This window comes from Streptomyces sp. WMMC500 (genome assembly GCF_027497195.1).
In the GTDB taxonomy this organism is placed as follows: Bacteria; Actinomycetota; Actinomycetes; order Streptomycetales; family Streptomycetaceae; genus Streptomyces.
The window spans coordinates 6,158,926-6,389,138 of sequence record NZ_CP114905.1; the positions used below are offsets into that span (position 1 = coordinate 6,158,926).

Sequence of the window (230,213 nt, forward strand, 5' to 3'; positions counted from 1 at the left end):
GGTGCACGCCGAGGTCGGAGTCCTGGGCGAGCAGGCGGGCGACGGTGGTCTTGCCGGCCCCGGGCGGGCCGCTGACGACGACGACGTCCGCGGGCCCGCCGGCGGCCGGAGCCTCCGGCCGCCGGGCGGCAGCCGCCGCCCCGGGGTCCGCGCCCGCCACCACGCGGTCGCACCGCCCCCGGGACGCCTTCACCAGCTCCGCGTTGGGTGCGTCGTTCGCGTCTATCCAGGCGCGTGAGGCGGCCGCCGTACGGCCGAAGCCCACGTGCCGCTCCATCAGCCGCGCGTCGCGCACCGCGTCGGGGGCGTCGACGTACCAGACCTCGGCCATCAGCTCCCGCGCCGTGCGCCAGCCCGGCAGGTCGCAGGCGAGGTAGTTGCCCTCGGTGACGATCAGCCGGGTGCCGGGCGCGACGCGGTGCCGGGCGGCGACGGGCTCGTCCAGCGCGCGGTCGAAGTCCGGTACGTACACCTCCGCGTCGGGCTCCTCCGTCAGCCGGCGCAGGAGTGCCGCGTAGCCGGCGGCGTCGAAGCTCGGCTCGGAGCCCTTGCGATCGCGCAGGCCGAGGCGGTCGAGCTGGGCGTTGGCGAGGTGGAAGCCGTCGAGGGGCACGTAGGCGGCGGCGCCGTCCCCGTGCCGCGCGCGCAGCGCGGCGACGAGCGCGCGGGCCAGCGTCGACTTCCCGGCCCCCGGCGCCCCCGCGAGCCCCAGCACGGCCCGGGGCCGTCCGCGGAGGAGCGCCCAGGCGTCGTCGGCCGGCAGTTCGGTACGCATGGCCGCACCCTACGACGCGGCGCTCCCGCACCGGTCCGCCGGGCCCAACCGCCGTATCGGGGCCGCGATCCGGGGGCTAGTAACATGCCGGGCGAGCGGCGGTGGCGCAATGGCTGACGCAGCAGACTTAGGATCTGTGGCCCCTGACAGGGCTTGAGGGTTCGAATCCCTCCCGCCGCACGCGACCCCGCCGCACGCGACCCCGCTGCGCGCGACCCGCTGCGCGGGGCGCGGCGGAACCGGCGGCGCGGCCCGCGCTTGGCCGCGCCTGCGGCGCGTAGCCGGGGTGCGGGCACGGGCAGTCGCCGCCCGGCGGGGCTCCCCGGCGGGACCGGCGGCGCCTGCCGGTGACCTCGGGTCCCCGGTTCGCCGCACGGGTGCGCGGCTCCGCGCCGGTCCGCGCTCCCGGCCGCTGCCCGCGGCTCGCTTGCCGGCGGGCGTCCTCCGGCACCGGAGGACGCCCGCCCGATGGCGCGTTCGCCGCGCCTCAGAGGATCGCGTTCAGGAACTGCTGCGTACGCTCGTGCTCCGGCTCGCTGAAGATCTTCTCCGGCGGGCCGGACTCGATGATCTTTCCGGCGTCGAACATCAGCACGTCGTCCGAGATGTCCCGCGCGAAGTTCATCTCGTGGGTGACGCACAGCATCGTGATGTCCGTCGTCTGCGCGATGTCCCGCAGCAGGTCCAGCACGCCCGCCACCAGCTCCGGGTCCAGCGCCGAGGTGACCTCGTCCAGCAGCAGCACCTGCGGGCGCATCGCCAGCGCGCGGGCGATGGCCACGCGCTGCTGCTGGCCGCCGGAGAGCTGCGTCGGGTACTTGTCGATGTGCTCGGTGAGGCCCACCAGCTCCAGCAGCTCCCGCGCCCGGGTCTCAGCCTCCTCCTTCGACATGCCCAGCACGTGCACCGGGGCCTCGGTGATGTTGCGCATCACCTTCATGTTCGGGAAGAGGTTGAACTGCTGGAACACCATGCCGATGTTCTTGCGCACCTCGCGGATGTGGTTCTCGCCCGCCTCCTCCAGCTTGCCGTTGCGCTCCTCGTGGAAGAGGTAGTCGCCGCTGACCTTGACGGTGCCGCTGTCCGGCTTCACCAGGGTCATCAGGAGCCGCAGGATCGTCGTCTTGCCCGAACCGGAGGGCCCGATGAGCGTCACGTGCTTGCCCGACGACACGTCGAAGCACAGGTTGTCCAGGACGACGTTGTCGCCGAACCGCTTGGTCACGTTGTCGAAGCGGATCAGCTCGGCGCCGTCCACGGGCGGGTTCTCGGTAGTGGGATCAGTTGTTGACAAGGCGACGCTCCAGGAATCGGATAAGCAGGGATGCGGGGTACGCGATCACGATGAACGCCACGCCCACGACGGTGATGGCCTCGGTGGTGAAGGTCTCGTTGCTGAACTGCCGGGCCTCGCCGAGCATGTCCAGCGCGCCGATGACGGCGATCATCGGCGAGTCCTTGAGCATCGCGACCACGTAGTTGCCCAGCGCGGGCACCACCCGGCGGATGGCCTGCGGCAGGATCACGGACGACCACGTCCGCCCGCGCGACAGGCTGAGCGCCTTCGACGCCTCCCACTGGCCGACCGGCACGCCGTCGATGCCCGCGCGGTACACCTCGGCGGTGTACGTCGAGTAGTGCAGGCCCAGGCCGACGATGCCGGTGGTGAGCGGGGACATGGACGGACCCCACTGCGGGACCACGTAGAACAGGAAGAACAACTGCACCAGCAGCGGCGTGTTCCGGATGAACTCGGTGACCGCGGTCACCGGCCAGCGGACCCACCGCTGCGGCGCGCGCTGGGCCATGGCCCAGACCAGGCCGAGCGCGAAGGCGATCAGCGTGCCGAGCGCCAGGGCCTGGAGGGTGACGAGCACGCCGTCCCAGAACCGCGGCATGAACTCGTCGACGACATCCCAGTCGAACGTCATCCCAGACCTCCCGCGCCTTGAGTGCTCGCCTGCATGGACTCACCGCTGGGGCTGAGCTTGCGCGAGAGGAGGCCGTTCCTCTTCTCCGGAGCCCGGCCCACCCCCGCTTTGGCCCGGCGCTCCAGCATCCGCATGAGGCGGGTGAGGATGAACGCGAGAATGAAGTAGAGGACCAGCAGCAGCGTGTAGATCGGCGCGCTCTCGTTCTTCGCCAGCCGCAGCAGGTTCCCGGCGAACGTCATGTCGGCGACGGCGATGACCGACACCAGCGACGTGCCCTTCAGCAGTTCGATCAGCAGGTTGTTGAACGGCGGGATCATCTCGGGCCACGCCTGCGGAAGCTCTATCCGGCGCAGCCGCTGCCACCGGGTGAAGCTCAGCGCGATGCCCGCCTCCCGCTGCGCCGGAGGCACCGCCGCCAGCGCGCCGCGGACGATCTCGGAGCCGTACGCGCCGTAGGTCAGGCCGAGCGCCAGGGTGCCGGACCACAGCGGCACGAACTGCCAGCCGAGCATCAGCGGCACCGCGAAGGCCATCCAGAACATGAAGATCAGCGCGGACATGCCGCGGAAGATCTCGAAGTACGTCCCGGCCAGGAACCGTACGATCCAGAACCGCGAGGTCCGCAGCGTGCCGATGACGAAGGCGACGACGGCGGACAGCACGGCGCTGTAGACGAGCACCTGGATCGTGATCCAGATGCCCGGGAGGAACCACTCCCGGAAGAACTCCCAGCTCATCATCAGGGACACAGCTCCTTCACCGTCTTGTTCGTCATCTCCCGTTCGGTGAAGCCGAAGGGCTTGACGATGCGGAGCAGTTCGCCGCTCTCCTTGAGCTTGTGCAGCTCCACGTTGAAGGCGTCGCGCAGGTTCTTCTCCGAGAGCCGGAAGGCGAAGCCGCCGGCGCCGAAGGCGGGCTCGCCGTCGACCATCGGCTGGAACGGCTTGGTCGCCTCGGCCCGCCTGGAGCCCTTGACCGCGTTGCCTACGGTGACGTTGGTGCCGGCGAAGGCGTCCACGCGGCCCTGCTCGACCGCCTCAAGGCCGGCCACCTGGTCCGGCAGGACCAGGACCTCCTTGACTCCGTTGGCCTTGGCGTAGTCGATCTCGGCGTACGCCGTGCCGCTGGCCAGCTTGAGGCCCTTGTCGGCGATGTCCTTGTAATCCCGGATTCCGTGCGGATTGCCCTTCTTGACGATGAAGGCGTCCAGCATCAGATAGTCGGGGTCGGCAAAGAGTACCTGGGCACATCTGTCCGGGTTGATGTACATTCCCGCGGACACCACGTCGAACAGCGCCACCTTGAGCCCCGGGATCAGCGCCCCGAACTCCACCGGCACCGGTTCGATCTTCGGGATCCCCAGCCGCTTGAACACCACCTCGGCGATGGCCGGTGCCTCGCCGACGGCGTCACCGTCCTCGTTGATATAGCCGAAGGGCACCTCGCCGGCGATGCCGACCTTGACGACGCCGCGGTCTCGCATCTGTTCGAGCAGGTCACCCCCTTCGACGGTGCCGTCCGCCTCGGCCGTCCGGCTGCAACCGGCGGCGCCGCCGATCGCGCCGGCCGCGCCGACGGCGGCGGCTGATGCGAGCAGCGTGCGGCGCCTGAGCCCGCCCGGCCCGCTTCTCGTCTCGTTCTCACCACGTAGAACCATGGGCGCGCGGCTACCCGCCACCGCCGAAGTTATGCGGGTCGGTTCCGGCCGGTGATCCTCCCGTTATCGTGGGATACACCGAACGAGGGAGTGGTGCATGTCTGCACGATTTGTCGAGGTCTCTCTGGCCAAGCGCGGCGTCCGCTGCACGGCGAAGCTGCTCGACGACAGAGCGCCCGTGACCTGTGCCGCGGTGTGGGACGCGCTCCCGCTCGGCGGCGACGTCTACCACGCGAAATACGCCCGGAACGAGATCTACGCCCTGCTCCCCGCGTTCGCGCCGGCCGAGCCGCCGCTGGAGAACCCTACGGTCACCCCCATCCCCGGGGACCTGTGCTACTTCAGCTTCACCGACACCGTGCTCGGCACCGCCAGCTACGGCTACGAGGCGGAGGCCAAGCACCAGGGCCGGACGAGCGTCGTCGACCTCGCGCTGTTCTACGAGCGGAACAACCTGCTCATCAACGGCGACAGCGGCTGGGTCCCCGGCATCGTGTGGGGCTCGGTCGTCGAAGGGCTCGACGAGATGGCCGCCGCCTGCCAGGACCTGTGGCGCGGCGGCGCGCTCGGCGAGACCCTGAACTTCCGCCGGCTCTGAGCGCCGCCGGCGCCGGTCGCGCCCCCGGGCCGCGGGTCCGCGGCCCGGGGGCGCGCGGGCTCAGCCGAGCGCCGGCGGCCTGATGCCGTCCGCGATCCCCGACTCGTACAGCGCCTGCGCGGCGCGCAGCACCAGCGCGTCCCGGTGCCGCGCCGCGACGAGCTGCAGCCCCACCGGCAGCCCCGCGCCGTCCACCCCGCAGGGCAGGCTGAGGGCCGGCTGCTGGGTGAGGTTGAAGGGGTACGTGAACGGGGTCCATCCGGTCCAGCGGGCGTGGCCGGAATCCTTCGGCACCTCCGGTCCCGCCTCGAACGCGGTGATCGGCACCGTCGGGGTGACCAGCACGTCGTACGTCTGGTGGAAGCGCCCCATCGACTGCCCGAGCGCCATCCGTACGTCGACCGCGGCAAGGTAGTCGAGCGCGCTGTACCGCTCGCCCCGGGCCACGATCTCCTTGAGCCCCGGGTCCATCAGCTCGCGCGCCTCGGAACTGTACGGCTGCACCACCCGCGCGGCGCCGCTGAACCACAGGGTGTGGAACGCCTCCTGGCACGCCGCGAGCCCCTCGCACAGCCGCGGGTCGGCCTCCTCGACGTACGCGCCCAGGTCGGACAGCCGCTCCACCGCGCCCCGTACCACCGCGGCCACCTGCCGCTCGACGGGCACCTGCCCGCCGAACGACGCGCTGTACGCCACCCGCAGCCCCCGCACGCCGTCGGCCGCCCCGTCCAGGGCGTCGACGAAGCCGCCCGGCGGCGGGCCGAGCTGCGACCAGTCCCGCGGGTCCGCGCCGCTGACCACGTCCATCAGCAGCGCCGTGTCCCGGACGTCCCGCGCCATCGGCCCGACGTGCGCCAGCGTGCCGAACGGGCTCGCGGGATACAGCGGCACCCGCCCGTACGTGGCCTTCAGCGCGACGATCCCGCAGAAGGACGCCGGGATCCGCACCGAACCGCCGCCGTCCGTGCCCAGGCTCAGCGGCCCCGCGCCCAGCGCCACCGCCGCGGCGCTGCCGCCGCTGGAGCCGCCGGCGGTGCGCCCCGCGTCGTACGGGTTGACGGTGACCCCGTTCAGCGGGCTGTCGGTCGTGCCCTTCCAGCCGAACTCCGGCGTCGTGGTCTTGCCGAGGAACACCGCCCCGTGCTCCCGCAGCCGCGCCACCGACGGGCCGTCCTCGTTCCACTCGCGGTCCGGGCTGACGAGCCTGGAGCCGCGCAGCGTGGGCGCGCCGCGCTGCAGGATCATGTCCTTGACGGTCACCGGCACGCCGTCGAGCAGCCCGGCGGGCTCCCCGCGCTGCCAGCGGCGCGCGGACGCCTCCGCGCGGGCGAGCGCCTCGTCCCGTACGGCGTCGTCGAGGGTGACGAAGGCGTTGGTCAGCTCCTGCGCCCGGGCCGCGCGCGCGAGTGCCGCGCGGGTGGCCTCGACGGGCGACAGGTCGCCGGAGCGGTAGCCGCGCAGCAGCTCCACCGCCGTGAGATCCGCCGGATCCGTACTCCCCGTCATCCCGCCGCCTCCTCGCTCGTGGGTCGCTTCTCAGGACTCATTGTCACCGTACGTACCCGAGCTGCTTGTCCACGACGTTGAACAGCGGCCGGCCCGCCTCCCACAGGTCGAACAGCTCCAGGAACTGGTCCGACAGCGCCCCGCGCCAGCCCACCGTGTCGCCGCTCATGTGCGGTGAGACGAACAGCCCCGGCACCTGCCACAGCGGGTCGTCGGGCGCCAGCGGCTCGTTCTCGAAGACGTCGAGCGCCGCCGCCGCGATCTCCTGCTGCTCCAGCGCCGCGACCAGCGCCGTGGTGTCGACCAGCGGGCCGCGGCCGACGTTGATGAACCGGGCCCGGTCCGGCATCGCCGCGAAGGCGTCGCTGCCGAACATGCCGCGGGTCTCCGGCGTCAGCGGCGCGGCGCACACCACCCAGTCGGCCTCCACCAGGAGCGCCGGCAGCTCCGCCTGGCCGCGCACGCCCTCGCGCGCGGTCCGGCCCACCAGCTCCGTACGCACCTCCAGGCACTCCAGTGTCTCCGCGATGGCCCGGCCGATCGGGCCCGCGCCCACCACCACCGCCCGGGTCCCCGCCAGCCGCAGCGTCTCCCGGTGCTGCCAGCGGCGCTGCCGCTGCCGCTCCCAGGTGCCGGGCAGGTCCTTGGCCATCGCCAGCACCAGCCCGGCCACGTACTCCGCGATGGGCCGGTCGAAGACCCCGCGGGCGTTGGTCAGCACCGTGTCCGAGGCGGCGAACTCGGGGGAGAGCACATGGTCGACGCCGGCGCTCGGCGTGTGCACCCACCGCGGCCGCGGGCCGGCCCCGGGCCAGGCTCTGCGCACCGCGGGCGAGGTGAACTTCCACACCAGCACCACGTCGGCGGACGGCAGCAGCTCGGCGAGCCGGTCCTCGTCCGTGCTGATCACTTGGGCCCGCCCGCGGAGTCGATGCAGGTCGGGCGGCGGATCGTCGTCGAGGACGAGCACGCGGATATCGGACATAGGAAGGAAACCGTCCCGCAATGTTGCGCTGCTGCAATGGTCTCCAGTACACGGAGCAGTACTGGATGTAACCTGAAAGAGAAGGCGGAAAAACGTCGGAGATGCGAGGATTGACCACGCTAGGGGTGTGCCTCTACCTTCGTCAATAACCGCATCTGTCACTGCGTCCCGGTCGCTCACCGGCTGCTCCAGACGCTTTACCTTCCCCCAGCCCTCCGTACGAACGGGGCATCCTCATGGACGTCTCTTTTCTGGGCGGACCACAGCCACAGCGTGGTGTGGGTGTCGTAGCCCCTTTTGATTTCGCGCTCGACCGCGAGCTCTGGCGCTGGGTGCCGGACGATGTCTCCCTGCATCTGACGCGCACCCCCTACGTCCCCGTCGAGGTCAGCCTCGACCTGGCCAGGCTCGTGAGTGAGCACCAGACACTGCGCGAGGCGGTGCGGGCCCTGACCGCCGTCTCGCCCGAGGTCATCGCCTACGCGTGTGCGTCCGGCAGCTTCGCCGACGGCCGCATGGGCGAACGGGCCATGACCGCCGCCATGTCGTCCGCCGCCGCCGTACCGTCGCTGACGACGTCCGGAGCCATGCTGACGGCGCTGAACGAGATCGGCGCCCGCCGCACCGCCATCGTCACACCGTATACGCCCTCCGTCACCGGCGCGCTGGAGGAGTTCCTCGAAGAGGGCGGCGTCGAGGTCACGGGACGTGCCAGCCTCGGCCTGACCCGGCACATCTGGCGGGTGCCGTACCGGGAGGTCGTCGACATGGCCCGGATCGCCGTCGCCCACGGGTCCCCGGACGCGCTCTTCATCAGTTGCACCAACCTCCCGACGTACGACGTCATCCCGCAGCTCGAAGCGGAGCTGCGGATGCCGGTGCTGTCGGCGAACCAGGTCACCGTCTGGGCCGCGCTGCAGCGCATCGGGAAGGAGGCCGTGGGCCCTTACCAGGCGCTCCTGGACCCCGCGGCGCGGCTCGGCTGGGCGTCGATGGCGCCGCCGGACGCCACGGTGCTCCCCGACGTCACGGTGCTGGCGGCGGAGCCGCCGGCCCGGGCCCCCGAGGTCCCGGCACCGCCCGCGGACGTGTCCGCACCGCCGCCGGCGCCCGAGGCGGCGCTGGCCGGCTCCGCGCACGCGCCGGACCCCGACGCGGTGGACGCGGTGGAGCCCCTGTGGCCCGACGATCCCGGGCAGTGGCCGGCGTAGCGGCGACGTAGCCCAGAACACCCGAACCCCGGCGTGGGGGAAGGACCCACGCCGGCAGACGCACGTTCACGTAGGACGGAGGCAGTGTGCAGCAGACCGCGAAGGCGACCGCGACCGTCGGTTTCCTCTACCCCGGGTACTCGGCCGAGGACGACTACCCCCGCATCCAGGAGATGCTCGGCGGCGCCACGGCGCTGCCCCTCTTCCACACCGACATCGGCGAGGACGCGCACCGCGTGGACGCCCTGCTGGAGATGGGCTCCGCCGCCCGGCTGGCCGCGGGCGTGGACCGGCTGAAGGAGCGCGGGGCCGAGGCGGTGGTCTGGGCGTGCACCAGCGCCAGCTTCGTCTACGGGCCGGAGGGCGCGGCGCGGCAGGTGGCCGAGCTGTCCGAGACCGCGGGGCTGCCCGCGTCCAGCACGTCGTTCGCCTTCGCGCGCGCGGTGGCGGAGCTGGGCGTGCGCCGGGTGGCGGTGGCGGCGACGTACCCGGAGGACGTGGCGGAGCTGTTCGCCGTGTTCCTGAAGGCGGCCGGCGCCGAGGTCACGTCGACCCGCGGCAGCGGCATCATCACCGCCGCCGAGGTGGGCACCTGGGGCCGGGACGAGGTGCTGGAGCTGGCCCGCGCGGGCGACCACCCGGACGCGGAGGCGGTGCTGCTGCCGGACACGGCGCTGCACACGGCGGCGTACGTCGCCGAGGCGGAGGCGGCGCTCGGCAAGCCGGTGCTCACGGCGAACCAGGTCACGGTCTGGGAGGGCCTGCGCCTGCTCGGCCGCCGGGCGGCGGAGCCGTCGCTCGGGCGGCTCTTCACCCCCCGGGACTGACGGCGGGCGGTCCCGGGCGTACGCGCCGGTCCCGGGGGCGTACGCGCCGGGCGTGCGGACGTACGCGACGGCCGGAGGCACCGCCCTCCGGCCGTCCTACAGCAGCCGCTCCACCCGCTCCGCCGGCACGGCCCGGGAGTAGAACCAGCCCTGCGCCGTATCGCATCCGATCCGGCGCAGCCGCTCGGCCTGCTCCCCGCTCTCCACGCACTCCGCGGTGACGCTGATGCCCAGCCGGTGCGCCAGGTCGACCAGCGCCTCGACGATGGTCTCGTCCGCCGGACTCGGGTGCTCCGCGGAGCTGAAGCCACGGACAAACGATCCGTCGAGCTTCAGCGCGGACACCGGCAGCCGGCTGAGGTAGGCCAGGTTGGAGTAGCCCGTACCGAAGTCGTCGATCGCGATGCCGACGCCCATCTCGCTCAGCTCCTGCAGCGCCTGCAGCGGCCGGCCCGCGGACCCCATCACCGCCGACTCCGTCAGCTCCAGTTGCAGCAGCCGCGGCGGCAGGCCCGTCTCCTGAAGGATCTCCGCCACGTCGGCGACCAGGTCGGAGTCCCACACCTGCCGCACGGCGACGTTGACGCTGACGAACACCGGGTCCGCGGGGCGCAGCCGGCACCAGCCGGCCGCGCGGCGGCAGGCGGTGGCGAGCACCCAGCGGCCCAGCGGCACGATCGCGCCGTTCTCCTCAGCCAGTCCGATGAACCGATTCGGCGTCAACGTGCCGAGCTTCGGGTGCTGCCAGCGGACCAGCGCCTCGACGCCGCGCACGCTGCCGTCGCCGAGGTCGATGAGCGGCTGGTAGTCGAGCGTGAACTCGTCCCGCTCGATGGCCGGGCGCAGCGTGGAGGACAGCGCCTGCCGGGTCATCCTGTGGGCGTTGCGCTCGGGGTCGAAGAGGGTCCAGCGGGCCTTGCCGTCGGCCTTCGCCCAGTACAGCGTGGTGTCGGCGGCCTGCATCAGCGCCGTCGCCGTCTGCCCGCTGGCCGCGCGCTCGACGACGCCGATGCTCGCCGAGACCGCCAGCCGCTGCCCGGCCAGGTCGAACGGCTCCTGCAGCGCGTCGAGCAGCCGCTGCGCCAGCTCCCCGAGCTGTTCCGTACCGGCGGAGCGCGCCACCAGCACCGCGAACTCGTCGCCGCCGAGCCGGGCGACCGTGATGCCATGCTTCTCGGCCTTGCCCGCCTCCGCGGTGCAGGCCACCAGCCGGCGGGCGACGGCGGCGAGCAGCCGGTCGCCGACGCGGTGGCCGAGGGTGTCGTTGACGGCCTTGAAGCCGTCGAGGTCGAGGTACGCCAGGCCGACGCGGCCGGGCGCCCCCGGGGCGGGCGCCGCCCCCCGCGTGCGCGGACGCGCCCCGCCCTGCCCGCCCGGGCCCGCCCCGCCGTGCTCGGCGGAAGGCTCCTCGGCCTGCCGGGCGTCCTGCAGCGCGCCGGTGAGCCGCTCGAAGAACAGCTCGCGGTTCGGCAGCCGGGTCACCGGGTCGTGCATCTTCAGGTGGCGCAGCTTGGCGCGCAGCTCGCGCTGCTCGGTGACGTCCGTCAGCGACAGCAGCGCCCGCCCGCCGGAGAGCGGCGTGAGGGTCATCTCGACCGACAGCGACCGGCCGCCCGCGTCCTTCATCCGCCGCGTACAGCGCAGCGAGGCGCGCCTGCCCTGCAGCACGTCGACGAAGCCGGCCCAGCTCCACGGCTCGTCGCGCAGCCCGGTCAGCTCGGCGGCCGAGGCGCCCGCGAGGCCGCCCTCGCCGGCGCCGACCAGCTCCAGCATCCGGCTGTTCGCGGCCCGGACGAGGCCGTCGCCGCCCACGACGGCCATCGCGAGCTGTGCACCGTCGAAAGCGGCGCGGAAGTCGTCCGCGGGCGCGCCCGCGGGCAGGTGACGTTCCGTGACCGTCTGGAGTGAGGTCCCGGGCCCGCAGCCCGGCCCTTCGAGAGATACGCTCACCGCTCGCTCCCGCCCGTGGGGACCGCTCGGCTCCGCCGCTGCAGAGCCACAGCGCTGGAAATGTGCCCGATCATAGGGCTACCGGCTGTGTCGATCCAGTGACGCCGCTACGGCGCGGAAAGCGCCGAGCCGGATGGGGCCGGGAGTGATCGCACATGGCCGCCTCCTGCCGGGCGAATGACCAGATGTGACTTTGTGTTACCCGCACATGCTCCTGATCTCCCCTCTCGTCCGGCCCCGGAGTCACCCGTGTGGGGCACTGGAACAGGACGGGCGGGAACAAACAAGAACAAAGTGGGCTGTGTTCCCTACTCTTCCGAGCCGATGAGGTCGATGTGGCCCACCCATCCATACCCCCTGTGGAACAGGACCAGTCGCGCGCGTTGCACCGGGCCGCCGCCGTGGCCACCTCGCTGTCCGCCGTCATGGCCACTTCCCTCATCGCCGATCCGGTCGGCGCCCAGCCCGGCCACCCCTGCGCGCTGGAGCGGACCGCCGCCCACCACTCCGAGGGGGTCGCCGACTGGGACCCGGCCTACCCGCGGCCGAAGAAGGCCCTCGACGCGGTGATGGTGTATCTCTCCTTCCCCGATTCCGCGCCGCTGACCTCGCCGGACGAGCTGACCGAGGACCATTTTCCGGTCACCGCGGAGTTCTTCGAGCGGGCCTCGTACGGCCGGTTCCGGCTGGCGGTCGACGCGCGCAAGCGCTGGATACGGATGCCGTCGGACTCCCTGTCGTACGGCATCGCCCGCGACTGGGACCCGGCGGCGCGCGCCCGCTACCTGAAAGACGCGGTGTCCGCGGCCGATCGGAAAGTGGACTTCGGTGATTACGACGTGGTCTATCTTGTCGCCGACCCGGACGCCCCCGGCGTGGATTCCGACGCCACCAAAGTGGTCAACTTCGAAACCCCGATGCGCGCGGACGGCACCGACCTGCACCGCATCGTCACCGTCTTCGAGCGGCATCCGCCCGACCGCAACGTCCTCGCCCACGAAACCGGCCACGTCTTCGACCTCCCCGACCTCTACCACCGTCCGGTCGACGGCAAGGCCGACTGGGACACCCACGTCGGCGACTGGGACCTCATGGGCAGCCAGTTCGGGCTGGCCCCCGACCCGTTCGGCTGGCACAAGTGGAAACTCGGCTGGCTCGGCGACGACCAGGTCGGCTGCGCCGCCGAGCCCGGGACCGACCGCTTCACGCTGCACGCGCTGTCCGCCCCCGCGAGCCCGCGCACGCCCCCGCGCGGGACGACGGAGGCGGAAGCGGAGAACGGGGCGGAGGAGGCCGGAGGGAGCGGAGACCCGGGAGGTGCGGGTGAGGCGGAGGGTGCAGGGGGTGCGGGGAGCGCGGGGAGTGCGGCGGAGAACGGCAAGGGGACGGCGGTCCTGCGGCGCGACACCCGGCTCGTCGTCGTGCCCACCGGCCCCACCGGCGCCATCGCCGTCGAGGCCCGCGGCCGGTACGCGAACGACCGGCACGCCTGCACCGAGGGCGTCCTCGTCTACCGCGTCCACACCGGCACCGACTCCGGCGGCGGCCCCGTCGAGGTCGTCGACGGCCACCCGCGCTCCGCGGCCTGCCACGACACCTCCGTCTACCCGCCGCTCGCCGACGCGCCGCTCGGCGAGGGCGAAAGCCTTCACCTCAAGCGGGACGGCGTGCGCGTGGAGGTGACCGCGCGGACGGCGGACGGCGGCTGGGGCGTACGGGTCGTACGGGACGCGAAGCGCCCGTGACCGGGCGGCCGGCCGGAAACGCGGACCGGGCGCTCTCGGAGATCCGAAAGCGCCCGGGTCGACGGTCCTGCGTGCTGTACGCCGTCAGGGACTCGAACCCCGGACCCGCTGATTAAGAGTCAGCTGCTCTAACCAACTGAGCTAACGGCGCCTGTCGACGTGGACGACCTTAGCACCCGGGCCCCGGAGATCGAAAATCGATATGCCAGGGCGGCAAGGGCGGGCAGGCGAGCGGCGGTGCTACGTCTCCGACGGGGACCCCGCGCCGCCGCCCGCGAGGAGGTCGCGGCCGAACTCGACCATCCGCTTCGCGTAGTCCTCCGTCCAGTCCGCCCGCTCCGCGATCGCCGCGGGCGTCAGCCGGTCGAACCGCTTGGGGTCGGCGAGCTGTGCCGCGGCCATCGCCTGGTACTCGATGGCCCGGTCGGTCGCCGCCCGGAAGGCCAGCGTGAGGTCGGTGGCGCGGGCCAGCAGCTCGCGGGGGTCCTCGATCGACTCCAGGCCGAAGAAGTGCTCGGCGTCGGGCTCCGCGAGCGGCGGCTCGAAGAGCAGCGCGGCGGGGCGCCGCGGGGTGCGCGGCTGCTCCGTCCTGCCTGGCCGAGCCCGGTTCGGCTCCGTCATAGGGGTCCTCCACTTGCCTCTGGGCCACCGCCCATTCTCCCCCGTCGCGCAACCCCGCCCCGGCGCTGCGCCGCAGGACCGCCCGGACGGGCGTGTGCCGCGCCGGCACTCATGCCCGTACGCGATGGTCCGCCAGGTGCGCCAGCACCGCCTGGTGCGCCTCCCAGCCGTCCGGGAACTTCACCACCGCGCCGAGCTGCACACCCTCCGCCGACGGGTGCTCGTCCAGCAGCTCCGGCACGCCCGCCCGGCACACCATGACGCACGCGTGCCGGTGCCGGGAGGCGAGCACGCACAACCGCCCGGTCTCCAGGTGGAAGGCCGTCGCGTCCGGCCGGCCGGAGAGCGGGTGCAGCACGACGGTGACGTCGAACTCCATGCCCTGCAGCCGGTTAGCCGTGTCCACCGTCACGTCGTCCGCCACTCCCGGGGGCAGCGCCCGCGCGAGCGCCGACCGCACCGCCGCGGCCTGGTCCCGGTGCGCCGTGCCCACCGCGATCCGGTCCGCGGTGAGCGTGCCCTCGCCGCGCTCCGACGCCGTCGTGCCGCGCCGCTCCAGCAGCCGCCGCACGACGTGCGCCACGGCCGCCACCGCCTCGGGGTCGGTCCGCGGCGTGTGCGCGGCGGGGAGCTCCAGCAGCCCCCAGCCGCTCGCCGCCGCCTCGTCCACCACCCGGTCGGCGCCCGATCCGTCCGACCGCCCGGCGAACGTCAGCCGGCGCTCACCGGGGCCCGTACCGCTGCGGAACGGCGTGAAGGGATAGAACGCCCGCGACACCAGCGGCGCGGCCGACGCCGGCAGCCGCCACGACACCGGCAGCCGGTGCTGCGGCAGCCCCGGGTGGTGCGCCAGCAGCGTCGTCACCGCGCTGGCCGCGGGGTCCCAGGCCAGCCCCGACCACTGCTCGGCGCCGACCGCGCTGAACGGGTCGAGCTGCCCGGGGTCGCCGACGAACAGCGCGCGCTCGAAGAGCCCGCCGACCGAGAGCAGCGCGTCGGAGCGCATCTGGTACGCCTCGTCCACGATGGCGTGCTCCCAGCGCTCGGCGGCTTCCGCGCCCTCGCCTCGCTTCGCCCGCGCGGCGGCGACGTACGCCCACTTCGCGGCGGTCGAGGCGATGACGCCGAGGCCGGCGAGGTCCGCGAGGCTCGCGGCGGTGCGCACGCACTCGTGGCCGTCGAGCACGGGGTCGTAGGGGCTGGGGTCGCTGCTGTGCAGCCGGCCCACGGGCAGGTCGGGCCGCTCCCGGGCGAGGCGGTCGACGAGGTCGTCGACCTGCGCGTTGGTCTGGGCGACGAGGACCAGCCGGCGGCCCGCGGCGGCCAGCTCGCGGGCGGCGCGGACGACGAGCGTGGACTTGCCGGCGCCGGGCGGGGAGTCGACGAGGACGCCGCGCGAGGGGCCGTCGAGGGTGTCGCGGAGGATGGCCTCGGTGGCGAGACGGGCGGCGGTGGCGGGGTCGGTTCCGGTCCCGTCCGTGTCCGTGCCCTGCGCTGCTCCCGGCCCCGTTCCCTGCCGTGTTCCCGGTTCCGTTCCCGGTTCTGTTCCCGGCTCCGTTCCCGGTGTCGTCGTCACAGGAAGTCCTCCGCGGTGACCCGGTCCGGCTCCTCCGCGGTACGCCCCGGCGGGGTGCCGTGCGTCCACGGGGTGTCCTCCGGCTCCGGCAGGGCAGGACCGCGGCGGGCCGTGTGTGCGAACAGCGTCCACACCACCCGGTCGCCCGGCTCCGGCACCGAGCCCTCGGCGGGCGCGCGCGAGCGGCCCATGCCGTCCTGCAACCGCACGGTCACCCGCCCCTCCCCGAACCCGGCGACCAGCGCGCGCTGCGTCTTCCCGCCCGGCAGCTCGCGGTAGACCGTGCCGCCGTCCTCCAGGTGCGGTTCGTCGTCCGTGACGACGGTGACCAGCGGCCGGGGCATCGGGCGGCGGCCCTCGGAGTACGCCATCTCCACCGACTCGGTACGGCACACGAACGCCTGGCCCGCAAGCCGCCGTTCCGCCATCGTCAGCGGGTCGTCCAGCGCCTCCTGGGCGTCCAGCTCGGTGAGCGCGCGCTCGCGCTGGGCCAGCTTGCGGGCGGCGGTCACCGCGTCGTCGCGGCGCGGCTGCGGGGGCTCGCCGGCCCGCAGCCGGTCGCGGTGGGCGGTGAACGACCACCTGTCGCCGAGCCACCGGCCCGGCACGTGCGCGCCCCCGGGCAGGGCACGCACCAGGTCGTACGACCGCCAGACCGCGTCCCACGTGGGCCGCAGCCGGCTCTCCACGAGCCGCGCGACCGCCTCCTGTGCCGCCTCCCGGGCGGCGGCGTCGCCGTCGGCGCGGGCGCGGTCGAAGCGGGCCATGGCGGGGGCGAGCAGCCGGTTGTCGAACGCCGGGTCGGTGGCGGGGCCGGCCGGGGGCACGAGCAGTTGCCCCTCCGCGTCGCGGCCCGTCTCCGCGCGCTCCGCGGCCTCGGCGCCGTCCGTGATCCAGGCGAGCAGGGCGCCGAGGTGCTGGTCCTCGACGGTGCTCTGGCCGGTGGCCCAGTGCCGGGCGAGCAGGTCGGTGGCCGCGAGCAGCAGCGCGGCGCCGGGCACGCGCGCCCGCTCGCCGTAGTGCGACAGCCAGCGGCCGAGCAGGGGCACGCGCGGGGGCGCGGGATGCGGGGTGCCGGGGTCGTCCTCTGCGGTCCTGCGAAAGCGCATGGAGCGGCCGAGGAGGCGCACGTACGCGACGCCGGCGCGGCTGGGCACGAGGAGCTGCGCGGCGTCGGCGCAGGGCTCCTCGGCGGGTTCGGCGCCGTCGCCCGCGGCGGCGCTGTCCGGTGCGTCGCCGTCGTCGCCGGGGTCTTCCGCGTACGAGTCGATGTAGGGCAGCACTTCCGCCGCCAGCTCCGCCAGGAAAGCGAACCTCAGGTCGCGGTCGCGCGGCTGCGGTACGACCAGCAGGCGCGGCCGGTCGCGGTCGCTGCCCACGAGCGCGCCGAGCGGGGCGGCGGCCTCGCCGGCGGCGGTCATCGGGACGAGGACGAGCGGCCGGTCGGACAGATGCCGGTGCCGCACGGTCGCGAGCGCGGTGGCCCGCCCGGCGACCACGGCCTCCGCCCGCGCGAGGGTGACCATCAGACTCACGCGCCCCCGCCCTTCTCGGCAGGCTCCGCAGCCGCCGACGCTGCCGCGGCAAGTGCCTCGGCCCGCAGGGCCGCGGCCCGCCGCAACGCCGGTACGGCGGGATCCTCCGTGCCGCCCGCGGCTCCCGCCGTCCCCGCGGGGACAGCCGCCCCCGCCGCCGTCACGACTTCGCCCACCGTGCGCAGGCCGCCCAGGTCGGCGCGGACGCCGCGGCCCAGTGCCGTCACGTCCCCGCGCTCCCGGGCCCGGGCGCGGCAGTGGAACGCCAGCTCGCAGGCGGCCAGGCACTCCGGCGCGTACGCGGCGGGCACCGCCTCCACCGCCGCCGTGAGGTGCGGCGGGGGCTGGCGGACGTCCAGCGTCAGGTCCTCGGGCAGGGCGGCGGCGATGGCTTCGAGGCGGGTGAGGCGGGTGAGCTGGCGGCGGGTGGCGGCCAGTTGCCTGCGCACGTCGACGGGTTCGGCGACGGGCTGGTTGGAGAAGTCCTTGGGGCAGACCAGCAGCACCCTGTCGTGCACCTCGCAGTGCTGCTGGAGCGCCAGCACGTACACCGCGGCCTGCCGGGCCGCCGCGCCGACCTTCGCCGGGTCGGCCGCGCCGTCGAGGATCGGGAAGGACTTGATCTCGACCACCGTGCAGCGCCCGTCCGGCCCGATGACCGCCGCGTCCGGCTCCAGGTACACGGGTGCGCCCGCGACCTCCAGGCTGACCATCGGATGCCGCAGCAGCGTCCAGCCGCCCGCCGCCACCGCCCCGGCGATGGCCTGCCGGGTGCGCTCCGTGCGCCCGCGGGGGCCGGGGGCGGCGAGGTCGGGGACGTGGACGGCGGCGGGCTCCGGCGGGGTCTCGCCGGTGCGTTCGGCGAGGAGGGCCAGCAACTCGGCGCCGTCGTCCGCGGTGATACGGGCCTCGAAGGCGTTGCCGCGGGCGAACGCGAACTGCGACTGGCCGAACGGCGCCGGTCTGCCCAGCGCCTCGGCGAGCGCCCCCTTGTCGATGCCGGCGCCGTCCAGCAGCGTCCGGCGGCGGCATCCGGGGTTGGCCGCCAGCGCGGCGAGCGCCCGCGCGTCCAGTGGGCGCGGCTGCACGTCCGCGCCGCGCAGCGCGTCGAGCCGGCGGCGGAGCGCGGGCGCCCCGTCCGTGCCGCGGTCCGCGGGGCCGGCGTCGGCGCCGGCGAGGGTCAAGTCGCCCGTAGCGGTCGTACGTTCCACGCGCCGCAGTCTGGCACGCCGCACCGACACGGGGGGCGGTGGCGGGCCGCGGCGGGCCGGCCTGGCCCGCGCCGCGTCAGCCGGGCGTCAGTACGCCAGCCGCCGGCACATCACCTGCGCCGCGCCGCCGCGCTGTTCCACCGGCTCCCGTCTGCCGCCCGGCGCCGCCGGCGGCTCGCCCGGGGCCGCGGTGCCGTCCGCGCCGCGTGGGCGCGGGATGGGTGGCGCGTCCGGATCGTCGCCCCCGCCGCCGCCCGCGCCGGTGCGGACCTTCTCCGGGATGAGGTCGTCCGCCGGCACCTCGGCGCCGTCCGCGTCGTCCGGCCGCGGGCCGCCCGCCGCGACCACGCCGCCGCCCGCGGGCGTGCCGCGACCGCCGACGAGGGGCCCGAGGCGGTACAGCCGGCGGCGGATGCCGTCGGCGACGCCCAGCGACGGACGGAGCAGCAGCCAGCCGAGGCCCATGACGGCGGCCCCCGCGACGGCGTCGAGGAAGTAGTGGTTGGCGGTGCCCATCACCACAATGGTGGTGACGAGCGGGTACGCGACGCCCAGCAGCCGCACCGGCGTGTACGGCGCGTGCCGCCACAGCACCACGGCGCACCACAGCGCCCAGCCCACGTGCAGGCTGGGCATCGCCGCGTACTGGTTGGTCAGCCCGCCGAGCCCGCGCGGCGCGCTCGCCTCGCCGCCCCACCAGCCGTAGTCCGAGTACTGCGCCATCGTGTCGACGAACCCGTACGCCGGGTCCAGCAGCCGCGGCGGGCAGGTCGGCATGAGGATGAAGCCGACGAGGGCGACGACGGTGGAGAGCAGCAGCCAGGTGCGGTAGCGCCGGTAGTGCACGCGGTGGCGGAGCCAGACCCACACCAGGACCACGGGCGTGACGACGTAGTGCAGGGACGCGTAGATGAAGTCGGCGGGGACGCCGATCGCGGCGTGGGCGGTGAACAGTCTGTTGAGCGGGTCCTCGAAGTTGATGTGCAGGGTCTTCTCGATGTCGAGCAGCGCGAGGCCGTTGTCGACCGCCATGGTCACGTCGCCGCGGGCGAGCAGCCGGCCCGCCGAGTACGCCATGTACACCACGACGACGAGCAACAGCTCCGTCCACCAACGCTGCCTCAGTCGCATGGTCCAGGCACTCCGTCTCCGCTTCCCCGCTGCGGGCCGCCCCACGTGGCCCACGGACAACCGTACGGTGTACGTCACCCCACTGCACGGTGTATATCCCGCCCGCCCAATGGTGGCGGGAGCCAGAAAGACGCTGAATGATCCGGAAAGGTTGCCCCCCTCGGGTGGATCAGGCCGAAACCGTTCCAAGATTCATGAGAAATGCCTCGACTTCGGCGCAACCTGCCCAGCGCCGCAGCCGCTCCGCGGTGCCGTCGAGCATGGCCCGTACCCGCGCGGACCGCACGTCCGCCAGGAGCGCGAGCGCGCTGCCGGCCGCGTGGGCGGCCTCGTCCGGCCGGCCGGCGGCGGCGAGGTTTTCGGCCAGCTCGGCGGTGAACAGGGCGGTGTTGCGGGCGAAGTGGGGGTCTTGGAGCACGACCGCGCGGCGGGCGCACTCGGCGGCGCGGGAGTGGTCGCCGAGCGCCGCCCAGCACTGCGCCTCCAGGCCGGTCAGTTCGGCCTCGCCGTAGAAGGACATCCACTCCGGGCAGTCGTCCGCCCCGCCCCGGGCGAACAGGTCGCCGGCCGCGGTCAGCGCCTCGCGGGTCGCGCCACGGTCGCCGAGCAGCGCCCAGCCGCCCGCCTCGCGGGCGGCGAGCAGCGAACCCAGCCGGTCGCAGCCGAGCGCGGCGGCGGCCCGGCGGCCGGCCTGGGAGGCGCGTACGGCCTCGTGGGCGCGGCCGGTGTCGCGGGCGAGGAACGCGGTGTTGCTGAAGGCATGCGCCTCCAGGGCGGGGTCGTCGGCGAGCCGGGCGGTGGCGAGAGCTTCGGCGTAGTGCGAGCGGGCGTCGGCGAAGCGGCCGGAGTCGTGCGCCAGCCAGCCGACGGAGAGGGCCAGCTCGCCCGCCGCGGCGTGCAGCCGCTCGGCGTCGGAGCCGGGGCGGCCGGCGGTCTCCGGGAGCAGGGCCCGCGCGGTGCGCAGCGTGCCGCCGACGCGGGCGTAGAGGTCGTCGGCGCCGTGCCGGTCGTCGTGCAGCCGGATGCGGCGTACCGCCTCCGCCACGGCGGCCTCGGGGAAACCGGGCGTACGGGCCCGGGCGGGCAGCGCCGGGAGAGGCGGGAGGGTGCGGGGCGGGGGGTCCGCCGGCTTCCCCGGGGGCGTGGGGCGTACGGACGTGTGCGGGGGCGCACCACCGCCGCCGCGCGCCCTTCGGCCGCGTACGGCCGCCCGCGGCTCGAAGCCCAGATCGCCCAGCGAGCGGCCCGGGAACATGTGCAGGAACACGCGCTCGTACGCGTAGTTGGGGCACCGGATCTCGCCGGCCTCGACGCGGCCCACGTAGCGCGCGTCACACGAGACCTGCTCGCCGATCTCCCGGGCGGCCCGCCGCACCGCGGCGGCGAACTCGCCCGGTGAGCGGCTGCCGCGCAGCTCGCGGAAGGCGGCGTTGCGGCGCGATCGGTCGGGTGGGGCGGCCACGTCCGCTCGTCCTCCCTGATGCTGTGGCGACGACTGGTGTTCCGCGACCGCCGGCCCGCGACACCGCGTCGCGACGGCCGGTGCCGCGCCGGCGGCCCGCCCGCACCCACGGTGGGCGCGCCGCCACGGAGAGTCTGCCGACCCGCGGGGCCCGGCGCCCCCGATCCGCCATAAAACGCCATTCTTTGCGGCGCGTTCGTACCGTGCCGTTGACGCGGTCCGGGCGTTGGATGTGCTGAGGACCGGGGGAGCGACGACGGGGACTGGATGAGGGAGGGGTTCCTGTGCCGGACACCGGCGGGGAGGCCACTGTCCGTACGAGGGCCGCCGCGGACCCGTGTGACCTGGTCACCGTCCCGGCCAGACACGGCCTCGAAGCGGTCGACATCCTCCGGCTGCGCAGGGCCGTCGGGCCCGTGCTGCACGACGGCGGCGTCGACACCCTCGGCTTCCTGGTGCCGCCCGGCACCGCGGCGCGCTGGGACCTGCCCGGCAGCACCTGCACCCCGACGCTGCCCCGCGGACCCGCCGCGCCGCCGGTGCCCGGGTCGTACTGGCTGGTGCCGCCGGAGGAGGCGGCGCCGGTGACGGACCCGGTGCTGCTGGCGGCGGCGCTGTGCGAGGCGGCCCGGACGATCGAGGCCGCCGACCGCTTCTGAGCCCCGGCGGCGGTGCCCCGGGTCGCACCCGCCGGGGCCCACCCGGGCACACCCACCGTCACACCCCCTGGTCACACCCCGCGGCGGCGCGGCCGGCCGGGGCGGGGGATACTGGGCGCGTGGCCAGGCAGAGGTCGCGCGGCGGGCGCTGCCCCGTCGTGGTGGACGTGGACGGCGGCACCGCGGAACTGCGTCCCGACCCCGACCGGCCGCGCGCCTGGATGCTGCTCCTCGACGGCGCCCCGCAGTCCCACGTCGACCTCGACGACCCCGCGCACCTGGAGTTCGAGTACCAGCGCCGCCTCGGCCACGCCGCCGACCTCGTCGCCCCCGCCGGACGCCCCGTGCAGGTACTGCACCTCGGCGGCGGCGCGCTGACCCTGCCGCGCTACGTCGCCGCCACCCGGCCCCGCTCCGTCCAGCAGGCCGTCGAGATCGACGGCAGGCTCACCGCGCTGATACGGGCGGAACTGCCGCTGCCCGAGCGGGCGCGGATCCGGGTACGCCAGGGCGACGCCCGCGCCGTGCTCGCCAGGGTGCCGGACGGCTGGGCGGACCTGGTCGTCGGCGACGTCTTCCGCGTCGCGCGCACGCCCGCGCACCTGACGACCACGGAGTTCCTGGGCGAGGTGCGCAGGGTGCTGCGCCCCGGCGGCGTCTACGCCGCGAACCTCGCCGACGGGCCGCCGCTGGCGTATCTGCGGGCGCAGACCGCCACCGCCGCCACGGTCTTCCCCGAACTGTGCGCCGTCGCCGCTCCCGCCGTCTGGCGCGGCCGGCGCTTCGGCAACGCCGTGCTCCTCGCCTCCGCCGTCCCGCTGCCGGTCGCCGAGCTGACCCGCCGGGCGGCCACCGACCCGCAGCCCGGCCGCGTCGAACACGGCCGCGCGCTGCGGGACTTCGCCGCCGGCGCCCGTCCGGTGACCGACGCCACGGCGGTGGAGTCCCCCGCGCCGCCGCCCGGGGTGTTCACGTAGCACGAGACTCGCGGGGCGGCGGTCAGGTCGCGTTCTCGTTCGTCTCCACCCGCGGCGCGCTGTCGTGCCACGTGCAGATCACCGACGTCCGCCGGCCCTCCGCGACGAAGTCGACGCGTATCCACGTCGTCTGCTCCCACGTCTGCATCTGCCACCCGGCGTCCGGCGTCGCCGACACCAACTCCGCCGAGTCCGGGGCCATCTCGAAGGTGACCCGCCCGCCGGCCACCGGATACGTCTGCACGTCCCCCGTCGCGCTCTCCGCCGGCCGGTCCTGCTGGGCCCCGTCGCCGGCGCCGTCACCCGCGCCGTCTCCCGCGCCGTCTGCCCCGCCGTCCGTGCCCCTCGGGCTCTCCGTACGCTCCGGCCGCTCCTGTGAACTCTCCGTCGCCGACGGGGTCTTGGACGCCCGCGTCGGCGAGGGCGGCGCGGGCCGCTCCGTCGCCGTACCGACCAGGGGCGGCGGCGTCGGCGACGGCGCCCGGCCGGACAGCGGAACCGTGTGCGGGCGGTCGGAGGTGCTGTCCAGCACCAGCCGGACCCCGAACCACGACACCGTCACGGCCGCCAGTGTCGCCAGGGTCCACGCGAGCGCGTGCACGAACCTTCGACGCATCGGTCCCATCCTGCCGCACCCGCCACCCGCGGCGCCGCACACCCGCCGGAACCGCCCGCCGCCGGTTGTCCACAGGCAGCGCCGGCGGGGCGGCGCGCACCGCGCTTTTGGCGTACGTTGCCGGGCATGGCAAGTGTGCTGGTGGTGGAGGACGACCAGTTCGTGCGCTCCGCGCTGATCAGGCATCTGACGGACGCCGCCCACACCGTGCGCAGCGTGGGCACGGCGCTGGAGGCGCTGCGCGAGGTCGCGCACCACGGCTTCGACGTCGTGATCCTCGACCTCGGGCTGCCCGACCTGGACGGCGCCGAGGCGCTGAAGATGCTGCGCGGCCTCACCGACGTGCCGGTCATCGTGGCCACCGCGCGGGACGACGAGTCCGAGATCGTCCGCATCCTCAACGACGGCGCCGACGACTACCTGGTCAAGCCCTTCTCCGTCGAGCATCTGCAGGCCCGGCTGGGCGCGGTGCTGCGCCGCGCCGGGGGCCGCACCGCCGCCGCTCCGCCGCCGCGGCAACTGCGCGTCGGCGGCCTCGCGATCGACCTGCGCAGCCGCCGGGCGGAGCTGGACGGACGCGAACTGGACCTGACCCGGCGCGAGTTCGACATGCTGGCGTTCCTCGCCGAGCGGCCCGGCGTCGTCGTACCGCGCCGGGAGCTGCTGGCCGAGGTGTGGCGGCAGTCCTACGGCGACGACCAGACCATCGACGTGCACCTGTCCTGGCTGCGCCGCAAGCTCGGCGAGACCGCGGCACGCCCCCGCTACCTGCACACCCTGCGCGGCGTCGGCGTGAAGCTCGACCCGCCGGCCGGGATCCCGCCCGCATGAGGTGGGCGCTGGTCAAGGTCTGCCTGGCGGTCACGGTGATGGTCGTGGTCGCGTACGCCGTGCCGCTCGGGCTGGTCGTCAAGGAGATGGCCCGCGACCGCGCGCTGACCAACGCCGAGCGGATCGCCGCCGGCATCGGCCCGGCGCTGGCGATCACCACCGACGCCGAGCAGTTGGAGCGCGCGGTCGGCAGCACCGAGGCCGGCGCGGACGGGCGCATCGCGGTGCACGTGCCGCGCGGCAGCGCGGAGGGCATGTCGGCGGTACGGATCGGGGAGCCGCGCGCCGGCGCGGCCGACGTGGAGCGCGCGTCGGGCGCGGGCACGTCGTCGCTGGTCGGAGTCCCCGGCGGGCACGCGCTGCTGCAGCCCATCGCCGTCGAGGGCGACCGGGTCGCCGTCGTGGAGGTGTTCGTGCCGGCGGGGGAGCAGACCAAGGGCGTGGAGCTGGCGTGGCTGGCGCTCGCGGGCGTCGGGCTGGCGCTGGTCGCGGGTTCCGTCGCGGTCGCGGACCGGCTCGGCACCCGGATGGTGCGGCCCGCGCGCCGGCTCGCCCGCGCCGCGCACGACCTCGGGGAGGGCAGACTCGGCGTCCGGGTCGAGGAGTCCGGTCCTTCCGAACTGCGCTCCGCGGCCGTCGCGTTCAACTCGATGGCCGACCAGGTCGCGCTGCTGCTCGCCAACGAGCGCGAGCTGGCCGCCGACCTCTCCCACCGGCTGCGCACGCCGCTGACCGTGCTGCGGCTCAACGCCGCCTCCCTCGGCGACAGCGGCGCCGCCGAGCAGACCAGGCAGGCGGTGGCCCAACTGGAGCGGGAGATCGACCAGATCATCGCCACCGTGCGCGAGCAGCGCGGCCGGCCCGCGGGGCAGCAGGCGGCGGCGGTGGCCGGCTGCGACGTCTCCGCGGTCATCAGCGAGCGGATGGAGTTCTGGTCGGCGCTGGCCGAGGACGAGCGCAGGTCCGCGCGGCTGGCGGGGGTCGACCGGCCGGCGCAGGTGCCGGTGGCCCGCGCCGAGCTGGTCGCCGCGATCGACGCGCTCATCGGCAACGTCTTCCGGCACACCCCGGAGGGCACGGACTTCTCCGTCGACGTGCACCACGCCGGGGACGCCGTCATCGTGCTCGCCTCCGACGCGGGACCCGGCATCCCCGACCCCGAGGCGGCGCTCGCCCGCGGGCAGGGGCAGGGCGGGCCGGGGTCGACGGGGCTGGGGCTCGACATCGTGCGGCGGGTCGCGGAGTCGACGGGCGGGGACGTACGGATCGGCCGGTCGGTGCTGGGCGGCGCGGAGATACGGCTCTGGCTGGCGCTGCGCACCGGTCCTGCCGCCGACGGCGAGCGGCGCCGGCACCGGGTGCGCCGGGCAGCGGGTACGGGGGCCGCCGCGGGCGCGAGCGCGGGTGCGCGGCGCGCATAACGCGGGCGGCGGCCCCCGCCCTCCAAGGCGACGGCACGCCGTGCCGGCCGGAAGCCCCCGCCCGTCACGCGGCGGCCTCCGTCCGGCCCGCTGCTGCCCTCGCCCGTCCCGGTGGCGTCCGGCGGCCCTCCGTTCCGCCGGCTGCCGGCCCGCCGGGCGTCCGGCGGACACCCGGCAGGCACGCGTACGTCAGAGGTCGAGCGCCGGCAGCACCCCCGCGCGGATCAGGTCCGCGTACCAGCGGGCGCTGGACTTCGGGGTGCGCCGCTGCGTGGGGTAGTCCACGTGCACCGCGCCGAACCGCTTGGCGTAGCCGTACGCCCACTCGAAGTTGTCCAGCAGCGACCACAGGAAGTAGCCCCGCACGTCGGCGCCCTCGGCCATGGCGCGGTGCACCGCGCCGATGTGCCCGTGCAGGTAGGCGATGCGGTCCGGATCGTGGACCGAGCCGTCCGGCTCCGGCTTGTCGTCGTAGGCCGCGCCGTTCTCGGTGATGTACAGCGGCAGGTCCGGCGCGTCGGCGGTGAACCGCAGCAGCAGCTCCGTCAGCCCTGTCGGATCGACGGTCCAGCCCATCGCGGTGCGCTCGCCCGGCGGCTGGTGGAAGGCGATGTGGTCCGCGGCGGGCCAGGGGGACTGCGCGCCACCGCCGTGCCCGTCGGCGCGCTCGGGCGTGGACTCGCCGGTGACGGCGGAGACGACGGTGGGCGTGTAGTAGTTCAGGCCGATCGAGTCCAGCGGCCGGCTGATGAGCGGCAGGTCCCCGTCCCGTACGAACGACCAGTCCGTCAGCCGGGCGGTGTCGTCGAGCAGGTCCGGCGGGTAGGCGCCGTCGAGCATCGGGCCGGTGAAGATCCGGGTGGCCAGCGCGTCGACCTGGCGGGCGGCGTCCCGGTCGGCCTCGGAGTCCGTACGCGCCCGCACGACCGCCGGGTTGAGGCTGACGGAGATCTGGGCACGGGCCGGCAGCGCGGTCCGCAGCGCGTCGGTGGCCAGCCCGTGGGCGAGGTTGAGGTGGTGCGCGGCGCGCAGGGCGGCGACCGGGTCGGTGCGGCCGGGCGCGTGCACCCCGGCGGCGTAGCCGAGGAACGCGCTGCACCAGGGCTCGTTGAGCGTCGTCCACAGCTCGACGCGGTCGCCGAGGGCGTCGCCGACGAGGCGGGCGTAGTCCGCGAACCGGTGCGCGGTGTCGCGCTCCGGCCAGCCGCCCGCGGTCTCCAGCTCCTGCGGCAGGTCCCAGTGGTACAGCGTGAGCACTGGCTTGATGCCGACTGCCAGCAGCTCGTCGGCCAGTTCCCGGTAGAAGTCGAGCCCGCGCTGCACGGCGGGGCCGCGGCCGGTGGGCTGGACGCGCGGCCAGGAGACGGAGAAGCGGTACGCCCGCACGCCGAGTTCGGCCATGAGGGCGACGTCCTGGGTGCGCCGGTGGTAGTGGTCGACGGCGACGTCCCCGGTGTCGCCGCCCGCGGTCTTCCCCGGGGTGTGCGAGAAGGTGTCCCAGATGGAGGGGGTTCGGCCGTGCTCCCGCGCGGCTCCCTCGATCTGGTACGCGGCGGTGGCCGTGCCCCACAGGAAGTCCTCGGGGAAGGTGGCGGTGGAATCGGACATCTGGGAGCGCTCCCAATCTCGGCAGTGAAGTACGTCGTGGACATGTGGGGTCGGTCGGGTCGCGAGGGTCCCTGCCTGCGTCGTGGGCGGCCCCGGGCGGGCCGCGGGTACGGGTGCGCAACGCCGGCTCAGCCCTTGACCGCGCCCTGCATGATGCCGCCGACGATCTGTTTGCCGAACAGCAGCAGCAGAAGCAGCAGCGGCAGCGTGCCCAGCAGGGCACCCGCCATGATCACGGACTGGTCCGGGTTGTGACCGCGGGGCAGGCCGGTGAGCGCCACCTGCACGGTCGGGTTCTCCTGGGTGAGCGCGATGATCGGCCAGAAGAACTCGTTCCACGCGAAGACGAAGGTGAGCATGCCGAGCACGGCCATGGCGGGCCGCGCCGCCGGGAAGACCACGTGCCAGATGACCCGCAGGCTGCTCGCGCCGTCCACCCGGGCGGCCTCGATCAGCTCGGTCGGCAGCGCCTGGATCAGGTACTGCCGCATGAAGAACACGCCGAAGGCGCTGACCAGGAACGGCAGGATCACCGTCTGCAACTGGTCGATCCAGCCGAGCTCCGCGACCGCCATGTACAGCGGCACGACGCTCAGTTGCGGCGGCACCATCATGGTGCCGATCACGAGCAGCAGCAGCAGGCTCTTGAAGCGGAACCGCAACTTGGCGAAGGCGAACCCGGCCAGCGTGCCGAAGAGCACGGTGCCCGCCGCGATCGACCCGGCCACGATGGTGGTGTTCAGCAGCGCCAGGTCCATGTTGGCGTCGGTCCAGGCCGTCTCCATGTTGGAGAAGAGGTTGCCGCCGAACCAGAGCGGCGGGGGCGTCTCCGCCAGCCGCGCGTTGGTGCGGGAGGCCGCGATCGCCGTGTAGATGAGCGGGCCGATCGAGACGGCCGTGAAGAGCGCCAGGACGGCGTACGTCAGCTTGCCGGCCCGCTGCTGCCCGCCCGCCTCGCCGGCCCGCGGCCGGCGTCGGCGGCGGGTGGCCACCGGGGGAGCTGTCGTCTTGAGCAGTGCCATGAGCTCTCCTTCAGCTCTTCCGCAGGCGGCGCGCGATCAGGGCGTTGACGACGCCGATCACCACCAGGATCAGGAACATCACCCAGGCGATGGCCGCGGCCCTGCCCAGGTGCAGGTTGCGCCAGCCCTGTTCGTACATGTACAGGCCCAGCGTCTGGAACTGGTGGTCGGCGCCGCCGGTGGCCCCCTTCGTCTCGTCGAACAGCAGCGGTTCGCCGAAGAGCTGCACGGAACCGATCGTGGACACCACGACGGTGAAGAGGATCGTGGGCCGCAGCGACGGGATCGTGACGTGGCGGAACTGCTGCCAGCGGGACGCCCCGTCGAGCGAGGCCGACTCGTACAGGTCCTGTGGCACCGCCTGCATCGCGGCCAGGTAGATCAGGGTGTTGTAGCCGGTCCAGCGCCAGATCACGATGCTGGCCACGGCCAGGCGCGAGGTCCAGTTCCCGGCCTGCCAGTCGATCTCGTCCACGCCGAACTGGCCCAGCACCCAGTTGATGATCCCGTAGTCGCGGCCGTAGAGCATGGCGAACACCAGCGTCGCGGCGGCCACGCTCGTGGCGTACGGCGCCAGCATCGCCACCCGGAAGAAGGAGGAGGCGCGCATCCGGTAGTTGAGCAGGTGCGCGAGGCCGAGCGCCATGAGCAGTTGCGGGACGGTGGAGAGCACCGCGAGGACGAAGGTGACCCACAGCGAGTTCCAGAAGAAGTCGTCTTCCAGCAGCCGGCTGTAGTTGTGCAGGCCGGCCCATTCCATGTCGGTGGGCGCGGTCAGCTCCACCCGGTGCAGCGACGCCCAGGCGGTGTAGAGCAGCGGAAAGAGGCCGAACGCGGCGAAGAACAGGAAGAACGGCGAGATGAAGGCGTACGGGCTGAACTTGGCGTCCCACCGGTAGCGCCGGCTGCGCCACGTCTTCCGCGGGTCGCGGGCGGCGGCCCGCCGCGCGGGCGGGGCCGCGCCCCCCTCCGCTGAGGGGGGCGCGGCCGTGGTCGAACCTGTCTGGGTCATGATTCCCGTCTCACTGATCCAGCGCGTTGTCCACCGCGTCCACGGTCGTGTCCCAGCCGCCGTCGGCGTCTTCCTTGCCCTGCTCGACCAGCCGCAGCCCGTTGGCGATGTTCTCGGCGATGACCTGGTCCTTCGGGCCGATCGTCTGCACCGGGGTGCCCTCGGCGGCGGCGGCGAAGATCTCCCCGATCGGGGCGTCGCCGAAGTAGTCGTTCGTGGCGTTCTTGACCGAGTCCATCTCGTACGCGGACGGGGTGCTGGGGAAGCTGCCGCGCTCGGCGAAGAGCGTCGCCTGCTGCTCGGGCGCGAAGAGCCAGGCGACGAACTCGAGCGCCGCCTCCTTGTTCTCCGCCGCCTCGGGGACGCCGAAGAAGGAGCCGCCCCAGTTGCCGGGGACGGGCGCCTGGGCGACGTCCCACTTGCCCATGGCCTTCTCGCCGCCCTTGTCGGCGATGTAGCCGAGCATCCACGGGGGACACGAGACGGTGGCGAAGTCGCCGTTGCTCATCGCCTGGTCCCAGCCCTTGGTGAACTGCTGGAGGTTGCCCGTCAGCTTCTCCTCGGCCGCGGTCGAGGCGATGTCCCAGGACTCCTGCACGCCCGGGCTGTCCTTGTAGATGACCTCGCCGTCCTCGTCGTAGTACCGGGTCTCGTTGGAGGACACGGCCGCGTTGTACACGCCGCCGGCGGCGTCCGCCCAGGCGACGCCCTCGGGGGCGTTCTCCTGGAAGTCGCGTCCGACGTCGAGGTACTTCTGCCAGTCGCCTTCCCACAGCTTCGAGACCTCGTCGCGGTCGGTGGGCAGGCCGGCCGCCTCGAAGTGGTCCTTGCGGTAGCAGACCGCCATCGGGCCGATGTCGGAGTCCAGGCCGACGAGCTTGCCGTCGGGGGTGGAGCCCTGCTGCCACTTCCAGGGCAGGTAGTCGTCCTCGGAGACGCCCTCGACCTCGGAGAGGTCCACGAACTTGTCGGCCTGGGTGCCGACGATCTCGGCGATGTTGGCGACCTCGATCGCCTGCACGTCCGCCAGGCCGCTGTTGCTGGTGAGGTGGTTCAGCAACTGCGGGTAATAGTTCTCGTTCCGCTCGATCACCGTCTCTTCGATGGTGATGTCCGGATTGAGCTTCTCGTACTCGTCGTAGAGCCCGGCCTCCTTGAAGCCGAAGGTGCCGAAGAGCCCCATGGTGATGGTGGTCTTCCCGCCCCCTCCGTCCTCGGAGCCGGCCTTCGAGCCACCGTCGTCGTCATCGCTCGCGCACGCGCTGAGCAAACCGGTGCCCAGAGCGGCGGCGGCCAAAAGGCCCACGGCCCGTCGGGTGGTGCGGTATCTGCGCACTGCATCCTCCTAGCGCCCTGGCGCGTGCCGCTCCTGCCGGAGGTGTACGAGGGGATCGGGAGTGGCGGCTCGGGCGGGCTTTCGTGCGGGTTCTCTATGGGTCGAGTAGAGTGGGAGCGCTCCCAGAAGTGATTGGTTGAAGGGTGACCTGTCGGCGAGGGGGTGTCAAGGGACCGGACATCGCGACTGCGTCCCGTTACGCGGCTGTTAGCTTCGGTGCGGGCCGCGGACCGGGGCCGGGGGCGAGAATCGGACAGTCAGCAGACAGCCATAACGCGGGAGGGTGGAATGGCGGTCAGGGATCGGCGTACGCCGGTGACACGTGGCGGGCGGGGTGGCAGACCGACGCTGGAGCAGGTCGCCGCGCGAGCCGGGGTGGGCAGGGGGACGGTGTCCCGGGTGATCAACGGATCGGATCAGGTCAGCGAACAGGCGCGGACGGCGGTGGAACGGGCGGTCGCCGAGCTGGGCTACGTGCCCAACCGCGCGGCCCGGGCACTGGCGGCGGGCAGCGCGGACGCGGTCGCGCTGGTGATCCCGGAGCCGGAGACCCGGCTGTTCTCCGAGCCGTACTTCTCGGACATCGTCCGCGGGGTGAGCGCGGAGCTGGCGGAGACGGACAAGCAGCTCCTGTTGACGCTCATCCGCTCGCCCCGGGAACGGGAGCGGCTGGCGGCGTACCTGAGCGCCGACCGGGTCGACGGCGTGCTGCTGGTCTCCGTGCACGAGGGCGACCCGCTGCCGGAGATGCTGGCCGCCATGGGGCTGCCCGCGGTGCTCAACGGCCGCCGGGCGGCGAGCGAGGCCGTGCCGTACGTCGACTCGGACAACACCGGCGGCGCCCGGGCGGCCGTCGAGCACCTGATCGGCCGCGGACGCTCCGCCATCGCGACGATCACCGGCCCCGCCGACATGTACGTCGCGAGCTGCCGCCTGGACGGCTACCGCCAGGCGCTGACGGCGGCGGGCCGCGCGGAGGACCCCGGGCTCGTGGCGGTCGGCGACTTCACCGAGGAGGGCGGGCGCCGGGCGATGGAGGAACTGCTGGAGCGCCGGCCCGCGCTCGACGCGGTCTTCGCCGCCTCGGACGTGATGGCGGCGGGCGCGCTCCAGGTCCTGCGCGCCGCGGGCCGTGCGGTGCCGGACGAGGTGGCGGTCGTCGGCTTCGAGGACTCGCCGGTGGCCCGGCACACCGACCCGGCGCTCACCAGCGTCCGGCAGCCCACGGAGGAGATGGGGCGGGCCATGGTGCGGGTGCTGCTGGACGGGATCGCCGCGAAGGACTCCGCGGAGGGGCGGCACGTGGTGCTGCCGACGGAGCTGGTGGTACGCGCCTCGGGGTAGCCGGCGGCCGAAAGGGACGCGGGCGGGCCCGGCTTCCGGGTCCGCCCGTACGCGTGCGCGGGCGTACGCGGCGACCGCCGTGCTCCGGGAGCGACTTCTGTGCCGGGGGTTGACAGGTGCATAACCCTTCGAGAGATTGGGAGCGCTCCCACACTTCAAGACTTGCACCACCCTCCTGCACGGCGAGGACGGGGGACGCACCAGGACCACCCCGTCCGCTCAGCTCAGCCGGGCCGGGCGCGCACAGGCCCCGTGCGCCCGGCCCGGCTGTTTCCCCCACCCCGGCCGAAAGGATCTTCCGTGAGACGGCACCTACCCCGTGCCCTCGCCGCCGTGCTGGTCGTCGGAGCGCTCGCCGCGCCCGGCGCCGCCGCGGCCGACGAGGGCCCCGAGCTGATCGTCAACGGCGGCTTCGACGCCGGCACCGCGCCCTGGTGGTGGACGCCGGACAACCCCGGCACCGTGGTCGACGGGCGGCTCTGCGCCGACGTGCCCGCAGGCACCGCCAACCCGTGGGACGCCATCGTCGGCCAGAACGACCTGCCGATAGCCGCCGGCGAGACCTACGCCCTGAGCTACACCGCGACCGCCACCGCACCGGTGACGATCCGCACCAACGTGCAGCAGGCCGTGGAGCCGTGGGGCCAGTTCTTCACCTCCGCGGACCAGGTGACGGAGACCCCGCAGACCTTCGAGCACGTCTTCACCGCCACCGCCGCAGAAGACGCCGCGCAGCTCGCCTTCCAGATCGGCGGCAGCGACGCCGCGTACACCTTCTGCGTCGACGACGTCTCGCTGCGCGGCGGGGCGGAACAGCCGCCGTACGACCCGGACACCGGCTCGCCGGTGCGCGTCAACCAGGTCGGCTATCTCACCGAGGGGCCGAAGAACGGCACCTTCGTCACCGAGGCCACCGAGCCGCTGACCTGGACGCTGAACGCCGCGGACGGCACCGGGAAGGCGAGCGGCACCACCGTGCCCGCGGGCACCGACCCGACCTCGCTGAAGAACGTGCACACCTTCGCTTTCGGCGACTTCGCCGAGGCCGGCGAGGGCTACACCGTCACGATCGACGGCGAGACCAGCGAGCCGTTCAGCATCGGCGACGACATCTACGGCACGCTGCGCACCGACGCGCTCGCGTACTTCTACCACAACCGCAGCGGCATCGAGATCGACGCCGGCCTGGTCGGCGAGGAGTACGCCCGGCCCGCCGGGCACGTGAACGTCGCGCCCAACCAGGGCGACGACGGCGTCCCGTGCCAGCCGGGCGACTGCGACTACACGCTGGACGCCGCGGGCGGCTGGTACGACGCGGGCGACCACGGCAAGTACGTGGTCAACGGCGGCATCGCCGCCGCGCAGGTGATGGGCGTCTACGAGCGCACCCTGACCACCGAGGGCGCCGACGGCGAGCCGATCGGCGACGGGAAGCTCGCCGTGCCCGAGCGGGGCAACGGCGTGCCCGACGTGCTCGACGAGGCGCGCTGGCAACTGGAGTTCCAGATGTCCATGCAGGTGCCGGCGGGCGAGGAACTGGCCGGCATGGCGCACCACAAGCTGCACGACGCGCAGTGGACCGCCCTGCCGACGCTGCCGCACGAGGACCCGCAGCCGCGCGAGCTGCACCCGCCGTCGACCGCCGCGACGCTCAACCTGGCCGCCACGGGCGCGCAGTGCGCGCGGCTTTACGACGACTATGACGAGACAGCAGCGTTCGCCGACCGGTGCCTGTCCGCGGCCCGTACCGCGTACGCCGCCGCCGAGGCGCACCCCGACATGCTCGCCGACCCGAACGACTCCACCGGCGGCGGCGCGTACAGCGACGGCGAGGTGAGCGACGAGTTCTACTGGGCCGCCGCCGAGCTGTACCTGTCCACCGGCGAGGACGCCTATCTGCAGGACGTGCTGGGCTCGCCCCTGCACGGCGACGCCGCGGCGGTCTTCCCCGGCGGCGGCATGGGCTGGGGCGCCACCGCCGGGCTCGGCGCGCTGGACCTGGCGACCGTCGACAGCGGGCTGACCGACGCGCAGCTCGCCGTCGTCCGCGGCATGGTCACCGAGGCCGCCGACGGCTACGCGGCCGACGCCGCGAACGCCGCCTACGGCGCCCCGTACGCCCCCGAGGGCGGGCGCTACGTCTGGGGCTCCAACAGCCAGGTGCTCAACAACATGGTCGTCCTGGCCACCGCACACGGCCTGACCGGCGAGGCCGGCTACCGCGACGCCGTCCTCACGGGCCTGGACTACGTGCTGGGCCGCAACCCGCTGAACCAGTCGTACGTCACCGGCTACGGCGAGCGCGACTCGGAGAACCAGCACCACCGGCACTGGGCGAACCAGCTCGACCCGAGCCTGCCGAACCCGCCCGCGGGCGCGCTGGCCGGCGGCCCGGACTCGCAGTTGGAGGACCCGGTGGCGCAGCGGGAGCTGACCGGCTGCCCGCCGGCGATGTGCTACATCGACGACATCGAGTCGTACTCGACCAACGAGGTCACGATCAACTGGAACGCCCCGCTCGCCTGGATCGCCGGCTACGCCGACGACCTCGGCGCCGGCGGCGGCACCGGTCCCGGTCCCGGCGAGGAATGCGCGGCGGCGTACTCCGTGCCCGGCCAGTGGCCCGGCGGCTTCACCGGCACCGTCACGGTCTCCTGCGACGGCGCGGCCCTCGACGGCTGGACCGCGGAGTGGGACTTCCCCGACGGACAGCGCCTCCAGAACGCCTGGAACGCCGTCTGCACCCAGTCCGGCACCAGCGTGAGCTGCCGCAACACGCCGTACAACGGCGCGGTGCCGGACGGCGGTTCCGTCTCCTTCGGCTTCAACGCCGTCTGGAGCGGCAGCAACGGCGCGCCGCAGGAGGTGAAGCTCGGCGGACGCACCTGACCGGCCGCCCGCGCGCCGCCGGGGCGGGTTCTCCCGCCCCGGCGGCGCGCGGGGTTAAGCCCCTCCGATGCGTTCCTCAAGAGAGCCTTAAGCCTCGCGCCCGATGCCCGAGTCGGGTGTTTCGCCCGAGTCGGGGCCACTAGCGTGCGTAGCGTTCCTCGGGACGGCGGGGAGGCGGTCGCCTCCAGCCGTGCCGAGCGGTGCGGGCCGTCCCCCCACCGCCTCCCCTCCGCGGGCTCCGCGGCCACGGCCGCGGACCGGCAGCCGCCGGGGGGAGGCGGGCCCGTGCCCCCTCCCTCGCTCCCTCTCCCGGATCACTCCCAGGGCACCTGGGTCGAGCGGTAGAAGTCGATGCCCATCGCGTCCCACCGCGGGCCCTGCGCCACCAGCCGGTCCCGGTAGCCGTCCCAGCCGAGCTTCGCGGCCGGGGACCAGCCCAGCTCGGCGGCGCCCGCGGCGCGCGGGAACGCCATGAACTCGATCTGGTCGTTGGTCGACAGCGTCTCCGACCACAGCGGCGCCTCGACCCCGAGGATCGCGCTCTCGGGCACGCCGCCGCGCATGTACGCGCCCGGGTCCCAGTCGTAGGACTGCCGCACCTCGACGTACCCGGCCCAGCTCAGCCCGAGGGGCGTCCCCTCGTGGTACTTCATGTCCAGGTACGTCCTGTTGGCAGGGGAGAGCACCAGCGGCGTGCCCGCCCTGGCGGCGTCGATGACCTCCTGCTCGCCGCCGGTCGTGCCCCAGTACTGCGCGACGGCGCCCTCGACCGGGTTGGCGCCGGCGAGCTGGTGCCATCCGATGACCTTCTTGCCGTACTCGCCGACGACGGCCTGCGCGCGCTCCATGAAGGCGACGAAGTCCTCGTCCGAGGTGGAGTGGGCCTCGTCGCCGCCGATGTGGAGGTACGGGCCGGGCGTCAGCTCGGCCAGCTCGCGCAGGACGTCGTCCACGAAGTCGTACGTGACCTCCTTCGGCACGCACAGCGAGCTGAACCCGACGCTCGTGCCGGTGTACAGCGGCGGCGCGACGCCGTCGCAGTTCAGCTCGGCGTACGAGGCGAGGGCGGCGTTGGTGTGGCCCGGCATGTCGACCTCGGGCACGACGGTCATGTGCCGGCTCGCGGCGTACGCGACCAGCTCGCGGTACTGGTCCTTGGTGTAGTAGCCGCCGGGCCCGCCGCCGACCTGGGTGCTGCCACCGTACTCGGCGAGGTTCGGCCACGAGTCGATCACCAGCCGCCAGCCCTGGTCGTCGGTGAGGTGCAGGTGCAGGGTGTTGTACTTGTACAGCGCGAGCTGGTCGATGTAGCGCTTCACCTGCTCGACGGTGAAGAAGTGCCGGGCCACGTCGAGCATCGCGCTGCGGTACGCGAACCGCGGCTCGTCGGTGATCCGGCCGCCGGCCACGAGCCACGGCCCGTCCTGCGGGGTGCCCGCCTCCACGGCCGGGGGCAGCAACTGGCGCAGGGTCTGCACGCCGTGGAAGAGCCCGGCGGGCTCGGCGGCGGAGATCACGACGCCGTCGGCACCGGAGGTCAGCTCGTAGCCCTCGGAGCCGACGGCCTTCTTCAGCCCGGCGCTCAGCCGCAGCTCGATGGCGCCGGACTTGCTGCCGACGGGCAGCTCGAAGCCGGTCGAGGGGCGCAGCACGCCGGCCAGGTACTCGCCGGCGTCCCGGGCGGACGCGGCGGCGGCCGAGCTGCCGGGAGGCACCCGGATGGCGGTGTCCGCGGTGATCTCGTACGGGCTGCCGCCGGGCGCGACGGCGGCGGGGGCGGGGATGACGGAGTCCAGCGCGGCGGGCGCGGCGGCCCGCGGCTGCGCGGTGCCGGGCGCGGCGCCGGCGCCGGCCCCGGCGCCCGCGGCGACGGTGAGCAGCAGTGCGACCCCGAGGCGCGCGAGGGAGCGCGGGGGGCGGTGTGGGGGAGTCCTCATGCGGTGACCTCTCACAGTGGCCCCTGCGGGGCTGCGGATCGTACGCGTGACATGGACCTTCCCAGGCGTACCGCCGGTGAAGGGCCGGGTCAAGGTGTAGACCATTCCCCCTCGTGACCCGCCACGGGAAAGGAGTGGTTCCTGCCCGGTTCCGGGCAGATTTCTTGCGAAAGTGAAGATCATCAAGCACTATCGACGAGTGCACGACGACCTGATCGACCACCTGATGCGCAGCGCGCCGCTCACCCGCGGCGAAGCCGTGCGGGTCGTGCAGGACGTCCTGGCCTACTTCGACGAGACGACGCCCGCGTTCGTCCGCCGGCGCCACCGCGAGCTGCAGGCGGACGGCCTGGTGAACGACGAGATCTTCGACCGGATCGCCCGCGAGCTGGCGCACCGCGCGGTCGCGCCCCCCGAGCTGAGCCGGCGTCAACTGCGCCGCATCGTCTACGGCTAGCCGCCCCCACCGGTCACCCTCACCCACCCTCCTCCCCGGACAGAAAGCGAACGATATGTGCGGAATCGTTGGTTACATCGGCAAGCGCGACGCGGCGCCCCTGCTGCTCGAAGGGCTCCAGCGGCTGGAGTACCGGGGCTACGACTCCGCCGGCGTGGCCATCGCCGCCCGCTCCGGCGCGCTGAAGACCGTCAAGGCCAAGGGCCGGGTACGGGACCTGGAGGCCCGGGTGCCCAAGCGCTTCGCCGGCACCACGGGCATCGCGCACACCCGCTGGGCCACCCACGGCGCCCCCAGCGACGCCAACGCCCACCCGCACCAGGACGAGGCCGGCAAGGTCGCCGTCGTCCACAACGGCATCATCGACAACGCCGCCGACCTGCGCGCCAAGCTCGCCGCCGACGGCGTCGAGCTGGCCTCCGAGACCGACACCGAGGTGCTGGCCCACCTCGTCGGCCGTTCCGCCGCGGCCACCCTGGAGGAGGCCGTGCGCGAGACGCTGCGGCTGGTGGAGGGCACGTACGGCATCGCCGTGCTGCACGCCGACCACCCCGACCGCATCGTCGTCGCGCGCAACGGCTCGCCGGTCGTGCTGGGCATCGGCGAGCGCGAGATGTTCGTCGCCTCCGACGTCGCCGCGCTGGTCTCGCACACCCGCCAGGTCGTCACCCTCGGCGACGGCGAGATGGCGACCCTCAAGGCCGACGACTACCGCACGTACACCACCGAGGGCTCGCGCACGTCGTCCTCGCCGGAGACGGTGGAGTGGTCGCCCGAGTCGTACGACATGGCGGGCCACGACACGTACATGCACAAGGAGATCTGCGAGCAGGCCGACGCCGTCGACCGCGTGCTGCGCGGGCGGATCGAGGAGCGGTTCTCCACCGTCCACCTCGGCGGCCTCAACCTGGACGCGCGCGAGGCCCGCGCGGTGCGGCGCGTGAAGATCCTCGGCTGCGGCACCTCGTACCACGCGGGCATGATCGGCGCGCAGTTGGTCGAGGAGCTGGCGCGGGTGCCCGCGGACGCCGAGCCGGCCAGCGAGTTCCGCTACCGCAACCCGGTCGTCGACCCCGACACGCTCTACGTCGCCGTCTCCCAGTCCGGCGAGACGTACGACGTGCTGGCCGCCGTGCAGGAGCTGAAGCGCAAGGGCGCGCGGGTCCTCGGCGTCGTCAACGTCGTCGGCTCGGCCATCGCCCGCGAGACGGACGGCGGGATCTACGTGCACGCGGGACCGGAGGTCTGCGTGGTGTCCACCAAGTGCTTCACCAACACCGTCGTCGCCTTCGGCCTGCTCGCCCTGCACCTCGGCCGCATCCGCGACCTGTCGGTCGCCGACGGCCGCCGCGTCATCGAGGGGCTGCGCCGGCTGCCGGAGCAGATCGCGGAGATGCTGCGCGGCGAGGACGGCATCCGGGCGCTGGCGAAGGAGTACGCGCACGCCAGGTCGATGATGTTCATCGGCCGGGTCCGCGGCTACCCGGTGGCGCGGGAGGCGGCGCTGAAGCTGAAGGAGGTCAGCTACATCCACGCCGAGGCGTATCCGGCCTCCGAGCTGAAGCACGGCCCGCTGGCGCTGATCGAACCGGAGGTGCCGACCGTGGCGATCGTGCCGGACGACGAGCTGCTGGAGAAGAACCGCGCGGCGATGGAGGAGATCAAGGCCCGCGAGGGCCGCATCCTCGCGGTCGCCCACCGCCCGCAGGAGAAGGCGGACCACACGATCGTGGTACCCCGCAGCGAACCGGAGCTGGACCCCATCCTGATGGGCATCCCGCTGCAACTCCTCGCGTACCACACGGCGCTGGAGCTGGGCCGCGACATCGACAAGCCGCGCAACCTGGCGAAGTCGGTGACGGTGGAGTAGCCCGCGGCGGTCACGGCGTCCGGTCGCCGCGCCGGGCGCCGGACTGCCTCACCGCGGGCTCCCGCAGGCGGGGCAGTCGGGGCGGCGCGGCAGCCGGACGGTCACCTCGTCGCCCGGCACCATCAGGTTGAACCCGAAGCGGACGCCGGGTTCGAGCGGGGGGATGCCGGTCAGCAGCGCCAGGGCGCCGTACGCGACGAGCGCGCCGGACAGGCCCGCGGTGACGGCGTTGGCCGGGTTCCACGGCAGGTGGGCGGAGGCGGCGGGCTCGTCGGCTCCGGCGGCGAGGCCGAGGTCGGCGCGCCGCGTCGCCTGGTCGTGCAGGCACTCCCAGCACCCGCCGGTGCCGGGCCGGTGGATGCCGGCGGTGACCAGCGGGCCGCTGTAGCCGCCGTCCACCCACGGCAGGCCGGCGGCCAGACAGGCCCGGTTCGCCCAGCGCCGTATCCGCGGCGGCCCGTCGGCGCCCAGCACGAACACGTCGTACGGGGGAGAGGACGCGAGGAGCGCGGCCAGCTCCGCCGGGGCGGAGACGCGGCGCGCCTCGCCGGTGACGCGGATGTCGGGGTTGACGGCGGCGAGCCTGCGCACGGCGGCGTCGGCCTTCCGCGCGCCCAGGTCCGCCTCCGCGTAGAGCAACTGCCGGTTCAGGTTCGACAGTTCCACCGTGTCGTCGTCGACCACGTGCAGGTGGCCGACGCCCGAGGCGGCCAGGTGCCAGGCGGCGGCGCCTCCCGTACCCCCGACGCCCAGGACGAGCACCCGGGACTCCTTCAGCCGCAGTTGCGCCTCCCACGCGCTGGCGCGCTCGCCGAGGTCCATCCAGCGCAGCAGCGGCACGCTCCGGCTGTAGCGCTCGGCTTCCCGGGACGAGAACTGCGCGGGCAGCGGCGCGGCGGCGTCTTCCAGGAAGCCCGCTGAGGCGAGCCGGTCCAGCGCGGCGGTGACGTCGCCGGGTTCGACACCCTCGTGGCGGGTGCGTACGGCGGTGACGATGTCCTGCGTGCTGCGGCTGCCGTCGGCGGCTTCGACCAGCGTCCAGACCCAGCCGCGCGGGTCCTCGATCTCCGCGCCGACGCCGTAGACCACGCTGCCGATACGGACGTTCCCGGCCACGGTGCGGTAGCCGCGGTGCTCCGGTTTGACCCGTGGCCGCGCCCAGTGTGCCACCGCCATGCCCACCCCGCAGGCCGCGCCAGGAAACCTTGCACCGACGCGGCCCAATGTGCACTACTGAGTGAGTCGTTTCAAGCACACAGAGTTGACCCTGTGGAGGGAGGCGCGATGCAGGAGATCAGGATCCGTCGTCTCGACAAGAAGGAGACGACGGGCGACAGCAACCCCAGCGGCGAGTGACGCCGGTCGGCGCCCCCACGTTGGCGCGTCATCGTTACCCCACCGTGGACGACCTCACGCGGACGGCCCGCGACCTGGCACGGCGCCATCCGTCCCGCTGCCGGCTGCGGCAGATCGGCGAGTCCCGCGCGGGGGAGCCGCTGTGGCTGCTCTCCGTCGGCCACGGCTCCCGGAACGTCCTGGTGGTCAGCGGCGCGCATCCGAACGAGCCGGCCGGGGGCGCCGCCGTCGCCGAACTGGCCTACCGCGCTGTACGGGCCGTGGGTGCCGGACGTGCGGTACGTACCGGGCGGGACCGGCGGCAGGACCGCGACGTCGCCTGGCATTTCCTGCTCTGCCTGGACCCGGACGGCGCCCGCCGCACCGAGCCCTGGACCCGCCACCCCGGCACCCTGGAGCGCCAGCTCCGCCACTTCTACCGGCCCGCCGCCGACCAGCAGCCCGAGTGGCTGCCGGGGCCCGGCGGGGCCGCGCCGCTGCCCGAGACCCGGGCCCTGCTGACGGTGCTCGACGAACTGCGCCCGGCGCTCCAGTTCTCCCTGCACGCCAACGACGCGGGCGGCGCCTGGGTGCAGCTCACCCACGACCTGCCGGGCGCCCCGGCCGCGCTCTCGGAGGCCGCCGCCGGCCTCGCCGTGCCGGTGGCCGCCGCGCCGGTGGACACCCTGCACATGCCGGGCGCGGGCCCGGGTGTCTTCCTCATGGCCGCCGCCGACGGGCTCGACGCCAACGTCGTCCACCGCGACTGGCTGACCCGCTCCACCTGGTTCCACCCGCTGCGGTACGGCACCGTCACCGCCGTCGTCGAGACGCCCGTCTGGGCCGTCGAGGCCGTCGCCGACCCCCGGCCCACCGGGGCGCCGCACCTCGTCGTCGCACAGGCGGTGGCGCATCTGCGCGCGCGGGCCGACCGGTTGGCGGGCCTGCTGGCCGAGGCGCGCGGCGGACTCGGCGAGGCGCCGGGCCCGTTGCTGGACGCCGCGGCCTGGCTGACCGAGGCGTGTTTCACCAACGCCGCGCAGTGGTCCGCCCCGCCCACCCCGGGCGGCACCCCGCCCGCGGCGACCGCCGGCGGCGCCCTCGCGCTGCACATGGCCGCCCACCGGCTGCCGCTGCGGGCCGCGGCCCTGCTCGCCCGCGCGACCGGCGGCCATCCTGTCGGCCCGGCGGCCGAGGCGCTGCTCACCCGCTGGCGAAGGCGCTACGCCGCCGACTTCGGGCCCCGCTGGATCCCGGTACGCCGGCAGACCACGCTGCAGACCGAGTTCGTCAGCCGCCTCGCCCGCCTGGCCCTGGGCGCCGGGCGGCACCCGGGCGGATCACCCGCGGCGCACCACCGCGACCGGTGAACCGGGCCCGAGGCCGGGGGCGGCACGGCCGCCGGGATCTGCTCGACCGGCGCGCCGCGTGCGTGTCCGGTGGTACGGGACGGGGCCGCGCCCCCGCGGCGGGAGACGAAAGTGCGGGAGACGAAAGAGCGGCCCTCTGCGCGTGCCACCACGTCGCGCAGAGGGCCGCCTCCCCTGTGCCGGCGTCGCCCAATACGCCGGCGGTGCCGCTGCCGTACCGGGGACCGTCACCTCCCGGTCGGCAGCGCGTCGTCGTGTCCCCTATATGCCCCTCACAAATTCACAACCCACATCTACCCGCGAGTAGATTTCTCCGGGGGTGCGGGAACCGGCGTACGCGCGGCGCGACCGGCGCAAACGCGCGCGGGGGGCGGCTACGGCACGACGACGACGGGCCGTTGCGCCCGCCGGGCGAGACGGCCGGCCACCGAGCCGAAGATGCGGCCCACGAGGCCCTGCGTGGAGCCCACCACGATGGCGTCGGCCTCGTACTCCCGGCCGACCTCCTCCAGTTCGTGGCAGATGTCCCCGCCGCGCTCGACGAGGATCCAGGGCACGTCCGACAGGTAGTCGGCGCAGGCGAGTTCGAGCCCGAGCACTTCGGTGCGGTGGTCGGGCACGTCCACGAAGACGGGCGGCTCGCAGCCGGCCCACACGGTGGTGGGCAGCCGGTTGGCCACGTGCACGATGATCAGACCGCAGCCCAGGCGCCGCGCCATCCCGACCGCGTAGGCCAGGGCGCGTTCACTGGAGGTGGAGCCGTCGAAGCCGCAGACGACGCCGTGCTTGAACGCCGGATCGCAGCCTTGGCGCGGCTCGGCCGCCGCTTCCAGGTCCGCCGAGTGATCGGCGACCGGCTTGCGGTCCGCGGGTTCGGGGATTTCGTGACCGGCCATGGGTGTCTCGGCGAAGGGAATCCTCGTGGCTGGAGGGACACGGATTGCTGTGTCCGGGCTTGCTGTGTCCGGGAATCATCTTCCCAATCCCGTACAACAAGGGTACGGCGACACTACCTCCCTTGCCCAGGGGCGGGCGGCGGTATGCGCGCCTGCCCCGGCGAACGGTTCAGAGGAGCATGCCGCAGTGCGGCGTCCCGCGCAACGTCGTCCGGCGGGGGCGGCGGTCCGCCGATCGCTCGCCCGCGCCCTCGGGGGCGCACGGTGGCGGCGCTCACGGATCCGGTGTCCGGGTTTCGTGCCGCCCCCTGCGCTCCCGTGCGCTCTCGCTGCGCCCCCCGGGGGTGTCGTCGCCGCCGCGAAGGCAAACCGGGCACGTGCGCCGGGGTCGCACCGCAGGGCACGGCGGCACCGGGTCGGTCACCGGCATTTCCGCGGCTCGGCCCGGGAGTAGGCATCTGGTTGAGGGGACAACCTCATGTGATGCGATCTTTTCGGCCAACTTCCCTTCTGCACACCGGAGTTGCAAGACTGAAGGCTGGAACGTTCCGGGCTCGGGGGGCTGGGGGCGCAGTCGGGGCGCACGGGCCCCGCACGTCGGAGAACCGGAGGGGGTGGGCTTCCCTGTTGCGTGAACCAGTGAAACCGTTCGCGATCGAAAGCTTCACGCCAGGTTTTCGTGTCGACATGGAGGCAGGACCCGACCGGCCCTCCATGTCACACAAGACACGCTTTACCCGTCGTTATAGATGCGGGGCCGAACCTGTCCGGTCCGTCGGACGGCACACAGTAGATTTGATCTTGGCCGAGAGACCGAGATCGTCCCGGGGGTTGAGGTGCAGGACGCAGAGGAAGAGAGAAGCGAGGGGGCTTAGCGTCATGAGCCAGGACTCCACCGGAACGGGCACGACGATCCGGTCCGGCGGGCCGCGCCCACCCGAGGTGGCGGGAGCCACGGTGGCGGGAACCACGGTGCGGGGCGAGGCCCCGCGCCCGCCCCGGCGTCGCCGCGAAGTCGTCGCCGTGCTGCTGTTCAGCGGCGGCCCCGTCTTCGAGAACTCCATCCCCCTCTCCGTCTTCGGAGTCGACCGCCAGGACGCCGGCACCCCCCGGTACCGGCTGCTGGTCTGCGCCGGTGAGGACGGCCCGCTGCGCACCACCGGCGGCCTGGAGCTCTCCGCGCCGTACGGTCTGGAGGCGCTGGCCCGCGCCGGCACCGTCGTCGTACCCGCGTGGCGCTCCATCACCCAGCCGCCGCCCGCCGCGGCACTGGACGCGCTGCGCCGCGCGCACGAGGACGGCGCCCGCGTCGTCGGGCTGTGCACCGGCGCGTTCGCGCTCGCCGCGGCCGGGCTGCTCGACGGCCGCCCGGCCACCACGCACTGGATGTACGCGCCGACGCTCGCCAAGCGCTACCCGTCGGTCCACATGGACCCGCGCGAGCTGTTCGTCGACGACGGCGACATCCTGACCTCGGCCAGCACGGCCGCCGGCATCGACCTGTGCCTGCACCTGGTGCGCCAGGACCACGGCGCCGAGGCCGCCGCCGCGCTCTCCCGGCGGCTCGTGGTGCCCGCGCGGCGCGGCAGCGGCCAGGAGCGCTACCTCGACAGGTCTTTACCCGAGGAGATCGGCGGAGACCCGCTGGCGGAGGTCGTGGCCTGGGCGCTGGAGAACCTGCACGAGCAGTTCGACGTGGAGACTCTCGCGGCCCGCGCGTACATGAGCCGACGCACGTTCGACCGGCGGTTCCGTTCGCTCACCGGCAGCGCTCCGCTGCAGTGGCTGATCACCCAGCGGGTGCTTCAGGCGCAGCGGCTGCTGGAGACGTCGGACTTCTCCGTGGACGAAGTGGCAGGGCGCTGCGGCTTCCGCTCGCCCGTCGCGCTGCGCGGGCACTTCCGCCGCCAGCTCGGCTCCTCCCCGGCCGCGTACCGGGCCGCCTACCGCGCCCGCAACCCCCAGGCCGTACCGCCGCCCGAGCCCCCCACGGTGCCCGCGCCCCGGCGCCCGCAGCCGCCCGGCGCCACCGGCGTCGCGAAGGTCACGGGCGTCGCGGCCGCCGCCGGCGGGGGCGGCGTGGACGGCGCCGAGAAGCCGCAGTCGGACGCCTACGCGCCCGGCCACCTGGAGCCGCACCAGCCGCGGCTCCGGGGCGCGCTCGCCCGGCGTGCGACCGTGCCGGGACAGCGTGACCGGCACGTAGGGTGAGGGTCATGAACGATCGGATGGTCTGGATCGACTGCGAGATGACGGGCCTCTCGCTGACCGACGACGCGCTCGTCGAGGTGGCCGCGCTCGTCACCGACTCGGAGCTGAACGTGCTCGGTGACGGCATCGACATCGTCATCCGCCCCCCGGCCGCGGCCCTCGCCTCCATGCCCGGGGTCGTACGCGCCATGCACACCGCCTCCGGCCTGCTCGACGAGCTGGCCGGCGGCACGACGCTGGCGGACGCGGAGCGCCAGGTGCTCGCCTACGTACGCGAGTTCGTCCCCGAGCCCGGCCGCGCCCCGCTGTGCGGCAACTCCGTCGGCACCGACCGCGGCTTCCTCAACCGGGACATGCCGGACCTGGAGGGCCATCTGCACTACCGCATCGTGGACGTCTCGTCGGTCAAGGAGCTGGCCCGCCGCTGGTACCCGCGGGCCTACTTCAACAGCCCCGAGAAGGCGGGCAACCACCGCGCCCTGGCGGACATCCGGGAGAGCATCGCCGAACTGCGCTACTACCGCGAGGCGGTCTTCGTCCCCCCGCCGGGCCCGGACTCCGACACCGCGAAGGCCATCGCGGCCCGCCACACGCTGGCGGCGGACGGCTCGTAACACGGCGGCCCGACGGGCCGCGGCGACGCGGCGAAGCCGGAGGCGAGCACCGCCGGCGACCCTGTACACTTCTATCGGCCGGTGCGGAAGCATCAGCTCACGGTGGGTGTAGCTCAGATGGTAGAGCACCTGGTTGTGGTCCAGGTGGCCGCGGGTTCAAGTCCCGTCACTCACCCTCAGGTATACGCAGGTCAGGCCCGGCGCTCCGATGCGGAGTGCCGGGCCTGACGGCTGTCTGAGAACGGTCGGGGAGTGACAGGGGAGTGGATCTAGGAATTCCGCCCCTTGGCGGATGCTCTGAGTAGCCGGTCGAGCACCGCCACGGGGGAGCCCGGAGACAGGGTCCGGCGGGCTCGTAAGGACTCCTCCCACAGCTCCGTCAGTCCTCGGCACAAGCGTTGTCGCATGGCCTGAGTCACGTGGGTGTACCGGGCCGAGATGGAGCCGTCCAGGTGCCCCATGCGCTCATCCATGAGGACCTTCTCCGTCCCCAGCTCCTCCATCAGCGTCCGGTGCGTGTGCCGCAGCCCGTGCGGCGTGAGTCCCTGGGCCACCGGCAGCCAGCACGCCTGCGCCCGCCCCTGGGCGTTGCGGCCCCGGACCGGGATGCCGGGCCAGGGCACGGCCAGCAGCGGCACCGGCCGGGGCTCCAGCGGCCCCTTCTTCGGGTACCAGCCGGTAGCGGCCGGAGTGAACAGCCAGGCGGCGAATCCTGACCGGCGCCAGTGGGCGGCAGGAGTGGGGGAGCGGAAGCCGCGTACGTATCCGAGGTCGGCGATGGCCTCGGCGACGCGGGCACGGGTCGCTTCGGGGATCCGCTCCGGGCGGTTCAGTACCCCGGAGACCGTCCCCGTGGACACGCCGGCGCGACGGGCCACGTCGACCAGCTTGGCGCCCGGTGGTTCGAGGCGGGCGTTGCCCTGGCCGTGGAAGACGTACGTCTTGCCGTGGCACGGGCACGGCTGCGGCTGGTCACGGCGGACATGGCCGGTGACCAGGTCATCGAGCCACGCCGGCGCATCGATGGTGCGATAGCTGTCGTCCTTGGGCGGGCAACGCACGAACTCGCCCTTGTCCAGCTCGTAGAGCTGCCATTCGATGCGGAAGGCGCCGGGCCGTAGGTACTCGGTTTCCAGCCCGACCAGTTCGCCCCACCGCATGCCGGTGTAGCCCTTCTGAACGCAGGCGACGAACTCGTCATCCCGGCCGGAGAGGAGCGCGGCCCGCTCGGCGACCAGCAGAATCCCGAGCGGGGTGGTCACCACCTTCTCCGGGCCGCGGGCACGGGAGCGGCCGGCCTTCCGGCCGCGCCCCCGCCGCTTCGCGGCCGGGTTGGTAGCAATCAAGCCCTCGTCCAGGGCGTCGGCGAGGATCAGGTGGAGGACCGCCCGCCGGTTGCGGACACTGGACATGGCGTAGACCGCCTGTTCCCTCTTCTCCCAGGCGCCGACGTCGGCAGGGCCGATGTCGGTCAGGGGCATGTCCTCGAAGTCCGGAAGCAAGTGCTGCTCGATGGTGCCCCGGTAGATCTCCATGGTGGACGGGGCGAGGTCCTGGTCCGCGTACCAGCGGTTGGCGTACTCCCCGAACGTGATCTTTCGAGCGGCCGGGTCCTGCCAGGCGGCTTCCCTGGCCTTGACCTCGTGTTCTTTCGCCGCCTTCTCGGCTCGGCGCCGGGTGCCGAAGCGGACCGTCCGTCCGTGCGCGTCCACGACGGTGCGCAGCTTGCCGGGGGCGATCCAGTACCTGGCGCGGTAGTAGTCCCCGCGCTTCTCGGCGAATCCCACTGGATGCTTCTCCTTCCAGGTCGGTCAGGCTGCGGGGGACTGGCGGGGGAGCGCCCGGCGGGGGCGACGCGCGCGGAGGCGGACGGGCTCCGCCGCCGGCTCCGGCGAGCGTCGGGGGCGCACGAAAGCTCCGCGGTCGGCGGGTGTGGGCTCCGCGGTCCGGACAGGCCGCTCCTCGAAGGCACGGACGATCTCGGCGACGTGATCGGCGGTGAAGCGGTACGCGCCGCCGGCCCGGGTGAAGGGAATCCGGCGGCGCCGCGCCTGTTCCTTCACCCACCACTCGGAGCAGCCGAGGGCCTTCGCGACCTCCTCGGGACGGAAGAGGTGCGGCAGGGCCTCGGCGGTGACGCTGTGACGGGTGTGACTGATCACTCCTGTGCCTCCTCCTGGTTCGGGACGACGTAGCCGCCGGACTGCCGGATGAGTTGGACGTCGTTGGCCATGCGGGCGCAGGTCTGCCGGACGAGGTCCGGGGCCAGGCCGGTGGCCTGGGTGATCTGCTTGGGTTTGGCGCCGGGGTGGTCGCGGACGTAGCGGAGGATGACTGCTCGGGTCTGGTTGAGGGTGTGGTCTGCGGCCGGGCCTTCGAGGAGTTGCCAGGCGCCGGCTTGGGAGTGGAAGCGCAGGGCGTACTCGGCTTCGTCCACGTCGCGGCCGGTGACGTGGAGGACGCCGTCCGCCTGGCCGCGGGAGCGCTTGAGGACCAACGTCGCGTCGGCGGCGCCGGCCAGGCCGTTGGTGCCGGAGACTTCGGTGAGGAAGTCGTCGGAGCCGGCTTTGCGGACGTGGTGGACGAGGACGACGGCGATGCCGTAGTGGTCGGCCAAACGCTTGGCGTGGCCTACGGCGGCATAGTCGGCGTCATAGGCAGAGGCGCCGGGGGCGGAGGGGCCGCGCATCTTCGCGAACACGTCGATCACGATCATGCGGGCGTCTGCGTGGCGCTCGACCCATTGCGCGATGGCTTCGCCGCCGCCCTGTGGGAGGGGCGGGCAGGAGGTGGCGAGGGTCAGGGTGCCGGGTGCGCGGTTGGAGTCGAGGAGTTTGCGCATGCGGGTCTGCAGCCGGCGCGGAGTGTCTTCCAAGGCGAGGTAGAGCACGGGGCCGCCGTCGACGTTGATGCTGTCCATCGCCTGTCCGCCGGCGGCGACGGCTAGGGCCAGGCCGAGGGAGAGCCAGGACTTGCCCACCTTCGGCGGGCCGGCGAGGAGGTTGACGCCCTCGGAGATGATCCCGGGCACGGCCCAGCGCGGCTCGGGGAACTCCGTGGCCATGAGTTCGTCGGCGGTCCAGGCGGTGCGGATGCGCTGCTGTGCCGGTTGCAAGGGGGTCGGCTCCGTGCCGGGCGGTACGGAGTACAGGTGGGGCAGAGTGGCGCTCATGCGGCTGCCCTCCGGGCCACCGTACGGGGCCGATGGGCGCCCGCCCGCAGGCCCGAGGCGATGGTGCGGTGGGCGGCGCGCTCGTCAAGGCCGACGCTCACCGCGGCGGAGGCGAGTAACGCGGTGACGTCCGCGGCGGCCAGTTCGCCGCCGGCGACGAGTTGGCCGAGGGCGACCGCGGCGCGATAGAGGGCGGTGTTGCGGGTGCCGACCGGAGCGTCGGTGACCCGCTGCCACTCCCCCTCCATCGCGCCGCGCAGGTAGGCGCTCAGCCGCCGCGGGCCCAGTTCCGGCAGTGGAACCGGTCGCTGCGGCGGGAGCGGGGCGGGGGTGAGGAGTTCGGTCAGCCAGTCCGGGAGGGGGGCAGGCGGCGCGTCGTGGAGGATCGTGTATCGCTCGCGACCGATGGTGCTTTCGGCGCCGACGACGTACCCGCCTCCGGCCCGGCTGTCGATCTTCCATCCCAGCTTCCCGGCGGTGTTCCGAAGCGGGGCGTCGACTGGTGCGGTGAAGTACAGGTGCGTGCCGCCGCTCGCGGTGCGGACCGTGTAGGTCTGCGTCGGGATCGGCTGGTCATGCTGCTCGGCGAGAACGGCCAGCATGTCCGCGCCGTCGACAACGCCTGCCGGCGCCCCCGGCGGTGGGGTGTCGTCGTTCTTGGGAACGTCCAGATCGAGGACGACCAGCCGTGAAGGGCCGGTGGCGATGCCGAGGTTGTACGCGCCGCTCGACCAGCAGCGCGTGATGCGCGTGCGGTCGAGGGTGGCGCGTTGCTCCCACGCGGCGACGGCGGGGCGCTTGGCGCCGGGGACGAGGGGGAAGACGTGCCAGCCGCGTTCGGCGGCGGCGAGTGCGGCGTGGTGCAGTGGGCGGGTGGAGCCGTAGGGCATCCTGAAGACACCTCCTGATTCCTGATGGGATGGGAGGCCGGGGCAGCGGGCTTCGTTGACCCGTCGGCCGCTGCCCCGGGCCCTGGTCAGCCGCGGTCGGCGCGCGCCGCCTGGTACTGCCGGCGGACGTACGCGCGGAAGTCCTCATCCGTCGCCAGCTCTTCGCCGCGGTAGCTCAGGCCGTGGAATGTGGCGTCGTAGTCGGCGAGCTGGCGCGCGGCGCGGCCCGCGGCGGTGACCGCCTCGGCGGCGGCCTCGGGGGTGAGCGTGGTCTCTTCGCGGAGCGCGATGCGGTCCAGGAGCGCCGCCTTGCGGAGCCAGAATTCGCGGTCGACGCCGTGGCTCAGCGGGTACTTGTGGAGGGCGCGCAGGACCCAGGAGATCTCCCAGGCGATGCTCGGGGCGTTCGCGTATGCGGTGTCCGTGGTGCTGGTCTCGGGCTCGTTCATGGCGTCCCCTTCAGCCCACGTCGTTCACGGCGTCGGCGAGTGCGGTCATGATCTGGTCGATGGACTCGGCGGCTCCGGTGCGGGAGAGGTAGAAGCCGAAGAGGAGAGCGACGACGGCCGCGGGAACGCCGACCGCGCGGAAGCGGAGCAGCAGCGCCAGTAAGAGGCCGAAGAGCGCGAGTGCGGTGATGGTGATCGTCACGTGGACTCCTCCGGGGTCAGCGGGTGCCTTCGCGGCGCATGCCGGAGAGGGCGTTGTAGACGTGCCGGCCGAGGCGGATGCGGCGGCCGTAGCCGCGGCAGGGGCGGCAATCCCGGCCGCGGACGAGCCGCCCGCGGCGCGTCTGGCGCATCCGGAAGCCGAAGCCGCGGCAGCGGCGGCAGCTCCCGAAGGGGCTGACCGCGCAGAGCGCGGCGTAGCAGAGGGTGATGATGAGGAGGCCGGGCATAGCGGAGAGCAGGGAGGACACGACAACCCCTCTCAGGGCCGGAATCAGGGAGTGGGAGAGATGGGCCGCTAGACGCTAGGAAGCAGCTCAGCGGCACTTTGAAGTGCTAGCGGGGGTGCTAGACCTAGCAGGGGTGCCCGCTAGGTCTAGCGGCGCCCGCTAGTCAGGCCGCGACAGCCCGACCGTCACGTTCCGCGATGGCGCGGATGACGTCGGCGCGGCGGATGCCGCGGCGGTTGGCGCCCTTGCCGTCCTCGGTGGTGCCCCAGACCTGGACCGTGCGGATGCCGTACGGGCGCAGGGCGGCGGTGAGCTGGTCGGTGTTCCACTCGCCGTAGACCTCCGGCCGGAGGTCGGCCAGGCGGGCGAGAACGGACTCGTTCCAGAGCTTCGGCTTTGCTGCCGGGATGGCGGCGGCCAGGTCGCCCAGGAGGTCGTACGACGACGCCGGATCAGGCTCCGGCTGCTCGCCGAGTGCATGTCCGGCGAGGGTGCCGGCGCGTTCGCGCGCGGCGCGGGCGCGTAGGGCGATCTGGTCTGCCTGCAAGGCGTCGATGTTGGCGGAGCGGACGATACGGGCGTCGGCGCCTTCGCCGAGGAAGTAGCAGATGCCCTTGTCGCCCCACGCGAACATCGATGCTCGTACGCCCCGCTTGTACGCGCCCGTGCCCAGGACCATGTCGTTCTCGACCTGGCCCATGACCTTCAGGCACCAGCGGGCGGAGGCGTTGGCGCTGATCGCGGTCGGGATGCTGTCCTTGTCCGGCCGCTGCGTCGACAGCAGAAGCACGATCCCCAGGGCCGGGCCGCGCTTGACCAGGTCGGTACAGATCTCCTTGAACTCCGCGCCGTGCTTGTGGTGCTCGAACCAGACCTGGCACTCGTCAACGCCGACCACGATCGGGTGCAGCCCGAGTGAGCGCTTCGAGGCCAGGTCGGTGGTCACCTTCGACTCCGGGCACACGTCGCGCGGGAGTGAGCGGATCACCTTTGCGCGGCGGCGCAGCTCGCCCTGCAGCTCGCGCATGGCGGCGATGCCGTACGCGATGTCCTCCGGCTCCTCGCCGGCCCGGTGGCGGTATGCCACGCGGCCGAGGGGGTCGAGGTCGCCGGTGCCCTTCAGGTCGTACGTGTGGAGTTCGGCCCGCGGGTCCAGGGCGGCGATGAGGAGGAGCAGGCGGAGGAGGAAGGTCTTGCCCATGCGCGGGATGGCTCCGATGACGCCCGCGATGAACATCAGCGTCACGCCGACCCACCGGCCGCGCTGGTCCGTACCCCAGGACACGGGCCTGAAGAGGTCCACCGTGCCGGACTTGGCCAGCGGCCAGGGCTCCTGGCTCGCCTGCGACATGTCCTGATCACCGACCCACAGCCGTAGGCGGCCGGTGTGCTCGTCCGGAACCGGCTCTGGCCACACTGTGCCCAACGGGCGGCGGAGGCCGGAAGCCAGCTTGTCCCGGCGTTCGATGACGTCCGTGACGGTCACGCCGTACGGGAGATCGCCCTCGGCAAGCCAACCGGGCCCGTCGCGCGTGATGGGCGCGGAGAACGAGAAGCCAGGGCCACCCTTCGCCTGCTCCTGGTTGATCGCCTGTATACCCAAGGCGCCGAGGGCGCGCAGGACGATGTCCGACGTGAGCTTGGTGGTCTTGGGGATCTCGACGGCGCGGTGAATCACCGGCTCGTCGTCCGGCTGGCCGAGCCAGCCGAGCGCCGTGGCGACCACGTAACCGGAGAAGGCCAGCAGCCAGGTGGGTGCCAGGACGAATAAGGCGAGCGCGGCGGCCAGTCCTGCGACGGAGGCCATCAATGCGACGACCGTGCGCCACCTGACCCGGCGGTCACGCTGCCGGGAGAGCTTCAGGTAATAGTCGATGTCCTCTTTGCTGGCGGCAGCGCTGCGGAACGGCTGCCCCTCGGCGTCCGCAACCCACCGCAGTGCGCCACCGACGAAACGGGCCGTGCCTCGCGGCAGTTGGAGGGTGAGGCGGAGCTGGTACCAGGGCGTACGCACGGCGTGGTACGCCAGCACGTGCCAGCCGTACGCCGCGACACCGGAGCCGGCGGCTTTGAACTCCCGCCAGGAGCGGGCCCAGGGCGGGACGACCGGCCGCCGCATCGAGCCGGTGACCCGGTCCATGAGGCGTACGGCCGCAGGGCCGCCCGGCTGGTCGACCATCGTGGCCTCATCTGGAGGAGGTCCGCCGGAATCGGCAGCGCTCTCTTCGTTGTCGTGCTCGTGCTTCACTGACCTTCCTTCCTGTTGGGAGGAAAGCCGGGGCCCAGCCCTACCCGCCAAAGCAGCGGCCGGACCCCGGCGCCGAGCGGGTGAGTTGAGAGGGGCGGGGCGGCTACGGCCGGCCGGAGGCGGGCCGCGGGCCGCGTTCGGCGCCGAGCCGCACGAACACGCCGTGCACGTAACTCGGCGAGCGGGTCGCCCGCTTCGCGGTCTCACGCACGGTCAGGCCCTCGGCCCAACCGTCCTCGATGACCTGCTGAGCCTCGGCGGTGTCGAGCTTGACCGGCGGTTGGGGCTCCGGGGCGTGTTCAGGTGAACGGTCGTCTCCGTTCAGGGTGGCGCCGAGGGTGAACACTCCCGGCTGGCCTGCCTGCCGGATGCTCTCGGTCGCCCGCCGCATCTGCCCGCGAACCTCCTCGGCCAGCGCCCAGGCGACCGGATCGTCGACCTCCTCCGTCCACGGAGAGGCAAGCGGCACCGTCGCCAGATCGGCTGCGTGCCGCCGCGCCGCGAGCAGTTCGAGCAGCTTCCGCCGCTGCTCCCGGTCCGCCCCCGCCGATGCGTTCGCCACCGCGGCCGACAGCCGCCGCGCGATGCCTCGTCCGCGCCGGCCGGCCCGCTGCTCCGGCGGCAGGGCCGCCAGGCGCGCCGCCAGCTCGACCGCGCGGAGGGTGGCGCGGTCCCGGCTGATCTGTGCGGCGTTCCGGTCCCGTTCGGTGATCCCCAACCGGGACAGCAGCCGCTCGCGCACCTCTCGCCCGGCTACAGCCAGCAGGCCGTGAGACTCCGCGCCGGGCCTGCGGTGGCGGAGTTCGATGCCCATGGCCAGGTGCCAGAGCACGGCGGCCAGGAACGGCCCGACAAAGGCACGGACTGTGCCGCCGAGCGGCCCGGACTCGGCGTACGCGGGGATGATCTGTACGCCCGTGATGGCCCAGACGAGCAACCCGGGGACGCCGGGCGCCTTCATGGGGCCGTTGAGGTTCTGCCGCGCCATGAGCGCCGAGGCGAACAGCCCCAGCTCCGCGGCGGCGAACATCGCCGCCCGTTCGCCCGTGCTCCCCATGTCCAGGTAGTCCTCGGCGAACCGCCAGCTCGTGTCGGCGCTGTACGCCGTGCAGCTCGCCGCGGCGAGGGCGGCAACGCGCACGGCGGGGGTGTCGAGCCTCGCGTACCGAGCCAGTCGGCGCAGCGCGAACGAGAGGAGTACCAGCCCGAGGAGCGCCGCCGTGGCAGCGATCAGGACGTTCGGCCCCCAGGGGATGTGAGCTACTGGCTTCATGCCGCCCGCCTCGGCCGCGGCGTCCACCGCCGGGCCCTGGCGTACCGGCGGAGCCGCGCCGCGTAGCGGGCGTTCGACCGGGCGACTTCGTCGCCGGCGCCCTGCTCCTGCAGCTCAGCGAAGACGTCGTCGGCCGCCGCGAGGCGCGCCGCGCGGTCCTCGGTCGACTCGACCGGTTCGTTCGTCACGGCCGGGCCGAGGAACAGCCTGCGGAAGTCCTCGGCCCAGGTGGTCTCGTATCCGAGCGTTAACGCCTCGGACTCGAAGGCGTCCAGGGTCCCCTGGCCGCCGTCGTCAGCACGCATGATCTCTCTGCCTCCTCGATGGGATGGGCGAGCCGGGCGGCGGGCTTCGTGACCCGTCGGCCGCCGCTCCGGCAGGGGTGGTCAGACGCGGAAGCGTCGCGGACCCGTGATCCGCTGCAACCCGCGGTGGGCGGTCAACACGGCGGTGAAGGCCCCGTAGCCGGACAGCAGGGTCAGTAGCCATCCGGCGCCGGCTTCCTGCGCGGACAGACAACTGACGTACGTCCCGACGACGGCCAACACCAGCGCGGACAGCGCCGCCAGTCCTCGGGCGGTCGACGCGGGCGCGGGCCTGCGGGCCGCGACGGTCAGGTCGTCGGGGGGTATGGGGCGGAGGCCGGCGCCGGGGATGTCGACCAGGACGAAGCGGCCGGTGCCGTGGGCGGCGACGCCGACGACGGCACCGAGGGCGTTGCTGCCGCCGCGCTCTTGAACGATGTCACCGATGGCGAGCCACATGGGAACCCTTCGCGTGCGGTAGCGGATGGGTTGCGTCGATCACTCGGCGGAGCGAGTGGTCATGACCTCCGACGCCGCTTGGCGGCGGCGCCAAAGATCAAAAACACTCGTTCGCTCGTCACGCTGTGGAGTTCTCAAGGTGCAGACCGTTCGAGGTGACTCCTTAAGAGATCAAGTTATCAAGTTCTCTTTAGGAGTTCCTCGACTATGACGTACGTCGCTCAACTCGTCAAGTCCTCTTTAGGAGCGCTAGGCTGGTGTCAGGTGACACGCCCTCCACCTGGGGCTCCGAGGCGACGACAAGGGACACGAGCCGTGGCGAAGGAATACGAGCGCATCGCGAACGACCTCCGCGGGTCGATCCGCGACGGCGACCTCAAACCCGGCGACCGACTCCCCTCCGAAGCGGAGTTGGTGGAGCGGTACGGCAAGAGCGGACCGACCGTGCAGGCCGCCCTCCGGGTGCTGCAGTACGAAGGCTTGATCGACAAGCAGCACGGCAGGGGCAGCTTCGTCCGGCGCCCACGCAGCACAGTGCAGCGGACCAACGAACGCCACCAGTGGGAGAAGGACCGCGCCCGCGAACCGGAAGAGCACCGCCAGAAGACCGGCGCGACCGAGTACGACACCGGCCTGAAGGTCGATGACCTGGTCTTCCACGCCTCATACCGGGAAACCGAGGCCTCAAAGGACATCGCCCAAGCCTTCGGCGTGCCCGAGGGCACGGCACTCGTCGAACGCACCTACCGCACCCGCTACGCCGCCGAACGGGCACCGTTCGCCCTGGTCACCTCGTACCTCGTACGCGAGTTGGTCGCGGAGAACCCGGACCTCCTGGACGAGACGAAGGAGCCGTGGCCGGGCGGCACGATGAACCAGCTCCACACGGTCGGCATAGAGCTGGACCGCATCGAGGAGAGCTACTCCACCCGCCCGCCGACGCCGGAGGAGGCGGAAGAGCTGGAGCTACCGCCGGGGATGCCCGTCCTCCTGGCACGCAAGATCTCATACGACACCACCGGCCGGCCGGTGGAGATCTCAGACATCACGCTGCCGGGCGACCGGACCCACGTGCACGTCGTCACGCACCTGGACCGGTGGTGACCACCATGGCCCGCCGCATCTCCGTCGTGACCGCCGTCCACGCAGCATCCGCGGCGTACCTCCAGGACGCGTACAAGTCCCTGGAGATGCAGGAGCTTCCCGCCGGCTGGGAGTGGCACTGGTCCATCCGGGAGGACGGCACCGGCGAGGAAGTAGCGCCCCACGTGCCGAACGACATCCGCGTGACCTTCCGCCAGGGCCGCGGCGGCGGCCCCGGGGTGACGCGCACGATGGCACTGGCAGAGGCGCACGGCGAACTCGTGAAGGTACTTGACGCCGACGACCAACTCACCCCGGGCGCACTGGCCCGTGACATCGCCGTCCTGGACGCCAACCCGAACGTCGGCTGGACGACTTCACGCGTCCTCGACCTCCTGCCGGACGGCTCGACGGCCGGCTTCGACCAGGACCCGGACGATGGCCCGCTAGAACGCGGAGCGGTACTGGAACACTGGGAGGCCCACGACTTCCGCGCCCAGGTCCACCCGGCAACCCTCTGCGTCCGCCGTGACCTCCTCCTCGCCCTCGGCGGCTGGATGGCACTGCCGGCCTCGGAAGACACGGGCCTCCTCCTGGCTCTCAACGCAGTCAGCCGCGGCTGGTTCATCCGCGAAGCGGGCCTCCTCTACCGCAAGTGGCCAGGCCAGATGACCAGCCAGGCACCCCACAGCAACGCGGCAGAGCTGGAAGCCCGCATGTCCGTCATCGCGGCCAGAGCCCACACACTGACGCAGCTCGACTGGACCATCCCGGTCAGCGGCTGACCGAGCGCAGCGCGTCATCCCAAGGCGGCCACGAGCTGTTCCGGCAGCTCGCCCTCATCGATCGCGTTCGCAGGCGCGGTCGTTCGATACGGCTTGTCGAAATCACTGAATGTCCAGACCACACCGCCCCGTTCGGTGATCTTCAGCAGGTACGGCGGACCCTCGGCTGCGACATGGACCTCCACCGGTTTCGGCCCTTCAGTAAAGGTGATCCTGGTGGTAGGGCGGCCGTTCAGGGTCCCGTCCTGCTCCTCCCCGTCCCCGCGGTTCTTCGGGGCGAGGAACGTGTCTTCAAGACCGGATCGCTGCTCGGTCCGATCGCACAGGGACTCGCGCGCCAAGTCGGCCGTGAACTGGGCGCTGGCGCGCTTCACCCAGCGATCGTCCATCATCTCGATCAGCTCGGGCCGAACATCCTCCGTACTGGCCGCAGCACGTCGGAGCGCCACCTTGTTGGTGCGCGAATAGACTGCCGAGTCGGTCACCAGCATTTCGGTGCGGGCCTTGCCCATACGTATCTGCATATCGCACAGCACAGTGCCGTCGACGACGGCCGTACGCATCACCATCGTCCCGTCCGTCAGCGTCTTCGTCGACGTCAGCGTGTCAGCCTCTTCGAAAGTTGCGTCCAGCACCTCATCAAGGCGCATGTCTTCGGCACTGGTCCGGGTCCCGCAGCCGGCCAGAGCGATCGTCAAGACGGCTACGACAAGCCATCCGGTGGTTCTGTGCCGGGATCTGCTGATTTCACGGACTAAAGACCTCATGACCACTCCTGGGACGGGAAGTTGGGGGGCGCCCCATCTTCCCCCATGGAGTCGCGCCCTTTGCCGCGGGTACGTCATCCGGGGGCAGGTCCCGTCGGCCGGGCAGCCGGCCCGCCTCGCATGCGACTCCTCCTGCGCCGTGCGCAGCGCATCCCGCCGGTATGCGCTTCTCCGTCAACCTCCCCAACTTCGGTGACTCCGCTGACTCCGCTGACTCCCGCAACGTCAACACCCTGGACACCGCCGCCGACTGCGACGGGACCACACCCTGCACCGACGGCACCAGGGACGACTTCGGAAACCCCCTCTGGATGCGGGTCACCGCCCCGCCCTGATGCCCCCGTCCCACGGCCAGCAGCCTCCCCATGACGCCCGCCCGGTTCGCCCCCTGAGCCTGTCCCGCGAAATGGCGTCGTGGCTTGACTTCGCATCGCAACTCTTTAAGATAACTTAAGGAGTTGCGATGGCTTCTCCTCCCAGGACATCCATGAGGGAGGAACCTCCTCATGCCCACTCGCGGAACCGGCACCGGTGCCCGCGGCCTGCGCCACGGCAAGCCGTCGTCCCGCTTCACCCCCGTTGCCACACGAGCCGATTGGAGGTGATCACGCGCATGGCGACCCACTACCGGGACGTCGCGGATCAGCTCAGACAGAAGATCACCCAGGGCAGTTACGAGAACGGCACGCGGCTTCCGGCCGAGGACAAGCTGGCCGATGTGTACGGCGTCAGCCGCCCCACGCTCAGGCTCGCGCTCGAACAACTGCAGAACGAGGGCCTGCTGGACAAGCGCCACGGCAGCGGCAACTTCGTGTGCTGGCCCGCAGAGCGCCTGACCTACCCCGGCACGGCACGCACCACGGGCTGGCACGGCCTCAACACCAATGTGAGCACGGTGGAGATGAAGGCAGACGCCCGCGTTGCCGCACTCCTGGAGGTTGAGGAGGGCGAGAAAGTGACCGCGTACACCTATCTCGCCCGCCGGGGCACTCGTCCCCGAAGCCTCACCCACGCGTACGTGCCGGCACGGCTGGCCGCGCTGATCTCACCGGAAGAGTTCCGGCGTCCCTGGGGGCACGACATCCGTCAGCAGTTGACGGAGTCCGGCGTACAACTGGCGTCCAGCACAGAACGGCTCTTCTCGCGCCTGCCCACGTCCTCCGAGGCCCGCACCCTGCAGATCAGCCCGAGAGGGACGGTCCTGGTAATCAGACGGACCCTCAGTGACATCGCCGGTCAGGTGGTCGAGGGAGCGGTGGTCATCCTCCCGGGCCAGTGCACAGAGGCGATCTTCACCACGCATTTCGGACTCCGCAGCGACGAGGGCGAACCCATAACGGCGACGGCCGAGCAACGCGAAGCGAGCCGGCTCGGCCGGGGCTCAAACCCACCAGACAGCGACAAGGAGGTATCACGTGACTGACGACGACGGCAGTCATGTCACAGATGGGACGTGCGAAAGGTGCCGCTGGCTGGAGCAGCAGTTGCGCGCAGCGCGACGTGAGTGCGACTGGAGCCGGGAGACGGACGTTCGGGTGTGGCAGAAGCGGCACCTCGTGCGCCGCCACGCAGAGGCGGAGGCGCAGACGTGAATACACCGCAGCGCACACTCCGATTGCTGCCCTGGGTCAACGAGCTGGGACGGCCCTGCTACGCGGAAGACGGTGGATCAGTCTCGCAGTACGCCGACTTCGTGGAGCACCAGCAACTTGACACGGGCAGCGACGTCCTGCGCATGTCTAACGACGTACTCACCGAGAAGGCGAGTGAAACCGAGCTGCGGTTTGTCGCGCTGCGACTCAGCGAGTGCCTGCGCGACGCTCTGCGGGTCGCCGAGTCCCGGGGCGAGCGGTTGAGCACGCTCAGCGAAGAGCGGGACGACGAGAAGCAGCGCCCCACGAAGAGGCAGAGGGCCTGGCCCCGAAGGGTCCGCACGGCGTTGAAGATTCGACGTCCGTAAGCAAGTCAGGCGTGACAGTGAAGGGCTGGCCCTCGGCGCACCAAGGGTCGAGGGCCGGCCCGTGTTCGTCAGCTCATGGCAGTTCGTCCGCGTCGACCCGGGAAAAGATCAGGTCGCTCTCGCCGTCGACCTTGCCCCGAAGCCGCGTCGGGACGGCAGGCGCCCGCCGCAGCGCCGGCGGGTAGCTCGCCGGCGCGTAGTCGTTCGCCAGGCGATATGCATGGAAGCCGGCCCGCGTCATGGTCTCCATCAGCTCGTCTACGGAGTCCCCTAGCTGGGCCATCCGCTCCGGAGTCACTTCGATGGTGATCTCAGCGTCGGGCCGGAGCTGGTCCAGCAGAGCAGCCATACCCCGGGCAACCTTCCCCTCCGCACCTTCAACGTCCACCTTGATGACGCGCGCCTGCGCTACCTCGGCCGACTCCAGCAGATCCGGCAGCGGGCGTGCCTCGGCCTCGAAGGACGACTCAACGGGCCCGTCGTACGGGACGATGCTGTTCGCCCCCGTGTTGATCGAGCTGGCCAGGATGAACGTCAGGGTCTCCCGGCTGTCCGACACCGCGGCGTTGACAGCACGCACGTTGCCGAAGCCGTTGAGGTCGGCGTGGTGCCGAAGCCGGCCGTAGAACGCCGGAGACGCCTCGATAGCCACCACGCGCCCGGCATCTCCAACGAGCCGTGACGCCAGCATGCTGAAGTACCCGACGTGGGCGCCGACGTCCACGAACGTGTCCCCGGGCCGGAGCCGACGCTGAAGCCAACCTGTCATGTGCGGCTCCCAGACGCCGAACATGTACACGTACCGCTGGATAAGGTCCCTCGTGTCGACGGCGAACCGCGCCCCGAAGCGAGTCTCCGTCACACGCTGCCTGGGATGGTCGCGGAGATGCGGATTCAGGTAGCGCGTGGCCAGCGCCCCCTTCCCAACGGACACCGGAGCATCGCGCACGTACCGCCGGCCAAGGGTGACCAGCGTCTCTGCGAGCGTGCTCCTCATGCGTATGCCCTCTCCACCGGGATCACCCCGAACGATAACCCCGCCACCGAGAGGGCCCGGGACTGGCTCAGGATGCCCGTTCCCCCGGCACCGGCCCCTTCCCTAGAATCCACAAGACGTCTTGACGTGTCTGGTCTGGAGGGCGGAAAGAGGTGGGGGTGGGCCAGCAGCTCCTGACGATCTCCGCAGTGCTCGTCGGCGCTGCGATGACCTACATGACCAACACCCTCGCGGAACGCCGACGCCTCCGCCACGAGCTGCACACCCGGTGGGATGACCGGAAGCTCGATGCCTACGGCGACTACATCGACCAGGTCCGCGCCTGCGTCTTCCTCGCCTCCTCCCTCTACCAGCACCGGGAGGGCCTCTATGAGGCCGAGCGAAGCGAACAGGACCTCACAACGGAGCTGGCCGAAGCCACCCGCTTACGCGGACGAGCCTTCGAACGCATCATGCTCCTCGGCAACGACAGAGTCGTAGAAGCCGGCCACGAGGTCAACGCCGTAGCCCAAGAGATCGACTGGCAAGCCACCGGCCGCATCACAGGCACCCTCGCCGAGTGGCGCCAACGACACCGCACAGTGTTCCAGCGCATCAACGCCTTCCACGACAGCGCCCGAGAAGACCTAGGAGTCTTCGGCCGCGTAACCGGCCAACAACACCCCCAACGCGACCTCCTACTACCGCCAACGGGACAGGGCCAGGACGACACTGGCAACGTCTGAGCCCTCGTGCTATCTGAGACGAAGGCTGCAACACCCGGGGGAGTCACCGCCGTCACGCTGTCACGACGAGTCAGCCCAGCCCGATTTGGTGCGCAAGTCTGTGGGACGCACTGTGCCCCTCTGGGGGCGTGGAGCACCACCAAGAGGCCCCTCTTTCACGCATCCGGGCCGAAAGACTCACCCGTACCGGCCCTTGTTCGAACTCGACCGACCACCCGAGCGGAAAGAGACAGTTACGAGATAACCTTTAGCCGACGGTTTCATCTTGCGGTCTGGTTGAGTGTTCGCTGGATGCGGCTCCCAACAGTGCGCAGGCGATCTCCGAAGAGGTCGGCACCGATAATGGGGGCACGCCTGCGCATAAAGATGAGAATTTTGAGTTCCGTCATGTCTGCCAGTGGTGTCAGGTCGAGTGGCTCGTCGGGGTCGAGGCGTGAGCGCGCTACGGAGGGAGAAAGGTGTAGAGACCTGAGCGCCGGAAATTTCTCTGCGATCTGCCCGAGGTCGTGGAGATCCTCCACTCTGGCCAGGGTCAAGGCGGAGATGCGGGGAAGGGGCTGTACGAGTGCGAGATCAGTAATCCGCCGCAGTTCGATTCGTAGTTGTCTGAGTTCCGGCAGTTCTCGTGCGACGTGCAACGCCTGGAAGATGTTTACAGGGCCACCGAGACGCAATAATTGTAATCCACTCCACTCGGGCAGACCGTCGAGTCGCACGGGCTCTTGGACGCTTAGTTCGAGTTGTTTAACGCCGGGATGCGCGCGGGGCAAAGCATCACGACAAGCATGAGGGAGTGGCTCCAAAACAAGCTGCTCCAAGGTTGCGATGTTGCTGATGGAATCTAGCGCAGTTGGAGGCAAATGCTCGATGCTGAGCGTAAGGTGACGCAAAGCCAGAGCGGCGAGCGCTGACAGATCCGTGACGCGGGGACAATTCTTGACCTGGAGCCTGCGTAGGTCCTGCTGCCTGGCCAGGAATGCGAAGTTTTCGACAAGCTGATTATTGATAAAGGAAAGCTCTCGCACCCTCGCCTCGGTCAATTCCTTGGCCACCGCTGCGAGTGGGAGTGAGCCGCGAAGTGAAAGCCCTCTCAGCGGGCCTAGTGCGCGGACCTGCGACAGCTTCTCAAGGTTATTGACGTCTAACGTCATGTCCTGGAGAGAGATTTGGGAGAGTACGTCTCGTGCGTACTCGCGAATGGGGAACTTCCCCCAGTTCATAACTAGTTGTCGACGGACGGAGAATTCTTTTCGCACCGTGAAGCATCGGATAATCTCCATGGCTTCACGGCCCGCCACTCCTGCTGCAGTTTCCACTACCCTGGCGGCCTCTTCCTTCCCAAGACCTTCCGGTCCTGGCAGTAGCGGCAGGACGACCGGTCCCAGTGACACGAGCCGATTGGTGTCCATAGGCTTCGGCGGCATGAGTTGACCCAAACGCTTCTCTATATCGTCTAGATCTTCGAAGTAGGCCGATTCGAAGGCACAGTGCGCCGCCAGAACGTACAGATCAGCCTGGGTCTCGTGGTCGTCCACCGTGTCGCCTTGGGCGATCAACTTCTCCACGATGTTCCGTGTCTGCCCACGGTCGCAGTGTCCGATCACGAGCCGGATCACGTCTTGCCACTCTTCATCGACGGCATGTTGCAGCATTTCGTTCAGGGAGCCGCTCTCGCGGAACTCCTTGGCTGCAAGATAGTCCTGGAATGTGCGGTGGATGAATTGTATCGCATCCCGGCTGCGTTCCTGGAGTAGACCGCTGCGATTGAGAAGGTGGATCAGTAAGCGCTCTGGGGTGGCGCTCTTACGGACCCGGGACATACCCTTCAGGGCGAGCGTGATTTGTTCGATCGCGTCCTCGTGTGACAGTTGGGTCTGACCGCCGCGCACCAGCCAGACCGCGATACGCTGCAGCAACTGCTGCTGCTCCTCGACACCGAGAGTAATGTCCTCCGGGGTGCCTATCTGCCGCTGCTTGTCCCGGCTCCCCAGGAGCATGGCCAACGCGGAGCGATACAGAGCCCAACGATTGTCTGGCAGAAGGCCCCGATTGCGATGGTGTAGAGCGCAGATCACAGCACAGAGTAGTGGCGTCCGAGCTAGGTCGCGCAACGCAAGATTCCTGGCAAGCTGTTGGTTCAGGTCCCGCTCAAGTCCAGCTAGCTCGTCACGACTGCCCACGGCAGCGCGGTGCCACGCCGCCACGAATTCTCGAATATCGGGGTCACGCATTGGAAGCAACCGCAGCTCATCGAACCCGTCATCGGTCAGCCAGTTCTCGTCAACAGCCAACGGCCGAACGGTCACGATGCACCGCGTATCCGGAAAGCGGTGAAGAACCTCTGAGAGCCAACTTGCGGCGGCCGTCCGGTCTCTACGCGGAACTTCGTCCAATCCATCGACCAGCAGCAGAGCACGGCCGGACTCCAGCACCCGGCGGGCGAAGCCCTCTGGCGGATTGTCGACTTGGAGTTCTGCGGCGAGAGGGAGTTCGGCTGGCTTGGGGAAAGGGCGACCCTGTGCACGGATTCCACGCAGCGGAACAACGAACGGCACCAAGTTATTTAGATCAGCGAGTTCGGGGCCCAACGTGCCCGCGCTTGAGTGTGCGGCCAGCCACCAGACGAGAGTGGTCTTGCCAGCGCCAGCTTCGCCACGCAGCAGGATGCGAGGGCGATCGGCCAGCAAGTCGTTGACGCGTTGAGGGCCTGGCCCCAGCGGGCGCCGACGTGCCTGGTCGGAGGTTTCGGCCTCCAACGCCAGATATGCGGTCTCCAGATCCCAGGTGGACTCATTGCGCCCGAGTTCCTCCAGGCCGAAGATCTCTGTCTTTCGGTAGCGGGCGCCGATGGCGTTCGCGTAGTCCGGCTCGTAACGCAGGTCCTGGGGGTGGAAATCAGTGACGCGTTCTCGGCGGGCGTAGGGACACAGTCGGCGGAATCGGTCCAGGAAGCGCTGATCCGCCAACAGGCGTTCCATGGCGACTGCCGTGACGCGCTGGTGGTTGCGTCCTTTCGGTATCTCTGTGACCAGGCCCAAGAGGACGGGGCCGGCGAAGAGAGGGGACCCAGACAGGCCCGCCAGTGGCGAGGTGCCATCACCGCGCTCCGTAGCAGGAGGCAGGTCCAGTGCGCATGTCAGATCACCACGGACGCGCCCTGCCAGCGGGAGCACGGTTCCGAGGTACTGATCCAGGTCGAGCCGCCCCCCGGCACCGTATCGTTGTATGTCTGGGAAACCGATGATCTCGCAGTTCGGCAGGGGTGATTCGGTGGCCAGCTCACCAAGTCGAATGCTGCCGAGCCGCGCAGCCTGATCGGCGCTCAGGACGTTCCGTTCGGCGAGTAACAGAGCTACGTCGACTTCGGCGTTGAACCAGATCACCTCACAGGGAACGAGTTCAGAGCTGCGTGGGTGCGCCACTACCAGGGATCGGTCCTGAGCTTGGCCCGAAAGTAGTTGGCCGCTGCTCAACAGATGCAAGCTCGTCAGGACGAGGTGGGGGGTGAGCAGGACACCGGTGCCCTGGCATTCGCCGAGTACGGCCACTACACGCTCGGCGGGGTGGACGACAGGGGCTGCATGGGCGCCTCCTTGGCGGGTGGTTGCTGTCACCGAGACCCGAACCCCGCGACGCTGCCGTCGTTCTCGTTGCCTACCTTCCAGGCATCACCCGTGCGGTTGTCCTTGGGCTTGAGCGTGAACGCCACCCGTTGGGTTGTTGCCGAGATCTGCGTCGCGTCGGCTCCAGCCTCCAGGACCCAAGCCCTGACCTTGCCGCCGCCCTTAAGCTCCTTGCGTAGCTCTACGGTGAACTCCATCTGAATGTCACCCAGCTCGAACGCCAGATCCTGCTCCTCAGCCCGTTCAGCCGCAGCGATCAAACCGTTTCGGATGGCCTGCACGGCCTTGTCCAGTTCAACGGCATGTTCGGTGTTCTCATGGCTTTCGTCGCTCATATCGTCCCCATCGCCCTGATGCCCGAATCAGTAGCGTAGCGATGTCGGGTCCGCTCTGCCGAGGCTTCGCTCCTTCTCCCATCAGCATCTGCACCGTCGGGTCGACGACTCCCGCCTCAACGAGCATGCCTGCATCTGCTGCCCCATGTCCTGGCTACTGCGGCCCGAGGACATCGTGGGGCAAGTTGTCGATCTCGGCTGTGGCGCCAACGTAATGAGTTGGCACATCTAGCGATCTCTCGCTACCAGGCGCAAGCGTTGGCACCGCCCGGGGAGCGGTGTGGGAGTAGATCTTGGATCTGTACGCCAAGATGGCCGAGCGAGACCGATATAATCCGATGACTTGACCAGCAGTGCAGTTCTCTGGGCGTGGTCACGGAGCACGTGTGACCTGGTTGTGGTCCAGGTGGCCGCGGGTTCAAGTCCCGTCACTCACCCTCAGGTATACGCAGGTCAGGCCCGGCGCTCCGATGCGGAGTGCCGGGCCTGACGGCTGTCCGCGGTGGACGTTCCGCGATTCCGTTCTCAGGTCTGGACCAATTCGCTAGACTTTTGACATGACCCCCACAAGGCGAACCATGCTCACGGCCCTCGGCCTGACGGCCGGCGGCGCCACCTGGCTGGTGCACCAGCCCACCGCCCACGCCGCGGATCCCACGACCGGCTGGACGCAGACGCCGTTCGACTTCACTGTGCAGAAGCCCTGGGACCTGCCCGTCAGCCAGCGCTACTCGTCCAGCGGCGGCGAGCACAGGCTGTGGGTGTACGACACCGACAAGCCGCACACGCAGTCCTCGAACACCGATCCCAGGACCGAGATGCGGTGGCGGCAGGAGTACTCGTCCGGGCAGCACATGTGGGACGCCGACGTCTACGTACCCTCCGGCACGAACGGCGCCACGGTCATGCAGATCCTCCGCGTGCGGGGCGGCGCCCCCGGCACCCCGGCCACGGACATCATGTTCAACGTCTACAACTCGTCCGGCGGCTCGCTGAAGTACTTCGACCGGCAGACGCTCAAGAGCGGCATCTACAACCGGTGGTTCAACATGAAGGTCGCCCACGACGCGGGCACCCGGGACATCACGGTGTGGTTCGACAACGTGGAGGCCCTGCGCACCACCGACCGGGGCTCGGCCACCCGGCACTTCAAGAACGGCGTTTACCACCACGGCTCGGGGCGTGCCGAGTCCCGCTTCCGGAACGTCAAGTACTGGCGGCGGTAGGCGGCAGATCGTCCTCTTCGGTCGGGGTCCGTGCCGCTCGGGCGGTACGGGCCCCGGCGCGATCCCGGCGCGTTCCCGGCGTGGGTCAGCCGGAGGCGGCGGCGCGGCGGGCGGCGTAGCTGCGGGCCTTGGCGCGGTTGCCGCAGCCCTGCATCGAGCACCAGCGCTTGCTGCGGTTCTTCGACGTGTCCCAGAACACCTCGTGGCAGGTGTGCTCCGCGCAGCGCTTCAGGCGTGCGGCGTCCCCGGTGATCGTCAGCGTGCTCCAGGCGACGGCCAGCTCCGCGACCGCCCGCTCGGCGGGCGTGAGGCCGGGGGCGGGGGTGAGGGTGCCGTCGGCGGCGATGTGGACCGGGAAGCGGGTCAGCGCCGCGTCGGCCGCCGCCGTGACGGCGCGGTCGGGGGTGTCGCCGACGTGGGTGCCCAGGTGCTCGCGGATGCCCGCGCGGAGCGCGACGGCCGCCGCGTGCAGGGCGGGGCCGGGGGTGCCGGCGGGCGGCAGGTCGTGGTCCGTCAACCAGGCGGCCAGCTCGTCCGGGGTGCTCAGCGTGTCCGTGCCGGCGTGGACGTCCAGGGTGTTGGCGAAGTCGGCCACCAGCTCGGCGGCCCGAGGCGGTGCGCGCATGAGACCCACTTTACCGGCTATCGCGTTTGCTGGTAACTTCGTCTCACCGGTCAACGGCTTTGATGGTTAGTGGGGTGGGTGCGGTGGGTTCGTCTGCGGTTCTGGAGGGTGATCACCTGCGGGTCGGGCGGGCCGCCGGGCGCCGCAACACCGCCGTGCTCGTCGCGTTCACCGGGCTGACGAACCTCGCCGACGGCGTCGTGAAGATGGCCCTGCCGCTGCTCGCCGCCCGCGCCGGCGGCTCCCCCGCGCAGGTCACCGGGGTGGCGCTGGCCATCTCGCTGCCCTGGCTGCTCGTCGCCCTGCACGCGGGCGTGCTCGCCGACCGCGTCGACCGGCGCCGGCTGCTGTGGGTCGTCAACGTGCTGCGGCTGCTCGTGATGGTGCCGCTGCTCGTCGCCGCCGCGAGCGGCGGGCTGTCCCTCTGGCTGCTGGCCGCCGCCGGCGCGGCCGTCGGTGTCGCCGACGTCGTCGCCTCCACGGCGGCCACCGCGCTGGTCCCCGCCGCGGTGCCGCCCGCCGGCCGGGACGGGGCGAACGCGTGGATGGCCGGGGCGGAGACGGTGTTCAGCGAGTTCGCCGGGCCGTTCGTCGGCGGGCTGCTCGTCGCGCTGGGCGCCGGGTACGCGCTGGGCGCGACCTGGGCCGCGTACGCCGCGGCGGCGCTCGTGCTGCTGCTGCTCGCGGGGCGGTTCCGGGCCGGCCCCGTACCGTACGGGAGCGAGCCGGGGGAGCGGGCGCCCGCCACCACCGTCAACGGGCAGATCGCCGAGGGCCTGCGCTACCTGTGGCGGCACCGCCTGCTGCGCTCCCTCTCCCTCATCCTCACCGTGCTCTCCGGCACCTGGGGCGCCTGGCTCGCGCTCATCCCCCTGTACGCCACCCGCGACATGGGCCTGACGCCCGGCGAGTACGGCGCCCTGCTGAGCGCGCTCGGCATCGGCGGACTCCTCGGCGCCGCCACCGTGACCTGGCTGGGCAGGCTGCTGGGCCGCCGCCGCGTGATGCTCGCCGACCTCGTCGGCACCGCCGCGATGGCCGCCGTCCCGGCGCTCACCGCGGACGCGCGCGCCGTCGCCGCGGCGGCGTTCCTCGGCGGGCTCGGCGGCACGCTGTGGACGGTCAACAGCCGTACGGTCATCCAGCGGGCGGTGCCGGACGCGATGCTCGGCCGGTTCAGCTCCGCGAACCGGATGTTCGCCTGGGGCGCGATGCCGCTGGGCGCCGGGCTGGTGGGGCTGCTGGCGGAACTCGCCGGACCGCGGGCGGCGTTCGGCTTCTTCGCGGTGGCCTCGGCGCTGACGGTCCCGTTCTTCCTGCGGGCGGCGCGCCGGGGCGCGGACGCGCTGCGCTGAGGGCGTGCCGGACGGCTCCCCGGAAATTTTTTCCGCGGGGCTGTCGAGAAACGGCGATCGGCTGCGTCCCAGGGGTGAATGCGGCCCACAATGGGCCCTGATCCCGGCAAGGAGAACATCATGGCCAAGTACCTGCTGCTCAAGCACTACCGTGGCGCGCCGGCGGCGGTCAACGACGTCCCGATGGACCAGTGGAAGCCGGAGGAGGTCACGGCCCACATCCAGTACATGCGTGACTTCGCCACCCGGCTGGAGGCCACCGGCGAGTTCGTCGGCGAGCAGGCGCTCGCCCCGGAGGGCACCTTCGTCCGCTACGACGGCGAGGGGCGGCCGCCCGTCACCGACGGGCCGTTCGCCGAGACCAAGGACCTCATCGCAGGCTGGATGGTCATCGACGTCGAGACCTACGACCGCGCGCTGGAGCTGGCCGCCGAGCTGTCGGCCGCGCCGGGCGCGGGCGGCAAGCCGATCCACGAGTGGCTCGAGATCCGCCCGGCCTACGGCGTGCAGGCCGCGGCCGCCGAGTGAACGAGCCGCTGCTGCGGGAGCTGGTGCCCGAGGTCATCGGAGTTCTCGTCCGCCGCGGAGCAGACTTCGCGGCGGCCGAGGACGCCGTCCAGGACGCCCTGGTCGAGGCCGTGCGCACCTGGTCCGACGACCCCCCGAGGGATCCCAAGGGGTGGCTGGTCACGGTGGCGTGGCGCAAGTTCCTCGACGCCGTACGGGCCGACACCTCCCGGCGGCGGCGCGAGGAGCAGGTCGACGCCGAGCCCGTGCCGTCCGCCGCCCCGGGCGGGTCGGTGGACGACACGCTCCAGCTCTACTTCCTGTGCGCACACCCGTCCCTGACGCCGGCCTCGGCCGTCGCGCTGACGCTGCGCGCGGTCGGCGGCCTGACCACGCGGCAGATCGCGCGGGCCTACCTGGTGCCGGAGGCCACCATGGCCCAGCGGATCAGCAGGGCCAAGCGGACGGTCTCCGGCATACGGTTCGACCAGCCCGGCGACGTCGCGACCGTGCTGCGCGTGCTCTACCTCGTCTTCAACGAGGGCTACTCCGGCGACGTCGACCTCTCCGCCGAGGCGATCCGGCTGACCCGGCAACTGGCGGCCAGGACCAGCCACGAGGAGGTCGCGGGGCTGCTGGCGCTCATGCTGCTGCACCACGCGCGCCGGCCGGCGCGGACCGGTGCCGACGGCAGGCTGGTGCCGCTCGCCGAGCAGGACCGCGGGCTGTGGGACACCGGACTGATCGCCGAGGGCGTCCGGATCCTCCAGGCGGCGCTGGCCCGCGACCGCCTGGGGGAGTTCCAGGCCCAGGCGGCCGTCGCCGCGCTCCACGCGGACGCCCCGGTGGCGGGGGAGACGGACTGGGTGCAGATCGTCGAGTGGTACGACGAACTCGTCCGCCTCACCGACAGCCCGGTGGCCCGGCTCAACCGCGCGGTGGCGGTGGGCGAGGCCGACGGCGCGCGGGCGGGGCTTGCGGCCCTGGCGGAGCTGGACCCGTCGCTGCCGCGGTACGCGGCGGTGGCGGCGTACCTGCACGAGCGGGACGGCGACGCCGAGACGGCCGCCCGGCTGTACGCCGAGGCGGCCCGCTCGGCGCCGAACATCCCGGAACGGGATCACCTGACGCGGCAGGCGGCGCGGCTCAACACGCTGCTGCGGGGGTGATGGCGCGGGTGAAGGCGGCGCTCCGCCGGTGGTCGCCGGGCGCTGTGCGCTGTGCGCGATGCGCGGTGCGCCGTGCGTCGTGCGTCGGCGGGCTTTGTCGGTGGGGCGGCCTACCCTTGGGCGGGTGTGCGGGGGGTTGCCTTTCTCGGGCAGGGGTTCGGGTGTGGGGCGAGAGCGTCACCTCTCCGCGTACGGGGCCAGCGGGTTCTTCAGCGTGCCCACCAACTGCAGCGCCGCCGACGGGTCCGTCAGGTCGACCATCTGCCGGTTGTCCCGCAACTGCAGCCTGTTGAGGCACGACAGCGCGAACTCCGGCGCGAACAGGTCGTGCCGCTCGAACCTGTCCGCCAGGTCCGGCACCGCCGCCCGGTAGTCCCGCGCGCACTCCGCGACCGTGCGCCAGAAGTCCTCCTCGCCCAGCACCCCCGCCTCGTCCAGCAGCGGTGCCAGGAAGCGGAAGAAGCAGTCGAAGACGTCCGTGAAGACGGACAGCAGGTGCATGTCGTCGGGGACCTCGGCCCGGATGCGCTCCGCCGCCGGCGGCAGCGGCAGGTCCGGGTCCATGACCACGACCTCCTCCGCGATGTCCTTGAACAGCGCCCGCTCCACCGCCCCCGCCTCGTCCAGCACCAGGATGACGTTCTCGCCGTGCGGCATGAACGCCAGCCCGTACGCGTAGAAGGCGTGCAGCAGCGGCGTCAGGTACGCGTCGAGATAGCGGCGCAGCCACACCTCCGGCGGCAGCCCCGAGCCCTCGATCAGCGACGCCGCCAGCGGCCGGCCCGCGCGGTCGGTGTGCAGCAGCGCCGCCATCGTGGCGAGCCGCTGCCCCTCGGCGAGCCGCGGCACCGGGCTCTCCCGCCACAGCGCGGCGAGCATCTTGCGGTACGGCGAGCCGGGGGCGGTGGCGGCCTCGTACGCCTCGTGGCGGTAGCCGACCGCGGCCAGTTCGCGCAGGATCGCAAGGCCCGTGCCGCGCAGCACCTCGTCCTGCTCGACCAGCCCGGCGACCCAGTCGTTGATCGCGGGCGTGGCCTCCATGTACGCGGCCGACAGCCCGCGCATGAAGCCCATGTTGAGGACGGACAGCGCGGTCTTGACGTAGTGCCGCCGGGGCGCGGAGGTGTTGAAGAAGGTGCGTATCGACTGCTGCGGCTGGTACGTGTCCGCGCTCTCGCCGAGGTACACCAGCCGGCGCGCGGCGACCTCGCCCGCGAAGGTGACGGAGAGCTTGTGCTCCCACTGCCAGGGGTGCGCGGGCATGAGCAGGTAGTCGTCCGGGTCCAGGTTCAGGGCCCGCAGCCGGGCGGCGAAGTCCTCGCGTACGCCCGGCTCCAGCTCGGCGCGCAGGAGCGTGTCGTAGTCGAGGTCGGCGGCGCAGGTGAACGTCGCCCGGTCGCGGTGGGCGGCGAGCCAGACGAGGCGGGTGCGGGCGCCGGTCTCGGGGGCGTACGCGCGGTAGTCCCCGGCGCCCAGGCCCAGGCGGCCGTTGTTGGCGACGAAGCAGGGGTGGCCCTCGGTCATCCCCGCCTCGATCCGCTGGAAGTCCGCGTGCGCGAGGTCCGCGTCCTCGGGGCCGGTGAGCTTGTACGCGGTGCTCGCCAGCGTGGACGTGATCTCCTCCAGGTACACGGGCAGCACCTCGTCGCTCAGCCCCAGCGGCTTGCGCAGCTCCGTGAAGAACCGCAGCGCGTCGAGCCCGGACCCCTCCGGCGGGTCGCCGGGGGCGTGCCGGCTGACGGTGTCCGGGGCGACGCGCCAGTGGTCCAGCGCGTAGCGCCGGGCCTCGAAGCGGTACTCGGCGTCCCCCGCCCGTAGCGCGTACGAGCCGACCCCCCGCGGCTCCGGCGTCAGCAGCCGCTCGTGGGTGAACTCGCCGATCGCCTTGGCCAGCAGCCGGCGGGTGGCCTCCGCCCAGCGGTCGGGGGTGAGGTGCCCGGTGGCGTCGGGGGCGGTGGCCGCCGTCTGCGCTGCGGTGAACTGCGCGCGGGTGCAGAAGCTCAGCAGCGCGTCCTTCCCGGGGTCCCCGGGTATGCGTACGCGGCGCGCCACGCGGAAGCCCACGGCCTCGTTCAGCGCGTGCACCGCGGTGTTGCGCGCGTCGGGCTCGACCACGACCCGGCGCACCGCCGGGTCGGCGAACAGCCACTCCATCACCGCCGTGATGACCGCCCGGGTGAATCCGTGCACCGGGGTGTCCGCCGGCGCGGTCAGGAAGTGCATCCCGACGTCGCCGTCCTCGGCGTCGTACACGCCGGTCAGCTCGCGGTGCGCCGGGTCGTAGCGCTCGGCGAGGAAGGCGGGGACGCCGTCGGCGAGGCCGAGGAAGGCGTCGTGGTGCGGATCGGCGGAGATCCGGGCGTACTCCTTCTCGACCTCCTCCGGCGTGCAGCCCTGCATCAGCCAGAAGGCGGCCTTGGGGTGGGTGACCCAGGTGTGCAGCAGCGGCGCGTCCTGGACCGGGTCCAGGGGGCGCAGGGTGAGTTTCATCAGGCCGGCGCTCCGAACTCCTGGAAGGCGATGGACTTCTCGACGGGGTAGACCTCGCGGCCCGCCATCTCGCGGATGATGCAGGAGTTGCGGTACGCGGCCATGCCGAGGTCGGGGGCGGCGAAGCCGTGCGTGTGCAGCTCGGCGTTCTGCACGAAGACCTCGCGGCCCGCGCGGTCGACGGTGTAGTTGCGGGCGACGGCGAAGCGCCCCCGCTCGTCGCGCGCGAGGCGGTCGGCGATGCCGGCGAGGAACGGCGGCTCCGCGTAGCGGTAGCCGGTGGCCAGCACCAGTCCCTGGGTGGCCAGGTCGAAGTCCCGGCCCTGCTCCTCGTGGCGCAGGCCCAGGGTGTACGTGCCGTCCGCGTACCCGGCGGAGACGAGGGCGGTGTTGGTGAGCAGCCGGGTCGGCACCGGGCCGCGGCGGGACTTGACGTAGAGCAGGTCGAAGATGGCGTCGATCAGCTCGGTGTTGATGCCCTTGTAGAGGTTCTTCTGCGCGGGGCCCAGCCGGTCGCGGACGGGCGCGGGCAGCGCGTGGAAGTAGTCGACGTACTCGGGCGAGGTCATCTCCAGCGTCAGCTTGGTGTACTCCAGCGGGAAGAACCGCGGCGAGCGGGTCACCCAGGTGAGGTGGTAGCCGTCGGGGCTCAGGTCCTGGAGCAGGTCGTAGTAGATCTCGGCGGCGCTCTGGCCGCTGCCGACGATCGTGACCGACTCCTTGGCGCGCAGCCGTTCCCTGTGCTCCAGATAGCGGCTGTTGTGGATCAGGTCGCCGCCGAGGCCGGCGCACGGCCCGGGCACGTACGGCGGCGTGCCGGTGCCCAGGACCAGCCGGCGCCCGCGGTACTCGCCCCGCTGGGTGCGCACGACGTACGTGCCGTCGGCCGCGTCCCGCTGGACGGCGGTGACTTCCTCGCCGAAGCGCACGCTCGGAAGTTTGGCGGCGGCCCAGCGGCAGTAGTCGTTGAACTCCTCGCGCAGCGGATAGAAGCTCTCGCGGATGTAGAAGGAGTACAGCCGCCCGGTCTCCTTCAGGTAGTTCAGGAAGGAGTACGGGGACGTGGGGTCGGCCAGCGTGACCAGGTCCGACATGAACGGCGTCTGGAGCGTGCTGCCTTCGATGAACATCCCGGAGTGCCAGTCGAAGTCGGGCTTGCGCTCCAGGAAGACGCCGTCGAGGCCGTCGACCGGTTCGGCCAGACAGGCCAGGCCCAGGTTGAACGGGCCGAGGCCGACGGCGACGAAGTCGTGGACGCGGCGCTCAGCGGGTGGGGACTGCGGGGACGTCGGGGACAAGGGATTCTCCCGTGTAGGCGGCGGCGTGCTCGGCTATGAGGTCGAGGACGGCGGCGAGGTCCTCGGTCGTGGTCTCGGGGTTGAGCAGCGTGAACTTCAGGTAGTGCCGGCCGTCGACCTTGGTGCCCGCCACCATCGCGGCACCGGAGGCGGCCAGTTGCGCGCGGGCGTGCAGGTTGGCGGCGTCGATCAGCGCGGGGTCGGCGAGAGCGGGGTCGGCGAGCGCGGGGTCCGCTCCGGTGCCGGCCACGCCTGCCGCGCCTGCCGTGCTCCCCGGGGCGTAGCGGAAGACCAGCGTCGACAACTGCGGCCGGGCGACGACTTCGAAGCGGGGGTCCTCGTCCAGCAGCCGCCAGCCGGCGCCCGCGAGGTCGCAGACCTCGTCGAAGAGCGCGCCGACGCCGTCGGCGCCCATGACCCGCAGCGTCAGCCACAGCTTGAGCGCGTCGAACCTGCGGGTGGTCTGGAGCGACTTGTCGACCTGGTTGGGGATCTGCTCGGCGGCCATGCGCTCGGGGTTGAGGTACTCGGCGTGGTACGTCGCGTGCCGCAGGGTCGCCCGGTCCCGTACCAGCACGGCCGACGAGCTGACCGGCTGGAAGAAGGACTTGTGGAAGTCGACGGTCACGGAGTCGGCGCGCTCGATGCCGCTGAGCAGGTGCCGGCGGCGGCCGGAGACCAGCAGCCCGCAGCCGTACGCCGCGTCCACGTGCAGCCACACGCCGTACCCCGCGCAGAGCCCGGCGATCTGCGGCAGCGGGTCGACGCTGCCGAAGTCGGTGGTGCCGGCGGTGGCGACGACGGCCATGGGGACGAGGTCGTCGCGCTGCACCTGCGCGAGCGCCGCGGCCAGCGCGGCGGGCCGCATCCGGCGCTCCGCGTCGCACGGCACCTCGATGACCGCCTCTTCGCCGAGGCCGAGCAGCAAGGCCGCCTTGCGGACGCTGAAGTGGCCGTGCGCGGAGGCGAGGATGCGCAGCCGGGGCAGGATCTCGGCGGTGCGCAGCCCGGCGCCGTGCTGTTTGCGTACGCCGTCGCACGCCTCCTCGCGGGCGAGCAGCAGGGCGTGCAGGTTGGACTGGGTGCCGCCGGAGGTGAACACCCCGTCCGCGGCCGGGCCGAGGCCGATGCGGGCGGCGGTCCAGTCGATGAGGCGGCGCTCGATGAGCGTGCCGCCGGCGGACTGGTCCCAGGTGTCCAGAGAGGAGTTGACGGCGGAGAGCACCGCCTCGCCGAGCACGGCGGGGATGACGACGGGGCAGTTGAGGTGGGCGAGGTAGCGCGGGTGGTGGAAGTACACGGCGTCGCGCAGGTAGAGCCGGTCCAGCTCCTCCAGGGCGGCGGCGGCGTCACCGAGGGGGAGGTCGAGGTCGACGGCGTCGACGACCGGGGCGAGGGCGGGGGGTGTGATGCCCGTGAACGGGCGGTCTGCATGGGCCAGTCGGGCCGCGATGTGCTCGACGCCTGCGGTGACCGTACGGCGGTAGGTGCCGGCGGTGCGGTCGTTGAGCAGGTGGGACCTCATGGATGCTGTCCTCACTACGACGGGATGGGACCCAGAAACTTAGGGAAGCCTAACCTAAGTATTTGGTCCTAGGGCTCTCGCCCCCGTCGTTTCGGCCACGCGTCGCCGGCTCACCCCGCGGTGGGGGAGTCGTCGCCGGCCTCCGCCTCGGAGCGGAACTGGTCCTCGGAGGCGCCGCGGCGCCAGTAGCCGGTGAAGGCGACCGCCCGGCGGTCGAACTTCCGCTCCCGTACGAGCTGCCGGCGCAGCTCCCGCACCATCCCCGCCTCGCCCGCGAGCCAGGCGTACGGCGTCCCCGCGGGCAGCTCCGCGGCGCGCAGTGCGTCGACCACGCCGGCGGTGGGGCCGGTGAGCCAGGTGATCTCCACGTCCGCGGGGGTGTCCAGTTTCAGTGCGTCGCCGGGGTGCGGGACGCGGATCCACGCCTTGGCCGGCAGCCCCGCGGGCAGCGACTCCAGGATCGCCGCGGCGGCCGGCAGCGCGGTCTCGTCGGCGGCCACGACGACGTGGTCGGCGCCCGCGGGCAGCCGGAAGCGCACGCCGGTGTTGTCCGGCACGGCCGGGCCCAGCGCGATGATCCGGTCGCCGGGCTCGGCCCCGCTCGCCCACCGCGCGGCGGGGCCCGCCGGGTCGGTGTGCAGCACGAAGTCGATGTCGACCTCGCCGGGGCGCTGCGCGCGCACCGTGTACGAGCGCAGCACGGCCCGTACGTCCGGGTCGAGCGCGCGGTACTCGTCGAACCAGTCGGGGCCCGTGGGCATCACCGGCTCCGCCTGGCCGGGGTGCGGCAGGAACAGCGACAGGCTCTGGTCGCACCCGCCGGAGGCGAAGCCGTCGAGGCTGCCGGAGCCGTCGTCCCCGAAGGTGACGCGCAGGAGGGTGGGGCTGAGCCGCTCGGTGCGGGTGACGTCGAGGCGGAAGAAGCGGAACGGCTCGGCGGGCGCGGTGTCCGCCGCCGGCTCCCGGGTCTGCGCGGTCGGTTCCGTGGTCACGTCAGCTCACCTTTCGGGCGTTCTCGAGGGCTTCGGCCAGGTCGTCGAGGACCGGCGCGCATTTGTCGTACGAGTAGACGGGCTCGGTGACGCGGGACACGACCTGGCCCGCCTCGACCGCGGGCAGCCGGCCCCAGGTGGGCTTGTCGGCCAGGGCGCTCTGCTGGAGTGTCGAGGTGCGGTTGTCCAGCATGATCAGGTCGGCGTCGTACTTGTCGACGTTCTCCCAGCTCAGCTCCTCGAACCAGCCGCCGCTGTTCTCCTTCGCCCCCTCCGGGGGCTCGACGAAGTTCACGCCGAGCTGCTTGAAGTACTCCAGGTCGGCGGAGAGGTTCGTGCCCGAGACGTAGAAGAGGTCGGCGCTGCCCGAGCCGACGAGGACCCTGATGTCCTTCCGGCTCTTCGCCGCCTGCCGCAGCCGCCCGGCGGCGTCCTCGAAGCGCTTCCTGGCCGCCCTGATCTCCGCGGAGCCGGTGTCGGCGCCGAGCGATCCGGCGAGCTCCAGCATGCGCTCCAGCGGCCCGGTCATGGGGCGGTCGTAGACGCTGACGGCCACGCTCGGCGCCAGTTGGAGGATCTTGTCCGCGGACTCCTCCGGCACGTACCAGAGGGTGCCGGCGTCGTCGAACGTCGGGGCGACGATCAGCTCGGGCCCGAGGGCCGCGTACTTCTCGACGCTGAACTGCCCCCAGGTGTTGCCGAGTATCTCGACCGCGTCGACGTCCAGGTCCCCGGCCTGCACGTCCGGCTTGCCGTCCGCGGTCCTGGTCGGCCCGAACACCCCGGCGCACTCGATCCCGTAGTCGTGGAGCGCGGCGGCCGTACCGGTGAACGCGACGATGGTGCGCGGCGTGCCGTCCGCTCTCGCCGTCTCGCCGCGGTCGTCCTCGAACGACCAGGGGCCGCCCTTCGCGTCACCGCCGCCGGAGCCGGCGTCGTCGCCGCAGGCGGCGAGGAGCGCGGTGAGGCCGGCGGCGCCGCCTGCGGTCAGCAGGCCGCGGCGGGAGATCGGGCGGGCGCGGACGTGGTGCATGAGAGGTCTCTTTCGTGCGTACGGGGGCCCTTCCGGGCCGACGACGCAGCTTAGGCTAACCTAACCTAAGTTCCTCGTGCAGGTGGCGGGATCCGGCCACGCCTCCCGCACCCCCGCCCTGTCCGGTAAGTGGCCTTCGCGACCGGGCGCGTTCCCATAATCTGGTGCCCCGTCAGCGTCGACGGGGACGAGGAGCTGCCGCATGGGCCAGGGGTGGGAGGGTCGCTCCCGGCGCGACCGGGCCGTGACGGAGTACGCGGGCGACGCGCTGCGGCGGCGCTTCCGGCCCGCGTTCCTGCGGCTGACGTACCCCGTGCCCGTCGACGAGCAGCAACCGGTGACCCTGGTCCTCGGACCGCGCGGCAGCGGCAAGAGCACCCTGCTGCGGCACCTGCGGACCGCCTGGGACGACGTGCCCGCCTCCCTCCAGGACGTCGCCGTGCACCGGCAGCAGAACGCCACCTGCTTCGACGTCCTCGCCGAGGTGGTCTTCGACCTGCACGCCCGCAAGCGCGGCTGGCCCCGGCTCACCTTCCCCTCCTTCGGCGTGCAGGCCGTCGCGATCCGCGCCGACGTGCCGCTGGACAGCCGGAAGGCGGCGGCCCGCGCCATGGTCCGGGCCCTCGCGCCGGCCCCGGCGGACGGCGGCGACGGCGCGTTCCTCAACCGGCTCGTGGAGGCGGCCGGCATGCTGGGCGTACCGGCGCTGCTGCGGGCGCCCCTGCTGCTCGTGCCGGGCGGCCGGCGGGCGCTGGCGCTCGGCCTCGCGCGGCTGCGCCTGGGCCGGGCGCTGCGCGACGCGCGCCACCGCGGCTACCTGGACTACCTGGTCGACCTGAAGAAGCGGTTCCACGACCCCGCGACCCGGCGCGGCGCGGAGCAGGACCTCGCCCGCGCGTTCCTGGACGACCTCTGCCGCGCGTACGGGCGCGGGCACGCCGCCCGCGTCCACGACACCCGCTGCCTCGTGCTCCTCGACAACGCCGAACACCAGCTCGGCGGCGACCTGCTGGAGCTGCTCCTCGACGCGCGCCAGGCCCGGCAGGAGGGCCCGGACGCCAGGCCCCCGCGGCCGGGGGAGCCGGCCGGGCCGTCGACCCGCTCGTCGTCCTCGCCGCCGCGGCCGCCTACCCCCGGGCGCTGAAGAAGCCCGCGCTCGGCTACAAGCCCCAGCCCGGCCGGTATCCGGGCTGGTGGGACCCCGAGGACCCCGGCTTCCGGCCCAAGCGGCTCGCCCCCGGGCTGTGCGTCGGCCAACTGCGCGACCTGCGGCGCGACGAGGTGGAGGCGCAGGCGCTCGACGTGCTGCGTGCCGACGGCGCGGGCCCGGTCGGTGGCGGCGGCACCGGGGGCGCCGCGGGCGACGGCGGCGCCGGGGACGCCGCCGAACTCCTGCCCGACGCCGGCGTGAAGTGGCTGGGCTGGGCCGCGTACGAGGTGACCCGCGGCCATCCGCTGGCCACCCGCCACCTCTTCGACGAACTCCTCGCCACCGACGACCGCCGGTCGTGGGAGACCCGCATCCAGCGCGCACTCGCCCCCGACGCGCCCCTCGTCACCGCCCTGCTGGAGCGCCTGCTGCCCCGGGACGCCCGCGAGACCGGCCTGTGGGACGCCCTGCCGCGCTGCGCCGCCGCCACCGACCTGGCCCGCGCCGTCGCGGCAGGCCCGCTGTGGGAGGAGGGCGAGGCGGCGCTGCGCAACGCCGTCGGCGCCTTCTCCGGCGACGTCCTGCAGACCATGCACGTACGCACCCGCGACAGCGCCGCCGACGGCCCGCTCCAGACCCTCCACCCGCTGCTGCGGCTGCTCCTCCTGCGCCGCCTGGAGGCCACCGGCGGCTGGCGGCACGCCCACGAGGCCCTGCGCCGCGACGCCGCGGAGCGCGGGCTGCCGGAGATCGAGGCGTACCACCGGCTCGCGCTGGAGGACCTGCACGCCGCCGCCCGCTTCCTCAACGACCGCTTCGGCGAGGCGGACGCCACCCGCTGGTGCCGCCTGCTCGTCCGGCTGCGCCGCGCGCCCGTACGTGCCCGCATCCAGGCGCACGCCCCGCAGGCCGACTCGCCGCAGCAGCGGTACGAGGGCCTGCTCGGCTTCCTCAGCACCGACGAGGTCGAGAGCAGGGAGCGCACCGTGACCCGGCTGCTGGTGGCGAGCTGGATGGCGCCCGAGCCCGCCGAGTCGCCCGAGACCGACCACGTCGGAGACCCGTACCGCAACCCCCTCGAAGACCTCTACGGCCAGCTCTACGGCGAGATCAACGCCCGCTTCATGACCCTGGCGTACGGGCCCTTCGGCGGCGGCACCCCCGCGCTGCTGGACCAGGCGGGCCAGTACGAGGAGAAGCCCGGTGAGTGACAGACGGCTGGGCCGCGGCGGCACGACGCCGTGGGGAGCGGTGGTGCTGGCGGGGCTGGTCGCGGCCGGCGCGCTGGCCTGGTTCCTGCCGAAGACGCTCGGCGGCGACGAGGAGTGCGCGGCCGGGGTGGTGCGGCTGGGCGGCGAGTGCGTGGGCGTCACCGACGGGGCGTACTCCTTCGACGGGGAACTCGACGAGGTCACCGAGCGGATCCGCGCGGAGAACGAGCGCGTCGAGCGCTCCGGCGCCGCGGCCGTGAGCATCGCGTACGTCGAGTCCATGACCCACGGCGAGGACGGCACGGACGCCGAGGCGCGCGCCGGCGCCCGTGCCGACGACAGGGACCCGACCGTCGTCCGCCAGGCGCTGGAGGGCGCCTACCTCGCCCAGCGCGCGCACAACCGGCTCGACGCCGACGACCCGCGCGCCGACGAGGGCCCGTCGCCGAAGGTCCGGCTGCTGCTCGCGAACACCGGGGAGGGCGGGGCGCACTACGAGCGGGTGGTGCGCGACCTGGAAGACAGGGCCCGCGGCGAGGAGCGCCTGGTCGCCGTCACCGGCCTCGGCCAGAGCGTCGCGTCCACCGTGGCGACGGTCGGGCGGCTGCACCGCGCCGGGATACCGATGGTCGGCGCGACGGTCGCGGCCGACGAACTCGCCCGCGAGGACCCCGGCTTCTTCCGCGTCTCCCAGCCCACCTCCCGGCAGGCCGCCATCGCCGCCCGCGAGCTGCACGAGCGGCAGCGCGAGGACCCCGGCTACCGCGTCGACATCGTCAAGGACATCAAGGCCGGGGACACGTACAACAAGGCGCTGCGCGAGGGCTTCGAGGAGGCCGTCGCCGCGCGCGGGGTGCGGCTGGCCACCCCCGACGGCTACTCCTTCGAGTCCGCCCGCAGCTCGTCGGCCAACGCGCTGACGTACATCGCCGACCAGGTCTGCCGGGCCAGACAGGAGCTGGACGCCGTCTACTTCGCCGGCCGCGGGCGCGCCCTGCGCCAGTTCGTCCAGGCCCTCGGGCAGCAGCCCGGCTGCACGCTGGCCGTGGTGTCGGGATCCAGCGCCCTCGGCCTGTACTTCGACTCGCCCGACCTGCGGCGCTGGGGTGACCGGGGGCCGCGCATACGGTATACGGCCTACGCCCACCCCGAGTCCGGCGACGCCGCCGCCCTCGCGGACTTCGCCGACCGCTACTGCGCCGACTTCCGCCCCGGCGCCCCCCGCGGCGCGTGCGCGGCGGGCGACGGGCCGCTGCAGAGCGGGCAGGCGATCATGGGGCACGACGCGATGCTGGCGCTGGTCAGGGCCGTGGAGTTGGCCACGGGGCCGGACGGCGGCGACCCCGTGGACGCGGGCGCCGTACGGCAGATGCTGCTGCAGCTCGGCACGACGAAGGAGGTGCGGGGCCTCAGCGGGCCGATCGGCTTCGACGCGTACGGCAACCCGAAGGACAAGCCGATGGCGTACGTCGAGCTGCAGTGGCGGTCGGGCTTCCGGTACGTCCACCGGACCCGACTCTGGCCGTGAGCCCGGCGGCCCGGCCCGCCGTCAGGGGGTGGGCGGCAGGCCCAGCTCGCGGGCGATGAGCATGCGCTGCACCTCGCTCGTGCCCTCCCCGATCTCCAGGATCTTCGCGTCCCGCCACATCCGCGCCACCGGGTACTCGTTCATGAACCCGTACCCGCCGTGGATCTGCGTCGCCTCGCGCGCGTTGTCCACGGCCACCGTCGAGGTGTGCAGCTTCGCCAGCGCCGCCGCCTTCTTGAACGGCTCGCCGTGCACCAGCCGCGACGCCGCGTCCCGCCACGCCAGCCGGGCGGTGTGGGCGCGCAGGTCCATGTCGGCGAGCTTGAACTGGATGGCCTGGTTGGCGCCGATGGGCCGGCCGAAGGCGTGGCGCTGCTGCGCGTACGCCAGCGACTCGTCGACGCAGCCCTGCGCCAGGCCGGTGGCGAGCGCGGCGATGGCGATGCGGCCCTCGTCCAGGATCCGCAGGAACTGGGCGTAGCCGCGGCCGCGTTCGCCCAGGAGGTTCGCGGCGGGGACGCGGACGTCGGAGAAGGACAGCTCGCGGGTGTCGGAGGCGTTCCAGCCGACCTTGGAGTACGGGGCGGCGACCGTGAAGCCCGGGGTGCCGGACGGCACGATGATCGCCGAGATCTCCGGCTTGCCCGACTCGCTCCTGCCCGTGACGGCGGTGACGGTGACCAGGCCGGTGATGTCCGTACCGGAGTTGGTGATGAAGCACTTCGTCCCGTTGATCACCCACTCGCCGGCGGTCTCGTCGAGGCGCGCCGTGGTGCGCGTACCGCCCGCGTCCGAGCCGCACTCCGGCTCCGTCAGGCCGAACGCGCCCAGCATCTCGCCGGAGCACAGCTTCGGCAGCCAGGTGCGCTTCTGCTCCTCCGTGCCGAAGTGGTGGATCGGCATCGTGCCCAGCGAGCAGCCCGCCTCCAGCGTGATGGCCACCGAGGAGTCGACGCGCGCCAGCTCTTCCAGCACGACGCCGAGCGCCAGGTAGTCGCCGCCCATGCCGCCGTACTCCTCCGGGAACGGCAGGCCGAACAGGCCCATGCGGCCCATCTCGCGCACGATGTCGTACGGGAACTCGTGCCGCTCGTAGTAGTCGCCGATCTTCGGCGCCACCACGTCGTGCGCGAACTCCTCTGCCGTGCGGCGGAGCTGCTCCAGCTCGGGGGAGAGTCGGTGGTCGAGACTCGGCGTCATCGGGGTCACTCCTTGCGGGCGAGGGCGGTCACGGTACGGGACGGGCTCGGGCGGCCGAGGCGCTCGGCCATCCAGACGCTGGTGGCGACGAGCGCGTCGAGGTCGACGCCGGTCTCGACGCCGAGCCCCTGGAGCATCCACACGAGGTCCTCGGTGGCGAGGTTGCCGGTCGCGCTTCCGGCGAACGGGCAGCCGCCGAGACCGCCGGCGGAGGCGTCGACGGTGGTGACGCCGTGCTGCAGGGCGGCGAGGGTGTTGGCCAGGGCCTGGCCGTACGTGTCGTGGAAGTGGACGCCGAGGCGGTCGGCCCCGAGGCCGTCCGCGGCGAGGGCGTCGAGCAGCGCGGAGACGTGGCCGGGAGTGGCGACGCCTATGGTGTCGCCGAGGCTCAATTCGTCGCAGCCCATGTCGGCGAGCGCGCGGGCGGTGCGTACCACCTGCTCCAGCGGGACGGGGCCCTCCCAGGGGTCGCCGAAGCACATCGAGAGGTAGCCGCGGACGTGCATGCCCTGCCCCTTGGCCTGCGCGACGACCTCGGCGGACATCGCGAGGGACTCGTCGAGGGTGCGGTTGAGGTTGCGGCGGGCGAAGGTCTCGGTGGCGCTGGCGGCGATGGCGACGCGGCGTGCACCGTGGGCGGTGGCGCGCTCCAGGCCGCGGATGTTGGGCACGAGGACGGGCAGGCGGACGCCGGCGGGCAGGTCGTCGAGGCGGAGGCAGACCTCTCCGGCGTCGGCGAGCTGGGGGACCCACTTGGGGTGCACGAAGCTGGTCACCTCGACGGTGGAGAGACCGGCGTTGGCCAGGCGGCACACGAAGTCGGCCTTGACGTCGGTGGGGACGATGGCCTTCTCGTTCTGCAGGCCGTCCCGGGGCCCGACTTCGTGGATCCGCACCCGGGGGGGCAGCCCGGCGGCGGGAACGCGCATGGGGAGGGGGGAGTGGGTCATCGCGGCCCTTCCTGTTCGTGGTCCTGGCTGCCGTCCCGGGTGTCGTCCGGTACGACGACGGCGAGCACCTGCTCCATGGCCACCGTCCCGCCCGCGACGACGTCCAGCGAGGCGACGGTGCCGGCGTGCGGGGCGGCGATGACGTGCTCCATCTTCATCGCCTCGACGACGAGCAGGCTCTGCCCGGCGGCGACCCGGTCGCCCACGGCGGCCTTGACGACGGTCACGGTGCCGGGCATCGGCGCGGTGAGCGCGTCGGCCCCGGCGGCCAGCGCCCCGCCGCGCAGGGCGGCCTCGACGGGGTCGTGGGCGACGAGGTGCCAGGCGTCGCCGTCGCGGCCGAGCCAGAGGCCGTCGGGGGAGGCGGCGCGGGTGAAGCGGTGGGTGACTCCGTCGACTTCGAGGGTGACGGAGGTGTCGTCGGCGCGCGCGAGCCTGGCGGGGAGGGTGCGTTCCGCGGTCCGCACCTCCGCCGCCGGCGTCAGCCCCCGGACCCGTACCTCCGCCGGATCCCGCCCCGCCCCGCGGAACCACCGCACCGTCCACGCGGGCGGGCCTCCCGGGCGCCAGCCCGACGGCTCGGCGAACGGGTCGGTCCAGCCGCCCGGGCCCGCCGGCCGCCGGGCCGCCGACTCCAGGGCCGACTGCGCCAGCAGGGCCGCCGCCGCGTACGCCTCCGGCGGCACCGGGGCCGCCGCCAGGCGCGCCGCCTCGCGGTCCACCAGGCCCGTGTCCAGGTCGCCCGCCGCCACCGCCGGGTGCGCCAGCAGCCGGCGCAGGAAGCCGGTGTTCGTGTCCAGTCCCAGCACCACCGTGTCCGCCAGCGCCGCACGCAGCCGGCGCAGCGCCGCCTCGCGGTCCGGGCCCCAGGCGACGACCTTCGCCAGCATGGGGTCGTACGCCGTGCCGACCTCCGTGCCCTCCGAGAGCCCCGAGTCGACCCGCACACCCGGGCCCGACGGCTCGCGCAGCAGCCGCACCCGGCCCGCCGACGGCAGGAAGTCGACCCGCTCGCCGTCCTGGGTCACCCGCGCCGTCTCCGCGCAGATCCGCGCCTCCACGGCGTGCCCCTTCAGCGGCACGTCCCCGGACGCGAACGTCAGTTGCTGCCCGGCGGCCACCCGGAGCTGCCACTCCACCAGGTCGAGCCCCGTGACCAGCTCCGTGACCGGGTGCTCGACCTGCAGCCGCGTGTTCATCTCCATGAAGTAGTACGCGACGGGCCCGGACCCGCCGCCCGGCACGATGAACTCCACCGTGCCCGCGCCCTCGTACCCGCACGAGCGCGCCGCCTCCACCGCCGCCGCGCCCATCGCCGCCCGCGTCGACTCGTCCAGCAGCGGCGACGGCGCCTCCTCGACGATCTTCTGGTGCCGGCGCTGCAGCGAGCACTCCCGCTCGCCGAGGTGCACCACGTGCCCGTGGCCGTCCGCGAGCACCTGGATCTCGATGTGCCGCGGGCGGTCGATCCACCGCTCCACCAGCAGCGTGTCGTCGCCGAACGAGCCCCGCGCCTCACGCCGCGCACCCGCGATCTGGTCCGCCAGCGCGCCCTCGTCGTGGACGAGCCGCATGCCCTTGCCGCCGCCGCCCGCCGAGGGCTTCAGCAGCACCGGCATGCCGATCTCCCGTGCCGCCGCGGCCAGTTCGCCGTCGGTCAGACCGCTGCCCGACGAGCCGGGCACCACCGGCACGCCCGCGGCCCGTACCGTCTCCTTCGCGCGGATCTTGTCGCCCATCAGCTCGATCGCGTCCGCGGGCGGGCCGACGAAGACCAGCCCCGCCGCCCCGCACGCCCGCGCGAACTCCGCGTTCTCGGCGAGGAACCCGTACCCCGGGTGCACCGCCTCCGCGCCCGTCTCGCGCGCCGCGCGCAGCAGTTCGCCGACCGACAGGTAGCTCTCGATCCGCACGGCGGTGCCCCCGGCCGCGGTGGCCTCGCGCACGTGCCGCGCGTCCGCGTCCGCGTCGGTGAACACCGCCGCGGGGCGGATGCCGAGCGCGCGCAGCGTACGGATGACCCGTACGGCGATCTCACCCCGGTTGGCCAGCAGAACGGTCTCGAACATCGCCATCCTCCCCCTCACATCCGGAAGACGCCGAAGCCCTGCGCCGCACTGTCCCTGGCGGGCAGCGGCGCGTGGGCGCAGGCGGTCAGCGCGAGCCCGAGGACCCGGCGGGTGTCCAGCGGGTCGATGACACCGTCGTCCCACAGGCGGGCGGTCGCGTAGTAGGCGTTGCCCTGCGTCTCGTACTGCTCGCGGACGGGCGCCTTGAACTCCGCCTCCTCCTCCGCGGACCACTGATCGCCGCGGGCCTCCAACTGGTCGCGCTTGACGGTCGCGAGGACGGAGGCGGCCTGCTCGCCGCCCATGACGGAGATCTTCGCGTTGGGCCACATCCACAGGAAGCGGGGGGAGTAGGCCCGGCCGCACATCGAGTAGTTCCCGGCGCCGTACGAGCCGCCGATGACGACCGTCAGCTTCGGCACCCGCGTGCAGGCCACCGCGGTCACCATCTTCGCGCCGTGCTTGGCGATGCCGCCCGCCTCGTAGCTGCGGCCGACCATGAAGCCGGAGATGTTCTGCAGGAACAGCAGCGGGATGCCGCGCTGGTCGCACAGCTCGATGAAGTGGGCGCCCTTCTGGGCGGACTCGGAGAACAGGATGCCGTTGTTGGCGACGATGCCGACGGCGTGGCCGTGGATGCGGGCGAAGCCGGTGACGAGCGTCGTGCCGTACTCGGCCTTGAACTCCTGGAAGCGCGAGCCGTCGACCACCCGCGCGACGACCTCGCGCACGTCGTACGGCGTCCGGGAGTCGACGGGCACGACGCCGTAGAGCCCGGCGGGGTCGTGCTTGGGCTCCTCCGCGGCGCGTACGGACCAGGGGGGCGGGCCGGGTTCCGGGAGGGTGTCGACGATGCCGCGGACGATGCGCAGCGCGTGCGGGTCGTCCTCGGCGAGGTGGTCGGTGACGCCGGAGGTGCGCGCGTGCACCTCGCCGCCGCCCAGCTCCTCGGCGGTGACGACCTCGCCGGTGGCGGCCTTCACCAGGGGCGGGCCGCCGAGGAAGATCGTGCCCTGGTCGCGGACGATGACGGCCTCGTCGCTCATCGCCGGGACGTACGCGCCGCCGGCGGTGCAGGAGCCGAGGACGGCGGCGATCTGCGGGATGCCGGCGCCGGACATGCGGGCCTGGTTGTAGAAGATCCGGCCGAAGTGCTCGCGGTCGGGGAAGACCTCGTCCTGCATGGGCAGGAAGGCGCCGCCGGAGTCGACGAGGTAGACGCAGGGCAGCCGGTTCTCCAGCGCGATCTCCTGGGCGCGCAGGTGCTTCTTGACCGTCATCGGGTAGTACGTGCCGCCCTTGACGGTGGCGTCGTTGGCGATGACGACGCAGGTCCGGCCGCTGACCCGGCCGATGCCGGCGATGACGCCGGCGGCGGGCGCGTCGTCGCCGCCGGGGCCGTACATCCCGTCGGCGGCGAGCGGGGCCAGCTCCAGGAACGGCGAACCGGGGTCGAGCAGGCCGTCGACGCGGTCGCGGGGGAGGAGCTTGCCGCGGGCGGTGTGCCGGGCGCGGGCCTTCTCGCCGCCGCCGGCGCGGGCGGCGGCGAGCTTGCCGTACAGCTCGGCGGCGAGCGCGCGGTGGGCCTCCTCGTTGGTCCGCCAGGCGGCGCCGGCCGGTCCCGCGGGGTCCGCGGCGGTCGTCAGCACGGGTGCGTGGTCCACGGGGGCGCGCCCTTCCTCGATGAGCCGTTCGGCCGTACCGGCCGACAAGCAGGTTAGCTGTCGTTAACGCCGTGTGCCCAGGTTAACGCTCACTAACCGGGCTGTCTACAATGGTCCGCATGAGCACCGAGGCCCCCGCCCCCACCCGACGCGAGCAGATCCTCAAGGAGGCCGCGCGCCTGTTCGCCGACCGCGGCTTCCACGGGGTGGGCGTGGACGAGATAGGCGCGGCGGTCGGCATCAGCGGCCCCGGCCTGTACCGGCACTTCGCGGGCAAGGACGCCATGCTCGCGGAGCTGCTGGTCGGCATCAGCGAGCGGCTGCTGGAGGCGGGCCGCGCGCGGGCGGCGGTGCGCGGTGCGGGTCCGGACGCCCCGCTGGACGCGCTGATCAGCGGCCACATCGACTTCGCCCTGGACGACCGCCCGCTGATCATCCTGCACGACCGCGAGCTGGACCGGCTGCGCCACGAGGACCGCAAGCTGGTACGCCAGTTGCAGCGGCAGTACGTCGAGCTGTGGGTCGACGTCGTACGGGAGGTCTACCCGGCGCTGACCGAGGGCGCCGCCCGTACCGCCGTCCACGCGGTCTTCGGCCTCCTCAACTCCACGCCCCACCTCGGCGCCCGCGGCACCCTCCCCGACCGCACCGCCACCGCCGCCCTCCTGCACCGCCTCGCCCGCGGTGCCTTCGCGGCGGCGCCGAAGCCGGAGCTGTGACCGCCGCCGCAGGGGCGGCCTGGACAGCGGTGGTGACCCGCAGGTAACTTCGACGTACGCGCTGAGCAAGCGCTTAGTCGGAGCTCCCCGGGAGGCGAGGACCATGCGGCGGACGGTGTTCAACGAGGACCACGAGGCGTTCCGCGAGACCATCCGGGACTTCATCGCCGCCGAGGTCGTGCCGTACTACCAGGACTGGATGGAAGCCGGCGCCGTCCCCCGCGAGCTGTACAAGAAGCTCGGCGAGCTGGGCGTGTTCGGCATCGAGGTGCCCGAGGAGTACGGTGGGGCCGGGGAGCACAGCTTCAAGTTCAACGCCGTCATCAGCGAGGAGTGCGCCCGCGCCGGCGTCTCCTTCGGCGGCTCGTCCGTGCACAGCGCCCTGTGCCTGCCGTACCTGCTCAAGTACGGCAGCGAGGAGCAGAAGCGCCGCTGGCTGCCCGCCTTCGTCTCCGGCGACATGATGACCGCCATCGCCATGACCGAGCCCGGCACCGGCTCCGACCTCGCCGGCATGAAGACCACCGCGAAGCTCTCCGCCGACGGCACGCACTACGTCCTCAACGGCGCCAAGACCTTCATCACCGGCGGCGTCCAGGCCGACCGCGTCCTCGTCTGCGCCCGCACCGCCCCGCCGACCCCCGAGGACCGCCGCGGCGGGATCTCCATCCTCGTCGTCGACACCTCCTCCGAGGGCTACGCCGTCGGGCGCAAGCTCGACAAGCTCGGGCTGAAGTCCTCCGACACCGCCGAGCTGAGCTTCACCGACGTCAAGGTGCCCGTCGCCGACCTGCTCGGCGAGGAGGGCAAGGCGTTCACGTACCTCACCCACAACCTCCCGCAGGAGCGCCTCGGCATCGCCGTCGGCGCGTACGCCCAGGCCGCCGCGGCCGTGCGGTTCGCGGTGGAGTACGTCAAGGAGCGCACCGTCTTCGGCCGGACGGTGGCGGAGTTCCAGAACACCAAGTTCGTCCTCGCCGACTGCAAGGCCGAGGTCGACGCGATGCAGGCGTACGTCGACCGCGCGCTGGACGCGCACGACGCGGGCGAGCTGAGCGTCGCCGACGCCGCCGCCGTCAAGCTCTTCTGCACCGAGCGCGCGGCCGTCGTCATCGACAAGTGCCTCCAACTGCACGGCGGCTACGGCTACATGAACGAGTACCCCATCTCCCGCCTGTACGCCGACACCCGCGTCACCCGCATCTACGGCGGCACCAGCGAGGTCATGCGCTCCATCGTCGCCAAGTCGATGGGCCTGTAGGGCCGCCGGCTCTGCGAGACTCGCACCATGGACGACGCCGCACTCACCGACCTGGTCGACCTGCTCGACCTGGAGCAGATCGAGCAGGACATCTACCGCGGCCACTCCCGCGCCGCCGTCGTCCCGCGCGTCTTCGGCGGGCAGGTCGCGGCGCAGGCGCTGGTCGCCGCCGGCCGCACCGTGCCCGCCGACCGGCCGCCGCACTCGCTGCACGCCTACTTCCTGCGCCCGGGCGACCCCGGCGCCCCGCTCGTCTACACCGTCGACCGCATCCGCGACGGCCGCTCCTTCACCACCCGCCGCGTCGTCGCCGTCCAGCACGGCCAGCCGGTCTTCAACCTCTCCGCGTCGTTCCAGGTGCACGAGGAGGGCCTGGAGCACCAGGTGCCCATGCCGGCGGCGCCCGACCCCGACACGCTGCCCACCGCCGAGGAGGCGATGCCGCGCTACGCGGTCCGCTTCCTCGACCCCGCCCTCGCGGGCCGGATGCTGGAGGCGCGCGCGGCGGTCGACCTGCGTTACGTCGAGCCACCACCGTGGGGCGGCGAGGCCGGGGTACCGCGGGAGCCGCGCTCGCAGGTGTGGTTCCGTACGAACGGCAAGCTCGCCGGCACCATCGACACCCCGCTGCTGCACGTCTGCCTCATGACATACGTCTCGGACATGACCCTGCTCGACTCCGTGCTGCTCGCGCACGGCCGCGGCGGCTGGGCCGTCGGCGACGTCGTGGGCGCGAGCCTGGACCACGCGATGTGGTTCCACCGGCCGTTCCGGGCGGACGAGTGGCTGCTGTACGACCAGGAGTCGCCGACCTCGCAGGGCGGGCGCGGGCTCAGCACGGGGCGGATCTTCACCCGCGACGGGCGTTTGGCGGCGTCGGTGATCCAGGAGGGCGTGATCCGCGTCCCACGCCCCTGACGGGGCGTACGGACCGGGTCCGCTAGGACTCCAGCCCCGCCGCCGCCAGCAGGTACGCCGTCAGCAGCGCGTACGCCCCCGGGTCGGTGACGTGGTCGTCCAGCGGCACCGCCACCGCGAGCGTGCCCTCCGCCTCGCCGAGGAACAGCGCCGGGTCGTTGCAGTCCGCGTACCCCACCGCGTGCACGCCGCGCTGCGCCGCGCCGCCCGCCCAGCCGTGGTCGGCGACCACCAGGTCCGGCAGCGGCTCGCCGGCGCGCTCCAGCGCGTCGAGTATCTGCCGCACCGGCTGCGGCGCGTGCGTGTGCCACAGCGTCGCGCCCCGCTCCAGCACGGCGACGTCGCAGAACTGCTGCACGTTGCCGTACGTCCCGTCGTCGCCCTCGCCCGTCCGCAGCCCCGGCGGCACCGTGACGATGTCGCAGCCCGCCGCGCGCAGCGCCGCCGCCGTCCTGCTGTGCACCTCCAGCAGCCCGCCGGGGTGGCCGGTCGCCAGCAGCACCCGCTGCCCGGCCTCGGCAGCCTTGCGCAGCTCGGCCGCCATCCGGTCCAGGCCGTCCACGGTCAGCTCGGGGTCGATGCGGTCCTGGCCGTGGGTGTGCGCGGGGTCCGCGACGACGCCGACGCGCTCGGCCATGACGGCCAGCACGTCCCGCTCGTCGGTCCAGCGGTCGCCGAGGTCGAGGCCGAGCCAGAAGCGCAGGTTGCCCTGGCTGAGCTCGCGGTAGTGGCGCAGGTTTCCCTCGCGGGGCGTGGCGACGTCGCCCGCGATCCGGGTGCGTACGAGGTGGTCGACGAGGGCGGGGCGGCTGGGTGCGTCAGGCAGGGACATGAGGGCCATGGTGTCATTGTCACCCGGACACATGTGCGGTGGCGCAGGTGTCCACACTGGACAACGGCCCTCGCGCCGGCCTGCGCCTATCGTCGGAGGCATGAGCACCACCGGCACCCCTCGCGGCCCCGTCGACTCCTCCCGCGTCCCGCGCTACGCGGGCCCGGCCACCTTCGCCCGGCTGCCCCGCCTGGACGAGGTGGGGCGTACGGACGTCGCCGTCGTCGGCGTCCCCTTCGACAGCGGCGTCTCCTACCGCCCCGGCGCCCGCTTCGGCGGCAACGCGATCCGTGAGGCGTCCCGGCTGCTGCGCCCGTACAACCCGGCGCAGGACGCCGCGCCCTTCGCGCTGGCCCAGGTCGCGGACGCGGGCGACATCGCCGTCAACCCCTTCGACATCGGCGAGGCGGTGGCCACCGTCGAGGACGCGGCGGGTGAGCTGCTGGCGACCGGCGCCCGGCTGATGACCCTCGGCGGCGACCACACCGTCGCGCTGCCGCTGCTGCGCGCGGTCGCCCGCCGGCACGGGCCGGTCGCGCTGCTGCACTTCGACGCGCACCTGGACACCTGGGACACCTACTTCGGCGCCGCGTACACGCACGGCACGCCGTTCCGGCGCGCGGTGGAGGAGGGCGTGGTCGACACCGCGGCGCTCTCGCACGTCGGCATCCGGGGACCGCTCTACGGGCGCGGGGACCTCGACGACGACGCGAAGATGGGCTTCGGCATCGTCACCTCGGCGGACGTGATGCGCCGCGGCGTGGACGAGGTCACCGACCAACTGCGGCAGCGGATCGGGGACCGGCCGCTGTACGTCTCCGTCGACATCGACGTGCTGGACCCGGCGCACGCCCCGGGCACCGGCACCCCGGAGGCCGGCGGGCTCACCTCGCGCGAGCTGCTGGAGATCCTGCGCGGGCTGGCGGGCTGCCGGCTGGTCTCGGCGGACCTGGTGGAGGTGGCGCCGGCGTACGACCACGCCGAGATCACGTCCGTGGCGGCGTCGCACACGGCGTACGAGCTGACGACGCTGATGGCGCGGCAGATCGCGGGCGAGCGGGATGCGGACTGAGGCACGACGGATCAGGCGCCGCCGCGCCTGATCCTCTGCTGCTGTGTGATCTCTGCTGACGTGTGCGCCGCCCTGCCAGGGGTGCCGCCGCGGGGAGTCCGTCAGAACTCGTCGGCCAGCCGCTCCAGTATCCGCATGCTGCCCGCGTGCGTCTCGGCAGTGGCGCAGAGCCGGTCCATGACCAGCTTGTAGTTCTCCACCTCGTCCGGCTTGTCCAGGTAGAGCGCGCTGGTGAGCTGCTCCAGATAGACGACGTCGGGCAGGTCCGGCTCGGTGAAGCGCATGATGTGTATCGGCCCGCCGGCCGCCGCGAGGCCGCCGATGTCGAAGGGCGCGATCTGGATCGTGATGTTCTTCCGGGTGCCCATCTCCAGCAGGTGTCTGACCTGGCCCCGCATGACGTCCGCCCCGCCGAGCGGGCGGCGCAGCGCGGCCTCGTCCACGACGACCCACAGCTTCGGCGCGTCCGGCCGGTCCAGCACCTCCTGGCGGCGCAGCCGCACGTCGACCTTGCGCTGGATCTCCTGCTCCGGCGCGCCGGCGTTGGCCAGCAGCGTGACGGCGCGGGCGTAGTCCGCGGTCTGCAGCAGCCCGGGCACGAACTGGACCTGGTAGTTACGGATCAGCCCCGCGGCCTCTTCGAGGCCGAGCAGCGTCTCGAACCAGCCCGGCAGCACGTCGCCGTACTTCTGCCACCAGCCCGGCGAGCTGGCGCGGCGGGCGAGGGCCAGGAACTCGGAGCGCTCCTGCTCGTCCGTGACGCCGTAGAGGGTGAGGAGGTCGGAGACGTCGCGCTCCTTGTACCCCACCCGGCCGAGCTCAAGGCGGCTGATCTTGGCGTGCGACGCCCGGATCGCATCACCGGCTGCCTCACGGGAGACGCCGGCGGCCTCCCGGAGCCGACGCAGGTGTGTACCCAGCAGGATGCGGAGAACCGTGGGCCCTCCGTGCTGCTGAGAGAGTGCCCTGCGTACCGATGAAGTCTGCTCCGGTGACGCTGACATCTGGCCTGCCCCTGTCCCGCGGTGTGTGTGTGAATCGACCGCTCAGTCTCTCACTGTGGAGGGTTTGGTGTACAGCTACTGCGGGGTTCAACCGGGGCCTCTCGCCGCGCCGTTGACGATCAGATCGTCGAACTGGCCGTCCTTCGCGCCGAGCAGGAAGGCGGTGATCTCCGCCTGTGTGTAGATGAGGGCCGGTCCGCCCGGATCGCGCGAGTTGCGCATGGCGATGTCTCCGCCAGGGAGCCCGGCGACCTCCACGCACTCGCCGTTCGGATTGCTGAACCTGCTCTTCCGCCAGGTGATTCCGGCCAGTTGATCCGCCGGTACACCGTTCGTGACCTGCTGCATCCTGTCTCCTTCTATGATCGCGACACCAATGTACGTGCACCTGTTCTTGCGAATGAAATTGCATCCGTACTTGCAGCGGCAAGTGCACATCGATCACTATGGCATCGCAACCTGTTTCATCAACGTGCACGTGAGACTGGGGAGTTGGAGATGACCGCACCGGCTGAAGGGTGGGTGACCGCCTCCGAGTTCGCAGCGTGCACGCTCGAAGACGACCCCCGGTCCATCGCCATCGCCCGCAACGTCGCCCGGGCGACGCTCCGCGGGTGGCTGCTGGAGGACCTCGTCGACGACGTCGCCGCCGTCGCCTCGGAGCTGGTGGCCAACGCGCTGCGGCACGGTCTGCGCGAACCGTCCTGGAGCCAGGCCCCCCACCCCGTCGTCCTCAGCCTGCTGCGCCGCGGCTCGGACGTCGTGTGCGCGGTCTTCGACCCCGGCACCGGCGTCCCGCGAGTGTGTGTCGCCGACCCGCTCGCGGAGTCCGGCCGCGGGATGCGGATCGTGGAGTGCCTCAGTGACAGTTGGGGCTGGAGCGAGCCGGGCCCCTACGGCAAGGCCGTCTGGGCCCGCTTCACCGAGGGCGGGAGACCCGCCGCCCCCGCGGAGGAACACGGCGTCGAACAGCCCCTCACCCGGTTACTGGTACTGGTCGAGGTGCTCACCGGCAGCAGCCCGCCCCAGTTGCAGGCAGTGGCCTGACCTGCACCCGGGCGCCCGCGGCCGACCGCGGGCACCATGGGGTACGCACCCGAGAAACAAATCCCGCCCCCCGTAGGTTGTCGATCCTGGACCAGGACGATCGACACGGAGGCGGAGGCGGCCGGTGGCGGAACCATCGGGGAAGATCCCTGCGGCACGGACCCCCCTGGAAGAGACCCCACCCGGGCAGACGCCTTCGCGAAGCGCACCCGAGGGCTGGGCGCGGCGGCTCCTCCGCCACTGTCTGCGCTATCGCCGGAACGTTCTGCTCTCCCTCGGCGCCTCCCTCGCCGGGATGGGCATCATGGCCCTCGTTCCGCTCATCCCCAAGCTGATCATCGACGACGTGATCGTCTCCGGCGACCGGCCGCTCGCGCCCTGGGCCGCGCTCATGGTCCTCGCCGCCCTCGCCGTCTACGGCCTCACCTATGTCCGGCGCTACTACGGCGGCCGGCTCGCCCTCGACGTGCAGCACGACCTGCGCACCGAGATGTACGACGCGATCGTCAGGCTCGACGGCCGCCGCCAGGACGAGCTGTCCACCGGCCAGGTCGTCGGCCGCGGCACCACCGACCTGCAGCTCGTCCAGGGCCTGCTCTTCATGATTCCGATGATGATCGGCAACGTGCTGCTCTTCGCGGTCTCCCTGGTCGTCATGGTCGTGCTGTCCCCGACGCTCACCCTCGTCGCCCTCGGCGTCGCCCCCGCCCTGTGGTGGATCGCGAACCGCAGCCGCACCCGCCTCTTCCCCGCCACCTGGTACGCCCAGCAGCAGGCGGGCACCGTCGCCTCCGTCGTGGACGGCGCCGTCGGCGGCGTCCGCGTCGTCAAGGGCTTCGGCCAGGAGCGGCAGGAGACCGGAAAGCTCCGCGCCATCAGCCGCAAGCTCTACGCCGCCCGGCTGCGCACCGTCCGCATGAACGCCCGCTACACCCCCGCCCTGCAGGCCGTGCCCTCCCTCGGCCAGGTCGGCATGCTCGCGCTCGGCGGCTGGATGGCCACCCGCGGGCAGATCACGCTCGGCACCTTCGTCGCCTTCTCCACCTATCTCGCGCAGCTCGTCGGCCCGGTCCGGATGCTCGCGATGATGCTCACCGTCGGGCAGCAGGCCCGCGCGGGCGTGGAGCGGGTCTACGAGCTGATCGACACCGAGCCGGAGCTGTCCGACCGGCCCGGCGCGCACGAGCTGCCGGCCGACGCCCCCGCCGACGTCGAGTTCGACGGCGTGACCTTCGGCTACGACCCCGGCCACCCGGTGCTCGACCGGCTGTCGCTGCGGGTCGAGCCCGGCGAGACGATGGCCGTCGTCGGGGCCTCCGGCAGCGGCAAGTCGACGCTGTCGATGCTGATACCCCGCTATTACGACGTCTCGGACGCCCCCGACGGCGGCGCCGTCCGCATCGGCGGCCACGACGTGCGCGACCTGACGCTGCCCTCCCTGCGCGCGGCGATCGGCCTCGTCCCCGAGAACAGCTTCCTGTTCTCCGAGTCCGTCCGGGACAACATCGCCTACGGCAAGCCCGACGCCACCGACGAGGAGATCCGCGCCGCCGCCCGCGCCGCGCAGGCCGACGGCTTCATCACCGCGCTGGGCAACGGCGGCGGTCCCGCGGACGACCCGAAGGCCGGCGGCCCGGGCACCGGCCTCCCCGAGGGCTACGACACCGTGGTCGGCGAACAGGGCATGACCCTCTCCGGCGGCCAGCGCCAGCGCATCGCGCTGGCCCGCGCGATCCTCACCGACCCCCGGCTGCTGCTCCTCGACGACGCCACCTCCGCGGTCGACGCCCGCGTCGAGCACGAGATCCACGAGGCGCTCAAGAGCGTCATGGCCGGCCGCACCACGCTGCTCATCGCCCACCGCCAGTCCACCCTCGCGCTCGCCGACCGCATCGCCGTCCTCGACGGCGGCCGGCTCGTGGACGTCGGCACCCACGAGGAGCTGCAGGCCCGCTGCCCGCTCTACCGCCGGCTGCTGACCGACCCGGACGAGCTGGCGGACCGCGAGCGCGACCCCGCCGGCCAGGTCTCCGCCGACACGCACGCCACCGTCGACGGGATCACCCCGGGCCTGTGGGTACGCAAGGAGACCGACGAGAAGAGCGCCGTGGCCGGCGGCAACTCCACGGCCTCCGCCGGCGACCCCTCCGGCTTCGCCGGCATGCTCGCCGGCTCGCCCGGCAGCCCGGAACTGCTGGCCAAGGTCGCCGCCCTGCCGCCCGCCACCGACGCCCCGGAGGTGGACGAGGACCGCGCCGAGGCGCCGGAGGCGTCGTACGGCCTGCGCCGGCTGCTGCGCGGCTTCGGCGCTCCGCTCGCCGTCGCCCTCCTCTTCGTCGCCGGCGACGCGCTCGCCGGGCTGCTGCTGCCCGTCCTCATCCGGCACGGCATCGACGAGGGCGTCCAGCAGCTCTCCCTCGGCGCCGTGTGGACGGCCGCGGGCCTCGCGCTCGCGGTCGTGCTCGGCCAGTGGGCCGCCCAGGTCGGCGCCACCCGGCTCACCGGCCGCACCGGCGAGCGCGTGCTCTACGCCCTGCGCGTCAAGATCTTCGCCCAGCTCCAGCGGCTCGGCCTCGACTACTACGAGCGCCATCTCACCGGCAAGATCATGACCCGGATGACCACGGACGTGGACGCCCTGTCCACGTTCCTGCAGACCGGCCTGGTCACCGCCGTCGTCTCGCTGCTCACCTTCTTCGGCATCCTGGTCGCGCTGCTCGTCATCGACCTCCAGCTCGCCCTGATCGTCTTCGCCACCCTGCCGCCGCTGATCGTCGGCACGTTCTTCTTCCGCCGGCAGAGCGTCAGGGCGTACGAGCTGGCGCGCGAGCGCGTCAGCGTCGTCAACGGCGACCTCCAGGAGTCCGTCGCCGGGCTGCGCATCGTGCAGGCGTTCCGCCGCGAGGACGGCGGCGCCGCGCGGTTCGCCGAGCGCAGCGACGGCTACCGCAGGGCCCGGGTGCGCGGCCAGTGGCTCATCTCCGTCTACTTCCCGTTCGTGCAGCTCCTCGCCTCCTTCGCCACCGTCGGCGTGCTGTGGGCAGGCTCCGACCGGGTGGCCGCGGGGACGCTCACCGCCGGCGCACTCGTGGCGTACCTCCTCTACATCGACCTGTTCTTCGCCCCCGTGCAGCAGCTCTCCCAGGTCTTCGACGGCTACCAGCAGGCGGCGGTCGCGCTCGGCCGCATCCAGGAACTCCTGCACGAGAAGCCCTCCACGCCGCTGCCCGCGAAGCCGCGGCCGGTCGGGCGGCTGAGCGGCGAGATCGCCTTCGACGACGTGCACTTCGCGTACGACGGGCAGGCCGAGGGCGCCGCCGAGGCGGCGCTGACCGGGCTGGACCTCACGATCCCGGCCGGGCAGACCGTCGCGTTCGTCGGCGAGACCGGCGCCGGCAAGTCGACGCTGGTCAAGCTCGCCGCCCGGTTCTACGACCCGACGAGCGGCGCCGTCCGCGTCGACGGCACGGACCTGCGCGAGCTTGACCTCACCGGCTACCGGCACCGTCTCGGCGTGGTCCCCCAGGAGTCCTACCTCTTCTCCGGCACCGTGCGCGACGCCATCGCCTACGGCCGGCCCGACGCCACCGACGCCCGGGTGGAGGCCGCCGCGCGGGCCGTCGGCGCCCACGACATGATCGCCTCGCTGCCCGGCGGCTACCTCCACGATGTCGCCGAGCGGGGCCGCAACCTCTCCGCCGGCCAGCGCCAGCTCATCGCCCTGGCCCGCGCCGAGCTGGTCGACCCCGACATCCTGCTCCTCGACGAGGCCACCGCGGCGCTCGACCTGGCCACCGAGGCCGCGGTCAACAGCGCCACGGACCGCCTCGCGGGCCGCCGCACCACGCTCGTCGTCGCCCACCGGCTGACCACGGCCGCCCGCGCCGACCGCGTCGTGGTCCTCGACCACGGGCGCGTCGCCGAAGACGGCACCCACGAGGAGCTGCTCGCCCGCGGCGGCCGGTACGCCGAGCTGTGGCGGACCTACGCGGGCTCGGCGGAGCCGGCTGCGGCGTAGCCGGCGAAGCCGGTGCGGCAGTCGACGGAATCCCCCACGGTGGTGCAGCGTCATCGCTCGGCCCCCGCCTTTCCAGCCCCGCACGCCCATTTCCGCTACTCAGAGTAATCGAAGCAGCGCAATCCGTGGAAAGTTATCCACAGGTGGGCTCGGCGTTCTTCTCCGGCGTGGCCAACGCCGCTAGGTTCCGAGGGTCGTTGTGAACCAGGGGAGGGAAGATGCGCAGGACGCTCGGATGGCTGCTGAGTCTGGCCGTGCTCACCGGCACGGTGGGGCTGGGCAGTTCACCGGTCGGTGCCGCCACCGCGGACGAGACCGACATCAAGGACCGGCTCCTCTCGATCAAGGGCATGAGCCTGATCGAGGAGAAGCCGGTCGACGGCTACCGCTACTTCGTACTGAACTACACCCAGCCCGTCGACCACCGAAAGCCGCACGGCCGGACCTTCCAGCAGCGGCTCACCGTGCTGCACAAGGACACCGACCGGCCCACGGTCTTCTCCACCGGCGGCTACAACGTCTCCACCACGCCGTCGCGCAGCGAGCCCACCCAGATCGTGGACGGCAACCAGGTCTCCATGGAGTACCGGTTCTTCACCCCGTCCCGGCCCGACCCCGCGGACTGGAAGAAGCTGGACATCCGGCAGGCCGCCGCCGACCAGCACCGCATCTTCCGGGCGCTGAACGACATCTACGACGAGAACTGGCTGGCCACCGGGGGCAGCAAGGGCGGCATGACCGCCACGTACTACGAGCGCTTCTACCCGCGCGACATGGACGGCGTCGTCGCGTACGTCGCGCCGAACGACGTGGTGAACAACCAGGACGCGGCCTACGACCGGTTCTTCGAGCGGGTCGGCACGCAGGAGTGCCGGGACGCGCTCAACGCCGTGCAGCGCGAGGCGCTGGTGCGGCGCGACGCGCTGTCGGAGAAGTACGCGGCGTGGGCCGCCGAGTCGGGGTCGACCTTCACCACGGTCGGCAGCCTGGACAAGGCCTTCGAGGCGACCGTCCTCGACCTCGTGTGGGGCTTCTGGCAGTACAGCTCGGCCGCCGACTGCGCCGACGTGCCGGACGCGGCCACCGTCTCCGACCAGGAGATCTACGACTACATCGACGCCATAGCCGGCTGGTCCTTCTACACCGACCAGGGGCTCGCGCCGTACACGCCGTACTACTACCAGGCGGGCACCGAACTGGGCGCGCCCACCATCCGGCTGCCCCACCTGGCGGACCTGAGCCGCTACGGCTACCAGCCGCCGCGGAACTTCGTCCCGCGCGACATCGACATGCGCTTCAAGCCGTGGGTGATGAACGACGTCGACACGTGGGTGCGCAGGAACGCGAACCGGATGCTCTTCGTCTACGGCGAGAACGACCCCTGGGGCGCCGAGCCGTTCCGCCTCGGCAGGGGCGCGCACGACTCGTACGTCTACACCGCCCCCGGCGCGAACCACGGCGCGCGGGTCAGTCAGCTCCCGGAGGCGGAGCGCGCGAACGCCACGGAGCGGATCCTCGACTGGGCCGGCGTCGAGGCCGAGGACGGCAGCGCGCGGGCCAGGCCGCTGGCGGCGTACGACAGCGGGCTGGACAAGGTGACGGAGAAGGAGCTGCGGGAGCAGTCGCTCCGGCCGTGAGCCGGAACCACTGAGCCGCACGAGGCCGCGCCCGCGGGTGTCACCGCCCGCGGGCGCGGCCCTTTGGTGCGGGCGTGCGGGCGGCGCGGGACGGGTGGCGTGCGCGCCGTAGGGGACGTATCCCGCGGCCGTACGGGCCCGGGCGCCGCGGCGCCGTCAGCCGCCGGCCCGTTCCTGCCACTCCCGCCGCAGCAGCCGCACCGCCTCCCGGATCGCCGGGCGCCGCGCGGCGCCCGTACGCCACAGCGCGTACACCCGCCGTACCGGCACGGGCTCCAGCGGCACCGCCACCACCCCCGCCGGCAGCGGGCCGCGGCCCAGCCGCGGCACCAGCGCGATGCCGAGACCGGCCGCGACCAGCGCGAGCTGCGAGGCGTACTCGGCGACCTGGTAGGCGAGATCCGGCTCGTGGCCGGAGGTGCGCAGGGTGCGTACGAGCCAGTCGTGGCACGTGGAGCCCGGGGGCTGGCAGATCCAGCGCTCACCGACGAGGTCCGCGCGGACGAGCGCGGTGCGCCGGGCGAAGGGGTGGCCCGCCGGGACGCAGATGTCGCACAGGTCGTCGCCGATGGGCGCCAGCTCCATCCCCTCGGGGGTGGGCAGCGGGGCGATGTCCCAGTCGTGGGCGACGGCGAGGTCGGCCACGCCGCGGGTGACCAGGCCGGGGGAGAGGTGCGGGTCGGCCTCCAGCAGGCGGGTGTCGAGCGCGGGGTGTTCCGCCGACAGCGCGGCGAGCGCCGCGGGCAGCAGCCCGCGCGCGGCGGTCGCGAAGCAGGCCACCGTCAGCCGCCCCATGGGCCGGCCGCGGCGCTCCTCCAGCGTGGTCTCGGCCTCCTCGACGAGGGCGAGCAACTGCTCCGCGGTGGCGACGAGGTGCTGGGCGGCGTCGGTGAGCGTCACGCCACGCCCGCGGCGCTCCAGCAGCGGCGTGCGGGTCTCGCGTTCCAGCTTGGCGATCTGCTGGGAGACGGCGGACGGGGTGTAGCCGAGGGCGGCCGCGGCGGAGCCGACGGAGCCGTGGACGGCGACGGCGTGCAGCGCGCGGAGCCGGGACAGATCGAGCATGGCCACCCCCAGGTTTCAGCGTTACTACATCCAATCATGAAGCAATACGTGCTGGTGCTTCACGGTCGTCGAACCCGATCCTGGGTGCATGCGCCCGCTGCACATCGCACTCGCCGTCCTCGCCACCTTCTTCTGGGGCCTGAACTTCGTCGTCATCGAGGTGGGTCTCGGCCACTTCCCGCCGCTGCTGTTCACCGCGCTGCGCTTCCTGGTGGCGGCGCTGCCCGCGGTGTTCCTGGTGGGCCGGCCGCAGGTCGCGTTCAGGTGGATCCTGGCGGTCGGGCTGGTGCTGGGCGTGGCGAAGTTCGGGCTGCTGTTCGTCGGCATGGAGCGGGGGATGCCGGCCGGTCTTTCGTCGCTGGTGCTGCAGATACAGGCGGTGTTCACGGCCTGCATCGCGGCGGTGGTGCTGGGGGAGCGGCCGGGACGGGTGCGGCTGGCGGGCATGGGGGTGGCGCTGTGCGGGGTGGCGCTCGCTGCGGTGGACGAGGGGGGCTCGGGACCGCTGGGGGCGTTCGTGGTCGTGCTGGCGGCGGCGTTCTGCTGGGGCGTCTCGAACGTCGTCATGCGCAAGGCCGCGCCGCCGGACGGGCTGCGCTTCATTGTGTGGGTCTCGTGCGTGCCCGTGCTGCCGCTGCTCGCCCTGTCGCTGGTGTTCGAGGGGCCGGAGCGGGACTGGGCGGCCCTGCGGTCGCTGGACTGGGCGGGCGCCGGCGCGGTGGTCTACATCGCGTGGGTCGTCACGATCTTCGGCTTCGGGGTGTGGGGCCATCTGCTGCGGACGTACGACGCCTCGACGGTGGCCCCGTTCTCGCTGCTGGTCCCGGTCGCGGGGATGTCCTCGGCGGCGCTGTTCCTCGGCGAGGAGATCACGGGGCTGCGCTGGGCGGCGGCGCTGCTGCTGGTCGGCGGGGTGGCGGTGACGTCGCTGGGCGGCCGGGGAGCCGGCCGGCGGCGCGGCGCCGTGACGCACCGCCCCGCCGTACCGGCGACGCCGCGCGCCCCTAGCGCACCACCGTCTGGATCTCCTTGACCGTCACCGGGATCTCGGTGGTCGACTGGCCGTCCGGGAAGTCCTCGTGCACGGGCGTGCCGTCCGGGCTCTCGGTCGGGTTCCAGTTGACGTTCCAGGTGAGCGAGGCCTCCAGCTCGTACGTGTCCTCGCCGGAGGACCTGCGGTACGTGATGTTGCAGCCGGCGTCCTCGGTGTCCACGGCGAAGCCGCCGCCCCTGCGCACGAGGTCGTACTCACAGACGTTCGGCTCCGCGTACTCCGTACCCGCCTCCAGCCGCAGCCGCAGCGGGGTGGCGACGGTGGTGGCGGCGATCCGGCCGGTGCCCGGCGGGTCGATGTACGCGGTGACCCACACGCGCTGCAACTCGGCCGGGTCGAGCACGGCGTGGGTCTCCAGGTTCACGACCTGGCGGTCGGGGTTGGGCTTCAGGTCCACGGGCGGCGCGGGCAGCTTGGTCTCGTTGTACGCGAGCGCGGCCAGGGTCTCCGGGTCGATCACGTCCGTGTTCGGCTCCGCGGGCTCCTCGGGGCCGACGAACATGAAGGACTTCGTCGCCGGGCAGTCCTCGGCCGTCACGCCGTCGTCCTGGTAGACGAGCTGCCACCACAGCCCTTCCTTGTCCTTGCGGAGGTCGAAGGTGCTGTCGTCGGTGACGAGTTCGGAGATGGACGCGGTGGCGTGGTGCTCGGCGTTGAAGTTCTCGTGGACGTAGTGGTCCATCTGGTCCGGCGTGTAGCGCGGCTCGTACCAGCACGACGGCGGCGACCAGGTGCCGCCGATCGGCGTCATGGGCGAGGTCTCGCCGGAGCCCGGGCTGCTGGCGCTGTACTGCACCCGGGAGCCGATCTGGTCGGAGCCGCCCTGGCCGGTTCCGTCGCCCGCCGCGGCCGGGCCCGTCGCCGCGAGGACCAGGGCGGTGCCGGCCAGGGACACCGCCGCGGCTCGCCGTGTGCTCAGGAGGTCACGCACTCTGGTTCTCCCTGTACGTCGGTCTCGTGAACCATCTGCCAGATGCCGTCCACCGTCTTGCGCATGTTCGACACGTGCTTGATGAAGTCGTCGTTGCTCGGCTCGGTCTTCAGCACCTTGCCGGTGTCGGCGATCTTCGCGTAGGAGTTCGTCTGGTCCTCGCAGTAAGTGACCGTCGCCGCATCGCCCTTCCGCGAGACGACCTCGCGGTCGTAGTACCGCACGGTGCCGGTGACCGTCTTGCCGTCCGCGACGAACTCGTCGATGCCCGCGCGCCAGCCCAGGAGGGCGTCGCCGCCGAGGTACTGCTCCATGACGTCCAGGTGCGCGTTCTGCTTCGCGTAGCCGAGGCGGATCGACTGGACGGCGTAGCCGTGGTCGCGCAGGATCGCGTCCTCGGTGTCATCGCCCGTCGGTTCGCTCTCGACCTCGACCGTGACGTCGTCGGGATAGTCGAACGCCGGCGCGTCGGGGTCTGTGTCCGCGGCATTGGACGGGTGGGCGGTCGGGGAGCCCTCCGAGTCCGTGGCCGAATCCTTCGCGCCGGTGATCGGGTCCGCCTCGTCGTCGGACGACCCGCACGACGTCAGCAGCGTGACGGCCACGGCCAGTGCCACGGCGCCCGCCGGTGCGCAGAGCTTCATGGCGGATCGAACCCCCGTTTCCCCGTATGCATGTGCAAGTCGCGCCTCAGCGTAGGCGGGGGCGCAAGGATTAGGCCAGTCGGCCCCTTGGTTTCACAACCGAGCTGTGACACAAGGCGGTCGGCGTCACGGCCCCCCGGATCCGCGCCCGAGGTGCGGAGTTGCGCGGTCATCCGCCGTCGCCGGCGGTCCGGCGGTGCCGGACGCACGCCGCGGAGCCCCGCGGGTTCAGGCCACGTCGGCCAGCAGCCGCATCAGGTGCTCGCGGCCTCCGGCCAGCAGCGGCGCGAGCTCCCGGGCTTCGGGGAACCAGCGCTTCTCGTACTCCCAGCACAGCCAGCCGTCCCAGCCGGCCTCCGTGAGCACCGCCAGACACTCCGCCAGCGGCATCGTCCCCTCGCCCAGCGGCAGCGGCGTCAGGTCCTCCCGCGACGCCGCGTCCTTGACCTGCACGTAGCCGAGGTAGGGGGAGAGCGCGCCGAACGACTCCTGCGGCTCCTCGCCGCCGAGCCAGGTGTGCATCACGTCCCACAGCGCGCCGGTGCTCTTGTGCCCGACCAGGTCCAGGACGCGGGCGACGTCCGCGCCGGTGCGGTGCGAGTCGTGCGTCTCCAGCAGCACGCGCACGCCGAGGTCCGCGGCGTACGGGGCCACGGCGGCGAGCCTGCGGGCGGCGGTGGGGTCCGCTTCGACGGCGGGCTGCTCGCCGCCGCGCGGGAACACCCGGACGTGGTCGGCGCCCAGGTCCCGGGCGAGCTCCAGCAACGCGCGCATCTCGGTGATCACCGGCTCGTCGTCCCCGGGCGCGGCGGCGCCCGCGTAGCCCGCCAGCGTCAGGATCTCCACCCCGGCCGCGGCGAACTCCTCGACCACGTCGGCCCGCTCCTCGATGCCGAGCCCGGTGTGCACGGGCTCCTCGGGGTGGCACCGCAGCTCCACGCCCTGGTAGCCGCCGTCACGGGCGAGCCGGGCGACCTCGGCGACGGGGAGCTGAGGCAGGCCGAGGGTGGAGAAGGCGAGTCGCATGCCGTGAGTCGATCAGACCCCATGGCACCTGGCAACCCCACAGGCGGCCCCCCGAAGTCGCCGGCCGAACCCGCGCGCGGGCGGGGCCCGCCCCCGCGCGCCCGGCTCGGCCGGTGCGCCCGAGGCGGCCATCCGGCGGAATCCGTCAGAGCGTCAGCCGCCAGTCCTGGCCCACCAGGTCCGCCCCGTAGCTGTGGTGCGGCTTCTCGGCCGTCAGCTCGAACCCCGCCCGCTCATAGAGCCGGCGGGCGGACTCCAGCACCGAGTTCGTCCACAGCACCAGCTCGCGGTACCCCGCCTCGCGGGCGAAGCTGACACACGTGTCGACCAGCCGCGCCCCCAGCCGGTGCCCCCGCACCTCCGGGTCCACCAGCAGCAGCCGCAGCCGCGCCGTGTCCGGGGCCTCGTCCCGTACGCACATGACCGTGCCGACCGGTCTGCCGCCCAGGTCCGCTATCCACGTCCGCTCGCACGCGGGGTCACGCCGCGCGGCGTGGTCCGCGACGATCCGGGCCACCAGCGCCTCGAACTCCGCGTTCCACCCGTACTCCTGCGCGTACACCTCGCCGTGGCGCTTGACGATCCAGCCCAGCTCGCCCGGGCCCGGCTCGCGCAGCTCCGCCTCCCCGACCGCGTTCGGCACCGCCGTGTGCGGCATGGCCGACTCCGCCAGCAGCTCCCGCACCGTGCTCATCGCGGCGGCCAGCCGCGCGCGCCGGTCCGCCGGCACCCGCGCCAGGAGCGTCCCCACCTGCTCCCGCGAGCGCTCCTCCAGGAGATGGGCCGCCTCCCGCCCCCGCGGCGTCAGCGCCACCCGCTGCCGCCGCGCGTCCACCGCCGAAGGGCCGCGCGTGATGAGGCCGTCCTTCTCGAACTTGCCGAGCAGCCTGCTGAGATACCCCGCGTCGAGCGTGAGCGCTCCGCGCAGGTCGGCGGCGTCGGCCTGCCGTGCGGCACTCAGCTCGTAGAGCACGCGGGCCTCGGTGAGCGTGTACGGCGTGTGGAGCTGGCGGCTGTAGTCGAGGGCGCCGATCAGATTCGTGTAGAAGCGGTTGAACGAGCGGATGTCCTCGATGGTCACGGGACCCCACCTCCATGGCGCGCGTTTCTTTGACCGAGTTTCTTTGACTGAGTCAAATGTACCCCCGTGCGCCGACCCCCGTGCAGAGTTGTCCACAGGCCGTCCCGTGCGGTCGGACAATCGGCCGGGAGCCCCGGCCTCCGCTACGCCCGCGGCGCCGCGGTCGACGCCCGCGCCACCAGCTCCGCCGGCACCATGTAGCGCCCGCCCGCCGGCGACTCCTCCCGCCCCAGCGCCAGCCGCGCCGCCCGGGCCGCCGCCTCCTGCAGCGGCAGCCGCACCGTGGTCAGCGCCGGCGTCGCGTCCGCGCTGAACGGCAGGTCGTCGAAGCCCGCCACCGACACGTCGCCGGGGATGTCGAGCCCCTTCTCCCGCAGCGCCGCGCAGATGCCCAGCGCCACCGCGTCGTTCGAGCCGACGACGGCCGTCAGCCCCGGCTCGCGGTCCAGCAGTTCGAGCGCGCCGTCGTAGCCGGACTGCCGCGTGTACGGGCCGTGCACCGTCAGCCGGCCGAGCTCGCCGGCGTCGCCGCCGAGGCCGTGGGCGGCGAGCGCGGCGCGGTGGCCTTCGAGGCGGTGCCGGGTGGTGGTGCGGTCGGCGGGGCCCGCGACGTAGCCGATGCGGCGGTGGCCGAGGGTCACGAGGTGCTCGGTGAGCCGCCGCCCGCCCTCGCGGTTGCCGAACTCGACGGCGAAGGCGGAGCCCTCGGGCGCGGCGCTCGCGGGCCGGCCGAGGAGCACGACCTGGGTGCCGTTCGCCGCGAGCCGGCCCACCTTGGCCGCGCTGGCCGCGGCGTACTCGGGCGTCTCGACGGCGCTTCCGGTGATCACCACGGCGGCGGCGCGCTGGCGCAGCAGGAGCGTGAGGTAGGTCAGCTCGCGCTCCGGGGAGCCGCCGGTGTTGCAGACGACGGCGAGCTTCTCGCTGCCCAGCTCGGACTGCACGGCGCTGGCCATGATGCCGAAGAAGGGGTCGGCGACGTCGTTGACGAGGACGCCGACGAGGTCGGAGGTGGCGGCGGCGAGCGCGCTCGCGGGGCCGTTGATGACGTAGTCCAGCTCGTCCACGGCGGCGAGTACCCGCGCGCGGGTGGCCTCGGCCACCGGGTAGTTGCCGCTGAGCACCCGGGAGACGGTCGCGGCGGAGACGCGGGCGCGTGCCGCGACGTCCGCGAGGGTGACTGCCATCGCTCTGCCTCCCGTTGGGTACGGCGTCCCGGCCCGGTGGCCGGAATCCCCCGGGCCCGCGCGGGCCCGCCCGGCGCCGGTCGCCGGTCCGAGCCGTGAGCGGAAGTCTTGCACGTCGCGCAGCCCGCGTCGCGAGCATGGCAGGAGTGTGCACGCCATTGTCCGTACCCGGTCGGGCTCTTGCGCTGCAGGCCGGGCGGGGATAGCTTTCTCCCGGGGCAGAAAGCGCTTACTATGGGAGACCAGATGCCACGTAGGACGCTGCGTATCGCCATGAACGGCGTCACCGGGCGGATGGGGTATCGACAGCACCTCGTCCGGTCGATTCTTGCCATCCGCGAGGAGGGCGGGCTGGATCTCGGCGGCGGCGACGTGCTGTGGCCCGAGCCGGTTCTGGTGGGCCGCAGGGAGCACGCGCTGGCGGACATCGCCCGCCGGCACGACCTGCCGGAGTACACCACCGATCTCGACGCCGTACTCGCGGACGACTCCGTGGAGCTGTACTTCGACGCCCAGGTCACCTCTGCCCGCGAGGAAGCGGTGAAGAAGGCCGTCGCGGCCGGGAAGCACGTCTACGTGGAGAAGCCGACGGCCACCTCCGCCTCCGCCGCCCTCGAACTCGCCCGGATGGCGCAGGGCGCGGGCATCAAGCACGGCGTGGTGCAGGACAAGCTCTTCCTGCCGGGTCTGCTGAAACTCAAGCGCCTCATCGACGGGGGCTTCTTCGGCCGCATCCTGTCGGTCCGCGGCGAGTTCGGCTACTGGGTCTTCGAGGGCGACTGGCAGCCCGCCCAGCGGCCCTCCTGGAACTACCGCGCCCAGGACGGCGGCGGGATGGTGCTCGACATGTTCCCGCACTGGGAGTACATCCTGCACGAGCTCTTCGGCCGGGTGCGCAGCGTGCAGGCACACGTCACCACACACATGCCGCGCCGCTGGGACGAGCACGGCCGGGCGTACGAGGCGACGGCCGACGACGCGGCGTACGGGATCTTCGAACTGACCGCGCCCGGCGGCCCCGTCGTGGCGCAGATCAACTCCTCCTGGACGGTCCGCGTCCACCGCGACGAGCTGGTCGAGTTCCAGGTCGACGGCACCGAGGGCTCCGCCGTCGCGGGCCTGCGCGGCTGCCGCGTGCAGCACCGGGCGGCGACGCCGAAGCCGGTGTGGAACCCGGACCTGCCGGTCTCCGAGGCGTTCCGCGACCAGTGGCAGGAGGTCCCCGACAACGCCGGTCCCGCCGGGTTCCCCAACGGCTTCCGCGCCCAGTGGGAGCTGTTCCTGCGGCATCTGGCGCTCGACGAGCCGTACCACTGGGACCTCCTCGCCGGCGCGCGCGGTGTGCAGCTCGCCGAGCTGGGGCTGAGGGCCGCCGCGGAAGGACGGCGCGTCGAGGTGCCGGAGCTGGTCCGGTGACGACGATGAGGCTGCCCAGGCCGGGGGGCGCGCTGGAGGCGTACGAACCGCGCGCGGAGCCCTCCTCGGCGCTCGCCACCGGCGGCCCGCGCCCCTCCTGCCGTACGGTCTTCGCCGCCGCGCACGTCGTCGCCGACCCGTACGCCGACGCCGGACCCGGCGACCCGGACAGCCCCGCCGCGGTCGACTGGGACGCCACCCTCGCCTTCCGGCGCCACCTGTGGTCCCACGGTCTCGCCGTCGCCGAGGCCATGGACACCGCGCAGCGCGGCATGGGCCTGGACTGGCCCCGCGCCGCCGAGCTGATCCGCCGCTCGGCCGCCGAGGCCAGGGCCCACGGCGGCCGCGTGGCGTGCGGCGCGGGCACCGACCAGCTCGCGCCTTCGAGCGCCGTGCTCGCCGACGTGCGGGCGGCGTACGAGGAGCAGCTCGCCCTCGTCGAGGACGCCGGCGCCCAGGCGGTGCTGATGGCCTCCCGCGCGCTGGCGGCGTGCGCCCGCGGGCCCGAGGACTACGTGGAGATCTACGGTGCGCTGCTGCGGCAGGCGCGCGAGCCGGTGATCCTGCACTGGCTGGGGGACATGTTCGACCCGGCGCTCGCCGGCTACTGGGGCAGTTCCGATCTGAACGCCGCCACCGACACCTTTCTGGAGGTCATCGCCCAGCACCCGGACAAGGTCGACGGCGTCAAGGTCTCCCTCCTCGACGCCTCCCGCGAGGTCGGCCTCCGTCGCCGGCTGCCCCGGGGGGTGCGCTGCTACACCGGCGACGACTTCCACTACCCCGAGCTGATCGAGGGCGACGAGCACGGTTTCAGCCACGCTCTCCTCGGTGTCTTCGACCCGCTCGCCCCACTGGCCGCCGAGGCGGTACGCACCCTCGACACCGGCGACGCGGCCGGCTTCCGCAAGGTCCTGGACCCGACCGTGCCGCTCGCCCGCCACCTCTTCGAGGCCCCGACGCGCTTCTACAAGACGGGCGTCGTGTTCCTGGCCTGGCTGGGCGGTCACCAGAGTCACTTCACCATGGTCGGCGGGCAGCAGTCGGCCCGCTCCCTGCCGCACCTCGCGCGCGCGTACGAACTGGCCGACGCGCTCGGCCTGTTCCCCGACCCGCAGCTTGCCGCGCGGCGCATGACCTCCTTTCTCGCCGTCCACGGAGTCGCCCTGTGAGCCCCGGACAGCCGCCCGGCGGGCCGGCCCGCCTCAGCCTCAACCAGGAGACCATCAGGCAGTGGTCGCTCCCCGAACTCGCGGACGGCTGCACCGCGGCCGGGGTGCGCGGCGTGGGGCTGTGGCGGGCGCCCGTGCAGGAGTTCGGGGTGGAGGCCGCAGCGAAGCTCTTCCGCGCCGCCGGTCTGACGGTGACGAGCCTGTGCCGCGGCGGGTTCTTCACCACAGATGATCCGGGGGAGCGCGCCACCGCCCTCGACGACAACCGGCGCGCCATCGACGAGGCGGCCACCCTGGGCACGGACACGCTCGTGCTCGTCTCCGGCGGCCTGCCGGCGGGCAGTCGCGATCTGTACGGCGCACGGGAGCGCATCGCGGACGCGCTGGGCACCCTCGCGCCGTACGCGGCGGAGCGCGCCGTGCGGCTGGCGATCGAGCCGCTGCACCCGATGTACGCCGCCGACCGGTGTGTGGTCTCCACGCTGGCCCAGTCGCTGGACCTGGCCGAGCGCTTCCCCGCGGACCGGGTGGGCGTGGTGGTGGACACGTACCACCTCTGGTGGGACGACACCGTCGCGGCACAGATCACGCGTGCGGGGGAGTCCGGCCGGATCGCGGCCTTCCAACTGGCGGACTGGGTGACGCCGCTGCCGGAGGGGGTGCTGCTGGGCCGCGGGCAACTGGGCGACGGAAGCGTCGACCTGCGCTGGTTCCGGGAGCGGTTGGACGAGGCGGGGTACGCGGGCTTCATCGAGGTCGAGATCTTCAACCCGGGGCTGTGGGCGCGCGACGGGGCGGAGGTGCTCGCGGAGATCGTCGAACGGTACGAGCGGCTGGTCGTGCGCTGAGCGACGGGCCGGGGTGCCGCGGGCCGGCCGGCGGCGGGTCCCTGGACGCCCGTCGCGTACGGCCCGGCCCCTGCCGTGCCGTCAGGCGCGGTGGCGCCCGCCGCCGTACGACTGACCGCCGCCGAACAGCCGCGCCAGCGCGCCGAGCGCCCCGCCCGGCCTGCGGGTCGCCTGCCGCTCCGCCGTGAGCATCTCGGCCAGCCCGTCCGCCCGGACCTCGCGGTTCTGGGCGGCCCGCGAGACGGCGGCCATCGCGATCGGCGTGAGGATCTTCAGCGCCCGGGACACCTGCGCCATCGGGATGCCCGTGCGCTGCGAGACCGCGCGGGCCACGGGCATGCTCGTCCTGCCGACGATGGTCGCCAGCATGCCGCCGCCGAGTGCACCTCCGGAGAACGGCACGGCCCCGGCGAGAGCGGGCGAGCCCTTCACCCGGCGCACGCCGGGTCCCGCCGGGACCGCCTCCTGCGCCTCGTCGAGCGCCTGCTCGACCTCGTGTGCCCCGTGCGGGGAAGCGGCCTCCTCGGCGAGCGAGCCGGTGAGGGCGGCGACGGTCTCGCCGACGACCCGCTTCGCGCCCCGGCTGCCGGTGCCCAGTTCGTCGGCAACCTGGTGCAACTGCTCCGGACCGAGGTCGTCCAGGACAGCCTTGTGGAGTGGTTTGTCCCTCATGCCGGAAACGTTAAGGCCGATCACCGATGTCGGCACGTCGGGTTACAGATCGATAAAGTGCCGAAGCCGTGCAACCCTTCGCCGTCGATCGGGGTCGTATAGGGCATCAGGCTTCCCGGGGGGAGTACCAGGGGGGTGGGGGAGCCTAGGGGAGGGGACGCGACGGGGCCCGGCTCGCAAGAGCCGGGCCCCTCGCTGCGCCCGCCGCGGGCGAGGCGCGAGTCGTCCACAACCGGCGGGTTGTCCACAGCGCGGCCCGCGATGTCGGGGCCCGGCGATAGCGTCTCTCCCATGACGCAACTGGCCGTGGTGGAGGGAGTCCTCGAGCGGATCACGTACGCCAACGAGGACAACGGGTACACGGTCGCCCGCGTCGACACCGGCCGCGGCGGCGGCGATCTGCTCACGGTCGTCGGGGCCCTGCTCGGCGCCCAGCCGGGTGAGTCGCTGCGCATGGAGGGCCGCTGGGGCTCCCACCCGCAGTACGGCAAACAGTTCAGCGTGGAGAACTACCGGACGGTCCTCCCGGCCACCGTCCAGGGCATCCGGCGCTATCTCGGCTCCGGGCTGATCAAGGGCATCGGCCCGCGCATCGCCGAGCGCATCGTCGACCACTTCGGTGTCGACACGCTCGACGTCATCGAGCAGGATCCCGCCCGGCTCGTCGAGGTTCCGGGCCTCGGCCCCAAGCGGACGAAGCTGATCGGCGCCGCCTGGGAGGAGCAGAAGGCCATCAAGGAGGTCATGCTCTTCCTCCAGGGCGTCGGCGTCTCCACGTCCATCGCCGTGCGGATCTACAAGTCGTACGGGGACGCCTCCATCTCCGTGGTGAAGAACGAGCCGTACCGGCTGGCGGCCGACGTCTGGGGCATCGGCTTCCTCACCGCCGACCGCATCGCCCGGTCCGTCGGCATCCCGCACGACAGCCCCGAGCGGGTCAAGGCCGGCCTGCAGTACGCGCTGTCGCAGTCCTCCGACCAGGGCAACTGCTTCCTGCCCGAGCAGCAGCTCATCACCGAGGCGGTCAAGCTGCTGCAGGTCGACACGGGCCTGGTCATCGAATGCCTGGACGAGCTGGTGAAGGAGGAGGGCGTCGTCCGCGAGACGGTGCCCGGGCCGGGCGGCGAGGAGGACGTGCGGGGGATCTACCTCGTGCCGTTCCACCGCGCGGAGGTCTCCCTGGCCGCCCAGTTGCTGCGGCTGCTGCGCACCGAGCGGGACCGGATGCCTGCCTTCCAGGACGTCGACTGGGGCCGGGCGCTGACCTGGCTCGGCGGTCGCACCGGCGCGGAGCTGGCGCCCGAGCAGGAGCAGGCGGTCCGGCTGGCGCTGACGGAGAAGGTCGCGGTGCTGACCGGCGGCCCCGGCTGCGGCAAGTCCTTCACCGTCCGCTCGATCGTGGAGCTGGCCCGGGCCAAGCGGGCGAAGGTGGTGATGGCGGCGCCGACCGGCCGCGCGGCCAAGCGGCTGGCGGAGCTCACCGGTGCCGAGGCGTCCACGGTCCACCGGCTGCTGGAGCTCAAGCCGGGCGGCGACGCCGCGTACGACCGGGACCGGCCGCTCGACGCCGACCTGGTCGTCGTCGACGAAGCCTCGATGCTCGACCTGCTGCTGGCGAACAAGCTGGCGAAGGCCGTGCCGCCGGGGGCGCACCTGCTGCTCGTCGGGGACGTCGACCAACTGCCGTCCGTCGGCGCCGGGGAGGTGCTGCGCGACCTGCTGGCCGACGGTGGTCCGGTGCCCCGGGTCCGGCTGACCCGGATCTTCCGGCAGGCACAGCAGTCCGGCGTGGTGACCAACGCGCACCGCATCAACTCCGGGGTTCAGCCCCTCACCCAGGGTCTCGCCGACTTCTTCCTCTTCGCCGAGGACGACACCGAGGCCGCCGGCCGGCTCACGGTGGACGTGGCGGCCCGCCGGATTCCGGCCAAGTTCGGCCTCGACCCGCGCCGCGACGTGCAGGTCCTCGCCCCCATGCACCGCGGCCCCGCGGGCGCGGGCGTGCTCAACGGGCTGCTCCAGGAGGCCGTCACCCCCGGTCGTCCGGGGCTCGGCGAGAAGCGCTTCGGCGGCCGTACGTTCCGCGTCGGCGACAAGGTCACGCAGATACGGAACAACTACGAGAAGGGGCGCAACGGGGTCTTCAACGGCACCGTCGGCGTCGTCACCGCCCTGGACACCGTCGAGCAGCGGCTGACGGTGCTCACGGACGAGGACGAGGAGGTGCCGTACGACTTCGACGAACTGGACGAGCTGACGCACGCCTACGCCGTCACCATCCACCGCTCGCAGGGCAGCGAGTATCCGGCGGTGGTGATCCCCGTCACCACCGGCGCCTGGATGATGCTCCAGCGGAACCTGCTGTACACGGCCGTGACCCGGGCCAAGAAGCTGGTCGTGCTGGTCGGCTCCCGCAGGGCCCTGGGGCAGGCGGTGCGGACCGTCTCCGCAGGCCGGCGCTGTACGGCGCTGGACCATCGGCTGCGTGGCCGAGTAGGTCTCCCCTGACGCGCTCCGACAGGGCACGATAGTCCGTAAGTGGCACGCAGTGCCGTATGTTGATCCCGCAGCCGACCCCGAGTGCACGGAACAGCTCCGCATGGGGGAAGCTGGAGGGTAAGTCAGGGCACCTCAAGCAATCCTCAAAGAAGAGGCACGATACGTCGGGTGAGGACAGAGTGAGCGACAAATCTGCAGTACTTCGGTACGGCGACGGCGAGTACACCTTCCCGATCGTCGACAGCACCGTCGGTGACACCGGCGTCGACATCGGAAAGCTGCGCTCCCAGACCGGGCTGGTGACCCTGGACAGCGGCTACGGCAACACTGCGGCGTACAAGTCGGCCATCACCTATCTGGACGGCGAGCAGGGGATTCTGCGTTACCGCGGCTACCCCATCGAACAGCTCGCCGAGCGCAGCACTTTCCTGGAAGTCGCCTACCTGCTGATCAACGGTGAGCTGCCCAGCGTCGACGAGCTGTCGGTGTTCAAGGGCGAGATCACCCGCCACACCCTCCTGCACGAGGACGTCAAGCGCTTCTACGACGGCTTCCCGCGGGACGCACACCCGATGGCGATGCTGTCCTCCGTGGTCAGCGCGCTGTCGACCTTCTACCAGGACAGCCACAACCCCTTCGACGAACAGCAGCGCCACCTGTCGACGATCCGGCTGCTGGCCAAGCTGCCGACGATCGCGGCGTACGCGTACAAGAAGTCCGTCGGACACCCGGTGGTCTACCCGCGCAACGACCTCGGGTACGTCGAGAACTTCCTGCGCATGACCTTCTCGGTGCCGGCCGCCGAGTACGAGCTGGACCCGGTGGTGGTCAGCGCGCTCGACAAGCTGCTGATCCTGCACGCCGACCACGAGCAGAACTGTTCGACCTCCACCGTGCGGCTGGTCGGCTCCTCGCAGGCCAACCTGTTCGCCTCCATCTCGGCGGGCATCAGCGCGCTGTGGGGGCCCCTGCACGGCGGCGCCAACCAGAGCGTGCTGGAGATGCTGGAGGGCATCCAGGCCACGGGCGGCGACGTCGACACCTTCATCCGCAAGGTGAAGAACAAGGAAGACGGCGTGAAGCTCATGGGCTTCGGGCACCGCGTCTACAAGAACTTCGACCCCCGGGCGAAGATCATCAAGGCGGCGGCGCACGACGTCCTCTCCGCGCTGGGTAAGTCCGACGAGCTGCTGGACATCGCCCTGAAGCTGGAGGAGCACGCGCTCGCCGACGACTACTTCGTCGAGCGCAAGCTGTACCCGAACGTCGACTTCTACACCGGCCTGATCTACCGCGCGATGGGCTTCCCGACCGAGATGTTCACGGTGCTCTTCGCGCTCGGGCGGCTGCCGGGCTGGGTCGCCCAGTGGCACGAGATGATCAAGGAACCGGGCTCCCGCATCGGCCGCCCCCGGCAGATCTACACCGGTGAGGTGGTGCGGGACTTCGTCCCGGTCGAGGAGCGCTGAGCCGCCGGCCCGCACGCCGGAAACGAAGCGCAGGAACGCGAAGGCGCCCCGTCTGCGATCCCCCCACGGATCTGTCGACGGGGCGCTTCGCTCTCCCGGCCCCGGTAGGGGCCGGGCGCCTTCGTACCGCCGGGACACCGCCGCGGGAGGGGCCGCTCAATGCTCCTCGCACGTGCCGTCCCGGCCTCGTGCACGCCGACTCCGCCGGGTGTCGACGTCACTCGAATAGACACCCGACCGGCGCCGATGGTTACCCCCCGATCGGTGTGATCTGAGTCACACGGCATGGGTCGCGCAACCACCGCGCGACGGCGCCGCCCCCGCGCGGTGTGTGCGGGGGCGGCGCCGGTCGTCCGTGGTACGGGTCAGGCCCGGCCGACCAGTTCGTACCCGGCCTCGTCGACCGCGGCGCGCACCTTCTCCTCGTCGAGCGGGGCGACGGAGGTGACGGTCACCTCGCCGGCGGCCGCCGAGGCCTTGGCCGAGGAGACCCCGTCGAGCCCGGAGACCTCGGCGCTCACGGCGCCCTCGCAGTGGCCGCAGGTCATGCCGGAGACCTTGTAGACGGTGGTGACGGAGGTCTGAGCGCTCATACGTGTCTCCCTTGTCGACGGTGGGCGCAGCCGTGTCCTGCTCCCTGCGCTGACACTATACCCCCTAGGGGTATTTTGCATCCCCGCTGATCGCGCGGTCGGCCCGCCGGAGTGTCAGTCCCCGCGGGGTACGGCGGCGGTGCCGACGATGGGGGCGAGGTAGCCGAACAGGGCCCGCTTGATCTCCTTGCGGTACGCCTTCCGTTCGGCGGCGTCGGCGGTCATGTACAGCTCCAGGCCCCCCTTGAAGATGCCCAGCGACATGGTGGCGCTGAGGGAGACTTCGGCGGGTGAGAGCTCCGGGGCGCGGTGGGTGAGCATGTCCTCGACGGCTGCCACGGCCGCCGCGTGCACCGGCTCGCGCTCCTCCGCGACCAGGTCCGGGGCGTCCGTGCTCTGCAGCAGCACCGCGAAGCCGGGGTTGGCGGTGCAGAAGTCGATCACCGGGTCGACGGCGGCGTCGAGCATCGCGGCGAGCGGAAGCGCGACGTTGGCGGGGGTGAAGGCCGCGCTGTGCTTCTCCTGGAGCGCGCGGTTGTAGCGGCGGCCCAACTCGACGGCCAGCGCCGCCTTGTTCGGAAAGAACTGGTACAGCGTGCCGGGGGAGACGCCGGCCTCGCGGGCGATGGCGTTCGTGGACGTGGCGGCGTATCCGCTGCGTGCGAACACGGCGTCCGCGGCGTCGAGCAACTGCTGCGCGCGCCGCTCGCCGCGTGCCTGCCTGCGACGGGGCGGCCGGTCGGCGGGATGCCCGCCGGCGGCCGGCGCTGGGTTCGCCACGGCCATCCACAGCCTCCGGGGTGGGAGGTGACACATGCGAGCGCTCACTCGCATTCTAGGAGAACGCGAGCGGGGACTCGTATTTTGGTTCGTGTCTCATTCTATTGCGTGCGCAGTGAGAGGGCGGGGTCGATGTCGGGAGGCGCAAGGGGGGCAACCGCCGGGGCAGGCCGCTGGACGAGGCGGGTCGCGGCGCGTCCCGGGCCGGCCTTGCTGCCGGCGCCGGTCGACACCGAGCCGGCCGGGGTTGCCGCGAGCGGGGTGGCGGACGGCGTGCGCGGACGCGGGTGGCAGGACCTGGCCTCGGCGTATGCCGCGGAGGCGCTGGACGAGCAGTCCCCCGGCGCCCGGCCGAACCTGCTGCTGCTCGCGGGCGGCGGCTGCCGGCCGGACGGGGTGGCCGATGCCGATGCCGACGCCGAGGCGGAGCGGCCGGCCGTGCGGCTCGCGGCGGTGGACGCGGCCGGCACGGTGACGTCGTGCGGGGCGGCGGCCCAGGCCGCCCGGCAGACGGGCCCCGGTCCGGCCGAGGGCGCGGAAAGCGCCGGGCAGGCAACCGGGGAGACACGGGGCGCGGCATCCGCCGCCGGGCTGCGGCCCGAGGGCGGCGGCGAGGCGCTCACAGCCCCGCGGATACGGCGGCCGGCGGACAGGCCCGCCGGCCTCCCGCCTGTCGGGGGACCGGTGATTCCGGCGGGGTAGGTGGCCTGGCGCGGGGGCGGTAGTGCGGGGTCCGCCCCCCAGGGCGTGCGGTTCCTCCCGGCCCGGTGGTCGGGAGGAACCGCACGCGGACCGGCCAAGGGTGTCCGCTGGGCCGCGGGGGGCGCGGTCCAGCGGTCAACGGCGGCCGCGGCTGCTAGGCCTCTGGGCGACCCATGCGCGCACCGTGTCGGGGTACCAGTAGGGCTTGCCGTGCTCGACGAGGTCGGGCGCAGGCAGCATCCCGTGCTTCCGGTACGACCGCACGGTCTCGGTCTGAACGCCGATGTGCGCGGCGATCTCCTTGTACGACCACAGGCTGTCCGTCATCTCTGTACCTCCCGCCGGGGCGCCGGGGCGGCGCCCCTGGTGATCAGTGACCCTGTGCCCGGGAGTCGCCCCGGCCGACCGTCGCCGCGGGGTTGTCGAGCAGATGGGGTGAAGAACCGACGTATTCGTGACATTGGTGACGGGACACGCATGCAGCGTGATCGACGCATGATTGACACGGCTCCGCGGTGGCGGTTAGACCGAGACGGTTGCTGGACGAAGGGATTGCCCATGAAGACCATCGGCCACTGGATCGGCGGCAAGGCAGTCGCGGGCGCCTCGGGACGGTCGGGACCGGTCTACGACCCGGCCACCGGGGCGCGGGCCGCCGAGGTCGCGTTCGCCTCCGCCGCCGAGGTGGACGCCGCCGTCGCCGCCGCCCGCGAAGCCTTCGCGGAGTGGAGCGTGTCGTCGCTCGCGGCGCGCACCGCCGTGCTGTTCCGCTTCCGCGAACTGCTCGCCGCCCGCCGCGAGGACGTCGCCCGGCTGATCACCGCCGAGCACGGCAAGGTGCACTCCGACGCGCTCGGCGAGGTGGCCCGCGGGCTGGAGATCGTCGAGGTCGCCTGCGGCATCCCGCAGTTGCTCAAGGGCGAGCTGTCCACGCAGGTCTCCACCCGGATCGACGTCGCCTCTATCCGGCAGCCCGTCGGCGTGGTCGCGGGCATCACGCCGTTCAACTTCCCCGCCATGGTGCCGATGTGGATGTTCCCGCTGGCCATCGCCTGCGGCAACACCTTCGTGCTGAAGCCGAGCGAGAAGGACCCGTCGGCGGCCGGGCTGCTCGCAGAGCTGCTGGCCGAGGCGGGCCTGCCGGAGGGGGTGTTCAACGTCGTCCACGGCGACAGGGAAGCCGTCGACCGGCTGCTGGAGCACCCGGACGTCGCCGCGGTCAGCTTCGTCGGCTCCACCCCGATCGCCCGGCACGTCTTCACCACCGGCACGTCCCACGGCAAGCGCGTCCAGGCGCTCGGCGGGGCGAAGAACCACATGCTGGTGCTGCCCGACGCCGACCTGGACGCGGCCGCGGACGCCGCGGTCTCGGCGGCGTACGGCTCGGCGGGGGAGCGCTGCATGGCGGTCTCCGCGGTGGTCGCGGTCGGCGACACGGGCGACGAGCTGGTGGCGAGGATCGCCGAGCGGGCGCGCAAGGTCCGTATCGGCCCGGGCGACGACCCGGACTCGGAGATGGGCCCGCTCATCACCCGGGAGCACCGCGACAAGGTCGCCGGCTATGTACGGGGCGCTGCGGCGCAGGGCGCCGAGGTCGTCGTGGACGGCACGGGCTACACGGTTCCCGGCCGCGAGGACGGCCACTGGCTCGGGGTCAGCCTGCTGGACCGGGTGCCGGTGGCGTCCGACGCGTACCGGGACGAGATCTTCGGGCCGGTGCTGTGCGTGGTGCGGGCGGAGACGTACGAGGAGGGCGTGCGGCTCGTCAACGGCTCGCCGTGGGGGAACGGCACCGCCATCTTCACCCGTGACGGCGGCGCCGCCCGCCGCTTCCAGTTGGAGGCCACGGCCGGGATGGTCGGCGTGAACGTGCCCATCCCCGTACCCGTGGGCTACCACTCCTTCGGCGGCTGGAAGGACTCCCTCTTCGGCGACCACCACATCTACGGCGAGGACGGCGTCCGCTTCTACACCCGGGCCAAAGTCGTCACGACCCGCTGGCCCGACCCGTCGGACGGCGGCGTCGACCTCGGCTTCCCGACGTCCCGCTGAGACCGGTGCCGGCATTGGGGAGGCAGATCGTGCGACCGGGGGGTACTTTGCGGGTAACGGTGCGACATGTCTGCGGCATCGGGATCCGGACGGTTCCGGTGTTCCGCACCGCCTCCACCATCAACCGTCGTGTGTGCGAGGAGCTGATGCCGTGTCATTGATGGCCCGGGCCGGGATCCGCGAGTCGACGGAGTAACGGCACCGAATCGCCCCCTCCTTCGTCACAGTCCCGACGAAGGACGGCACGAGGGAGGGGCGCGATGAGACGCGCGGTGCTCACGGGACTGGCAGGACTGGTGACGGTGCCGCTGCTGCTGACGGGCTGCAGCGGCGGGGGAGACGAATCGAGTACGGAACAGGCGTCCCTGGACGCAGGGGGCGGGGGAGGTGCGCCCCCGCCGGCCCCGGCGGCGCCCGCCCCGGCGGCCCCGGAGGGCGGGTACGACGCCGCCCCGGAGGCCGCGGGCAAGGAGCTGGCGGACTCCTTCGCACCCGCGCCCGACATGGTCTCCACCTTCGCGCTCGACGTGGACACCGCCTCGTACAGCTACGCCCGGCGGACCATCGACTCCGGCTCGCTGCCGCAGCCGGACACCGTGCGCCACGAGGAGTTCATCAACAGCTTCCGCCAGGACTACCCCGCGCCCGAGGACGACGGCTTCTCCGTCACCACCGACGGCGCCCGTGCGGCGGACGGCGGCTGGTCGCTGATGCGCGTGGGCCTGGCGACCCGCCCGGAGAGCAACGAGTACGGCACGCAGGCGCGCCGGCCGGCCGCGCTCACCTTCGTGGTGGACGTCTCCGGCTCGATGGCGGAGCCCGGCCGGCTCAGCCTCGTGCGGGAGGCCCTGCACACGGCGGTCGACGAGCTGCGCGACGACGACGCGCTGGCGCTCGTCGCGTTCAGCGGCGAGGCCCGTACCGTGCTGCCGATGACGGCGGTCGGCGGGGCGGAGGACCGCATCCACGACGCGGTCGAGGAACTGCAGCCCACCGACAGCACGAACGTCGAGGCCGGCATGACCCGCGGCTACGACGAGGCGGTCGCCGGCCACCGCGAGGGCGCCACGAACCGCGTCGTCCTCCTCTCCGACGCCCTCGCCAACACCGGCGCCACCGACGCCGACACGATCCTCGACCGCATCACCGCGGCCCGGGAGGACTACGGCATCACGCTGTTCGGCGTCGGCGTCGGCAGCGAGTACGGCGACGCGCTGATGGAGCGGCTGACCAACCAGGGCGACGGACACACCACCTACGTGTCCGAGACCGACGAGGCCCGCAAGGTCTTCGTCGAGGACCTGCCGCGCAACGTCGACCTGCGCGCCCGCGACGCCAAGGCGCAGGTCGTCTTCGACGCGGACGCCGTCGCCGACTACCGGCTGATCGGGTACGACAACCGCCAGGTCGCCGACGAGGACTTCCGCAACGACGCCGTCGACGGCGGCGAGGTCGGCCCCGGCCACACCGTCACCGCGCTGTACGCCGTCCGGCTCGCCGAAGGCGCCTCGGGCAGCGTCGCGACGGCCACCGTGCGCTGGCTCGACCCCGACACCCGCGCCCCGCACGAGGAGTCCAGCTCGGTCGACGCGGGCGCCCTGACCGGCGACCTGTGGGGGGCCGCCTCGCCCCGGCTGCAGCTCACCGCGCTGACCGCCTACTTCGCCGACGCCCTGCGCGGCGGCTCCGACGCCGGCACCACCCCCGAGCCGCGCATCGACGGCAGCGCTGACGGCAGCGCCGGCCGCGAGGAGGGCGGCGGTACCACCGGCGGCGCCGGGTACATGCCGCTGCCGGGGGCGCCGACGGTCGACGAACTCGCCGGTCACGCCGAGGACCTGGCCGCCGAGACCGAGGACCCGGCGGTGGGCGACCTGGCCGAGACCGTCCGGCAGGCGGTCGAGCTGACGGCCTGATCCCGGGGGCCCGTGCGCGTCGAAGGAGGCGCCGGGCGACCGGCGGCACCGACGGGACTGATGGGCCGCGGGACCGATGGGACCGACGGGCGGGGGCGGTGGGACGGCGCGGGGAGACGCCGCTCCCGCCGCCCCCGCCCGTACGGGCCGCGCTTTCCCGCCCGAACGGCCGTGCCGTACCCTTGGCGCCACATTTCCGGGACCCGGCAGCCAGGGCGGTGTCCCGTCTCCAGGATCCGGCAACCGGGAGCGGTGGTGGCGCGAACGCGCACAGCGGGGGCACTCCCCGACGTCCTCGACGGCTATGCGGAGCTGCTGGCCGACGTGTCCGCCACCGGCAGGCTGCTGCGCCGCCCCGAATTGGACGCGCTGCGCGAGCTGGGCGAGCAGGCCGCCGAGGCCGGCCGCAGCCTGCGTGAGCTGGTCGCGGGCCACCTCGCCGAGACCCGCCGCACCTGGGCCACCCTGCCCGGCGTGGCCAGGGCCGCGAGCGCCGCCGAGCGGGCCCGCAGCGGTGACGCCGTGCTGGCCGCGGTCGAGGCGGCCGTCTCCGCGCTCGGCGAGGGCCACGAGCGCGCCCAGCGGCTCGCGGTGCGGCAGGAGGAGGCCGAGCGCCGCGAATTCGTCGATGACCTGCTCTACGGCCGCAGCGACCTCGGCCGGCTCGCCGAGCGCGCGGAGCGCTTCGGCCTGCGCCTGGCCCGCGCGCACGCCGTCGCGGTCGCGGCCGGCGAGGAGCCCTTCGCCGACGTCCACCCGCTGGTGCGGCGCATCGAGCGGGAGCTGCTGGGCCGCTTCGGCGAGCGCGACGTGCTGCTGACCACCAAGGAGGGCCAGCTCGTCTGCGTCGCCGGCAGCAGCGAGCGGGCGCTGCTCGACGCCTTCGCCACGGTGGCCCTGGAGCCGGGCAGCGGATACGGCAGCGCCACCCGCGTCGCCATGGGCCGCGAGCACGCGGGCCCCGGCGGGGTCGTACGCAGCTACGAGGAGGCGCTCGGGGCGCTCGGCATGGCCGCCGCGCTCGGCCTCGGGCAGCCCGTGCTGCACGCCGCGGAGCTGCTGGTCTTCCCGGTGCTGCTGCGCGACAGGGCGGCGATGGCCGATCTGGTACGCACCGTCCTCGGCCCGCTGACGCAGGCCCGCGGCGGCGCCGAGCCGCTGCTCGCCACGCTGCAGACCTGCGCCGCCGCCGGCTACGTCAACGCCGAGGCGGCCCGGCGGCTGGGCGTGAGCGTGCGGACGCTGTCGTACCGGCTGGACCGGATACGTACCCTCACCGGCTACGACGTCGCGGACTCCCTGCACCGCTACACCCTGGAGACCGCCGCCATGGGAGCCCGTCTGCTGGGCTGGCCGGAGCAGCAGGTCTAGTCACGCGCCACCCCCGGCACCCCCGCCGCGGCACCGCCGCCCGCTCGCGGGGGCGTCCGGAACCGCACACACCCGGCTTGCGTTTCCCCGGTAGGTGGCCCACTCTTCTCCCTGCCGCCCGTCCCGGATGTCTGGAGTCCCGAACCCATGAACACGCTCGCGCTCGGACCGGGATGGCTGGATCCCGACTTCCTGATCGACAAGTTCGGCGTGGTCGGCGTGCTCGTGATCGTCTTCGCCGAGTCCGGGCTCCTCATCGGGTTCTTCCTGCCGGGCGACTCGCTGCTGTTCACCACCGGTCTGCTGATCACCTCGGACGTGCTCGACTTCCCGCTGTGGCTGATGTGCGTGCTCATCGCCCTCGCGGCCATCGTCGGCGACCAGGTCGGCTATCTCTTCGGCCGCAAGGTCGGCCCCGCCCTCTTCAAACGCCCCGACTCCAGGCTGTTCAAACAGGAGAACGTGCAGAAGGCGCACGAGTTCTTCGAGAAGCACGGCCCGAAGTCGCTGGTGCTGGCCCGTTTCGTGCCCATCGTGCGCACCTTCACCCCGATCATCGCCGGGGTCAGCCGGATGAACTACCGGCAGTTCGTCATCTTCAACGTCATCGGCGGCATCCTGTGGGGCGTCGGGGTCACTCTCCTGGGTGCCGCCCTGGGCCAGATCGACTTCGTGCACAAGAACATCGAGGCGATCCTCATCGGCATCGTGCTGCTGTCGGTGCTGCCGATCGTCATCGAGTACCTGCGCGCCCGCAGCCGCGCCAAGAACGGGCCCCCGGCGCCTCCTCCCGCGGGGGACGAACCGGCCGGCCACCCGGCCGATCCGGCGGCCCCCACCGCCGACGGCGGCGACGGCGACCCGCGGCGCGGCCGGCACGCCCGGCGTTAGGGTCGCGTCAAAACCTCGGCGTAGTCCTGGACAAAGCGCACTTCGCTGCGCAGAGCGGTATTTCGGATCACTTACGATCGCCCCGTGTCCAAGCTGACCGAACTGCCGAAGCGCATACTGATCGGCCGTGCGCTTCGCAGCGACCGGCTGGGCGAGACGCTGCTCCCCAAGCGCGTCGCGCTTCCCGTCTTCGCCTCCGACCCGCTCTCCTCGGTCGCGTACGCCCCGGGCGAGGTGCTGATCGTCCTGTCGGTCGCCGGCGTCGGCGCGTACACGTACAGCCCCTGGATCACCGCGGCCATCGTGGTGCTGATGGTGGTCGTCGTCGCCTCGTACCGCAAGACGGTGCACGCCTACCCCAGCGGCGGCGGCGACTACGAGGTCGCCACCACCAACCTCGGCCGCCGCGCCGGCCAGGTGGTGGCCAGCGCGCTCCTCGTCGACTACGTGCTCACCGTCGCGGTGTCCGTCTCCGCGGGCGTGGAGAACCTCGGCTCGGCCTGGGGGTTCGTCGCCGAGAACAAGGTGCTGTGCGCGCTGATCGTCATCGGCCTGCTGACCACCATGAACCTGCGCGGCGTGAAGGAGTCGGGGACCCTCTTCGCCATCCCCACCTACGTCTTCGTCGGCAGCGTGCTGATCATGATCGCCTGGGGGGCCTTCCGCGGCCTCGCGCTCGGCGACACGATGCGCGCGCCCACCGCCGACCTGGAGATCCACAGCGAGCACGCGGGCGGCATCGCCGGCTTCGCCCTGGTCTTCCTGCTGCTACGGGCCTTCTCCTCCGGCTGCGCCGCGCTGACCGGCGTCGAGGCGATCAGCAACGGCGTACCCGCCTTCCGCAAGCCCAAGAGCCGCAACGCGGCGACGACGCTGGCGATGATGGGCCTGCTGGCGATCGTCATGTTCGTCGGCATCATCGTCCTCGCGCTGCAGACCGACGTGCGGATGGCCGAGCGACCGGCCGAGGAGCTGCTGCGCAACGGCGAGGAGGTCGGCTCGGGCTTCGTCCAGAACCCGGTGATCGCCCAGGTCGGCGCGGCGGTCTTCGGCGACGGCTCGGTGCCGTTCGTCATCCTGGCGGCGGCCACGGCGCTGGTGCTGTTCCTGGCCGCCAACACCGCGTACAACGGCTTCCCCGTGCTCGGCTCGATCCTCGCGCACGACCGCTTCCTGCCGCGCCAGTTGCACACCCGCGGCGACCGGCTGGCCTTCAGCAACGGCATCCTCTTCCTCGCGCTGCTCGCCGGCGCCCTCGTCTACGCCTTCCGGGCCGACTCCACCCGGCTGATCCAGCTCTACATCGTCGGCGTCTTCGTCTCCTTCACCTTCAGCCAGACCGGCATGGTCCGGCACTGGAACCGCGCGCTGGCCACGGAGCACCGGACCGACGTGCGCCGCCGCATCCTGCGGTCGCGGGCGATGAACGGCTTCGGCGCGGTGTTCTGCGCGCTGGTGCTGGTGGTCGTGCTGATCACCAAGTTCAGCCACGGCGCGTGGATCGCGGTGGCCGGCATGCTCTTCTTCTACGGCGTGATGGCCGCCATCCGCCGCCACTACGACCGGGTCGCGCAGGAGGTCGCGGCCGCCGAGGCCGCCGAGGGCGAGGAGGACGACGCGATGCCGCGCCCCGGGCACGTGCACTCCATCGTGCTGGTCTCCCAGTTGCACCGGCCGACGCTCCGCGCGCTGGCGTACGCGAAGCTCGTACGTTCCGACAAGCTGGAGGCGCTGACTATCGGGGTCGACGCCGAGGAAACCAGGCAACTGCAGCAGCAGTGGGTGGACAGCGAGCTGGACGTGCCGCTGACGGTGATCGAGTCGCCGTACCGTGAGATCACCAGGCCGCTCATCGACTATGTCAAGCGGCTGCGCCAGGAGAAGCCGGACACGGTGATCAGTGTCTACATCCCGGAGTACGTCGTCGGGCACTGGTACGAGCACCTGCTGCACAACCAGAGCGCGCTGCGGCTGAAGGCGCGGCTGCTGTTCACGCCGGGGGTGATGGTGACGTCGGTGCCGTACCAGCTCGGCTCCAGCGAGCGCGCCAAGCGGCGGGCGCGGCGGGGCGCGGAGTGGCAGGCGCCGGGTGCGGTCCGGGGCCCGGCCCCGGCGGGCGCGCGGAAGCGGCGGGAGACGGCGGGGAGGGAGACGGCGGGGAGGTAGCGGCGGGGTGCGTGGCCGTTCGCCGGTTTCGGGTACGGGCGGACGCGCCCGCACTCATCCGAAGCCGCCGAAGCCGCCGCCGTCCCCGAAGCCTCCGCCGTCCCCGCCACCGCCACCGCCGAAGTCGCCCCCGCCGAAGCCGCCGCCGAAGTCGTCGGAGTCGAAGTCGGCCCCCGTCTGGTCGCCGCCCTCGCCCATGCCGTCCGTCGCCCAGCCGCCGGGCGCGTACAACGTCGACCCCAGCAGCGTGCCCGCCAGGAACCCGGGGAGGAGGCCGCCGCCGAAGTAGCCGCCCGCCCACGGGGCGTAGACCGGGCCGGCGTTCCAGTACGGCTGCGGGCCGCGCGCCGTGTCGACCGTGCGGGTCATCGGCTCCTCGCCCGCGGCCAGCAGATTCGCGTCCGCGGTGCACGCCGGCACGGTGCGGGGTGCACCGCCCGGCGGGTGCCACTCGACGTCGGAAGTCGACGGGCCGTGCCGGGGGTCGAAGAAGCACGGGGGGCGGTGTTCGGGCAGCGGCGCGCCGGTGCGGCGCGCCTCCAGCGTCGTCAGCGCGAACCGCCCCTCCTCCAGCGCCTGTGTCACCCCGCGGACGTCGCCGGGGACGCTCGCCGCCTCCATCCGGGACTTGGCCTTCTCGTACGCGTCGAGCGCCTTCTGGTAGTCCTCGCGCATCGCGTCGTCCGCGGCCGGCTCTGTGGGGTCGAAGGCGATGCGCGTCATCTCCTCGCCGAAGGCGGTGATGTCCTCGTCGACGACGGTACGCAGCCGCGCCAGCTCCGCCCTGCCCTGCTCCGCGCGGCGCCGCTTGCCGCGCCGCCGGACGAACAGGACGCAGCCGGCGATCAGCACGACCAGCACGCCGAGCGTGATGGCCCCGGTGCCACCGATGTCGGTGCTGTCGCGCCAGCCGGAGGGCGCGCTCCCGTCGGCCTGTCCCGCGGCCTCGTCCGCGAAGGTGACGAGCTGGTCGGTGGCGTCGTCGGGGTGGGCGCCGACCGCGGCGCGGCGGAGGTTGTCGACCGCCCGGCCGGACAGCACGCCGGAGTCGGCGGCGGCGCCGAAGCCGTCGCCGAGGCGGACGGCGTAGACGCCGGCGATGCCGGTACGGGAGCGGAGGTTCGGCAGGACGTCGCGGGCGGCGACGCCGGGTCCTGCGGGGAGGACGGCGACGAAGACGGGGGCGTCTTCGTCCTTGATCCGGGCGGCGAGTGCGTTGGCCCGGGAGACGGACATCTGGCGCCGGACGTCGGGGTGGACGTAGACGGGGCGCTCGCGCAGCGCCTCGGCGGCGTCGCCGACGGGGTCCTGGGCGTGCGCGGGGGACGCCGTGAGGAACGCGGCGAGGAGGGCGAGGAGCGAGGCCAGGAACCGGTGCATACCTGACATTCTTCTCGCGCGAGGGGCGGGCGCCACCCGGGCGGCAGGATGCGGTAGGGCAGGGGGCGTTGCGGCGGCGGTGGGGCGGCGTCGTCAGAGGCGCCGCATACCCTTGGGCGGGTGTGAGGGGGTGCTGGGCCGGTGGCGTCCGGGGTTGGGTCTCCCTTACGCGCCGACCGTCACCGCGCCGTCCAGGTCGCACGCCTGCAGCCGGCCGCACATCCCGAACCTCGGCTCCGCCCCCGTCCGCTGCACCGACGCCGCCCGCAGGTGGCCGCCGTCGCCGCGCAGCGCGTCCAGGTGGGCGTCCGTCGCCGCCGCGGCCGCCGCCGGACCCCGTTCCCAGCGTTGCCGCCAGTCGTCCAGGCGCGGACGTGCGAACTCCACCGCACGCGCGTGGAACGCCTCCAGCGGCCCCGTGTCGCCCGCCCGCGCGGCCCGGGCCAGTTCGGCGAAGCCGGCCAGCGCCAGGTCGCGGCGCGCCTGCGCGGACTTCTCCGGCTCCGCCGGGTCGAGCGCGGCGGCGCGGGCGTAGGCGTCGTCGTCGTTGAGGACGTCGGGCGGGAAGGGGAAGGCGGCGTCGCCGGCCTCGGGCAGGCCCGCGTTCTGCATCAGGACGAGGATGTCGAGCCGGCCGTCGGTGTTGACGAGCCGGTGGATGGTGCCGGGGGTGAACCAGACGACGGCGTCCTCGACGAGCTCGGATTCGGCGTACCCGGAGGTGGTCAGGGTCTGCACGGCGCCGTGGCCGCCGAGGACGACGTACGCCTCGGTGCAGGCGAGGTGCAGGTGCGGGGTGCCGCCGCGGAGGCCGTCGGGGGCCTGCCAGTCGTAGACGCGGAGCCGGGAGACGCTGACGCCGCCGGGAAGGGGCGGGAGTGCGGGATCGGCCATGACACCAGCATGACGCAAGCGCTTTCTACGGACCAGCCCCCGAACCACCCGATCTCCTGCCCCGCCACGGCGCGGCCCGCGGGGCGGCCGGCCGGCGGGCGGTTCTGCCGTGGGCGGTTCTGTCGGTGGGGCGGCCTACCCTTGGGCGGGTGTGCGGGGGATGTAGGGGATGCGGGGATTGCGGGTTTGGGGGTCCGGGATTCCGGGAGCTCGTTGAAGCGAGGGCTGTGGGGAACGGCGAGGTGCCGGGGCGGGTGAGGTGCGGGCGGCGGGTGTGCGGGGGTTACGCCGGTTGCACCAGCGTGTACCCCTCGTCCAGCAGCCGCGGCAGGTAGTACTCCAGCGCCCGCACCGTGGCCCACCGGTTCCCCCCGCCGTCGTGCGCCAGCACGATCGCCCCCGGGTGCGCATTCCCCAGCACGGTGCTCTCGATGAACCCCTGGTCGCGATTGTCCCAGTCGAGGGTGTCGATGTCCCACTGGAAGGGCTCCATCTGCAGTTGTGCGCAGACCTCCAGGCTCGGCCCGTGCCACATCCCGTACGGCGCCCGCGCCAGCCGCGGCGGCGCACCCAGCTCCCGCGCCACCAGTTCGCAGGTCCGCTCCAGTTCCTCGCGCACCCGCGGGGTGCTGATCAGGTCGAGCTGCGGGTGGGTGTAGGAGTGGTTGCCGACGACGTGGCCGTCGGCGGCGATCCGGCGCAGCACGTCGCGGTTCCAGCGGATGTTCTCGCCGATGACGAAGAACGTCGCACGCGCCCCGTGGCGCCGCAGGATCCGCAGGATCTCCGGCGTCTGCGTCGCGTGCGGGCCGTCGTCGAAGGTGAGCGCGATCTTCCTGCCCGTCTCCCGGAGCGTGGTGTGCGGCGTGGCGCGTACGGTCACGGGCCGGGTCGGTCCGGCGATACGGGCCATGCCCCCGGACGTCGTCATCGGCACGGCGCCGGTGCGCCCGGCGGCCGGGCGCGGCCCGTACGGCGCGCGGCCGAGCGGCTTGCCGTCCACGGACGCCCCCGCGGCCGCCCGCGGCCGGGGGGCGTGCGCGTCGGGCGCGATGGCGAGCTGGTACGCGCCCAGCAGGCCCAGGCAGAGCGCGGTGCGGCGCGGCAGTGCCCCCATCGGGTATTTGTCATATTTCATGACCAACTGGTCTCACGGGGCTGAGGCCGGGCAGGTCAGCGACACGAGACGCCGGAGGGAAGCACCGGATCGGGCCCCGGCGAGTGGCGGGCCGGTCCGGAACGGGGTAGGAGCGGGGGCGCCTTGTGTGATTCGTCCCCGGGAGGGCCGGGCACGCGGGGGACGTTCCGCAAGCGCCGGCGGGGCCTGCCGAGCGCCGGCCGCCCCCTGCTCACCGCGGGGAACGCCGTACGCCGGCTACGCCGAACGGCCCAGGCGAGGCCCGTTCGACAGCGTGCCGGGGCCGGGACCGGGCTTCACTGGAATCGACTGGAATCGACTGGAATCGTCGAGGACCGAGCCGTGAGCGCGGCCGGGGAGCGGGCACCGCCGGTCTGTCCCGGGTGCGAGCGGAGGAGTGACGCTGTGCGGGCGACGTTCACGCTGGGGCGCATCGCCGGGGTCCGGGTCGGGGTCCACTGGAGCGTGGTCCTGATCTTCGGCATCATCGCGGTCAGCCTCGCGCAGGGCGAGCTCCCGGACGCCGATCCGGGCCGGGCCCGGGTGCTGTACTGGGTCGCGGGTCTGGCCGCCGCCGTGGTCTTCTTCGTCTCGCTGCTCGCCCACGAACTCGCGCACGCGGTGGTGGCGCGGCGTAACGGCGTCTCCGTGGACGACATCGTGCTCTGGCTGCTGGGCGGGGTGGCGCGGCTGAAGGCGGAGGCGTCGAACCCGGGGGCCGAACTGCGGATCGCGGGGGTCGGTCCGCTGGTCAGCCTCCTGCTGGGCGGACTCTTCGTGCTGGGCACCTGGCTCCTCCACCTGGCGTCCGCGCCCGATCTCCTGGTCCAGGTGATGGCGTGGCTGGCGGGCATCAACGTGCTGCTCGCCGTCTTCAACTCCCTGCCGGCCGCGCCACTGGATGGCGGGCGGCTGCTGCGCGCGCTGCTGTGGTGGCGTACGGGAGACCGGCTGCGGGCGACCGCCGGGGCCACCGTGGCGGGGCGCGCCCTGGGCTGGCTGCTCCTCGTGCTGGGGTTCGTCCTGTTCCTGCGGGGCGGCGGGTTCGGCGGACTCTGGCTTGCGCTGATCGGCTGGTTCCTCGTCGGCGCCGCCACCGCCGAGGGACGGCAGGCGCAGGTGCGCGGGATGCTCGCCGGTGTGCCCGTACGGAACGCCATGACGCGCGATCCGGTCGTGGTGCCCGAGGACCTCGACGTCGCGCACCTGCTGGACAACCCGTTCTACCGGCACGCGGCGTTCCCGGTGACGGGCGGGGACAGGGAGCCGGTCGGTCTGGTGACGCTGCGCGGCGTCAGAAACGCGCGGCCCGAGAGCGGCGGGACCGTGACCGCGGGCGAGGTGATGGTGCCGCTGGCGCAGCTCACCGTCGCCGGCCCGGACGACTCCCTCGCCGATCTGCTGCCCCGCATGGAGCCGGGCCCCGAGCACCGCGTCCTGGTGACCGAGGAGGGCAGGCTCGTCGGGATCCTGTCGCTGTCGGACGTCAGCCGGACGGTGACGTACCTGGCGGAGACCTCTCCCCGCGCGCGCCGGGGTCCCTGACCCCGAACCCGGCACCGCCGCCGCCCCCGGGCGGTGTCGTCGCTCACAGTTGGCCGCTCGCGGGGCGGGTGCGGAGCGGCGGCGTGGTTACCCTGGCGTCGCTCCCGTACCCCCTGACCGCAGGCGAGGCCGCACGTGTTCCGGACGATGCTGAAGTCCAAGATCCACCGCGCCACCGTGACGCAGGCCGACCTGCACTACGTCGGGTCGATCACCATCGACGAGGGGCTCATGGAGGCGGCCGACCTGCTGGCCGGCGAGCAGGTCGACGTCGTCGACATCGACAACGGAGCCCGGCTCACCACCTACGTCATCCCCGGCCCGCGGGGCAGCGGCGTGATCGGCATCAACGGCGCGGCGGCCCGGCTGGTCAGCCCGGGCGACCTGGTGATCGTCATCAGCTACGCGACCGTGGCCGACGCGGACGCGAAGGCGCTGCTGCCCCGGATCGTGTTCGTGGACGGCGACAACCGCCCCGTCCGGCACGGCTCGGATCCGGCCGAGGCGCTCCCCGGCACGGGAACGGTGCGGGGCGACACCGTGGCCGGCGACTGAGCGGTCGTCACCGGCGGGGCCGCCCCGCACCGTGGTCACGACAGCGGGCGGCGCGCTGGCCGCCCGCTGTCGTGCGTACGGGCGTCAGGAGCGGCCCGCCTCGATGTCCAGCGTGATCTTGATCGCGTCGCTCACCGTCGCGCCGGCCGGGCCGCCGGTCACGCCGAAGTCGGAGCGGCTGATCTCGGTGCTCGCGGAGAACCCGACGACCGTGCTGTCCCCGGGGCCCGGCGCGAAGCCGCCGACCTCGGTCTCCAGCGTCACGGGGCGGGTGACGCCGCGCAGCGACAGGTCGCCGTCGATCAGGTAGACGCCCTCCTTCTCGCGGATGCCGGTGGACGTGAAGATCATCTCGGGGTGGGTCTCGACATCCAGGAAGTCCGCCGTGCGTACGTGGTTGTCGCGCGTCTCGTTGCGCGTGTTGACCGAGGCGGTCTTGATCACCGCTTTGACCTCGGACTGCAGCGGGTCCTCGTGGGTCACGATGGTGCCCTCGACCTCGTCGAACGTGCCGCGGACCTTCGAGACGCCCAGGTGCCGGACGACGAAGGAGACATCGGAGTGCACGGGGTCGATGGTCCAGGTGCCGGTCTCGTAAGCGGGGATCCGGTCGGCGGGAATAGTCATGGGAATGTGCCTCTTCCGTAGCGGTGCCCACCACTGGGGCGAGTGGTTGAACTCTAATCCAAAACCTAACACGCTCTGGTTGAGGACTCAACTACAGGTATGCTGGACACATGACCGACGTGCGCTGGCTCACCGAGGACGAACAGCAGATATGGCGCCTCTTCATGGACGCCGTCCGTGACTTCAACGCGCATCTGGACCGCCAGTTGCGGCGCGACTCCGGGATGCCCGTGGCGTACTACGAGATCCTCGTCCACCTCTCCGAGGCCCCCGAGCGCAGCCTGCGCATGAGCCAGCTCGCCGAGCTGGCCCGCTCCTCGCGCAGCCGGCTGTCCCACGCGGTGGCGGCGCTGGAGAAGGCGGGGTACGTGTCCCGGTGTGCCACGGACGCCGACCGGCGCGGGTCGGTGGCGCAGCTCACCGACGCCGGGTTCGCCGTGCTGGAGGCGGCGGCGCCGGGGCATGTGACGGAGGTGCGCAAGCACCTGTTCGACGTGCTGACGCCCGAGCAGCAGAAGAAGCTCGGCGAGATCAGCGGTGCGGTGAAGGAAGGGCTGCGGCCGGTCTGCGCGAAGGAGCTCGCCGAGGACGCGGAGGCTGCCGAGGACGCCCCGGACGCCGCCGGGGCCGGCGCGGAGGCCGTCGGCGGGGCCGCTGCCCGCGAAGCCGTCACCGAAGTCTGACGCCCCTCGCCGCGTCCCCGGCTCCGGCCCTCCGCGGCGCCGCCGAGCCGCCGCGCGGGTGCCCGCCCCGCCGCCGGGGAGCGTGTCCGCCGGAGCGGAGCGGGCAGGCTGCGTAGGTGTTACTCGGCCGGCCGTGTCACTCGGCCAGCGTCCACACCGCGTGCGCCAGGGCGTCGCTGTTGCGGTCCAGCGCCGTGTCGTTCACGTTCGCCGTGGTGTCGCAGGAGCTGTGGTAGCAGCGGTCGAAGGCCTGGCCGGCCGTGCCGCCCCACTTCGCCGCCTGCGCCGCCGACTTCGTCCGGCTCGCGCCGGTGAACAGCCCGCCGACGGGCACGCCCACGTTCTTGAACGCCGCGTGGTCCGACCGGCCGTCGCCCTCGGTCTCGATCTCGGTGGGGACGCCGAGGCCGGCGTAGTAGTCCTTGAAGACCTTCTCGATCGCGGGGTCGTCGTCGTAGACGAAGTACCCGGGGTTGGGCGAGCCGATCATGTCGAAGTTCAGGTAGCCGGAGAGCGCGGCACGGTCGGCGGACGGCAGGTTGGAGACGTAGTACCGCGAGCCGATCAGGCCCAGTTCCTCCGCGCCCCACCAGGCGAAGCGCAGGTGCTCGCGCGGCTGGAAGCCCGACCGGGCGACGGCGAGCGCCGTCTCCAGGACGGCGGCGGAGCCGGTGGCGTTGTCGTTGATGCCGGGACCCGAGGTGACGGAGTCGAGGTGCGCGCCGGCCATGAGGACCTGGTTCGGGTCGCCGCCGGGCCAGTCGGCGATCAGGTTGTAGCCGGTGCCGCCGCTGGCGCTGAACTGCTGGATGCGGGTGGTGAATCCGGCGGCGTCCAGCCGGCCCTTGACGTAGTCGAGCGAGGCCCGGTAGCCGGGGCGGCCGTGGGCGCGGTTGCCGCCGTTGGCGGCGGCGATGGACTGGAACTCGGACAGGTGCGCCTTGACGTTCGCGACGGGTATGTCCGGCGCCTGCTCGGGCGCGACGCGCGCCGCGGGTTCCGCGGCGACCGCGACCGGCACGAGCAGCGCGGTCAGCAGCCCGCCGGCGAGGAGGGCGGCGGCCGGCCGCGACCTGAGACGTGCACGACGGAGGGGCATGGGTGCTCCCAACGGTGGGGGATTGTCGTGCACATGAGGCTGGCGGAGCTGGTGATGCCGCGTCAAGAAGCTATCCGGTCCCGGAAAACCGAATATCGGACAGAGGTGGAGTACGCGGACGGGCCCGTTCCGCGCCGCCCGCGGCCCGGTCCGTACGCGCCCGCCGGGCGTCCTGACCGGCCGGCGGCCCGCGCCGCCGTATCGTCTGGGGCTATGAACATCATGGGAGTCGACATCGGCGGCTCGGGCATCAAAGGCGCCCCGGCCGACCTGGACACGGGCGCCCTCGCCGAAGAGCGGCACAAGGTGCTCACCCCCCACCCCGCGGCCCCCGACGCCGTCACCGACGGCGTCGCCGCGGTCGTCGAGCACTTCGCCGGGCACGAGGGTCCGGTGGGCGTCACCTTCCCCGGGGTCGTCACCGACGGCGTCGTACGTACCGCCGCCAACGTCGACAAGAGCTGGATCGGCGTCGACGCCGCCACCCTCCTCGGCGACCGCCTCGGCCGTCCCGTGCACGTCGTCAACGACGCCGACGCCGCCGGCATCGCCGAGCTGACCTTCGGCGCCGCCCGCGGGCGCACCGGCACCGTCATCGTGCTCACCTTCGGCACCGGCATCGGCAGCGCCGTCTTCACCGGCGGCCGGCTCGTCCCCAACACCGAACTCGGCCACCTGGAGCTGCACGGCCACGAGGCGGAGAAGCGCGCCTCCGCCAAGGAGCGCGAGGACAAGGACCTGAGCTGGAAGCACTGGGCCCACCGGGTGCAGCGCTATCTCGCCCACCTGGAGATGCTCTTCACGCCCGAGCTGTTCGTCATCGGCGGCGGCGTGAGCCGCAAGGCGGACAAGTTCCTCGACGACATCACCGACATCCGCGCCGCCGTCGTCCCCGCCGAGCTGCAGAACAACGCGGGCATCGTCGGCGCCGCGATGGCCGCCGCCGCAGCCGCGCGCTGAGGCCGCCGGTCCCGGGCGCTCCGGCCCCTCTCGCCTATGGTGAGTGGGTTCTGACACGGAGCGTAGGGAGACGGTGACCGCACGTGCTCGACGAACGGGTGGAGACGCCCGAGGAAGGCGGCGGCGCTCCGGGGCACGCACCGCGCACCGACGCGGTGGTCTTCGGCGTCGCCGCCGCGCTGACGCTGGCGTTCGTGATCTGGGGCGCGGTGGGGACGGACTCCCTGGAGGACGCCTCCACCTCCCTGCTCAACGACACGATGCACTACGGCGGCTGGGCCTTCGTGCTCGCCGCCTCCGGCTTCGTGATCTTCGCGCTCTGGCTGGCCTTCAGCCGCTACGGCCGCATCACCCTCGGCCGCGAGGGCGAGCCGCCGGAGTTCCGCACCGTGTCGTGGGTGGCGATGATGTTCAGCGCCGGCATGGGCATCGGCCTGATGTTCTACGGTGTCAACGAGCCGCTGTCGCACTTCACCTCCCCGCCGCCGGACACCGTCCCCGGCGGGACCGACGCCGCCTCCCGGATGGAGACGGCGATGGCGACGACCCTCTTCCACTGGACGCTGCACCCCTGGTCCATCTACGCCGCCGTCGGCCTCGCCATGGCGTACAGCGTCTTCCGCCGCAACCGCAGGCAGACCATCAGCGCCGTCTTCACCCCGCTCATCGGCCCGCGGCACGCGAACGGCGGCGTCGGCAAGGTCATCGACATCCTCGCCATCTTCGCCACCCTCTTCGGCTCCGCCGCCTCGCTCGGGCTCGGCGCGCTGCAGATCGGCAGCGGTATCAGGGAGGTCGGCTGGACGTCGGAGGAGGTCGGCGAGGGGCTGCTGATCCTCGTCATCGGCGTGCTCACCGCCGCGTTCGTCGCCTCGGCCGTCTCCGGCATCGAGCGCGGCATCCAGTGGCTGTCGAACATCAACATGGTGCTGGCCGCCGCGCTCGCGGTGTTCGTCTTCATCGCCGGCCCGACGATCCTGATCCTCGATCTGGTGCCGACCTCGATCGGCTCGTTCTTCGCCGACCTGCCGGAGATGATGGCGCGCACGGAGGCGAGCGGCGGCGAGGACGTCGCGGGCTGGCTGTCCGGCTGGACGGTCTTCTACTGGGCGTGGTGGATCTCGTGGACGCCGTTCGTCGGCATGTTCATCGCGCGCATCAGCCGGGGGCGCACCATCAGGCAGTTCGTCGGCGGCGTGATCCTCGTGCCCAGCGTCGTCAGCCTGCTGTGGTTCTGCATCCTCGGCGGCACGGCGATGCACCAGGAGGCCGAAGGGGCTGGGATCACCGAGGAGTCGACGCAGGAGGGGCAGTTGTTCGCGGTGCTGAACGCGTACCCGATCGCCGGCGTCACGACGCTGCTGGTGATGGTCCTGGTCGGCATCTTCTTCGTCTCCGGCGCGGACGCGGCGTCGATCGTGATGGGGGCGCTGTCGCAGAAGGGGACGCTGGAGCCGACGCGCATCGTCGTCGTGGTCTGGGGTGTGCTGACGGGCGCGGTCGCCGCCGTCATGCTGCTGGTCGGCGGCGGCGGGGACGCGGCGCTGACCGGGCTGAAGAACCTCACGATCCTCGTCGCGGTGCCGTTCACGCTGGTGATGATCGTGCTGTGCGTGGCGCTGATGCGCGACCTGCGGCACGACGAGCTGATCCTCATCGGCGAGCGGGGCGAGCAGGTGGTCGAGACGGCGGTACGGGCCGGACACCAGCACTACGACGGGGAGTTCGAGCTGCAGATCCGCGGGCTGGCGAAGCGGCTGCGGGGCGGCCGGGCCGGGGACCGGGGCCGGGGCCGCGACCGGGCCGCCGGGCGGGACGTCCCCGAGGACGAGGCCCCGGGCCAGGGGCCGCAGGACGCCGGGCCGGAGGACGCCGGCCCGCCCGCGTACTGAGGACGCGCCGCGCCGGCCGCCGGGGTCCACCGGTCGGTGGACCCCCGGTTCCACCGGTCGCCGCTGCCGGCGGCGGGGCCGCGCTCGCGAGCATGGCGGACATGAGAAATCTCCCCGTTCGCACAGCCCGCTGGAGCGCCCGGCACCCGTGGCGCGCGATCGCCGGCTGGTTCGTCTTCGTCGCCCTCTGCCTGGGCACCGGCATATCCGTCGGCGGCAACCCCGCCACCACCGAGGACTTCTGGGTCGGCGAGGCCGGCCGCGCGGAGCGGATGGCGACCGAGGGCGGCCTGGAGCGCAAGCCCACGGAACACGTCCTCATCCGCGCCGAGTCCGGCCGCCCGCTCGACCTCCCCGCCGCCCGCGCGGCGGCGCGCGACGTCACCGACCGGATGGAGCGGCTGCCCGAAGTGGCGTCCGTCGCCGCGCCCGTACGCTCCGGGGACGGCGCCGCGCTGCGCGTACCGGTCGTGCTGAAGGGCGCCGAGCTGGACGGCAAGAAGAACGTCGGGCCGCTGCTGGAGCAGACCCGGGAGGTGGCCGCGGCGCACCCCGGCCTCGTCGTCGAGGAGACCGGGTCGCCCGCGATCAGCAAGGGCGTCAACGAGCAGCGCGGCGAGGACCTGGCGCTCTCCGAGCGCATCTCGCTGCCCGTCACGCTCGTCACGCTGCTCGTCGTCTTCGGGTCGGTCGTGATGGCCGGCGTGCCGCTGCTGCTCGCGCTGACGTCGATCGCCGCGGCGCTCGGCCTGTCCATGCTGGCCTCGCACCTGCTGCCCGACCCCGGCGTCGGCACCAACCTGATCCTGCTCATCGGCCTGGCGGTCGGCGTCGACTACACGCTCTTCTACCTCAAGCGCGAGCGCGAGGAGCGCGCCCGCGCGGACGGCCGGCTGTCGTCCGCGGCCCTCGTCGAGCTGGCGGCGGCGACCGCGGGGCGGGCCATCGTCGTCTCCGGCCTCGCCGTCATCGTCTCGACCGCCACGCTCTACCTCGCCACCGACGTCATCTTCTCCTCCCTCGCCACCGGCACGATCCTCGTCGTGGCCGTCGCCGTCGCCAGCTCCCTGACGGCGCTGCCCGCGCTGCTCGTGACGATCGGCCGCCGCACCGAACGCCGTGCCGCCCGCCGGGCGGCACGCCGGGCCGGCCGCCCGGCAGAGGGCCGCGCCGCCCCGCGCCCGCGGCGGCAGCGCCCCGAGCACGGGCGGGTCCTCTCCGCCCTGCTGCGGCCCGCGCAGCGCCGCCCCGTCGCCACCCTGGTCGTCTCCGTGCTGGCCATGCTCGCGCTCGCCGCGCCCGCGCTCGGCATGAAGCTCGTGGACCCCGGCAAGGACACCTTCTCCCGCGACATCCCGGCCATGCAGACCTACGACCGGCTGACCGCCGCCTTCCCCGAGCTGAAGGTGCAGCACGAGGTCGTCGCCCGGGCCGCCCCCGAGCGCGCCCCCGAGGTGCGCCGCGCGCTGGCCGAGCTGGGCCGGCGGGCGTCGGCCGACCCGCTGTTCCTCCCGGACGCCGGGTCCGCGGTACGCACCTCACCGGACGGCAGGACCAGCGTGCTCGTGCTCTCCGTACCGCACTTCGCCAACTCCCAGCCCGCCCGGGACTCCCTGCGGCACCTGCGCGACGACCACATCCCGGCCACCGTCGGGCAGACGGCCGGCGTCGAGACCGCCGTCAGCGGCGACGTCGCCCGCGGCGCCGACTACGTCGCGCACGAGCGCGGCAAGCTGCCGCTGGTCATCGGCGCCCTGCTGCTGCTCACCTTCGTGATGACGGTGGTCGCGTTCCGCTCGGTGGTCATCGGGCTGCTCGGCGTCGGACTGAACCTGCTCTCCGCCGCCGCCGCGCTCGGCGCGCTCGTCGCCGTCTTCCAGGGCACCTGGGCCGAGGGGCTGCTCGACTTCGACTCGATGGGCGCCATCGCCTCCCGGGTCCCGCTGTTCCTCTTCGTGATCCTCTTCGGGCTGTCGATGGACTACCAGGTGTTCGTGGTCAGCCGGATCAAGGAGGCCAGGGACGCGGGGATGCCGGCGCGGGAGGCGGTCGTCGCGGGCATCGGCGCGTCGGCGAAGGTCGTGACCAGTGCGGCGGTCGTCATGGTCACCGTCTTCGCCGGGTTCGTCGCGCTGCACCTGACCGAGATGAAGCAGATGGGCTTCTGCCTGGCGCTCGCCGTGCTCCTCGACGCGGTCGTGATCCGGCTGCTCGTGCTGCCCGCGGCCCTGCTGCTCCTCGGCGAGCGGGCCTGGCCGCGGGCGCGGCCCAGGACCGCCCCGCCACGGCCGCCGGCACCCGCCGTGACCGGCGCCGGAACCGCACCGCCGGCGCGTACGGCCGGGAACGTACGCTGACCGGCATGCTCCCTCGGCCACGGCGCGGCGACCCCCTCTGGATCTGGATGCTCCACGGCTGGGACGTCTTCTCCTGGGCGATCATCGGTCTGCTGACCCTGATCACCATCCTGGGCGACGTCCCGGCCGCGGACCGGTACGGGTCGCTCGCGCTCGTGGCCGGGCTCGGCGTCGGCTACGCGGTCGTCCGCACCCGCCCCGGGAACCCGGTGCGGCTCGCGTACGGCTACCTCGTCCTGCTGATCCTGGTACTGGGCGTACTGTCGTGGCTCCGCGACGGGTTCGGCGCCCTCTACACGGTGACGCTGGCACAGTTCGTGATCTTCGTGGACAGCCTGCGGGGCGCCGTCCTCCTCAGCGGCCTCGGCGCCGTCGCCATCACGGTGGGCGGCGCCGCGCGCGAGGGCTGGAGCGCCGGCACCCTCACCACGAACGCCGTCTCGTCCGTCGCCGTCTACGCGGTCAGCGTCGTCATCGCGCTGCTGACGCCCCGGGCGCTGGCGCTCCGCGACGAGCGCGCCCGGCTGCGCAGCCGGCTGGCCGACGCAGAACAGCGGCTCGCGGAGGCGCAGAAGCGGCAGGGTGCCGCCGAGGAGCGGGAGCGCATCGCGCGGGAGATCCACGACACCCTCGCGCAGGGCTTCGCGTCGATCGTCGTACTCGCCGAGGCGGCGCGCGCCGGGATGGCGGACGAGCCCGGCAGGAGCGCGCAGCAACTGCAGTCCATCGAACGCACCGCCCGCGAGAACCTCGCCGAAGCCCGCGTCCTGGTCGGCTCCGCCCCGCGCGACGGCGTCGCCGCCGGCTCCGTCGCCGCCACGCTGCGGCGCACGCTGGACCGGTTCGCCGAGGACACCGGGCTCGCGGTCGACGCCGAGCTGCCGGACGTCGACTGCGACCAGCCGACCCGGATCGCGCTGCTGCGCTGCACGCAGGAGTCGCTGGCCAACGTGCGCAAGCACGCGGCGGCGTCGACGGTCGGGGTGGTGCTGGCGGCGGGTCCCGAGGGCATCGAGCTGGAGATCACCGACGACGGGAAGGGGTTCGTGCCGGGGGCGGGGGAGAGCCCGCCCGGCGGCGGTGCCGACGGCGCGCGGGACGGCGCCGTGCCCGCCGGGGGCTTCGGGCTCGACGGGATGCGCCGGCGGCTCGCCGAGTTCGGCGGCGAGCTGACCGTCACCAGCTCACCCGGCGACGGCACCCGCATACTCGTCACCGTGCCCGCGACCGGAACCCCCGCGGACGGCCCACTCGCGGAGGCGCACCTCCCGGCCGGGCACCTCCCGGCCGGGCACCTCCCGGCCGGGCCTCCTGTGGACCCGTCGCGAACGCCCGGAACCGCCACGGACGGACAGGTCTGACATGACGACGACACCCGCCCCCGCCGCGCCGCTGCGCGTCATCGTGGCCGACGACCACACCGTGATGCGCGCCGGCCTCGTCGCACTCCTCGCCGCGGAGTCCACCATCGAGGTCGTCGGCGAGGCCGGCGACGGCCACGAGGCCGCCGCCCTCGTCGCCCGCCTCGACCCGGACGTCGCCCTGCTCGACCTGCGGATGCCGCTCCTCGACGGCGTCGGCGCCACCGCCGCGATCGTCGCGGCTGCCGCGCGTACCCGGGTGCTGATCCTCACCACGTACGACACGGACGGCGAGATCGAGCGCGCGGTCGAGGCCGGCGCCACCGGCTACCTGCTCAAGGACGCCACCCGCGCCCAGCTCGTCGACGCCATCCACGCCGCCTCCCGCGGCGAGACGGTGCTCGCGCCCCGCGTCGCCCAGCGCCTGGTCGCGAAGATGCGCCGCCCGGCTCCGGTGACGCTCACGCCGCGCGAGTCCGAGGTGCTGGCGGGCGTGGCCGAGGGGCTGTCGAACGCGGAGATCGGCAAGCGCCTGTTCATCGGCGAGGCCACCGTGAAGACGCACCTGCTGCGCATCTTCGCCAAGCTCGACGTCGGCGACCGCACCCGCGCGGTGGTCGTCGCGCTGGAGAACGGCCTGCTGCCGGGCCGTTGACGCCCGGCGCGCCCGACCCGCCCCCGACCCCTTCCTGCTTCCGTGCGCCGCGAGCACAATGCGGTCGAGACCGCCGCCACCCGGAAGGCAGGGACCCGTGAGCCGACGCCGTACCGCTCCTCCGTTACGCACCTTCGCCACCGCCGCCGTGCTCGCGTTGCTCGGCGCGCTGCTGACCGTGCTCGCCCCGCCCGCCGCGGCGCAGCCCGCCGCCGCGGGCGAACTGCGCGGCGGCGACGCGCTGTACGGGGCCGGGTTCTCCTGCACGCTGGGCTTCAACGCCGTGGGGGGCGGCGACGCCTCGTACGGCATCATCCCCGGCCACTGCGCCAACGTCGGCACCTCCTGGGCCGCCGACGTCGGGGGCAGCCGCGTGACCGTCGGCGTGACCGCGGGGTCGAGTTTCCCCAGCAACGACTACGGCGTCGTCCGCTACACCAACGGCTCCGTCTCGTACCCCGGCGAGGTCAAGGGCAGCGGCGGCGCACCGGTCGACATCACCGGCGCCATCGACCCGTCCCCCGGCCTGGCGCTGTGCCACTACGGGAGGGTCGGCGGCTTCCGCTGCGGCACGCTGACGCAGGTCGGCGTCACGGTGAACTTCCCCGAGGGCCCGGTCTCCGGCCTCTTCCGCTCCAACATCTGCTCCGAGCCCGGCGACACCGGCGGCCCGGCGTTCTCCGGCGGCAAGGCGGTCGGCTTCATCGTCGGCAGCAGCGGCAACTGCACCACCGGCGGGTCGACGTTCTACCAGCCGATCAAGGAGGTCCTGTCGGCCTACGGGCTCACGCTGTCGTAGCGGCGGGCGTACGGGCGAGGAGGTCGCGCAGCGCCGCGGCCACCTCGTCCGGCGCCTCCTCGGCCATGAAGTGGCCGCAGTCCACGGTGGTGTGCCGCAGGTCGGGGGCCCAGGCGCGCCACCGTGCGGCGGCGTCGAAGCCGAGCGCGGCGCCCCAGTCCTGCTGCAGGACGGTGACCGGCATGCGCAGCCGGTTGCCGGCGTCGCGGTCGGCGCTGTCGTGCTCGACGTCGACGCCCGCCGACGCCCGGTAGTCCGCCACGATCGACGGCACCGCGGCCCGGGACGCCGCCAGGTAGGCGGCGCGCACGTCCGCGGGGATGGCGTCCGCGTCGCCGGACCAGACGTCGAGGAAGTGGCCGAAGAACGCGTCCGGGGCAGCGGCGATCATCTCCTCGGGCAGGCCGGGCGGTTGCGCCATGAGGTACAGGTGGAAGCCGACCGCCGCCGACACCCCGTGCATCACGTCCCACATGTCGAGCGTCGGCAGCACGTCCAGGCAGGCCAGGTGGGTGATCGCGGCGGGGTGGTCGAGCCCGGCGCGGAACGCCACCAGCGCGCCCCGGTCGTGCCCGGCCAGCGCGAAGCGCTCGTACCCGAGCGCGCGGGCGAGCGTCACGACGTCGCCGGCCATCGTGCGCTTCGCGTACGCGCCGCCGCCGGGCCCGCCGGCCGACTCCGCGGGTTTGTCGCTGGCGCCGTAGCCGCGCAGGTCGGGGCAGATGACGGTGTGGTCGGCGGCGAGCCGGGCGGCGACGTGCCGCCACATGAGGTGGGTCTGCGGGAAGCCGTGCAGCAGCACGACCGGGCTGCCGTCGGGGTTGCCGCCGACGGCGGCGCTGAGGGCGACGCCGTCGGCGACGGGGACGCGGCGTTGGTCGAAGCCGGGGATGCGGGGGGACATCGGGGTTTTTCCCTTCGTAGGCGAACGTCGTCCCCAGCGTGCGCGGCGCGGATGAGCGGCGGATGAGCGCGCTGTACGGTGGCGCCCGGCGGGCCCCGGGCGGGGCCGGCGTCGGGAGAGGTGGTCGGTGGTGCGGGTCCGGTTCGGCGTGCTGGGGCCGGTGACCGCCTGGGACGACGACGCCGGGGGGGACGACGAGCGGGGCGGCGACGGAGACGGCGCCCCGATCGCGCTGAAGGGGCCGCGGCACCGGGCCGTGCTCGCCCGCCTGATCGTCGCCCGCCGCCGCGTCGTCCCGGTCGGCGTGCTGGTCGAGGACCTGTGGAGCGACCCGCCCGCGGACGCCGTGGGGACGGTCCGCACCTTCGTCGCGGCGCTGCGCCGCGCCCTCGAACCCGAGCGCCCGCCCCGTGCGCCCGCGCGGCTGCTGGTCACCCAGGGCCCGGGGTACGCGCTGCGCGCCGGGCCGGACGCCGTCGACGCCTGGCGCTTCGAGACGGCGGTGGCCGACGCGCGGGCCCTGCCGCCGCGGGCCGCGGCGGCGCGGCTGGCGGCGGCCCTGGGCTGGTGGCGCGGCCCCGCGTACGCGGAGTTCGCGGACCTGTCGTGGGCCCGCACCGAGCGCTCCCGCCTCGCGGAACTGCGCCTGCACGCCGCCGAGATGCACGCGGAGGCCCGGCTGTCCCTGGGTCTCGCTGCCGAGACGGCGGCGGACCTGGACGCCCACGTGGCCGAGCACCCCTGGCGCGAGGACGCCTGGCGGCTGCTGGCGCTGGCTCTGTACCGCGCGGGCCGCCAGGCCGACGCGCTGGCGGTGCTGCGCCGGGCGCGCACGATGCTCGGCGAGCAGTTGGGCGTGGACCCGGGCCCGGCGCTGCGCAGGCTGGAGACGGACATCCTGGCGCAGGCGGAACACCTGGAAGCGCCGGGCCCGGCCGCGGGTGGGGCCGGAGGCGGTGCGGCCGGAGCGGCGCGGGCGCCGGGATCCGGCGCCGGCGGCGGTCCCGGTGGTGGTGCGCCGGACGACGGCGGCGGTTCCGGTCGTGACGGGCAGGCCGGGGCCGGGCGGGACGGCGGGGAGCCCGGTGCGGGCGCCGCCGCCGGCGACGGGGTGCGGCGCGTGTGGGCGGAGGCCGCGGCCGCGTACGACCGGGCCGTCGCCGGCGGTGCGCGGGCCCGGCTGGAGTCCACCGTCGGGCTGCTCCGCAGCCTCGCCGTCACCGGCGGCGGCGGGCTGCAGGCCGCCCGGCGGCACCGCGTCGCGGCCGTCGAGGCGGCCGAGGAGTCGGGCGACCCGGAGCTGACCGCGCGGGTCATCGGCGCCTACGACGTCCCCGCCGTCTGGACCCGCGTCGACGACCCGGAGCAGGCGGCGCGCGTCGTGGCCGCGGCGGAGCGCGCCCTCGCCGCGCTGCCGCCCGCCGAGCACCCCGCGGTCCGGGCCCGGCTGCTGGCCACCGTCGCCGTCGAGTCCCGCGGCACCCGGTCCGCGCGCGGGCCGGAGGCCGCCCGGGAGGCCGAGCGGCTGGCCCGCGGCCTGGACGATCCGGCGCTCCTGGCGTTCGCGCTCAACGGCGTGTTCATGCAGACCTTCGAGCGCACCGGCCTGGCCGCGGAACGGGACGGGACAGGCGCCGAGTTGGTCGGGCTCGCGGCCCGGCACGGCCTCGTGACGTACGAGGTGCTGGGCCACCTCATCCGGCTGCAGGCCCGCGCCGCGCTGGCGGACTTCCCCGGCGCCGACGCGCACGCCGCCGCGGCGGACCGGCTCGCCGAGCGCCACGAACTGCCGCTCGTCGCGGTCTTCACCGGCTGGTACGCGGCTCTCCGTCTCGCCGAGACCGGCACCCCGCCCCCGTACGCCGAGACCCCCGCCGACGCCGAAGCCGCCTACCGCGCCGCCGCCCGGCGGCTCGACGGGGCCGGCATGCCCGGCGTGGAGCGCGGGCTGCTGCCGCTGGCGCTGCTCTGCCTGCGGCTGCGCCGCGGGCTCGCCGTGTCCGCCACCCCGGCCACCCGCGACGTTCCCGGCGCCGACTTCGGCCCGTACGAGCCGTGGGTGCGGCCCCTCGTGCTGCTGGCCGGCGGACGCCGCGCCGAGGCCGCGACGGCGCTGCGCGCGGTGCCCGAGCCGCCGCGCGACCTGATGCAGGAGGCCGCGTGGTGCCTCGTCGCACGGGCGGCCGTCGCCCTCGGCGACCGTGCGACCATGGCGCACGCGCGCGACCGCCTCGCCCCGGCGGCGGCCGAGATCGCCGGCGCCGGGACCGGGCTGCTGACCCTCGGGCCCGTCGCCGACCACCTCGCCGCGCTCGGCGCCGCCCTGGGCGCCCCGCGGCCCGGGTAGCCGGCCGTCAGAGGCGTATCTCGCGGCGGGTGTCGATACCCGTGCCGTACACCGGGTCGCGGCCGGGGACGTGGACCTCGTAGCTCGTGGCCCGGGCCCGGAACAGCCGCAGCCCGGCGTCGCCGCTCACGTCCGCCGGCCGGAACTGCCGCACCCCGTCCTCGGCGGTGTCGGCGAACGCCTCGTCGCAGGCCGCCGGGAGCTGCACCGCCGGCACCTCCTCCGCGGTCGCGCCGACGTAGACCGCGCGGCCGGCGCCGACCGGCACGCCGGAGTCGTAGACGACGAACTCGACGCCGGGGCGGGCGGCGATGTTGGCGGAGTGCCGGGCGCGGGGTGAGGAGACCCAGTAGAAGACGCGGTAGCCGGCGTGGCTGAAGTACACGGGCGAGACCCGCGGGCGCCCGTCGGGCTCCGCCGTGCCCAGGGTCAGGTACCGGTTCGCGTCGATCACGCCGCGCGCCATCCCGGCCAGGTCGTCGGGAAGTGCCATGGTGTTCCCCCTCGGTGGACGCGGTCGCCGCCGGCCGCCGGCCGAGGCTATCGGACGGGACTGACAACGGCCCCGCGCCGCGCGCCCGCGGGGTCCGGCTCCAGCAGCGACGTGAGCGCGGCGACGTCCGCGGCCGTGTCCAGGCCGTCCACCGCCGCCTTGATGTCCTGCGCCCGCCGGGCGCCCAGCACGTCCGCCGTCAGCGCCGCGAACTTGCGCTCCAGGTCCGCCTCCGACAGCGGGTTCTCCGCCGCGCCCAGCGGGTGTTCGACGTCGCGCACGTACGTCTCGCCCGAGCGCGCGGTGACTTCCGTGACCGACGCCACCGACTGCCGCAGCGCGCCCGCCCGTTCGTCCAGGGCGGCGTCGCCCGTGACGGTGATACGGGCGGACAGCCCGGCGATCGCGGGGTCGGCGGCCCGGAGGTCGGTCATGATGTCGGCGAAGCCGACGTGGCCGCGGTGGGCGGCGACCGCCAGGACGTACTGCATGCAGTGGGAGCGCAGCGGGTTGGCGTCCACCACGTGGTACGACGATCGCGGGGCGCGGACGGCGACGCGGTCGATGTCGTCGGCGCGCAGGTCGTGCGCCCGCATGATGTCCAGCAGCCCGTCGAGGGCGGCCGGGATGAACACGCAGCAGGAGTTGCGCTTGAAGAACAGCTCCGAGACCGCGTACCGCTCACCGATCCCGGCGAGCAGCGCCTCCTGGTCCCACTGCCCCGTAAACGCCATCCCGACGGGGTACTTGCCGCCGAAGACGTCCGCGGGCCCGCGCAGGCCGAGCGACGCGAGCGTGGCCGCCTGCACGCCGGCCTGGGCGGCGAGGCCGATGTTGAGGGGGCGGGACTGCTCCGTGGGATCGTCCACCCACGACAGCAGCCCGGACGCGCTCGTGCCCGCAAGACCCAGCGCGTCCGCGAACCGCTCCTCGTCCAGGCCCAGCAGCAGCCCCGCGGCGACCGTGCTGCCGAACGTGCCCGCGACCGTCGTCGGGTGGAAGCCCCGCGCGTACTGGACGGCGGGGCCGAGGGCGTAGCTGACGCGGGCGGCGACGTCGATGCCCGCGACCGTGGCGGCCAGCACGTCGGCGCCGCGGGAGCGCTGCCCTTCGGCCACGGCGAGGGCGGCGGGGGCGACGACGGCGATGGCGTGGACGTTGGCCGACGGGTGGTGGCTCTCGATGTCGCAGTAGTAGGCGAGGGTGCCGTTGGCGAGGGCGGCGGTGGTGGCGTTGGTGCGCAGGGTGGAGCCGAAGAGGCGGCAGTCGCCGGTGCCGGCCTCGGCGGCGGTCCGCTCCAGCAGGTCCATCACCGGGTAGCGGCGGGAGGTGGCGGCCATGAGGGCGCCGAGGCAGTCGTAGAGGGCGTTCTTCGCCTGGCGGACGACGGGGTCGGGGAGGCGGTCGTACGCGAAGACGCCGAGGTGGTCGACGAGTTGCCGGGTGCGGGTGCGGGGGCGGGTACGGGGCACGGCGGTCTCCTCCGGGTGCGGTGGCGGTACGGCGATCGGCGGGGTCAGTGCGCCAGCGCGCGCAGCACCGCGGTCATCCGGCCGAGGGCGGCGTCCCACACCGCCTCGTCGCGGGCGTAGCAGACGCGGAAGGAGCCGATGCCGCGCGGGCCGAACTGGTAGCCGGGCGAGACCAGGACGCCGGCCTCGCGCACGAGGCGGTCGGCGAGGACGTGGTCGGGCACGCCGAGCGCGGCGGCGTCGACGAAGACGTACGCGGTGCCCGGCGGCCGGGGTCCGCCGTGGGCCCGCAGCCCGAGATCCGCGACGTCCGCCAGCCACGCCGCGGTCCGCTCGCGCAGGCCGCGCAGCGCGGCCAGCCGGTCCCGTACGAAGTCCTCGTCGTCGCGGAGCCACCGCGTCAGCAGGTGCTGCGCGTACGCGGGCGCCCGCAGCGACATCGCGGCGAGCACGTCCTCCGCGCCGTCCACGACGTCGCCCGGCGCGACGACCACGCCGACGCGGTAGCCCGACAGGGACTCGGTCTTGGACGGTCCCGTGACGGTGGCGCAGCGCCCGCGCATGCCGGGCTCGGCCGCGAGGCGGGGGAGCGGGGCGTCGTAGACGAGCCGGGCGTACAGCTCGTCGACGACGGCGAAGGCGTCGTGCTCGCGCACGAGCGCGGCGATCCGGGCGAGGACGCCGGGCGGGTAGACGGCGCCGGTGGGGTTGTTGGGGTGTGAGAACAGCACCGTGGAGGCGCCGCCGCGCAGCGCCGCGGCCAGCTCGTCCAGGTCGGGTACGAGGCCGTCGTCCGGGCCGCCGCCGGCGGGCGGCGGGACCGGCGGGACCAGAGGGACGTGGTGGACGTGCACGCCGAGCAGCCGCAGGATGCGCTCGCTGAACAGGTAGTCGGGATCGAGGAGGGCGACCGTGTCGCCGGGGGAGACGAGCGCGGCGAGGGTGGCGAAGAGCCCCGCCTGCGAGCCGGGGGTGAGGAGCAGTTCGCGGTCCGGGTCGACGGCGGTGCCGAGGCGGCGGCCCAGCTCCTCGGCCACCGGCCGCCGCACGGCCGCGGCGCCGCGGTACGGGGTGTAGGCGCGGGCGCCGTCGGCCGCGGCGGCGGCGAAGGTCTCGGCGGCCCAGGGCGGGGGCGGGAAGCGGGCGGTGTCGAAGTGCGTGGTGTCCAGCACCTCGTCGGTCACGCCGGCGGCCACGAAGCGGTCGGCCTCGCGGACGGACAGGCCGAGGCGCTCGGCGCGTTCGGGCAGGTGGAGGCGGCGGACGGCGGTGGCGCGGCCGCGGGCCGGCTTCCGGTCCGTACCCGGGACTTCGGGCTCGCGGCTCATCGCGCCGCCTCCCCGGCCTCCGGGACTCCCGGCACCTCCGGCAGTCCGAGCAGCTCCGGCAGCCCGCGCAGCCCGGGCAGCACGGCCGTGGGCGCGGGAGTGGTGGGGCGCAGCTCCTGGCCCTGCCGGTTGATCCACACGGTCGGGATGCCCATCGGCACGGAGCGGGGCAGGTCGACGTACTGCGACTGCGCCACATGCACCGCCTCGTGCGGCTCCACCCCCGCCCGGCCGAGGACCAGCTCGAAGAGCGCCCGGTGCGGCTTGTACGCGCCGACCGCCTCGCCGGTGAAGACGTACGTGAACGGGTCGCCCAGCCTCCGCGCGCTGACGTCGATGATGTCGCGCTCGCTGTTGGAGATCGTCGCCAGCGGCGCGTGCGCGCCCAGCAGGCGCAGGATCCCGACGCTGTCCTCGAACGGGTCCGCTTCGGCCATCACGTCGCCGAGCGCGGCCAGTTCCGCGGGGTCGGCGGTGATCCCGGCCTCCGCGGCCAGGGCCTCGGCCATGGTCGTGGCGAGCAGGTCCCGGTAGGGCAGGAAGCGGCCGTGGACGGCGGGCAGGGCGTAGCCGTGGTACCAGCGGCGGTGGAAGGCGGCGACGTCCACGTCCGGCGCCCGGTCGGCGAACAGCGCGCGTAGGTGGGCGCGGAGGGCGCCGTCCCAGTCGATGAGCGTGCCGTAGGTGTCGAAGGTGATGAGCCGGGGGCGGGTCGGCAGCGGAGTGGGCATGCGCCGACCGTAGGCCGCCCCGATGTCATCAGTCAAGAGCTAATAACTCATGTACGCGCCCGGGCGTCGCCGCTCAGCCCGCGCTGCCGGTGCGCCTGCGCTCCCGGTAGGCGGTGACGTGCGCGCGGTTGCCGCAGCTCCTGGTGTCGCAGTAGCGGCGCAGACCGGGGCGGGAGGCGTCGACGAAGACGTTCGCGCAGTCGGCACCCGCGCAGATCCGCAGCCGCCCCGCGCCGCCGTCGGCGATCGCGGTCAGCAGCGCGACCACGCACGACGTCGCCACCCGCTCGCCCAGCGGCGCCTTCGGGCGGGCGTAGTGCCAGTGCCAGGCGCCGTCGTGGTCGGTGAGGTGGGGCTGCGCGCGCAGGTCGCTCAGCAGCGCGTTGAGGTCGGTGACGGACTTGTGCACCGGCGTGCCCCCGAAGACGAACCGCAGCCGCGGGCGCAGCGCCCGCAGCCGCTCCAGGTCGGCGGCGGACACGGCGCGGCCGATGTCCCAGCCGTGCCCGGTGAGGAGCCCGGCCGCGTCCTCGGGGGTGCGCAGCCGGTCCGTACCGGTGAGGACGTCCAGGCTGTTGACCAGGTCGACGGCCGTGAGCGCGGCCCGTCCCGTGTAATCACTTACCGCCATGGTGTCTTCCGCTCGTAGCCATTACTTAAGGCAAAGATACCAATGGCAGCAGGTGCCGGTTCTTCAGGCGATGCCCAGCGCCGCCCGCCCCGCGAGGACCACGGCGGTGTGCCGCGCGACCCGTCCGCCGAGGTGCTCGGCGGTCCCGATGTCGGCCTTGTGCACGGCGTCGGTGCCCAGGTCGCCCATCGTGCTCGCGGCGGCGCCGTCGAAGTAGCCGAGGCGGTTGAGGTCGTCCTCGCTCTCGTGGCTGACGTGCCAGCCCGCGGGGAGGCCGAGGTTGACCCAGTGCATCTGGTGCTGGGCGGCGAGCGTCGCGAAGTACCCGAGGGTGGAGTGCTTGTCGCCGGCCTTGCACGACGAGTGCGTGAACCCCGCCCCGATCTTGTCCTTCCAGGACTGCGTGCGCCAGCGCGAGCCGGTCGACTCGGCGAAGGTGTGGAACGCCCCCGAGGCCGAGCCCATGAACGTCGGCGAGCCGAACACGATGGCGTCCGCGGCGTCCAGCGTCTCCCAGTCGCTCTCCTGCATCTCCTCGACGAGCACCATGGTCACCCGCGCACCCGCGGCCTCGGCGCCGGCCCTGACGGCCTGGGCCAGGACGTGGGTGTGGCCGCGGCGCGAGTGGTAGGCGATCGCTATGCCGGGTGAGCTGTCCATCGAGTCGCCTCCTGGGGTGGACCCGCCCCCCGGCATCGTGACGACGCCCCGTTGCCGGTCCCTGGCCGATGCTCCGGGCGCCAGGATGGGACAGCGAGGTTGGCCGAGACTAACCGGTGACTTGCCGCCCACTTGGCGCCGTGCGCGCCGGCGTGCGCTTCCGTCCGCCGCTCGCGCCTCCACCGTTTACTAGAACGGTTTAGTATTGCCGTGATGATTCGACCTTCGCGAGGCCAAGAGCCACTGAACCAACTAAACTTGACCGGTTCATGGACATGTCCACGGCGGGGCGCTAGCTTGCGCCGAAACCCCCACACGAAGGAGAGAGCGATGGACATCGTCCGACCCCGCCGCAGACTCGGCGCGGTGCTCGCCGCGTGCGCGGCCGCCCTCACCACGGCGGCGGCGCTCCTCGCCGTTCCCGGTGAGGAGGCGGAGGCGTTCCCGCCCGGCTCCCGGCAGCAGGTGCTCGACTACCTGCGGTCCGTCACCGGCACCTCGGTCGTCTCCGGCCAGCACAACAAGGAACCCGCCTCCCAGCCCGGCCAGTACACCCGGCAGGTGTACGACGTCACCGGGCAGTGGCCCGGCCTGTGGGGCGGCGACCTGATGTTCCGCGCCGAGGACATCGCCGACCGCCAGCGCGTCGTCGACCAGGCGCGTACCGAGTGGAACAACGGGTCGCTCGTCACCCTGACCTGGCACGCCTGCCCGCCCACCGGGCCCGAGTCCTGCGAGTTCGAGGGCGGCGTCAAGTCGAACATCTCCGGCCCGCAGTTCCGGGAGCTGGTCACCGACGGCACCCCGCTGAACACCACGTGGAAACGGCGGCTCGACTCCGTCGTCCCGTATCTGCGCCAGCTCCGGGACGCGGGCGTGCCCGTGCTGTTCCGCCCCTTCCACGAGATGAACGAGTCCTGGAACTGGTGGGGCAACCGCCCCGGCGCGGACGGCAGCTCCCGGCTGTTCCGCCTCACCCGGGACCACCTGGCCGGCACCCACGGCCTGGACAACCTGGTCTGGGTCTGGAACGTGCAGGACAACCCGGCCGGCAACTGGGGCGACTACTACCCGGGCGACGACTACGCCGACGTCGTGTCCCTCGACGTCTGGTACAAGAACCACCCCAGCGCGGCCGACTACGGGCGGATGCAGGACATCGCCGGCGGCAAGCCGATGGCCATCGGCGAGATGGGGAAGGTGCCCAGCCCCTCGCTGCTGGACGGGCAGCCGCGCTGGAGCTACTTCATGATCTGGTCGGAGCAGTTGCGCGGCAACAACTCCAACGCCGAGATCCAGGCCGCGTACTTCCACCCGCGCACGCTCAACCAGGGAGAGGTCCGGCTTCCCTGACCCCCGCGCGGTGACCCGCCGGCCGGCACGGCGCCCGCACCCCGGGCCCGCGCCGGCCGGCGGCACGTTCCCTAGCCGTGCCCGGTCTCGTAGTGGGCGCGGAGGAGGTCCAGGCCCCAGTCGTGGCGGACGTGGCGCCATACGGAGTGGGCGTGGTTGCCGTCGTCCTGGGTGTTGTCGTACTCGATGAGGAAGTCCGGGGCGCGCACGCAGTAGTAGTGCCGGTCGCCCGGGGCCAGGCCGCCCGCCCAGGCGAAGGAGAGCCGGTCCAGGCCCCCGGCCACCGCGTCCGCCCAGCACTCCCGCGCGTACGCCTCGGGCGCCCGGGCCAGGTAGCGGCGCACCAGACGCTCCAGCAGCCCGCGCTGGGCGGCGGTCATCGCCCCGTACGACAGGCCCGCGGGCAGCAGGTCCGGGTCGGCGAAGGGGTCGGCGCGGGTGAGGATGTCGTCCGGGGGGTCCGCGGCGTAGACGGCCGTGCCGCGGGCGGCGGTGCCCAGGTCCGTGACCAGCTCGCGGGCCAGGTCCTCCTCCGGCCCCAGTAGCCGGCCGGCGCGTGGGCCCGAGGCGACGAGCGCGGGCTCGGAGCCGACGAAGTGCGGGGTGACCCGCAGCCCGGCGGGCGTGATCAGCACGTGTACGGCCAGGTGGTGGCCGTTCATCCGCCAGCCCCACGGACCCTCGCCGTCCGGGTCGCCGAGCAGCCGCAGCCAGTAGCGGTCGGGCCCCGGGCGGCCGACCAGCTCGCGGCGGTGGCGCTCGACCTCGATCGCCCCGGCCGCCAGCCGCCCGCCGTGCGCGCTGTGCGCCGCGGCGAGCAGCGCGTCGACGGCCGCACGCTGGTCGTCGTCCAGCTCCTCGGTGGACAGGCCGGGGCGGGGGCCCGGCAGGTAGGTCCACTCGCGCAGCTCGGGCGCGTCCAGCCGGGCGGGCACGTCGCGCAACTCGCGGACCTGCGCCGGCTCCAGCACGGCCAGCAGCGCCCGCGCGGCCTCCCGCATCCGCGCCGCGGTCGCCGCGGTCCCGGCCGCCGCCGTTGGTTCGTCGGACCCGTCCACCCGTTCCTCCTGCTGTCACCATGGATCACCGGGGGTGTCGCCCCCGGTGATCCATGGTGCAGTACGCGCGCTGCGCGCGAGCGGGCTCACGTCGTGTTGAGCGTCCACTTCTGGTTGGCGCCGCCCGTACACGACCAGATCTGCGTCTTGGTGCCGTCCGCGGAGGCGTTGCCCGTGACGTCGAGGCACTTGCCGGAGCCCGCGCCGACGACGTCGTGGGTCACGGGATCGTACGTCCACTGCTGCGCCGCGGTGCCGTTGCAGGAGTAGAGCTGGACGACGGTGCCGTTCGCCGTGCCGGCGCCGGCGACGTCCAGGCACTTGCCGAGCGCCCGCACGGTGCCGTCCGCGCCCACGGTCCAGTGCTGCGCGGTGCTGCCGTTGCAGCCGTGGATCTGGACGGGGGTGCCGTCGGCGGTGGCGCCGCCGGCGACGTCGAGGCACTTGCCGGCGATGCCGGTCAGGGTGCCCGTACCGGTGCCGGGGACGGTGCCGGAGGGGGTGCCGGTCCAGGTGAAGGTGGCGCTGGTGCGGGCGGGCAGGCTGTAGGTGAAGGACTGGCTGCCCCAGTCGACGCGCACGGAGCGCGCCGACGTGCCGCCGTTGTGGGCGATCAGGGCCTTGGAGCCGTCCGGGTTGCGCCAGGCCACGTTCGGCACCGTGCCGCTCGCCGTCGAGGCGATGCGCTGGGCGCCGGGCTTGACGAACTTGGTGAGGTGGCCGGTGGTGTAGTACTCGACGGTGTTGTCGACCTGACCGGCCCGCGGGCCGCCCTCCTGCACGGTGATCAGGCCCGTGCAGGTGCCGCAGCCGCCGTTGTGCGGACCCATGTTCTGGTTGAGCGCGAGGCTCCACTTCACCACGCTGCCGCTCCAGTTGCGGGTGTAGTTGACGATGTCGGCCATGTCCTCGTTGTGCTGGTTGCCGACCCAGGTGCCGCCGGAGTGCTCGGTGCTGAACTGCGGGACGCTCGGGTACTGCTGGTGCACCTGGCTGCCGACCGCCGGGTCGCCGAAGTAGCCGTGCCAGGCGATGCCGCCGAAGAGCGGGTCGTCCCGCACCCCGGCGTCGGCGAGGATGGCCTGCCCGATCTGGCCGTAGTCGCCGTAGTTCCAGTCGTGCACGAGGACCTTGGTGGTGAGGCCCGCGGCGCGGAACGCCGGGTAGACGTGGTTCTTGGTGAACTCGATCAGGCCGGAGGAGTTCCAGCTCATGCCGGGGTAGTTCATGGCCGTGGGGTTGCCGGCCTGGCAGCAGTTGGGCTCGTTCTGCACCGATACGTAGTCGACCTTCACCCCGGCGGCCTGGTAGCTCTGCACGTACTTGACCAGGTACTGGGCGTACATGGGGTAGTACTCCCACTTCAGCCAGCCCATCTGGTCCATCCGGCCGTTGTCCTTCATCCACCCCGGCGCGCTCCACGGCACGCCCTTGACGCGCAGCGCGGGGTTGAGCTGCTTGGCCTGCTGGGTGAGCAGCCGGACGTTCGTGTCGTAGCCGTTGGCGCCGAAGTCGTCCAGGGTGCAGCAGGTGTCGTCGAGCGAGACGTGCCCGGGCCGGGACAGGTCGGAGGCGCCGATCGGGTTGCGGACGAAGGACAGCCCGATGCCGTCGGTCGGCGAGAACAGCCGGCGCATGACGGCGTCGCGGGTGGCGGCGCTGACGGGACCGCCGCGCAGCAGGTACGCGGTGGTGTCGGTGATCGACGCGCCGCCGCCCTCGAAGCGCTGGTACGTCGTGCCCTCGTCGACGCGGATCGTCGTCTCGGCGCCGCCGCCGGGCGGGCCGAAGGCGAGCGGGGCCTGCTGCTGCAGGCCGCGGGTGACGTTGCGGCCGCCGGAGTCCGAGGTGGTGGTGAGCCACACGTCGACGCGCTCGCCGGCGGCGGCGGCCTTCGGCGCGAGCCCGGGGGCGGCGACGAGGGCGGTGGCCACCAGCAGGACGACGGCGAGCAGCGCCGGCAGGCGGTGGCCGGGGGAGTGGGATCTGAGCGGGTGGAGCCTGTGTGACGGGGTCATGGTGTGCCTCTCGTGGAGGGGTGCCCGTGCCTTCGGGAGATGAAGGGGCTTGCGGCTCAACAGGCTTATTTCACGGCGTGATTAAACTGTTATGCCATGCTCGCGTCAAGAGGTCGGAATGCGTCCGTCCAGAAGTCGACGGCGCCCGCGCCGCCGCCGGGGGCGGATTGTCAGAGGTGGGTTCTAGGGTGGGCGAAGACGGGTTCCCTTGCGCGTGACGTTCCCGCGCGAGCGCGACCCCCCGCCCGGAGACCGCCGGCCCCACCGGCCGCGCGACCGCCCGACACACGGAGAGACGAGCATGGTCACCAGGAAGGACACGCCGGCGCCCGCGCGGCACGCCGCCGACAGCCACGACCTGATCCGTGTGCACGGCGCGCGCGAGAACAATCTGCGGAACGTCGACGTGGAGATCCCGAAGCGCCGGCTGACGGTCTTCACCGGTGTCTCCGGCTCCGGCAAGAGCTCGCTGGTCTTCGACACGATCGCCGCCGAGTCGCAGCGGATGATCAATGAGACGTACAGCACCTTCGTGCAGGGCTTCATGCCCACCCTCGCCCGGCCCGACGTGGACGTCCTCGAAGGGCTGACCACCGCGATCATCGTCGACCAGGAGCGCATGGGCGCCAACGCCCGCTCCACCGTCGGCACCGCCACCGACGCCAACGCGCTGCTGCGGATCCTCTTCAGCCGCCTGGGCGAGCCGCACGTCGGCCCGCCCCACGCCTTCTCCTTCAACGTGGCGTCCGCCCAGGGCAGCGGCGCGGTCAGCGTCGACCGCGGCGCCGGCGAGACCGTCCAGGTGGCCTTCACCAGCACCGGCGGCATGTGCCCGCGCTGCGAGGGCATGGGCAGCGTCTCGGACATCGACCTGCGCGAGCTGTACGACGAGACCAAGTCGCTGGCCGAGGGCGCGATCACCATCCCCGGCTACAAGCCGGGCGGCTGGATGGTGCGGATGTTCACGGACTCCGGCTACTTCGACCCGGACAAACCGATCGGCAAGTTCACCGACCAGGAGCTGGACGACTTCCTGCACCGCGAGCCCACCAAGCTCAAGATGAGCGGCATGAACATGACCTACGAGGGTCTGGTGCCGCGGGTGCAGAAGTCCTTCCTGTCCAAGGACCGCGAGTCGATGCAGCCGCACATCCGCGCCTTCGTGGACCGGGTGGCCACCTTCGCCGACTGCCCCGAATGCGCCGGCTCGCGGCTCAGCGAGGCCGCCCGCTCCTCGAAGGTCGCGGGCATCAGCATCGCCGACGCCTGCGCCATGCAGATCAACGACCTGGCCGGGTGGGCGCGCGCCCTGGACGAGCCGTCGGTGGCGCCCCTGCTGAGGACCCTGCGGGACACCCTCGACTCGTTCGTGGAGATCGGCCTCGGCTATCTGTCGCTCGACCGCCCCTCGGGCACCCTGTCCGGCGGCGAGGCGCAGCGCACCAAGATGATCCGCCATCTCGGCTCCTCGCTCACCGACACCACCTACGTCTTCGACGAGCCCACCACCGGCCTGCACCCGCACGACATCCGGCGGATGAACGACCTGCTGCTGCGGCTGCGCGACAAGGGCAACACGGTGATGGTCGTGGAGCACAAGTCGGAGGTCATCTCGATCGCCGACCACGTCGTGGACCTCGGCCCCGGCGCCGGGACCGCCGGCGGCACCGTCTGCTTCGAGGGCACGGTCGCCGGGCTGCGCGCCGCCGGCACCGTCACCGGCCGCCACCTCGACGACCGCGCCGCACTCAAGGACACCGTGCGCAAGGCCACCGGCGCCCTGGAGATCCGCGGGGCGAGCGCGCACAACCTCCGGGACGTCGACGTCGACATCCCCCTCGGCGTCCTCTGCGTGGTCACCGGCGTCGCCGGCTCCGGCAAGAGTTCGCTGGTGCACTCCTCGCTGCCCGCGGGCGCCGGCGTCGTCGCCGTCGACCAGGGCGCCATCCGCGGCTCCCGGCGCAGCAACCCGGCGACGTACACCGGGCTGCTCGACCCCATCCGCAAGGCGTTCGCGAACGCCAACGGCGTGAAGCCGGCCCTCTTCAGCGCCAACTCCGAGGGCGCCTGCCCCGCCTGCAAGGGCGCCGGCGTCATCTACACCGACCTCGGCATCATGGCCGGCGTCACCACCACCTGCGAGGAGTGCGACGGCAAGAGGTTCCAGGCCACCGTCCTCGACTACCGCTTCGGCGGGCGCGACATCAGCGAGGTGCTGGCCATGCCGGTCGCGGAGGCCGAGGAGTTCTTCGCCGCAGGCGAGGCCCGTACGCCCGCCGCGCACAAGATCCTCGGGCGGCTGACCGACGTCGGCCTCGGCTACGTCAGCCTCGGGCAGCCGCTGACCACCCTGTCCGGCGGCGAGCGGCAGCGGCTCAAGCTGGCCACGCACATGGGCGACAAGGGCGGGATCTACGTCCTGGACGAGCCGACGACCGGGCTGCACCTGGCCGACGTGGAGCAGTTGCTCGGGCTGCTCGACCGGCTGGTCGACGCCGGGAAGTCGGTCATCGTCATCGAGCACCACCAGGCCGTCATGGCGCACGCCGACTGGATAGTCGACCTGGGCCCCGGCGCCGGCCACGACGGCGGCCGGGTCGTCTTCGAGGGCACGCCGGCCGACCTGGTCGCCGCCCGGTCGACGCTCACCGGGGAGCACCTCGCGGAGTACGTCGGGGCGTAGCCGGCGGGGCGTACGCGGCCGTGCGCCGCGAGCGCTGTGGCATGGTGGTGGGGTGAGGCTGGAGGATCTTGTCCGGCTGCGCCGGGCCCGGGACGCGATGGACCGCGACTACGCGCTGCCGCTGGACGTGCCGGAGCTGGCGCGGGTCGCGCTCATGTCGCCGGGACACTTCTCCCGCAGCTTCCGCGCCGCCTACGGAGAGACGCCGTACAGCTACCTGATGACGCGCCGGATCGAGCGCGCCAAGGCACTGCTGCGGCGCGGCGACCTGACGGTGACCGAGGTGTGCTTCGCGGTCGGCTGCTCCTCGCTGGGCTCGTTCAGCTCCCGCTTCACCGAGCTGGTCGGCGAGAGCCCGAGCGCCTACCGGGCCCGTACCCACGACGACGGGGCGGCCATCCCGGCGTGCGTCGCCAAGATCCACACGCGGCCGGCGCGGAGGCCGGGCTCCCGGGACCCCGTCCTCGGGTAGCGTGAGCCGCATGGGAATCGTGCTCTCCGAGTGCTTCATCGCCGTCGCCGACCACGACGAAGCCCTCGCCTTCTACCGCGACGCCCTCGGTCTGGAAGTCCGCAACGACGTCGAGTTCGAGGGCATGCGCTGGGTGACCGTGGGGTCGCCCGCGCAGCCCGAGGTGAACATCGTCCTCGAACCGCCGCTGGCCGACCCCAACGCCTCGCCCGCGGACCGGGAGGCCATGGCGCAGTTGCTGGCGAAGGGGCTGCTGCGCGGGGTCATCTTCGCCACCGACGACTGCGACGCGACCTTCGAGCGGGTCGCCGCCTCCGGCGCGGAGGTGCTGCAGGAGCCGGTGGACCAGCCCTACGGGGTACGGGACTGCGCGTTCCGCGACCCGTCGGGCAACCTGCTCCGGTTCAGCCAGCCGCGCCGTTCCTGACCCGCCGCTCTCGGCCCCGCCGATTCCGGCCCCGGCGGCTCCTACCGCGCCCCCTCCAGCCGGGCCGAGCGGGCCGACGCGGCCTCCGCGACCCGGCGGCTCTCCCGCGCGGTGCGCTCGGTGTCCGCCACCCGCTCGCGGGCCTTCTCCACCTGCCACTGCGCCGCGTCCCGCGCCGCGCTCGCCGCCTCCATCTCCCGCTCCAGCACGGCGATGTACTCCTGCGCCTGGCACAGCCCGGCCTCGGCCCTGGCCTGCTGCTGCTCGGCCTGCCGCAGCTCGCCGTCCAGCCGCACGGCCTGCCACTGCGCCTCCTCCGCCTCCTGGCGCGCGCTGAGCATCTCCAGGAAGCCGGCCAGGTTCCGCACCGCGCCCGCCATCTGCTGGAGCATGTACGCGGCGGCGGCCACGTCGTGCACCTCGAAGTGGTTGGCGCTCCCGGTCTCGTCCGACACCCGCAGGAACGGCCGCCCGGGGCGGCCGTCGGTCAACGAGTACGCGCACAGATCCACGTCGAACCCCACTGTCTGGCGCGGGTCGCCCCGCCCCTGGAACATCGCCCCGGCATTCCAGCCCAGGTGCAGCACCCGGGTCAGGTCGTCACCGAGAGCCCCGAAATGGTCTTCCGGTGAGTCGGCCAGGTTGCACCATGGCGGACAGACGAATTGGAGGCACTCATCCATGACGGTCACGCACTTCCTATCGTCACGAGCCGCCCCGGACTGGAGGGTTGTCGCCCGCAGGGGGTACACGGGGCGGAGTGACGACGACGGAAGGTGCCGAACTCGTCGCGCACGCACCGGTGATGACGGCGCCGGCGGCCCGGGACGCACCTGCGTGCACGCGGGTGCGCGGCGGCAAGTCCCCTGCCCGCACCTGGAGTTACGAGTCCGCGAGCGCCCGGTCCACCAGTGCGCCGGCCGCGCCGGTGTACGAGGCGGGGTCGAGCAGGGCCGTCAGGGCCCGTTCGTCGAAGTGTTCGGCGATCGCGGGCACGGCCGCGAGGATCGCCGGCAACCCCCGTCCCGTACGCTCCGACTCCGCCGCGGCCTCGGTGAGCAACTGCTTCGCCCGCGCCTTGCCGAGCCGCGGGGCGAGCACCGCGGCGAGGCGCTCGGAGGTGACCAGGTTCTCCGTCAGCCGCATGTTCGCGCGCATGCGCTCCGGCCTGACCTGAAGGCCCTCGGCGAGTTCGACGGCGGTGTGCGCCGCGCCCCCCGCCAGCCGCAGGCACTCGCGCAGCAGGTGCCACTCGGCGTGCCACGCGCCGGCGGAGCGCTCGTCCTCGGTGACCATGCACTGGGTCACCGCGGCGGCCAGCGCCGGGACCTGGAGGGACGCGCTGCGGATGAGGGTGGCGAGCACCGGGTTCCGCTTGTGCGGCATCGCCGAGGAGCCGCCGCGGCCGGCCACCGCGGGCTCCGCCACCTCGCCGACCTCGGTCCTGCCGAGGCCCTGCACGTCGACGGCGATCTTGCCGAGCGCCCCGGCGACGACGGCGGTGACGGCGGCGACGTCGGCGACGGGCGTGCGCAGGACGTGCCACGGCAGGGTGGCGGGCGCGAGCCCGGTCTCGTCGGCGAACGCGGCGGTCAGCCGCTCGACGTACGCACCGGAGTCCCCCGTTCCGGCGCCGTCCAGCGCCGCGTACTCCAGGTACCCGGCCAGCGTCCCGGCCGCCCCGCCGAGCGACACGGGCAGCCCGCCGTCCAGCACCCGCCCCACCCGCTCGGCGGCGTCCACGACCAGCGCCCGCCACCCGGCGGCCTTCAGGCCGAACGTCGTCGGCACCGCGTGCAGCGTCAGCGTCCGCCCGGCCATCAGCGTGTCGCGGTGCTCCGCCGCCAGCCCCGCCAGGGCGCGCGCGGTGCGCAGCAGGTCGGCGTGGACGAGGCGCAGCGCCCGGTCGCACACCAGCATCGCGCCGGTGTCGAAGACGTCCTGGCTGGTCGAGCCCCGGTGCACGTACTCCGCGGCGGCGGGGTCGCGTGCGGCCACGACCCCCGTGAGCGCCTTGACCAGCCCGACGACGGGGTTGGCCGTCTCCCGCGCGGCGCGGGCGAGCGCGCGCAGGTCGAGCAGCTCGGCGCGGCCCGCGGCGGTGATCGCGGCGGCGACGGACTCGGGCACGGTGCCCGTACGGGCCTGGGCGCGCGCCAGCGCCGCTTCGGCGTCCAGCATCGCCTGCAGCCACGCCCGGTCCGACACGGCGGCTTCGACGGGCGTGCCGGCCCGTACGGGGGAGAGGAGGCCGGCGTCGAGGTCGGCGTCGGCCTTGGCGTCTGTGTCGGTATCGGTGCCGGTGTCGGTGCCGGCGTCGGGGGACGGGGTCACGAAGGCTCCTCGGTGGCGTGGGGGCGTGGACCGCTCGCGGCGGTGAGCGCGAGAACGGCGCGGGCGATGGCGTCGGAGTCGCCGAGCGTCACGGAGTTCACCCCGGGGCGTATGCCCGCGGCGGTCACCCAGTGCACGGCCTCGGTCGGCACGCCGTAGGCGAAGCGGCGGGGGTGGCGCCGCCCGGCGGCGTCGATCAGAGGGTACGGGCGCTCGCCGACGGCCAGTCCGCCGGTCACCACGTCGGCGCCCGAGTCGCTGGGGAGGCGGTAGGGGCGGCACTGGCCGGTGGCGAGGAGGTGGGTGAGCAGAGGGTCGGCGGTGCGCCGGATGTCGGGCTCGGGCAGCCGCGCCTCGATCAGCGCCGCGGCCCGCACCGGCGGGCCCTGCACCCGGCTGGACTCGGCGACGAACGCCGGTTCCTCGCCCGTGCGGTCGATGCGTACGCGCAGCTCCGGGCCCATGAACTCCAGGATGCCCGCGTTGGCCAGCGCGATGGTCTCCTCGATCCGGGAGGCGGGCGGGCCGATGGACAGGTAGGCGTTCAGCGGCGTGTACCAGTTCTGCAGGTCGTCGCGGTACGAGATGCCCTCCAGGCCGCCGTGGTCGACGACGAGGCGGATCTCGTTGCGCAGGTCGCGCAGCACGTCGAGCGCCGCCTTGAGCGGCCCGCTGACATTGCCCTCGCGGGCTTCGCGCACGTCGTCGGCCAGGTGGCCCAGCAGCCAGTCGCGGAACTCCGCGCGGCTGTGGAAGTCGCGGGTGGCGTACGGGCGGTCGATGCGCGCCCAGTCCCAGCGGTCCGCCGCGGGGATCCCGTGCTCGTCGAGCAGCGCGGCCTCCACCTCGGCCGTGGGCGAGGCCAGGTACCGCGCGACGAACGCCTCCCGCTCCGCCTCCCGGCCGTTCGCGGCGAGGAGGGCGCCGTAGTAGACGCTCGCGACCTCCTTGGCGATCAGCGGCCACAGGTCGACGGCGAAGTACACGCGCCGGCCCTCGGCGGTGCGCTCGCGCAGCTTGGCGATGACCTCGGGGGTGAGCAGCCGCGGCTCGTAACGGCCGTGCGCGCCCTTCTCGTTGTGGCCGCGGGCGTGGTACGGAACGCCGCGCCGGGAGCCGGCGTACAGCAGGGGCTCGCGGCCGGACGGCCGGTACACCAGCCGGTCGCCGCTGCGCTCGAACCGGCCGCCGCGGCCGGTGGTGAGCAGGGCGAGGTGGTCGAAGAAGTTCAGCCCGAGCCCGCGCAGCACCACGGGCTGGCCGGGCCGGATCGCCGAGAGGTCGGCGTCGGCGGGGTTGACGGGCGTGACGAGCACCAGCCCGCACTCCGCCGCCTCCCGCGCCAGCTCCTTCTCGCGCTCGGTGGCCCGCGCCGGCAGGTGCCCCTGCGCGAGGACGACGGCGTCGAGGTGGCGTAACCGGGTGCCGTCGGCGAGGGTGAGGCACTGGCCGGCCGCGCCCTCCTCCTCGTCCAGCGCGACCGCCGTGGTCCGGTGCACGTGCACCGTCACGTGCTCCGGGGCGCCGGCGACCACCCGGCGGAAGGTGTCCCCCAGGTAGTGCCCGTAGAACGCCCGGGTCGGGTAGTCGTCCGGCCCCAACTGCCGCGCCTCGGCCAGCGCACCGCCCGGCAGCGCGGGCCCGGCGTCGTCGCCCCGTACGACGGACTGCGCCCACTCGTACAGGCTGGGTCCGGCCTCGATCGGGCCGTCCATCTCCACGCTGGTGTCGGTGTAGACGGTGACCTGGGAGGCGACGGTGTTCATCAGCAACAGGTCCGGCTGGTCCGTCCGCCACACCCGGCCCGCCCCCGGCGGATGCGGATCGATGACGTGGATGCGCAGCTCCTCGTGGGCGGGGGACTTGCGCTCGTTGGCGCAGATCCGCTCCAGGACCGACAGACCGCGCGGCCCGGCGCCGACGACGCAGACGTTCAACTGCCCGTGGGACATGGACACCTACTCCTCGGAGGGGACGTACAGGACCCTTGCGAGGAGAATTCCACAATGCCCGACCTCACAACGATGACAAGTTCCTGTGAGGTACGCGCGGATGGCGCCACGAGACGGCGCTGACCTGCGGATTGCCGTCCGTACGCGGCGATGCGGTAGGAAGATCCGGGCGGTCGGAGCTCGGGAGGTGGCGCGGATGGAGAACGTCTTGCCCGGCGTGGTGGGGGCGCTCATCGGACTGGCGGGCGTGCTGCTCGGCGCCTCGGCGACGGGTCGCAGCGAGGACCGGCGGTGGCTGCGGGAACAGAAACTGAAGAGCGCGGCCGACATGATCACGGCCGGGCTGCACCTGTACGAGGCGCAGGTGGACGGCAGCGACCAGCGCCGGCTGACCACGGCGGACCGGGTGGAGTGGCAGGACCGGCTGCAGACGGGCAGGTCGCACATCCACCTGCTGTGCGGCGCGGAGACGCGCGCGGCGGCGGACGGCTTCGCGGGGCTGGCGTGGCGGAAAGAGGGGAGCCGGAACGTGCCGGACCAGGCGGACGTCGTACGGGCCCTGCGGGAGTTCAACCGGCATCTGCGGCGGGAGATCCGGTCGGACGGGCCGGAGCGCCGGCGGTGGGGCGCGGCCCGGCGCTGACGTGCGCCGCGTCAGCGTGGCCCGCGGCGCGTCACGCGGTAGCGTCGGCCGTGTGCTCTACGTGACCACCGCCGCGGTGCCGCGGCCGTGACCTCGGGCGGTACGGACCGGCGTACCCGCTGGGCGCGCCTGGGCCACCTGTGGTGGCTGCTGGCGGCGGCGCTGATCACGGCGGGGCTGCTGGTGGCGATCTCGCGGCGCGGCGAACTGCGCCGGGCGCTCGACCTGCTGGCCCACGTCAGCCCGGCCAAAGCGCTGGTCGCGCTGGTGTGCCAGGCGGCCTGCCTGGCGTGCCTGGCCGGGTTGCAGCGGTGGCTGCTCGCGGTCGGCGGGGTGCGGCTGACGTGGCCCGCCATGAGCAAGCTGGTGCTGGCGGCGAACGCGGTGGCCGGTGCGCTGCCGGGCGGCGCGGCCTTCGCCACGGCCTGGCTCTTTCGCGAGTTCCGACGCCGGGGGGCCGACCGGGCGCTGACGGCGGGGGTCCTGGCGGCCTCGGGGGTGATGTCGGCGCTGGCGCTCGTGGTCGTGCTCCTGCTGGGGGTGCTCCTAGCCGGTACCCGCGGTCCCGGCATGCCGCTGCTGTGGCTCTTCGCGGCGCTGGCGCTGGCCGCCGTGGCGGGCCTGGTCGTACGGCGCTCACCGGCCCTGCGGAAGGCGGTCCGCCGGCGCTGGGAGCGGACGGAGGCCCGGCACGAACACCTCCGTACGGCCCGCGAGGAGACGCGCCAACTGATCGCGCACGCCCGCCGCGTCCGGCCCGGTGTCCGGCCCTGGTTGACGCCGGCCGCGCTGGCCCTGCTGAACTGGCTGCTCGACGCCGCCTGCCTGCTGGCCTGCCTCTGGGCGCTGGACGTCCCGGTGCCCTGGGGCGGCCTCCTGCTCGCCTTCGCACTGGTGCAGATCCCGGTCAGCGCGCGCATCACCCCGGGCGGTCTCGGCATCGCCGAGGCCGGCATGACGGGCCTGCTGGTCGTCTACGGCCTGCAACCCGGCCAGGCGTTCGCGGCCACCCTGCTGTACCGGATCTTCAGCTACTGGCTGCCGCAGCCGGTCGGCTGGGCATGCTGGCTGGCGACGGGGCTGAAACGCGGGCGGTGACCGGCCCGGAGTGCCCCGGAGTGCCCCGGCCAGGGTGTGCGTCAGGCGTCGGCGAGGAGGGGGTCGTACGGGGTGCTCGTGCGGCGGCCCGCCATGAAGGAGAGGAAGTCGCCCACGAAGGCGCTCCGGCCGTAGGTGCCGTCGGTGGTGGTGAGGTCGAGGTGGAAGGCGGTGCGGAAGAGGGTTCGGTACTCGTTCGCGTCGATGCTCCCGTTGCCGTCCTTGTCGATGGCGTCGAAGAGGACCTCGGCCACGCGGATGAGCGCGGGTCCGGCGAGGGAGGGGACGGCGGCGGCGTACTCCTCGGCGCTGACGCGGCCGTCGCCGTCCGTGTCGAGGGCGGACTGGAGCTCGCGCCACCAGGCGGCGAAGGCGTCGTAGAGCCGGGCCTCCTCGGGTTCGTCCAGGTCGAGGCGGGTGGAGAGTTCGCGTGCCATGGCGGCGAGGTCGGGCCAGTCGAGGTGGCCGTCGCCGGTCTGGTCCAGCACCCGGCGGAAGAACTCCTCCGCCGAGCGCCGGTTGCCTTCCGTGGCCGCCGAAGGTGCCGTCTCGGGGCCGGTGGCGCCGCTCAGCGGTGTGAGGAGGCGGAGCAGGGCCGATGCCCGTGTGAGGCGGGCGCGCAGGGCGGACACGGCGCGGGCGCGGGGGTCGTCGCTGCCGGACGGGAGTGAGAGGGCTTCGACGATGCTGTCGGCGTTCAGCCAGCCCTCGGGCAGGAACCGGGTGAGCCCGGCGGCGAGGTAGGCGCCCTGCATGAGGGTGGGGGCGCCGGGCATCTCGGGCAGGCCGGCCCGGCGCCGGTAGGGCTCGGGGAGCGAGGCGACGGTGATCGCGCCGAGGAGCGGACCGGCGAGAGCGCGGCCGGCCGCCCACAGTGTCGGCGCGCCGTCGAGGAGCGCGGGGGCGGGCAGGTGGTCGAAGAGCCGGTAGAGGATGATCCGGGCGGCCTCGGTGTTCTCCAACTCGTTCTCGACGACCTGGTCGAAGTACGGCCAGAAGTCGCCCAGGTCCTCGGGGAGTTCCGCGGCGTCGCCGTCGAGCGCGGCGAGGAACGCGCGGTACTTGGCGTACATCCGCTCCATCGTGTCCTGGTCGAGCGGCTGGCCGCTCAGCCGGAACATGGTGACGGCGCTCTCGAAGAGGGTGGCGACGACCCAGGCGCGGGTGGCGCGGTCCCTCGCGTCGTAGGCGCGTCCGCGGTGGTCGGCGCCGCTCATGCGGGCGTGCAGCCGGTTGAGCCGGGCGGCCTCCCGTTCGCGCACCGCCGGGTCGGTGCCGAACATGCGCCGCATGCTGACGAACGTGTTGCGCAGTCGGCGCCAGGGGTGGGCGACGAAGACGGAGTTGTCGACGAGGGCGGCGCCGATCTGCGGGTGAGCGGCCTCCAGCACGGTGGCGCGGATGATGGCCAGGGCCCAGCGCGGGTCGTCGAAGAAGCCCTTGAACTGAGATTCCGAGTCGAACGGGGATGCGCCGTCGGCCGTTCCCGTGGTTTCGGTGGTCATGAGGGGTCTCCGTTCGTCCGGACGGGCACGCCGCCGAAGCGGCGGTCGCGGCGCCGATAGGTGTGCAGGCAGGCGAGGAGATCGGGAGCCCGGAAGTCCGGCCAGAGCACCTCGGGGAAGACCCACTCGGCGTAGGCGACCTGCCAGAGCATGAAGTTGGAGATGCGCTGCTCACCGGAGGTGCGGATGACGAGATCCACGTCGGGGGCGTCGGGGAAGGGCAGGTGGTCCGCGAAGAGCCGCTCGGTCACCTTCTCGGCGGGCGTCCCGCTGCGGATCAGCGACCTTGCGGCCTCGACGATGTCCCGGCGCCCGCCGTGGTCGAAGGCGACGGTCAGCGTCATCCCCCGGTTGCCGGCGGTGAGCGCCGCCAGGTCGTGGAAGTCCTGCGCCAGCTCGCGGGGAATGCGCGGGTCGGCGACCCCGAGGAAGCGGCAGCGGATGCCGCGCGCGAGCAGCAGCGGCGCATGCTTGCGCACCACCCTGCGCACCAGCCGCATCAGGAACTCGACCTCGGTGCCGGGGCGGTTCCAGTTCTCGGTGGAGAAGGCGTACAGGCTGAGCCACTCCACGCCGGTGGTCCTGGCCGCCTCGACGACGTCGATGACGGCGGTCACCGCGGCCCGGTGACCCGCCGTACGCGGAAGCGAACGCCGCTGCGCCCAGCGGCCGTTGCCATCCGTCACGCAGGCCACGTGCCGCGGCCCCGCACGCGCCGCCCCGTCCGGAGCGGCACGGCCGGCCGTACCGCGCTCGGTCACGCCCACCCCGCCTCGCCGCCCCCGCCTCGCTCACGCCCCACCGACGCGTTCTCACCTGGGAGTCTGACAGCGCGAACGGGCCGTCCACGGCCGAACGAGTGGCCGTCACCCTCCATATGTGCGTGCGAATCCGTCCCGGTGCCGGGGCGGCGAACTCGCGCGCCGGTCCTTTCACAGCCCGGTCGGCTGAAGTGTCGGCTGAAGGGCGGGGCCGCTTCGGTGGGCGGCCCCGCCGAGGGCGGCGAGTCGGCTCAGCGGTCCCGGGCGAGCGCGTACAGCTCGCGCAGGAGGCTTCCCTCCGTGGCGACCAAGGAGTCGAAGGTGCCCTCCTCGCGGATGCGTCCCTGGTCGAGGACGATGACGCGGTCGGCCATCCGCACGTTGTCCAGGCGGTGCGTGACCACCACGGTGATCCGGTCGGGGGCCATCTCGCGGAGCCGGCGGAAGACCAGGTGCTCGCCGCGGGCGTCCATCTCGCTGGTCGGCTCGTCCAGGACGAGTACGGCCGGCTCCCGGTACATCGCCCGCGCGCAGGCCAGACGCTGCCACTGCCCGCCGGACAGCTCGTGCCCGCCCCACACCGAGCGGGCCAGCAGGGTGTCGAGTCGGTCGGGGAGCGTGTGGAGCTTCTCGGCCATGCCGACGCGTTCCGCGGCGTCCCAGACGCGGTCGTCGGTGTGCTCGCGGGGCTGGCCGAGGGTGATGTTCTCCCGGGCGGCCAGCGGCCAGTGCCCGTTGTCCTGGGGGACGAGGCCGACGTGCCGCCAGACCGACTCCGCGTCGGCGGTGGCGAGATCGGTGCCGTCCCAGCAGACGGTCCCGCCGGTCGGCACCGTCAGTCCCGTGAGCATGCGGATCAGGGTGGACTTGCCGGCGCCGTTCTCGCCGACCAGGGCGACGACCTCACCGCGGTTCAGGGTGAGGGTGACCGGGTGCAGCGCGGGGGCGTCCTTGCCCGGGTAGGTGAACTCGGCCTCGCACAGGCGGATCTGCTGCGGCGCCCTTGCCCGGGTGGTGCCGCGGGCCGTGGCCATCGAGCGGACTTCGTCGACGAAGTCGTAGTAGTCGCCGAGGTAGAGCCCGTGGTGGAACATCACCGCCCCGTACCGGACGATCGAGTTCAGAGCCCGTCCCGCGGTCTGCGAGGCGACGACGGCGGTGCCGGCGATCGCGGTGGACATGGCTCCCGAGAGGGCGAGCGCGGCCAGCGCCGCCCACATGCCGAGCGTGAACACGCCCGCCAGGGAGGCCGCGAGAAGCGTCACGAGCAGGTACGGGCGCGCGCCCTGCAGTTCGCGGCCTTCGACCCGGTCGCACATCACCCGGTACCAGGAGTACAGGTAGGGGCGCATGGAGTTGGCGCGCAGCTCGTCGGCGAGATCGGGGGTGGTCAGCCACCAGCGCATCATGCCGCGCACGGTCCGGGCGGAGATGGTGCGGTCGTGGACGCGGTAGTCGATGCGCGCGGCGATCACGCCGCCCATGCCCCGGGGGATGACCGACAGCAGCAGCACGCCCAGGAGCAGGGGGTGGAGGGAGGTGAGGACGGTCGCGGCGGACACGAGCTGGACGAGGCCGTTGGTCAGGGTCTTGGCGTCGTCCGCGAGGTCGACCGCCCGGAGGGCGCCGATCTCCGCGGCCCGGCTGCGGTCGGTGAAGCCCTCGGTGTCGTAGGCGGACAGCTCGGCCTTCATGTGGAGGTCGACCAGGGTGAGATCGACCGCGGAGGCGATCTTCGGGTTCAGCCTTCGGGTGGCCCAGTCCGCGAGGATCCACATCCCGGCGCCCGCCGCCATCGCGACGACCGCGACGGTCAACGCGGGCCATGCCGCCGTCAGCCCGGTACGGGCGTCGGAGGTGGCGAGGTGGGGCATCGCCCGGGAGACCGCGGTGAGCATGACGGCGGTGCCGATGCCGGACAGCACCTGGCACACGAGGATCGTGAGGGTCATGCGGCGGTCGACGGACCAGGCCAGCCGGGCCGACTGGGCGAGCGCGGCCGGGATGCGGCGGGCCATGTCCCGCAGCGTCGCGTCGTCCATGGCCCGGCGGTGCTTGCGGCCGTGGTAGTCCAGCTCGGGGGGAGCCGAGGGCTGCGGACCCGCCGGTCGTGCCGCGGGAACGGCCGCCGTGTCCCGGGCCCCGGCGCCGGCCGTCGGCGCGACGCTGGACGCGCGCAGAGGGGACTTCCTGTCGCTCATGCCCCCCACCTCGGTGACGGTCGTGATGCCGATGCGAACGGAGCGCGGCGCGCGGCGGCCGGACGCTGGAGAACCGCGGGCTTGGCGGGCCGGGAGGGCTGGGCGGGAGGATTCTCGAAGGCGGGGTGGGCGGCGGGAAGGGGACGTACGGGATTCACGGATTTCTCCTCGGTGGGGATCGGGCAGAGCACCCCGGACAACGTGACTGCTCACGCGCCCGATACGGGGCGTACCGGGCGACGGGTCGAGCGCAGGTTCGAGGTGGGGTGCGGGGCGCAGGCACGGTCGGCACCCGCGCCCGCTGGATTCACCCGGCAAGCGGACAGCGGCGATGGCATGACCCGGGCGGGGGATTGCGTGCAGGCGTCGAGAGCACCGGTCTCCTCGAGGGGCGTGAGGGATCTGCGGGAGGAAACCGTCGGTCACGCCACTGACAACCGCGCGGATGCGGTGCCGTGATCCGGACATTTCCAGCGCCTCCGCCGGCGCAGCGCAACGCTCCTGCAAGCGGCCGGGTGGCCTGGGACGGAGTCGGGAGAAAGGATTCTTGAACCGGGTGGTGGATCCCCGAAGCCGAGCGGTCGGCGAGATGGCCGGAACTGCCCGGACGGCGGTGTCCGGCTGGTCGGATTACGTGACGGCAGACCGCTCGCGGGGCAGACCGGCGGCGGACGGCCCCCGGCCGCGGCGGGAGCAGCGGCATCACCGCCCTGACCCCGCTGTGCGGCGGCAAGCCGATCCACATCGACCTCCACCCGACCCGGGCACGCCCCGAACCAGGCGTACCGGCGCACCAGCACATCGACGTCCGCTACGTCTTCCGCACCCGGGGCGCCCCCGAGGTGACTCTGCCGGCTGAGAAGGCGCGGCGCCGAATGCCCGGTTTCAGGCCGCGTCAGCCGGAAAGAGATCATGATGGTCGGCCGGCGTCGAGTGACCCGTCGGAGAGTGGGGAGTGAGTCTCTGATCCGCGATCCGCAGGTTGGGCCCTCCCTGGGGGAGGAGGGCAGCCCTGCGCCCCCGGCAGGACTCGAACCTGCGACCAAGCGCTTAGAAGGCGCCTGCTCTATCCGCTGAGCTACGGGGGCCGGTGTGGCGTGGAACGGTGGCCGGGCTCGGCGGATCCGTGACCTTGCCAGTGGACAAGGATAGGGCTCCGTTGAGCCACACCCGGTAGCTTCACTCCGGCACCACCTTGTGGAGGTTCAGTGAAGCCTCCCGATAATCGCAGGCGAGTGCGATTCGCGCATCGCTTTTTTCCGCGTGGCGCCGGTGGTGTTGTGCAGTCGTTATGCCCGCGTGGCGGGAGCTTCTGGGTTGAAGAACGCGCGCTGCGGGGCTAAACGCTTTCAAATTCGGATGGAAGCGGGCATTCTTCGCATGTGGCGACCTCGGACGTACGGCCTGACCTGCTGAACGCACTCTCCGCCCTCCGCGAGTGCGTCGCCGCCGCGCGCTTTCCGCTCCCCCTGCCCGGGGCGGACGGAGCGCGGCGGAGCAGGGCGGAACTGCTGGCCCAGCTCGACGACTACCTGGTGCCCCGGCTGGACCGGCCGGACGCGCCGCTGCTCGCGGTGGTCGGCGGATCGACGGGGGCGGGGAAGTCCACGCTGGTCAACTCGCTCGTCGGCAGATGCGTCAGCGAGTCCGGCGTGTTGCGGCCCACGACCCGCATGCCCGTGCTCGTCTGCCACCCCGACGACCAGTCCTGGTTCGCCGGGCAGCGGGTCCTGCCGCGGCTGACGCGGGTGTGGATGCCGCGCCAGGACGGCGCGCACGGGCGTGTCGAGGCGTATGAGTCGTACGGCGCGTACGAGGCCCAGGAGATCGCGGAGCCGTACGGGGACGGCGGTCTGTCCGGTGCGGCGTACGGGGCGAGCAGGGGTGCCTCCGGGGCGTACGGCGTGCGTGATCCGTACGGCACCCGGGACGGCCTGGCGCCGGACGGACTGATGCCGGACGGTCCGGTGCGCGGTGGTCCGGCGCGACGCGGTCCGGTGCGGGGGCCCGCGACCTTCGGCGAGGGCGGTGGCGGGCCCGACGGGACCCTGCTGCGGATCGAGGTCGACGAGAACATGCCGAGCGGCCTCGCCCTCCTCGACGCCCCCGACATCGACTCCCTCGCCGGGCACGCCCGCGAGCTGGCCGCCGAGCTGGTGTGCGCCGCGGACGTGTGGGTGCTGGTGACGACCGCCTCGCGGTACGCCGACGCGGTGCCCTGGCACCTGCTGCGTACGGCGAAGGAGTACGACGTCAGCCTGGTCACCGTGCTCGACCGCGTGCCGCACCAGGTCGCCGGCGAGATCTCCCTGCAGTACGCGACGCTGCTGCGCAGGGCCGGGCTCGGCGACGTGCCGCGCTTCACCGTCCCCGAACTCCCCGAGTCCGCCGGCGGCGGCAGCGGGCTGCTGCCCGCCACGGCGGTGCAGCAGTTGCGCGACTGGCTCGCCCACCGCGCCCGGGACCCGCGGGCCCGCGCGGACGCGGCCGTGCGGACCGCGAACGGCGTGCTCGCGTCGCTGCGTTCCCGGGTCACGTCGCTGGCCGGGGCGTGCGCCGCGCAGCACGCGGCGGCGACGCGGATGACGCACCGCGTGGAGCGGGCGTACGAGGAGGCCGCGGAGCAGGCGCACGCCGACCTCGTCGGGGGCACCGCGTTCGGCGGCGACGCCCTCGCGCACTACCGCAACCGTGCCCTCACCGGCACCTCCGCCGCCCTCCTCGACGCCCTGACCGGCAGCGTCGCCGCCGTCCTGTACTGCGCCGTGGCCGCCGCCGACGAACGGTTCGCCGCCGAGCTGCGCCGCGAGCCGGCCGCGGCGGCGGTGCCCTTCGGCGAGGCGGGCGCGGGGGCGCAGGAGCGGGTGGGCGTGCTCGTACGGCGCTGGCAGCGCTGCCTGGAGGAACTGGCCGACGAGGCGTTGCGGGCGGCGGAGCCGCCGGCGGACGCGGAGCCGGAGGAGGTCGCTGCGCTGCTGGCGGTGGCGCTGCTCGGCGGCGCGAACGGGCAGGGCGCGGCGGACGAACTGGCCGCGCTGCTGGGCGCGAAGGGCGGGTTGCGGCTGCGGAGCCGGGGCGGGCGGCTGCTCGGCACGTACTTCGACCGGGTGCTCGACGGAGAGCGGGATCGCCGGCTGGCGGCGGTCGAAGCCCTGGAGGCGCAGTCGGGTCAGCAGGCTCAGTTGATCGCGGCCATGTCAGTGCTGCAGCGGGAGAAGTGACGGGAGAGGTGGGCGAGGTGCGCGCGGAGGAGACGCCGGGACGCGGCGAGTCGGCGGAGGTTCCGCTTCCGATTGGGGAGGCGGCGGAGCGGGTGACGGCGGTCGGCAGGGCGGACGGGGTGGGCGAGGTGGCCGAGTTTCATGGGGTCGCGGGGGAGATCGGGGAGGGAGAACCGGCCGGACTCGGCGGAGACGGGGCCGAGGGGACGCTGCTCGGTGCGGCCTCGGCTTCGGTGCCCGCGCCCGCCGGGATGTGGGACGACGGGCTGATCGCGCGGCGCGCGGCGCGCTGGGGCGAGCGGCGGGGGCTGCGGCAGGCGGTAGGGGCGGAGGGCGGTGCGGGGGTCGGCGCGGGGGTCGGCGCATCCGTGCCGGGAGCGGAGGGCGACGGGGAGCCGGAGGACGGGGGTGCCGATCCCGCCGGCCGCGCGGTGGCGACCGCCTCGGGGGACGGGGTGGAGGCCGCGAACCGGGTGGATGCGGGGGACGGCGTGGACGCGGGGTGCGGGGTGGACGCGGAGGGCGGTTCGGGCGCTGGTGTGGGTGCTGGTGCTGGTGCCGCGGTCGGTGCCGGTGCCGGCGCCGGTGCGGAGTGCATGGCTCGGGCGGATGACGGCGGGCGAGAGGGCGGTGTCGCGGAGATGGGTGCGGACGGCGGGCCGGACGGAGCGGCGGCGCGGGTGCCGGAACCGCCGGGTGACGCGGCGGGGTCGGGTGGCCTCGGTGATGGCGCGGGCGCGGGCGCCGGCTCCGGTGCGGGGCCGGGTGACGACGCCTTCGGCGACGGCACGGCCCCCGCGGCGGGCCCGGTCGGCGGGGACTCCGTGGACGCCGGTGGGCGCGGTGGTGGCTACGGCGGTGACGCTCACGTGCCGGTTGCCGCGGAGCGGGGTCGCGGCGGGGCCGGTGCGGAGTACGGGGCGGACGCGGGGGTGCCGGGAGGATCCGTACCGCGTGCCGAAGGCCCTCTGCGCGGGCGGCTCGACGCGCTGCGCGAACTCGTCGGCCTCTCCCGTACGCGCCTCGACGGGCGCACGCTCGCCGAGGCCGGCCGCGTACTCGACGAGGCCGCCGACCGGCAGCGGCTCTCTCTCGACCACGCCGTCGTCGCCATCGCGGGCGCCACCGGCAGCGGCAAGTCCAGCCTCTTCAACGCTCTCGCCGGCGCGCCCCTCTCCGACGTCGGCGTGCGCAGGCCCACCACCTCCCTGCCCACCGCGTGCGCCTGGCGCGGCGCCCGCGACCACGTGCCGACCCTGCTCCTCGAACGCCTCGGGCTCCCGCCGCGCGCCGCCCGGCCGCTCCGCGACGACCTGGGACTGCGCGGGCTCGTCCTCGTCGACCTGCCCGACCACGACTCTGCGGTGGAGGAGCACCGCCGGCAGGTGGAGGAACTGCTGCGCCGGGTGGACGCGGTGATCTGGGTGGTCGACCCGGAGAAGTACGCGGACGCGGCGCTGCACGAGCGCTACCTCCAACCGCTGGCCGGCTACGCCGAGGTGATGTTCGTCGTCCTCAACCAGGTCGACCGGCTGCCCGCGAACGCCGTCGGGCAGGTGCTCGACGACCTGCGCCGGCTTCTCGACGAGGACGGCCTCGCGCTCGGCGAGCACGGCGAGCCCGGCGCGTGCGTGCTGGCGCTGTCCGCGCTCACCGGCGAGGGCGTGGGCGATCTGCGTGCGGAGCTGGTGTCGTTCGTCGCGGAGCGCCGCGCGGCCGAGCTCCGGCTGACCGCGGACGTGGACGAGGCGACGGCGCGGCTGCGCGAGGTGTACGTCGGTGCGGGCGGCGGGGCCGGGCTGGACGAGCGGATCAGGGCCGAGTTCGAGGACCGGCTCGCGGAGGCGGTGGGGGCGGCGGCCACGGGGCAGGCGGCGGAGCAGTTGTGGCTGCGGGAGGCGGAACAGGCGTGCGGGGCACGGCTGGTGGAGCTGTGGCGGCGCTGGCGGGCGGGGGCCGCCGGCGGCTTCGCCGACGTCGCGGCGGACCGGCCGCCCGCGGACGTGAGCGCGCTGATGCCGGACCCGCGGGACGGCGACCAGGGGCTGGTCCCGGCGCGGGCGGTGGTGGAGCAGGCCGTACGGACCGTCGCCGACGAGGCGGGCGCCGGGTTGCCGGCGCCGTGGGCGAAGGCGGTGCGCGAGGCGGGGGTGCGCGGTGCGGAGGGGCTCGCGGACGGGCTGACGCGGCAGTCGGCGGACCCGGGAGCGGGCACGCGGGCGCCGGAGGAGTCCGGCGCCGACGAGCCGGCCGTGGCCGGTCCGGGGGTCCCCGGGCCCGGTGCGGGCGACGGGGTCCGGCCGGGCGGTGTGCCGCGGCCGCGGTGGTGGTCGGTCGTGGGCGCGGTGCAGCGCGGGCTGCTCGGCGTGCAGGCGCTGGCCGTGCTGTGGCTGGTCGCGGCGGTGTTCGGCGGCACCGGCGTGCCGTGGCCGCTGCCGCTGACCCTCGCGGCGGTGTCCGCCGCGGCCGGCCCCGGGCTGGCGCTGGCCTGCCGGTTCGCGGCCCGCGGGCCGGCCCGGCGGTACGGCGAGGAGGCGGAGCGCCGGCTGCGCGAGTCGGCGGCGGCGCGGGGGCGGGCGCGGGTGCTGGAGCCGATGGCGGCGGAACTGCTGCGCTACCGCGAGGTGCGGGAGCAGTACGCCGCGGCGGTGGGCGGCGGCACACGTCCCTGACCTGCTGGGACGCCGCCGGTGCCGGAGTTATCCACAGGGGTCGCGCGTTCGGCGCCGGGCGGGCAGCATGGGAGATCGGCGGGCAGGTGAAGTGCCCGGACGGGGGAGGTGCGTTGGAGATGAACGAGACGATGGTGACCGTGGTGGGGAACGCCGCGACGAGCGCGGACTACCGCACGACGCAGTCGGGGGTGGCGGCGGTGCGGTTCCGCCTGGCGGCCACGGCGCGGCGGTTCGACCAGGCGAGCGGTAGCTGGACCGATGCGTACACGAACTTCTTCACGGTCTGGGCCTGGCGCCAGTTGGCGGACAACGTGGCGGCTTCCGTGGCCATCGGCGAACCGCTGCTGGTGCGGGGCCGGTTGCGGGTCAGGGAGTACGAGAAGGACGGCGTGCGCTGCACGGACCCGACGATCGACGCGACCGCGGTGGGGCACGACCTCGGCTGGGGCACGGCGGCCTTCCGCCGGGTGTCGCGCGTGCGGCAGCCCTTCGCGGACCCGTCCGGCACGGACCTGGCCGTCGCGGTACGGGACGCCCTGGCACCGGCGTCGGAGAACGGGGTTCCGGGTACGGCGGAAGCAGAGCGCCGACCGGTGCTGACACCGGACCCGGGCTGACGCGGAACGCCGTCGGGCCGGCCAGGAACCGGAACCGGGCGGCCCCCGGACCGGCCCCCGGGCGGCCCAAGGCGGCCCAAGGCGGCCCAAGGCGGCCCGGGGCAGCCCGAGGCGGGCCGGGTCGGGCCCGGGAACCGTCGCCGGCCCGCGGCTCACGTGGCCGCCGGCGGGCCTGGCGTTGGCCGCGCGGTGACAGTTCCGAGACGATCAGTTCGAGTGGGGCGCGAGAACTTCTGCCGGTCCGCTGGGGTCTGCCCGAAATAGTCGTTGCCCCATGTAACGATTGCGTTCTAAAACCCCGTTCCCTTGGGGCATTTGAGGTTCGCGGGACGAGGGGAGTCCATAGGATTCCGAGCGGCTCGTCGAGCCCGGAGCGAAGGCGTTCTTACGGCGGGGGCAATCCGAGCCTTGACCAACCCGCCCGGAGGGGATTTTCGACCATGACTTCTGTTCGGAGGCCGTCACATCGGCGGTCTGCTCGGCTCACCGCGGCAGTGCTGGCCGCGGGCCTGGCCACCGCCGGTGCGATAGCCGGCGCCGGCCCCGCGGCGGCGCAGGACGTGCCGCCCGCCAACGGCGCCACCGCCACCCTGGGCGGGCTCACGATCAAGGACACCGCGATCGTCCACGGCGACGGCGGTGCCACGGAGATGGGTGCCGGTCTGTTCGAGATGGCCGTCGACCAGGGCGGCACCATCCAGACCTACTGCATCGACTTCGGCAACCCCACCCAGCCGGAGGCCAAGTACCAGGAGGTGCCCTGGAGCTCCTCCTCGCTGCAGAACAACCCCGACGCGGGGAAGATCAACTGGATTCTGCAGAACTCCTACCCGCAGGTGGACGACCTCTCCGCGCTCGCGCAGAAGGCCGGTGCGGGTGAGCTGACCGAGAACACCGCGGCGGCCGGCACCCAGATCGCGATCTGGCGCTTCTCCGACAAGGTGAACGTCGAGGCCAAGGACCCCGAGGCGGAGAAGCTGGCCGACTACCTCGAGGCCGGTGCCCAGGCCATCGAGGAGCCCGCGCCCTCGCTGAACCTCGGTCCGACGGCGGTCTCCGGCAAGTCCGGTGAGAAGCTCGGCCCGGTGACGGTGAACACCGACGCCGCCAGCGCCAACCTCTCGCTGTCGCCGGAGGCGGAGTCCGCCGGCGTCAAGGTCGTGGACGCCAACGGCGAGGCCCTGACCAGCGCCGCCGACGGTGCCGAGGTCTTCCTCGACGTGCCCGCCGGTACCCCCGACGGCTCGGCGACCCTGACCGCCGAGGCCACCACGCAGGTCCCGGTCGGCCGTGCCTTCGCCGGCGTCGGTGAGCACGCGAAGAGCCAGACCCAGATCCTGGCCGGCTCCAGCGACACCACCGTCACCGCGCAGGCCACCGCCACGTGGGCGAGCAAGGGTCCGATCCCGGCCCTGTCCGCGGACAAGAACTGCGCCAAGGGCGGCGTGGACGTGACCGCCGAGAACAAGGGCGACCAGCCCTTCTCCTTCGAGCTGGCGGGCGAGTCCCACACCGTGGCGCCGGGCGAGTCCAAGACCGTGCTGGTCGAGGTCGCCGAGGACCAGGCCTACGAGATCACCATCAACGGTGACAACGGCTTCAGCGAGAAGTTCACCGGCGTGCTCGACTGCGAGACCGCGGGCAACGACACTCCGGCCCCGAGCGAGCCGAGCCCGGCCTCCGCCGGCGGCTCCGCCGGCGGTGACGACTCCGACGACGGCGAGGACCTGGCGAACACCGGTGGCAGCAGCGCCACCCCGGTGATCGCGGGCGTGGCCATCGGCCTGGTCGTGGTCGGCGGTGCGACCGTCTTCCTGCTCCGCCGCCGCGGCAGCAGCGCCGACGCCGCCTGACGACGGCCCTCCGGCCGGCACCGGGAAGCGCGTAGCCGCGCCGAACGGTACCGGCCGGCGGACGTCGGCCGACGGCTGACGCTCTGCACGACACAGGGGCCGGGTCCTTCGGGACCCGGCCCCTTCGCGTACCCGCGAGGCGGCTCCGCCGGCGCCGAAGGCCGCCTGGCACAGCACGACGCACGAGGTGGCCCCGGTAGGCCGCAGGCGGCGCCGCCCACGGCCCGCCCGCGCGGCGCGCGTACGGCCCGCGCCCGGGCCCGGCCGGCGTCCGCGCCGTGCGCGCCGGCGCCCGCGCCGAGAGCCGGCTCCGCGGCCCGTACCGCCTCCGCTCTGCGGCCCGTGCGTCTCCGCCCGGCGCGCTCCGTGCCTCGCCCGCCCGGTGGCCCGCGTTCCCCCGTCCCTCCGCGTCCCGCCCCGTCCCGCGCCGTCCCCGCCGGGGGCGTTTTCGTGCGAGGCGGCGCGTGCGGCAAGATGGGTGCATCTGCCCACCTCGGATCTGCCGGACGGTTTCTCTTGGCTGAGTTCATCTACACCATGCGCAAGGCACGCAAGGCGCACGGCGACAAGGTCATCCTTGACAACGTCACCTTGAACTTCCTGCCCGGCGCCAAGATCGGTGTCGTGGGCCCCAACGGCGCGGGGAAGTCCACCGTGCTCAAGATCATGGCCGGCCTGGAGCAGCCGTCGAACGGCGACGCCTTCCTCTCGCCCGGCTACAGCGTCGGCATCCTCCTCCAGGAGCCCCCGCTGAACGAGGAGAAGACCGTCCTCGAAAACGTCCAGGAGGGTGTCGCCGACACCAAGGGCAAGCTCGACCGGTTCAACGAGATCGCCGAGCAGATGGCGACCGACTACACCGACGAGCTCATGGAGGAGATGGGCAAGCTCCAGGAGGAGCTGGACCACGAGAACGCCTGGGACCTCGACGCCCAGCTCGACCAGGCCATGGACGCCCTCGGCTGCCCGCCCGGCGACTGGCCCGTCACCCACCTCTCGGGCGGCGAGCGCCGCCGCGTCGCGCTCTGCAGGCTGCTGCTGGAGGCCCCCGACCTCCTCCTCCTCGACGAGCCCACCAACCACCTCGACGCCGAGTCCGTCGCCTGGCTGGAGCAGCACCTCGCGCAGTACGAGGGCACCGTCGTCGCCATCACCCACGACCGGTACTTCCTCGACAACGTCGCCGGCTGGATCCTGGAGCTCGACCGCGGGCGCGCCTTCCCGTACGAGGGGAACTACTCCACGTACCTGGAGACCAAGGCCGCGCGGCTGAAGGTCGAGGGCCAGAAGGACGCCAAGCGGCAGAAGCGCCTGAAGGAAGAGCTGGAGTGGGTCCGCTCCAACGCCAAGGGCCGGCAGGCGAAGTCCAAGGCCCGTCTCGCCCGTTACGAGGAGATGGCGGCCGAGGCCGAGAAGATGCGCAAGCTGGACTTCGAGGAGATCCAGATCCCGCCGGGCCCGCGCCTGGGCAACGTCGTCGTCGAGGTCGAGAAGCTCAGCAAGGGCTTCGGCGAGAAGCTCCTCATCGAGGACCTGTCCTTCACCCTCCCGCGCAACGGCATCGTCGGCGTCATCGGCCCCAACGGCGCCGGCAAGACGACCCTGTTCAAGATGATCCTCGGCCAGGAGAAGCCGGACTCCGGCAACATCCGGGTCGGCGACACCGTCTCGGTCAGCTACGTCGACCAGTCGCGCGCCAACATCGAGGCCAAGAAGACGCTGTGGGAGGTCGTCTCCGACGGCCTCGACCACATCAACGTCGGCCAGGTCGAGATGCCCTCGCGGGCGTACGTGTCCGCCTTCGGCTTCAAGGGCCCGGACCAGCAGAAGCCCGCCGGCGTCCTGTCCGGCGGCGAGCGCAACCGCCTCAACCTCGCGCTCACCCTCAAGCAGGGCGGCAACCTGCTGCTGCTCGACGAGCCGACCAACGACCTCGACGTCGAGACCCTGTCCTCGCTGGAGAACGCGCTGCTGGAGTTCCCGGGCTGCGCCGTGGTCATCACCCACGACCGCTGGTTCCTGGACCGCATCGCGACGCACATCCTGGCGTACGAGGGCGACAGCAGGTGGTTCTGGTTCGAGGGCAACTTCGAGTCGTACGAGAAGAACAAGATCGAGCGGCTCGGCCCGGACGCCGCGCGCCCGCACCGCGCCACGTACAAGAAGCTCACCCGTGGCTGACGTGGCCCGGCACGTCTACCGCTGCCCGCTGCGGTGGGCGGACATGGACGCGTACGGCCACGTCAACAACGTGGAGTTCCTCCGCTATCTGGAGGAGGCCAGGATCGACTTCATGTTCCGGCTGGCGCCTGCCGAAGGAGGTGCCGCCGCCGGCGGCGGCACCTCCTTCGCGGGCGGGTCGGTCGTGGCGCGGCACGAGATCGACTACCGGCGCCAGCTCGTGCACCGGTACGAGCCGGTGACGGTCGAGGTGTGGGTGACGGAGGTCCGGGCGGCGGCGGCGACGCTGGCGTACGAGGTGAAGGACGGCCCGGAGGACGGCGGCGCGGTGTACGCGCGGGCGTCGACGGTCATCGTCCCGTACGACTTCGAGGCCGGCCGGCCGCGGCGGATCACGGCGGAGGAGCGGGCGTTCCTGGAGAAGTACCTCGGGCCGCCCGCGGAGTCCGGGCGGCCGGCGAAGCGGTCGCAGCCGGGCATGCCGACGCAGCCGGGCAGGCCCGGGGAGGCCGCGGCGGCATGACGCGGCGGCTGGTGTTCGCGGAGGGACGGCAGGCGGAGGGTCTGGCGGCGTTCCTGGGGCGGCTGTTGCGGTACGACAGGGGCGCGGCGGTACGGCTGCGGGTGGCGCGCGGCGCGGAGTCCGCGAGCGGGGCCGGGGCGGCGGCGCTGGCCGTCTTCGGGCACGCGCCGGCGCTGGAGGTGATCGTGGTCCGCACGGCGCTGCTGACCTCGGCGACGGAGCTGGACGAGACGGTCTCGGCGGGGGAGTTGGCGGAGGCGATCGACGCGGCGGCGGGCCGGGGCGCCGACGCAGGCCCCGGTCCGGACGAGGGCCGGGCGGCCGGGGGCGGTGAGCTGGCGGTGCCGCTGCCGCAGCCGGTGAGCGGGCCCGGCTGGGCCGGGCTGCTGCCGCCGAGGGCCGGCTGGGAGCCGGTGGCCGGGCTGCCGCGCCCCGAGGAACTGCGCGTCGCGGTGGCGGGCGCGGTCGCCGAGTTCAAGTCCCGGGTCGAGGCGCTGCCGGAGGAGAAGCGGACCCGCGCGGAGCTGGACCGCATAGGCGGCGACATCTGGAGCCGCACGCTGGGCGAGACCCCGCTCCCGCTGCGCGCCGCCCACGCCGCCCGCGTCTTCGGCCTCCTGCCCCGCACCGCGGACCCGGCAGGTCCGGTCCTGCTCGCCGCCGGCAACTGGCTCCGCCTGCGCACCTCGTACGGCTCGGTGGCCCTCCGCCGCACGGGGGGCCTGGGCCGGCTGGGCGTCACCCCGGTCTGAGCGCCCTGCGCGTAGCGCGCGCTGCGGCGGTACGGGACCGGAGGGCGGGCGGCGTGGCTGCCGGAGGGCCCGTACGGCCGGCGGGCGCGGGGGCATAGCGCCCGCGTGCGCCGGGCTCCCCCCGCCGCGCCCGCCCGCCGCGCCGCAGGGCGCGGGCGTGGCGGTCCCGGATCCGGCGCGGCGCGCTGCGGCGGTACGGGACGGAGGGGCGCGGTGTTGCCGCTGGGGGAGCCCGTGGGGGCTGGTGCGCGGGGGCTTCGCTGCTCGCGTGTGCCGCGTGCCGCGTGCCGCGGGCCCTGGCCCACGCCAGGCGGTTGCCGGCTGTGGTGCCCGCGGCTGCGGGGCTGTCGTGCGGTGCCGCCCGCTCGCCGCGCCGCAGGCGCCGGCGCGGCGGTCCCGGATGCCGGGCCCCCGGGCCGCCCCCGCCCGCCCGCCGCGCCGTAGGCGCTGGCGTGGCGGTCCCCGATCCCGCCCCGCCCGTGGGCCGGGCGGGGGCCGCCCGCGCCCGCCCGCCGCGCCGCAGGCGCTTGCGTGGCGGTCTCCGAGCCGCCCGGCCCGCGGGCCCTGGCTGGCCGGAACCCGCCCGCCCCGCTCCGCAGCCCGCCCGCCGCCCCGCGGCTGCGGTCACCGCGGGTGCTCCCCGTCCTCCCGGTCCGGGCTCACCCTGATGTGGTCCTCCTCCAGGTCCAGGACCACCCGGTCCCGGATCTCCAGGGCCTCCGTGTACCGCTGCGGGAGTTGTAGGCGGCCCGTGCGGTCCACCGCGGCGTACTCGCGGGCCACCACCCGCTCCTCCCCGCTCGCGTCGACCTCCGTGCGGCGTACCACCTCCGACGCCATCCGGCCGTCGCGGATCGCGACCGTGCGGCGGACCTGCGTCGCGACCGCCTGGTCGTGGGTGACGACGACGATCGTCGTGCCCAGCTCCTCGTTCGCCGTGCGGAAGGCGGCGAAGATCTGTTCCGCCGTCGCCGAGTCCAGCTCGCCCGTCGGCTCGTCCGCGAGGATCACCGCCGGGGAGTTGGCGAGCGCCACGGCGATCGCCGCGCGCTGCTGTTCGCCGCCGGACATCTGCTCCGGCCGGCGGTCGCGGCAGTGGGCGAGGCCGAGGAGCCCCAGGAGTTCCTCCGCGAACGCCACCCGGCGGCGCCGCGCCTGCCGGCCGCCGCCGCCGTCGCCGAGCTGCATCGGCAGCACGACGTTCTGCACGGCGGTCAGGTACGGCAGCAGGTTGCGCGCGGTCTGCTGCCAGACGAAGCCGACGACCTCCCGGCGGTAGCGCAGCCGCGCCCGCGCGTCCATGGCCAGCAGGTCGAAGCCGGCGACCGTGGCGGTGCCCGCGGTGGGGACGTCGAGGCCGGCGAGGATGCCGAGCAGGGTCGACTTGCCGCTGCCCGAGGCGCCGACCAGGGCCAGCAGCTCGCCCTCCGCGACCAGCAGGTCGAGACCCTGGAGCGCCTGCACCTCCACGCCGTCGGTGCGGAAGATGCGGACGAGCTGGTCGCAGGAGATCAGCGCGTCGTGCCCGTACGCCGGCTTCGCCCGCTGTTCCGCCGCCCGCCGCTCCAGGTCCGCGAGCGTCGCGCCGCCCGTGCGGCCGTTCATCGCGCCGCCCGTCCCGCCGTCCGCCGCGTCACCCGTCCCGCCGCTCGCCGTGCCGTCCGTCCCGCCGCCCGTGCTCTCTCGCGTCTGGGCCATCTCACTCCCTCTCCCCGGCCCGCAGTTCCCGTACGGCCCGCCGTCTGCCACCCCACCACGCCTGCACCAGCACCGCCGCCAGCGCCAGCCCCGGCACCGCCACCGACGGCAGCGCCAGCGCCAGCGGGTCCGCGCGCAGCTCCGCGCCGCCGGCGCCCGGCACCTCGGCGCTCTCCTCGCCGAGCGCGAGCGCGCCCAGGTCGATGCCGGGGCCCAGCAGCCGTACGGTGACCAGCCCCGCCAGCGCCCCGACCAGGCCGGCCGCCGCCAACTGCGGCAGCGCCTCCAGCACCAGCAGCCGCCGCCCGTGCCGCCGGCTGAAGCCCATCGTGCGCAGCCGGGCCAGCAGCGCGACGCGCTCCGGGGCGGCCCGCAGGAGCGACAGCAGGACGGCGAGCAGGGCGTAGCCGGTGGCGGCGACGGCGGCGACGGCGTACAGCCGCTCCGCGCCGCGCTGCAACTCCGAGGCGGCCAGGTCGTCCGCCACGTCGCCGCGCAGCAACAGGGCGGCGCCGGGCGCCGCGTCGCGGGCCAGGGCGCGCAGCGCGGCGCGGTCCAGGCCGCCGGGGGCGGAGAGCAGCAGCGTGTCGGGGCGCGCCTCCACCACCGCCTCCGTGCCGGGCAGGTGCCGCGCCACGGCCGCGGCGTCCACCACGGCGAACTCGCCGCCCGTCAGCGCCGGCGTCACCCGCCGCACCGCCGCCACCTCCGCGGTGATCCGGCCCCGGGACGACTGCAGTCCCAGCGTGCCGTCGCCCATCAGGTCGGCGACGCCTGGCGAGACGAGGGCGGGCACCGCCCCGCCGCCGTCCCCGTCCCGCAGCCGGCCGGCGTCGAACGGGCCGAGGCCCAGGTCGTCGCTGAGCCGCGCGTACGCGCCGGCGTCGACGGTCAGCAGCGTCACGTCGCCGCTCAGCCCGACGAGCTGCAGCCCGCTCTCGGTGCTGACGGCGGCCACCTGCCGTACGCCGTCGACCTCGCCGGCCCGGGCGGCGATCCCCTCGGGCAGCGGCGCGGCCGAGGTGAGGCGGGCGTCGCCGCCGACGCGGTGCAGCGAGGCCGTATCGCGCGCGTCGGCCACGCCCGCGAGTACCGAGCCGCCGAACGAGGCGGTGGTCAGCGCCACGAGCAGCGCCAGCAGCGGCAGCGCGGAGGCCGCGGGGGCGCGCCCGGCGCGGGCCAGCGACAGGAAGCCGACCGCCCCGCGCGCCCACGCGGCCGGGCGGGCGGCCAGCCGCAGCGGCAGCGGGTAGAGGCGGACGAACACGGCCGCGGCGACCACCCCGACCAGCACCGGCGCGGCGCTGGCCAGCGCGTCGGCGCCGCCGGCCGCGCCGCTGCCCGCGCCACCGTCCGCCGTGCCCCGGCGGCGCAGCACGACGATGGCGCCCACCGCCAGCACCACGGCCGTCAGCTCGGCCACCAGCCGCCGCCGCGAGGGCCGCGTCCGGACCAGATCGGTGCGGACCGGGGGCCGCGGCCGGCGCACCGCCGCCACCGCGACCGCCGGCAGCGCGCCCAGCGCCAGGGCCGCCGCCGCGCCCGCCGCGAACAGCGCGGGCCCGTGCCGCCCGTCGGGGAGCAGCAGCACGGCGAGGCCGTAGCCGGCCGCGGCGGCGGGCAGGACGGCGGCGGCGTTCTCGGCGAGCAGGCGTACCGCGATACCCCGCAGCGAGCTGCCGCGGGAGCGGAGCAGCGCCAGCTCGGCGCGGCGCCGGGACGCGGCGAGGCCGCCGCTCATGGCCAGCACCACGGCCGCGACCGCGCCGACGCCGAAGGCGGCGACGGCCACGACGGGCGTGACGGCGTCGCGCAGCCCCGTGTAGCCGCCGAGCAGTCCGTCGGCGTCGGTGGACACGTCGAGGCCGCCGCCGATCCGCTCGGTGAGCCGCTGGTGGCCGGGGCCCTCCTGGAGAGCCGACAGCGCGTCGAGCACGGCCGGCACGTCGCGGCCGCGGAGCGCGCCGCCGGCGACGGGCACGTTCCAGTAAGGCGCGGTGCGCGCGTCCTCGAAGGACGGGCCGAACGTCTGCGTCCCGGCGAAGAGCGCGGGGCCGCTGCCGGGGTGGAGGAGGAGGGCCGCGGCCCAGTAGCGCCGCGGTTCGAGCGACGACGGCTTCTGGCGCAGCTCGGGGGTGTGCAGGAGCGGGTCGACGGACCAGTAGTCGCTGTCCGGCGCCTTCGGCTCGACGATGCCGGTGACGTGGACGACGACCGTGTGCTCGGCCTGCGGGACGTGGACGCGGGAGCCGACGCGCAGGTGCAGCGTGTCCGCGGTCGCGGCGGAGACCGCGGCCTCGAAGACGAAGTTCCGGCTGATGTCTCCCGCCACTGCCCCGTACGCCGTCGGCTCCGGCAGCCGGCCGTCGACGACGCGGGCGCGCTCGGCGACCCCGGCGCGCGCGTCGAGCTGCACCTCGGGCCGCTGCCCGTCCGTCCTCGGCAGCCACGGGTCGTCCGTGACCAGCACGGGCTCGGTCCGTACGCCGTACGAGACCTGCCCGGTCGCCGCCCGCAGGGGAGCGCGGAACTCCCGCTGCACCGGCCGCGCGAACGCCGCGACGGCCTTCGCGGACATCGACTCGATCCGGTCCTCGAACAGCACCTCGGGGTCCGGCTGCGCGGTCACCGCCACGTTGCGCTCGGCGGCCGAGGCGCCGTCGATGAGCCTGCGGGCCTCGCGGTCCTCGTACGTGTCGACGCCGCGCGGGAAGGCGGCGGCGAGGAACGCGGTGACGAGCACGAGCAGCGCGAGGGCGAGCGCGCCGCCGGGCGCGGCCCGCAGCCGGGTCCGCACCCAGGGGGCGGCACCGGGGGCGTCGGGGGACCGCGGGGTGTCGGGGGACCGCGCGTCCGGGGATTCCGAGGACTCCGGTGTCTCCCGGGGGTTCTGTACGGGGGGCACGTCACCGACCTCCCCGGGGGTGCGGGGCGGGCCGGGCCACGGCACGTGCGGGCGCCATGTCACTCGCCTCCCAGGCGCAGGGCCGTCGCCGGGTCGCCGCGGCGCAGCGCGACGAGCACGGTGACGAGGACGGGAACGGCCGCGACCGCCGCCAGCAGGCCCGCCACCGACCCGGCGGGCAGCTCCACCACCACCGGCGGCACGGGCTGCGCGGCCCGCCCGGTGAGGGTGATGAGCGGGATGACGGCGCGGGCCAGCGCCCAGCCGAGCAGCGTCCCGGCGGCCAGCGCGAGGGCGATGAGCACGCCCTGCTCGGCGGCGAACGTGCGCGCCAACTGCCGCTGCGGGGCGCCGAGTGCGCGGAGCACGGCGAACTCGCGGGTCCGTGCGCGTACGGACGCCGCCGCGCTGACGGCGAAGCCGAGCGCCGCCAGCACCGCCGCGGCGACGGCGGTGGCGGCGAGCGCGGCCTGCGGTCCGGCGCCGAGCGGGTCGCTGCCGAGTTCGGCGGCGAGTTCGTCGCGTACGAGGACGTTGCCGGGGTCGGTGTCGGCGCGGTCGCGCAGCGCGGCGACGGCGGCGTCCGTCTCGCCCGCCCGCGTCGTCAGCCACCACTCGGTGGGCAGCAGCGTGGCCAGGCCCCGCTGGCTCAGCGCGCGGTTGGCGGTGGTCAGGTCGAACAGCAGCGCGCCGCCGAACTGCGCCCGCGACGGCTCCGTGGCGGCCGGCGAGCCCGGGCCGGTGGTCGGCAGCTCCGCCAGCGAGCCGGTGATCTTCACGGACAGGCTGCCGCCGGGCACGGGGACGCTGACGGTGTCCCCGACCTTCGAGCCGGTGGAGCGCAGCATCGTGTCCGTGGCCACCGCGGTCAGCGGCGGGGGCGCGGTGCGCGCGGCGGTGACGGTGAGGGTGACCAGCGGCGGGCCGGTCCAGGTGTCGTAGGTCTGGTCGCCGGTGTCGTAGCGCACGGAGAGCGCGGACGTGTCCGTGGTACGGGCCCGGCCGACGACCGCGGTGGGGCTCTCCTCGGGCAGGGCCTCGGGCTCGGAGACCGCCCGGGCGTGCCAGGTGAACCCGTCGGGCAGCGGCACCTCCCGGGCCTCGGCGGAGCCGCCGGCGTCCGCGCCGTCGCCGGCGGATCCGGCGACCTCGACGCGCTCGACGTCGAGCCGGCGCTCCCCGCCGGCCTGCGGCTGCGGGTGGACGAGCCGGAGCCCGGTGAGCCGCAGCGGCCCCGCGGGCCGGCCGTCGGGGGCGCCCGCGGCGGCGGCGACGTCGGCGGCGAGGGTGTGCGTCCGGCCGTCCGCGGGCAGGTCGCCGGCGGGCAGCTCGTACGCGGCGCCGTACCGGTCCTCGACGAGCAGGGTCACCGCGGCGCGGCCAAGGTCGTCCCCGTCCGCCCCGAGCCGGGCGACGACGCGCAACTCGGCGGGGACCCCGGGCAGTTCCAGCCCCCCGACCCGGGCGCCCCGCCGCGGCGAGCCGGACTCGTCGTCCGCGGCCGGTTCCGCTCCGTCCGGCCGGTCCTGCCCGGTCGCCCCCGCGGCCCCCGGCGGAGCCAGCCCGCGCAGCAGCTCCGCGCCCTCCGCGCCGTCCGCCAGGTCGGGCCGCAGCCGCAGGCCCTCCGCCGCCCGCGCCGTGTCCAGGGCCAGCACCTCCGCCGACTCGCCGCCCGACAGGCTCATGCCCCACCGGGCCGCCGGGGCGGCGGCGGCCACCCCCGGGACGCGCTCCAGCATGCCGCCCTGGCCCAGCTCGGGGAGCCGGCTGGTCAGGACCCGTACGTCGGTGCCGGCGTGGAAGTCCGCCTGGTCGCGCTGCGAACGGTCCCACGAGGCGCCCTGCGCCAGCGCCAGCATCCCGATCGCCACCGCCAGCACCAGCAGCAGCACGGGACCCGCGCCCCGCAGCGGGCGGCGGCTCAACTGCCAGCCGGCCAGCGCCGAGGGCAGCCCGCGGCCGGCCACCGCGCGGCGCTCCGCGAGCCGGGCGACGGGCGGCAGGAGGCGCAGCGTCAGCACCGTGCCGGCGAGCAGCGCCAGGGCCGGCGCCGCGACGAGCACGGGGTCGATGCCCAGCGTGCCGGAGCGGTCGTCGCTCAGCGCGCCGCTGCCGGAGGTCTGCCGGTCCAACTGCCAGTACGCCACCCCCGCCACCACCAGCAGCGCCCCGTCGGCGCCCGCGCGCAGCGGCGCGGGCAGCGGCCCGGCCCGTACCGTACGGCCCGCGGACGGCCCCCCGTCGGCGCCCCCGCCGCGCAGCAGCGTCGGCGCGACGACCGCCGCCGCGCAGCCCAGCGCGCAGCCGGCGGCGACCAGCCACGTGCCGCCGCCCGCCGCGGAGTCCGGGGTGAGCCCGGCCCGCTCCAGCGGTCCCCGCGCGGCCAGCAGCCGGATCAGCGGCCCGGCGAGCAGCGGCGCGGCGATCGCGGCGGGCAGGGCGAGGAGCAGCGACTCGGCGGCGGTCAGCAGGCCGATGCGCTGCCGCGAGCCGCCGCGGGCGCGCAGCAGGTCCGTCTCGCCGCGACGCTCCGCGCCGAGCAGCCGGGCGACGAGCATCAGCGCGTACGCGGCCAGCAGCACGAGCTGCAGGGCGACGATCAGCAGGGTCGACCGGCTGACGAGGAGCGCCCGTTCGGTGCCGTCGAGGAGCTGCGGGAGCCGGGTGGCGGCCACCGCACGGCCGTCGAAGACCGGCTCGTCCGCGAGCGCGCCGGAAGCCTTCTTCACCGAGGCGCGCAGCGCGTCCGCGCGGTCGGCCGTCATCTCGTCGAAGTCGGCGCGCAGCACCCACGCGCCGGCGGCCTGCGCCACCCGGCCGGAGGCGAAGGAGCCGGGGTCGGCGAGCAGCGGGCCGTAGGTGGTGTAGCCGCCCTTGAGGACGCCCTTGCCGCGGAGTTCGTCGGCGAGCCAGTAGGGCGCGTCGCGGTCGCGGGGGCGGTAGACGCCGGTGACCTCGACGGGCAGCGGGGGGTCGTCGTCGCCGCGGCCGGCGAGGGTGAGGGTGTCGCCGGGGGCGAGGCCGAGCCGGTCGGCGGCGATCTGCGGCACGGCGACCTGCACGGCGGTGCCGCCCGAAGCGCCCCCGGAATCCGCCGCCTTGGCCGCTGCCTTGCCCGCTGTCTTGTCCGCCGCCCCCGGCCAGCGGCCCGCCGCCAGCGCGACCTCCGACCGCGCCAGCGCGCCCAGATGCGTCAGGTCCGGGTCCTCCCCGGCCCGCGCCGCCGGCGGCTGGAGCCGGCGCGGCAGCTCGTACGGCCCGGAGCGGTCCAGGCTCTGGACCCGTACCGGCAGCCCGGCGAAGGCGTCGCGCGCGTCCTCCTCGACCGCCCTCGCCGCCGCCGCGCGGTCGTCGCCGGTCAGGTACGGGACGTCGAGGGTCAGCGCCGCGTCGGCCGCCGCGTCACCCGCGAGCGTGCGGCGCAGCGCGGCGTCGCCGACGGTGGCGGAGAAGGCGGTGAGCGTGGCCAGCACGGCGGTGGTGAGCAGGACGGCGAGGAGAGCCGCGGCGAGGAGCAGCCGGTGGGCGCGCGCCCGCAGCAGAACGAACCCCGTCACGCATCCCCCAGACACCACCGTCGAACTGTCTGGATGCTGTCAGAGCGGATTCGCACGCGGTAGCGAGTGACGGGGGAATTTGACGCGATCGTGACCGGAAGGGAAAGACGAGGTGCGGGTGCGTGCGGCGGGTCTGTGCACTCAGGCGGTGCACGGAGTGGGGGCGGGACGGCGGCCCGCGGTGTACGCGGCCGGCGGTACGCCCATGAAGTGGCGGAACTCGGCCGTCATGTGCGGCTGGTCGTAGTAACCGGCGGTCGCGGCGATGTCCGACCACGGGCCGGCACCGGCCGCGAGCACGGTGCGTACGCGGTTGATGCGGGCGAAGTGCTTGGGGGACAGGCCGGTGCCGTCGGTGAAGATGGTGCGCAGGCGGCGTTCGCTCATGTGCAACCGTGCGGCGGTCGCGGCGACGGTGGCGCCGCCGAGGAGAAGCGCCGCCTCACCGAGCCGCCCCGGCGGCTCCGCGCGCTCGGCCAGTGCTGCTTCGAGCGCGGCGACCGGGTCGGCGGCGAACCGGTCGGCGTCCAGGCCCGGTAGTCCGCCGAGTGGCAGGGTCCGGTCGGCGAGATCACGCAGCGGGCGGCCGAGCAGGGCCCGGGCGCCGCCAGGCCGCATGCGGACCCGCACGCACGAGCGGCCGGGCGCGGCGACGCCGTGACCGACCGCCGGTGGCGGCGTGCCCGTTCCGTCAGCCGGGGGTGTTGACCATCGAGGCGGCGGCGTACACGAGGTAGTCCCAGAGCTGCTTCTCCTGCGCCGGGGGCAGCTCCAGCTCGTCCACCGCCGCGCGCATGTGCCGCAGCCAGGCGTCGTGCGCGGCGCGGTTCACTTCGAACGGCGCGTGCCGCATCCGCAGCCGCGGGTGGCCGCGCTCGTCGCTGTACGTGCGCGGGCCGCCCCAGTACTGGATGAGGAACAGCGTCAGCCGCTCCTCCGCCGGTCCGAGGTCCTCCTCGGGGTACATCGGGCGCAGCAGCGGATCCTCCGCCACGCCCTCGTAGAACCGGTGCACGAGGCGGCGGAACGTCTCCTCGCCCCCGACCTGCTCGTAGAACGTCCCGGGCGGCGGCGCTCCCACTGGAATCTCGTTCATCGTCTCCATCGTCTCATCCCGCCCGGCCGAGGACGGAAGTCGTAGGACCCGGGGAGCGGGGAGCCCGCCGACGAGGCTGTATCAGCCCCTCGGCCGGGTAGCGGCGGGCGTGGGCCGCGTGGGCCCGAGGCGTTCCACCGTCACGCGGCTCCGGCGGCGTGCCCTGACCGGGCGCCGCTTCTCGTGCAGCCGACCTGCCCGGTGACGACGGTGACCGTCGCTCGCGCAGCAACGGCGTCAGAACGACTGCCGGTGGTTCTCCAGCATGACGTCGAGACGTTCACGGAACAGCGGGCGGTCGAGATCGCCGTACGCGCGGGCCCACAAGGGGTGGAGGTCCGGGAGGCGCAGTGCGTCCTCGTGGTAGGCGGCGGTGAGTCCCAGAAGGGCGCTCGCCGGGTGGCCCGCGTCGAGCATCCGGGAGGCGTCGGTCAGGATGGCGTCTGTCTCCCCGGTGAAGCAGGGGTACTCGTCGGCGAAGGCGTCGCTCGGTGCGAGAACGCCGATGCCGATGCCGGACGGGTCGGGTTCGTGACGCCAGCCTGTCGGCGGCGCCAGATCGAGGGGGACCTCCGCATCGCCGCCGTCGGGGTTGATCCCGTACTCCGGCGTGGGGTGGATGCCGAGTTCGGCGGACAGGCGTGCCACCTGGGTGCGGCGGCGCTCTCCTCCGCCGCGCAGGGCGAGCGAGAGCAGAAAGGCGAGGCCGTCCAGGGTGTTCCGGCCGATGACGCCGGGCTCCTTGTGGCCGAAGGAGGCAACGGGGTGGTCGGTGCGCCCGAGTTCAGGCGCGGGGACCACCCATCCCACGCAGGTGCCGCTGCCCAGGTCCGCGAAGGGCAGGAGTTCCGGTACGGACATGAACGGCACGTGGTGCCGGCGGAACGCCTCCCCCGCGTAGCAGTACTCCCACCCCTCGGGGGCGAGGGGTACCTCGCAGAGGTCGAACGGCAAGGCGAAGCTGCTCTGCACGCGCGGAGCGTCGTACAGGCCCTCCTCGTACAGGTCCGTCGCGAGGAACCCCTCCTCCCAGGCGATGTCGACCACCTTCGCGAGTGCGGGCGGGGTGGGGAACGGAAACAGGTCGTCGATCCAGCGTGGTGGTGTCGTCATCGCGGAGAGTGTCGCAGCCGGGTGTGACACTCCGACGGAGCGTACGGCTGAAGCTTCCTCGCCGGGCATGCGCCAAGGCCTGGCGGCCCGGTGTGCAAAAGTCCACGCCCGCGGGTGTTTTGCCCCGCTTGGTGCCGGGTGTTACCGCGAGTTCGTGCCGGTGACGTTCACGCGCTACGCCCCCGGCGTCAGCGGCTCGCCCTCCGGGTGAGCAGGTATCCGAGCGCTCCGGGCACGATCGCGGAACCCGCCCAGAAGATGTCCGACGTGCCGACCCCCGAGGCGGGGCCCACCCCGTCGCCCAGACGTTCTTCGAGCCACAGAGGCACAAGGACGGAAGCTGACCCGACGAGAAGCCCGGCCGTCCAGCCTTGGCGTCGTTCGCGGACGATCACGCCGATGAGCAGGGCGAATGCGAACACCGCGAGGAGGAACCAGCCGACCGCGGCGGCCGGCTCGGCACCGGTGAGGCACAGGGTGGGGGAGTCTCCGCATTCTTCGCGCTCGTATGCGCCGGCGGCATCCGAGAGACTGACGCCGACCCACGCCACCCCCGTCCCGAGGCCGGTACACCCGACCAATGCGGCGATCGATTTCGGTAACACGTGGCGCTCCGTTCGCGGGAGTCAGGTGGGCCCGGGCCCGGGGCCCCCAGCGTCGCCCACCTTCGTCACGTCGGTCCTGAGTATGGGTACTCAGGCCGGGAGAGCGGCGCTGCGCGCCTCCGGCCCGCCCGTGTACGCGCTACGTCGCGTCCCAGCGGAACAGGCGCTGGGCCAGGGCCGCTGCTACCGCGCGTTCGTGCCAGCGGGAGGCCGGAGCCGGGGTCCGTACGTCCCGGCACGCCGGCGGAACCGCACGGCGGTTGTACCGGAAGGGCAACAGCCGGTCGGTGTGGTTGCGGGAGCCCCGGTCGAGTGGCGAGATTGAAGGGCTTGGTCGACGGTCGGGCGTGAAACGGAGAACGGTAGTGGCGGAGTTGAGTGGCTCGCGGGTGGGGCGGTACCGGTTGCTTCGCCTGCTCGGGGCCGGCGGAATGGGCAGCGTGTGGCTGGCCCAGGACGAGAACCTCGGAATCGAGGTCGCGATCAAGCAGATCGAGGTGTCGGGTGACCTGGGCGACGGCACCCGCGCACAGCGCATCTCACGGGCCCGGGCAGAGGCGCGCAACGCCGCGCAGTTGCGCGGCCATCCGCACGTGGTGAACGTGGTGGACATCGTGGAGCAGGACGAACTGCCGTGGATCGTCATGGAGTACGTCACCGGCGCGAGTGACCTGCGGGCGATCATCCATGACCAGGGCAGGCTGGGCGATGCGGACATCGCCCGGGTCGGTATCGCCGTGCTGAAGGCTTTGAGTACGGGGCACTCTCTGGGCATCGTGCACCGCGATGTGAAGCCCGCCAACATCCTCCTGGCCCCGGACCATTCCGGAAACCGGTTCGGACGGGTGATGCTGGCCGACTACGGGATCTCCCTCTATGCGGGTTCCGGGCAGACCCGGATGACCAACGGGGTGATCGGCACTCCCGGCTACATGGCACCGGAGCGGGCCCGGGGCGCGGAGCCGCCGGCTTCCGACTTGTTCTCCGTCGGGGCCACGCTCTACTGCGCTTCCGAGGGACACCCGCCCTTCGGCGAGGTCGACGTCGACGGCAACGGCGACAGCACCGCCACCGCCTCACTCACCGAAGCACCTCCCTGGCCTGCGAACGCCTGCGGCCCGCTGGCCGACGTCATCATGGCCCTGCTGGCGAAGGAGCCCGGACACCGCCCTACCCTGCACACCGCCATCACCGAACTCGCCGCTGTCGAAGCGGCCGCACGCGCCGAGGCGGCCCCACCCGGCAGTACTGACGGGAGCCCGACCCGGAAGAGCCTCCCTCAGCGGTCCCACAGGATTCTTGCGTGGGGGGTTGCCGGCGCCCTGGCGTCGACCGCCATCGCGTTGACCGCTGTGGCCCTGAGCGACGACGGGAAGAACACCGGCCCGGCGGACTCTTCGGCACGCAACGCCGGCCGCACCGCCCCGGCGGGCACCGACGCGCCCGCCGCAGAAGTCGGGGTGCTCTACGGCACCGACGTCGGGCTGCGGAAGCCACTCGAGGCGGGGGACTGCGTCATCGTCGGCACCCACAACGAGGACTACACGGTTCTGACCGATGTGGTGACCGTGGACTGTGTCGAGACGGAGTCGAGCCCCACCCCGGCAGGCCAGGTCATCGCCACCGTTCCGGACGCCGGGGACGGCGAGACGTCCGTGCGCCAGGAGTGCGGCGAGCAAACCGCTGACCTGCGCGGAAGTCTGGCCGACCCCGTCCTGACCGTTCTGCGGCCTGATGACGAGCGCGGTTCCGCGACACAGGCCGAGGCGGCGTGCCTGGTCTTCCAGCGCGGCATCCTCGCCGGTGGGAATCTGGGCGAACGCCGGGAGCAGGGTTCCTCCCTCTACATCTCGCAACTGAGCACCGGAGACTGCCTCAACGAGGAGGACGACGACATCATCCTGGCGGACTGCACCCGACCGCACGACCAGCAGGTCATCGGGCATGTCAAGGTGTCCGAAGAGGTTCCGTACGAAAACGTGAGCATATACGCGATCTGTGCAAGCCGGTTCGCACAGGAGTGGGTGCGCAACGAACAGCAGCAGGACGTCATCGGCTGGAGCAACTCCGACGACTGGGGCGAAGGATTTCGTATCGTGACATGCGGACTCGAAGGACTCGAATCGCAACTGCCCGCCGGAACCGCCGTGCCCAAGGACTGAGCCCCGCCCGCTACGTCGCGTCCCAGCGGAACAGGCGCTGGGCCAGGGCCGTGAACACCGCCGCCGTCGCCAGCAGCACGCCCATCGCGGGCAGCGCGTCCGACCAACTGCCGCCGCGGGTGAGCACGTCCTGCATCGCCTGCACCATGTGCTTGAGCGGCAGCGCCTCGGAGACCGTGCGGATCCACGGCGGGCCCTCGTCCAGGGGGAAGAACGACCCCGAGAGGAAGGCCATCGGGAGCACGACGAGCTGGGCGAGGCCGTTGGCGGCGTCCTCGCTCTTCGCCCACGCGCCGATCGCGAAGCCGATCGACATGAACGCCAGGCTGCCGCAGGCCACCAGCGGGATCACCAGCCACCAGTCGCCGGTCAGCTTCAGCCCGTAGTACGGGATGGTGGCGACCAGCAGGAAGACGGCGGTCTGGCCGAAGGCGAGCAGCATGCTGACGCCGAGGCGGGCGGAGATCACCGGGCCGGCCCGCACGGGTGCCAGCCACAGGCGCCGCAGGATGCGCTTCTTGCGCCAGTTGACCAGCCCGATCGAGGCGCTGAACACCCCGCCCATCGCCACCGCCCAGCCCAGCAGCCCGGGGGTGAAGTACTGGATGGCCTGCAGCGACTGGTCCTCGACCTGCCCGCCGGTGAGCGTGTACGCGGGCTCCTGCCCGGTCGCCGCGATGCTCGCCTGGTCCACGACGGACCTGAGGACCCCGCCGACGCTGCCCGCCTGCACCGGGTCGGCGGCGGAGACCCGCATCTGGACCCGGCCGCCGGGCTCCTCCCAGACGGCGGCGTCGGCGTCGCCGTCGCGGACCTTCTCCAGCGCCTCCGCCCGGTCTCCGGACTTCTCGATCTCCAGTACGTCGTCGAGGCCGGCGCGCGCCTTCGCCGGCATCTCGTCGAAGACCTCGACGGCGCCGACCTGCACCACCGTGGCGCGCGAGACGCCCGCGTCCTTGAAGAGCACGCCGAACAGGGCCAGGAACATCAGCGGGAAGACGAGGATGAAGAAGACGGAGGCGCGGTCGCGCAGCAGTCCCAGCGCCATGGCCCGCGACAGGCTGACGAACGGCTTCACTCGCGGTACTCCCGCCCGGTCAACTGCAGGAACACGTCCTCCAGCGAGTCCGCCGCCAGCTCCGCGACCAGGTCGGCGGGCTTCCCGACGCGCAGGATGCGGCCCGCGTCCATCACCGCGACGCGGTCGCAGAGCACCTCGGCCTCGTCCATGTAGTGCGTGGTCAGCACGACCGTGCGGCCCGCCGCGTTGATGCCGCGCAGCAGGTCCCACAGGTTGCGCCGGGCCTGTGGGTCGAGGCCGGTGGTCGGCTCGTCGAGGAAGACCAGCTCGGGGTCGTGCACCAGGGCGCAGGCGATCGACAGGCGCTGCGCCTGGCCGCCGGAGAGCTTGTCCTCGCGGGTCCCGGCCTTCTCGGCGAGGCCGACCTCGGCGAGCATCGCGTCGGCGCGCTCGTCGTCGACGCCGTAGAGGGAGGCGAACGTGCGGATCTGCTCGCGGGCGGTCAGCTTCTCGAAGAACGCCGACGCCTGGAGCTGGACGCCCATGCGCCGCAGCAGCTTCGGGTTGCGCGGCCAGGACGGTTCGCCGAGCAGCACCGCGCCGCCCTCGTCGGGGCGGCGCAGGCCCTCGATCATCTCCAGGGTGGTGGTCTTGCCGGCGCCGTTCGGCCCCAGCAGCCCGAAGAACTCGCCCTCGCGGACCTCGAAGCTCACGCCGTCGACCGCGCGCACGTCGCCGTAGCGCTTGCGCAGGTCAGTGACGGAGATCGCGGCGGTCATGGGCCGACCCTAGTGCCGGACCGCCGGCTTCGGGAGGGGCGGAGGGTGGTCCCGGTACGCCCAGGGTGGGGAGACGCGTCAGCCGCAGATGCCCGTCATCCACGGCCGCCGCTTCTCGAACTCCTGCACCTTCTGGATGTTCCGCAGCCACGGCAGCGGGTCGAGGCCGTCGGCGGCGAGGTACCGCAGCGCGGCGTTGTAGAAGGCGTCGCGCACCGCCGGCGGCATCACGTCGGAGGCGTCCAGGCAGCGCGGCAGGGCGGTGTCCTCCAGGTCGCGGACGATCCGCCGCGTCACCGGATCCTCCGGCCGCGGCATGCCCCGCGCGGAGTTGGCGCTGTAGACGGGCGACTCCGAGGCCGCCGCCCAGACCCGCTGCCCCTGCCGGGAGGCGAGGAAGCCGAACACCTCCCGCGCCTTGGGCCGGTCGTCGAAGAGCGCCGCGAAGTCCCCGCTCACCTCCCGTGCGCGCGTCACCGTCGTGCCCGGCAGGTACGGGGTCGAAGGCGTGTAGTCCGCCCGGCCGGCGGCGTCCTCGTACAGGTCGCGCGCGAACGAGCCCTGGTGCTCGGCCACGCACCGCTCGTCGGTCTCCACCCGCCCGCCGAACAGCAGCCCCCGCTCGCCGGCGGGGCCCCGGTAGTCGTTGAGCAGCGCCCAGCGGGCCGGCCCGGCGCCGTCCGCCTTCATCAGCGTGCCCCACGCGGTCCAAGCCCGGACGACGGGCTCCGCCGTCCACTCCAGTTCGCCGCGCGCCCAGCGCGCGTACGTCCGCGGCCCCGCCGTCTGGAGCAGCAGGTCCTCGACCCAGTCGCTGCCCGGCCAGCCGGCGGCACCGTCGTCGCCCATGCCCACGCACCACTCCCGGGCCCCGACGGACTCCGGCCTGCCGTTGGCCGCCCGGTACCAGACGATGCTCTTCAGCGCCGCCCGCACCGGCACCCAGTACACGCGCCTGCCGGACTCCCCGGTGGCCCGCGGCGTCCACGGCGCGTCGTAGTGCTCGGGCTCGTACAGCCCCCGCCCGTCGAGCGGCTCCAGCCGGCCCTCGGCGGCGTACTCGGCCAGCTCGCCCGGGCCCGGCATGATCACGATGTCGGGCGGGGTGCCGGCCTGCACCTGGGAGAGGAGCACCTCGCGCTGCGCGGCGGTGCCCTGGTAGACGTAGTCGAAGCCCTCGCTCCGCAGCAGTTCCTCGAACGTGTCCTGCTGCGTGCCGGTCCACGGCCCGAGCACCGTGACCGGGCGATCGGCCGCCTCGTCGACGGGCGGCTGGCCGCCGACGCAGCCGGCGAGCACGGCCGTCACGGCCCCCACGGCGGCCGTCATGAGCACCCGGCGCAGCCGGGACGTCCGGATCACGGCTAGTCCCTCCCGTAGTCGTCGTACAGCCGCCACAGCAGGCCGCCCGCCGCGCAGACGACGGCCACGCCGCAGCCGGCGGCCAGCCACGGCAGGGCGCGGGTGGCCGTCGAGGTGGCCGCGATGGTGTCGCGCACCGTCGCGGCGCCGGCGTCGATCCGGTCCTGGTCGTCGGTGCGGTCGATGTCCACCAGGGCGGTGTGCACGGCGTCCAGCTTGCCCTGGGTGTTGCACGTCGCCGCGAGCGGCGCGATGGCCAGCGTGCCGACGAGCACCAGCGCCACGGCCAGCCAGCCGCTGAACAGCCGCCCGCAGTGCCGCCACAGCACCCGCCAGGCCAGCGCCAGGACGAGCGCCAGCAGCAGCAGCGCCGTCACGGCGACGCCCCAGCCCGCCTTGTCGGCGGCGCTCACGTCCGTCTCGTCCTCGATGCTCCCGAGCTGGTCGCGCTGGAGCTCGGCGAGCCGGGGCAGGATGCCCGTGACGTCCCGCCGCAGCACCGTCTCGGCCTCGCGCAGCTTCTGCTCCCGCATCAGCCGGTTCTCCGCGCCGCGGTGGTACGCGGCCTCGTTGACGGCGTCCTGGTACGCCTTGTGGAGCTCGTTCAGCACCTCGACGACCCGGCGGCCGTCGTCGCCCTCGATCTGCCGGCCGGACAGCCGCGACAGCGCCTGGTCGGCGGCGCCGCTCTGCTGCCGGTAGCGCTCCCCGGGGCCGACGGTGTCCATGAGGCCGTCCACGTACGAGCGGTGCACCTGGGTGTCCGCGTCCCGCAGCGCCTTGCGGAACGCCACCGCGTCCTGGACCGCGGGCACCGAGCGCGCCTGCAGCTCCGCGGGCACGCGGTGCACGCTGTCGTACGACACGAGCAGCGCGGTGCCGCCGACCGCGCCGAGCACGAGGACCGCGGCCAGGTGGCGCAGCAGCCGGTACTTGACGGTCCGCCGGAACAGCAGCCTGCGGACGAGCCGCCGCAGCCGCGCCCTCACCCCGGGCTCCCGGCCGCCGCGAGACGGGTGCCGCAGGCGACGCAGAAGCGGGCGGCAGGGGTGGAGTGGCGGTCGCAGCCGGGGGCGGGGCAGGGGACGCCGGCCGGCGCCGTCGGGCCCGCGTCCAGGGACCGGTCCTGCCCGCGCGACAGCCGGCTGCGCAGCACCGCGAGGGGGTCGACCGAGTCGTCGGCCTGTACCCGTACGACGCCGTTGGCCGCGTCCAGCACCTCCGCGACGCGGTTCAGATCGTGGTCGAGGAATGCCCGGTCCCCGAGCGCGTACGCGAGCTTCGCCGCCGCGCCCAGCATCTCCCTGGCCGCGCGCAGGTCGCCGCGGGAGATGGCGGTGCAGCCCGCGTTGAAGGCCTCGGCCAGATCGTCGCGCAGCCGGTACACGGCGCTGGTGCCGTGGGCCCGTACCCGACCGGGTGCCGCGCCGTACGACCAGCACGCCCGCACCGTCGCCGCCTGCCCCGGCACCGCCGCGACCCCGGGGCCCAGCGACACCTGGGCCAGCAGCAGGTCGGCCTCCAGCATGTCGGCTTCGTGCCCGGCCCCCGGGTCGCCGTCCGGGCGGGCGCCGACCGACAGGATGTAGCGACGGGTGCCCGCGGCCCACAGGCGCGTGGTGAAGACGTGCCGGCACGGGTCCGCGCCCGCGGGCTGCGGGTCGGGCCGCAACTCCCGGCTGACCGGGGCCGCCTCGCGGAAGGACAGCAGCGCGACGCCGGCGCGCAGCCGCACCTCGACCGGCACCGCGGGCACCCGCGTCGCCCGCAGCCGGCCGACGATGTCCGCGAGCCGGGCGGCGAGCGGCTCCGCGTCCTCGGCCAGCTCGGCCCTGCCGTGCAGCCGGGTCGCGATCCGGGCCGGCAGCGCGGGCTCCCAGTCGCCGCCGACGCCGATGACGTCGCACGTCAACGTGCCGACACAGGCGTCGATCGCGGCGTCGAGGCGGCCGTCGTCGTGGCCGCGGCCGTCGGTGATCATGAGCAGGTGGGCGATCCGCCGGGGCGCGCGGGCGACGTGCGCGCGGGCGGCGTCGAGCCACGCGGCGTAGTCGCCGGCGGCGCCGCCCGCGGCCGTCGCGCCGCCGGCGGGGAGCAGCTTCGTCGCGTCGAACCCCGCCGTGTTCCGGCTGATGCGGTCCGCGTACGCCCAGACCTCGCTGCCGCCCGGATAGCGGATCGCCGGCGTGCCGCCGCCGTGCAGCACGGCGAACGACGTGCCGTCGGGCAGCGCCGTGATCGCCGCGGTGATCGCCCGGCGGGTCTCCTCCATCCGCTCCGGCGCGAAGTCGAGGGCGACGACGATGCCGATGTCGGCGGGCGCGGGGACCGGCCCGGCGGCGGCCTCCGCGGTGATCTCCACGGTGCTGTCGACGGTGTGCGCGTCCACGTCGGCGCGCAGCCGGTGCTGCGCCTCTGCGGCGTCCGCGAGCGTGACGCCGAACCGCAGCGTGTCCATCGGGGTTCGCCTCCAGTGGGCGGGTCAGACGACGGTGGACGGGCGGACCGCGTTGTGCAGCTCGATGAGCTTGGCGCGGTCGTCGTCCCGGCAGTGCCGGGACAGCTTCCGGTAGCAGGCGGCGAGCAGCAGGCGGATCTGCCGCTCGGAGGTGTTGCCCGCGGCGCCCCGCCGCGACGGCAGGGCGCGGGGCGGCGGGCGTTCGCCGGCGCGCGGGCGGTACGGCTCGCCGAAGAGCCGGTCGTACGGGAAGCCGTCGCCCGGGCCCGCCCCGCCCGGCCTCGTGACCTGGTCGAGCGCCCACTCCAGGAACTCCGCCTCCAGCAGCAGCCCGTGCTCCTGCGCCAGATGGAGCGGCGCCGCACTCCCGGTGTCGGCGGCGAACGCGAGCCGCGCGCGGGCCCTGCCGATCTCGTGGAGCGGCGGCAGCGCCGGCCCGTCGGAGCCGGAGTCCAGCCGGGCGGCCGAGACCCGCAGCGTCGCGATCCACGCGGCGCCGTGGTCGGGCGAGTCCTTCGGCACGTTGTCCAGCACGTCCACGGCCTCCTTCCGGCTGCCGCGGGCGAGCGCGAGCCGGGCCAGGCCGAACGCGCCGTTGCCCTGCATGCGGTTGCGGTGCCAGACGGTGTGGTAGTGGGCGGTGGCGATCTTGCGCATCTCCTCCGGCGCGCGTCCGGCGGCCGTGGCGGCGGGGCCGGCGGCGGCCAGCCGCTCGGCGCAGTAGCCGAGCGCCAGCTTCGGGGCGTACTCGCCGGGCAGCCGCCGGTAGACCGCCTCGAAGTGTCCGTACGCCCCGCTCAGTTCCCCCACTTCGGATGACACCGCGTCGCCCGAGTTCCGTTCACCCTCCCGGGGGACCTCCGCGCCGCCGCCGGCCGCGGCGGCCTGCGCCCGTACCAGGTCGAGCAGCCCCTCGTGCCAGTCCAGTTGCCAGGTCCGGTGCGGGCTGCGGGCCAGGATCTCCCGCGCCTCGGCCAGCTCGTCCGCCGCCGCCTTCAGCTCTGCCTCCGCCTTCTCCTCCGCCCTCTCCGCTTCCGCCTTCGCCTTCTCCGTCGCCTTCGCCTGCTCCGCCCCCGCCTTGCGCTTCGCCTTCGCCGTTTCCGCCTTCGCCCACCGCGCTTCGGCTTCCGCCTGCGCCTGCGCCAGCTCCGGCCAACGACGCAGGTGCAGCCGTACGTTGTGGAAGCAGATCTCGGCGGACGGCTTCTCCGCGGGCTGGTGCAGCATCTTGTCCGGATGGGTCGTCGAGAGACCGAACAGGGCGCGCTGGGGGTCGTCCGCGTGCGGCCCGGGTACGGGCAGCGCCGCCGCCACGTCGACCGCCGCGGGCGGTCGCGTGTCCAGCGGCTCGGACACCCGCGGCGCGTTCCGCCGCGGCGGCGGGCGCTCCAGCCAGCGGCGCAGCGGCGGCAGTTGGCCGAGACCGGCGTCGAGCAGCCGCCGCGTCGGTACGAACAGCGTGGACGGCTCCGGCCGGTCGGGCTTGTCGCGCAGCGCCCGGATCTCCCGCAGCACGCCGCGCAGTTGCTCGCTCATCTCCGCGGCGGAGGCGAACCGGTCGTCCGGATCCCGCGCCGTGGCGCACCGCACGACGTACCGGAAGGACGTGATGCCGGTGCCGGTGACGTCGTGGGTGGCGGCGAAGCGGGCCAGCTCTTCGAGCGTACGGCCGACCGTGTGCAGGTCGTGCGCGACGGTCGGCCCCGTGCGGTCGACCTCGGGCGCGGCGTAGCCCGCGGTGCGCACGGGCGCGGTCGTCTCGCTGATGCGGCGTACGCCGCCGAGGTCGATGACCTTCAGGTCGTGCCCGTGGTGGATGACGTTGGACGGCTTCATGTCGCAGTACGCCAGCGGCCCGATGGGGTCCTTGCGCCGGTGCAGGTGGTCGAGCGCGTCGAGGATCCGGCAGCCGTAGGTGACGACCTCCTCGATGTCGAGCCCGCGCCGGCCGCGCCGCACCTCCGTGACGATCTTCTCCAGGGTGTTGCTGCCGACGTACTCCATGACGATGTAGTTCATGGGCTGCTCGGCGCCGCCCGGCTCCTCGCGCAGATAGTCGAGGATCCGCACGATGTCCGGGTGGTCGAGCGCGATGAGGTAGCGGCGTTCGCTCTCGGCCAGCTCGGCCAACTGCTTGTCGTGCCGGTTCAGCAGCTCCTTCACCGCGACCTGGGTGTCTTCCAGGCGGGTGTTCTCGGCGAGGTGGACCCAGCCCTGGCCGCCGTGGGCCAGGCAGCCGAGCACCCGGTACTGGCCGAGCATGTCGCCCTCGCGCAGCCGCGGCACGAACGAGTAGCGGTGCCCGCACGCCGGGCAGTGGCCCTCGTTCGGCACCGGCGGGTCGACCAGCGGCGGCGCCAGCAGCGCGCCGCACGCCTTGTTGCCGCAGCGCTTGCCGTACGCCAGCGGTGCGTTCTCCGGGATCACGGAGTCGTACGCGTCCTCCGCGGGCACCTCCGGCAGCACCAGCGGATCCCGCGGGCCGCCGTCCGGCTCGGGCAGCCGCCGCGCGTCGCGGTGCCGGCCGCAGCGGGTGCAGTAGCCGGCGTCCAGCAGCTCACCGGCGCAGGCGGCGCCGGAGAACAACCGGTGCGGGCAGCGGGTCGGTGCGCCGGCCGGGTCCGCCTCGGTCATCAGGGGCCCTCCAGACGGGCGATGTCCGCGCGCAGCCGGCCGGCCAGCTCGCGTAAGTCCGTCACCGGGTGGCGGGCGCAGTCGTGCGCGGCGAGCGCGGCCCTACGCGTGTTGGCCACCCGCGGGATCGGCTGGCCGCGCTCCAGGGCGACCACCTCGCGGACCAGGTCGTGGGTGTATGCGCGCAGCGCCGGGCACTCCACCCGCCGCTCGGCCGCCTCCAGGAGCGCGGCGCCGGGCTCGCGCAGCACGACCACCAGCCGGACGCGCAGCTCCACCAGCCGGACCAGCACGTCGAGGGCCGCCGCTGACTCCGCCGGCTCCGCCGACTTGTCGACTCCGGCCACGGCGACCACGACCGGCAGGTCGAGCCGGCGACCGGAGTCGCGCAGGGCGGGCCGCGGGCCGCTCCCGCGCAGCCAGGCCGTGAAGGCGCTGCCGTACGGCTCCGGCCACCGCAGCCGCTCGCCCAGCGCGTCCGCGAGGTCGCCGGCGGTGCTCCCGGCGGCGTCCAGGGCGATCCCGACGCGGTCCACCACGGTGGTGAAGGCGAGGTCGTACGCGGAGCCCTCGGGGGCGGTGGCGACCAGCACCGGCGGCCCGGAGCCCGCCGCCCAGCCGGCCAGTTGCGCGGCGAGGCCGGCGTCGGCGCGCGTGCCGGGGCTCGCCGGCACGACGGCGGACAGCGCGGCGTCGCGCGGCGCGGGCCCGTCGACGAGCCGTCCCACCTCCGGCAGCAGCTCCGCGATCCGGTCCAGCGGGATCATGTGGCCGTGCCGCTTCTCGAACCGCGGCACCTGCTGTTCGTCGTCGTGGAACCGGCTGACGACCATGCCCAGGACCTCCGGCCGCGGCTCCGGCGAGACCTCGTCCAACTGGGCGCCCGCGACCCCCGCGCCGCTGAAGCCCGCTTCGAGGACCATCGCCGGGTCCTCCGGGGTCAGTTGCCACCAGGCGCCGTACGGGCCGTCCACCCGGGCCCGTACCCATAACCCCTCGTCCCCCTTCTCGGGGAAGCCGCCGACGAGCACCCGCGCGCCGGTGTAGCGGGGGATGCGGCGCAGCGGCGCCGGGCGCACGCCGGCGCGCGGCGGGTCGAGGGACAGCAGCGCGACGTCCCCGTCGGCCGGCTCCCTGCCGCGGGGCAGGACGCGGCCGGGTAGCGGGCGGGCGCGGCTGGGCTCGACGCTGCCCCGGTAGTCGACGTAGTCGACGGTCAACTCGCCGTCGGTGCCCTCCAGGGCATGCGCCGAGGTCAGGGCCCGGTCGGGGGCGATGAGGATGCCCGCACCCAGGATCCTGGCGCCGGCGCGCAGCCGCAGCCGCCAGCCGTTGCCCTCCGCGGCCGCCCGATCCCCCATGACGGGTGACGATAACGCGGAGGGCGACCGGCCCTCTACACTCTGGCACGGCTGAATGACACATGGTTATGAAGTGAAGGGGGGCTCACCGGTGGCGCAACAGGCGGGGAACGACGAGTTGGTGGGGCTGGCCGACGCGATCGCCGAGGTCCGGCGGGAGTTGGTGAAGGCGGAGCGGGAGGGGGAGCGAAGCGACTGGCGGTTCCGGGTGGACCGGGTGAGCCTGGAGTTCGCCGTGGAACTGCACCGTACGGGGGAGGGGCGGCTGTCGCTGCGGCTCGGGGTGGTGGAGGCGGGCGCCGGCGGGTCCGCGACCCGGGTGGGTACGCACCGGGTGCAACTCGAACTGGTGCCGCACGGCGAGGCCGGTGACCGGCCGATCAGCCGTTGACGCCTCGTCGTCGAGGCGGTGGCGCCGGGTCCGGCGGTGGCGTACGGGATGGGGTCCGTACGACATCGCCTCGGCCGGCCGGCTCGGAACGCTGCGGCTACCGGGCCGTCCGGGTCGTGCAGGTCGTGCAGGGTGAGCGGGCGGCTAGCCCCGCTCGATGCGGATCGTCGTCCACGCGCCGACGTGCACCCGGTCGCCCTCTCGCAGCGGCACCGGGACGAAGGGCTGGATCGGGTCGGCCGCGCCGTTGACGGTCGTGCCGTTGGTGCTGTTCTGGTCGACGACCGCCCAGCCGCCCTCCGGCTGCTCCACGAGCACCGCGTGCTTGTGCGAGACGCCCGGGTCCTCCGGCGGTCTGGCGAGGTCGATGTCCGGCACCTCGCCCGTCGACTGCCGCTTGCGGCCGATCGCGACCTGCGGGCCGACCAGCGGCACCTTCTGCTCCGGCGAGTAAGCCGGCAGGTTCAGCCCCTGTGCCTCGGGACCGCTGCGCGACATCATCGCCGCGAAGTACTCCCGGTCCGGCGCCACGACCGCCACCCAGCCCACCGGCTGGTGCGGCGGCCCCTGGCCGGGGAACTGCTGCCCGTGCTGCTGCGGCGGCGGCTGCGCCGAACTGGGCGGCGTGATCACGAAGTCGCCGCCCATCCGCGGGTCCGGCTGCACCGGCGGCGCCTGCGGGGGCACCCCGGGCCCCGGTCCTGGCGGCGGGGGCGGCGGCGGTGGTGCCTGCGCCGCGCCGGTGTCCGGGCCCAGCGGCTCGGAGCCGCGGTGGACCTGCGACGGGCCGGAGGGCTGGTACGTCAGGCCCTGCGGGTGCTGCGGGTGGAAGCCCTGCGAGAACCCGGAGGCCATCGTCGGCGGCACGTACGGCTGGGCGCTCTGGGTGACGAAGTTGTACCGGCACTCCTCGCAGAACTGCGCCTGCCCCTCGCGGGGAGTGCCGCAGGACGGGCAGGGCTGCGCGGCCTGGGTGGGCTCGCCGACGGGGGGACCGGGGTAGCCGTAGCCCCCCGGGCCCGGCGGCGGGACCTGGGCGGCCGGCGGCGGGACGGCGCCCGGCATGCGGATGCCGCACACCTCGCACCAGTCCTCGGCTCCTGACGGGTGACCGTTCGGGCAGGTCGCCATCTCGGTGGATCCCCCTGTCTCACTCTCGTCATTTCTTGACGCGGACGGTCTTCGTCGACCGTGTCTCCAGTGTCATCTCGTCGGCCTCCGCGACCTTGGCCTTCAGACGCACAGTACCGCTCGCCGCGTCGACCACGTCCACCACCTTCGACAGTAGCTTTGCGGTGTCCGCGTTGCCGGAGGCGCTCGCCAACTGGACGGCGCGCCCCAGTTTGGCCGTGGCGCCGTCCATGTCGCCGGCCTTGCGGTCCTCCAGTCCCTGCTGGATGACCTGCGCCAGTTCGGCCTGGCCGGTGTAGTGCGCGACCTGCGCGTTTATCCGCGTGGAGGCCGCCATGTCGTCCGTCCACACCGCCCGGATCAGCCCCTGGGAGAGGGTCTGCGCGCTGCCGTCGGGCTGCGGCAGGATCAGCGAGACGCGGGCGGCGAGCATCTCCTGCCCGACGGAGGCGGGCGGCACCTCGACACAGACGTGGTAGTCGCGGGACTCGTCGCCCCACGAGCCGGTGGGGTAGTCGCCGGCGCGCGGGCCGGCCTCCGTGCGCCGCTCGGTCAGCTCCTCGACCGTGGGGGCGACCTGCTTGACGAACTTGATGGTGGAGCCCTGCGGCGTCCACAGCCGCAGCGCCACGTCCGCGACCTCCTTGCCCATCGCGGTCTCCATCATCTGCGTGAAGTCCGCGGCGAGACCGGCCGGGTCGGCGACGATGTCGGCGGTGCCGAGCAGCGCGGAGGCGATGCCGGTGACCTCCTTGACCTCCCAGTCCGTGCCGACGCCGCGGGCGTCGCAGGTGAAGCGGCCGGCGCAGGCGTCGAGGGAGGCGCGCAGGTCCTCCGGCGACTCGTGCTCGTTGCGGCCGTCGGTGAGCAGGATGCCGTGCCGGATCGCCACCTCGGCGGAGCCGAGCAGCTTGTCCGCGAGCCGCAGCCAGGTGCCGATCGCGGTGCCGCCGCCGGCGCTCAGCTTGCGCAGCGCCTCCTTGGCCTCGGTACGGGTCGAGGCGTCGGCGACCGCGAGCCGGCCGCCGCCGGGGTAGACCTCGCGCGCCACGTGGGTGCCGGCGACGACGGCGAAGGCGACGCCGTCGCGTACCGTCTCGATCGCGGCGGCCGTCGCGTCGCGGGCGTTGCGCATCTTGGTGGGGGGATAGTCCATCGAGCCGGAGCAGTCGACCATGATCACCACGCCCGCGTCCGGGCCCCCGGAGCCGAACCGCGCACGCGCCGGATCGGCGGCGGGCAGGGGCATGCCGCCCGTGGTGCCGCCGCCCGTGGAGGCGACGGTCACGATCGCGTTCACTTCCCGGCCGCCCTCGGGCAGATACTCGTTCTGGTAGACCTCGACCGAGAACTCCGGCGCGTTCGACTTCGAAAAGTTGGCCATCTCGCGTCCCCTCCCACTGATGGTATTTAGATCTATGTAGACAATTCACCGGGCAAGAGAGGCTGACCACCTTACGCGCGCCGCCCCCCGCGGCGGATCAGACCACCCCGCGTCCCCCCTCCGTCACGAAGGGCCTGCCCCGCCCGCCGGGCCGGGGAACGGGAGTACCGCCACTGTTACGTTGTCGTGGCCCCCGCCGTCGAGCGCGTGGCCGACGAGCACCTGGGCCGCGTGCAGCGGCCGGGTCGCGGCGTCCGGCGGCACGGTGGCGGCCAGTTCGGCCGCCGCCTCGGCGTAGTTCCACAGCCCGTCGGTGCACACGATCACCACGCCGGGACCGTCCGGCTTGAACGAGGCCGTGTGCGGGTCGAGTTCGTGCGAGTCGGCGCCCAGCCAGCCGGTGATGGCGTGCGCGCGCTCGTCCGCGTACGCGTCCGCCTCGGACATCAGCCCGGCGGCGACCATCTGGGCCGCCCACGAGTCGTCCTCGGTGAGCCGGGCCGACGGCGCGGCGCGGTCGTCCGGCACCCAGTACGCGCGCGAGTCGCCTACCCAGCCGACGGTCAGGATGCCGCCGGCGATCACCGCGCTGACGATCGTGCAGGCCGGCGCGTTCTGGTGGCTCAGCGGGGAGTGCTGCGCGGCCAGTTCGTTGACCGATCCCGCGGCGGCCAGCAGCGCCTCGTGCATCGCCTGCTGCGGGTGCAGCCCGCGGCCCAGCGTGGCCTGCAGCGAAGCCCCCGCGGCGACGCTGGCGGCGGCGGACGCCTCGTCCGGGCGGCTGGCGGAGGACACGCCGTCGCAGACGACGGCGACCGTCGCCGGCGCGCCGTTGGGCAGGGCGGTCTCGGCGATGGCGAAGAAGTCCTCGTTGCGGTGGTGCCGCAGGCCCCGGTCGCTGACCGCGGCGACGCCCTCCACCTCGTGCTCCATGTGGTCCCGCTCGCGCGGCTGCGCGTGGCCGCAGCGCTCGCAGTAGCCGTCGGTGTCGATCGCGCCCGTACGGCACGCGATGCAGCGCCGTCCGGGCGGCACCGGACCGGCGGCGGGCGGCTCGGCGGCCTCGGCCGCCTCGGGGCCCGCGGTGCCCAGCGCCGCGCGCGGGTCGGCGCCCTGCGGCGACGCCAGCGGCTCGGCGATGCGGTAGTGCTCGGGGTCCTCCTCGGGCGCGTCGAGCAGGAACTCGCCGGAGTCCCCGCCGCCCTGCGGCCCCGCCCCCGGGCCCGCGATGCGGTAACTGCCGGTGCGCTGCGCCTCCGCGGAGCGGCTGTCCGGCGCGCCCGCCGGGGCCGCGGCGGGCGCGGCGCCGTTGGGGCTGGCCACGGGCTCCGCGGCCGCCGGCACGGGCGCGGCGGGCGCGGGGGCGGGCGCCGCGAGATCCGCGCCGCACGCCCCGCAGAACAGGTCACCCGCCTCCAGCGGCTCCTCGCACGAGGGGCACGCGCTCAGTTCGGATACGGGAGGTGTGTTCGCCATGGGCTGTCCTCTCATACCCAGGTCTTCGGCCGGTAGCGGTTGGCCCGTTCGACCATGTCGATCCGCTCATGGCCGTGCTGTGCGAGACGGGCCAGCACCCGGAAGGAGTTTTCCAGACCGAGCCGCAGTCCGTTCTCGTCCAGTGCACAGCCCAGCAGCGGCTGCGGCGGGCCCACGGGGGCCGGGCCCGCACCGGCCCCGGTGCGGCCGGTCAGCACCCAGTCCAGCGCACTGCCCAGTACCTCGGTGGACAGCCTCGCCCTGCGGCCCGCGTCCAGGCCCACGTCCTGAAGCCGCTCCACCTGCGTACCGGCGGCCTGCAGGTCGGTCAGCAGCGGCTCCTGCGGGGCGCGCTGGCGCAGCCGGGCTCTGATCGCCGCGACGCGCGCCGCGGTGTAGTGGATCGACGCCTCCGGTACGGACTCCAGCGCGCGTACCGCACCGGCCCTGTCGGCGGCGGCGAGCCGCACCCGGGCCAGGCCGAACGCGGCGCTGACGTAGGCCGGGTCGCTCGTCCACACCAGCCGGTAGTACTCGGTGGCGTTGTCCAACTGGCCCAGCACCTCGGCGCAGATGCCCAGCGCCAGCTTCGGCGCGGGCTCGCCGGGGAAGGCGTCGTAGATCGCGTCGAAGGACAGCGCGGCGGTCTCGAAGTCGCGGGTGGCCAGGGCCTGCAGCCCGCGGTACCAGACGATCCGCCAGTCGTCGGGGTGCTGCGCGCCCAGCTCGGCCAGCGCGGAGCCCGTCGCGGCCAGGTCGCCCAGCTCCAGGTGGGCGCGTACCCGGCGCAACTGCAGCTCGACGGAGTCGGTCGGCGCGTTCGCCAGCGCGGCGGTCAGCTCCGCGGGCGCGGAGGCCATCAGGCCGGCGAGGAAGCCGGCGTTGGGGTCGTTCGGGTTCACCCGCGGCACCGGCAGCGCCAGCGCCGCCGCGGGGGAGTCCAGCGGCAGCGTGTCGGCGATCTGCGCGGGCAGCGCCACCTGCGTGCCCATCCCCTGCGCGCCGCCCGGCAACTGCGGCGGCACGCTCTGCGCGGCCGGCAGCGCCGGGGCGCCGTTGCCCGCGGCCCGCGCCGCGCGCTCGCGCTTGCCGACCGCCCGGCCGCCCAACTGCGAGGTCTCGCCGGTCGCCGGCGGGAACAGCTCGGTGTCCACCACCCGCAGCTCCGGCCCGAAGAGCGTCGACAGCGCCGGCTGCGGCCTGCCCGTCTGCAGCGCCACGACCTCCCGCAGCACGCCCGTCAGTTGCTCGGACATCTCCGCGGCCGAGGCGAACCGGCGGGCCGGGTCGGGGTCGGTGGCGCGGACCAGCAGCCGGTAGAAGGACTCGTACCGGTTGAAGACGTCGATCGAGTCCGGGTCGGGCAGGGTGTCGACGAAGACGTTGGTGTAGCCCTGGAAGTCGAAGGTCAGCACGGCGAGCGTACGGGCGACCGTGTACAGGTCGGAGGCGATGGACGGGCCGACGTCGGCGACCTCCGGCGCCTGGTAGCCCACGGTGCCGAAGATCGCGGACTCGTCGTCGTCCATGCGGCGCACCGCGCCCATGTCGATCAGCTTGAGCTGGTCGCCCTGCTGGATGGCGTTGTCGACCTTGAAGTCGCAGTACAGCAGGTTGCGGCTGTGCAGGTGGCCGAGCGCCTCCAGCGCCTCGATCCCGTACGCGCACGCCACCTCGACCGGCAGCGGGTCGCGCTTGCCGTCCGGCGTGCGCCGCTCGTTGGCGATCTCCTTCATCGACTTGCCGCCGACGTACTCCATGACGATGTAGCCGTCGAGGCTGCCGGTGCGCTGGTCGAGGTGCTCGACGAAGTTGTAGATGCGCACGATGCCCGCGTGCTCGATCTCCGCGAGGAAGCGCCGCTCGGAGACCGCGGCGGCGATGGCGTCCTCGTCGCCGGTGTTCAGCAGGCCCTTCAGGACCACCCAGCGGTCGGCGACCGCGCGGTCGATCGCCAGGTAGATCCAGCCCAGGCCGCCGTGCGCGAGACAGCCCGCGACCTGGTACTGCCCGTGGACGATGTCGCCCTCCTGGAGCTTCGGCACGAAGGAGTACGGCTGCCCGCACTTGGTGCAGAAGCCCTCCGTACGCCCCGGCCGCCCGCCGCGCGAACGGCCCACCGGCGCCCCGCAGTCGCTGCGGCTGCAGTACCGCTTGCGCTCGGGCACCTCGGGGTTCTCCAGCACCGCGGTGCGCGGGTCGGGCCGCGGCACCTCCGGCACCGTCACCAGGCCCGCGCCCAGCTTGCCCCGGGAGGCCACCGCGGACGTACGGGAACTCTTCACCGAGACCGAGCGGCCCGTCGACTCCCCGGCCAGCGCGCGCGACAGCCGCCCGGACACCGACCGGCGCGACGCCCGCGAACTGCTCCGCGACGTGCTGCTCGACCGGCTCGACGCGCTGGAACCGCTCGACGAGCTGCCCCGGCTGCCCCGGCCCCGGCCGGTCACCCCGGTCGGCGCCGAGCCGACGACGCCGTCCGGCGAGACGACGGGAGCCAGACCGCAGGTGTCGCAGTACAGCTCGCCGCCGCCGACGTCCTCGTACGTGCCCCCGCAGCCCGGCCGCTGACATGCCTGCGCGTTGCTCATGACTCCCCCAACTCCGTTCCGTCCAGCCTCACGCCGTGCCCCCGGGGCGGTCTTCCCACTCGGCGCGCACCGCACGCGGGGGCGGCGCCCCCTGTCCCGCGAGCACCTCCGCCGTGGCCCGCTGGTAGCGCAGCACCGCCTGCTCCGCCGCGATCAGATCGCAGGGCGCCGACCACAGCAGCCGGCGCGCCGCGTCGTACCGCTCCACCAGGATGCGGTCCTCGGCGAAGCCGTGCCGCGCCACCTTCGCCTTGTACGCGTCCAGCCGGCCGCGCAGTTCCGCGCGCACGGCCAGCGGCGCGGTCACCGCGGTCAGTTGCTCCCGCGCCCGCAGCAACTCCTCCTCGGCCCGCTGCTCCAGGCTCTCCAGCAGCGGCGAAAGCCGGTGCCACTGCGCGCGCCTGCGGAACTCGACCGCGCCCGCCAACTGCTCGTTCAACGCGGTCGGCGGGCCGCTGACCGCCGGCACCTCGGACGCCGCTATCTTCGCCAGCACCTCGCCGCGCGCCCGGCGCGCCTCGCCGAGCGTGCGGTCCGCGCGCGACAGCACGTCGCGCACCCTGATCAGCCGCTCCTCCGCGTCCTGCCGGACGTGCAGCACGGCGTCGATCTCCCGGCGCACGTCCTCCAGGCCGCGCGCCGCCGCGTCGTAGCGCGCCGTGTCCGGTGTGCCCCCGCCCGGCGCCGCGCCGGGGCTGCGCCCCGCCGGCCGGGACCAGAACGCGAGCGGGTCGCGGACCACCTCGTCGCGCAGCGACGTCAGCTCCGCGGTGATCCGCTCCAGGTCGTCGCCCGCCGGGTGCTCCCCGGGGCGTACGCCGACGGACTGGGCCAGCGAACGGGTGCGCTGCAACTCGGCGGCGAGCAGGTCGATGCGCGCGGGCAGCGCCGACCACACGGAGTCCGCCGCCGCGACGACGTCGATCACCTCCGCGTACCACCGGTTCATCCGCTCCACCAGCTCGTCCAGCTTCAGCGACTCCGACAGCCGGGCCGGGCCCGTCAGCGACGCCGGATAGCCGCCGGCGGCACCGCGGGGCAGGGGGGCGGCGCCCGGCGCGAGGGTCACGCCGTGGTCGCGCAGCAGCGCCGTCAGCTCGGCCAGCTCCGCGGCGCCCGGCGAGCGGCGGCGGGCGCGGATCTCGCGGGCCGACCCCAGCGCGCCGGTGTACGCGTCGAAGTGCGCCCACAGCAGCGAGATCGCCTGCTCGGCGGCGGCCCAGCGCTCCTTGGTCGTACCGGACAGCTCGGCGCCCTCCAGCAGCCGGCGTCCCGCGTGGTCCTGGAGCGCGAGCAGCGAGGTCTCGATCGCCTCGTGCTCGGCTCCCAGACGCGCAAGCGCACGATCGACCTCCTCGCGGTCCATCGAACCCCGTGGCGGGAGCGGCATCTGTTTCCCTCCGTGCTGCCGTACTCTGCCCGTTGTCGTGCTGTTCCTGCCCGCGCCGGCTCAGTCCTTGTACGTGGGGGCCGGCGGCGCGTCGATCCCCGGCATGGCGTCGGCCAGCCACTTCTCGTAGGCCGCCTTCCAGCGCCCGTCCTTGCGGTAGTCCTCCAGCAGCTTGTTGACCCGGCGTACCAGGTCCTCGTCGTCGATGTTCATCGCCACGCCGTACGGCTCGGCGGAACCCAGGGTGCCGAACAGCTTCATGGACGGGTCCTGCGCGGCCTGGCCCGCCGCGAGCGCGTTGTCGGTGACGACCGCGTCCGCCTCGCCGAGCTGCAGCCGCACCAGGCAGTCGAGCTGGTTGGGCACCAGCATGACCTCCGCGCCGTACGAGCCCTCCTCCAGGGCGCCCTGGCCCGTGGAGCCGTCGGCGGTGCAGACGCGCTTGCCGTCCAGGCTCTCGTCGAAGCCGGTGACGTCCGAGTCGGCGGGGGCCAGCACCTGCTGGTCACCGGTGAAGTACTCGGTGGAGAACGCCACCTCCTGGATGCGCTCGCAGTTGATGGTCATCGTGCGCACCACGACGTCCACCCGCTTCTCCTGCAGCGCCGGGATCCGCTCGCTGGTCGGGATGGAGCGGAAGACGACCTTGCTCTCGTCGCCGAGGATCTCCCCGGCGATGGCCCGCGCCAGGTCGATGTCGAAGCCCTCCAGCTTGCCGGTGAGCGGGTTGCGGTAGCCCCACTGGTAGCTGTTCTGGTCGATGCCCGCGATCAGATAGCCGCGGTCGACGATCCGCTCGACGCCGTCGCCCGAGGCGCTCGCGGACGGCCGCAGGCTCGCCTCCGGCGACTCGCACTCCTCCTGGCCGGCCTTCGCCGGCTGCGCCGCGACCGCGCCGCCGGCGGCGGCCCGGTCGTCCGCGGTGCGGTCCTGCAGGCCGTCGCCCGCGAGGCCGGGCAGCAGGGCGGCGGTCAGCGCGACGGCCGCCGCCGTTCCGGCCACGCCGCCCCAGCCGCGCAGGTTCCGCCGCCTTCGCGGGGTCTTCCGTGTCCCCGGTGTCCTCGGCGTCCGAGGTGCCTTCGCCGTCCGCATCGCTGCCTCCCCCTTCGCCGTCACCGGTACTCCGAGAGCCTGCGGCCGATGCCGAACACGGCGCCCGCCGCGCCGAGCACGGCGAGTACCGCGGCGCCGATCCACAGGCCGGAGAGCGCGCCGCGGCCGTCCTCGGCCGCCGACTTGAACTCCTGCCGCTCGTGCTCCAGGGCCTCCACCAGGCTCTCGTCGACCTGGTCGAAGAACTCGCTGGTCGACTTCTCACCGTCGCCGCCGATGACCATGTCCTTGGCGGCCTCGTAGTCGCCCGCGACGTTCTTGTCCTGCGCCTCGCCGTGTATCTCGCGCCACTCGCGCACGTTGTCCATGGCCTCGGCGATGGGCTCGCGGCCCTGGTCGTCGTCGGCCAGCTCCATGGCGCGGCCGAGCATGCTGTCCTCCGGCGCCTCCTCGGCGTCGGGCTTCCCGCCGGCCAGCTCGTTCATGCCCTTGAGGTAGCTGTCCTCGTACTTGTCGAGGCCCTCCTCGGTGGTGACGGAACCCCGGTTGACGTACGTCAGGTTCTCGTCGGCGCGGGCCCTGAGGGTGTTGATCCGCGCCTCGTTGAGCGCGTGCATCGACTGGGCGCCGTGCCGGTCGGAGTCGCCGAGGCCCGAGCGCGCGAAGGTGTGCCCGACGGACAGCCAGAGCAGCACGACCACGGTGGCCGCGGAGGCCGCCAGCATGCCGTGGTTGAACACCCGGTTCGTCCGGCGGTAGTGGCGGCGCTGCGCCCAGAACAGGACGCCGAGCGCGAGCAGCCCGCTGACCAGCGCGGCCCACGGCCACGACTTGGCGTCGGCGTAGTCCTCGTCCAACTGGCGGGTCTCGGACAGGTAGAGCTGCTCGGCGGCGGGCAGCAGCGTCTCGCGCATCTGCTCGTCCGCGTAGCGCAGGTAGGCGCCGCCGAGCGGCAGGCCCTGGCGGTTGTTGGCGCGGGCGGTCTCGACCAGCGAGGTGTAGACCGGCAGCGCCTGGTTCAGCTTCTCGATCTGCTTCTGCGACTCCTGGGCGCCCTGCGAGTTGGCCGCCGCCTTCACCAGCAGTTGCGAGGCCCGTTCGATGTCCGCGTCGTACCGCTCGCGCACCTTGGGCGGCTCCTGTCCGCCCTCCAGGAAGCCGGTGGCCGCCGTGGTGTTGGCGCCGGCCAGCGAGCGGTAGATGTCCGCGGCGTCGGCGCTCAGCGGCTGGCTGCGGTTGATGACGTCGTCGGCCGCCGCCGACCGGGCGGACACCTGCCATGCGGTGAGCGCCCCGAAGAGCACGACCAGCGCCGCCAGGACCGCCCCGATGATCCGAAGCCGGCCCGGCTCGGTGGTCGCGGCCGCGCGCAGCCGGTCGAAGCCCTCGGCGAACGCGGAGCGCCGCGCCGGTGGCGCGGCGGGCGGCGGCGGTGCGGCGGAGCCGCCCGCGGAGGTGCCCGGCCGCGGTGCGAGCGGGCCGTCCGGCCCGGCCTGCGCGGGAAACGCGGGCGCGGTCTGATGCTCCGGCGGCGCGGCGCTGCCGGCCGGCGGCGGGTAACTCACGTGACCTCCCCCTGGGTCGCTGGCTGTTCGCCCGGTTGCGTGGGCGGGTCCAGTCCACCCCGGGCACGTCGGCAAGTATGGCGGCCCGTACAGACCGTCACACCGCGATTCCCGGGATCTTGTTCGGATCGGTACCGTAGCGCGCCACGCGGCGGGCGTCAGGCTCCCATCCTGCCCTTCTTCACGCCCAGCGCACCCGTTCGGTTCCTGTTCCGACCGGTTCCGCGCCGAGGGGGGAGGGCCGGGGTGCCGGGGCCGCGGCGGAGGGCTCCGCGGAGGTCTTCGTGGAGGCCGCCGCGGGGAGGACGGCGGGCATAACAAAGGCCCGGTTCTAGGCAGAGATGCCGTCGATCCGGGCCAGGGCCTCGTCCGCGCCGTATGGCTGCAGGTAGGGCAACCAGCGCGGGTCCCTATGCCCTGTCCCGATGATGCGCCAGGCCAGTCCGGACGGCGGCGCGGGCTGATGGCGCAACCGCCAGCCCAGCTCGTGGATCGGGCGGTCGGCCTTCACGTGGTTGCAGCGGCGGCAGGCCGCCACGACGTTGTCCCAGCGGTGCTGTCCGCCGCGGCTGCGCGGGATCACGTGGTCGACGCTCGTGGCCACCGCGCCGCAGTACGCGCAGCGCCCGCCGTCGCGGGCGAAGAGCGCCCGGCGCGTGAGCGGAACGGGCCCCCGGACGGGGACCCGTACGAACCTCTGGAGGCGCACGACGCTCGGCGCCGCTATCACCCGCGTGGCGCTGTGCAGGAAGGCGCCGGATTCCTCCAGGCTCACGGCTTTGCCGTTCAGCACCAGCACGAGCGCGCGGCGCAGTGGCACGACGCCGAGCGGCTCGTATGAAGCATTGAGAACGAGGACGTGCGGCACGGTGCCTCCTTGTACGCCGGCGGCGCGTGGCTCGCGCCGGGACGATCTGGTCAACAGTGTGTCCTGCACCCCCGCCTCCGCGCCACCACGATCAGGTAAACGGGCCAACCGCCCGGCAAGGTTCCGCGGCCGCCCCCGTGATGTTGATCCCCCCTTCGGCCCCGCCCTACGCCTGCCGCCGCGAGGCGGTGACCGGACCGCAACACGGGCCCCGCCGGACCGCCCCGCGGGCGCACTCCGGGGACCCTCGCGGCGGCAAAGGGGCAGGCCGGAGGGGCAGGTAGGGTGACTGTGTCCGCCTCTGAACGAAAGGTTCCACGCCGTGTTCGCCACCGCTCTCCCGGCCGCCGAGAGCCCCTCCCCTTCACCGATCGAGGACTCCCGCAAGAGCGCGGAGGAGACGGCCGGGTGGATCCAGGAGAACTGGGCCTCGTGGCTGGGCGTGGGCCTGCGGATCCTGCTCGTCCTCGTGATCGCGTACGTGCTGCGCCGGGTGGTCCAGCGCATGATCACGAAGCTGATAGCGCGGATGACGCGTACCGCCGACGCCGTGGACGGCACCGCGCTCGGCGGGCTGCTCGTCAACCACGAGAGACGCAGACAGCGGTCCGAGGCGCTCGGTTCGATCCTGCGCAGCAGCGCCTCCTTCGTGATCCTCGGCACAGCCTTCCTGACCGTCCTGTCCGCGCTGGAGATCGACCTGGCGCCGCTGCTGGCCAGCGCCGGCGTCGCGGGCGTCGCGCTCGGCTTCGGCGCCCGGAACCTGGTGATGGACTTCCTCTCCGGCGTCTTCATGCTGATCGAGGACCAGTACGGGGTCGGAGACACCATCGACGTCGGCGAGGTCACCGGCGAGGTGATCGAGGTCGGGCTGCGGGTGACCAAGCTGCGCGGCGACAACGGGGCGATCTGGTACATGCGCAACGGCGAGGTCAAGCGGATCGGCAACCTCAGCCAGGGCTGGGCGACGGCCGTCGTCGACGTGCCCGTGGCGGCCGGCGAGGACCTGGACCGGGTGCGCGACGTGATCGTCGCCGCCGGGGAGGAGTTCGGCAGGACCGAACCGTGGAGCGAGCAGTTGTGGGGCGAGGTCGAGGTGGTGGGCCTCACGGCCGTCTCGCAGGGCACGGCGATCCTTCAGGTGCAGGTCAAGACGATGCCGGGGAAGTCGCTCGGGGTCGAGCGCGAGCTGCGCTGGCGGGTCCGGGAGGCGCTGCTCGCGGCCGGGGTCGTCATGTCGGACCTGCCGCCGGGCGCCCTGGTGGCGCCCCGCACGGAGCAGATCGCCGTGCCGCAGCAGGCGGCGCCCTCGGGCGGCGGTGGCGGCGGGGAATAGCCCCGCGCCCGGGCCGCCGCGGGTGGCGGCGGTGGCGGCGGCGGTCTCCACGTAATCGCCCCTCATGCGCCCCTCCTCTTGACGCGCTTCCTCCGCGGCATTACTTTCGCCGCACTCCGATAGGAAAGTTTCCTAACCATTCGGGGTGAACGGTGAGAGGTGACGCCATGGCCGGTGGCCCGGGGACGCTGCGCGCGATGAACGACCGCGCCGCGCTGGAGCTGCTGCTCGACCACGGCACGCTCTCGCGCACCCGGCTCGGCAAGCTCACCGGCCTCTCCAAGCCGACCGCCTCGCAGTTGCTGGCCCGGCTGGAGGCGGCCGGGCTGGTGATCGCCACCGGCACCAGCGAGGGCAGCCCGGGGCCCAACGCCCAGTTGTACGCCCTCAACCCCGCCGTCGCCCACGTCGTCGGGCTCGACGTCACCGCCGCCCGGATCCGCGCGGCCGTCGCCGACGTCACCGGCCGCACGGTCGGCTCGTACGAGCTGGCCACCGCCAAACGCACCGGCGGCGGCGCCGCGGCGGAGGGGACCGTGCGCCGCGTCGTCCGCGCCGTCGACGGCGCCGCCAAGGACGCCGGGCTCACCCGCGCCGAGCTGCACCGCGCCGTCATCGGCACCCCCGGCGCCTTCGACCCCGGCACCGGCCGCCTGCGCTACGCCTCCCACCTGCCCGGCTGGCACTCCCCGACGCTGCTGGAGGAGCTGGCCGCCGCCCTGCCCATGCCGCTCGCGTACGACAACGACGTGAACCTCGCCGCCGTCGCCGAGCAGCGCCGCGGCGCCGCCCGCGGCCACGACGACTTCGTCCTGCTGTGGAACGAGGAGGGCCTCGGCGCCGCCGTCGTCATCGGCGGCCGGCTGCACCGCGGCGGCACCGGCGGCGCCGGCGAGGTCGGCTTCCTGCCGGTGCCGGGCGCCACCCTCGTGCGCCAGGTCACCCGCGCCAACAGCGGCGGCTTCCAGGAACTGGCCGGCGCCCAGGCGCTCGCCCCGCTCGCGCGCGAGCTGGGCCTCGTCCCCGGACGCGGGCACTACGCCGAGGTCGCCGCGGAACTCGTCGCCCACGCGGCCGCGGAACCGGAGGAACCCCGGCACGCGGAACTCCTCGACCGCTTCGCGCACCGCCTGGCCGTCGGCCTCGCCTCCGTCGTCGCGGTCCTCGACCCGCAGCTCATCGTGCTCTCCGGCGCCGTGCTGACCGCCGGCGGCGAGCGGCTGCGCGCGCTCGTCCAGGCCGAGCTCGCCGAGCTGGCCGCACCCCGGCCGCGCCTGGTGACCGGCGAGGTCGAGCGGCACCCCGTCCTCACCGGCGCGCTGGAGAGCGCGCTGGCCACCACCCGCGACGAGGTCTTCGACACCACGGCCCGTTAACACCCGTGACACCCGTGCCACCCGCCCTGCCTGTCCCCGCCCCACCCGCTGTTCCTCTCCCGCCCACCCGCCAGGAGGTACGACGACCATGCCCACGACCCGCCCACGTGCCCGCGCCGCCGCCGCGGTCGCCGCCGCGGCCGCGCTGTCGCTCTTCGCCGCGGCCTGCACCGGCAGCAACGACTCCGGCGAAGCGAACGACGACCCCGACGCCGAGGTCACCCTCACCTTCTGGCACGGCTGGAGCGCGCCGTCCGAGGTCGAGGCGATCGAGGCCAACATCGACGCCTTCGAGAAGAAGTTCCCCAACATCACGGTGAAGAGCGTCAAGGGCGTCAACGACGACAAGCTGAACCAGGGCCTGCGCGCCGGCGGCTCGGGCGGCCCCGACGTCGTGTCCTCGTTCACCACCGACAACGTCGGCCGCTTCTGCTCCTCGAACGTCCTCGCCGACCTCGCCCCGTTCCTGGACAAGTCCGGCATCGACCCGGAGAAGACCTTCCCGGCGCCGATGCTCGACTACACCCAGTACGAGGGCAAGCGCTGCGCCCTGCCCCTGCTCGGCGACGCCTACGGCCTCTACTACAACAAGGACGCCTTCGCGGAGGCCGGCATCGACGCCCCGCCGAAGACCCTCTCGGAGTTCGAGGAGGTCGCCAAGAAGCTCACCAAGCCCGACGGCGACGGCTACGAACAGCTCGGCTTCATGCCCAACTACCAGGGCTACGAGACCACCGTCGAGCACTACGGCGGCCAGTTCGGCCTCACCTACTTCGACGACGAGGGCAACTCCAACGCCGCCGCCGACCCGAAGATGGCCGAGATGTTCGCGTGGCAGAAGAGCATGGTCGACGCCCTCGGCGGCTTCGAGAAGCTGCGCAAGTACCGCAACACCTTCGGCGACGAGTGGGGCCCCAAGCACCCGTTCCACACCGGCCAGGTCGCCATGCAGATGGACGGCGAGTGGCGCGGCAAGATGGCCGCCGACGCCGACGTCGGCTTCGAGATAGGCGCGGCCCCCTTCCCCGTCCCCGACGACCAGGCGGACTCGTACGGCAAGGGCTACCTCTCCGGCACCATCACCGGCATCGCCGCCACCAGCGAGAAGAAGAACGCCGCCTGGGAGCTGGTGAAGTACCTGACCACCGACACCGACGCCGTCGTGGACTTCGCCAACGCCATCCACAACGTGCCCTCCACGCTGGCCGCGCTGAAGTCCCCGAAGCTGGGCGACGACCCGGTCTACCGCACGTTCGTCGACATCGCCCAGCACCCGGAGTCCAGCCACGCCCCGTCCTCGAAGAACGGCGGCGCCTTCCTGCTCACCCTCCAGGACTACGGGCTGAAGTACGAGAGCGGCAAGGAGGACGATCTGGCGTCCCTGCTGGAGCAGGCGGACGAGCAGATCGACAAGGACAACGCGCAGGCCGGCTGATGTCCGCCGCCGTCTACACGCTGGGTGCGCGGCGCCGCCGCGCGGCGCTGCGCACCCTCGGGTTCCTCTCGCCCTGGCTCGTCGGCTTCGGCGTCTTCTTCGCCTACCCGCTGGGCGCTACCGTCTACTTCTCCTTCATGAAGTACGACGGGTTCACCGACCCCGTCTGGGTGGGGCTGAAGAACTGGCGCTACGTCCTGTTCGACTACCCCTTCTTCTGGCCCGCCCTGGCCAACACCCTGTGGCTGGTCCTCGTGATGGTCACGCTGCGCACGGTCTTCGGGCTGGGCGTCGGCCTGCTCATCACCAGGATCAAGACCGGCGCGGGCGTCTTCCGCACCCTGTTCTACCTGCCGTATCTGGCGCCGCCGGTCGCCGCCACCATGTCCTTCGTCTTCCTGATGAACCCCGGCACGGGACCGGTCAACAACATCCTCGACCGGCTCGGCCTGGGCGAGCCCGGCTGGTTCAACGACGCCCAGTGGTCCAAACCGGCGCTCACCGTCCTCGCGCTGTGGTGCGTCGGCGACCTCATGGTCATCTTCATGGCCTCGCTGCTGGACGTGCCCAAGGAGCAGTACGAGGCCGCCGAGCTGGACGGCGCCGGCGCCTGGTCCCGGTTCCGGTACGTCACGCTGCCGAACATCAGGCCCGTCGTGCTCTTCGCCGTCGTCACCGGCGTGATCGCCACGATGCAGTACTACACCGAGCCCATCGTGGCCGCGAAGGTCGCCAGCGGCGTCATCGGCGGCTCCGGCCAGCACTTCGAGCCCGGCTATCCGGAGAAGTCGACCCTCACCGTCCCGCAGAGCGTCTACCACCTGGGCTTCCAGCGGTTCGACACGGGCGCGGCGTGCGTCGTCGCCCTCGTGCTCTTCGTCCTCGCGATGTCCTTCACGTACGTGCTGATGCGCCGCGGCAGCGGCTTCCTGAAGGAGGACGACTGATGGCGGCGGCACATCCGGTCGAGCAGAAGCGGCCGGCGCCGGCGCGGCCGGCGGTCCGGGGCGGGCGCCCGCGGCGCGGTCCCGCGACCAACGCGCAGGCGCGCCGCAGGGAGTTGCTGAACTGGGTCGCGGTGCACGCCCTGGCGATCGCCGCGTCGCTGTTCTTCGTGCTGCCCTTCGTCTTCGTCTTCCTCACCGCCGTGATGAGCGACGACCAGGCGCTGACCCGGGCCCTGTGGCCGCGTACCTGGGAGTGGGGCAACTTCGGCACCGTGTGGGAGACCCCGGGGTTCCTCACCTGGTGGCGCAACACGCTGCTCTACGCAGGCCTGGGCACCGTGCTCGCGGTCGGCTCCAGCCTCCCCGTGGCGTACGCGCTGGCCAAGTTCCGCTTCCGCGGCCGGAACGTGGCGATGATGATGGTCATCGCGGCGATGATGCTGCCGCCGCAGGTCGTCATCGTGCCCATGTACCTGTTCTGGTCGAGGCAGATGGACATGACCGGCACCCTGTGGCCGCTGATCATCCCGTTCGCCTTCGCCAACCCCTTCAGCGTCTTCCTGCTGCGCCAGTTCCTGCTGACCATCCCGCGCGAGTACACCGAGGCCGCGCGCATCGACGGCTGCGGCGAGCTGCGCACGCTGCTGCGCATCGTGGTGCCGATGGCCAAGCCCGCCATCGCCGCCGTCGCGCTGTTCCACTTCTTCTACTGCTGGAACGACTACTTCGGACCGCAGATCTACGCCTCGGAGGACCCGGGCTGGTGGACGCTGAGCTACGGGCTGGAGTCGTTCAAGGGCGCCCACCAGACCGACTGGAACCTCACCATGGCCGCTACGGTCCTGGTCATGGCACCGGTGATCGTGGTCTTCTTCTTCGCCCAGAAAGCCTTCATCGAGGGCGTCACCCTGACAGGAGTCAAAGGTTGAAACTCGCAGTGGTAGGCGGCGGCTCGACCTACACGCCCGAGCTGGTCGACGGGTTCGCGCGGCTGCGCGAGACGCTGCCCGTCGACGAGCTGGTGCTCATCGACCCCGCCGCCGAGCGTCTCGACCTGATCGGGGCCCTGGCGCGGCGGATGTTCACCCGGCAGGGCCACGACGGACGGGTCGTCACCACCGCCCGGCTGGAGGAGGGCGTCGAGGGCGCCGACGCGGTGCTCGTCCAACTGCGCGTCGGCGGGCAGGCGGCGCGGCAGCAGGACGAGACGTGGCCGCTGGACTGCGGCTGTGTCGGGCAGGAGACGACCGGCGCCGGCGGCTTCGCCAAGGCGCTGCGCACCGTCCCCGTGGTCCTCGACATCGCGGAACGGGTCCGCGAGGCCGCCCCGGACGCCTGGATCATCGACTTCACCAACCCCGTCGGCATCGTCACCCGCGCGCTGCTCCAGGCCGGGCACCGCGCCGTGGGTCTGTGCAACGTCGCCATCCACCTGCAACGAAAGTTCGCCGCGCTGCTGCAGACCGAACCGGGGAACGTCCACCTGGAGCACGTCGGCCTCAACCACCTCACCTGGGAGCTGGGCGTACGCCTCGGCGGTCCCGGCGGCGTCGACGTGACGCCCAAGCTGATCGGCGAGCACGGCGACCGGATCGCGGCCGACCTGCACCTGCCGCCCGAACTGCTGACCCGGCTCGGCGTCGTGCCCTCGTACTACCTGCGCTACTACTACGCCCACGACGAGGTCGTCCGCGAACAGCGCGAGGGCCCCACCCGCGGCGCGCAGGTCGCCGGGATGGAGGCCGAACTGCTGCGGATGTACGCCGACCCGGCGCTCGACACCAAGCCGGAGCTGCTGTCGAAGCGCGGCGGCGCGTACTACTCCGAGGCCGCCGTCGCGCTCGCCGCGTCCCTGCTGGGCGGCGCCGCGGGCGCGGTCCAGGTCGTCAACACCGCCAACCGCGGCACGCTGCCGTTCCTCCCCGACGACGCGGTCGTCGAGGTGCAGGCCGAGGTCACCGCCGAGGGCGCCAGCCCGCTCCCGGTCCCCGACCTGGACCCGCTGTTCGCCGGCCTCGTCGCGCACACCACCGCGTACGAGCGGCTTGCGCTCGACGCCGCGCTGCACGGCGGGCGCGAGCGCGTCTTCCGCGCGCTGCTGGCGCACCCGCTCGTCGGGCAGTACGACCGCGCCGAGCGGCTGACGGACGCGCTGATCGCGCACAACCGGGAGCACCTGCCGTGGGCCTGAGCCCGGGGCGGACAGCCGCTGTGCTGGCGATCGACGCCGGGAACAGCAAGACGGACGCCGCGCTGGTCGCGGCCGACGGCACGGTGCTGGGTCAGGGGCGCAGCGGCGGCTTCCGGCCGCCGGCGGCGGGGGTGGCGGCGGCGGTCGACGTGCTGGCGGAGGCGGTGGCCGGGGCGGTACGGCAGGCGGGGGCGGCCGACTTCGGCGGCACCGGGGTGCGGGGCGGACCCGTCGCCGCGCACGTGTCCGCGTGCCTGGCCAACGTCGACCTGCCCGTCGAGGAACGCGCCCTCCTCGCCGCGCTCCGGGCCCGGGGGTGGGGCCGGACGGTCGCCGTCCACAACGACACGTTCGCCCTGCTGCGGGCCGGCCTCCCGCCGGGCGCGCAGCCCCGCGGCGTCGCCGTCGTCTGCGGCGCCGGCATCAACTGCGCCGGGCTGCTGCCCGACGGCCGCACCCACCGCTTCCTGGCCCTCGGCAAGCTCTCCGGCGACTGGGGCGGCGGCGCGGGGCTCGCGGCGGAGGCGATCTGGTACGCGGCGCGGGCGGAGGACGGCCGCGGCGAGCCGACCGCCCTGGCGACGGAGGTGCCGGCGCAGTTCGGCCTCGGCACGATGGCCGAGCTGATCGAGGGCGTCCACCTCGGCACGGTCCCCGTGGCCCGCACCCAGCGGCTGGCGCCGCTGCTGTTCGCGGTGGCGGCCGGAGGCGACCCGGTGGCGCGGTCGATCGTGGACCGGCAGGCGGACGAGGTGGTGGCGCTCGCGGCGGTCGCGCTGGAGCGCCTCGACCTGCTGGACGAGGAGGTGCCGGTGGTGCTCGGCGGCAGCGTCCTGGCCGCCGGCCACGCGCAGTTGGACGACCGGATACGGATGCTGCTCACGGCGCGGGCGCCGAAGGCGGTGCCGCGGGTGGTCACGGCGGCGCCGGTGCTGGGCGCGGCGCTGCTGGGCCTGGACCGGGCCGGCGCCCCGGAGGAGGCCAAGTCCCGCACCCGCGCGTTCTACGACTGACGGGCTCACCCCCGCCGAGCAGGTGCCCGGCGAGACCGCACAGCCATCTGACCGAGGTCGGGTGCCCTCCCCGCCGGCGTCCGTACCATCAGGCTCATGACACGTACGCGACGTCGGAGCGTCAGGGTCATGGCAGTGCTCGGTGCGGTGGGCCTGGTGGCGTGGGGGGTGATCCTGGTGGTGTTGGGGGTGATGTTGGTGCCATCCGTCAACGATGCCGTCCTCGGCGACAAGCCGCGCGATCTGCGGGACTTCACGCGCATGTGTGAGGACGACGGCAGCGGTGAGCCGTTCCCGCGTGCCGCCTCGTACGAGCCGGGTGTGGCATCGAACCCGTGGGTGGCCGTCGAAGACGGGTGGGCCGCGTACTCCTCCCAGGACACGGCCACGAAGGAGTCGAAGTGGGCGGAGGAACCTGGTCCGGATTCGGTGCAGTTAGTGGCGTGCACCGTGCGGTCAGGGGCGGTGCCGGGCACGGAACTCTCCTGCGACTACGGCGACATTTTGGGCGTGAGCCCGGATACCGTGAGCATCTCGTTCTTCCAGGGCCTGTGGACCGTACACGTCCGTGAGGCACGAACCGGCGAACTGGTCCACAAGGCTGAACTGGAGGGCGACGAGGGCGTGGAATGCGATGAGACCGTCCACGGGAGCACGAAGCCCAGGTACACGAGCCTGACCTGGGATGCCTACGCAGACTTGTTCTCCAAGATCGACGCCGCCCCGCCCCCGCCCGGCCCCCGGGACCGGTCCTGAGCCTCCCCGCGACCCGGTGCGCGGCTCAGTCGCGTACCGCCCCCACCCCGCGCTCGGCCTCATGGTGCCGGTGCGTCGGTTCGGTCAGCGTAGTTGCAGGACCATCGCGTCGTACACCGGCGCGTCGTCGCCCGGTTGCGACTGGCCGATCTTCCGGTACCTCCAGGCTGCGTACGCGGCCTGCGCCGGCGCGGCCTCGGGCTCCGGCCGCACGGTGAGTGTCACCCGCTCCACCTCCAGACCCTCAAGCAGAGTGGCGTGCAGCCGGCGGGCGATGCCCTGGCGTCGTCGGCGGCGGCGCACGGCCAACTCGATGACGGCGAAGGTGCGCCGCCCGTCCTCGGCGGTGAACCCGGCCGGGGCGGCGGTAAGGAGGTTTCGCCACCAGCCGGTGTCCGGCGGCAGGCAGAAGCCGTAGGCGAAGCCGACGACTTCGCCCGTGTGCTGGGCCAGTGCGACGCGGAAGCCCGGTCGCTCGGACTGGATGGCGAACATCTCGGTGAAGTCGACGACGTCCTGCGGGCCTTCGCAGTACGGCGGTTCGACGTAGATTTCGCGGTACGCGGGCAGCAACACCCCGAGCGTCCGCGCGGCTTCGGGTCCGTCGTGGCGCTCCACCGTCACCTCGGCCATGCGGCTCCTCCTCACCGGACGTACTCGGCCAGCGCCTCGGCGGTCTCCCGGGCACTGGCGGCGTCGGCCGCGGCGAGGAGGTCGCGTACCTCGACGACGCGGCGGTTCACACGCTGCGATTCAACCTCGGCGAGCTGTTCTATCGCGCTCATGGCCTCCGCAGCTCCCTCATCGACTTCTCGTGCGTTGATCAGGCCGCGGGCGAGCGTCAGCCGGTAGAGGGCCCGGTTGCGGCCGTATGCGCGGTCCTGATGGGTCAGGGCAGCGCGTAAGAACGGCACCGCGGCGGCGTGCCGGTCCTCGTCGGCGTACAGCAGGCCGTGCGCGTACTCCAACTCGGCCGGGCCGTGAAAGGCCGCCCACGTCGGCGGCGGCAGGCCGCGGTCGGTGCGCTCGACCATGCGCATGGCCTGAGCGAGCCCTAGCCGGGCGGCGCGGCCGTCGCACATCACGGCCAGTGCGCGGGCCTCGCGTGCGGCGATGAGGGAGAGCAGCACCGGCGAGGCCATGCCTTCAGCGCGCTGCCGTGCCGCGTGTGCCAGGTTGTAGCCGTCCCGCGGCCGGCCCTCGTAGGTGGCCTGCATCGACAGGGAGGCCAGCACCAGCACCTCAAGCGAGGCGTTTCGGAGCATGGTGGCGGTGGTCAGTGCCTCGCCCCAGTAGCGACGGGCGGCCTCCTGGTCGTCCGCGTCGTAGTACAATCAGGCACACTGTTCGGCTGTCTCGCCGCCGAGCAGCTCTAGTTGGCGTCCAATGCTGTCGGAGTAGCTGCCGGTGTTGATGACTCGACGGATGCGGCGGAGGTGCCGGACCGCGAGTGAGCGCACGTCGCCGCCGCCGTAGGCGTCATCGAGCGCGTAGAGCGACCGCAGGCCCTCGCGTAGCTCTTTCACGTGCGCGGTGCCTACGGCGTCCGGGGTGGAAGTGGCGAGGGTGACGCCGGCCGCGATACCGAGGGTGTCGGTGACGAAGCCCCGGCGGCCGACCCCCGCTGACTCGCCGCGTCCACGGCCCGGGGTGGTGGTGGCGTTGGGCGGCTCCGGGCCGGGGAAGCCCAGCGTGAGCGGGTTGACGCCGAACATGGCATGCAGCACCCGCCAGGCACGTGCCCTCGGCTGCGGGGGGCGCGGCTGCCGCCATCGGCGCAACTGCCGGTCCGTGACGGTGACCGGCTCCCCGATCAGAGCAGCGGTCTCGGCGAACGCCCGCAGGAACGCGGTGGGCGTCGCCCACCCTCGTTCTGCACACGCCTGTGGAAAGTCCGTCTGCTCATCCATGGTTCGTCCCTGGCTGGGGTGCGGGCAAGTCACGGTAGTACCGGACGTTCCCGGCGAACGTCCGGTGTGAACGCGAAAGTCCGGTCCCGCGTCCGCCCTGATGTCCGCCACGCCGCCGCGCACAGCGGTTGCCTGTCCCCATGGCCGTTGAACGTGAGGCGCCGCCGGTGCCCGAGCGCCCGCTCATGACCCTGCGCGTCTCCCGCGACGGTGGACGCACCTGGGGACGCGAGAAGAACTACTTCGCACGAGACTGCGAACCTCCCCTGCTCGACAGCACCATGCCGCCGTGCCAGTGCCGCCGCTGCGGCGGGCGGTGACCGTGAGCGCCGACGAGAAGCCCGAGATCCGGGGTCTGGGTGAGGCGCCGGACTGGCGGGGCTATCCGCCCGGACGCAAGAAGGAGAAGGAATGAATGCTGATCAGCCCGAGGCCGGCGGTCCCGGCAGGGATGGCCGGCGGGAGTGGCCGAAGACGGACCTGACCGACTCATTTCCCCTTCCCGACGCCGCCCCGGCCCCCGGCTGCACCCGATGCGCCCAGATGGCCGACGACCGGACCGCGGCCCGCGCGGCAGGCGACTACTCGGCCGTCAGCGACGCCAACGTCCTCATCCGCCGGCATCCCGGCCACTGACGCCCCGCCCGGGGGCGGGGTGGAGGCGTGGAGCCCCTGGGCACGGGTGCCCGCCCGCGGGTCGGGCACTCCCGCCGGAGGAAATCGGTCGTAACTCGCGGTAACCCACCTCCCGTACCCGGTCAAATCGCCCATCGGGGCCGAGTTTTGCTCCGTGACGTGCGCGCGGGCAGAGTTTCGCCCGCTGGTGCTGACTTTCGCTCAACGACGCGCACGCGGCGAGCCGCGGACGGGAGCGGCGCCGCGGGGCGGGGCGCAAGCGCCCCTGGGAACTCGGCGGTGCGGGCGGGGCGCGGCGCATCGCCGCCCGCTCCGTGACATCGCCGGCCGCGCCCGAGTCCGGTGCTCCTGGGGAACCGGGCCGTGGGGCGCAGGGGGGCCAATGCTCCAAACCCCCGTCGCCCGGCCCTCACACGCACGACCACACACCCCGATGCCGCGCCGCTCATCCTGGCGCCGGGGCAACGACGCCTGCCGCTGCTCCCGATGCCGCTCCGCTCACCCCGACGCCGGGCCACCGACGCCTGCCGCCGCTTCCGATGCTGCGCCTCCTACCCCGGCACCGGGTCACCCCACGACCGGGGCCACCTCGACGCCGCTCCCGTCGCCCGCAGCCGACCCGTACCAGGGCGCCGGCGACATCCCCACGAGCCCCAGCGCCCTGCCCCAGCGCGCGTCAGTCGTGGACCGCCCTGACCTCCAGCGCGTACAGCGAATAGCCGAACTCCGTCGCCCGCTCGACCCCCTGGACGCGGACGTACCGCACGTCGCGCTCGTCCATCCGCACCGACTCGCGCCCGCCTCCGCCGTCGTCCACCGCCGCCGCCGTGCGCCAGCGGCGGCCGTCGGCGGAGACCTGCACCCGGTAGCGCTTCGCGTACGCGCTCTCCCAGCGCAGCGCCACCTCGCCGACCCGCGCCGGCTCCGCGAGCCGCACCTGCACCCAGGCGCCGTCCTCGACCGGCGAGGACCACCGCGTCCCAGGGTCGCCGTCCGCCACCGCCGCCGCCGGGAAGTCCGGCGTCTCGTCCGCCGAGGACGACGCGCGGCCGGCGCGCGCCAGGTCGGGGCCGCCGACCGCGGGGTAGGCGTGCACGGTGACGGTACGGACCTGGGCGTCGTCGCCGTCCTCCAGCCGCACCGGGATCTCGTACGTGCCGGGCGCCACGTCCTTCGTCGCGCGGATCCCGATCCGGGCCCTGGCGGTCGTGCCGCGCGCGATCCGCACCTCGCCGGGGACCTCCGCCTCCAGCCCCTTCGGCGCCTTCGCCGTGACCCTGCCGCCCGCGTCGCCCGGCCGCCGCGCGGACAACTCCGCGTCCACGACCACCGGCGCGCCGCCGATCGTCACGTCGGCCTCGTCGCGGGAGAGGGACAGCCGGGCGGCCGGCTCCGCGGCGGACCAGGGCACCACCTCGTGCACCACCGGCGCCGTGGTGCCGGCGGCCCACACGAGCCGTACCGCGTCGGCGTCGGCGCGCTCGGCGGGCAGCTCCGTCCAGCCGCCGCCGTCGAGTCCGCCGACCGGGCGCCACGCGGGCCGGCCCTTGTCCCGTACCCGGATCTGCACCTCGGCGCGGGTGCCGGTGCCGGGCTGGGTCAGCACCGTCACCGCCCGCAGCGGCTGCCGGTCGAACTCCACCACCAGCGCCTCGTGCGTGCCGGGCGACGGCGGGCGGGCGGCCTCGTACGCCGTCGCCGGCCTGCCGTCGGCCGCCGCCGCCACCGACGAGCCCGGCAGCGGCTCCGCGCCGCCGGCGGCGGACGCCCCGGCGTCCGCGCCCCGCCCGGCGGCGCCGCCCGCGCCGAGCCAGGAGTCCGAGTCCGTCAGGGCCCGGCTGAGGAACGCGTCGAGCACACCCGCGCCCACCACCCCGCCCGGGGGCCCCTCCCACGTGCGCGCCGGCGCGCTGTGGGGCAGGCCCGCCTCGCCGGCCAGCCGCTGGAGCTCCAGCCGCGCCTGCCACGCCTCCTCATGGCGGCCCGCGGCCTGCGCGGTGACCATGTCCACCGCCCGCTCGCCGGCCGCGCCGTACCGCGCCAGCCGCTTCAGCCACGGCCGCACCTCGTCGCCGAACGTGCCGTCCGCCAGCGGCGCCAGCTCGTCCGGCGCGCGGCGCATCACCGTGAAGGCGTCCCGCAGCCGCCGCGCCGCCTTCTCCGCGTCCTGACGGCCGCCCGACGCGCGCTCCCGCTCGCCCCAGAAGTCGGCGATCAGCGGCCGCAGGTACGCCGACTCCTGCGCGCCCAGCTCCGACGACGCCGAGTTCCCGGCCAGCGCGGCGAGCGCGGCGCCCGCGCGCGCCGGGTCCGGCGCGTCCGCGGCGAGGTCGCGCACGGCGGCCCGCCAGGCGGCGTCCGGGTCGTACGCGCGCGGGTTCCACGCGTAGTCGGCGACCGTGAACAGCGGTACGCGGGAGGCGGCGGGCTGCTCCATCCCGCTGGCCAGCACGCCCGCGGAGCCGGCGGCCACCGCCGGGTCGCGGCCGTCGTACGGGCCGAGGAAGATGCGGTCGCGGGCGTAGTCGTTGACGGGGTAGTTGTCCTGCGTGACCAGCGGGTGCCCGCCGAACGCGGCCTGCGCGGCGCGCAGTTGGCCACCGGTGATCTCCCTGGGCACCGCGCCGACGCCGGACCACGCGACCTCCACCCGCTCGTCCAGCTCGCCGGCGAGCGCGGAGCGGTAGTCGGTGGCGCCGTCCTGGTAGTACTCGGTCGGCAGCAGCGACAGCGGGGCCGCGTCCGGGTGCCGGCGGGACAGGTGTGCGGCCAGCGCGTTGGCGGTCTCGGCCTGCGCGCGGGCGGCGGCCTCCGGGCCCGTGCCGTACTCGTCGGCGTCCTCGCCGCAGGCCCACTCGCTGTAGCTGACGTCCTGGAACTGGAGCTGGAACGCCCGTACGCCCAGCGCCCACATCGCGTCCGCCTTGGCGATCAGGTCCTTGCGGTCGCGGCCGGAGGAGAAGCAGAAGTTCTGGCCCGGCGCCACCGCCCAGGCGAGCGTCACGTGGTTGGCGCGGGCCCGCTCGGCCAGCTCGCGGAACCGGGCGCGCTGCCCGGCCGGGTACGCCTCGCGCCAGTCGGCCTGGCGGTACCGGTCGTCGCCGGGGGCGTAGAGGTAGCGGTTGAGCTTCGTCCGGCCCATGAAGTCGAGCTGCGCCAGGCGCTGTTCGTGGCTCCACGGGCGGCCGTAGTGGTTCTCGGCGACGCCCCGCACGGCGGTGCCCGGCCAGTCGCGTACGGACACGGTGGGCAGCGTGCCCTCCGTACGGGCCGCGCGGGCCAGTTCGCGCAGCGTCTGCACGCCGTGGAAGAGGCCCGCCGCGTCGGTGCCGGCCAGCGCGACGACGTCGCGGCCCCCGTACTGCCCGGCGGCCAGCCGGTAGCCGCCGGCCGGCAGGTCGGCCTGCTCGCCGGCGCCCAGGGCGCGCAGCGCGGCGTCGGCGGCGGAGCGCCGCGGCGGCGGGCCCGCGACGCCCGCGGGGCCGGCCGGCGCCTGCTCGGCGTGGACCACGAGGCCGGTCGCGGGCAGCGGGGCGCCGGGGCGTACCCGCGTGAACTCCCGCACGCCGAAGGACCGCAGCACCTCGCGCAGCTCCGCGAGCGCCCGCGGGTCCGCGTCCTCGGGGGTGACGAGCACCGCCTGCCCGCCCGCGTGCACCTCGCCGTCGCCGGCGCGCAACTGCTGCGGGCGCGGCCACACCGCGTCCCGCAGCGCCGCTTCCGCGGCGGGCGTCTCGGCCGCCCCCGCGCCGCCGGCGTCCGGCTGCCGCGGCTCGGCGGCGGCGTCCGGCGCCCGGCCGCCGAGCAGCCCGCCGATCACGGCGGCGGACAGCGCCGTCGCCGTGGCCACCCGCCGCCTGGCCGCTCCGCCCAACTCCGCCCGCCCTCCGTCCGTCTCGGGTCCCGCGCACCGGCTGCCGGCCGCCTTCCGGACCGTACGCCGACGCTGTCGACCGCTCATCGCCCTCGCGTTGCGCCGCGGTTAAGGATGCCCGTACGTGTGCCGTACACCAACCCCGCGCCGCCGGCGCACGCGCCGGGCGCAGGCCGAGAGCCCACCACCGCGGCACCGCCGCTGTCAACGAGCCGGTCGGCCCCGATCCGCCCGGGGAGCGAGCCAGGGTACCCGCGCCGTCACGGCGCGGAGTCGGCGACCCGCTCCTCGATGCCGACGTAGTGCTGCCGCACGGCCTCCCTGGCCCGCTCCGGGTCGCCGCTGAGGACCGCGTCGAGGATGCGGGCGTGCAGCTCGTGGATGACCTCGGGGTCGCGGTGCGGGGCGGTGGGCGCGGCACGGTGGTAGGCCACCCAGAAGAGGTCGAAGAGCTGCAGCAGCATCGCGTTGCCGAGGTCGGCGAAGAGCAGCCGGTGGAACTCCCGGTCCAGCTCGGCGATCTCCTCGGGCCGGTCCGCCGCCGCGCGCATGCCGGCGAGCACCTCGCGCAGCGAGGTGACGCTCCGCGGCGTCAGCGCCCGCATCGCGTCGGCGAT

Annotated in this window: 187 protein-coding genes, 4 tRNA genes and 1 pseudogene (2 of these 192 only partly in view); 83 read left to right on the forward strand and 109 right to left on the reverse strand. The window is 73.6% G+C overall.

Annotated elements, in window-relative coordinates:
- Positions 1-775: the 5' portion of a nucleoside/nucleotide kinase family protein gene (locus O7599_RS26560; protein ID WP_281618129.1), read on the reverse strand. It extends 443 nt beyond the left edge of the window; 775 of the gene's 1,218 nt are visible here — the first part of the coding sequence; the start codon lies at positions 773-775; its stop codon lies beyond the left edge, outside the window.
- Positions 776-870: 95 nt separating this feature from the next.
- On the opposite strand from O7599_RS26560, the gene O7599_RS26565 reads away from it, so the two are divergent.
- A tRNA-Leu gene (locus O7599_RS26565) sits at positions 871-955 on the forward strand.
- Between the two features lie 307 nt (positions 956-1,262).
- Here O7599_RS26565 and ehuA read toward each other — a convergent pair.
- From ehuA to ehuB, 4 genes are read right to left on the reverse strand one after another with little or no spacing between them, the layout of a single operon-like run.
- Positions 1,263-2,033 carry an ectoine/hydroxyectoine ABC transporter ATP-binding protein EhuA gene (gene ehuA / locus O7599_RS26570; RefSeq protein WP_281623520.1) on the reverse strand — a complete coding sequence of 257 codons (771 nt, stop codon included), beginning with the start codon at positions 2,031-2,033 and terminating at the stop codon, positions 1,263-1,265.
- A gap of 22 nt (positions 2,034-2,055) precedes the next feature.
- Complete coding sequence (gene ehuD / locus O7599_RS26575) at positions 2,056-2,706, reverse strand: ectoine/hydroxyectoine ABC transporter permease subunit EhuD (protein ID WP_281618130.1); 651 nt, start codon at positions 2,704-2,706, stop codon at positions 2,056-2,058.
- The gene (ehuC, locus tag O7599_RS26580) at positions 2,703-3,449 is read right to left on the reverse strand and encodes an ectoine/hydroxyectoine ABC transporter permease subunit EhuC (RefSeq protein ID WP_281618131.1); all 747 of its coding nucleotides are present in this window, start codon (positions 3,447-3,449) and stop codon (positions 2,703-2,705) included. The genes ehuD and ehuC overlap by 4 nt, the downstream gene beginning before the upstream one ends.
- Positions 3,449-4,366 (reverse strand): ectoine/hydroxyectoine ABC transporter substrate-binding protein EhuB, encoded by a 918-nt coding sequence (gene ehuB, locus O7599_RS26585; RefSeq protein ID WP_281618132.1) that lies wholly within the window; start codon positions 4,364-4,366, stop codon positions 3,449-3,451. The genes ehuC and ehuB overlap by 1 nt, the downstream gene beginning before the upstream one ends.
- A 97-nt stretch (positions 4,367-4,463) precedes the next feature.
- Between ehuB and O7599_RS26590 the strand changes: the two genes are divergently transcribed.
- A complete protein-coding gene (locus tag O7599_RS26590; RefSeq protein ID WP_281618133.1) occupies positions 4,464-4,964 on the forward strand; it encodes a DUF3830 family protein in 501 nt (166 codons plus the stop codon).
- A 60-nt stretch (positions 4,965-5,024) separates the two neighbouring features.
- Here the strand turns inward: O7599_RS26590 and O7599_RS26595 are convergent, their stop codons facing one another.
- Entirely contained in the window at positions 5,025-6,470 is a 1,446-nt protein-coding gene (locus O7599_RS26595) for an amidase (protein ID WP_281618134.1), read from the reverse strand.
- 43 nt (positions 6,471-6,513) lie between these two features.
- Positions 6,514-7,455 carry a D-2-hydroxyacid dehydrogenase gene (locus O7599_RS26600; protein WP_281618135.1) on the reverse strand — a complete coding sequence of 314 codons (942 nt, stop codon included), beginning with the start codon at positions 7,453-7,455 and terminating at the stop codon, positions 6,514-6,516.
- Between the two features lie 236 nt (positions 7,456-7,691).
- Between O7599_RS26600 and O7599_RS26605 the strand changes: the two genes are divergently transcribed.
- Together O7599_RS26605 and O7599_RS26610 are read left to right on the forward strand one after the other, a co-directional pair.
- Positions 7,692-8,666: a decarboxylase gene (locus O7599_RS26605; RefSeq protein WP_281618136.1), complete on the forward strand. Its 975-nt coding sequence runs from the start codon at positions 7,692-7,694 to the stop codon at positions 8,664-8,666.
- Positions 8,667-8,752: 86 nt separating this feature from the next.
- On the forward strand, positions 8,753-9,493 hold the full coding sequence (locus tag O7599_RS26610) for a decarboxylase (protein WP_281618137.1): 741 nt from the start codon (positions 8,753-8,755) through the stop codon (positions 9,491-9,493).
- Positions 9,494-9,589: 96 nt separating this feature from the next.
- On the opposite strand, the gene O7599_RS26615 is transcribed toward O7599_RS26610, so the two are convergent.
- Positions 9,590-11,374, reverse strand: coding sequence for an EAL domain-containing protein (locus tag O7599_RS26615; protein WP_281623521.1), 1,785 nt, complete (start codon positions 11,372-11,374; stop codon positions 9,590-9,592).
- A gap of 428 nt (positions 11,375-11,802) precedes the next feature.
- On the opposite strand from O7599_RS26615, the gene O7599_RS26620 reads away from it, so the two are divergent.
- Positions 11,803-13,188, forward strand: a complete 1,386-nt coding sequence (locus O7599_RS26620) for a M6 family metalloprotease domain-containing protein (protein ID WP_281618138.1) — start codon at positions 11,803-11,805, stop codon at positions 13,186-13,188.
- Positions 13,189-13,265: 77 nt separating this feature from the next.
- Here the strand turns inward: O7599_RS26620 and O7599_RS26625 are convergent.
- The 7 genes from O7599_RS26625 to O7599_RS26655 form a co-directional block, all read right to left on the reverse strand.
- Positions 13,266-13,339 (reverse strand) — tRNA-Lys (locus tag O7599_RS26625).
- Positions 13,340-13,428: 89 nt separating this feature from the next.
- A complete protein-coding gene (locus O7599_RS26630; RefSeq protein ID WP_281618139.1) occupies positions 13,429-13,809 on the reverse strand; it encodes a hypothetical protein in 381 nt (126 codons plus the stop codon).
- Positions 13,810-13,918: 109 nt separating this feature from the next.
- Positions 13,919-15,235: an AAA domain-containing protein gene (locus O7599_RS26635; RefSeq protein ID WP_281623522.1), complete on the reverse strand. Its 1,317-nt coding sequence runs from the start codon at positions 15,233-15,235 to the stop codon at positions 13,919-13,921.
- Positions 15,236-15,381: 146 nt separating this feature from the next.
- The gene (locus O7599_RS26640) at positions 15,382-16,911 is read right to left on the reverse strand and encodes a hypothetical protein (protein WP_281623523.1); all 1,530 of its coding nucleotides are present in this window, start codon (positions 16,909-16,911) and stop codon (positions 15,382-15,384) included.
- Positions 16,912-16,916: 5 nt separating this feature from the next.
- Entirely contained in the window at positions 16,917-18,104 is a 1,188-nt protein-coding gene (locus tag O7599_RS26645) for a hypothetical protein (protein ID WP_281623524.1), read from the reverse strand.
- A gap of 114 nt (positions 18,105-18,218) precedes the next feature.
- Positions 18,219-19,262, reverse strand: coding sequence for a phosphatase PAP2 family protein (locus O7599_RS26650; RefSeq protein ID WP_281618140.1), 1,044 nt, complete (start codon positions 19,260-19,262; stop codon positions 18,219-18,221).
- Positions 19,263-19,431: 169 nt separating this feature from the next.
- Complete coding sequence (locus O7599_RS26655) at positions 19,432-20,724, reverse strand: tetratricopeptide repeat protein (protein ID WP_281618141.1); 1,293 nt, start codon at positions 20,722-20,724, stop codon at positions 19,432-19,434.
- 284 nt (positions 20,725-21,008) lie between these two features.
- Here O7599_RS26655 and O7599_RS26660 point away from each other — a divergent pair, with 284 nt between their 5' ends.
- Both O7599_RS26660 and O7599_RS26665 read left to right on the forward strand, forming a co-directional pair.
- Positions 21,009-21,383: a hypothetical protein gene (locus O7599_RS26660; RefSeq protein ID WP_281618142.1), complete on the forward strand. Its 375-nt coding sequence runs from the start codon at positions 21,009-21,011 to the stop codon at positions 21,381-21,383.
- A gap of 158 nt (positions 21,384-21,541) precedes the next feature.
- On the forward strand, positions 21,542-22,360 hold the full coding sequence (locus tag O7599_RS26665) for a fused MFS/spermidine synthase (protein WP_281623525.1): 819 nt from the start codon (positions 21,542-21,544) through the stop codon (positions 22,358-22,360).
- 22 nt (positions 22,361-22,382) lie between these two features.
- Here the strand turns inward: O7599_RS26665 and O7599_RS26670 are convergent, their stop codons facing one another.
- Positions 22,383-22,961 (reverse strand): hypothetical protein, encoded by a 579-nt coding sequence (locus O7599_RS26670; protein ID WP_281623526.1) that lies wholly within the window; start codon positions 22,959-22,961, stop codon positions 22,383-22,385.
- A 141-nt stretch (positions 22,962-23,102) separates the two neighbouring features.
- On the opposite strand from O7599_RS26670, the gene O7599_RS26675 reads away from it, so the two are divergent.
- Positions 23,103-23,807, forward strand: a complete 705-nt coding sequence (locus tag O7599_RS26675; protein WP_281618143.1) for a response regulator transcription factor — start codon at positions 23,103-23,105, stop codon at positions 23,805-23,807.
- Positions 23,804-25,228, forward strand: coding sequence for a HAMP domain-containing sensor histidine kinase (locus tag O7599_RS26680; RefSeq protein WP_281618144.1), 1,425 nt, complete (start codon positions 23,804-23,806; stop codon positions 25,226-25,228). Before O7599_RS26675 ends, O7599_RS26680 begins: the two co-directional genes overlap by 4 nt.
- A 189-nt stretch (positions 25,229-25,417) precedes the next feature.
- Here O7599_RS26680 and O7599_RS26685 read toward each other — a convergent pair whose 3' ends face one another.
- The 4 genes from O7599_RS26685 to O7599_RS26700 form a co-directional block, all read right to left on the reverse strand.
- Positions 25,418-26,836: a GH1 family beta-glucosidase gene (locus tag O7599_RS26685; RefSeq protein ID WP_281618145.1), complete on the reverse strand. Its 1,419-nt coding sequence runs from the start codon at positions 26,834-26,836 to the stop codon at positions 25,418-25,420.
- Between the two features lie 128 nt (positions 26,837-26,964).
- Positions 26,965-27,858: a carbohydrate ABC transporter permease gene (locus O7599_RS26690; protein WP_281618146.1), complete on the reverse strand. Its 894-nt coding sequence runs from the start codon at positions 27,856-27,858 to the stop codon at positions 26,965-26,967.
- Between the two features lie 10 nt (positions 27,859-27,868).
- Complete coding sequence (locus O7599_RS26695) at positions 27,869-28,870, reverse strand: sugar ABC transporter permease (RefSeq protein WP_281618147.1); 1,002 nt, start codon at positions 28,868-28,870, stop codon at positions 27,869-27,871.
- A gap of 10 nt (positions 28,871-28,880) precedes the next feature.
- Entirely contained in the window at positions 28,881-30,053 is a 1,173-nt protein-coding gene (locus O7599_RS26700) for an extracellular solute-binding protein (protein WP_281623527.1), read from the reverse strand.
- A 441-nt stretch (positions 30,054-30,494) separates the two neighbouring features.
- Here O7599_RS26700 and O7599_RS26705 point away from each other — a divergent pair, with 441 nt between their 5' ends.
- Positions 30,495-31,550 (forward strand): LacI family DNA-binding transcriptional regulator, encoded by a 1,056-nt coding sequence (locus O7599_RS26705; protein ID WP_281618148.1) that lies wholly within the window; start codon positions 30,495-30,497, stop codon positions 31,548-31,550.
- Positions 31,551-31,850: 300 nt separating this feature from the next.
- Entirely contained in the window at positions 31,851-34,439 is a 2,589-nt protein-coding gene (locus O7599_RS26710; protein ID WP_281618149.1) for a glycoside hydrolase family 9 protein, read from the forward strand.
- A gap of 314 nt (positions 34,440-34,753) precedes the next feature.
- On the opposite strand, the gene O7599_RS26715 is transcribed toward O7599_RS26710, so the two are convergent.
- Positions 34,754-36,376, reverse strand: a complete 1,623-nt coding sequence (locus O7599_RS26715; RefSeq protein WP_281618150.1) for a beta-N-acetylhexosaminidase — start codon at positions 36,374-36,376, stop codon at positions 34,754-34,756.
- Between the two features lie 199 nt (positions 36,377-36,575).
- Between O7599_RS26715 and O7599_RS26720 the strand changes: the two genes are divergently transcribed.
- Both O7599_RS26720 and glmS read left to right on the forward strand, forming a co-directional pair.
- Positions 36,576-36,833, forward strand: coding sequence for a hypothetical protein (locus tag O7599_RS26720; protein WP_281623528.1), 258 nt, complete (start codon positions 36,576-36,578; stop codon positions 36,831-36,833).
- Between the two features lie 55 nt (positions 36,834-36,888).
- Positions 36,889-38,703 (forward strand): glutamine--fructose-6-phosphate transaminase (isomerizing), encoded by a 1,815-nt coding sequence (glmS, locus tag O7599_RS26725; RefSeq protein WP_281618151.1) that lies wholly within the window; start codon positions 36,889-36,891, stop codon positions 38,701-38,703.
- Between the two features lie 48 nt (positions 38,704-38,751).
- Here the strand turns inward: glmS and O7599_RS26730 are convergent, their stop codons facing one another.
- A complete protein-coding gene (locus O7599_RS26730) occupies positions 38,752-39,879 on the reverse strand; it encodes a ThiF family adenylyltransferase (protein WP_281618152.1) in 1,128 nt (375 codons plus the stop codon).
- 224 nt (positions 39,880-40,103) lie between these two features.
- Here O7599_RS26730 and O7599_RS26735 point away from each other — a divergent pair, with 224 nt between their 5' ends.
- Positions 40,104-41,408, forward strand: coding sequence for a M14 family zinc carboxypeptidase (locus O7599_RS26735; protein WP_281618153.1), 1,305 nt, complete (start codon positions 40,104-40,106; stop codon positions 41,406-41,408).
- 374 nt (positions 41,409-41,782) lie between these two features.
- On the opposite strand, the gene O7599_RS26740 is transcribed toward O7599_RS26735, so the two are convergent.
- Entirely contained in the window at positions 41,783-42,304 is a 522-nt protein-coding gene (locus tag O7599_RS26740; RefSeq protein WP_281618154.1) for a universal stress protein, read from the reverse strand.
- Between the two features lie 1,023 nt (positions 42,305-43,327).
- Between O7599_RS26740 and O7599_RS26745 the strand changes: the two genes are divergently transcribed.
- The 3 genes from O7599_RS26745 (at position 43,328) to O7599_RS26755 (ending at position 45,304) form a co-directional block, all read left to right on the forward strand.
- Complete coding sequence (locus O7599_RS26745) at positions 43,328-44,515, forward strand: helix-turn-helix domain-containing protein (protein ID WP_348652633.1); 1,188 nt, start codon at positions 43,328-43,330, stop codon at positions 44,513-44,515.
- 5 nt (positions 44,516-44,520) lie between these two features.
- Positions 44,521-45,129: an oligoribonuclease gene (gene orn / locus O7599_RS26750; protein WP_281618156.1), complete on the forward strand. Its 609-nt coding sequence runs from the start codon at positions 44,521-44,523 to the stop codon at positions 45,127-45,129.
- Positions 45,130-45,231: 102 nt separating this feature from the next.
- Positions 45,232-45,304, forward strand: a tRNA-His gene (locus O7599_RS26755).
- A 94-nt stretch (positions 45,305-45,398) separates the two neighbouring features.
- On the opposite strand, the gene O7599_RS26760 is transcribed toward O7599_RS26755, so the two are convergent.
- The 11 genes from O7599_RS26760 to O7599_RS26810 all read right to left on the reverse strand — a co-directional run bounded on the left by O7599_RS26760 (position 45,399) and on the right by O7599_RS26810 (position 54,374).
- Positions 45,399-46,916, reverse strand: coding sequence for a LacI family DNA-binding transcriptional regulator (locus O7599_RS26760; RefSeq protein WP_281618157.1), 1,518 nt, complete (start codon positions 46,914-46,916; stop codon positions 45,399-45,401).
- Positions 46,917-46,940: 24 nt separating this feature from the next.
- Positions 46,941-47,291 (reverse strand): helix-turn-helix domain-containing protein, encoded by a 351-nt coding sequence (locus O7599_RS26765; RefSeq protein ID WP_281618158.1) that lies wholly within the window; start codon positions 47,289-47,291, stop codon positions 46,941-46,943.
- Positions 47,288-48,301 carry an AAA family ATPase gene (locus O7599_RS26770; protein ID WP_281618159.1) on the reverse strand — a complete coding sequence of 338 codons (1,014 nt, stop codon included), beginning with the start codon at positions 48,299-48,301 and terminating at the stop codon, positions 47,288-47,290. The genes O7599_RS26765 and O7599_RS26770 overlap by 4 nt, the downstream gene beginning before the upstream one ends.
- Complete coding sequence (locus O7599_RS26775) at positions 48,298-49,191, reverse strand: bifunctional DNA primase/polymerase (protein ID WP_281618160.1); 894 nt, start codon at positions 49,189-49,191, stop codon at positions 48,298-48,300. Before O7599_RS26775 ends, O7599_RS26770 begins: the two co-directional genes overlap by 4 nt.
- 86 nt (positions 49,192-49,277) lie before the next feature.
- Complete coding sequence (locus O7599_RS26780) at positions 49,278-49,640, reverse strand: hypothetical protein (protein ID WP_281618161.1); 363 nt, start codon at positions 49,638-49,640, stop codon at positions 49,278-49,280.
- 10 nt (positions 49,641-49,650) lie between these two features.
- Positions 49,651-49,842 carry a hypothetical protein gene (locus tag O7599_RS26785; protein ID WP_281618162.1) on the reverse strand — a complete coding sequence of 64 codons (192 nt, stop codon included), beginning with the start codon at positions 49,840-49,842 and terminating at the stop codon, positions 49,651-49,653.
- A 16-nt stretch (positions 49,843-49,858) separates the two neighbouring features.
- The gene (locus O7599_RS26790) at positions 49,859-50,089 is read right to left on the reverse strand and encodes a hypothetical protein (protein WP_281623529.1); all 231 of its coding nucleotides are present in this window, start codon (positions 50,087-50,089) and stop codon (positions 49,859-49,861) included.
- Between the two features lie 163 nt (positions 50,090-50,252).
- A complete protein-coding gene (locus tag O7599_RS26795) occupies positions 50,253-52,337 on the reverse strand; it encodes a cell division protein FtsK (protein WP_281618163.1) in 2,085 nt (694 codons plus the stop codon).
- Positions 52,338-52,440: 103 nt separating this feature from the next.
- On the reverse strand, positions 52,441-53,610 hold the full coding sequence (locus tag O7599_RS26800; protein WP_281618164.1) for a hypothetical protein: 1,170 nt from the start codon (positions 53,608-53,610) through the stop codon (positions 52,441-52,443).
- Positions 53,607-53,915, reverse strand: coding sequence for a hypothetical protein (locus O7599_RS26805; protein ID WP_281618165.1), 309 nt, complete (start codon positions 53,913-53,915; stop codon positions 53,607-53,609). Before O7599_RS26805 ends, O7599_RS26800 begins: the two co-directional genes overlap by 4 nt.
- Positions 53,916-53,996: 81 nt before the next feature.
- A complete protein-coding gene (locus O7599_RS26810; protein ID WP_281618166.1) occupies positions 53,997-54,374 on the reverse strand; it encodes a hypothetical protein in 378 nt (125 codons plus the stop codon).
- Between the two features lie 315 nt (positions 54,375-54,689).
- On the opposite strand from O7599_RS26810, the gene O7599_RS26815 reads away from it, so the two are divergent.
- Together O7599_RS26815 and O7599_RS26820 are read left to right on the forward strand one after the other, a co-directional pair.
- Entirely contained in the window at positions 54,690-55,478 is a 789-nt protein-coding gene (locus tag O7599_RS26815; protein ID WP_281618167.1) for a GntR family transcriptional regulator, read from the forward strand.
- Positions 55,479-55,483: 5 nt separating this feature from the next.
- Complete coding sequence (locus tag O7599_RS26820) at positions 55,484-56,242, forward strand: glycosyltransferase (RefSeq protein ID WP_281623530.1); 759 nt, start codon at positions 55,484-55,486, stop codon at positions 56,240-56,242.
- Positions 56,243-56,256: 14 nt separating this feature from the next.
- On the opposite strand, the gene O7599_RS26825 is transcribed toward O7599_RS26820, so the two are convergent.
- A complete protein-coding gene (locus tag O7599_RS26825) occupies positions 56,257-56,940 on the reverse strand; it encodes a hypothetical protein (RefSeq protein ID WP_281618168.1) in 684 nt (227 codons plus the stop codon).
- Between the two features lie 230 nt (positions 56,941-57,170).
- Here O7599_RS26825 and O7599_RS26830 point away from each other — a divergent pair, with 230 nt between their 5' ends.
- Both O7599_RS26830 and O7599_RS26835 read left to right on the forward strand, forming a co-directional pair.
- Positions 57,171-57,344 carry a hypothetical protein gene (locus O7599_RS26830; RefSeq protein ID WP_281618169.1) on the forward strand — a complete coding sequence of 58 codons (174 nt, stop codon included), beginning with the start codon at positions 57,171-57,173 and terminating at the stop codon, positions 57,342-57,344.
- Between the two features lie 278 nt (positions 57,345-57,622).
- Positions 57,623-58,432: a GntR family transcriptional regulator gene (locus tag O7599_RS26835; RefSeq protein WP_281618170.1), complete on the forward strand. Its 810-nt coding sequence runs from the start codon at positions 57,623-57,625 to the stop codon at positions 58,430-58,432.
- A 610-nt stretch (positions 58,433-59,042) separates the two neighbouring features.
- On the opposite strand, the gene O7599_RS26845 is transcribed toward O7599_RS26835, so the two are convergent.
- Positions 59,043-59,966, reverse strand: a complete 924-nt coding sequence (locus tag O7599_RS26845; protein ID WP_281618172.1) for an FkbM family methyltransferase — start codon at positions 59,964-59,966, stop codon at positions 59,043-59,045.
- Positions 59,967-60,124: 158 nt separating this feature from the next.
- Between O7599_RS26845 and O7599_RS26850 the strand changes: the two genes are divergently transcribed.
- Positions 60,125-60,691 carry a hypothetical protein gene (locus O7599_RS26850; RefSeq protein ID WP_348652566.1) on the forward strand — a complete coding sequence of 189 codons (567 nt, stop codon included), beginning with the start codon at positions 60,125-60,127 and terminating at the stop codon, positions 60,689-60,691.
- 260 nt (positions 60,692-60,951) lie between these two features.
- Here the strand turns inward: O7599_RS26850 and O7599_RS26855 are convergent, their stop codons facing one another.
- Positions 60,952-64,305, reverse strand: a complete 3,354-nt coding sequence (locus O7599_RS26855) for an NACHT domain-containing protein (RefSeq protein ID WP_281618174.1) — start codon at positions 64,303-64,305, stop codon at positions 60,952-60,954.
- On the reverse strand, positions 64,302-64,649 hold the full coding sequence (locus O7599_RS26860) for a trypco2 family protein (protein ID WP_281618175.1): 348 nt from the start codon (positions 64,647-64,649) through the stop codon (positions 64,302-64,304). Before O7599_RS26860 ends, O7599_RS26855 begins: the two co-directional genes overlap by 4 nt.
- Positions 64,650-65,206: 557 nt before the next feature.
- On the opposite strand from O7599_RS26860, the gene O7599_RS26865 reads away from it, so the two are divergent.
- Complete coding sequence (locus tag O7599_RS26865; RefSeq protein WP_281618176.1) at positions 65,207-65,875, forward strand: cinnamyl alcohol dehydrogenase; 669 nt, start codon at positions 65,207-65,209, stop codon at positions 65,873-65,875.
- An 85-nt stretch (positions 65,876-65,960) separates the two neighbouring features.
- On the opposite strand, the gene O7599_RS26870 is transcribed toward O7599_RS26865, so the two are convergent.
- Positions 65,961-66,500, reverse strand: coding sequence for a CGNR zinc finger domain-containing protein (locus tag O7599_RS26870; RefSeq protein ID WP_281618177.1), 540 nt, complete (start codon positions 66,498-66,500; stop codon positions 65,961-65,963).
- An 83-nt stretch (positions 66,501-66,583) separates the two neighbouring features.
- Between O7599_RS26870 and O7599_RS26875 the strand changes: the two genes are divergently transcribed.
- The 3 genes from O7599_RS26875 (at position 66,584) to O7599_RS26885 (ending at position 69,531) form a co-directional block, all read left to right on the forward strand.
- Positions 66,584-67,855 (forward strand): MFS transporter, encoded by a 1,272-nt coding sequence (locus O7599_RS26875; protein WP_281618178.1) that lies wholly within the window; start codon positions 66,584-66,586, stop codon positions 67,853-67,855.
- Between the two features lie 120 nt (positions 67,856-67,975).
- The gene (locus tag O7599_RS26880; protein ID WP_281618179.1) at positions 67,976-68,383 is read left to right on the forward strand and encodes a YciI family protein; all 408 of its coding nucleotides are present in this window, start codon (positions 67,976-67,978) and stop codon (positions 68,381-68,383) included.
- The gene (locus tag O7599_RS26885) at positions 68,380-69,531 is read left to right on the forward strand and encodes a DUF6596 domain-containing protein (protein WP_281618180.1); all 1,152 of its coding nucleotides are present in this window, start codon (positions 68,380-68,382) and stop codon (positions 69,529-69,531) included. Before O7599_RS26880 ends, O7599_RS26885 begins: the two co-directional genes overlap by 4 nt.
- Before the next feature lie 177 nt (positions 69,532-69,708).
- On the opposite strand, the gene O7599_RS26890 is transcribed toward O7599_RS26885, so the two are convergent.
- The 5 genes from O7599_RS26890 to O7599_RS26915 form a co-directional block, all read right to left on the reverse strand.
- Positions 69,709-72,021, reverse strand: coding sequence for a GNAT family N-acetyltransferase (locus O7599_RS26890; protein ID WP_348652567.1), 2,313 nt, complete (start codon positions 72,019-72,021; stop codon positions 69,709-69,711).
- Positions 72,021-73,319, reverse strand: coding sequence for a lysine N(6)-hydroxylase/L-ornithine N(5)-oxygenase family protein (locus O7599_RS26900; RefSeq protein ID WP_281618181.1), 1,299 nt, complete (start codon positions 73,317-73,319; stop codon positions 72,021-72,023). Before O7599_RS26900 ends, O7599_RS26890 begins: the two co-directional genes overlap by 1 nt.
- On the reverse strand, positions 73,285-74,844 hold the full coding sequence (locus O7599_RS26905; protein ID WP_281618182.1) for an aspartate aminotransferase family protein: 1,560 nt from the start codon (positions 74,842-74,844) through the stop codon (positions 73,285-73,287). Before O7599_RS26905 ends, O7599_RS26900 begins: the two co-directional genes overlap by 35 nt.
- A 110-nt stretch (positions 74,845-74,954) precedes the next feature.
- Complete coding sequence (locus O7599_RS26910) at positions 74,955-75,836, reverse strand: siderophore-interacting protein (RefSeq protein WP_281618183.1); 882 nt, start codon at positions 75,834-75,836, stop codon at positions 74,955-74,957.
- Position 75,837: 1 nt separating this feature from the next.
- On the reverse strand, positions 75,838-76,869 hold the full coding sequence (locus O7599_RS26915; protein ID WP_281618184.1) for an ABC transporter substrate-binding protein: 1,032 nt from the start codon (positions 76,867-76,869) through the stop codon (positions 75,838-75,840).
- A gap of 202 nt (positions 76,870-77,071) precedes the next feature.
- Between O7599_RS26915 and O7599_RS26920 the strand changes: the two genes are divergently transcribed.
- The 3 genes from O7599_RS26920 to O7599_RS26930 all read left to right on the forward strand — a co-directional run bounded on the left by O7599_RS26920 (position 77,072) and on the right by O7599_RS26930 (position 80,758).
- Positions 77,072-78,013, forward strand: a complete 942-nt coding sequence (locus O7599_RS26920; protein WP_281618185.1) for a hypothetical protein — start codon at positions 77,072-77,074, stop codon at positions 78,011-78,013.
- A 137-nt stretch (positions 78,014-78,150) separates the two neighbouring features.
- The gene (locus O7599_RS26925) at positions 78,151-79,230 is read left to right on the forward strand and encodes a hypothetical protein (protein WP_281618186.1); all 1,080 of its coding nucleotides are present in this window, start codon (positions 78,151-78,153) and stop codon (positions 79,228-79,230) included.
- Positions 79,223-80,758, forward strand: coding sequence for an ABC transporter substrate-binding protein (locus tag O7599_RS26930; RefSeq protein WP_281618187.1), 1,536 nt, complete (start codon positions 79,223-79,225; stop codon positions 80,756-80,758). The genes O7599_RS26925 and O7599_RS26930 overlap by 8 nt, the downstream gene beginning before the upstream one ends.
- Positions 80,759-80,779: 21 nt before the next feature.
- Here the strand turns inward: O7599_RS26930 and O7599_RS26935 are convergent, their stop codons facing one another.
- From O7599_RS26935 to O7599_RS26950, 4 genes are read right to left on the reverse strand one after another with little or no spacing between them, the layout of a single operon-like run.
- Positions 80,780-81,958: an acyl-CoA dehydrogenase family protein gene (locus O7599_RS26935; protein WP_281618188.1), complete on the reverse strand. Its 1,179-nt coding sequence runs from the start codon at positions 81,956-81,958 to the stop codon at positions 80,780-80,782.
- A 5-nt stretch (positions 81,959-81,963) separates the two neighbouring features.
- The gene (locus O7599_RS26940) at positions 81,964-82,908 is read right to left on the reverse strand and encodes a hydroxymethylglutaryl-CoA lyase (protein WP_281618189.1); all 945 of its coding nucleotides are present in this window, start codon (positions 82,906-82,908) and stop codon (positions 81,964-81,966) included.
- Complete coding sequence (locus tag O7599_RS26945; RefSeq protein WP_281618190.1) at positions 82,905-84,977, reverse strand: biotin carboxylase N-terminal domain-containing protein; 2,073 nt, start codon at positions 84,975-84,977, stop codon at positions 82,905-82,907. The genes O7599_RS26940 and O7599_RS26945 overlap by 4 nt, the downstream gene beginning before the upstream one ends.
- 14 nt (positions 84,978-84,991) lie before the next feature.
- Positions 84,992-86,641, reverse strand: coding sequence for a carboxyl transferase domain-containing protein (locus O7599_RS26950; RefSeq protein ID WP_281618191.1), 1,650 nt, complete (start codon positions 86,639-86,641; stop codon positions 84,992-84,994).
- 119 nt (positions 86,642-86,760) lie between these two features.
- Here O7599_RS26950 and O7599_RS26955 point away from each other — a divergent pair, with 119 nt between their 5' ends.
- The 3 genes from O7599_RS26955 to O7599_RS26965 all read left to right on the forward strand — a co-directional run bounded on the left by O7599_RS26955 (position 86,761) and on the right by O7599_RS26965 (position 89,539).
- On the forward strand, positions 86,761-87,360 hold the full coding sequence (locus tag O7599_RS26955) for a TetR/AcrR family transcriptional regulator (RefSeq protein WP_281618192.1): 600 nt from the start codon (positions 86,761-86,763) through the stop codon (positions 87,358-87,360).
- A gap of 103 nt (positions 87,361-87,463) precedes the next feature.
- Positions 87,464-88,621: an acyl-CoA dehydrogenase family protein gene (locus O7599_RS26960; protein ID WP_281618193.1), complete on the forward strand. Its 1,158-nt coding sequence runs from the start codon at positions 87,464-87,466 to the stop codon at positions 88,619-88,621.
- Positions 88,622-88,648: 27 nt separating this feature from the next.
- Positions 88,649-89,539 (forward strand): acyl-CoA thioesterase II, encoded by an 891-nt coding sequence (locus O7599_RS26965; protein ID WP_281618194.1) that lies wholly within the window; start codon positions 88,649-88,651, stop codon positions 89,537-89,539.
- Between the two features lie 22 nt (positions 89,540-89,561).
- On the opposite strand, the gene O7599_RS26970 is transcribed toward O7599_RS26965, so the two are convergent.
- On the reverse strand, positions 89,562-90,380 hold the full coding sequence (locus O7599_RS26970) for a phosphatase (RefSeq protein ID WP_281618195.1): 819 nt from the start codon (positions 90,378-90,380) through the stop codon (positions 89,562-89,564).
- Positions 90,381-90,471: 91 nt separating this feature from the next.
- Here O7599_RS26970 and speB point away from each other — a divergent pair, with 91 nt between their 5' ends.
- On the forward strand, positions 90,472-91,443 hold the full coding sequence (speB, locus tag O7599_RS26975) for an agmatinase (protein WP_281618196.1): 972 nt from the start codon (positions 90,472-90,474) through the stop codon (positions 91,441-91,443).
- A 101-nt stretch (positions 91,444-91,544) separates the two neighbouring features.
- On the opposite strand, the gene O7599_RS26980 is transcribed toward speB, so the two are convergent.
- The gene (locus tag O7599_RS26980) at positions 91,545-92,447 is read right to left on the reverse strand and encodes a helix-turn-helix transcriptional regulator (RefSeq protein ID WP_281618197.1); all 903 of its coding nucleotides are present in this window, start codon (positions 92,445-92,447) and stop codon (positions 91,545-91,547) included.
- A gap of 87 nt (positions 92,448-92,534) precedes the next feature.
- Positions 92,535-92,795 carry a DUF397 domain-containing protein gene (locus O7599_RS26985; protein ID WP_018834136.1) on the reverse strand — a complete coding sequence of 87 codons (261 nt, stop codon included), beginning with the start codon at positions 92,793-92,795 and terminating at the stop codon, positions 92,535-92,537.
- 150 nt (positions 92,796-92,945) lie between these two features.
- Between O7599_RS26985 and O7599_RS26990 the strand changes: the two genes are divergently transcribed.
- The 3 genes from O7599_RS26990 to O7599_RS27000 all read left to right on the forward strand — a co-directional run bounded on the left by O7599_RS26990 (position 92,946) and on the right by O7599_RS27000 (position 99,149).
- On the forward strand, positions 92,946-93,494 hold the full coding sequence (locus tag O7599_RS26990; protein WP_281618198.1) for an ATP-binding protein: 549 nt from the start codon (positions 92,946-92,948) through the stop codon (positions 93,492-93,494).
- A 166-nt stretch (positions 93,495-93,660) separates the two neighbouring features.
- The gene (locus O7599_RS26995; protein WP_281623532.1) at positions 93,661-97,512 is read left to right on the forward strand and encodes an ABC transporter ATP-binding protein; all 3,852 of its coding nucleotides are present in this window, start codon (positions 93,661-93,663) and stop codon (positions 97,510-97,512) included.
- Positions 97,513-97,730: 218 nt separating this feature from the next.
- Positions 97,731-99,149 (forward strand): S28 family serine protease, encoded by a 1,419-nt coding sequence (locus O7599_RS27000; RefSeq protein WP_281618199.1) that lies wholly within the window; start codon positions 97,731-97,733, stop codon positions 99,147-99,149.
- A gap of 156 nt (positions 99,150-99,305) precedes the next feature.
- On the opposite strand, the gene O7599_RS27005 is transcribed toward O7599_RS27000, so the two are convergent.
- Entirely contained in the window at positions 99,306-100,214 is a 909-nt protein-coding gene (locus O7599_RS27005) for a LysR family transcriptional regulator (RefSeq protein ID WP_281618200.1), read from the reverse strand.
- An 88-nt stretch (positions 100,215-100,302) separates the two neighbouring features.
- On the opposite strand from O7599_RS27005, the gene O7599_RS27010 reads away from it, so the two are divergent.
- Positions 100,303-101,247 carry an EamA family transporter gene (locus O7599_RS27010; RefSeq protein WP_281618201.1) on the forward strand — a complete coding sequence of 315 codons (945 nt, stop codon included), beginning with the start codon at positions 100,303-100,305 and terminating at the stop codon, positions 101,245-101,247.
- Here O7599_RS27010 and O7599_RS27015 read toward each other — a convergent pair.
- The 5 genes from O7599_RS27015 to O7599_RS27035 all read right to left on the reverse strand — a co-directional run bounded on the left by O7599_RS27015 (position 101,219) and on the right by O7599_RS27035 (position 106,137).
- Positions 101,219-102,199 (reverse strand): hypothetical protein, encoded by a 981-nt coding sequence (locus O7599_RS27015; RefSeq protein WP_281618202.1) that lies wholly within the window; start codon positions 102,197-102,199, stop codon positions 101,219-101,221. The genes O7599_RS27010 and O7599_RS27015 overlap by 29 nt on opposite strands.
- Entirely contained in the window at positions 102,184-102,843 is a 660-nt protein-coding gene (locus O7599_RS27020) for a hypothetical protein (RefSeq protein WP_281618203.1), read from the reverse strand. Before O7599_RS27020 ends, O7599_RS27015 begins: the two co-directional genes overlap by 16 nt.
- A gap of 228 nt (positions 102,844-103,071) precedes the next feature.
- Positions 103,072-103,869 carry a sugar phosphate isomerase/epimerase family protein gene (locus O7599_RS27025; RefSeq protein WP_281618204.1) on the reverse strand — a complete coding sequence of 266 codons (798 nt, stop codon included), beginning with the start codon at positions 103,867-103,869 and terminating at the stop codon, positions 103,072-103,074.
- 145 nt (positions 103,870-104,014) lie between these two features.
- Positions 104,015-104,950, reverse strand: coding sequence for a helix-turn-helix domain-containing GNAT family N-acetyltransferase (locus tag O7599_RS27030; protein ID WP_281618205.1), 936 nt, complete (start codon positions 104,948-104,950; stop codon positions 104,015-104,017).
- Positions 104,951-105,093: 143 nt separating this feature from the next.
- On the reverse strand, positions 105,094-106,137 hold the full coding sequence (locus tag O7599_RS27035; RefSeq protein ID WP_281618206.1) for a LacI family DNA-binding transcriptional regulator: 1,044 nt from the start codon (positions 106,135-106,137) through the stop codon (positions 105,094-105,096).
- Between the two features lie 246 nt (positions 106,138-106,383).
- Here O7599_RS27035 and O7599_RS27040 point away from each other — a divergent pair, with 246 nt between their 5' ends.
- Genes O7599_RS27040 through O7599_RS27050 form a run of 3 tightly spaced genes read left to right on the forward strand, consistent with a single transcriptional unit; the run spans position 106,384 to position 109,573 of the window.
- Positions 106,384-107,553 (forward strand): Gfo/Idh/MocA family oxidoreductase, encoded by a 1,170-nt coding sequence (locus O7599_RS27040; protein ID WP_281618207.1) that lies wholly within the window; start codon positions 106,384-106,386, stop codon positions 107,551-107,553.
- A gap of 5 nt (positions 107,554-107,558) precedes the next feature.
- Positions 107,559-108,725, forward strand: a complete 1,167-nt coding sequence (locus tag O7599_RS27045) for a dihydrodipicolinate synthase family protein (RefSeq protein WP_281623533.1) — start codon at positions 107,559-107,561, stop codon at positions 108,723-108,725.
- Positions 108,722-109,573, forward strand: a complete 852-nt coding sequence (locus O7599_RS27050) for a sugar phosphate isomerase/epimerase family protein (RefSeq protein WP_281618208.1) — start codon at positions 108,722-108,724, stop codon at positions 109,571-109,573. Before O7599_RS27045 ends, O7599_RS27050 begins: the two co-directional genes overlap by 4 nt.
- A gap of 81 nt (positions 109,574-109,654) precedes the next feature.
- Here O7599_RS27050 and O7599_RS27055 read toward each other — a convergent pair whose 3' ends face one another.
- Positions 109,655-110,245 (reverse strand): DUF937 domain-containing protein, encoded by a 591-nt coding sequence (locus O7599_RS27055; RefSeq protein ID WP_281618209.1) that lies wholly within the window; start codon positions 110,243-110,245, stop codon positions 109,655-109,657.
- A 291-nt stretch (positions 110,246-110,536) separates the two neighbouring features.
- Between O7599_RS27055 and O7599_RS27060 the strand changes: the two genes are divergently transcribed.
- On the forward strand, positions 110,537-112,753 hold the full coding sequence (locus O7599_RS27060) for an ATP-dependent RecD-like DNA helicase (RefSeq protein WP_281618210.1): 2,217 nt from the start codon (positions 110,537-110,539) through the stop codon (positions 112,751-112,753).
- Positions 112,754-112,923: 170 nt separating this feature from the next.
- On the forward strand, positions 112,924-114,213 hold the full coding sequence (locus tag O7599_RS27065) for a citrate synthase (RefSeq protein ID WP_281618211.1): 1,290 nt from the start codon (positions 112,924-112,926) through the stop codon (positions 114,211-114,213).
- Positions 114,214-114,578: 365 nt separating this feature from the next.
- Here O7599_RS27065 and O7599_RS27070 read toward each other — a convergent pair whose 3' ends face one another.
- The gene (locus O7599_RS27070) at positions 114,579-114,806 is read right to left on the reverse strand and encodes a heavy-metal-associated domain-containing protein (RefSeq protein ID WP_281618212.1); all 228 of its coding nucleotides are present in this window, start codon (positions 114,804-114,806) and stop codon (positions 114,579-114,581) included.
- 114 nt (positions 114,807-114,920) lie between these two features.
- Complete coding sequence (locus tag O7599_RS27075; RefSeq protein ID WP_281618213.1) at positions 114,921-115,586, reverse strand: TetR/AcrR family transcriptional regulator; 666 nt, start codon at positions 115,584-115,586, stop codon at positions 114,921-114,923.
- 273 nt (positions 115,587-115,859) lie between these two features.
- Here O7599_RS27075 and O7599_RS27080 point away from each other — a divergent pair, with 273 nt between their 5' ends.
- Complete coding sequence (locus O7599_RS27080) at positions 115,860-116,288, forward strand: hypothetical protein (protein WP_281618214.1); 429 nt, start codon at positions 115,860-115,862, stop codon at positions 116,286-116,288.
- Between the two features lie 135 nt (positions 116,289-116,423).
- Here the strand turns inward: O7599_RS27080 and O7599_RS27085 are convergent, their stop codons facing one another.
- Entirely contained in the window at positions 116,424-116,615 is a 192-nt protein-coding gene (locus O7599_RS27085; protein ID WP_281618215.1) for a MerR family transcriptional regulator, read from the reverse strand.
- Positions 116,616-116,846: 231 nt separating this feature from the next.
- Here O7599_RS27085 and O7599_RS27090 point away from each other — a divergent pair, with 231 nt between their 5' ends.
- From O7599_RS27090 to O7599_RS27110, 5 genes are all read left to right on the forward strand, one after another.
- The gene (locus O7599_RS27090; protein WP_281618216.1) at positions 116,847-118,340 is read left to right on the forward strand and encodes a CoA-acylating methylmalonate-semialdehyde dehydrogenase; all 1,494 of its coding nucleotides are present in this window, start codon (positions 116,847-116,849) and stop codon (positions 118,338-118,340) included.
- 260 nt (positions 118,341-118,600) lie between these two features.
- Positions 118,601-120,256: a von Willebrand factor type A domain-containing protein gene (locus tag O7599_RS27095; RefSeq protein ID WP_281618217.1), complete on the forward strand. Its 1,656-nt coding sequence runs from the start codon at positions 118,601-118,603 to the stop codon at positions 120,254-120,256.
- Between the two features lie 252 nt (positions 120,257-120,508).
- Positions 120,509-121,627: a helix-turn-helix domain-containing protein gene (locus O7599_RS27100; RefSeq protein ID WP_281618218.1), complete on the forward strand. Its 1,119-nt coding sequence runs from the start codon at positions 120,509-120,511 to the stop codon at positions 121,625-121,627.
- Between the two features lie 147 nt (positions 121,628-121,774).
- A complete protein-coding gene (locus O7599_RS27105; protein ID WP_281618219.1) occupies positions 121,775-122,518 on the forward strand; it encodes a VTT domain-containing protein in 744 nt (247 codons plus the stop codon).
- A gap of 84 nt (positions 122,519-122,602) precedes the next feature.
- Positions 122,603-124,684, forward strand: a complete 2,082-nt coding sequence (locus O7599_RS27110; protein WP_281618220.1) for an APC family permease — start codon at positions 122,603-122,605, stop codon at positions 124,682-124,684.
- Positions 124,685-124,738: 54 nt separating this feature from the next.
- On the opposite strand, the gene O7599_RS27115 is transcribed toward O7599_RS27110, so the two are convergent.
- From O7599_RS27115 to O7599_RS27125, 3 genes are all read right to left on the reverse strand, one after another.
- Positions 124,739-126,064 (reverse strand): hypothetical protein, encoded by a 1,326-nt coding sequence (locus tag O7599_RS27115; protein ID WP_281618221.1) that lies wholly within the window; start codon positions 126,062-126,064, stop codon positions 124,739-124,741.
- A 165-nt stretch (positions 126,065-126,229) separates the two neighbouring features.
- Complete coding sequence (locus tag O7599_RS27120) at positions 126,230-126,958, reverse strand: cupin (RefSeq protein WP_281618222.1); 729 nt, start codon at positions 126,956-126,958, stop codon at positions 126,230-126,232.
- A gap of 283 nt (positions 126,959-127,241) precedes the next feature.
- Entirely contained in the window at positions 127,242-128,096 is an 855-nt protein-coding gene (locus O7599_RS27125) for a polysaccharide deacetylase family protein (protein ID WP_281618223.1), read from the reverse strand.
- Between the two features lie 405 nt (positions 128,097-128,501).
- Between O7599_RS27125 and O7599_RS27130 the strand changes: the two genes are divergently transcribed.
- A complete protein-coding gene (locus tag O7599_RS27130) occupies positions 128,502-129,641 on the forward strand; it encodes a site-2 protease family protein (RefSeq protein ID WP_281618224.1) in 1,140 nt (379 codons plus the stop codon).
- 135 nt (positions 129,642-129,776) lie between these two features.
- Entirely contained in the window at positions 129,777-130,196 is a 420-nt protein-coding gene (gene panD, locus O7599_RS27135) for an aspartate 1-decarboxylase (RefSeq protein ID WP_281618225.1), read from the forward strand.
- Between the two features lie 84 nt (positions 130,197-130,280).
- On the opposite strand, the gene O7599_RS27140 is transcribed toward panD, so the two are convergent.
- Positions 130,281-130,823: a YceI family protein gene (locus O7599_RS27140; RefSeq protein ID WP_281618226.1), complete on the reverse strand. Its 543-nt coding sequence runs from the start codon at positions 130,821-130,823 to the stop codon at positions 130,281-130,283.
- A gap of 110 nt (positions 130,824-130,933) precedes the next feature.
- Here O7599_RS27140 and O7599_RS27145 point away from each other — a divergent pair, with 110 nt between their 5' ends.
- Positions 130,934-131,506 carry a MarR family transcriptional regulator gene (locus O7599_RS27145; RefSeq protein WP_281618227.1) on the forward strand — a complete coding sequence of 191 codons (573 nt, stop codon included), beginning with the start codon at positions 130,934-130,936 and terminating at the stop codon, positions 131,504-131,506.
- A gap of 142 nt (positions 131,507-131,648) precedes the next feature.
- Here the strand turns inward: O7599_RS27145 and O7599_RS27150 are convergent.
- Positions 131,649-132,605: pseudogene (locus tag O7599_RS27150) on the reverse strand (M28 family metallopeptidase); the annotation flags it as partial.
- A 213-nt stretch (positions 132,606-132,818) separates the two neighbouring features.
- Between O7599_RS27150 and ppgK the strand changes: the two are divergent.
- The 6 genes from ppgK to O7599_RS27180 all read left to right on the forward strand — a co-directional run bounded on the left by ppgK (position 132,819) and on the right by O7599_RS27180 (position 140,629).
- Positions 132,819-133,565 (forward strand): polyphosphate--glucose phosphotransferase, encoded by a 747-nt coding sequence (gene ppgK / locus O7599_RS27155; RefSeq protein ID WP_281618229.1) that lies wholly within the window; start codon positions 132,819-132,821, stop codon positions 133,563-133,565.
- Between the two features lie 83 nt (positions 133,566-133,648).
- Positions 133,649-135,457 (forward strand): BCCT family transporter, encoded by a 1,809-nt coding sequence (locus O7599_RS27160; protein WP_281618230.1) that lies wholly within the window; start codon positions 133,649-133,651, stop codon positions 135,455-135,457.
- Positions 135,458-135,558: 101 nt separating this feature from the next.
- Entirely contained in the window at positions 135,559-137,814 is a 2,256-nt protein-coding gene (locus O7599_RS27165; RefSeq protein WP_281618231.1) for an MMPL family transporter, read from the forward strand.
- A gap of 5 nt (positions 137,815-137,819) precedes the next feature.
- Positions 137,820-139,175, forward strand: coding sequence for a sensor histidine kinase (locus tag O7599_RS27170; RefSeq protein WP_281618232.1), 1,356 nt, complete (start codon positions 137,820-137,822; stop codon positions 139,173-139,175).
- A 1-nt stretch (position 139,176) separates the two neighbouring features.
- Positions 139,177-139,830, forward strand: a complete 654-nt coding sequence (locus O7599_RS27175) for a response regulator transcription factor (RefSeq protein WP_281618233.1) — start codon at positions 139,177-139,179, stop codon at positions 139,828-139,830.
- Between the two features lie 97 nt (positions 139,831-139,927).
- On the forward strand, positions 139,928-140,629 hold the full coding sequence (locus O7599_RS27180; RefSeq protein ID WP_281618234.1) for a S1 family peptidase: 702 nt from the start codon (positions 139,928-139,930) through the stop codon (positions 140,627-140,629).
- On the opposite strand, the gene O7599_RS27185 is transcribed toward O7599_RS27180, so the two are convergent.
- The gene (locus tag O7599_RS27185) at positions 140,616-141,533 is read right to left on the reverse strand and encodes an alpha/beta hydrolase (RefSeq protein ID WP_281618235.1); all 918 of its coding nucleotides are present in this window, start codon (positions 141,531-141,533) and stop codon (positions 140,616-140,618) included. The two genes, O7599_RS27180 and O7599_RS27185, sit on opposite strands and share 14 nt — an antisense overlap.
- 130 nt (positions 141,534-141,663) lie before the next feature.
- Between O7599_RS27185 and O7599_RS27190 the strand changes: the two genes are divergently transcribed.
- On the forward strand, positions 141,664-143,880 hold the full coding sequence (locus O7599_RS27190; RefSeq protein ID WP_281618236.1) for a BTAD domain-containing putative transcriptional regulator: 2,217 nt from the start codon (positions 141,664-141,666) through the stop codon (positions 143,878-143,880).
- A gap of 7 nt (positions 143,881-143,887) precedes the next feature.
- Here the strand turns inward: O7599_RS27190 and O7599_RS27195 are convergent, their stop codons facing one another.
- From O7599_RS27195 to O7599_RS27220, 6 genes are all read right to left on the reverse strand, one after another.
- The gene (locus O7599_RS27195) at positions 143,888-144,373 is read right to left on the reverse strand and encodes a pyridoxamine 5'-phosphate oxidase family protein (RefSeq protein WP_281618237.1); all 486 of its coding nucleotides are present in this window, start codon (positions 144,371-144,373) and stop codon (positions 143,888-143,890) included.
- 47 nt (positions 144,374-144,420) lie between these two features.
- Positions 144,421-145,845: an MmgE/PrpD family protein gene (locus tag O7599_RS27200; protein WP_281618238.1), complete on the reverse strand. Its 1,425-nt coding sequence runs from the start codon at positions 145,843-145,845 to the stop codon at positions 144,421-144,423.
- A 44-nt stretch (positions 145,846-145,889) separates the two neighbouring features.
- Entirely contained in the window at positions 145,890-147,173 is a 1,284-nt protein-coding gene (locus tag O7599_RS27205; RefSeq protein ID WP_281618239.1) for an aminotransferase class I/II-fold pyridoxal phosphate-dependent enzyme, read from the reverse strand.
- Positions 147,170-147,904, reverse strand: coding sequence for an HAD family hydrolase (locus tag O7599_RS27210; RefSeq protein ID WP_281618240.1), 735 nt, complete (start codon positions 147,902-147,904; stop codon positions 147,170-147,172). The genes O7599_RS27205 and O7599_RS27210 overlap by 4 nt, the downstream gene beginning before the upstream one ends.
- A 73-nt stretch (positions 147,905-147,977) precedes the next feature.
- Positions 147,978-148,535 (reverse strand): CGNR zinc finger domain-containing protein, encoded by a 558-nt coding sequence (locus O7599_RS27215; RefSeq protein WP_281618241.1) that lies wholly within the window; start codon positions 148,533-148,535, stop codon positions 147,978-147,980.
- A gap of 63 nt (positions 148,536-148,598) precedes the next feature.
- Positions 148,599-149,195, reverse strand: a complete 597-nt coding sequence (locus O7599_RS27220) for a flavodoxin family protein (protein ID WP_281618242.1) — start codon at positions 149,193-149,195, stop codon at positions 148,599-148,601.
- Positions 149,196-149,525: 330 nt separating this feature from the next.
- Here O7599_RS27220 and O7599_RS27225 point away from each other — a divergent pair, with 330 nt between their 5' ends.
- Positions 149,526-150,548 carry a glycosyl hydrolase gene (locus O7599_RS27225; RefSeq protein WP_281618243.1) on the forward strand — a complete coding sequence of 341 codons (1,023 nt, stop codon included), beginning with the start codon at positions 149,526-149,528 and terminating at the stop codon, positions 150,546-150,548.
- A 71-nt stretch (positions 150,549-150,619) separates the two neighbouring features.
- Here O7599_RS27225 and O7599_RS27230 read toward each other — a convergent pair whose 3' ends face one another.
- Positions 150,620-151,606 carry a DUF3500 domain-containing protein gene (locus O7599_RS27230; RefSeq protein ID WP_281618244.1) on the reverse strand — a complete coding sequence of 329 codons (987 nt, stop codon included), beginning with the start codon at positions 151,604-151,606 and terminating at the stop codon, positions 150,620-150,622.
- An 86-nt stretch (positions 151,607-151,692) separates the two neighbouring features.
- Positions 151,693-153,624, reverse strand: a complete 1,932-nt coding sequence (locus O7599_RS27235) for a ricin-type beta-trefoil lectin domain protein (protein ID WP_281618245.1) — start codon at positions 153,622-153,624, stop codon at positions 151,693-151,695.
- A gap of 301 nt (positions 153,625-153,925) precedes the next feature.
- Here O7599_RS27235 and O7599_RS27240 point away from each other — a divergent pair, with 301 nt between their 5' ends.
- The 3 genes from O7599_RS27240 to O7599_RS27250 all read left to right on the forward strand — a co-directional run bounded on the left by O7599_RS27240 (position 153,926) and on the right by O7599_RS27250 (position 157,206).
- Positions 153,926-156,307 (forward strand): excinuclease ABC subunit UvrA, encoded by a 2,382-nt coding sequence (locus O7599_RS27240; protein ID WP_281618246.1) that lies wholly within the window; start codon positions 153,926-153,928, stop codon positions 156,305-156,307.
- A gap of 97 nt (positions 156,308-156,404) precedes the next feature.
- A complete protein-coding gene (locus O7599_RS27245; protein WP_281623534.1) occupies positions 156,405-156,779 on the forward strand; it encodes a helix-turn-helix transcriptional regulator in 375 nt (124 codons plus the stop codon).
- A gap of 10 nt (positions 156,780-156,789) precedes the next feature.
- On the forward strand, positions 156,790-157,206 hold the full coding sequence (locus O7599_RS27250; protein WP_281618247.1) for a VOC family protein: 417 nt from the start codon (positions 156,790-156,792) through the stop codon (positions 157,204-157,206).
- Positions 157,207-157,247: 41 nt separating this feature from the next.
- Here the strand turns inward: O7599_RS27250 and O7599_RS27255 are convergent, their stop codons facing one another.
- The 3 genes from O7599_RS27255 to O7599_RS27265 all read right to left on the reverse strand — a co-directional run bounded on the left by O7599_RS27255 (position 157,248) and on the right by O7599_RS27265 (position 161,492).
- Entirely contained in the window at positions 157,248-157,898 is a 651-nt protein-coding gene (locus O7599_RS27255) for a hypothetical protein (protein WP_281618248.1), read from the reverse strand.
- A 190-nt stretch (positions 157,899-158,088) separates the two neighbouring features.
- Complete coding sequence (locus O7599_RS27260) at positions 158,089-159,540, reverse strand: lyase family protein (protein WP_281618249.1); 1,452 nt, start codon at positions 159,538-159,540, stop codon at positions 158,089-158,091.
- Positions 159,537-161,492 carry an FAD/NAD(P)-binding protein gene (locus O7599_RS27265; protein WP_281618250.1) on the reverse strand — a complete coding sequence of 652 codons (1,956 nt, stop codon included), beginning with the start codon at positions 161,490-161,492 and terminating at the stop codon, positions 159,537-159,539. The genes O7599_RS27260 and O7599_RS27265 overlap by 4 nt, the downstream gene beginning before the upstream one ends.
- Before the next feature lie 196 nt (positions 161,493-161,688).
- Here O7599_RS27265 and O7599_RS27270 point away from each other — a divergent pair, with 196 nt between their 5' ends.
- On the forward strand, positions 161,689-162,135 hold the full coding sequence (locus tag O7599_RS27270) for a hypothetical protein (protein WP_281618251.1): 447 nt from the start codon (positions 161,689-161,691) through the stop codon (positions 162,133-162,135).
- Between the two features lie 87 nt (positions 162,136-162,222).
- The gene (locus tag O7599_RS27275; protein WP_281618252.1) at positions 162,223-163,233 is read left to right on the forward strand and encodes a YbhN family protein; all 1,011 of its coding nucleotides are present in this window, start codon (positions 162,223-162,225) and stop codon (positions 163,231-163,233) included.
- Positions 163,234-163,274: 41 nt separating this feature from the next.
- Here O7599_RS27275 and O7599_RS27280 read toward each other — a convergent pair whose 3' ends face one another.
- The 4 genes from O7599_RS27280 to O7599_RS27295 all read right to left on the reverse strand — a co-directional run bounded on the left by O7599_RS27280 (position 163,275) and on the right by O7599_RS27295 (position 168,788).
- Positions 163,275-164,738 (reverse strand): oxygenase MpaB family protein, encoded by a 1,464-nt coding sequence (locus O7599_RS27280; protein WP_281618253.1) that lies wholly within the window; start codon positions 164,736-164,738, stop codon positions 163,275-163,277.
- Positions 164,735-165,433, reverse strand: coding sequence for a polyprenyl diphosphate synthase (gene uppS, locus O7599_RS27285; protein ID WP_281623535.1), 699 nt, complete (start codon positions 165,431-165,433; stop codon positions 164,735-164,737). The genes O7599_RS27280 and uppS overlap by 4 nt, the downstream gene beginning before the upstream one ends.
- Positions 165,434-165,750: 317 nt before the next feature.
- A complete protein-coding gene (locus O7599_RS27290) occupies positions 165,751-167,517 on the reverse strand; it encodes an ABC transporter ATP-binding protein (protein ID WP_281623536.1) in 1,767 nt (588 codons plus the stop codon).
- Positions 167,518-168,715: 1,198 nt separating this feature from the next.
- Positions 168,716-168,788, reverse strand: a tRNA-Arg gene (locus O7599_RS27295).
- A gap of 294 nt (positions 168,789-169,082) precedes the next feature.
- Here O7599_RS27295 and O7599_RS27300 point away from each other — a divergent pair.
- The 7 genes from O7599_RS27300 (at position 169,083) to O7599_RS27330 (ending at position 179,522) form a co-directional block, all read left to right on the forward strand.
- Positions 169,083-170,921: a GTPase domain-containing protein gene (locus O7599_RS27300; protein WP_281618254.1), complete on the forward strand. Its 1,839-nt coding sequence runs from the start codon at positions 169,083-169,085 to the stop codon at positions 170,919-170,921.
- Positions 170,922-171,562: 641 nt separating this feature from the next.
- Positions 171,563-173,593 (forward strand): YfjP family GTPase, encoded by a 2,031-nt coding sequence (locus tag O7599_RS27305; RefSeq protein ID WP_281623537.1) that lies wholly within the window; start codon positions 171,563-171,565, stop codon positions 173,591-173,593.
- Positions 173,594-173,712: 119 nt separating this feature from the next.
- A complete protein-coding gene (ssb, locus tag O7599_RS27310; RefSeq protein ID WP_281618255.1) occupies positions 173,713-174,213 on the forward strand; it encodes a single-stranded DNA-binding protein in 501 nt (166 codons plus the stop codon).
- 440 nt (positions 174,214-174,653) lie between these two features.
- Entirely contained in the window at positions 174,654-176,066 is a 1,413-nt protein-coding gene (locus tag O7599_RS27315) for a thioester domain-containing protein (RefSeq protein WP_281618256.1), read from the forward strand.
- A 516-nt stretch (positions 176,067-176,582) separates the two neighbouring features.
- Positions 176,583-178,247 (forward strand): energy-dependent translational throttle protein EttA, encoded by a 1,665-nt coding sequence (ettA, locus tag O7599_RS27320; protein ID WP_281618257.1) that lies wholly within the window; start codon positions 176,583-176,585, stop codon positions 178,245-178,247.
- A gap of 1 nt (position 178,248) precedes the next feature.
- A complete protein-coding gene (locus O7599_RS27325; protein WP_281623538.1) occupies positions 178,249-178,770 on the forward strand; it encodes a thioesterase family protein in 522 nt (173 codons plus the stop codon).
- On the forward strand, positions 178,767-179,522 hold the full coding sequence (locus O7599_RS27330; protein ID WP_281618258.1) for a hypothetical protein: 756 nt from the start codon (positions 178,767-178,769) through the stop codon (positions 179,520-179,522). The genes O7599_RS27325 and O7599_RS27330 overlap by 4 nt, the downstream gene beginning before the upstream one ends.
- A gap of 624 nt (positions 179,523-180,146) precedes the next feature.
- Here O7599_RS27330 and O7599_RS27335 read toward each other — a convergent pair.
- The 7 genes from O7599_RS27335 to O7599_RS27365 all read right to left on the reverse strand — a co-directional run bounded on the left by O7599_RS27335 (position 180,147) and on the right by O7599_RS27365 (position 190,496).
- Positions 180,147-181,127, reverse strand: coding sequence for an ABC transporter ATP-binding protein (locus tag O7599_RS27335; RefSeq protein ID WP_281623539.1), 981 nt, complete (start codon positions 181,125-181,127; stop codon positions 180,147-180,149).
- Between the two features lie 94 nt (positions 181,128-181,221).
- A complete protein-coding gene (locus O7599_RS27340; RefSeq protein ID WP_281618259.1) occupies positions 181,222-184,125 on the reverse strand; it encodes an FtsX-like permease family protein in 2,904 nt (967 codons plus the stop codon).
- 59 nt (positions 184,126-184,184) lie between these two features.
- The gene (locus tag O7599_RS27345; RefSeq protein WP_281618260.1) at positions 184,185-187,682 is read right to left on the reverse strand and encodes an FtsX-like permease family protein; all 3,498 of its coding nucleotides are present in this window, start codon (positions 187,680-187,682) and stop codon (positions 184,185-184,187) included.
- A 141-nt stretch (positions 187,683-187,823) separates the two neighbouring features.
- Positions 187,824-188,300 carry an AraC family transcriptional regulator gene (locus O7599_RS27350; RefSeq protein ID WP_281618261.1) on the reverse strand — a complete coding sequence of 159 codons (477 nt, stop codon included), beginning with the start codon at positions 188,298-188,300 and terminating at the stop codon, positions 187,824-187,826.
- A 73-nt stretch (positions 188,301-188,373) separates the two neighbouring features.
- Entirely contained in the window at positions 188,374-188,778 is a 405-nt protein-coding gene (locus tag O7599_RS27355) for a globin (RefSeq protein ID WP_281618262.1), read from the reverse strand.
- Between the two features lie 237 nt (positions 188,779-189,015).
- Positions 189,016-189,891: a hypothetical protein gene (locus tag O7599_RS27360; protein ID WP_281618263.1), complete on the reverse strand. Its 876-nt coding sequence runs from the start codon at positions 189,889-189,891 to the stop codon at positions 189,016-189,018.
- Between the two features lie 188 nt (positions 189,892-190,079).
- Positions 190,080-190,496, reverse strand: a complete 417-nt coding sequence (locus tag O7599_RS27365; protein WP_281618264.1) for a hypothetical protein — start codon at positions 190,494-190,496, stop codon at positions 190,080-190,082.
- Between the two features lie 365 nt (positions 190,497-190,861).
- On the opposite strand from O7599_RS27365, the gene O7599_RS27370 reads away from it, so the two are divergent.
- Positions 190,862-192,658, forward strand: coding sequence for a serine/threonine-protein kinase (locus O7599_RS27370; RefSeq protein WP_281618265.1), 1,797 nt, complete (start codon positions 190,862-190,864; stop codon positions 192,656-192,658).
- 10 nt (positions 192,659-192,668) lie between these two features.
- On the opposite strand, the gene O7599_RS27375 is transcribed toward O7599_RS27370, so the two are convergent.
- The 7 genes from O7599_RS27375 to O7599_RS27405 all read right to left on the reverse strand — a co-directional run bounded on the left by O7599_RS27375 (position 192,669) and on the right by O7599_RS27405 (position 202,273).
- Complete coding sequence (locus O7599_RS27375) at positions 192,669-193,736, reverse strand: ABC transporter permease (protein ID WP_281618266.1); 1,068 nt, start codon at positions 193,734-193,736, stop codon at positions 192,669-192,671.
- The gene (locus O7599_RS27380; RefSeq protein ID WP_281618267.1) at positions 193,733-194,458 is read right to left on the reverse strand and encodes an ABC transporter ATP-binding protein; all 726 of its coding nucleotides are present in this window, start codon (positions 194,456-194,458) and stop codon (positions 193,733-193,735) included. The genes O7599_RS27375 and O7599_RS27380 overlap by 4 nt, the downstream gene beginning before the upstream one ends.
- A 78-nt stretch (positions 194,459-194,536) precedes the next feature.
- A complete protein-coding gene (locus O7599_RS27385) occupies positions 194,537-195,820 on the reverse strand; it encodes an ABC transporter substrate-binding protein (protein WP_281618268.1) in 1,284 nt (427 codons plus the stop codon).
- A gap of 2 nt (positions 195,821-195,822) precedes the next feature.
- Positions 195,823-196,809: a hypothetical protein gene (locus O7599_RS27390; protein ID WP_281618269.1), complete on the reverse strand. Its 987-nt coding sequence runs from the start codon at positions 196,807-196,809 to the stop codon at positions 195,823-195,825.
- On the reverse strand, positions 196,806-198,278 hold the full coding sequence (locus O7599_RS27395; RefSeq protein WP_281618270.1) for a hypothetical protein: 1,473 nt from the start codon (positions 198,276-198,278) through the stop codon (positions 196,806-196,808). Before O7599_RS27395 ends, O7599_RS27390 begins: the two co-directional genes overlap by 4 nt.
- A 24-nt stretch (positions 198,279-198,302) precedes the next feature.
- Positions 198,303-200,912: a tetratricopeptide repeat protein gene (locus O7599_RS27400; protein WP_281618271.1), complete on the reverse strand. Its 2,610-nt coding sequence runs from the start codon at positions 200,910-200,912 to the stop codon at positions 198,303-198,305.
- Positions 200,912-202,273 (reverse strand): serine protease, encoded by a 1,362-nt coding sequence (locus O7599_RS27405; RefSeq protein WP_281618272.1) that lies wholly within the window; start codon positions 202,271-202,273, stop codon positions 200,912-200,914. The genes O7599_RS27400 and O7599_RS27405 overlap by 1 nt, the downstream gene beginning before the upstream one ends.
- Positions 202,274-202,364: 91 nt before the next feature.
- Here O7599_RS27405 and O7599_RS27410 point away from each other — a divergent pair, with 91 nt between their 5' ends.
- A complete protein-coding gene (locus tag O7599_RS27410) occupies positions 202,365-202,664 on the forward strand; it encodes a trypco2 family protein (RefSeq protein WP_281618273.1) in 300 nt (99 codons plus the stop codon).
- A gap of 144 nt (positions 202,665-202,808) precedes the next feature.
- Here the strand turns inward: O7599_RS27410 and O7599_RS27415 are convergent, their stop codons facing one another.
- The 8 genes from O7599_RS27415 to O7599_RS27450 form a co-directional block, all read right to left on the reverse strand.
- Positions 202,809-203,795 carry an FHA domain-containing protein gene (locus O7599_RS27415; protein ID WP_281618274.1) on the reverse strand — a complete coding sequence of 329 codons (987 nt, stop codon included), beginning with the start codon at positions 203,793-203,795 and terminating at the stop codon, positions 202,809-202,811.
- Positions 203,796-203,823: 28 nt separating this feature from the next.
- A complete protein-coding gene (locus O7599_RS27420; RefSeq protein WP_281618275.1) occupies positions 203,824-205,179 on the reverse strand; it encodes a VWA domain-containing protein in 1,356 nt (451 codons plus the stop codon).
- Between the two features lie 123 nt (positions 205,180-205,302).
- The gene (locus tag O7599_RS27425) at positions 205,303-206,655 is read right to left on the reverse strand and encodes a protein phosphatase 2C domain-containing protein (protein WP_281618276.1); all 1,353 of its coding nucleotides are present in this window, start codon (positions 206,653-206,655) and stop codon (positions 205,303-205,305) included.
- 11 nt (positions 206,656-206,666) lie between these two features.
- On the reverse strand, positions 206,667-209,246 hold the full coding sequence (locus O7599_RS27430) for a serine/threonine-protein kinase (protein ID WP_281618277.1): 2,580 nt from the start codon (positions 209,244-209,246) through the stop codon (positions 206,667-206,669).
- 28 nt (positions 209,247-209,274) lie between these two features.
- Positions 209,275-210,612 (reverse strand): hypothetical protein, encoded by a 1,338-nt coding sequence (locus O7599_RS27435; RefSeq protein ID WP_281623540.1) that lies wholly within the window; start codon positions 210,610-210,612, stop codon positions 209,275-209,277.
- An 84-nt stretch (positions 210,613-210,696) separates the two neighbouring features.
- The gene (locus O7599_RS27440) at positions 210,697-211,656 is read right to left on the reverse strand and encodes a glutamate ABC transporter substrate-binding protein (RefSeq protein ID WP_281623541.1); all 960 of its coding nucleotides are present in this window, start codon (positions 211,654-211,656) and stop codon (positions 210,697-210,699) included.
- Between the two features lie 92 nt (positions 211,657-211,748).
- A complete protein-coding gene (locus O7599_RS27445) occupies positions 211,749-213,254 on the reverse strand; it encodes a hypothetical protein (protein ID WP_281618278.1) in 1,506 nt (501 codons plus the stop codon).
- Between the two features lie 331 nt (positions 213,255-213,585).
- The gene (locus tag O7599_RS27450; RefSeq protein WP_018834226.1) at positions 213,586-214,122 is read right to left on the reverse strand and encodes an HNH endonuclease; all 537 of its coding nucleotides are present in this window, start codon (positions 214,120-214,122) and stop codon (positions 213,586-213,588) included.
- Positions 214,123-214,444: 322 nt separating this feature from the next.
- On the opposite strand from O7599_RS27450, the gene O7599_RS27455 reads away from it, so the two are divergent.
- The 8 genes from O7599_RS27455 (at position 214,445) to O7599_RS27490 (ending at position 223,176) form a co-directional block, all read left to right on the forward strand.
- Entirely contained in the window at positions 214,445-215,458 is a 1,014-nt protein-coding gene (locus O7599_RS27455; protein WP_281618279.1) for a mechanosensitive ion channel family protein, read from the forward strand.
- 167 nt (positions 215,459-215,625) lie between these two features.
- Positions 215,626-216,834, forward strand: coding sequence for an ROK family transcriptional regulator (locus O7599_RS27460; RefSeq protein ID WP_281618280.1), 1,209 nt, complete (start codon positions 215,626-215,628; stop codon positions 216,832-216,834).
- Between the two features lie 88 nt (positions 216,835-216,922).
- A complete protein-coding gene (locus O7599_RS27465; RefSeq protein WP_281618281.1) occupies positions 216,923-218,269 on the forward strand; it encodes an ABC transporter substrate-binding protein in 1,347 nt (448 codons plus the stop codon).
- On the forward strand, positions 218,269-219,216 hold the full coding sequence (locus O7599_RS27470) for a sugar ABC transporter permease (RefSeq protein WP_281618282.1): 948 nt from the start codon (positions 218,269-218,271) through the stop codon (positions 219,214-219,216). Before O7599_RS27465 ends, O7599_RS27470 begins: the two co-directional genes overlap by 1 nt.
- Positions 219,216-220,145 carry a carbohydrate ABC transporter permease gene (locus tag O7599_RS27475; protein WP_281618283.1) on the forward strand — a complete coding sequence of 310 codons (930 nt, stop codon included), beginning with the start codon at positions 219,216-219,218 and terminating at the stop codon, positions 220,143-220,145. Before O7599_RS27470 ends, O7599_RS27475 begins: the two co-directional genes overlap by 1 nt.
- Entirely contained in the window at positions 220,142-221,407 is a 1,266-nt protein-coding gene (locus O7599_RS27480) for a 6-phospho-beta-glucosidase (protein ID WP_281618284.1), read from the forward strand. Before O7599_RS27475 ends, O7599_RS27480 begins: the two co-directional genes overlap by 4 nt.
- A complete protein-coding gene (locus O7599_RS27485; protein ID WP_281618285.1) occupies positions 221,398-222,420 on the forward strand; it encodes a BadF/BadG/BcrA/BcrD ATPase family protein in 1,023 nt (340 codons plus the stop codon). Before O7599_RS27480 ends, O7599_RS27485 begins: the two co-directional genes overlap by 10 nt.
- Before the next feature lie 129 nt (positions 222,421-222,549).
- A complete protein-coding gene (locus O7599_RS27490) occupies positions 222,550-223,176 on the forward strand; it encodes a hypothetical protein (RefSeq protein WP_281618286.1) in 627 nt (208 codons plus the stop codon).
- An 84-nt stretch (positions 223,177-223,260) separates the two neighbouring features.
- On the opposite strand, the gene O7599_RS27495 is transcribed toward O7599_RS27490, so the two are convergent.
- The 3 genes from O7599_RS27495 to O7599_RS27505 are packed head-to-tail and all read right to left on the reverse strand — an operon-like array spanning position 223,261 to position 225,086.
- Positions 223,261-223,809 carry a GNAT family N-acetyltransferase gene (locus O7599_RS27495; protein ID WP_281618287.1) on the reverse strand — a complete coding sequence of 183 codons (549 nt, stop codon included), beginning with the start codon at positions 223,807-223,809 and terminating at the stop codon, positions 223,261-223,263.
- An 11-nt stretch (positions 223,810-223,820) separates the two neighbouring features.
- Entirely contained in the window at positions 223,821-224,510 is a 690-nt protein-coding gene (locus O7599_RS27500; RefSeq protein ID WP_281618288.1) for a hypothetical protein, read from the reverse strand.
- Complete coding sequence (locus tag O7599_RS27505) at positions 224,511-225,086, reverse strand: hypothetical protein (protein ID WP_281618289.1); 576 nt, start codon at positions 225,084-225,086, stop codon at positions 224,511-224,513.
- Between the two features lie 289 nt (positions 225,087-225,375).
- On the opposite strand from O7599_RS27505, the gene O7599_RS27510 reads away from it, so the two are divergent.
- Together O7599_RS27510 and O7599_RS27515 are read left to right on the forward strand one after the other, a co-directional pair.
- Complete coding sequence (locus O7599_RS27510) at positions 225,376-225,501, forward strand: hypothetical protein (RefSeq protein WP_281618290.1); 126 nt, start codon at positions 225,376-225,378, stop codon at positions 225,499-225,501.
- Entirely contained in the window at positions 225,498-225,722 is a 225-nt protein-coding gene (locus tag O7599_RS27515) for a hypothetical protein (protein WP_281618291.1), read from the forward strand. Before O7599_RS27510 ends, O7599_RS27515 begins: the two co-directional genes overlap by 4 nt.
- A gap of 676 nt (positions 225,723-226,398) precedes the next feature.
- On the opposite strand, the gene O7599_RS27520 is transcribed toward O7599_RS27515, so the two are convergent.
- Positions 226,399-229,572: a beta-N-acetylglucosaminidase domain-containing protein gene (locus O7599_RS27520; protein WP_281618292.1), complete on the reverse strand. Its 3,174-nt coding sequence runs from the start codon at positions 229,570-229,572 to the stop codon at positions 226,399-226,401.
- A 284-nt stretch (positions 229,573-229,856) separates the two neighbouring features.
- Positions 229,857-230,213 carry the 3' portion of a FadR/GntR family transcriptional regulator gene (locus O7599_RS27525; protein ID WP_281618293.1) on the reverse strand. Its footprint extends 342 nt past the window's final position, so only the last 357 of its 699 coding nucleotides appear in the window; its start codon lies off the right edge, out of view — the gene reads right to left on this strand; the stop codon is at positions 229,857-229,859.

Excerpts from the sequence above, each read along its gene's own strand:
- O7599_RS26600 (WP_281618135.1), bottom strand. The coding sequence starts at position 7,455 with ATGTCCGATATCCGCGTGCTCGTCCTCGACGACGATCCGCCGCCCGAC.
- ehuC (WP_281618131.1), bottom strand. The coding sequence starts at position 3,449 with ATGATGAGCTGGGAGTTCTTCCGGGAGTGGTTCCTCCCGGGCATCTGG.
- O7599_RS27490 (WP_281618286.1), top strand. The coding sequence starts at position 222,550 with ATGGCAGTGCTCGGTGCGGTGGGCCTGGTGGCGTGGGGGGTGATCCTG.
- O7599_RS27215 (WP_281618241.1), bottom strand. The coding sequence starts at position 148,535 with ATGGCGGTAAGTGATTACACGGGACGGGCCGCGCTCACGGCCGTCGAC.
- O7599_RS26980 (WP_281618197.1), bottom strand. The coding sequence starts at position 92,447 with ATGTCAGCGTCACCGGAGCAGACTTCATCGGTACGCAGGGCACTCTCT.
- O7599_RS26695 (WP_281618147.1), bottom strand. The coding sequence starts at position 28,870 with ATGACCCAGACAGGTTCGACCACGGCCGCGCCCCCCTCAGCGGAGGGG.
- O7599_RS27265 (WP_281618250.1), bottom strand. The coding sequence starts at position 161,492 with ATGTCCCACGGGCAGTTGAACGTCTGCGTCGTCGGCGCCGGGCCGCGC.
- O7599_RS27315 (WP_281618256.1), top strand. The coding sequence starts at position 174,654 with ATGACTTCTGTTCGGAGGCCGTCACATCGGCGGTCTGCTCGGCTCACC.
- O7599_RS26595 (WP_281618134.1), bottom strand. The coding sequence starts at position 6,470 with ATGACGGGGAGTACGGATCCGGCGGATCTCACGGCGGTGGAGCTGCTG.
- O7599_RS26865 (WP_281618176.1), top strand. The coding sequence starts at position 65,207 with ATGACCCCCACAAGGCGAACCATGCTCACGGCCCTCGGCCTGACGGCC.
- O7599_RS27090 (WP_281618216.1), top strand. The coding sequence starts at position 116,847 with ATGAAGACCATCGGCCACTGGATCGGCGGCAAGGCAGTCGCGGGCGCC.
- orn (WP_281618156.1), top strand. The coding sequence starts at position 44,521 with ATGAACGATCGGATGGTCTGGATCGACTGCGAGATGACGGGCCTCTCG.
- speB (WP_281618196.1), top strand. The coding sequence starts at position 90,472 with ATGAGCACCACCGGCACCCCTCGCGGCCCCGTCGACTCCTCCCGCGTC.
- O7599_RS26805 (WP_281618165.1), bottom strand. The coding sequence starts at position 53,915 with ATGCGTGCTGACGACGGCGGCCAGGGGACCCTGGACGCCTTCGAGTCC.
- ssb (WP_281618255.1), top strand. The coding sequence starts at position 173,713 with ATGAACGAGACGATGGTGACCGTGGTGGGGAACGCCGCGACGAGCGCG.
- O7599_RS26605 (WP_281618136.1), top strand. The coding sequence starts at position 7,692 with ATGGACGTCTCTTTTCTGGGCGGACCACAGCCACAGCGTGGTGTGGGT.
- O7599_RS27105 (WP_281618219.1), top strand. The coding sequence starts at position 121,775 with ATGAACACGCTCGCGCTCGGACCGGGATGGCTGGATCCCGACTTCCTG.
- O7599_RS26690 (WP_281618146.1), bottom strand. The coding sequence starts at position 27,858 with ATGGCACTGCTCAAGACGACAGCTCCCCCGGTGGCCACCCGCCGCCGA.
- O7599_RS26675 (WP_281618143.1), top strand. The coding sequence starts at position 23,103 with ATGGCAAGTGTGCTGGTGGTGGAGGACGACCAGTTCGTGCGCTCCGCG.
- O7599_RS26630 (WP_281618139.1), bottom strand. The coding sequence starts at position 13,809 with ATGACGGAGCCGAACCGGGCTCGGCCAGGCAGGACGGAGCAGCCGCGC.
- O7599_RS27120 (WP_281618222.1), bottom strand. The coding sequence starts at position 126,958 with ATGGCCGATCCCGCACTCCCGCCCCTTCCCGGCGGCGTCAGCGTCTCC.
- O7599_RS27380 (WP_281618267.1), bottom strand. The coding sequence starts at position 194,458 with ATGACCGCCGCGATCTCCGTCACTGACCTGCGCAAGCGCTACGGCGAC.
- O7599_RS27470 (WP_281618282.1), top strand. The coding sequence starts at position 218,269 with ATGTCCGCCGCCGTCTACACGCTGGGTGCGCGGCGCCGCCGCGCGGCG.
- O7599_RS26680 (WP_281618144.1), top strand. The coding sequence starts at position 23,804 with ATGAGGTGGGCGCTGGTCAAGGTCTGCCTGGCGGTCACGGTGATGGTC.
- O7599_RS27495 (WP_281618287.1), bottom strand. The coding sequence starts at position 223,809 with ATGGCCGAGGTGACGGTGGAGCGCCACGACGGACCCGAAGCCGCGCGG.
- O7599_RS27195 (WP_281618237.1), bottom strand. The coding sequence starts at position 144,373 with ATGGCACTTCCCGACGACCTGGCCGGGATGGCGCGCGGCGTGATCGAC.
- O7599_RS27475 (WP_281618283.1), top strand. The coding sequence starts at position 219,216 with ATGGCGGCGGCACATCCGGTCGAGCAGAAGCGGCCGGCGCCGGCGCGG.
- ehuB (WP_281618132.1), bottom strand. The coding sequence starts at position 4,366 with ATGGTTCTACGTGGTGAGAACGAGACGAGAAGCGGGCCGGGCGGGCTC.
- O7599_RS26830 (WP_281618169.1), top strand. The coding sequence starts at position 57,171 with ATGCGCTTCTCCGTCAACCTCCCCAACTTCGGTGACTCCGCTGACTCC.
- O7599_RS26890 (WP_348652567.1), bottom strand. The coding sequence starts at position 72,021 with ATGAAACTCACCCTGCGCCCCCTGGACCCGGTCCAGGACGCGCCGCTG.
- O7599_RS27170 (WP_281618232.1), top strand. The coding sequence starts at position 137,820 with ATGCTCCCTCGGCCACGGCGCGGCGACCCCCTCTGGATCTGGATGCTC.
- O7599_RS26960 (WP_281618193.1), top strand. The coding sequence starts at position 87,464 with ATGCGGCGGACGGTGTTCAACGAGGACCACGAGGCGTTCCGCGAGACC.
- O7599_RS27025 (WP_281618204.1), bottom strand. The coding sequence starts at position 103,869 with ATGCGACTCGCCTTCTCCACCCTCGGCCTGCCTCAGCTCCCCGTCGCC.
- O7599_RS27045 (WP_281623533.1), top strand. The coding sequence starts at position 107,559 with ATGAGGCTGCCCAGGCCGGGGGGCGCGCTGGAGGCGTACGAACCGCGC.
- O7599_RS27070 (WP_281618212.1), bottom strand. The coding sequence starts at position 114,806 with ATGAGCGCTCAGACCTCCGTCACCACCGTCTACAAGGTCTCCGGCATG.
- O7599_RS27430 (WP_281618277.1), bottom strand. The coding sequence starts at position 209,246 with ATGAGCAACGCGCAGGCATGTCAGCGGCCGGGCTGCGGGGGCACGTAC.
- O7599_RS26770 (WP_281618159.1), bottom strand. The coding sequence starts at position 48,301 with ATGAGCGCCACTCTGCCCCACCTGTACTCCGTACCGCCCGGCACGGAG.
- O7599_RS26640 (WP_281623523.1), bottom strand. The coding sequence starts at position 16,911 with ATGGTCACCCTCGCGCGGGCGGAGGCCGTGGTCGCCGGGCGGGCCACC.
- O7599_RS27140 (WP_281618226.1), bottom strand. The coding sequence starts at position 130,823 with ATGACTATTCCCGCCGACCGGATCCCCGCTTACGAGACCGGCACCTGG.
- O7599_RS26870 (WP_281618177.1), bottom strand. The coding sequence starts at position 66,500 with ATGCGCGCACCGCCTCGGGCCGCCGAGCTGGTGGCCGACTTCGCCAAC.
- O7599_RS26590 (WP_281618133.1), top strand. The coding sequence starts at position 4,464 with ATGTCTGCACGATTTGTCGAGGTCTCTCTGGCCAAGCGCGGCGTCCGC.
- O7599_RS27000 (WP_281618199.1), top strand. The coding sequence starts at position 97,731 with ATGCGCAGGACGCTCGGATGGCTGCTGAGTCTGGCCGTGCTCACCGGC.
- O7599_RS26860 (WP_281618175.1), bottom strand. The coding sequence starts at position 64,649 with ATGAGCGACGAAAGCCATGAGAACACCGAACATGCCGTTGAACTGGAC.
- O7599_RS27185 (WP_281618235.1), bottom strand. The coding sequence starts at position 141,533 with ATGTCCCCCCGCATCCCCGGCTTCGACCAACGCCGCGTCCCCGTCGCC.
- O7599_RS27035 (WP_281618206.1), bottom strand. The coding sequence starts at position 106,137 with ATGGCAGTCACCCTCGCGGACGTCGCGGCACGCGCCCGCGTCTCCGCC.
- O7599_RS27220 (WP_281618242.1), bottom strand. The coding sequence starts at position 149,195 with ATGGACAGCTCACCCGGCATAGCGATCGCCTACCACTCGCGCCGCGGC.
- O7599_RS26915 (WP_281618184.1), bottom strand. The coding sequence starts at position 76,869 with ATGCACCACGTCCGCGCCCGCCCGATCTCCCGCCGCGGCCTGCTGACC.
- O7599_RS26790 (WP_281623529.1), bottom strand. The coding sequence starts at position 50,089 with ATGCCCGGCCTCCTCATCATCACCCTCTGCTACGCCGCGCTCTGCGCG.
- glmS (WP_281618151.1), top strand. The coding sequence starts at position 36,889 with ATGTGCGGAATCGTTGGTTACATCGGCAAGCGCGACGCGGCGCCCCTG.
- O7599_RS26920 (WP_281618185.1), top strand. The coding sequence starts at position 77,072 with ATGGGCCAGGGGTGGGAGGGTCGCTCCCGGCGCGACCGGGCCGTGACG.
- O7599_RS26700 (WP_281623527.1), bottom strand. The coding sequence starts at position 30,053 with ATGGGGCTCTTCGGCACCTTCGGCTTCAAGGAGGCCGGGCTCTACGAC.
- O7599_RS26780 (WP_281618161.1), bottom strand. The coding sequence starts at position 49,640 with ATGAACGAGCCCGAGACCAGCACCACGGACACCGCATACGCGAACGCC.
- O7599_RS26740 (WP_281618154.1), bottom strand. The coding sequence starts at position 42,304 with ATGGCCGGTCACGAAATCCCCGAACCCGCGGACCGCAAGCCGGTCGCC.
- O7599_RS27415 (WP_281618274.1), bottom strand. The coding sequence starts at position 203,795 with ATGGCGACCTGCCCGAACGGTCACCCGTCAGGAGCCGAGGACTGGTGC.
- O7599_RS27350 (WP_281618261.1), bottom strand. The coding sequence starts at position 188,300 with ATGCGGCCTGGCGGCGCCCGGGCCCTGCTCGGCCGCCCGCTGCGTGAT.
- O7599_RS26985 (WP_018834136.1), bottom strand. The coding sequence starts at position 92,795 with ATGCAGCAGGTCACGAACGGTGTACCGGCGGATCAACTGGCCGGAATC.
- O7599_RS26905 (WP_281618182.1), bottom strand. The coding sequence starts at position 74,844 with ATGAGGTCCCACCTGCTCAACGACCGCACCGCCGGCACCTACCGCCGT.
- ehuD (WP_281618130.1), bottom strand. The coding sequence starts at position 2,706 with ATGACGTTCGACTGGGATGTCGTCGACGAGTTCATGCCGCGGTTCTGG.
- O7599_RS27360 (WP_281618263.1), bottom strand. The coding sequence starts at position 189,891 with ATGACGACACCACCACGCTGGATCGACGACCTGTTTCCGTTCCCCACC.
- O7599_RS27210 (WP_281618240.1), bottom strand. The coding sequence starts at position 147,904 with ATGCCCACTCCGCTGCCGACCCGCCCCCGGCTCATCACCTTCGACACC.
- O7599_RS27335 (WP_281623539.1), bottom strand. The coding sequence starts at position 181,127 with ATGAACGGCCGCACGGGCGGCGCGACGCTCGCGGACCTGGAGCGGCGG.
- O7599_RS27400 (WP_281618271.1), bottom strand. The coding sequence starts at position 200,912 with ATGACCGAGGCGGACCCGGCCGGCGCACCGACCCGCTGCCCGCACCGG.
- O7599_RS27165 (WP_281618231.1), top strand. The coding sequence starts at position 135,559 with ATGAGAAATCTCCCCGTTCGCACAGCCCGCTGGAGCGCCCGGCACCCG.
- O7599_RS27505 (WP_281618289.1), bottom strand. The coding sequence starts at position 225,086 with ATGGATGAGCAGACGGACTTTCCACAGGCGTGTGCAGAACGAGGGTGG.
- O7599_RS27240 (WP_281618246.1), top strand. The coding sequence starts at position 153,926 with ATGGTCACCAGGAAGGACACGCCGGCGCCCGCGCGGCACGCCGCCGAC.
- O7599_RS27420 (WP_281618275.1), bottom strand. The coding sequence starts at position 205,179 with ATGGCCAACTTTTCGAAGTCGAACGCGCCGGAGTTCTCGGTCGAGGTC.
- O7599_RS27115 (WP_281618221.1), bottom strand. The coding sequence starts at position 126,064 with ATGCACCGGTTCCTGGCCTCGCTCCTCGCCCTCCTCGCCGCGTTCCTC.
- O7599_RS27280 (WP_281618253.1), bottom strand. The coding sequence starts at position 164,738 with ATGACCACCGAAACCACGGGAACGGCCGACGGCGCATCCCCGTTCGAC.
- O7599_RS26820 (WP_281623530.1), top strand. The coding sequence starts at position 55,484 with ATGGCCCGCCGCATCTCCGTCGTGACCGCCGTCCACGCAGCATCCGCG.
- O7599_RS27355 (WP_281618262.1), bottom strand. The coding sequence starts at position 188,778 with ATGAACGAGATTCCAGTGGGAGCGCCGCCGCCCGGGACGTTCTACGAG.
- O7599_RS27020 (WP_281618203.1), bottom strand. The coding sequence starts at position 102,843 with ATGAAGCTCTGCGCACCGGCGGGCGCCGTGGCACTGGCCGTGGCCGTC.
- O7599_RS27125 (WP_281618223.1), bottom strand. The coding sequence starts at position 128,096 with ATGAAATATGACAAATACCCGATGGGGGCACTGCCGCGCCGCACCGCG.
- O7599_RS27225 (WP_281618243.1), top strand. The coding sequence starts at position 149,526 with ATGGACATCGTCCGACCCCGCCGCAGACTCGGCGCGGTGCTCGCCGCG.
- O7599_RS26835 (WP_281618170.1), top strand. The coding sequence starts at position 57,623 with ATGGCGACCCACTACCGGGACGTCGCGGATCAGCTCAGACAGAAGATC.
- O7599_RS26955 (WP_281618192.1), top strand. The coding sequence starts at position 86,761 with ATGAGCACCGAGGCCCCCGCCCCCACCCGACGCGAGCAGATCCTCAAG.
- O7599_RS26800 (WP_281618164.1), bottom strand. The coding sequence starts at position 53,610 with ATGAAGCCAGTAGCTCACATCCCCTGGGGGCCGAACGTCCTGATCGCT.
- O7599_RS27145 (WP_281618227.1), top strand. The coding sequence starts at position 130,934 with ATGACCGACGTGCGCTGGCTCACCGAGGACGAACAGCAGATATGGCGC.
- O7599_RS27270 (WP_281618251.1), top strand. The coding sequence starts at position 161,689 with ATGGAGAACGTCTTGCCCGGCGTGGTGGGGGCGCTCATCGGACTGGCG.
- O7599_RS27330 (WP_281618258.1), top strand. The coding sequence starts at position 178,767 with ATGACGCGGCGGCTGGTGTTCGCGGAGGGACGGCAGGCGGAGGGTCTG.
- O7599_RS26945 (WP_281618190.1), bottom strand. The coding sequence starts at position 84,977 with ATGTTCGAGACCGTTCTGCTGGCCAACCGGGGTGAGATCGCCGTACGG.
- O7599_RS27235 (WP_281618245.1), bottom strand. The coding sequence starts at position 153,624 with ATGACCCCGTCACACAGGCTCCACCCGCTCAGATCCCACTCCCCCGGC.
- O7599_RS27055 (WP_281618209.1), bottom strand. The coding sequence starts at position 110,245 with ATGAGGGACAAACCACTCCACAAGGCTGTCCTGGACGACCTCGGTCCG.
- O7599_RS27040 (WP_281618207.1), top strand. The coding sequence starts at position 106,384 with ATGCCACGTAGGACGCTGCGTATCGCCATGAACGGCGTCACCGGGCGG.
- O7599_RS27085 (WP_281618215.1), bottom strand. The coding sequence starts at position 116,615 with ATGACGGACAGCCTGTGGTCGTACAAGGAGATCGCCGCGCACATCGGC.
- O7599_RS27005 (WP_281618200.1), bottom strand. The coding sequence starts at position 100,214 with ATGCTCGATCTGTCCCGGCTCCGCGCGCTGCACGCCGTCGCCGTCCAC.
- O7599_RS27060 (WP_281618210.1), top strand. The coding sequence starts at position 110,537 with ATGACGCAACTGGCCGTGGTGGAGGGAGTCCTCGAGCGGATCACGTAC.
- O7599_RS27095 (WP_281618217.1), top strand. The coding sequence starts at position 118,601 with ATGAGACGCGCGGTGCTCACGGGACTGGCAGGACTGGTGACGGTGCCG.
- O7599_RS27460 (WP_281618280.1), top strand. The coding sequence starts at position 215,626 with ATGGCCGGTGGCCCGGGGACGCTGCGCGCGATGAACGACCGCGCCGCG.
- O7599_RS27405 (WP_281618272.1), bottom strand. The coding sequence starts at position 202,273 with ATGGGGGATCGGGCGGCCGCGGAGGGCAACGGCTGGCGGCTGCGGCTG.
- O7599_RS27290 (WP_281623536.1), bottom strand. The coding sequence starts at position 167,517 with ATGGCCCGCCGCATCCCGGCCGCGCTCGCCCAGTCGGCCCGGCTGGCC.
- O7599_RS26685 (WP_281618145.1), bottom strand. The coding sequence starts at position 26,836 with ATGTCCGATTCCACCGCCACCTTCCCCGAGGACTTCCTGTGGGGCACG.
- O7599_RS26845 (WP_281618172.1), bottom strand. The coding sequence starts at position 59,966 with ATGAGGAGCACGCTCGCAGAGACGCTGGTCACCCTTGGCCGGCGGTAC.
- O7599_RS26990 (WP_281618198.1), top strand. The coding sequence starts at position 92,946 with ATGACCGCACCGGCTGAAGGGTGGGTGACCGCCTCCGAGTTCGCAGCG.
- O7599_RS26965 (WP_281618194.1), top strand. The coding sequence starts at position 88,649 with ATGGACGACGCCGCACTCACCGACCTGGTCGACCTGCTCGACCTGGAG.
- O7599_RS26650 (WP_281618140.1), bottom strand. The coding sequence starts at position 19,262 with ATGCGACTGAGGCAGCGTTGGTGGACGGAGCTGTTGCTCGTCGTCGTG.
- O7599_RS26810 (WP_281618166.1), bottom strand. The coding sequence starts at position 54,374 with ATGTGGCTCGCCATCGGTGACATCGTTCAAGAGCGCGGCGGCAGCAAC.
- O7599_RS27205 (WP_281618239.1), bottom strand. The coding sequence starts at position 147,173 with ATGAGCCGCGAGCCCGAAGTCCCGGGTACGGACCGGAAGCCGGCCCGC.
- O7599_RS26775 (WP_281618160.1), bottom strand. The coding sequence starts at position 49,191 with ATGCCCTACGGCTCCACCCGCCCACTGCACCACGCCGCACTCGCCGCC.
- O7599_RS27515 (WP_281618291.1), top strand. The coding sequence starts at position 225,498 with ATGAATGCTGATCAGCCCGAGGCCGGCGGTCCCGGCAGGGATGGCCGG.
- O7599_RS26970 (WP_281618195.1), bottom strand. The coding sequence starts at position 90,380 with ATGGCCCTCATGTCCCTGCCTGACGCACCCAGCCGCCCCGCCCTCGTC.
- O7599_RS27435 (WP_281623540.1), bottom strand. The coding sequence starts at position 210,612 with ATGGACCGCGAGGAGGTCGATCGTGCGCTTGCGCGTCTGGGAGCCGAG.
- O7599_RS26705 (WP_281618148.1), top strand. The coding sequence starts at position 30,495 with ATGGCGGTCAGGGATCGGCGTACGCCGGTGACACGTGGCGGGCGGGGT.
- O7599_RS26880 (WP_281618179.1), top strand. The coding sequence starts at position 67,976 with ATGGCCAAGTACCTGCTGCTCAAGCACTACCGTGGCGCGCCGGCGGCG.
- O7599_RS27425 (WP_281618276.1), bottom strand. The coding sequence starts at position 206,655 with ATGGCGAACACACCTCCCGTATCCGAACTGAGCGCGTGCCCCTCGTGC.
- O7599_RS27245 (WP_281623534.1), top strand. The coding sequence starts at position 156,405 with ATGGACCGCGACTACGCGCTGCCGCTGGACGTGCCGGAGCTGGCGCGG.
- O7599_RS27010 (WP_281618201.1), top strand. The coding sequence starts at position 100,303 with ATGCGCCCGCTGCACATCGCACTCGCCGTCCTCGCCACCTTCTTCTGG.
- O7599_RS26730 (WP_281618152.1), bottom strand. The coding sequence starts at position 39,879 with ATGGCGGTGGCACACTGGGCGCGGCCACGGGTCAAACCGGAGCACCGC.
- O7599_RS27250 (WP_281618247.1), top strand. The coding sequence starts at position 156,790 with ATGGGAATCGTGCTCTCCGAGTGCTTCATCGCCGTCGCCGACCACGAC.
- O7599_RS27305 (WP_281623537.1), top strand. The coding sequence starts at position 171,563 with ATGGGTGCGGACGGCGGGCCGGACGGAGCGGCGGCGCGGGTGCCGGAA.
- ppgK (WP_281618229.1), top strand. The coding sequence starts at position 132,819 with ATGAACATCATGGGAGTCGACATCGGCGGCTCGGGCATCAAAGGCGCC.
- O7599_RS27465 (WP_281618281.1), top strand. The coding sequence starts at position 216,923 with ATGCCCACGACCCGCCCACGTGCCCGCGCCGCCGCCGCGGTCGCCGCC.
- O7599_RS26935 (WP_281618188.1), bottom strand. The coding sequence starts at position 81,958 with ATGACGCCGAGTCTCGACCACCGACTCTCCCCCGAGCTGGAGCAGCTC.
- O7599_RS26940 (WP_281618189.1), bottom strand. The coding sequence starts at position 82,908 with ATGACCCACTCCCCCCTCCCCATGCGCGTTCCCGCCGCCGGGCTGCCC.
- O7599_RS27175 (WP_281618233.1), top strand. The coding sequence starts at position 139,177 with ATGACGACGACACCCGCCCCCGCCGCGCCGCTGCGCGTCATCGTGGCC.
- O7599_RS27395 (WP_281618270.1), bottom strand. The coding sequence starts at position 198,278 with ATGGACACGCTGCGGTTCGGCGTCACGCTCGCGGACGCCGCAGAGGCG.
- O7599_RS26715 (WP_281618150.1), bottom strand. The coding sequence starts at position 36,376 with ATGAGGACTCCCCCACACCGCCCCCCGCGCTCCCTCGCGCGCCTCGGG.